The following is a 225,055-nucleotide window of genomic DNA, read 5'->3' as shown; positions in this document are numbered from 1 at the left end:
GACGAGCGAAGGCAGCACGAGACAGAAGGCCGAGACGAGATCCGCGGAGTTCCCCCCGGCCAGCATGGCGTCGATCCGCTCGTCGACGATTTCCTGGACACCGGGCCGCAGTTCACGCACCTTCCGCACGGTGAATTCCGGGATGAGCAGCTTCCGGTACCGCGTGTGCTCAGGCGCATCCATGGCCACGAACCACCCGGGCAGCGCTTCGGGCGCCCCACCGGTGGCAGGAAACCCGGGCCGCGCGGGATCGGAGCTGAGCCGCGGATCGGTGAGCGCGGCCCGCACATCCTCGTGCCGCGCAACGAGCCAGACGGGCGTCCCCCCGGGAAGCACGGTCCGGCACAGACCGGGCCGGGCCCGCAGCCCGGCATAGCCCTCGGGCGGAGTGACCTGGCCGGGCGCCCGCCGCGGGAAGTCGACAAGGCCGGGTTCCGTGCTCACCATGCCCCGGTTCTACCCCGCTCCGCCCTTGAGATCCCATCTCGGCGGCGGAAGTCTGGAAAAACCCCTAAGGGCTCACGGACCGCGCGCCCGCTGGCGGCTCCCCTACAAGCCGTTGCGGCAGACGAACGCCGCGACCCGGTCGGCTTCGTGCTGCCAGCGCCGCGTCCGGTGTCGCAGCGTCACGGCGACGAGCGCGACGCTGCTGAGGACGCTTGCCGCCGCCACGGCGCCGATGTCGCCGTCGAGGCCGCCGTTGACCGCCCAGGCGATGCCGAGTGCCGTGGCCGCGATGGCGAGCGCGAGTGCGGTCACCGGCGTGCGCCACGTCCACGCCTCGCCCGCTTCGATCTCCTTCTTGAGCGATCGGGCCGTCGCCTGGACGGCCTCCCCGCCCGCGCCGAGTTCGAGGATCCGGTCGGCCGCCGCCGCGCAGAACGCGCGCTGGCCCGGTGTGGCCATGACCGGACGGCGATCGCGCGTCAGGCTGCGCACCCGCACGGTCGATTCCGCGAGCGCGCACGCGAGCCGATCGCGGATTCGCGCGTCTCCGGGAGCTGCGGCGAGCGCGTCTTCCAGACGTTTCAGGTCGGCTAAAAGATCTTTCAGGGAACTGTTCACGGGGGATTCTCCAACGCGGGGACATCGGGCCGGGGCACCATGCTACGGTCTCCGCTCTCGGCTACGCAGCCGGCTCACGGTTTTGGGAGGATCTCGGGAATGTCCGCGAGCAACACCCGGTTCGCAGCCGTTGCCGGCGCGGCCAACTTCCTTCTTTGCGCGGCGGCCGGAACGGCGCTGCTGATCGTGAACGGGAGCAAAGTACAAACCGTCCAGTCGGTTTCGGCAATGGATCCGGATCCGCCCGGTTACCAATCTTCGGCCCCGGCGATCGGAATTCCCCCGAGCACGCCGACGCCGGCCGGCCAGGACTACGAAACCGTCACCGCGCCCGACGGGTTCAGCACCGTCGTCCCGCGGGGCTGGGCGAGCGAACCGAAAAACCCCGGTTCTTACCAAGCGACCGATCCGCGCGACGGCTCGAACTACGTCCGCTACGGCGCGACCGAAGCCCGCGGTGACCTCATCGGCACGCACGCCGCCGCCGAGAGGGACACGGCCACCCGGCTCACCGGCCTGCGCCGCGTCCGGATGGACCCGATCGACGTGCGCGGCCGCGAAGCCGTCGACTGGGAGTTCACCTGGGAGTCCTCGACGCAGGGGACGCGGCACGTGCGCGCGGTCTACTGGCGCACCGGAGGAGTGGAGTACTTCGTGTACGTTTCCGCCCTGGATTCGGGCTGGCAGCCGATGCCGGAGCTGCTGAACACCATGGTCGAGCGGAGCCGCCCGTGACCGTCCACGAGCCGACGACCGACTGGACGAGCTTCGCGGCCGAGCACGCCGAAGCCGAACTGCCGCCGCTGGACGACAACACCCGCTACCTCGCGGCGGCAGCCCACCTGGACCGCCGCTACTGCGACGAAGCCGTTCGCGAGCTGCTGGTCGAAGACACCCGCCAGGTGCCGTTGACGCCCGGCCTGGACACCCCCACGGTGCTCACCGAAGTCGTCGCGGCGCGGACCCGGCGCAAATTCCGCGACGGCGCCCTGGCCCTGCTGACCATCGTGTTCGTGACGACCAGCCTGGGGAGTCCCTTCCTCGGCGGATGGTTGACGTGGGCCGCTCTGCTCTCGGTCAGACCGATCTGGAGATCGGTCCGGTGGGGCCGGCCCGGCTCCGGGTTGTTCGTCGCCGGCAAGCTGATGGCCGTCTTCTCGCTGTTCATCGGGGCCATCCTGCTCCCGTCGATCGCGGAGGCGATCTCCGCGCTGCAGAGCAGCTCGAGCGGGTCCTCCCGCGCCGGTTCGGAGACCACCCCGTTCGTCAGCTCCGACCTGGTGCACAGCTGGTTCGGGCTGGACCCGGCCGTGGTTTCCGTTGCTTCGGCCCTGATGATGCTGGTCATCCTGATCGCGGACCGCGTCGTGGTCTGGCAGACGGTCCGGCGGTACTTCGGCCGCCGTGCCCGCGTGCCGGGCGCGGTGCGACGCCCGTCGCCCGATCGCCTCGCGCTCCTCTTCAGCCCGCCCCGGCTGCGCCGGACCCTCGACCGCCACCGCGCCGGCCGCGTCGCCGAGTCGCCCGACGCCCGGGTACCTCTGGTCGTCTACCGGGGGCGCAACCCGTTCGTCGGCGCCGGAACCAGCGTCACGCCGTGGTCGCTGGCGTTGCCGTTGGAGCGGCTCGACGGCACCGGCTCGCCGGCCGAGCCGCTCACCACCGCGCGGTTCTACGCGGAAGTCGGGAAGGCGGTCGAGGAGCTGCAGCGGCACGCCGCGCTGTCGCCGGACGAACGCCTCCGGGACCTGCGCGTCGAGGGCAGGGTGTTCAGCCCGGCCGAGGGCCTGATCGACCGCGTGCACGAACCGGTCACGACGCCCTACCTGGCCGGCGTTTCCCAGCCGCCCGCGCACCACCTGCCGACGGAGGAGGCGGGGCGGATCTACCACCGCCCGCGCGAGTGGGCGCGGTACTACCTCTGCTTCCAGGTCGAGACGTGGAACCGGGAACTCGTCCTCTCGGCCTTCCTGCACGCGGCCGTCGAGGAGAGCACGCTGTACATCGAGTGGACGCCGTGCGTGCTGCTGCCGATCCGGGAGGAGTTCCGCGCCGGGGACAAGATGACCGCGGACTGGTGGCGGCCGGTCGGGCAAGGCATCCTCCGGTGGCTGAAGCTCCCGGTGACCGGCCCGGGCCGGTTCTGGGCCGCGCTCAAGGTGATCCGGCCGCTGCCGCACGACGGGCACACGCTCAACGCCGATCGCTACGGCTGCGCGCGCACATTGCGCGAACTCGCCGCGGCCGAGGCCGCCCGCGACTACTTCCAGGTCGTCGACGCCGAGCGGTACACGAAGCTGCTGGAAAGCCGGCTGGTGCCGGCGATCAGCAAGGTGCTCAGCGATTCCGGGTATTCGCCGGCGTCATTCGAGCGCCGGATCGCCGCCGTCACGACGAACAACGTCACCATCCACGGCGGCAACACCGGTCCGATGGTCTTCGGCGGGGTGGTCGAAGGCGACGTCTCCGGCGGAACCCTCGCGCCCCGGATCTGAGGAACGCCCATGTCCCAGCACAATTCTTTCACCAACACCGGGACGAACACCGGGCCGGTGGTCTTCGGCGGCACCGTCAACGGTTCCGTGCGCGGCGGTGACATCCGCCGGGACGCCGAGCCGGCCGCCTTGCGCATCGCGTCGCGGACCGAACCGGCGACGGAACAACGCAGCACGCCGGCCCCGGGAAAGCCGCCGAGGGTGTTCATCACCTATTCCCACGACGACGAACAGCACCGCACGCTCGTCCGCGACTTCGCGACGTTCCTGCGCACCCGCGCGGCACTCGACGTCCGCCTCGACCAGTGGGCCGACGACGGCCGCCGGGACTGGTCGCTGTGGGCGATCGAGCAGCTCGCCGAAGCGGATTTCGTGCTCGTGATCGCTTCGCCCGACTACAAACGACGGGCGGAGGGAACGGAGGAGCCGCACTTGGGGCTTGGTGCGCAGTTCGAGGCCGCGATGATCCGCGACAACCTCACCCGCGACCTGCCCCGCGCCACCCGGCGAATCCTGCCCGTCGTCCTGCCGGGGCGGCGGGTGGAGGAGATCCCGTCGTTCCTCAACGCGCATTCCACCACACATTACGAAATAACGGAGTTCACGCTGGCCGGCGTCGAGGAACTGCTTGTTGCCATCACCGGCCTCGCACGCTTCTCGCTGCCCGAAATCGGCACCTGACCGGCAGCTCGCGGAGGTGCTGACGACGCGGCACACCCTCGGCGTGGGTTCGTCACCAGCGACCTGGCCGCGCTCGGTCTTCTGCGGGCCGCCACCGGCCACGGCCTGCGGGTCCCCGACGATCTCGCGGTGGCCTCGATCGACGGGATCGATTACGCGGCCTACACCAGCCCCGGTCTCACCACGACCGAGCAGCCGATCTTCGAGATGGGCAAGCTGGCGGCCGAACTGCACGCTGCCGGAGGCGCTACCCCGCTGAATCGCTACTGCGGTCGGGGCCCCGCGTTCTCGCAGTCGTCCACCGAGATGATGCCCGCCTCGATGGGCGCGGATTTTCCGTACTGCGCTCCCGTGATGACGAAGACCAGGCCACGGTGGCGAGGGCTCCGGAGACCGTCGAGGGGAAGGGTGAACCGGCTGTACCCGGCCGGCATGGGCGAGGACAGCCGCGTCCACTTCCCGGGGTTGCCGAGGTCGCGGTTGACGAAGAAGTCCTGGTTGTCGTTGTCCGAGACGATGATCGTTCCGTCCGGCCCACCCGAGTCCGTCCACGACACCACGGGCGCTCCGTTCGGCGCAACGCCATTCCGGTCGAGGAGCGGGATGTCCCTGGAGAACCGGAACGACTCCGGGTCCCTCGCGATCCGGTAGTGCACGTGGTAGGTGTAGTTGTCTTGATCGGGGTTGTCCGGGTCGTCGGGCGCCCCGAATTCGTAGGTCATGATCCACCGGCCCCTGGGCAACCTGGCCAGGGTGGTCATGCCCGGTCGTTCGGGGTACGTCGTTCCGGTCGCGTCGTCGACCACGGGACCCCAGGTGTGCAGGTCCGTGCTGGTCTGGTGGGCGAGCTTCTGACCGAAGTGCGGGTCCCGCTGGTCGGAGTAGTAGCAAATCAGCCTGTTGTCGTGCAGCAACAGGAAAGGCTCCCACACCGGCGTTGCGCCGTTCGTCGTGTCGGGCGGCCCGCCCCGGGCCACCGTGCTCAGGAACTGCCAGGTGTGGCCGCCATCCGTGCTGGCGTAGAGCTGGATGTTGGTGCTGGTGAAGCTGTCCAGCCAGTTGCAGGCGAAGAGCAATGCGCCCTTGGGCAAGCCCGCGAACGCCCGGGGAAGTTCGTACAGGAACGGCTGAAGGGACAATCCGGTGGCCTCATCGGCGTTGGGCACGCTGCTTTGCTTCGCCCAGGTACGGCCATCGTCGTCGCTCCGGTAGATCGGGAAACCCGGACCGCCTCCCCCTTGAAACGTCGCGAGCAGCGTCCGCGACGTCCCGGGAGGCCGCCCGGCGGTGAGCCGCACGGCCCGGGCGTAGGACGCCCGCCCTCCCGGATCCGCCACGACAACGGGCCCGAACGGCGTCTCTCCACGCACCTGGCCCGTGTCCGCGAACGCCGGCCCGGCCAGTCCCCACGTCGCCCCGGCAGCGACGCCTGCGCCTGCGCCGAGGAACATCCGGCGAGAGAACCGCGAACGGCCGGCGGCCGGATCATCTGCTTGTGATGCGTGGCGATCCTGCACGATTGCCTCCAGCGCCTCGCCGGACCATTTCGTCCAGATCATGAACCAAACTCGCCGGTCTGGCTACTGTCACCGTATCCACGGCGCTTGTGGCCTCATTCAGGACATGTAATTTTCCTGAGAAGAGATGCCGCGCCAGCTCGGTGACGGTCGGCCGGTCGAAGACGACGGTGGCGGTCGTCGTCGATCACGGCGGCGTCCGGGTGACCCAGGACGGCCGCGACCTCCGCGCACAGGAGCTCACGCAGCTCCGGCTCGGCCGGGTTCTCCGGCCGGCTCGCCCGCGGCGCGGGCAGCCCCGCCGCGCGGCGGCGGTACGCGACCGCGTCCAGCACCCGGTTCGCGGCCGCGTAGCCGGCCTGCCCGGCCTTGCCGAACACGCCGGTGACGGAGGAGACAGGACGAACGCCGTCAACGGCAGGTGCCGGGTCACCTCGTCGAGGACCAGCGCCGCGGCCGCTTCCCCGCGGGTCAGGCCGCTTGCGCGGTCACGGCGGTGACGCTGTTGCCGTACTGGCACTCCCCGACCGACGTCGCGGGTCCGGTGACGACCGGCCCGTACGCCACGTAGTCCTGGCCGGTCTGGACGTTGTGGCAGGCGAGGCGCGCCTGGAAGCGACCGCTGTCGCACTGCGCGCTGCCGCGGCCGTAGTAGAGACTGCTGCCCTGGACGATCCACGCGCTCCAGGTCATGCAACCGGCCAGGCCGGCGGCGGGCGGATCGGCGACGGCCTGCACGGTCTGCGCGGTGTTCCCGGTGTTGCAGGTGAGCGACACGGCGGCCGGCGCGGTCACGGTCTGGTAGCCGAAGAGGATGTAGTAGTCGCCGCTTTGCTCGTTCCGGCAGAGGACCTTGGCCCGGTACCGGCCGGTGTCGCACTGGGCCTGACCGCGGCCCCAGAAGAGGTTGCTGCCCTGACTGACCCATTCGCTCCAGCCGACACACCCGGTGACCCCGGCCTCGGGCGGATCGGTCACCGCGTACACGGCCCGCGCCGAGTTCCCCATGTAGCACAGCACGGTGGTGGTCGCCGGGGCGTTCACGACCTGGGTGCCGTAGAGGACGTACCCGCTCCCGGTCTGGTTGTTGATGCAGATTTCCTTGGCCAGATAGCGCCCGCTGGTGCACTGCACGCTGCCGAGGCCGTCCCAGTAGTTGTTCCCCTGTTGCACCCACTGGACGGAGGTGGTGCACCCGGTGGGCGCAGCGGCCGACGCGGGCGAGCTGAGCCCGGCCATCCCCAGCACAGCCGCCACGAAGACGAGGAAACACCGTTTCACCACGGACACCCTCCACGAACGAAATCCCCCACAGACGTCGGAGGCTACCACCCGGAATCGCCGGATTGACTGCCGGACAACGGATTCAGCACTCCAGCGCAACCACTGCGCCACCCGGGTGACGGTATTCGCGCCGACCGCGAGGCCGGGCCTGGATCTCCCCCGGGATCAGCGGGTCCACGGCCCTCGAAGCCGTTCGCGAGCAAGGGTCCCGAACGCTTCCGCCGCGCGTGCGCCCAGCATTACGTAACAAGGGATCTGCCTCGCACGACCATCAGCGGTGATCGAAGACATGGTCGTTGCCATCGCCCGCTGGCTGCGTAACGCCCTCGCGGAGTCGGAGGTCGAACTCGTGCGTGACGCCGCCGACGAGCGACTCCTGCACCGCAGCCTGGAACACACCGTCGTGAAGGCCGTCGGGATCGCGTTTCCCCACCGGCGGGGCAAGCTGGCGCAGGATCTCCGTCGGTGCTTCGCCGACCCGCCGCTGGTCGCGCTCGCGCCGGGAGCGACCGGGCCGGACCTGCGCCGGGCGGTGGCGGCCCAGGTGGAACGGGTGGTGCGCGAAGACGGGTTCCTCCGGAGTTACTTCGGGCACGAGGGGCTCACCGATCTGCTGCACGGCGCGTTCCTCGAGGCGATCAGCCACCTCGTCGCCGTCCGCGGCGACGAGCGGCTGACGACTCGGCTCACCGCGCTCGGATTCGAGGTGGACAACCCCCGGCAGACCACCAACGTCGCGGCGGAGGTCAGCGGCACCGTGGTGCAGGTGGGAACGGTCCACGGTGACATCCATCTGACCACCGGTCTCGGCGAGCCGCCCGCCGACGAGCCGCCGATCGTCGTCACGACGAGCGTGTTCACCAATCGGTGGCTGGTCGTGGCGGGGCCACCGCCGGTGGAGTTCACCTACTGCGGGAGCACGGCGGTCTCGGTTCTGGTCGAGGCGCGCGGAGCACGTGCGGTCGTGCTGCGCGCCCTGCGAGTGAAGGTGTTGTCCCGCGAACCGGCGCGGCCGGTCATCGCCTCCAGGATGATCCTCGCCATCATGGACCGCAGGTTCTTCGACGTCCTGCTGGACGAGGACCCACCTCGCCTGGTGCCCGCCGCCGCGGGCTCGGACGACGGCTGGATCCGCCGGCTGACCCGCCGCCGGCCCGAGGCTCCCGCCTTCCCCTTCACGGTGGCGCCGCTGGACCCCGAGATGTTCGTTCTCAAGCCGTTCAGCACCCACGAGGTGCAATGGGTGCTGGAGCTGGACTGGACCTACCAGGGGCGGGCGGGCACGATGACCCTGAACCGCGCCGGCGAGCCCTTCCGGGTGCATCCGGGCTAGCGGCGGCGGCATGGCCAGGATTGAGCGATGAATTCGAGATCGGGTGTGTCGATCTGCTGCTGGACTCGTCGTGCGTCGGCGATGCGGTGCTGAGCGCGGTACAGCGTCAGCGCTTCTGTCCATGCCGCGCGGGCTTCGGGGTTTCGGTCGAGGGTGACGAGGACGCGGCCGGCGCGGTCGAGGGTGTCGGGGACGTGGTAGATGTCGCCGAGATCGCGGTAGAGCGCGAGAGCGCGGCGGAAGTAGTCGAGTGCGTCGGTGTGCTGGCCGGTGTGATGGGCGATGTAGCCGAGGGTGTCCAATGCGTCCGCAGCACCGGGTGGGTGGTGCACGCGTAGTGCTGCGAACGCGGTACGGCAGTGCTGACGCGCTTCGTCGTATCGGCCGAGCAGTGCGGCGCACCAGCCCACCGTGTTGAGCGTGTCCGCTTCCCATACGGGGTCACCGACCGCACGGAAAAGCTCCAGGGCTCGCGTGGCGTGCGTCAGCGCCGACTGGTTGTTTCCCTGGTGTTCATACATGACTGAGGCGATTCGAAGGATGCGGGCCTGGCTGCCCAGGTCATCCGTGCGTTCGGCCGCGATCAGGGCGCGAAGGAGGCGATCCCGTCCTTCTTCGAAGCGGCCTGTCCGGACGCAGGCGTTTCCGAGGTAACGGTGGACCAGGGTGTCCACAACGGGGTCAGGCCATAGGTCCGCTGCGCACTCCGCCTCGAGCCAGACGTGGAGGTCTTCCCCGAGGAGCCCGCGCAGGCTGTGGTAGGCGGTCAGCGCCCACGCCAGCTGCCACACCGCAGGCCATGGACCGTGCTGCCTCGCGGTGAGCTGGGCGGAAAGCAGACACGGGTATTCGGCGGTGAACCATTCCAACGCCTCAGCGTGGCTGGTCAGCTGGTGAGGGCGGCACCCGGGAACCGGCGGCCGCAGGGCGATGCAGTGGTCGTGGGGTTCCAGCAGCCGGTGGGCACGGTGCGCGGTGTGCACATAGAAATCGATCACCCGGGACAGCGCCGCGTGCCGATCGACGGATGTGAGGTCGCAGTCGGCGTGGTCCCGTGCGCAGGCGCGGATGAGGTCGTGCATCCGGTAGCGGCCCGGGGTGTGCTGGATGAGCAGTGACGCGCGCTCCAGTTCCTGCAGGACGGTCCTTAGCTGACGCGCCGGTGTTCCAGCGAGGCTGCACGTCGCCGCCAGGCTGATGTCCGGGCCCGGTGCACTGCCCAGCAGTGTGAAAACCTGGGCCTGCTGCGGAGTGAGCGCGCGGTAGGACCAGGAAAGCACAAGGGGAACACTCGCAGCGGCATCGCCATCGTCCAGGCCATCAAGCCCCGCCTCGCGCAACTCGGCGACCAACGTGCTCAACGGCAGGCGGGGTTGAGCGGCTGCTCGTCCTGCCACAACGCTGAGGGCGAGCGGGAAGCCCCCACAGCCGGCCACGAGTTCGTCGGCAGCCTCGGGTTCACGTGCCAGCCGCGTGGCCCCGATCCTCCTGGCGAGCAAGGCATGCGCTTCCGAGGCGGGGAGGACATCGAGGTCCAGATAGTGGGCGCCGTGAGCACTGCTCAGACCGGCCAACCTGCGGCGGCTGGTGACCAGCACGGTACACGAGGACGAGCCCGGCAGCAGCGGCGTGATCTGTTCGGTGCCGGCGGCGTTGTCCAGCACGATCAACATCTTCTTGCCGGACGTCACACTTCGGAACAACGCCGCCTGGGCGTGTTCGTCGACCGGGATCGCTGCGGGCTGGACGCCGAGTGCGCACAGGAAACCGTGCAGGGCCACCGAAGTCGCCATCGGTTTGCTGTCGGGACTGAAGCCGCGCAGATCCACGTGCAACTGCCCGTCCGGGAACCGGTTCACGTGCCGGTGTGCCCAGTGAAGAGCCAACCAGCTCTTGCCGATGCCACCGGCACCACTGACCGCCGAGATCACCACCGTGCCGGCCCGCTCCTGACCGAGTATCCGGGCGAGACGGGCCAAGTCGGCATCGCGGCCGGTGAACAACGCGGGCGGCGCGGGAAGTTGGCGTGGCACGACCGAACCGAACGCGCGAGATGGCTCGTGTACGTGGACGTCTCCGGTCACGCTACCCACCTGCACCACCGCGCCAACCGTGGTCGCGCCGACGTCCTGCCTGACCGGACCCGGGTCCTGGTGGTTCACGGGCCTCACCTCCCTACATCCACCGGGAAATGCACTCTGGTCGATGGATTCACCCCGCACAACCCGCGGTCACGTGCCACACCGGCGTCCGCTCGTGCGCCTGCTCACGCAACCTCACGTGCATGCGCGGTGCCGGCGCCGCGAACTCTTTCGCCACGACGACCATCCCGGCTAGCCTGGCGGCCCCGACCGTCGAGGCAAAGGAATCCTGTGACTTCAGCAGGGCACGCACCGGACCTTCTCTCTCCGGAGTTCGCCGCCGATCCGTATACCGCATACGACGTCATGCTCGAGCACTCGCCGGTGTTCTGGCACGAAGGCATGCAGAGTTACATCATTTCGCGCTACGACGACGTCTCTCGCGCTTTCAAGGAAAGCACGTTCACCACCGACAACTACGGCTGGCAGCTGGAACCGGTGCACGGCCGGACGATCCTCCAGATGAGCGGCCGGGAGCACGCGGTCCGCCGCGCGCTCGTGGCGCCGGCGTTCCGGGGCCACGAGCTGGAGCAGAAGTTCCGGCCGGTGATCGAGCGGAATTCCGCCCAGCTCATCGACGGCTTCCGCGGCCGGGGGGCGGCCGACCTCGTCACCGACTACGCCCGGCACTTCCCGATCAACGTCATCGTCGACATGCTCGGCCTCGACCAGAGCGAGCACGCCCGGTTCCAGCGGTGGTACAGCGCGATCATCGCCTTCCTCGGCAATCTCAGCCAGGACCCGGACATCACCGCGGCCGGCCTGCGGACGCACGACGAGCTCGCCGCGTACATGATCCCGATCATCCGGGACCGCCGCGAAAACCCCGGCGACGACCTGCTTTCGGCCCTCTGCGCGGCCGAGGTCGACGGCACCAGCATGAGCGACGAGGACATCAAGGCCTTCTGCAGCCTGCTGCTCGCCGCCGGTGGCGAAACGACCGACAAGGCGATCGCCGGCTTGTTCCGGAACCTGCTGGACCACCCCGGGCAGCTCGACGCCGTGCGCGCGGACCGCAGCCTGATCCCGAAAGCGTTCGCCGAAACCCTGCGGCACACCCCGCCGGTGCACATGATCATGCGGCAGCCGGCGGAGGACGTCGAGATCGGCGGGGAGACGATCCCCGCCGGCAGCACGGTCACGTGCCTGATCGGGGCCGCGAACCGGGACCCGCGACGGTTCGCGAACGCGAGCGCGTTCGACATCTTCCGCACCGACCTGCCGACCGAGACCGCGTTCTCGGCGGCGGCGAGCCACCTGTCCTTCGCGCTGGGCCGGCACTTCTGCGTCGGCGCGCTGCTGGCCAAGACCGAGATCGAGGTCGGCGTCAACCAGCTGCTCGACGCCATGCCGGACCTGCGGCTCGCCGAGGCGGCGGTGCCGGGCGAACAGGGCGTGTTCACCCGGGGGCCCGCGTCGCTGCGGGTGACGTTCACCCCGGCGTAGCCGCCGGAGCGGTCACCACGCCCCCGGTCCGGACACGTGGACCGGGGTGAAGACCACGGGCAGGCTCTCCAGCCCCCGCATCCACACCGACGGCCGCCACACCAGGTCCTCGGCGGGGACGGCGAGCTCGAGGTCCGGCAAGCGGTCCAGCAGGACCTCGACGGTGGTGCGGGCGATGACTTCGGCCACCTCCGGTGCCGGGTACGGGCAGCCGTGCTCGCCGTGGCCGAAGGACATGTGCGCGTGGTTGCCCAGTGCGCCGGCCGCCGCGTCGGGACGGGCGTGCGGGTCGGCGTTCCCGGCGGCCAGCCCGAGCACCACCAGGTCGCCCTGGCGCACGCGGACGCCGCTGAGCACGGTGTCGCGCGTGGCGAAGCGGCCGATGAAGTTCTGCGTGGGCGTGTCGTGCCACAGCACCTCGTTGAGGGCCTGGCCGACACTGCCCCGCCCCCCGGCGAGCGTCATCGCGAACCGGCTGTCGGTGAGCATCAGCCGGATGGTGTTGCCGATCCAGTTCGCCGTCGGCTGCTGCGCCGCGGCGGTCACCACGAGCAGGTCCTGGACGACCTCGTCGTCGGTCAGGCGCGCCGGGTGCTGCATCATGGCCGTGGGCACGTCCGCGCCCGGCTGCTCGCGCTTCACCGCCACCAGCCGCGCCATCGCCTCCTGCACCCGCACGTACGCCGGCAGCGCCTCGGGGCCGACGTCCAGGGACAGGGCGACGTCCCGGACCAGCGCGGGTGCCTCCGAGTCGGGCATGCCGTACATCTTCGCGACCGCCAGCAGCGGCGCCTGCTGGGCGAACCGCGCGATCAGGTCGGCTTCGCCGGTGCCCGCGAACCCGTCGATCAGCCGGTCCGCGATCCGCTCGCAGTGCGCGCCGAGGTCGAACTGGTCGACCGCGGAGAGGGCGTCGCCGATCGCGCCGGCCCGCCGCCGGTGCTCCCCGGCCTCGGTGAACATCACCGACGGGTTGTGCATGACGTAGGGCAGCAGCGGCCAGTCTTCGGGGACGTTCTCCCACTGGTTCCACCGGCGGGTGTCCCGGGCGAACAGCTGCGAGTCCTGGCACACCTGGTGGATCTCGCGGTAGCCGGTCAGCAGCCACGCCGGGATGTCACCGTCGAGCAGCACCGGGACCACCCCGCCGTACTGCCGCCGGATCCGGGAGTACAGCGCGGCGGGATCCTTCTGGAACTCGGGTCCGTACAACCGGACCCGGTCCGCGGCGGAAATCGCCTCCGCCGCCGGAGTGCTGGTCTGATAACCGGTCACGATGCGCCTTCCCGGACTTTGGACAGCGTGTAGAGGTGGTCGACGAGCGAGATCAGCACCTGCTTGGACGAGTCCCGGTCGCGGGCGTCGCAGTCGACGAGCGGCACCTCGCCGTCCAGGTCGAGCGCCGCGCGGACGTCGTCGAGGCTGTGCTTCGGCGGGCCGAAGTTGTTGCGCGCCACGATGAACGGCGTCCCGTGGTGTTCGAGCCGGTCGATCGCGTACCACGAGTCGGCCAGCCGCCGGGCGTCCACCAGCACGACGGCGCCGAGGGTGCCGGCGAAGAGGCTGTCCCAGAGGAACCAGAACCGTTCCTGGCCGGGCGCGCCGAACAGGTAGAGCACCAGCTGTTCGTCGAGGCTGATCCGGCCGAAGTCGAACGCCACCGTGGTGGTCGTCTTGGCCTGCACCCCGCGGGTGTGGTCGACGCCGATCCCGGCCTGGGTCATCGTTTCTTCGGTGCTCAGCGGCCGGATCTCGCTGACCGACCGGACCATGGTCGTCTTGCCGACGCCGAAGCCGCCGACGATGACGATCTTCAGGCCGTCGGTCGCGGTGTCGGCCAGGGGCAGCCGTTCGTCTTGTTCAGAGATTGCGGAGTCCAACGAGCACCTTCTTGAGGAATTCCGAGTCGGAGGTCCGTCCCGCGGCCTGGGCCGACGACGGATGGCGGGCGGACACCTTGCCCGTGGCCAGCAGGTCCGCGAGCAGGATCTTGACCACGCTCACCGGCAGCGCCAGGTCGGACGACAGCTCCACGACCGACGTCGGTCTCGCGGCCAGCCTGAGGATGCGGACGTGCTCGGACTGCATGCCCGGCGACGGGTCCGACTCGCTGACGATCAGCGTCACGAGATCGAGGTCGATGTCGTCCGCGCTGCTGCGCCCGCCCGTGACCGTGTAGAGCCGGTCCGGGTCTTCTCCCTCGAGCGCCGAGCGCGTCACGAAGCCGGGTTGTCGGCCGCCGCGTAACGCGGCGGGGCGGTGAAGACCGAGCCGATCTGCTCCACCAGCTCGTCCATGTTGTGCCCGATCAGGCCGACGTCGGCGTCTTCGGTGGCGATCACCGCCAGGTGCGAGCCGACCCCGGCCTCCACGATGAACAGGATGCCGCCGTGGAATTCGGTCATCGAGTTCCGCACGCCACCGGTGCCGTCGCCGAACTCGACCGAGGCACCGTGCGCCAGCGCCTGGACGCCGGCGGCGATCGCGGCCAGCTGGTCGGCGCGGTCGACGGTCAGGCCCGGGGTGTGGCAGAGCTTCAGGCCGTCCCGGGACAGCACGAGGGCGTGACAGGCGCCGGCCGTGTTGGCGACGAGGTTTTCGAGAAGCCATTCGAGGCTCTTGTCCGAATCAGTCATCGGCTCCGGGGCCCGGGGTGGCGGGTCCCCTCGCTCCAATCTGGCGGGGTGCGGGTGGGCGGGGCAGAGCGAAGGTCAGGCGTCTTCGCCGGTGTCCCCCGGGGACGCGGCGTGGCGCGACGACGCGGCGCCACTGCTGCGCCGCTGCTGGAAGGCGCCGAACCGGGAACCGGTGTCCCGGTCGGCCCGGGCGGTGCTCGGCGTGGGCGACGGCGGCCGGCGCGACGCGGCGGTCAGCGTCTGCCCGCGCGAGCGCTTCGGCAGCTCGGACGGCTCGGTCAGGTCGCCGGCGATCTCGTGGCTCGTGTCGGCGGCCCCGGGCCACGCGACGTCCACGGCCGGCTCTTCCGCCTCGGGCAACGGCTCCGGCCGCGGCTGCGTGATCAGCTGCGTCGGAATGCGCATGACCACGCCGATCCCGCCCCGGGAGGACGGCCGGAAGAAGACGTGCAGCTGGTGCTTGCGCGCCAGGCAGCCCACGACGGCGAGCCCGAGCCGCGTCCCCGACATCGAGGTCAGGTCGAGCGGCTGGTCGAGGGACACCGCGCGTTCGGCGCGGGCGAGGGCCTGGACCTTCATCCCCAGGCCGCCGTCCTCGATGGTGATCACCGCGCCGTTGTGCAGGTCCTCGACGTAGACGTGGACTTCCTCCGACGGCGCCGAGAACTTCGTCGCGTTGTCCATGAGCTCGGCGAGCGCGTGCATGACGTCTTCGGCGGCGTACCCGACGACGGCGACCCCGCTCGCGGAGTGCACCCGGACCCGCTGGTACGCCCCGATCCGGCCGAGCGCACCACGCAGGATGCTTTCCATCCGGATCGGTTTCGTCCAGCGGCGGCCCGACCGCGCGCCGGTCAGCACGGCGATGCTGTCGGCGAGCCGGCCCGCCTGCGCGGTGCTGTGGTCCACCTTGAGGAGGTCCCCGAGCATGGCGTCGGAAGCCTTGTTCTCCATTTCGCGCAGGTCTCCCAGCGTGCTGGTGGCCAGCGCCTGCAGCCGGCCGGCGGCGTTCGCGCAGGCGGCCGTGGCGGCGGCCCGGCGGCGCTCGCCGACGGCGATCTCGTCGACCAGGACCCGCAGGATGCGCTGGTGCAGTTCGTCGGCGGGCCGCGGGACTTCGGCGAGCACGCCGTCCGCGGGCGCGCCGCCCCGGACCCGGCGGACCACGTCGGGCACCGTGTGGTCGAGCAGCCGGGCCAGTTCCCCACCGCCGGCCCGGGCCGATTCCCGCGCCCGCCCGGCCTCCTCGAGCGCGGCCCGTGCCTGCGCTTCGGCGTGCGCGACCTGGTCGTTCCGGCGCAGCGCGAAGAAGACGGCGACGCAGGCGACGATCCCGGTGAACGCGCCCGCCACGGCGACGACAATCCCCTGACCACCGGAAACCGACAGGGAAACGCCGGTCCAGATCCCGGCGACGACGACCGCCGTGACCAGCACCCCGATTACCGCCCGGCCGACTGACTCACGTTCTTCCCGATGCTGTGCGGGCGGTCGTTCCGACATCGCTCCACTTCCTCGAGTCCGTTTGGTGCCCGAACAGTACTCGGTTCGGCGGAAGAGATCACGACTCGGTCTGCGCCGCCGGTCGAGCGTCACGGTCGAGGTGCCTCGACGCACGCCACCACTTCGCGAAACCGATGATCGATCGCCTTTCGGCGCACAGATCCGTAGATCATCCGCAAGCGGAGGTTGAGTTTCGTTCCTGTCGAGCTGTTCAACCGGCCGACGGGAACCGCAGGTTATGGCTCTTGCACCCAGCCGCACCGGCCACTATCGCCGTGGCACCCGTTGCCCCGTCACGACAACAGCGGTGGTCAACGCCGTCGGCGCCTTCGCATCTCGAAGGCCACCATGCCCACCACGGCGAGGACAGCCACGGGCAGCCACACCGCGATCGGCACACCGGACAACAGGCCGGTCGCAGTCAGCAGGGATCCGATCAACATGGGTGGTGCTCCTTCGATAGTCACCATCGCGACGGCACAGCCGCTGATGACGACGCTAGGAACACCGCCCCGGGTGTGTCGTCGGTTCGCGGTAGGAGATCGCGGTGGAGATTTCCCCGGCCGGTATCCACCCCCGATCTCCACCTCCGGCACGAGGACACCTGCCCGGGAACCGGCTAGCGTCACCGCCGATCGCCTCAGTGGCTGCACGGGATCAGGGAGGGTGTGATGGCGGAGCATGCATACCGCACCGGCGCCGGCCGTACGTCAGGACGGGGACCGGTGACCGACGTCCTGATCGCGGGCGCCGGACCCACCGGGCTCACGCTGGCCATCGAGCTGGCCCGCCGAGGCGTCGACGTGCGCATCGTCGACCGAGCCGGCGAGCACTTCCCCGGTTCGCGCGGCAAGGGGCTCACCGCACGCACCCAGGAGGTGCTGGACGACCTCGGGGTCGCCGACGAGGTGCTGCACCACGGGTTCCGGCACCTGCCGCACCGGCGGTACCTCGACGGCGACCTGGTGGCCGAGGCCGGCCCGCACGCCCCGCGGGCACCCACACCGGATCGGCCCTACGACGGCGGGCTGCTGATCCCGCAATGGCGGATCGAGCGCATCCTGCGCGCGCGGCTCGCCGAGCACGGCGTGCGCGTGGAACTGGCCGCGGGCCTCGCCGGGTTCAGCCAGTCCGCGAACGGTGTGCATGCGGTGCTGGACACCGGCGAGCGGGTGGCTGCGCGCTACCTGGTCGGCTGCGACGGCGGCCGCAGCACCGTGCGCAAGGCCCTCGGCGTGCGCTTCGAGGGCGAGAACGGGGAGCAGGCCATGCTGCTCGGGGACGTCGAGCTCGACGGGCTCGAACCGGACGCCTGGTACCAGTGGACCGTCCGCCGGCGCGGGTTCCTGGCCCTGTGCCCGTTCCGCCACGAGCGGTCCTGGCAACTGCAGGCCGTGCCGTTCGGCGACTTCGGCGCGGAGGGCAGCCTCCCCGAACCGTCGCTGCCGTATTTCCGGCGGATCGTGGACGATCTCGCCGGCGAGCACGGCATCCGGCTCTCGAAGGCGAGCTGGCTGTCCACGTACCGGGTGAACGTGCGGATGGCCGACCGGTTCCGGGTGGGCCGGGTGGTGCTGGCCGGCGACGCGGCGCACGTCCATCCGCCGGCCGGCGGCCTCGGCCTGAACACCGGCATCCAGGACGCGTACAACCTCGGCTGGAAGCTCGCCATGGTGTGTTCCGGCGCGCGGCAGACGCTGCTGGACAGCTACCAGGAGGAGCGGCTCCCGGTCGCCTCGTGGACGCTCGGCGTGAGTACCGAGGGGCTGCGCAGGGTCGCGGAGCGGTTCGTCAACGGAGGCAGCACGGACATCGCGGACGGCGCGCCCCCGGACGGCCAGCAGCTCGAGCTCGGCTACCGGGCCGGCTCGCTGTCCGTAGACGGCGACGCCGGAAATGGACCGCGCGCCGGTGATCGTGCCCCCGACGCGCCCTGCGTGGACCGCTCCGGCACGCCACGGCGGCTGTTCGACGCCTTACGCGGCCCGCAGTTCACCCTGCTCGGCTTCGGCGAGTCCTGCGCCGGTCCACTGCAGGACATCGGCACCGCCCACCGTGGACTCATCAGGCCGGTGTCGGTCGGCGCCCCGGGCAGCGGCGCCGATCTGGTGGACGTCGAGGGGCACGCGCGGACCGCGTACGGCGTCACCGGGGAAACCCTCGTCCTGGTGCGGCCTGACGGCTACCTCGCGCTGCGCGCACCCGGCGCGAACGGGAATGCCGTGCGGGACTACCTCGACCGGATCGGCGTCCCCGGATTCGCGGCGACACCGAAAGAGCCCCCCGTCACCAGCGCGGGCAACGGGAAAGTATGACGCCCATCCCCGGGACCGGTCCCGGAAGCAGTCAAATAGATTGAAGAGTTGATTCGAAAAACGGGCTTATTCTCAGTAGCTCGGCGGTTTTCTCGTTCACCCTTTCAGTCGCTGCCCGTACCGCCATTGATCGGGTTACGCTCGGCCACGATCCCAGGGGGCGCGCGCTATCAGCGCGATTTCGGGTCGCACTGGCATTTTTGCCTTTCTCGGATCGGATGGCGGGGGCTCATGTTCGAAACACATCGGCGATGGCTGCGCGGCGTCGCGCTGGGGAGCTTGCTGGCCGTTGTGACGAGCGGCGCGCCCGGCTTGGCCCAGCCTGCCGCCGCTGCGCCCGTCGCCGCGGCGGCCGCACTTCCCGTGCCGCCGTCGCCCCGGTGCGCCACCACGGCCGCGCCGGCCGCGCCGAAGGCCACCCAAGCACCCGATCCGGCACCGCTGACCGCGTCGCGGGCCGCGGCCAGAGCCACGGCCGCCGCGGCCTACGCCGCACCGGAAACGGCGCGTCGCATGGTGCCCGATCGCGAATACCACTCCGCCGTCACCAACACGACCACCCGATCGTTCCTCGCGGCGAACAGGGTGCTCTCGTACCGGCACCGGCGCCGCGGAGTCGGTCGCGTGCTCGCCCGCGCCGCAGCCGCCCGCGGCGCCGGATACATCTGGAGCGCCAACTCGCAGCTGTGAACACGACAGGTGCCGAACCGCCGCGTCCGCATCCCGGGGCGCGGTGAGAGGACGCCGATGACTCGAACCGGTCAGATGTTGAGATACCAGCGCTGGTTGATGCGGTTCACGTCGCAGGTGTGCAGCGTCAGCTGGTCTTCGAGGCCCTCGTAGGTCGCGCAGTTACCCGTTTCTTCGTTCCGCAGCAGCTTCTGGTTGTGGTCGCCGCGGATGGTCCACCGCTGCCCCGGATCGTCGCCGTTGCAATCCGCACCGATGATCCGGCCGTGGTCAGCTGTGGCGCACAGGTCGGTTCCCGCGTTCTGGATGGTGCGGTTCCCCCAGAAGATCCAGTGCTGGTTGTCGGTGCCGTGGAAGTCCGCGGTGATGGTGGGCTCGCCATCCCACCACGTCTGCTGCCACACCCGCTCCGTGCCGTTCGCCGACTCGATCACGTAATCAGCCGGGTCCGCCTCGGCAGCGGCGGCGGCCGGCACCATCAACGCTCCGGCAGCAGCAGCGGCGAACAGGGCGGTCAACGCGGTACGCATCAGCATGGTGCTCTCCTCGCAATCTGGTTACGGCCCATCCAGTACAGCCCGGCCGGCCACGCGCACCTAGACGTTGGACACCATCGAGACGCCGGACCACCCACCTTCCGGGCGAACACCAGCAGCCACCACTCCCGGTAACCAAATCCGGCCGTCCGCTCCCCTTCCCTCGGCACAACGACCGCCCTGAAAGCAGCAAGCCCCGCCCCTATCGGGTCTCCCCTGCCAAGTCCCCGACGCTCGGATACAGCCGGCCGCAGGCGATGCTCACGGACCACGACGTCGTGTCCGCTCAACGGGATCCGCCTGGTTCAGGTGCACCCCGACACCGCGCGGCGGTCCGGGATCGGCGATCGCGACACGGTGGTGGTGGAGAGCCCGCAGGGGAAGGTGACCGGGACGGCGTTGTTCTGGCCGGCGATCCGGCCGGACACGATCTTCGTGCCCAACACCTTCGGCCCGGCCCAGCAGGTCGGTGACCGGTTCGGCGACCCGCGTTACGAGGCCGCCAACAGCCTGGTCGACGACGCGTTCTACGACAACCTGTCCGATCAGCAGGCGGCCCGCGCCCACCGCGCCTGAGGCCACCGTCGCGCCCGCCACCGCAACACTCCTCGCCGCGAAATCGTCACGCCGTCTTTCGTCCCTCGGTTCTGGGTGCAATCCCCACAAGGAATTCAGCCAAGGCCAATCCGCTGTTCGGTGGTGCTCGGCTGTCAGCACCTCGGTGAGCCGGGTGGAGGCGCAGAACCGCCGGTCGGATCGAAAACTGTCAGATCGGCACGTTTCCGGCCTACGCCGGTGCTCGTGGGCATGCGCTGATCGACCGTGAGCGGTATCTGCCGGAGCCGTAAATCGCGCCCACATCACCCTCACGATGCTCGCCCACGCCTGGCTCACTGCCTCCCGATCCCGGGCCATGAAAAGGGAACCGGCGCCGCCGAGCACGTCTGGGCTTGGTCTCGCTTCCGGCGCCGACGGCATCAAAACGACGGCTCCGCCCCGGACTGTGGTTCACCCGGACTGCCGTATACCTTCTTGCGGAGGCGCTCTTGTGAGCGTGAACATTGAGTGTCAGACTGTCTCCGCCGAAGCCTGCGCCGCCGACGGAAGCCGCCGCGTCACAGCCCGCCGGCGAATTTGTCGAATCCGGAATTCCGGAGCAACGGGCAGCGCTGTGCCCGGCCGTGCGGCAGCACGGATGGCAGCCGGAACGTCGTACGCACCGAGGAGTGAGATCAGGGTGACAGGAACACGACTTCCCCGTCCTCGCAGAGCAGCAACGCTGTTGGCGGCAGGCGTGCTGATGTCCGCGATGACGACGGTACTGCACACGTCCTCCGCGGAGGCGTTGGAGAACGGTGTCGCGCGCACGCCGCCGATGGGATGGAACTCGTGGAACACGTTCGGCTGCAACATCAACGAGGCGTTGATCAGGCAGATGGCCGATACGATGGTCAACTCCGGCATCCGGGACGCGGGCTACGAGTACGTCGTGGTGGACGACTGCTGGATGAATCCGAACCGGGACTCCGCGGGCAACCTCCAAGGCGACCCGAGCCGATTCCCCAGTGGTATGAAGGCGCTCGGCGACTACATCCACGGCAAGGGCCTCAAGTTCGGGATCTACCAGGCGCCGTTGGCGGAGACGTGCGCCCAGTACTTCAACTCCTACCCTGGTTCGACCGGGGCGCTGGGCCACGAGGAGCAGGACGCCCGCCAGTTCGCGGCGTGGGGCGTGGACTACCTCAAGTACGACTGGTGCTCGCCCAGCGGCACGATCGACGACCAGGTGCGCACCTTTGCCAAGATGCGTGACGCGCTGCGCGCCGCCGGCCGCCCGATCGTCTACAGCATCAACTCCAACAGCATCCACGACAAGACCGGACCCCGGCGCAACTGGGGCGACGTGGCGAACATGTGGCGCACCACCGAGGACATCACCAACAAGTGGGACACCGGGCAGACGAACGGCTACCCGATGGGCATCCAGAACATCGTCAACGTCACCGTGCCCCTGGCGTCCTACGCCAAGCCCGGCGGGTTCAACGACCCGGACATGATGGAAGTCGGGCGCGGCGGCATGAACGACACCGAGATGCGCAGCCACTTCGCCCTGTGGGCCATCATGGCCTCGCCCCTCATCGCGGGCAACGACCTGCGCAACATGGACGCCGCCACGTCGGCCATCCTGAAGAACGCGAACCTCATCGCCATCAACCAGGACAGCCTCGGCCTGCAGGCCATGCAGATCTCCCACGACGGCACCCGGCGCGTCCTGGCCAAGCGGCTGGCCAACGGCAACGTCGCGGTCGCCCTGTTCAACCAGGGCGGGGGCACGACCACCGTCTCGACCACGGCGAGCGCGATCGGCCTGTCAGGCAGCTCGTTCACGCTGCGCGACGCCTGGACCAACGGCACGACCACCACGTCCGGCGCCATCTCGGCCAGCGTCCCGGCGCACGGCACCGCGGTGTACGTCGTCAGCGGTGGCGGGGGCCCCGCGCCCACGTCGTTCTCCTTGGTGAGCCAGAGCTCCGGCCGCTGCCTGGACATCTCCGGCAGCACGCCGACCAACGGCGCCCCGGCCCAGATCTGGGACTGCACCAGCCAGACCAACCAGCGCTTCACCACGACCGCGGCCGGTGAGCTGCGCGCCTACGACGGCGCGAAGTGCCTGGACGTCTACAACCAGGGCACGGCCAACGGCACCGCTGTGACGTTGTGGGACTGCAACGGCCAGGGCAACCAGCAGTTCCGCGTCAATTCCGACGGCAGCGTGACGGCGGTGGCGTCGGGCAAGTGCCTGGACGTCAACGGCGGCGCCACCGCCAACGGGACGAAGGTCATCATCTGGGACTGCCACGGCGGCACCAACCAGAGGTGGACCCGCACCTGATCCCCCGGGCGGCGACCGCGAACTCCCCGGTCGCCGCCCGACCGGACCGGCTTCCGTGCCGCGGGTCAGCGGCTGGGACCCCACCCGGGCACGGCCGGCGAGGACGAGCGCATGACCCGTGCTGGTCTACCCCAAGGACTTCGGCCACACCACCGAGCGCGACCCCGGCACTCCGTCGTGCGAGTGCATCGGCGGCGGGGCGATCGAGGTGGATGCGCGCTGGCGCAACGTCTCCAAGATCGCCGGCGTGGAACCGGAGCCGACCTACGAGCTGATCCGGCTCGAACCCGGCCGCGCACCTTTCGCCGGGCGCAACGACACCACCACCACGCGGAACGACATCACCGAACTCGGCACCCCGATCACCGAGGTCGTGTTCGTGAAAGTGGGCGCCCGGATCGAGCACGCTCTCACCCGCATTCTCGGCACTGCAGCACCGGCTTCCCCTCTCGCAACCGTGATCCGCGCTTCGCCTTGGCCCCTCCAGCCAACACCGCGGACAGCGGATAACGGGCCGGCGCGGAAATTACTGGAGGAAGGCCGAAGCCAGGCTCCAGCGGTTCCAGAACGCCATCTGCGCATGCCTCGACCTATCGGCGGTCGTCGAGGGCATCAACCGGGCGCAAGCGGATCGAGCGGCCGCTCAGGCGGAACTGATGGCGATCGGCGAGCCGGCGGGACTCGGCGAGGCCGAGGTCTACGCGATGATCGACTCGCTCGGCAACATCGGGGCTGCGCTGGCCGACAGTCAGCCGGGCCGGCTGCCTCAGCTCTACCGGGACTTGCGGCTTGACCTGCGGTTCGACCACGAAAAAGGAAGGCGAGCGGGACGCCGACGGCCGCGGCGCCCGCGGTCGTCGCGGTGCGGGCCAGACCGGCGTAGGTTTCGCTGTGCGCGACCGATTCCGCCAGCAGCGCGCCGAGCGACGAGGCGACCCCGACCCCGACGCCGCCGACGATCTGCGCCGCCGCCAGGAACCGGACAGTGCGCTTCTGCGTGCGGGCGACCGACGGCTCGGCCAGCCACTGCGCGGCGGGAATTTCTTGTGGAGCGACCATGAAATCCGAGTTCTCCGGGTGGTTCAGCCGAGCGGCGCGAGAGGGCCAGGACGTCGGCTTCAGGTATGACTGACCGCCAAGTGGCGCGTGACGGCTTCGGCGGCGCGCTGACCGGCGGCCAGCGCACCCTCGACGTGTCCGGCGTAGTCGGTGGCCGTCTCGGTCGACGCCCAGTGCAACCGGCCCTCCAGCGCGGGGCGTCGAAATCCCGGGTGCCCGAACAGGCCGTAGTCGGTCAGGCGGTCCACTTCGGACGGTGACGTCCACTCCTCCCGGCTCCAGTCCCGGACGTGGAGTGCCACCGGCCGTCGCGCGGCCGGCCCGAACAACCGCGCCAGCTGGTCCACGACGGCCTCTTCGAAACCGGGCCCGGCGAGGGCGGCGGGCGCGAACCCGAGCAGCGCGGCCGGATCGCCGTCCGGGCCGGACATGTCGTGGATCTCCTCCAGCGGCCCCACCCGGCTGTAGGCCGCGCCGGCCAGCCTGTCCCGCCGCCAGAACGCGTCGGCGTAGCCGGCCACGACCTTGGCCACGGCGCCCATCCACACCGGCGTCGCCGAGGCCAGCCGGAGCAGGTCCGCCGGCAGCGCGCCGCCGAAGTCGATGCGCCGGGCCGCCAGCGCCGGCGGCACGGCGAGCACGACGTGGTGTGCGTGGTGGGTTTCGGTTTCCGTCGCCACCTCGAGCAGGTCGCCGGCGGGCCGGATGGCGGTCACCGGGGTGTTCAGCCGCACCACGCCGGGTGCGAGCCCGGCCGCGATGCCCGCGGCCAGGGTGGCGCCGCCGCCGGTGTACCGGTGCGCCGGCACGTCGATCGGGTTTCCCCGCAGGACCTGCACCCCGGCGGCGTCCTGGAAGACCGCGTTGCCGGCCAGGTGCTGGGGGAACGTGCCGAGGCCGAGCCGGGCCACCCAGGCGCCGACGCGGGATTCGCCGTCCCAGAACCAGGTCGTTCCCAGGTCGAAGGGACCGGTGCCGAGGATCCGGCCACCCACCCGGTCCCGGGCTTCCAGGCAGCGGACGTCGTATCCGGCGCCGGCCAGTGCGGTGGTCGCGGCCAGCCCGGCGGGCCCCGCACCGACGACGAGTACGCGAGTCATGAGCGTTTCCCTTTCACGGGACGAGGACCTTGCGGAAGCGCGCCCGCCCGGCTTTGAGGTCGTCGAGCGCGTCGGATGCGTCGTCCAGCGGAACGGGCTCGACCCACGGGCGCACCCCGGTGGCCACGGCGAACCGCATGGCCTGCTCGGTGTCCACCGGGCTGCCCGTGAGGTGGCCGGTCACGGCCCGGGCGTGCATGACGAGCTTGCCCAGCGGCAGCGACACGGGCGCACCGTCGAGACCGGCCACGACGAGGCGTCCGTGCGGGGCGAGGCCGTCGAGCAGGCCGGCCAGCGGGGCGGTGCTCGACGCCGTGGACAGGATCAGCCGGCAGCCGCCGAGCTCGCGCAGCACCTGGCCGGGTTCGTCGCGCGATCCGTCGACGTAGTGGTGCGCGCCGAGGTCCGCGGCCGTCTTGCGCTTGTCCTCGCCGCGCCCGACGGCGACGGTCTCGAACCCCATGGCGGCGGCGAACTGCACGGCCAGGTGCCCGAGGCCGCCGATGCCCACCACCGCGACGCGGTCGCCCGGTTGCGCGCCACCGTGCCGCAGGGCGGTGAAGGTGGTCACCCCGGCGCAGCCGAACGGCGCCGCGATGTCGAGCGGCAGGGCGTCGGGGACGCCGGCCAGGGTCGTCGCCGGGACCGTGATCGTCGTCGACCAGCCGCCCGGGTAGGACAACCCGGGGATCCGGCGCCGCGGGCAGTGGACGACGTCCCCCGAGCGGCAAGCGGCGCAGTGCCCGCAGCTCCCGCCGAACCACCCGGCCGTCACCCGGTCGCCGACCCGCCACCCGGCCACCTCGGTGCCGGTTTCCGCGATGACACCGGCGATCTCGTGCCCCGGCGTGATCGGAAACCCGGCGGGCGGCGAGGAATCGGCGGCCGTGCCCGCGTCGGCGCCGCAGACCCCGCAAGCGCGGACGTCGACGCGCACTTCCCCGGCCTCGGGCGGTCGTGCCGTCACCGGCCGGACCGTCACCGTTCCGCCGGCCGCGCGCACCTGGGCGGCACGGTGCTGATCCACGAAATCACTCCTGATCGTCGAAGCCCGGATTCGCGCGACGCGATTGGGAAGCCTCGCCGATCGTAAGGAGCGGCGGGACATCCCGGTAGAGCACCGAAGTGAATGTCCGTATAACCCGCGCTTATACCTCGGTTTCATGGCGCGGAAACCCGCTGCTCCGGTCAATCCCCGTCTGCGGCCGGGACCACCTCGGCGGAGACCGCTTCGGCGAGGACGCCGACGAACTCCTCCAGGTCCGCGGCCGACGGGTTTTCCCGGTCCCAGACGGCTTCGTAGGCGATCTCGACCGGGATCCCGCCCCGCACCAGCGGGCGGTACCCGGTGTGCCGCCCGGAGATCTTGGACCGGGGCAGGAGCGCGGCGCCCACGCCCAGGCCCGCCCACTCGTCCAGGACCCGGTAGCTGGACGCCTTCCCCGGGTAGGTCCGCAGCGCCAGGTCGTGGGAGTGGAACAGGTCCGTGGTGAAAGTGGTGAGACCGCAGGAGTCGGGGACGAGGATGTAGTCGGCGTCGGCGGCGGCCCGCAGCTCGAGCGGGCCGTCGGCGGGGGCCGCGGCCGGGTCGATGACCACCACGGGCTCGCTCGCGATGACCCGCTGGCGGAAGGCGGGCATGGCCTGCACGGCGGGCACCAGCGCGATGTCCAGGTCGCCGGCCTTGAGCGCCTCCCGCAGCAGGCCCAGGTCGGCTTCCCGCAGCACGAGGCCGCGCGGGCGGGAAAGGCCGCGGGCGGCGTCGAAGGCCCGCGCGACGAGGTCGGCGCCGATCAGGGGTGAGACACCCATGCGGATGGTGTCGGCGGCCGGCTGCGCCAGCCGCCGCGCCTCGGCCACCACCGAGTCGAGCGTGCCGAGCGCGTGGTCGATCACGGGCAGCAGCCGGGCTCCTTCCGGGGTGGGTTTGACCCCGCGCGGTGAGCGGTCGAACAGCTTGACGCCGAGTTCCTCCTCGAGCCGGGCGACGCCGTTGGAGGGAACCACGCATGCCGCAGCCTGACGGCCGCACTGTCGTCGTGATCGGCGCGGGGCGCCGCGTGGCTCACCGCTGCCACCGCCCTGACCGACGCCGCGTGCGACACCGTGTGCCTGGAGGCCCGGCACCGTTCCGGTGGCCGGCTGCTCGGCACGCGCCCCGGCGGCCTCGATCTGGGCGCCACCTGGTTCTGGGACGGGGAAGGGCGGGTGCGGGCCACCTCGGTTTGGACGTCTTCGACCAGTACCTCACCGGCAGCGCGCTCTACCAGGACACCACCGGCACCCGGCCGGCGGCCTCCGGGCGGCCCGCGATGTCCTGGCCCGCTCGTCGTCCCCGATCACGCAGAGGTGAGTCCATGTACGAAGTCGAAGCCCTCCTGCGCGAGTACGACCGTGCTCGCGCCTACACCGACGACCTGTGGAAGGACCTCACCGCGGACGAGGTGGTCTGGCGTCCCAGCGAGAACTCCAGCGCGATCGGCTGGCACCTCGGCCACCAAGCGCACGTCGCGCACTTCATGGTCCGCAACCTGACGGCCGCCGAGCCCAGCCCCGACCCCGAGCTGGACGGGCTCATGGACTCGGCGAACCCCGAGCAGTTCCGCGGCGCGCTGCCGACGATCGACCGGCTGACCGCCTTCCGCGACACCGTTGCCGAACGCGTCCACGCCCGCGTCGGCGCCATCGCCGCCGGACAGGTCGGCGCCCCCGCCCAGCTCACCGTCGTCGCCACCGCCCTGATCAACCACGAGTACCAGCACGACCAGTGGATCGGCGAAGTCCGGGCGGACGACCTCGGCCACGTCCTGCCACCAGACCCGGACACCGGCCAGGTCTCGCGCCTGGACGGCTACCTGGTCCTCAACCCCTTCGCCTGAGACCCACGGCGCGCGTAAATCAAAGGCGACAAGGGAAACCGGAACCACGCCCCTGCCGGCCGGACGCCGGCCGGTGGTCACGCCGGCGGGCCGCCCGGGCTCCTCACGGGTGCGCTTCCGCGTGCCGCAGCCGGGTGCCGAACACCGTCACCAGGGTGGCCGCGGTCGCGCAGCAGGCCATTCCCACGACCATGGCCGTGGTGATCGAGCCGGCCGCCGACAGCAGCGGGGCGAGCAGGCCGGAGCCGAACTGCAGCAGTCCCAGCACCCCGGAGGCGGCGCCCGCGTTCGAGCCCTGGTTCGTCAGGGCCATCGCCGTGGCGCCCGGCACGATCATCGACACCGAGGACACCGTCGGGAACAGCACGATCAGGAAAAGCCAGGCCGGCGCTTCCCGCACCGTGACGACGAGCAGCAGGACGGCGCCGGCGGTGGCGATGGCCGAGCCCAGCAGCAGTGCGCTGCGGGCGCCCTTGCGGCGGACCAGGATCGAGGCGATCGAGGCGGCCGCGACCATGCCGCCGGCCATCGTGGCGAACGCGAAGCTGTACTGCTGGGCGCTCAGCCCGAAGTGGTGCTGGAGCACGAACGGGCTCATCGAGATGTAGCAGTAGAGCATCGCGCTGCTCAGCGTGAGCACCGCGGCGTGCGTGAGGAACCGGCGATCGCCGAACAGGGCGGCCAGGCCACGCGCCGACAGCGGGTGCGGGGCCTGCCCGCGCGCGGCCGGTGGCAGGCTTTCCGGCAGGGTCGCCGCGGACCCGGCGAGCAGGGCGAAGCCGAGCAGGCAGAGGACGACGAACACGCCCTGCCAGCCGGTCACCAGCAGGAGGCCGCCGCCGGCCAGGGGGGCCACGACCGGGGCGACGCTGCTGATCACCGCGAGCAGGGAGAACACCCTGGCCGCGCCCGCTGTGTCGTAGAGGTCGCGAACGATCGAGCGGGCGATGACGATCCCGGCGCCACCGAAGGCTCCTTGGGCGAACCGCAGCACCACCAGGAGGGGCAGCGAACCGGCGAACGCACAAGCCAGCGAGATGATCGCGTAGAGCAGCATGCCCGTCAGCAGCGGCCTGCGCCGGCCGACGCGGTCGCTGAGCGGGCCGACCAGCAGCTGGCCGACGGCCAGGCCCACCATGCAGGCGGTGACGGTGAGCTCGGCCCGCGCCGCGTCGGTGCCGAGGTCGGCGGTCAGCGAGGGCAGCGCCGGCAGGTAGAGCGCGATCGAGAACGGGCCGATGGCCGAAAGGGCACCGAGCGCGATCATGGTCGTGGCGCGCAGCTTCCCGCCGCGCCGCCGCCCCACCCAGGCGTCTGTTGTGGACACTGGTGCCTTTCGATGGAGTGCGGCCGCGCCCCGGGAAGATCGGGGCACGGCCGCACGCGACGGACGGATCAGGCCGACAGCGCCTTGGTGAGCCAGGTGGACGAGCGCGAAATGATCTCCGGGAAGTGGTTGGAGAGGATCTCGTAGTGCTGCCCCGGGAACTCGATCAGCTCCTTGGGCTCGGGAACGCGCTCGAACATCTCGCGGGCCTCCTCGACCGGCGCCACGGTGTCCTCGGAGGCGAGGATCATCAGCAGCGGCTGCTCGATGCGTTCGGCGTAGGCCCGGACCTCCATCTCGAAGAGCCGGTCCAATGTGGAGATGGTGATCGCGTTCTTGAAGCTGGGCAGGTGGTGGATCTGCTTTTCGACGAACTCGATGCCCTCGTGGTCGCTGAACATGACCGGGTTGCCCGGGGTGGCTTCGCCGTGCAGGCGGATGGTCATGGCCGGCTCGCCCTGGGCCTGCTTCAGGCGGTCGACCGGGATCAGGGCCTCCAGCTCCGCGAGGGTGTCGGCAAGCTGCAGCTGCCGGGCGCTCCAGCCGCTGACCGGCGGGATGATGGCGACGACGGCCTTGACCCGGCGGTCGGTGGCCGCGACGAACATCGAGTTGGCGCCGCCGATGCTGACGCCCCACAGCCCGATCCGGTCGCCGTCGATGTCTTCGCGCAGGATCATTTGCGTGAGGACGTCGCGCAGGTCGCGGCACTGCTGCCACGGGTCGAACTGCTGCCGGGGCTCGCCGTCGCTGTAGCCGGTGCCGCGGTGGTCGTAGGCCAGGCAGGCCACGCCGTGCTCGGCGAAGCCCTTGGCGTTGCCGTAGGACGACTCGGCCGGTCCGCCGAGGCCGCCCTGGAGCACGACCAGCGGGTGCGGGCCGCCTTCGGCGGGGAGGAACAGCTTGCCGCGCAGGACGTTTCCGCCGACGGTGAGTTCGACGTCTTCTTCGGTGGCCATGGTGGTGCCTCTCGTGGGGGTTCAGCGGCGGACGACGGGGATGTCGTCCGGGAGGTAGTCGTGGTCGAACGCCCGCGGGTCGGCGGAGGCCCGCAGGATCGGGAACACCTCGGCGCGCATGTTCGCCTCGAAGTCGCCGATGGCGGTCAGCAGGTCCTTCTCCCCGCGGGCGGCGTGGCCGAGTTCGGTGGCGAGCACGGCCGCGTCGCGCAGGGCGCTGTTGGCGCCGGCACCGAAGGTCGGCGGCATGGCGTGGACGGCGTCGCCGAGCAGCGTGACCCGGCTGGGCGCCCACGGTTCGGCCGGTTCGAGGTGGCGCAGCGAATTCGGGACGATCGAGGCCGGGTCGACGCGGTCGACGAGCTCGCGGATGGCCGGCGCCCAGTCCCGGACCGCCGAACGCATCTCCTCGTGCAGGCGGCGCTGGTCACTGGCGAACAGCTCCGCGTCCGGCAGCCGGGCGCTGAAGTTGACCATGAAGTACGTGCCGACGGGATCGAGTTCGACCCCGGGGGCCAGGTCGGCGACGGCTTCGTCGAGGGGACGGCGCGGGTCGAAGAGACCGAAGCTGAAGGTCGTCCCGCCCGGGCCGGTGGCGAGGACGAATCCGTCGAGCAGCGGCGGCGGAAGCTCGGCCAGCAGGTCCTCGTCGACCGGCGCGATCGAGTACATGCCGCGCATCCCGGTGTCCCGGACGACGACCTCCGGCAGGCGCAGGCCGCGGATCACCGAGTTGATGCCGTCGGCCGCGACCAGCACGTCGCCCTCCGCGGACGATCCGCCGGCGAACCCGAGCCGGACCCGCTCGCCGTCGAGCTCGTAGCCCGTGACGGTGTGCCCGAAGTGCAGGACGTCGCCGAGACCGGCGCACATGATCTGCCGCAGGGTGCGGCGGTTCACGGCGGTGTGCGGTCGCTCGGCGTCGTTGGGCGGCCCGATGTGCGGCCGCGCGCCGAGCTCGTCGCCGAGGTGGTCGATCATCGTGAACGTCTCGCGGCGGGGGTTCTTGCGCGAGGTCTGCATGTAGAGCTCGAAAAGGTTGGCCGGCAGGCACTGCTGCAGGGCGCCGCCGCCGGCCGCGTTCATGTGCAGCCGGTACCCCGCGCGGCCGATGCCCGGCGTCGCCTCGTAGAGCGCGCAGCTGATGCCGTTGCGGCGCAGTCCCTGCGCCAGGCACAGGCCACCGATACCGCCGCCGGCGATGAGTACGTGAAACGACATGCTCTGACCTCTTGGGGATCTCGACGGGAGCCGCGGTTGGTGATCACGAGTATTTCGGCGCGATCGGCAGTGGAGGAAGACGAGAAACTTCGGCTAAGGTATCGACCGCATCAATAACCGGAGGTGGCAGCGGTGGCCCTCGATCTCAACCTGCTCTTGGCCCTGGACGCGCTGCTGCAGGAACGGAACGTCTCCCGGGCCGCGCGGCGGCTGGGACTGAGCCAGCCGACCGTCAGCGCCTCGCTCGGCCGGCTCCGGCGGCACTTCGACGACGAGCTGCTGGCCCGCGTCGGCAACCACTACGTGCTGACGCCGCTGGCCGAGCGCCTGATCGAACAGAGCGCCCAGGCGCTGGCCTGGACGCACCGGGTTTTCGAGAACCGGGCCGACTTCGACCCGGCCGCCTCCACCCGCGAATTCCTCGTCGTGGCCTCGGACGCGCAGCTGCCCGTGTTCGGGCGGGCGCTGGCCGAGCTGCTACGGCGCGAGGCACCGGGCGTACGCCTCCGTTTCCTGCACAGCACCTCGGTCGTCGTCCTGCACGCCCAGGACCAGCTCCGCAACGTCGACGCCTTGGTGCTGCCCCAGGGCATCCTCTCCGGACTGCCCAGCTTGGACCTCTACCGCGACCGGTGGGCGTGCCTTGTCTCGGTCGACGACGGCCGTCCGTCCGAACTGGACATCCACGAGCTGCGCCGCCGCCCGTGGGTCGTGCCCTACTCCACGACACCCGTGCAGTCCATGTTGCACCGGTTGCGCGCCGCGGGAGTGGAGCCGCAGGCCGCGGTCAGCACGGAAGATTTCCTGGCCGTGCCGTACCTCGTCCAGGGAACCGATCGGATCGGGCTGGTGCCCGAGCGCGTGGCCCGGCTGACCGCGGGAACCTGCGGCCTGGCGATGGCGCGCCTCCCGTTCGAGCTCGGCATGCTCGTGGAGGCGCTGTGGTGGCACCCGATGAACGAGCCGGACCCGGGCCACGTCTGGTTCCGCGACGCGGCGAGCCGGGCGGCGGCGTCGATCAGCGATCCGCTGTGACCCTCGTCAGCCGGCGAGCGAGGACCGCGACCACCAGGGACAGCACGCCCGCGGCGCAGATCGCCCCGCCGAGCCCACCGACGACCCCGGTCAGCGCGAGGATCACCAGCGGGCAGGCGAACTCGCCGAGGAACAGCGCGGCCAGCCAGAACCCGGTGCCCCGCCCGCGCTGCGCGTAACTCAGCCCGGTGAGCGCCCAGGACAGCAGCGACGGCAACGTCAGCCCGCTGCCCAGGCCGGTGACGAACGTGAACACCACGACGACGGGCACCGACGGCGCCAGCCCGATCCCGACGTAGCCCACCCCGAGCAGGACGAAGGCGGCGGGCACGAGCACCCGGGTCCCCAGGCGCGAAAGCCGGCCGAAGCACCAGGCCACGACCGTGCTCGACAGCGACGACAGGGCGCTGATCAAGCCGATCGACGACGACGAAGTGACCCCCAGGTCGTCGAGCCGGTAGGACAGTTCCACCACCGCCACGTAGAACAGCACCCCGCCGGCGAGGGTGACGCCGACCGGACGGGCGAACGAGCGCCACGGCAGGCGCGGCAGCTGCTCGACGCGCCGGCCGGCCACCGGTTTCCAGAGCACGACCGGTGCGAGCAGCGCCAGCGGGATGCTGACGAAGTAGAGCCAGAACGGCGTCCGCCAGCTCGCCGCAACCAGGACCCCGCCGACCGCGATGAAGACCGTGGCCGCCATCGTCGTGGTGACGACTTGGAGACCGAGCATCCGCTCCCGGGCCCGGCCGTGGAAGTAGTCGGCGAGCAGGGCGGTGCAGCAGGTCATGATCGCGGCTTCGGCCAGCCCGACCAGCACCCGCGAGGCGAGGATCAGGGTCAGCGAAGACAGGTACAGCGGCGCGGTCCCGACGATGGCGTACAGCACCAGCGCGACCGTGAGCAGGCCGGTGCGCCCGACGCGGTCGGCCACCCGCCCGGCGAACGGCGCGGTCAGCCCGATCACCAGCGCCGGAGCGGTCAGCACGAGCGGCACCAGGGCGTCCACGCCGGGGGTACCGGCGAACGCCCGGGTCATGGACGGCAGTCCGGGAGCGAGCAGCACGGCCCCGAGAACGGGAAGACAGGCGGCGGCGAGCAGGACGGCCGCCTGCACCGGCCCGGCGGGCCGGCCCGTGCGCGGGTTCGCCGGCGCGGTCGTCGTGGCGACGGAACGATCGGACGTGATCTCGGCCATGAGGCCTCCCAGCGACGTCGGGCGGTCATCGTCGACCGCCGCGTACCGCCGAGATTGACAGGTGCCCCAGCTCGCACACAGACGAGAAACTTTGCCCTATCGGCTCCGTCTATAGCCTCGGGGCAGCAAAGTTCAGCGTTCGGGACGAGGCCCGCGACGACGCTCGGATGGCCGGCGAAGGCGTTGGTCGTCACGACCGAGACGCGGCGGCCGTCGAACTGTCCGGTGCTGCCCTCGGCGAGGTCGCCGAGCAGGAACGGCACCAACGGTGCGATGACGGCGGCGACCGCCCCTCTGCCGGCCGCGTAGGCGGAGACGGCGGGGAACCGGACGGGCCGCCGGACGACGCGTTGACGATCGCGCCGCCGCTTTGGTGGCGCATCACCTCGCTCGCGGCGGCTTGGCAGAGCAGTCAACCGACACCGTGCGGCGAATCGCGTCCGCGCTTTCCCGCCACGGCAACGCTTCGTGGCAAAGACCTCGCGGACGGCCGGCAAGGCAGCTCGGTACGAGCGATCCTCGATAACCCGCGATACACCGGCTACGCCATAGTCGGACAGTGGACGAAACACGAGACACTGCTGGCCCCGGAAGACGTTGCCGCGGACCACATGGATGCGGTTCAACCACGCGGTGCCGGACAGGATGGTGCGGCGACCGTTTCCGTGAATACCTTCACGCAGCCGCAGTTTTTGCGCCGGTCGAAGTCAGCAGGCGGATCGAAGACGGCACGAAAGGCCGAGCGAGGCGCCCGAACCACCGCACGGTCATATCTGCTGTGCGCGGACTGATCCGATGCGGGAGTCTGCGGCCGGAAGATGCAAGGAGCCACGATCCCGAAGGGCGTGCAATACCGCTGCACCTCGCGAACCATGGCGCCGGGCTCACTGCCATCCGAAGACGGTCAACCTTGCGCGAAGGCGTGGTCGTCAAGGCGCTCAACGGATGGCCTCACGTCCGGCGGCCTCCGTGCCCACGCTCCGGACACCCGGCGGCCTGCCGCTCGGTGCCCACTTCATCGCCCCACCCGGCGACGAGCCGGTCCTGTTGCGGCTCGTCGCTGGGCTCGAGCAAACGCTGCCGTGGGCGGACCGCGAGCCTCCCTTGTTCCAGCAAGACACCCGCACATCCCTTGAGGTTGGAGGAACGAATGCCGCGCGCTGACCAGTCCCGCACCCCCGGACGTGAGGTCTTCCTGACCGGAGCCACCGGCTTCCTCGGTGCGTTTATCCTGGCCGAACTGATGGAACGCACGGAGGACACCGTGCGCTGCCTGGTGCGAGTGGCCGACGAAAGGCAAGCCACCGAACGGATCCACGCAGCACTGGCCGAGTTCCGCATCCGCCCGGAGACTGGAATGCCCGGGTCGTGGCGGTCCCGGGCGACCTCTCCCAGCCGTTGCTCGGCATCCCCGAAAGCACCTTCTCCCAGCTCGCCGAGCGGCTGGAGCTCGGCGAACTCGGTGTCCACGAGGAGGACCCCCTCCCGGCGGCACCCATCCCGCACGGCTACGTGCAAAGCAAGTCGGCCGCTGCTGCACGGCTCCCTCGAAGCCGGCGTCGTCCCCGACCACGACGAAACCCTCAACATCAGCCCGGTCGGCTTCTTCAGCCGGGCACTGGTGCACATCTCGCTGAACGACAAGAACCTCGGCAAGACCTACCACCTGGCCAACCCGGCCGGTGAGCCGCTCACCGACCTGTACGACCGGATCCGCTCCTTCGGCTACCGCATCGAGCAAGTCCCGTACGAGACGTGGCGCGAACGCATGAACCGTGCGGTGTCGCAGACGAGCCCGGCCTGCTCGGCGCTCCCCCTCATCCCCGACCACCCGGCAGTCGAGGCGGCACGCCACCCCGCGATCGACTGCACCCGGGCCTTCGCGGCACTCGAGGGAACCGGCATCACCTGCCCCCCCCTCGACGAACAACAGGTCCATCAACAGCTCGCCTACATGGTCGAGGTCGGCTTCCTCCCCTCGCCCGATCGGATCGAACCGAACACCCGCTTGGCCGGCGCCGATGTCCTGATCGGAGTTGACCGGGCCGGGCCCACCGGTCCGGTCGGCAGCACAGGTGCAGCGGTGTTGCTCATGGGACATCGTCGGCCCCGGTGAAGGCGGAGACCATAATCCCGACCTCACCCCTGTCGGTCTCACCGGCGTCCGTGGCCGCGGCCGGCCGCACAACGAGCTCAGCCTCCGCCTCAGAGATGACGGCAACGACATCTACGCCAAGCACGTGGAGGGCACCCGCCACGCCACCACCACCCGCTACGACGGAAACCGCTCGCGCCTGCCACACCTCGATCGACCTGGGCGCCCTCATCCTCTGTCTTGAGGCCAGGCCTACGCTGATCGTCGACGAAAGAGGACACAGCGCGGCAGAACGTGCACTTGGTCACGGGCTCCGTCGGAGATCTGAGTCAGGTCGACGAGCTGTGTTTCGAGGTCAGCGAGGCGTTTGTCGAGGAACCGGTTGTTCGAGCGGGCGGCGTGGAGCTTCTCGCTGAGGTTGCCCGCCGCGGTGATCGCCGTGGCCATGAGTGTCTTCGCGTCGGCGTTCTGGTACAGGAAAGTGCGCGACACAGCTGCCCGCCGGGCCACGGTCCGGTAGGTGATCGGGATCCGGACGCGCCGCATCGCCTGAAGGGTTTCCCGGACTCGGTCGAGCTTGACTTCGATGCTGCGGCGCCGGGCCTGGTTCGCGGCGCTGATGCGGGCGGATTCCGTGCTCACGCGTTCTCCTGCTGCGCGCCGAGAGCGGCGAGGTCTGAGATCCGGAAGCTGGTGCTCCAGAGTCGGTGGAAGTAGTCCCGCGGGCGGCGCAGGTCCACGCTGGAGGTGTCGGTGCTGATTCACCGCCGATGCCGGCTCTCGACGGACGGGCTCGAGGCACCGATCGAGCTCGAGGCCGGCGACATCGCCCTCCTGACCGGGCGCTCGTGGCTGTGCGCCAAGGGCGGCACCGGCGAGGGCCCGCTCGTGGCGTTCGCGACCAGGCGCTGCCGCCGGTGGCACTACCCCGATTCGGCCGCGGCCGCCCTGCGCGCGTGGGGTCGACGGCTGGTCGAGGAGGTGACGGGCAAGCGGACCGGCGCCACCTTCGCGGTTCGCCGGCGGGTCAGGAAAACCCAGGGGCGTGACAGCTGACTCACGGCGCATTCCGCCCGAGCGTCCGTAAAGCTGCGCGAGCCGCCACGGCCGGGTGTACCCCAAGTCACAGGTCGCGCGGTATTCTGCGGCACGAAAAGTGCTCGGGGCACTCACCCGGGGGAGGGGTCGCTTCGTGGACGCTGGTGTGCGCGCCGAAGGGCCCGAAGCCGCCGATGAGCTCCGTTCTCTGAATTCCTGGCTCGCCGACGTCGACGAGCTGCGGGGCGCCGTCCGACGCCGTGCGCATGAGCCTCGGCCGGGCACACTGGGGCCGGTGCTGGACGCACTCGCCGTGGCGCTCGGGCCCGCGGGGGCGGTCACCGCGTTCGCCACCACGCTGATCGCCTGGCTGCGTACCCGGCGGGCGACGTGCGGATCATGGTGACGCTGGACGGCGGCCGCGTGGTGGAGCTGACCTCGCGCAGGCGACGGGCGACGCCTCTGACCTGTGGTCGGCGTCCGCGGTCAGCGACTGACACAAGCGGCAGGTTAGCTACAGCGCGAAGTAGAGCTCAGACACGAGGGTGGCCGGTTCGCTGGTTTGGGCACTGGCCAGCGCCAACCAGACCCTGGGCAGCCCCTCCCGCTCACACCGAGCTCGACGTGCTCGCGCTGCGGCGCCTGGTCGCTCAGCGGCCGATGCTGCTTACCGAGCTCGTCGCCGAGGACCTGCGCGTCGGCCGTCCCGAGCTCGAGGACGGCGCCATCCGGGCATTGCTGGAGCAGGTCGGTCTGGCCGCCGACTTCGCGCAACGCCGTGTCGAGTCGAGGTCTTCACAACCGGGTCCGACGTCCGTACGTCGGTGACCAGCATCGCGGTCACGATCAGCGCGGCTCCGAGCAGGTTCAAGGTCGTGAAGCGGTCGTCGGCGAGCCAGTAGCCGAACAGGCCGCCGAAGACGGGCTCCAAGGAGAGGATGACGACGATGCGGTTCGGGGGTGCAGTGGCCTGGGCCTTTGTCTGGACGAGAAAAGCGAGAGCCGAGGCCACCAGCGCGGTGATGATCAAAGCGATCCACGTCTGCGTCGAAGCCGGGGACGCGATCTCTCCTGAAGTCTGAGCCCAACCCAGTCCGAGCAGCCCGACGGTGGCGAGCTGCACCAGGGTCAGGCGGCCGGCATGCGACGTTGGGCTCGTCCTGCTGAGCACGATGATGTGCACCGCGAACGCCATCGCGCAGCCCAGCACGAGGATGTCACCGCGATGGGGTTGGACGCCGCGCAGTGTGACGAGTGCCAGGCCGGCGGTCGCGAGCACGATGCTGCAAACCTGCTGCCCGGCGGGCCGCACCCGGAAGACTGCGAGCAGCAGCAGCGGGGTGAAGACCACCGACATACCCGTGATGAAGGCGGCGTTCGACGGGGTCGTTGATCCTAATCCCGCCGTCTGCAGGGCGTAGGCCGCGAACAGGACACAGCCGGCGATCATCCCGCCGAGGATTTCCTTCGCCGTGATCCGCCGCAGAGTGGGGACGAGTGCCACCGCCATGATCAGCGCCGCGGAGGTGAACCGATAGGCGACGAACGCAGATGGGTGGAGTGTGGTGACCGCGTCGTGGATCGCGACGAATGTCCAGCCCCACACGGCGGTGACCAGCACAAGGGCCAACTCCCAGATCTTGCCTCGGAACCGCCACGGCCCGGTGGCCCGATCCGCGGTGGCATTGGGGACGTCTGCGGTAGGGGTCATCGTGCCGTCGTGCCCAGTGACAGCACCGGTGCGCACAGATAGTTCGTGTTCGCCTGGAGCATGGGGAGGACCTCGCGGATCGACGTTACGGCGAACAGCCGCTGCAGCCAGCGGTCGGTGCCGTCGTACCGCGGGTCGAACGCCGTCCGGCCGTGCACGACGACCCGGTTGTCGAGGATCGCGACCGACCCCGCTGCGAGGTCGTGCTCGTGCCGCACCAGTTGCAGCGCCTCGTGCAGCGCGTCCATCGCGCGCCGGGCCCCGGCGTCGAGGGGCATCGTGTCGTCGTAGTCCACCCGCAGGGTCGGCTGCTTCTGCGGCCCGGTGAGCAGTGGGGCCGGGTCGAGGTAGACCCGCTCCACCGCGCCGCGGCAGAAGGACGGGGCCAGCCGGGTACGGAACCGCGGCTCCCGCAGGACGCCAAGGTCGACCGGGCTGATCTCCGGCAACGCCTCGAGGACCGAGCTGGTGATCAGCCGAGCTTGCCGGTCGGGGTCGGGGCGAAGGCAGCTCAGGCCGAGAAAGTCGGGCAGGCCCGGGTGGAAGGCATTCTCGGTGTGCAACTCGAAGTGCACCGATCCGGTGTTCTGCTGCTGGTTCTCCTCACCGGGCACCGGGCAGATGTCGTGTACCAGGGCGCCGTTCTTCTCCTCGGGGTACGAGATGGGGTCGCCGAGCCGGGACAGCAGGAGCAGCAGCGCGGCAACGCTCGGGGCGCATGCCGTGGCGACCGAGTTGGCGACCATCGGGGTGGGCGGCAGGTCGCCGACGGGCAGGCCGTGCACGACCAGCACGCCCCGGTCGTTGCCGTAGCGGCGGAAGTCCTCCAGCGCGGCGAGCAGCCGCTCCGGCAGTTCGCCGCTGAGGATCCGCGCCCGGTCGACGGCGTGCGAGCTGTTCACGTCCTCGACCTGCGCCCCGAGCTTTCGGAACGCCGCACCGGCCCACCCTGACTCGGCGAGCGTCAGCGAGAGCGAATCGATCGACCGCTTGCGGTCATCCGGTTCCTTCAGAATGGAAAGTACCATTACCTCGCCTTTCAATTTGTGGCCCCATCAAATTGTAGTCCAATTTCTCGAGGACCGGTCCCCGGGCAGATCCACTACAATCCTCGCCGAATTCGCGTGCACTTTTTTCACAGTGACGCGCACTCGGACCACCCTGTTCGCTAAAACATAGAACTCAAAGGGAACGCAGCTGTACTGCCAGTCGATCCGGACCCGGCGACGCGCCGTCCGCGTACGCGAAACGTCTCATGCCGCAGCTCGGACGGCAAGAATCGAACGCCGCCATCACGGTGATGGCCAGGGCCCCAGCAACGCCGTGCCCGCTCGGCTCCGGCCGAGGCCGTAGTAGCCCTGGGCGGGGAAGGGTTTTCTCTGGTGCATTGTTTTCATCCCCTCGCCAGCACCTGGTCACTGTCGAGTGTCCGCGGCCGGACGGATTCGGGGAACTTATTCGAATGTTGTCGAATCCACTGCCAGACCGGTAAGATCCGTGGGCGTGATTGTGGTCGCTCTGGACACCGCCAGCCTCGCCCGGACCCGGTTCGCCTTGTCCCCGGCTGCCGAGCTTGTCGCGTGGCTGCGCCTGACCGCGTCCGGACGACCGCACCCGGTCCACGGCGATCCCGGGCCGCAGGCCCGGTCCGCGCTCGACGACCCCGACGTCGCGCTGGCCGCTGCCGTACTGCCCGACGGGGACGTGGGCTACCTCCCGGACCTGCTCACACCGAAACCACCGCCCGGCCCGCCCACGCACGTACTCGCAGGGCAGCTCGAACTGGTCGAGGCGACCCCCCACGAAACGGTCCTGGCCCAGGTGGCCGGGCGGCGGTTCGGCGGCGGCCCGATCCCGCGCCCGATCGCTGCCGCCCTCGATTCCGGCCACTTCGCCCGGCGCATGGCCGCCGGACTGGCCACGTTCTGGTCGGCCGGCCTCGCCGACGGCTGGCCCACGCTGCGCGCCGCGCTCGACGCGGATCTGGCATGGCACGCCCGCGCGCTGGCCGTGCACGGCATCGGGTCCGTGCTCGGCTCACTGCACCCGTCCATCCGGTTCACCGGCAGCGAACTCCACGTGGCGAAACCGTACGACGAGCGGACCCGGTTCACGGGCGACGAACTCGTGGTCGCGCCGTCGCTGCTGAGGTGGCCCCCGGTCAGCTCCCAGTTGTGCGACCCGGCCAACGCGGTGCTCGGCTATCCCGCGGTCCCGTCCCGGGAAGAAGCCGCCGAACCGCTCGCTGCATTGCTCGGCGCGACCAGGGCGACCTTGCTGCTCGACCTGGACGTGGCCCGGTCCACCACCGAACTGAGCGCCCGGCACGGACTGTCACCGGCGACAGTCTCCTACCACCTAGGCGTGCTCCGGCGCTCTGAGCTGGTCACCGCGGCCCGCAACCGCCGATTCGTGCTTTACCAACGGAACCCGCGCGCCGAATCCCTGCTGTCCACCGGCGCCGACGCGAGCGAACTCGCCGAACGCTGATCCGCCGACACGGGTTCGTTCAGCCCGACGTAGGCGCCCATTCCGGTGAGGATGTCGGCGAGGTCCGCGTATCAGAGAGTGAGCGGCGAGCCGGCCAGGTAGCGGTACCGGCAGTGCGCACGACGACCTTCGGCGAGGTCGAGCGCCAGTCGGCGCCGGGGGGAAATCAGCTGGAGCTTCCGCCTTCGACCACCACCGCGAGCGTCGGCTTCGCCCGGATGCAAGTGGCGGGCTCGTCGCCGCCCCGCAGACCGGTGATGCGGTCGGAGCGCAGGAAGCCGATATCGCTGACGCCGGCAGCCTCGCACCGCGCCACAATCTCAGCGGCATACGTACGTTCAGCCGCCGAGCGGACCACCACGACATGCTTCGGGGCCCACCGCTTCATCCGCGAACGCGCACACACCTGGCCGCCAGGACCCCGTCCCCGTCGCGACCCGGTTCCGCCCGGGCGTAGCCGACGATCAAGGCAGCGGTGAGTGGCGGCACGGCCCACTGCACCCACCCCAGACTGCGCTCGGCGCGCACCAAGCGTCGATGACGTTCGGCGTCCAGGTCGGCCTCGGTCGTGACGTCGCCGTCCAAGGTCGCGTGCTGGATCTGTTTGCCCACAACGTAGCTGTAGGTGGACGCCGCCATGGCCGCCACGGTGGTCAGGGACTTGACCGCGGTCGCGGGCCGGACGGATCGACAGTGGCGGCGCCGCGTCTTGACCGTGCCGGCGACGCCGATCAGGTGAAGGGCGATGGCACCGGCTCCGACAGGTGTCCACCGGGACCACCCTGTACTGGTGATCCGCGCCACCGCCACCCGATCCGCGGCTCGCGCCGCCGTCCCGTTCAGCCCGACCGCGCCCATGAGCGCTCCGCCGAGCCACACGGCCAACCCGAGGTCGCGCTCACCTCGCCAGACGATCTCACGGTTCATCGGTGCCTGCACTCCGTCTACGGCCGTGGCCCCGAGTACCCACCTCCGCGCGCGTGAACGCCTCGACTGGAGCGCCCCGGCGATGGTGGAGGCCGGTCGGGTTGGTTCTAGACCGCTGCTCCGGCATCAGTGGCCGTGGCGTGGAATGTCCGCTCGTACTCAGCCGGAGGAACGTTCCCGCAGAAAGAATGTAGCCGTTCGGCGTTATACCAAGCAACTCATTCCATGGTGGCGAATGTCACGTCCGTTGCGTTCTCCCAATTTCCTCGGTAGTCGATGAGCTCCTTCTTGTACAGGCTGTTGAGCGATTCGGAAGCAGGATTGTCGTAGGAGCCCTCTGTGCTGCTGACCGAACGCGCCACGCCGATCTGGTCGAGCCGTTTAGCGTAGCGAATGGATGTATATTGAATGCCTTTATTGGAATGTTGGACAAGACCGTCAATGCCGCCTTCGGTGCTGCCCCCGCGTGCCCAGATCGCCATTTCCAGGGCGTCGAGTGCGAAGTCGGCGCCCAGGTGGTCAGCGACCTGCCAGCCGACGATCCGGCGGGAGTACAGGTCCTGGACGAACGCGGTGTACACCCAGCCGGCCGGGTGGCGACGTAGACAGCCCACGCCGGTCAGATGTCAAGTCCCGGCCGCTGCTGTTGCAGGTATTGGCCAGGCGGCGCTGTCGTCCCAAGGCTGTTTGTTGGTCATGCACCACCATAAGCGGCCGAGGAGTTTGTTGGCGAGGTTACGCAGCGCGGCGTTGTGGTGGTCTCCGGCGGCTCGGCGCCGGTCGTAATGGGCGCGTGCTCCAGCGGATTTGGTGAGGGCGGAGAAGGCCCACCAGTGGCACGCGTCGCCGAGGCGTTTGTTGCAGACCTTGCGGGCTTTGACGTAGTGCGATCGTCCGGACGCGCGGGTGACGGGCGCGTGCCGGCGAAGGCTCGCAGCCCTGCGGCGGTGGTGAAACGTCAGGGATCGTCACCGACTTCCGCCAGGACCCTGGCGGCGAGCACAGGTCCCGGGCCGGGCGCGTTCGGGTGGAACTCCAGCAGCACCGAACGCAGCCGGCTGACGGTCTGGTTCAACGCCCAGATCGCCTCTTGATGCTGGCGTGCCAACGCCTTGATCGCCAACGCGTGTTCGCTGATCCCCGGCAGCTGCCGGTGCATAGGCCGGTCGGTGCGCAGAATGTTCGCCAACACGGTCGCGTCGCCGGGGTCGGACTTTCCGCGAGCCTGACCGTGCCGCTCGCGGTAGCGGGCGACTGCGCGCGGGTTGATCGGATAGACCGGGAACCCGGCGCCCGACAAGGCGACCACGAGCAGGTTCTTCTCAGTCTCAAGTGCAACAGGGATCTGGGCCGGCTCACCGTGTTCGGCAAGCATGCGCACGAGCGTCGAGAGCCCTTCCGCGCCGACGCCGAATACGTTGCCGGGCAACAACTTTTTCGTCCTCGTCGACTAACGCCACGTCATGGTGCCCTTCGGCCCAATCGATTCCACAGGCAATGGCCACACGTGCCTCGCCTTCTGCCCGCTACCGGGTGCGGTGAGCTCGAGGCTGATGCGGCGACCTAATGGACAGCGCTCGACGGCGCGGCATCTCACAAGCCGATCATCCGGCCCCGGGGTGGCTGGCAGGGTCACCGTCTACCTTCAGATCTCTGACGTGTCGCGTGAATCAACAGCAGTGATCACCTGCAGCCAGCTCAGCAACACTCTGCACCGGATCAGTGATATCTCAGGGACCCCTGCCAGCCACCCGCACCGTGTCGAGCCGGAACCCGACTCTCCCACTAGGTGATGTCCGCGACCCACAATTCATTTACCCGCGTCGCTGTGAACTCACGTTTCAACAGGTCAGCCTGTCTGCCGGTCTCCGCTGCCGGGCGGGTCGTGCGCGGGGAATTGTCCCGCGGCAGCCCGCGCAGCCCGCTCTCGCGCATGAGCCGCTCGACGGTGCACCGGCCACATCCACGCCGTGGTGGTTCAGCTTGGCCCAGACTTTCCTGACCCCGTAGACGCTGTAGTTGTCCTCGTGCACCTGCTCGATCTTCTCGGCCAGCACCCAGTCGGATGCGGCGCGGGCGGACTCGGGTCGGGTCTTGGCGGCGCAGTAGGTCGACGGTGCGATCTGCGCGGGCGTGCCCTCCAGCGCCCGCAGGTCCGGCTGGACACCGTGCTCCTTCCGCTGGGAGTCGACGAACTCGACCTTCATCGCGAGGGACGGTCCAGCTCCGCTGCGAAAAAGGACGCCGCTGACTTCGGGAACTGGTTCGCCCGGCGCAGCTCACGCACCTCACGTTCCAGCTCGGCGACCCTGGCCGCTTCTGCCGAGGTCGTGCCCGGCCGTGCCCCGGCGTCGGTCTCGGCCTGCTTCACCCACGTCCGCAACGCCTCCGGGTGCACACCGAGCTGGTCGGCGATCCGTTTGATCGCCCCACCGGCCGACGCGGGGTCTCGCCTGGCCTCGACCGCCGGACGCGTGGCCCGCTCCCGCAACTCCTCCGGGTACTTCCGTGGTGCCGCCATGACCGTGAATCCTCCGGGTGTTCGATGTCTCCATCAACGCGGGGCGGGACAAGGTGCTGCAGGCCGCCTTCGGCGGGCTGGCGGTCGGGCGGGTGATGAACCCGCACGGCTGGACCCCGGCCGGAGGCCACGGCGCTGCGGTTCGCGGTGACCGACGAACGGCCTCAGCTGCTGCTGTGGCGGGCCGATGTGCTGCCGGGTGAGCTACGCGCGCCCGGTTCGAATGGGACCGAGGCGCCCAGCGATGACTGGATCAGTGACGTGATGTCGATGGGCGGTCCGCCACCTCGAGGCAAGCTCACCTTCCGCTTGCCACCGAGAATTCGCCTACTTGTACACCGATGCAGGCAACGCCGAGAACCACGACGGTTGCCCGCACGCGCAAACGTTTCGCGCCCACCCTGTGGATAATCCACAATCGCGGTATTTTCCGTGAAAAGTGATCGCAAAGTGCACACCCTCGGATCAGCGAAAGCCACCGAAGAGGTTTCACCCCTCTGCAGCAAATGGTGTCACGAGAAAGCCTCAACTCACACCGAAGGAAGCTACCCCCGGTGCGCCCGACCACGATCGACACGATACTTCGCTACTCCACCCGGGAGAGGAACAGCGAAATTCGCCCACAAATGACACCCGTTGACCTCAGGCAATCGTCACGGTTCGGCGACGTCGTTTATCGGCCTCTTGTGCGCGTGCCACATGAGGCGCAACCTGTGTGGACCGTGCCAAGTGGACAGTTCACGACCGGCACGTCCTCCGAGAAAGCACAGAATGCTCGCGGTGTCACGACGTTCCTGGCAGGGTAGGTGACACCGAGGGTGAAATGGAGTTGTCATGAACCGCACTCGTTTCTTCGCCACCGCCGCGACCCTGGCCCTGCTGCCGGGAATGGTGCTGGGAGCTGGTATCGCGTCGGCCACCAGCCAGCAGGTCGAACTGGACGCGGGCACCGCCAAGCTCGTCGTACTGGCCCGCCAGCTGCAAGACCTCAACGCCACCGCCCGTACCGCCACCGGCGTCCCGATCACCGGGTTGCACGTGGTGTTCACCGGGCCCGCCAGCAACACCGGCACCGGCATCTTCCTGTGCGCCGCCTACACCGACAGCTTCGGGCGGGCCAGCTGCAACGCCAACATCCCCGACCCGGTCACCACGGTCAACCTCCTGGCCAACGGCTACGAGGCCAACTCCGACGCCACCAGCCAGTACCTGCCGGCCACCTCCGACGGCACGATCGTCCCGGCGGTGGGCGACATCTGACCGCAGCGGAACGGCGGGTGCCCTGCCGGACCAGAAGCCCGGACCGCGCGGCACAGGCCGCGCGGTCCGGCGGCACGCCAGCGGATCTACAGCACGCCGCCGAGGTCGTGGTCGAGCTGACCACCCAGAGGTGGGACGAGCCTGATGCAGGGGTCTGGGAACTCGATCGTGCGTGGTGGACCCACTCCCGGCTGGCCTGCGTCGCGGGCCTGCGCAGCATCGCCCGCCACCTATCGGCCGGCCGGGCCGCCGAGCTGGTGACGCTCGCCGATCCCCTGGTGACCGAGACCGCCGGCCGCTGCTTCGATCCCCGGGGCGCGTGGCGGCGCAGCCCGGCCCACGACCACGTCGATGCCGCACTGCTGCTCCCGCCGGTGCGCGGGGCGTTACCCGCGGAAGACCCCGAGACACTGGCGACGCTCGCCGCAGTCCGCACCGAACGCACCCAGGACGGTTACGTCTACCGCTTCTCCCCCCCGCCACCGCCCGCTCGGCGACGCCGAAGGAGCCTTCCTGCTCTGCGGCCCCCATGCCTTCGTCCACGGCCTGCTCCTCGAGACCGCCCAGCGGCTCGCCGGCCCGGTACGTGCCTGACCACACCGGGAACGGTTCACACGCGGTGGCGCGCAGCCGCCCGGCGTCGAGCGGCCACGGTGACCGCCGTGACCGAGAAGATCGCGACCAGGATCCCGGCCACCAGGGCGTTGGTCTTCGCCGCGTCACGATGCCCTTCGGCCGGGTAGCCGAGTGCGACCCGGAGCACGACCTCCTGCCGCGGGGTGAGCGAACTCGGCCGGCAGGAAGAGGATGGTCCCGACTTCCGGCAGGTACGGCAGGTTCGGCGCGCCGGGGTGGACAGTCTGGTCCACTTTGGTCTCGCCGGTGCCGAACACCGTGTACGTGATCTCGTAGGTGGACGCGACGGAGGTGGGCAGGGTGCCGCGAACCGTCACGACCACGGCCCGGCCGGGGGGACCGAGACGTCGGTGACCGTCCGGTCGGCGCCCGCGTAGCGCCAGGTGGCGTTGCGGCTCGGCTGGCCGTTGCCGATGTCGTTGTCCGTCGGCGCGCGCCAGAAGTTCGGCACCGGCCCGGAGGTGATCGGCCGGACGCCGTGCGCCGCGTGCGAGGTGCTGAGACCCGTGCTCTTGGCGATCGACAACGTGAACCCAGGCCCGGAGATCTCGACGGCCTCGCCGGTCTCGCGCACGGTGGCCGCGGGGACCTGCGCGAGCGGCACCGGCTGGGCTGCGGGGGCGCCGAAGTCGACCGGCAACTGCTGCTTCGCCACTTCGAACCCGCGCTCGGCCCCGAGCGTGGGTGCCTTGGTGGTGAGGGAAAGCCGGAGGAAGTACTCCCCCACCGGCCGGGCGGGCCGACGCAGCGGCAGGGTGACCGTCCGGCTCGTCCGGGGCGGGACGTCGAGCTGCGCGCCGGGCCCTGAGGTCGCCATCGACCTCGACGACGTCCAGTACCGCACCGGCCAGGGCCCGTGCCTGGACGCGGCCACCCCGGACGGACCCGCCTACGCCCTCGAACAGGACCTGCTCACCACGGTGTCGTGGCCGCAGTTCGCGGCCGTGGCCACCGCGCACGGCCTGGGCGCGGTGCTCTCGACCGCGCTCCTGCCGCCGTCCGGCCCGGCCACGGTCAGCGGCGCGCTCAACATCTACGCGCACCGCGGCAGCATCACCGACACCGATCGCCACCGCGCCCTGCTGCTGGCCACGCACGCTTCCCTGGCCCTGCACCACGCCCGCAGCGTCGAAATCGCCGAACTCGAACGCGTCAACCCGCGCCGGGCCATCGCCTCCCGCGACGTCATCGGGCAGGCGAAAGGCATCCTGATGGCCCGCCAGGGCCTCGATGCCGACGCCGCCTTCGACCTCCTGCGCCGCACCTCGCAGCAGCTCAACGTCAAGCTGGCCGACATCGCCGCCACCCCGGTCGGCGACCACACCGCGCTGCTGTTCGCCGAAGATCGCTGAACTCCGGCACCCGTTCGCTAGCATGAGCAAGCGCTCATTCACCACAGCCGAAGCGGAGGACCGGATGGCAGTCGACCCGCGTGGCGCGGACCTCAAGCGATACCTGGCCGAGGACCCCGGCGGTCCCGTCGTGATGCTGAACCTGCTGCGGTTCCGGGAAGGCGGCCAAGACAGCTACGACCAGTACGCCGCAGCCCTCGAGAAGCGTTTCCTGTCCCGTTACGGCGCGAGAGTCCTGTACGCAGGCAGCGGATCGACGCCCCTCGTCGCGGAACCGGGACAGGACTGGGACGCAGTGCTGCTCGTGCAGTACCCGAGCCGGGAGGCGTTCAGCCGGATGGTCGCGGACCCGGAGTACCAGCAGGTCACCCACCTGCGGACCGAGGCCCTCAGCGAAGCCGTTCTCCAGGCGACGACTCCGTGGCCGGACGAGAGGCCCTGACTGGGGCGCGCAGCGGTCCCCGCTGAAGAACGGCCTGCCCCCTCCAAGGTCGACGTGGACGGAGGGAGGCCCATGACCGAGCAGGCCCGCACTGGCCGTGCGGCTCGCGACGCTGCCCGAGGCCGTCGTCCTGACCGCGACGGGCGACCTCGACCTCGGCAGCGCCTCGGAGCTGCGCACCCACGCACAGACCGTGCTGGCTGAACTCGTCGCGGCGACCGGCACCGCCGGCCTGCCGCTCGCGGTCGCCGCGGACGGCAATCCGGTTCTTCGCGCCTTGCAGCTCGTCCGGCTGGAGGAGAAAGCCGTCATCCACCCCACTGTCGACGCCGTCCGCGCGTGGGTCCGGCGCCAGCTCGGCCGATGAGGCTTCCTCGCCTGATTCACCCTCGCCCCATCCGGGGGATATGTTGGACGACGGGCCATCGACCGGGGCTCGCATCGGGAGTCGGGCAGTGCACCTGACGTGGGACGGCGCAGAGCAGGCCGGCCGGCACGTCCTGGACGTCGCCGGCGTCGGCCCGGCCGGCTTGGCCGCCGCCCGCGCTCCGGGAATCCGGACCGCCAGCAGCGCCACGTCATCGCCGGGTTCCGGGCCGGCCAGCCGGTCGGTCAGCTCGGCCAGCAGATCCGGCAGCGGCCGGTCCCCGTGGGTGGCCAGCAGGGCCCCGGCCCCGGCGACTTCGGCGTCGACGTCCGCGCCGGGGCGCTCGACCAGCCCGTCGGTGTAGAGCAACAGCACGGATCCGCGGGGCAGCACCATCCGGTGCGTCGCCCGCGCGACGGGCCCGTCAGGAAAGAGCAGCAAGTCCGCTTCGCTCAGCTCCCGGACGCTCCTGTCCGCGGCGCGCACCAGGGGCCGGGGGTGCCCGGCCGTGGTCCAAGCCGGCTCCCACGCGCCGTCCGGCAACGGCCGCAGGTCGCCGTGCACGAGCGTGCCACCGGCCCCGATCTCCAGCGTCCGGTTGGCGTGCTCGAGCGCGGTGACGATGTCCGCCGGTCCGGCACCGGGGTGGTCGAGGTCGGCTTGGCGCAGCAGGCTGCGCAGCTGTCCCATCAGCGTGGCCGCCTCGGTGTCGTGGCCGGTGATGTCGCCGATCGACACCGCCAGCGTCGCCGCGCCCGGACCGGCGGCGGGCAACGGGTAGGCGTCGTACCAGTCGCCGCCGACCAGGTCGCCGGTGGCGGCCGGCCGGTACAGCGCGGCCAGCTCGAGCCCCTCGACTTCGGGCAGCTCGGTGAGCATGGCTTCCTGCAGCAGCCGCGCCACCACGACCCGGTCGTCGACGAACAGCGCCCGTTCGACCGCGCGTGCGGTGTACCCGGCCGGCGCGGTCACGCCGGCCCGCTCCACGACGACCATCTCGTGCCGGATGTCCCAGCCCATGATCAGCGCACCCAGCGGCGCCCGGGCCCCGGCAGTGGCACGCAGACCGTCGTGTGGAGGCCCTGCCGGGTCAGCTCGGCGGCGGCGTCCGTGCTGAAGCCGGCTGCGATCAGCTCGTCGGGACCGTGGATGAGCAGCGTCGTGCGTACCCGGCGCTGCCGGCCGATCTCCCGGTCACGGCCGCAGCAGGACCTTGGTCCAGCCGTCTTCGCGGTGGTCGAACCGTTCGTACCCCTCCGCCGCCTGCTCGAGCGGCAGCTCGTGGGACACCAGGAACGCCGGGTTCGCCCGGCCCGTGATGATCAGGTCCCGCAGCCGCCGGTTGTACCGCTTCACCGGGCACTCGCCGGTACCCATGCGCTGCCCCTTCGTGAACAACGTGCCGTAGTCGAACCCGATCCGGCCCCCCTTCGCCCCTTCGGTCGCTGCACCCGGGTCCTGCGGGACGTAGACCCCGACCACACCGATTCCCCCGGTCGAGCGCACCGACTTGATCAGGTTGTCCAGCACCAGTTCCGGGTGCTCCTGGCCGGAGTGGTCGTGCGCCTGGTAGCCGACCGCTTCGACCCCGCAGTCCGCGCCCTGCCCGCCAGTGGCCGCCAAGATCTGCTCCACCGGGTCCGCCTCGCCGAAGTCCACCGGGAGCACACCGATCTTCTCGGCCATCGCCAGCCGGTCGCGTTCCTTGTCGACCACGTACACCTCGGCCGCGCCGCGGATCACCGCGCTGTGCGCGGCCAGCAGGCCCACCGGCCCGGCCCCGAACACGACCACCCGGTCCCCCGGGCGCATCACGGCCAGCTCGGTGCCGTGCCAGCCGGTCGGGAAGATGTCCGACCCGCAGGCAGAACGACGTCCAGCCTTCCAGGCAGTTCAGGCAGGTGCCGCAGGCGATGTTGAACGGCACCGACACCCGATCGCCGACCTTCACCCGCGTGACACCGGCCCCGATCTCGACGACGATGCCCATGTTCTCGTGGCCGAGGACCTTCCCTTGCTCGACCGCGGTCCGGCCCTCGTACATGTGCAGGTCCGAGCCGCAGATGTTCGTCGTCGTGATCTTCACGATCGCGTCCGTCGGCTGGTTGATCACCGGATCGGGCACTCCCGCACTTCCACCTGACGCGGGCCTTGGTACACCACTGCCTTCATGTCCACTCCCATCGATCACTTGAACTCCGGCGCGGCTACCCGGCGCACCCGGTGGTAACCCGTTCAGGTGAGGTCGAGGATCGTCTTTCCGCGGCCGTGCCCGGAATCGAGCCGTTCATGCGCTTTGCGCACCTGATCCAGCGGCAGGACTTCGTCGACGACCGGCCGGGCTTGGCGGCGTTCGAACACCGGGGTCATCTCCTCCAGCCGGCGGCGCTCCCGGGTCAGCATGATCCCGTGCAGCAGCTGGTTCCGCTGGTACAGCGGGCCCAGCTCACCCTTGGGCGGCAGGACCGTCGCGATCCGGCCGAACACCCGCGTCGCCGCGCAGCTCTTGACGAGGTTCTGCCCGCCGACGAGGTCCAGCACGGCGTCGACCCCGGTCCCGCCGGTGTGCTCCAGCGCCACTTCGACCGGGTCGGCTTCGTGGTAGTCGATCGGCGTCGCGCCGAGGTCGCGCAGCAAGTTCTGGTTGTCCGGTCCGGCCGTGGCCAGCACCCGGGCGCCCGCCACGGTGGCGAACTGCACGGCGAACGTACCCACCCCGCCCGCGCCGGCGTGCACCAGCACCGTCTCCCCGGGCCGCACCGCCAGCCGCCGTACGATCGCCTCCCACGCGGTGCCGCCCGCCAGCGGGATCGCCGCTGCCTCCACATGACTGAGCCCCCGGGGCTTCGGTGCGGCGATGGCCGCGGCCACCACGTTCAGCTCGGTGTAGCTCCCCGACCGCGACGCCATTTCCGGGGTGTAGAACACCTCGTCACCCTGGGCGAAGTTGGTGACGCCGGAGCCCACCTCCTCGACGACACCGGAGACGTCACCGCCGAGGACCGCGGGCAGCTCGAGGTCCGGGATCGCCACCCCCTGCCGGATCTTCGCCTCCACCGGGTTGGTCCCCGACGCGCACACCCGGACCAGGATCTCTCCCGGACCCGGCTCGGGCCGGTCGACCTCCTTCAGCGTCAGCACGTCAGGGCCACCGAACTCCGTCATCACCACGGCTTGCACAGACATTCCGATCGCGTACCCGGCAGCGGCCCGGAGAAACGGCTTCCGTTTGCCATCCCCCCGGTCGGGTAGCCGCCCGGGGTGGCGCAGTGCGCGCCGCGCCCGACCGGAAGGGAGCCGACGTTGCCCGCACGCACGGCCGATGGCCCGAAGCTGCTGCCCGAGACCGAAGAACTGGCCACCGGCAAGAACTTCGCCGCGGTCACCACCGTCCTGCCCAGCGGCCGGCTGCAGACCCAGATGATCTGGGTCGACATCGAGGACGGCGAAATCGTGCTCAACACCGAAACCCACCGCGCGAAGGCGCACAACGTCGCCCGCGACCCGCGGATCACCGTGCTCATCCGCGACGAAGCCAACCCCTACCGCTACGCCGAGGTCCGCGGGAAGGTGACCGGCGTCGAGAACGGCGAACGCGCCCGCCGTCAGGTCGACCGGCTCTCCCGCAAGTACACCGGCGAGGACTACCCGCCCGACAACATCAAGTCCGAGCGCGTGATCCTTCGCGTGACCCCGGAGCGGCAGACCTACATCGACCAGGCCAAGGGCGTCGCGGACTGACCGTCGTCCGTCGGAGGAAGGCGCCCATACCGGTCACCGTCCGGCTCACGATCAGCTGGTTGATCTCCGGGTGCCCGCGTGGCTGTAGAGCGCTTCGGCGTCATCCAAGAACCGGGCAGCATCGTTCTCCAGAAGAATGCCGTTGCCGCCGAACACCTGCCGGGCCAACGCCACCGTCGCCGCGTATCCGGGAGGTGACCCGTCGCGCCCGGCCCGACACATCGGGCCGTTTGCTCCTCAGCCACCCGGGTAGCCGACCTCCCAGACCCGGACGAGAGGACAAGACGTGGGATTGCTCGACGAACGCGACCGCTGGGCCGGCCGGGTGTTCACCGGCGAGTGGACGCGCACCGCCGCGACGACGGCCTCGACCGAACCCGCCACCGGCGACGAGCTCGGCCAGGTCGGTACGGCCACCGCGGACGACCTCGCCCGCTCGGCGGCCGCCGCGGCCGAACACGGGCGGGCGTGGGCGCACGCGGACTATCGGGAACGCGCCGCCGTCCTGCGCCGCGCCGCGGCCCTGTTCGAAGAGCACCGCGGCGAGATCGCCGGCTGGCTCACCCGCGAAGCCGGGAAGACCGCCACCGCCGTCGAACTCGAACTGAACCTCACCCTCGACGAGCTGCACGAAGCCGCGTCGCTGGCCAGCGCGCCATGGGGCACGCTGCTGCCCACCACCCAGGAGGGCCGCACCAGCATCGCCCGGCGCGTTCCCTTCGGCGTGGTCGCGGTGATCGCACCGTGGAACTTCCCGCTCATCCTCGCCATGCGCTCGGTCGCCCCGGCCCTGGCGACCGGCAACGCCGTCGTGCTCAAACCCGCCAGCGACACCGCGATCTGCTGCGGCGTCGTCATCGCCCGGCTCTTCGAAGAGGCCGGACTGCCCGCGGGCGTGCTGCACATGCTGCCCGGCAAGGGCAGCGAACTCGGCAACGCCGTCGCCGAAGACCCGCACATCGACATGATCTCCTTCACCGGCTCCACCCCGGTCGGGCGCGAACTGGCCAAGGCCGCGGCCGGCAGCTTCAAGAAGTTCGTCTCCGAACTCGGCGGCAACAACGCGTTCGTGGTCCTCGACGACGCCGACGTATCGGCCGCCGCGGCCGCCGGCGCGTTCGGCAGCTTCGTCCACCAAGGGCAGGTCTGCATGGCCGTGGGACGGCACCTGGTCGCCGAGAAGATTGCCGACGCCTACGTCGAGGAGCTCACGCGCATCGCCGACGGCCTGCGGGTCGGCGATCCCCGTGACGACGTCGACCTGGGCCCGGTCATCAACTCCGGCCAGGCCGACCACATCGAATCCGTCGTGGCACGGTCGGTCGACGCGGGCGCGAAGGTCACCGCGGGCGGGCGCCACGACGGGCTGTTCTTCCGCCCGACCGTCCTGGCGGGCGTCGCTCCCGACATGCCGGCGTTCACCGAGGAAATCTTCGGCCCGGTCGCGGTCGTCACCACGTTCAGCGATGACAACGAATCCGTCCGCTTGGCCAACGCGACCCCCTACGGGCTCGTCGCGGGAGTCCACAGTGGATCCGCCGCGCGCGCCCGCGCGGTGGGCGACCGGCTGCACGCCGGGATGGTGCACGTCAACGACCAGACGGTCAACGACGAGACCATCGCGCCGTTCGGCGGGATCGGCGAGTCCGGCGGGAGCAGCCGGTTCGGTTCGTTCGTCAACCTCGACGAGTTCACCCGCTGGCAATGGGTCACCCTCCGGGACGAGCAAAGCCGTCCGCAGCTGTGAGCGCAGGAACGAGGAACCGATGACCCACCAGTGCCCGGAAGCGGCCGAGGACACCACGAACGAACTTCCGCGGCGAGCCGTGACCCGCCCGCCTCGAACCGGTTTCTCCCCGGCTCACGCGGGTACCGCCGAACCATGACCAAAACGGCAGCCGTGCTCGGCACGGGACTCATGGGCAGCGGCATGGCGCGCAACCTGGCCAAAGCCGGACTGGACGTCACCGCCTGGAATCGCACCACCGAGAAGGCCCGCCCGCTCGCCGGCGACGGTATCACCGTCGCCGAGGACCCGGCCGAGGCCGTCACGGGCGCCGACGTCGTACTGACCATGCTCTTCGACATCGACGCGGTCGCCGACGTGATGGGCCGGGCCCTGCCCGCGTTCGGACCGGGCACCGTCTGGATCCAGTCGGGCACCGTCGGCCTGGCCGGCACCACCCGCCTGGCCGAGCTGGCCGGGCAGCACCAGGTGAAGCTCGTCGACGCGCCCGTACTGGGCACCAAGCAGCCCGCCGAGGAGGGCAAGCTCATCGTCCTCGCCGGCGGTCCTGCCGACCTGAAGGACACCGTCACCCCGGTCTTCGACGCCATCGGCGCCCGCACCGTCTGGGTCGGCGACCGGCCCGGCGACGGGCACCGCCTCAAACTCGCCGCCAACGCGTGGGTCCTCTCGGTCACCGCCGCCACCGCCCAGAGCATCGCCATCGCCGATCGTCTCGGGATAGACCCCGGCGGCTTCCTCGACGTGATCGCCGGCGGCCCCCTCGACTGCGACTACGCCCAGCTCAAGGGCAAGGCGATGATCCAGGACGAGCTCGAGCCGTCGTTCGGGCTCGGCGGCGCGGTCAAGGACAGCGCCCTGATCCTCGACGCGATGCGCGAAGCCGGCGTCGACGACCGGCTGATGGCCGCGATGCACGACCAGTTCGCCGCCGCCGAAACCGACCACGGCGAGGAGGACATGGCCGCGGTCGTCCACGTCGTGACCGGCGCTCACTGACGCGATGGGGGCGGCGATCGGCCGGCGGGGCCGCCGCGTCGTTGGCACTGGCGGTGTTGGGTCGGAGCTCGCTCGCGCACCGCCCCGATGTCGTGCGGGAGCAGCTCGCCGGAGTCGGCGACGACGACGAGCCGCAGGTCCGGCAGCCGTGGCACCGTTCGCTGGGCCGCGACGGCGCGCAGGATCGCCGGATCGAGGTAGGCGACTGTGACGGTGTTGTCCCGGAGCCACCGGGCGAGCACGCCTGGCTCACTGGTGTCCACGGGGTCCGGGATCACCACCGTGCCGCCGGCCGCGAAGGTGCCGCGAAGTGCGGAAACCAGCTGGCCGGGCCGGCTGGAGAGGACGACGACGCGGTCGGTGGCGGCCAGTCCGCATCGCTCGACGGCCCAGTCTTCCTCCGCGGCCCCGGCGCGGCCGGTCCGGCAGGGCGGTGACCGCCGGTGCGGACAGCAGGCCGCTGAGGTCCACCGTGCCGGCGGCGGGCTTGGCGGCGGGGGCGGCGTCGAGCACAACCGGGAGCCTCATCGACCCGATCACGTCGGGATCGTCCGTCTCGACGACGGCGGGCGTCACCCCTGCCTGCGCACCCGGCCAATGCGGCCACGAACCCGGCGCCGGGGCGCCGGACCACACCGGCCGAGTCCGCCCCCCGCCGGGTGAGGACCTCCGCGATACCGGCCGCGGCGTGCCGTAGCCACGAGTAGGTGCGGGCACCGTCACCATCGACCACGGCGACCCGGTCGTCCTGGCCCGCGAGCGAGGGTGAAGGGCCGCACGGGTCGTTCCACCGCGGTGTCGCCGGCTTCGGCGTGCCGCTCGTCCTCGACGGGTTCGTCGAGCAGCCGCAGGCCCGCGTCCCGCACGCCCGCGCGCAGCAGGGAACGCAGTTGCCGCAGCAGCGCGCCGCCCATCGCCGCGTCGCAGCGATCCGTGGCGAAGTCGAGCTTGAACCGCAGGACACCCCCGGTTTCCTGTGCGGTAGATCCACGGCATAGACACACTCGACCCCAACCATCCTCACACCGCTGTCACGATGAGTAGGTCCAGTCAGGCTCTGACGGAGAGCATGTATGCGTGCTGTGGCGCGCGTAGAGATTCAACCGGCCTGCGACCCTGATCCGCGCGGTTCTGTGTGCGCCGCCCTGGGCGGCGGCCGCTGGGCCGCTTCTCATGACGAGGCGGCAGTGGAGCAGCACGTCGGACGACTTGACCGGCCGTGAGATCCGAAGCCAGCCAGCTCCACACCCGGCCCCGGCTCAGTCGTCCGCCTCTGTGAGGTTCACCCCGAACGGTGGACAGGGGCTTACACAGTTCAAGCAGCCACTGACAATGAGGTCTCATAGGCGTCGGGGCTGAGCATCCCGATCGAGGAGTGCCGCCGCCCACTGTTGTAGAAACGGATCCACTTGTCCATCGCGGCAACGAGTTCCGCCTTCGTGGCGTAGACGTGCCGGTAGTACTCCTCATGGTTGAACGTCGACCAGAACGACTCCGCCGGACTGTTGTCCCAGCAGACCCCGGTCGCGCCCATCGACCGACGCAACCCGTGCCGCGAGCACGCCTGCGCCGTCAGATGCGCCGTGAATTCCCCGCCACGGTCCGGATGCAGAATCGTGTCACGACACCCACCACCCCGGGCAGCCACCGCGCCGTCGATGGCGAGGCTGACCATCTCGGCGCTGATGTGGTCGGAGATGCTGTAGCCCAGCACTTTCCGGGAATGCCCGTCCCGGATCGCACACAAGAAACATCTCCCCCTCACCACACCTCAGATACGTGACGTCGGTCAACCACACCGCATCGACCCGGCCCTGGTCGAAATGCCGGTCGACCAGGTCCGGTGGGAACGACGCGGCCTGATCGACCACCGTCGTCCTCTCCTTGAACGTGCGCGGGCTGATGCCCTCGATCCCGATCGCGGCCATGATCCTGGCGACGGTCTTCGCCGTGATCACCTCCCCGTGGTCACGCAGCTCGGCGGTAATACGCGGCGACCCATAGGTTCCGCGGGAGTCCTGGTGCACCTCGGTGATCTTCACCTCCAGGTCGGCCCGGCGTTGCTGCCGCGGCGTCAGCACCGTCGCCGCGGCGCGTGTGACGTGGGCGTAGTAGCCGGACGTGGACACGCCCAGCAGCCGCGCCATCCGCCGGACCGAGAACCGCGGCCGCAGCGGCGAGGAGGCGACGATCCCGGCGATGGTGTCGGGGCCGGCGTACTTGGCCATCAGAGCGAACCGTGCTGATTCTTCTGCATCGCGGCAAAGTACGCCGAGGCTTTTTTCAGGGACGCGTTGTCCTTCTCCAGCTCGGTCACCTGCCGGCGCAGCCGCTGCAGCTCGGCTCGTTCGGCAGCTCCCAGCGGTTCCTCACCGTGGACTTCGGCGGCGGTGATCCGGCGGCGTTCGTCTTTGCCCCGGACACTGAGCATGCCCGGATCGATCCCAAGCTCACGGGCGACCTCGCTGATCGTCCGGCCGGAATCGATCACCCGGTGGGCAGCCTCGACCTTGTACTCCCGCGTATACGACCGGCGCTTGCGAGCAGGCATATAGACATCCGTCAGCAGGACCCGCAGTCCTGCTAACTCGGTGTCCACTACCCGGGGTGAACCTCACAGACCAAAAGAGCGCGCCAAGGCGCACCGACAGAACGCACGAGATTCCCCTCGCCCGGAGCAACCAGCACACAGCCGGGCCCCCGACGACCCATGATCACCCTGTCAAACCGGCCGACGATCCGGAATAGACCATCAGGCGTACAAATCCGGCGAAACCCTCTTACAGTTACCCATCATTACGACAAACCGGACAATCGGAACTCGCACTCGCCGAGTTGGTCGAGCCCGTCAGTCGCGGTCGAAAGCTGAGACGTACAGCGGCGCAGTTTTGATTGCGAAAGCCTTCACCGCTTTCAGGCTGTCGTTCCAGGCACCCGCGAAGGTGATCGACGTGGCCCGGTTCGCGTGGCCCAGCACCAGAACGCAGTGCACCAGGCTGTTGGGGCGGGGACTCGCACAGAACCCCGCCTGCGGATCGACCAGTCCGGGCACCGAGAAGTCGCTGACGATCGGGTACTGCTCGTGCTCGATGGTCACCGTCCGGCAGCTGATCGCCTGTGGCACGCTGGCGACCACGTCGGCACCGGTCAGCCCCGCATACTCGCCCACCAACTCGCACCTGACCGGCGGGTTCGCGGGTGGCCAGGCGCAGTACGCGCGCGTGCCGTTCGCCGACGTCGGCCCGATCAAGATCGAGTCGGACCTGAGCGACGAACAGGTGCTGTTCCTCTCCGACATCCTGCCGACCGGCTACATGGGCGCCGAGATGTGCGACATCCGGTCCAGCGACGTGGTCGCGGTCTGGGGCGCCGGCCCGGTCGGCCAGTTCGCCATGGACAGCGCCCGGCTCCTGGGTGCGGCGAAGGTCATCGCCATCGACAAGGAGCCGTACCGGCTGGCGCTGGCGGAACGGGCGGGCCACGTCCCGGTGAACTTCGAGGAGGTCGACGTCCGGTCCCGGCTGCTGGAGCTGACCGGTGGCCGCGGCCCCGACAAATGCATCGACGCCGTCGGGCTGGAAGCCACCCACGGCAGCGCGCACATCGCCGCCTACGACCGGGTCAAGCAGGCCGTGCGATCGGAGACCGACCGCCCGCACGCGTTGCGCCAGGCGATCCTCTCGTGCCGCAGCGGCGGCGTGGTTTCGGTGATCGGGGTGTACGGCGGTCTGCTGGACAAGTTCCCCGCCGGTGCGTGGATGAATCGGTCGCTGACCCTGCGGACCGGGCAGTGCCACGTGCAGCGCTACCTGAAGCCGCTGCTGCAGCGCATCGAACGCGGGGAGCTCGACCCGACCCGGATCATCACCCACACCCTGCCGCTGGAGGAGGCCCACCGCGGCTTCGAGATGTTCAAGAACAAGCAGGACAACTGCGAAAAGGTCGTCCTCAAACCCTGACCGGTACCCGGGATCCGGCGTCGACGCCGCAGCCACCCTGGCGTCAGCCGTTCGTCCCCTTCCCCGAGTGACGGCCGTGCAAGGTCTCCGAGGGCAGAGCGCCGAACTTGCGGCGGTAGGCCGTCGAGAACCGGCCGGCGTGCAGGAAGCCCCAGCGAGCGGCGACGGCGGCGATAGTCGTTCCGCCGGGGTCGGCCACCGCGAGTTCGCCGTGCACCCGGGTCAGGCGGACATCTCGCAGGTAGGCCATCGGCGGCAGGCCGAACCAGCGCTGGAACCCTTCCTGCAGTGCTCGGACGCTGACCGAGACTTCGCCGGCCAAGGTGCTCGAGGTCCACGGCAGCCCCGGCTCGTCTTCGATCAGTTCGACGGCCCGGCGCAGCGCCCGGGGCGGTGACGGTGCCGCCGGCGCGTGCAGCAGGCGGCTGTAGTTGCTCGGCTGGGCCAGCAGCAGACCGGCGATCACCAGGCCCTGCAGGTGCGCGGCGGCCGCCGGGTGGTGCGTGATCCCGTCCGGCCGGTCCGCCTCACGTTCCAGCAGGGCCAGCACCTCGAGCCACGACCGCGCCGCCGGGGCGCCCAGGTCCATGGCGGTGGTGAAGCGCAGCCGCTCGCCCGGCGGCCGCCCGAGCTGGCGCTGCAACTCCAGCTCCAGCTCGTGCCGCTCGATCATCAGGCAGAGCTGGGCGCACCCGGCTCCCCATCGCAGGTCGGCCGGATGGCCCGGCATGAACACGGCGGCCCGGCCCGGGCCGGCGAACACCGGTTCCCCCGAGCCGCAGCGCTGCTCGCACCGCCCGGTGACCGGGATGTTGACGTGGTAGCCGCCGGCGTCGACCGTGCCGAGCCGGACCGCGCTCCCGTAGCGCAGGTAGCCCGCGGTCACCGCGCCCACCCGGACCGCGTTGAGCTGCATGTCCAGGCCGGTCTCGCGGTCCAGCACCTCGAGCCGATGAGGCAGGTACGTCCGGGTCACCGCCTCGTGCGCTTCGTCGACGTCCATCGCGCGAGCGACCGGATGCCCGGGCAGCAGCTCCGTCTGAGGCAAGCCCGTCACAAGCCGAACAGTAATCGCCTCGTCACCGGCGCGCCGACGCGGGTAACGGACAGGATGCCGCGTGAATCGGCTGTGCCGGAGCAGCGCCGGGCCCTTCAATGGAGTGGCCGGAGGAGCTACCGCGGGGAGAGACGTGCAGGTGACGGACCAGGGCTCGTCGGTGACGCAGTCCGTGCTGGTCGAGCCATTGGACCACCTGCGGCCGGGAGCCCGGCTGCTGCGTCCGTGCGGTCCTTTCCACGCCCGGACCGGGATCGAACTGATGGCCGCCATCGACGGGCAGCGAGCGCATGGCCTCGATCTGCTGATCCTCGACCTGACCGGACCGGCCGTCTTCGGTCCGGTGGCCCTCCAGATCGTCGTGCAGATCGCGACGGAGCTCCGCCGTGTCGAAGTCGGGTTGCGGCTGGCCGGCTCGGAACAGGCCGTCGGCTGGCCCTTGACCGTCGCCGGCGTGCGGTCCCTGTTCACCCTGCACGACACGGTCGGGGAAGCCCTCCGAGCCCGGTGACCGCTCAGTCGTCATCGCCGTTGTCGGCTTCGCCGGCGCGCTCGCGGTTGCGCTGCTGGCGCTCCCGCTCACGCCGGCTGTAGGTCGCCCGGCGGACGCGGTCCTCGTCCTCGAGGTTCGAACCCAATGCCCCGGCGACGATACCCACGGAAGTCGCGAGCCACACCAGCTTCAGGTACGAAGCCGGCCCGGCCGGATGGCCGAGGACCTGCCCGAAGTAGGTGCCTTCGATCAGGACGATCGACGCCACCAGGGCCAGCACGAAGAGGATGGCGTACATGCACGCCACGCCGATCGACAACGTCAGCGCGGTCGAGGCGTTGTACAAGACCGCTTTCCGCCGGTCGAGGTGCCCGGACGGCGAATCCCACAGGTGGTTGTGCACCATCAGCCAGCCCGCCATGACCACGATCGCCAGCACCGTGATCCCCGCCAGCCGCAGCGCGGGCAATGCCTCGGCGAGCTTCCAGAACGAGGTCGTGATGATGCCGTAGGCCGCGGTGGCCGCCGCGGCCGCGGTGGCTCCGGCGAGGTTGGGCACCAGCCGCCACGGGCGGTTGTCCCGGATCATCCCGGCCAGCAGCCGCAGCCGGCCGCGCACCCCCACCAGGGCCAAGTGCTCATCTGCGGCGCCGCGGCCGCGGATGTGCCGCGTCGGCGCCACCAGCTCCCGCAGCCGGTCGAGGAACCCCCGGGGCGGATCGGCCTCCTTCGCCGAGCGGTGCGCCACCAGGTGCCGGACCAGGTGGACGACCAGCCGGGAAGCCCGCCCGTGCAGCCGCAAGGCACCCAGCGCGGGCAGCGACACCATCGCCACGCCGTGGTCGCCGTTGTAGTCCGACGCGATCGGGACCGTACCGGCTCGCCGCGGGAGGTCGGTGATCAGCACCAGCAGGTCCCAGCCGTGTTCGGCCCGGCGCTCCTGCGCCAGGTCCAGCATGGGAATGTCCCCCTCCTCGTTCAGCGGAAGGGACTGCGTCTCGTGCTCGACTCGCCAGGTCGTCTCTTCGCCGAGGTCACGCGCCAGGCGGGCGGGCAGGTCGTCCGCGATTCTCCCGGCGAGCTGCCCGGGCAACCCGTCATCGGTCAGCAGGCCCACCACCAGGGCCTCCGGCGCACGCTGGGCGGTCATGCTCGAGCCTTTCCTCGAAGGGAGCGCTTCGGGTTCCCGGCGCGGCCACCGCCAAACCCGGCCGGAAGTTTGCCGGCCGGAGCACCGGGTACGGCCCTTCCATGACCGAAAAGGACGAAACGACGACCGACGACGATCTGCGCGCGGAAGAGTTCGACCGCACCACGGTGGGAACGGTGCTAGCGGCCGGCGACTGGGCCGGGTGGGACGACCTGCTCGACTGGCTGCGCTCCGAAGGCCCGGGCGTCCGGGAGCTGTCCCCCGGTGCGCTGCGCGGCATCCGGCAGGACGCCGAACGGGCCTGCGCCATGGGCTTTCCGTTCCCCCACGACCCGGACCACCTCTACGCCATCCTTCGCGGCCAGCACCTGGCACGGGCACATGACTGAGTTTGCCGGAGAGGCGCACGGGTAGCCGCCGCATCGTGGATCGGTGGTACCGCAACGGAGTCATCTACTCCCTCGACATCGAGACCTTTCAGGACTCCGATGACGACGGGGTCGGTGATCTGTGCGGCCTCACCGAGCGGCTGGACTACCTCGGGCGGCTGGGGGTGGACACCATCTGGCTCAACCCGTGTCACCCCTCGCCGCGTCGCGACGGCGGCTACGACATCACCGACTACTACGGCATCGACCCGCGCTTCGGCACGCTCGGCGACTTCGCCGAACTCGTGAGCCAGGCCGACGAGGCCGGCATCCGGATCGTGCTGGACCTGGTGGTCAACCACACCAGCGACGAGCACCCGTGGTTCCGGTCGGCGCTCTCGGGCCGGGAGGCGCCGTACCACGACTGGTACGTGTGGGCCGACCACGAACCCGCCGACCGGTGGGACGGCTGCGTGTTCCCCGGGTCCGAAGAGGAGACCTGGAGCTACGCCGAGTCCGTCGGCCGCTGGTACCGGCACCGGTTCTACCGCTTCCAGCCCGAGCTCGACGTCGAACACCCGGAGGTGGCGGCCGAGCTGGCCAAGATCGTCACCTTCTGGCTGCGGCTCGGCGTCGCCGGCTTCCGGATCGACGCGGCCCCGTTCCTCATCGAGTCACACGGGCGACGGGACTTCAGCCTCCTGCGGCGGCTGCGGGAAACCGCTTCCTGGCAACGCGGGGACGCCATTCTGCTCGCGGAGGCGAACGTGCCCGAGGACGAGCTGCTCGAGTACTTCGGCACCGCGGACGACGAGGCCAGCCGCGCGACGATGCTCTTCGACTTCCGGCTCAACCAGGCCCTGATGCTCGGGCTGGCCCGCGGCGACGCCGAGCCCGTCCGGGAGCGGCTGCGGCACTCACCGCGGCTGCCGGGCCAGGCCCAGTGGGCCACCTTCCTGCGCAACCACGACGAGGTCGACCTCGGGGGCCTGTCCCCCGCCGAACGCGGTGACGTGATCGGCCGGTTCGGGCCGGAGCCCCACATGCAGCTGTACGACCGCGGCATCCGGCGCCGGCTGGCCTGCATGCTGGACGGCGACCGGCGGCGGCTGGAACTGGCCTACAGCCTGCTGCTCACCATGCCGGGCAGCCCCGTGCTGCGGTACGGCGACGAGATCGGCATGGGCGAGGACCTCGCGCTGCCCGAGCGCACCGCGATCCGCACGCCGATGCAGTGGTCCGACGGAACCAACGGCGGGTTCTCCGGTGCGCCGGCCGGGCAGCTGGTCGCACCGCTCGTCCAGGGCGGGCCGTTCGGGTACGAGCGGGTCAACGTCCTCGGCCAGCGCCGGGACGCGAACAGCCTGCTCACCTGGTTCGAGCGAGTGCTGCACACCCGCAAGGAGTGCCCGGAGATCGCCGTCGGCAGGCACGAGCCCGTCGACGGCGGCCCGCCGGAGGTGCTGGTGCACCGGGCCGAAACGGCGAAGGGCCGCATGGTGTTCGTGCACAACCTGGGCCCCACCGCCTGCCGCGTCCGCATCCCGGCCGAGGCGGACGACATCGCGCTGGCGGTGTTCGAGGACAGCGGCTACGACGACCGGATCGACCCGGCGGACGTGGCCATCGCCGGCCACGGCTACCGCTGGTTCCGCCTCGTCACGGCCTGACCAGCCACGCGGCGGCCTCCGGCGGCACCCGGCCACCGTCCGGCGGCACGCTGGCCAGCAGCACCCGCACGCCTTCCGGCAGCGCGAAGGGCTCGGCGGACAGGTTCACCACGCACTCGAACCCCGGCTCACGCGCGAAGAACAGCACTCCCTCCGGCGCGGGCAGCCACGTCATCGTCCCGTCCCCCAGCGCCGGGTGCTCGCGCCGCGCCGCGAGGGCGGCGCGGTACAGGCAAAGCATCGACTCCGGGTCGTCGCCCTGGGCCTGCACGGTCAGCTCCCGCCACCGGGCCGGCTGCGGCAGCCACGTTCGCGCGCCGCCGCCGGTGAAGCCGAACGGGGGTGCCGTTCCCGACCACGGCAGCGGCACCCGGCAGCCGTCGCGGCCGCGGCGGGTGTGGCCGGAGCGCTCCCACGTCGGGTCGGTCAGCACGTCCTCGGGCAGGTCCTCGACCTCCTCCAGGCCCAGTTCCTCGCCCTGGTACAGGTACGCGCCGCCGGGAAGTGCCAGCATCAGCAGCAACGCCGCCCGCGCCCGCCGCCGGCCCAGCGCGAGGTCGGCCGGCCCGGGCGGGCACGGGTGGTCCTCGACCCGCGTGTGGGCGCGGCCGAACCGCGTCACGTGCCGGACGACGTCGTGGTTGGACAGCACCCACGTCGCGGGCGCGCCCGCCGCGTGCAGGGCCTTCACCGTGCAGTCGATCACCGAGCGCAGCGCCCCGGCGTCCCAGGAGCAGCGCAGGAAGTCGAAGTTGAACGCCGTGTGCAGCTCGTCCGGGCGGACGTAGCACGCCAGCCGCTCCGGCTTCGCGACCCACGCCTCGGCGACGAACACCCGGTCCGGGCCGAACTCGGCCGCGACCTTGCGCCACGACCGGTAGATGTCGTGCACGCCCTCGAGGTCCCAGTGCGGGTGCCGGCCGCGGTCCGGCGGCTGCACCAGGTCTCCGTGGTCGGCGCCCAGATCGGGGAACGACGTGTCCTTCACCAGGCCGTGCGCGACGTCGATGCGGACGCCGTCGACGCCACGGGAGAACCAGAACCGCAGCAGGTCCTCGTACTCGGCCCGCACCTCGGGGTGGTCCCAGTTGAGGTCGGGCTGTTCCGGGGCGAACAGGTGCAGGTACCACTCGCCGTCGGGCACCCGCTTCCACGCGGGGCCGCCGAAGACACTGCGCCAGTCGGTGGGCGGCCGCTCGCCGCCGGTGCCCCGCCCCGGGCGGAAGTGGTACCGCGCTCGTTCGGGCGAACCGGGCCCGGCGGCCAGCGCGGCCCGGAACCACCGGTGGCGGTCGGAAGTGTGGTTCGGCACGACGTCGATCAGCAGCCGCAGCCCGGCCCGGTGCACCTCGGAGATCAGCTCGAGCGCGTCCGCGTCGGTCCCGAACAGCGGGTCGACGGCCCGGTGGTCTTCGATGTCGTAGCCCCCGTCGACCATGGGCGAGCGGTACCACGGTGTCGTCCACACCGCGTCGACACCCAGGTCGGCCAGGTAGCCGAGCCGCGAGCGCAGGCCCGCGAGATCCCCGGTGCCATCGCCGTTCGCGTCGGCGAAGCTGCGGGGGTAGACCTCGTAAACGACGGCGTCGCGCCACCAGTTCTCGGAGTCGTCCATGGTCTCCGGGTAGCCGCTCCCGGCCGCGCTCAACCGGGGCGTCCCCCGGACCCCACCGCGGCGACGGCTTCGTCGATCCGCTCGGCCAGCCACAGATCGGGTTCGGTGACGACCCCGTCGCGACCGGTGCGCAGCCGGAACGTCACCCCGCCGTCGGCCCGCTCGACGTGCGCGTGTTCGTTCATCGTCCGCGCTTCCCGCTGGACGCGCTCGACCAGCGGCGTGATCCGGTCGGCGGGCAGCTGCACCGTGCGCTCGATCCCGTGGCGGTCCCCGGACCACCCGGTCAGGTGACGCAGGCCGCGGGCCACCTCTTCGTCCGAGAGCCGCGTCGGCACCCCCGGCCGATGACTCGCGGCGTCGCGGGGCGACTCGCCGGCGGGGGCGAGGGTCTCGACGACGGCACGCGGGAGACGGCCGCGAAGCTCCTCGGCCAGTGCGGGATCGGTCCGGGTGAGCGCGGCCAGGACCGCCTGCGTCAGGTAGCGGCCCCGCTCGGGGGTGGTCCGCAGCCGCCGGGCGACCGCGGCTTCGACATCGGTGCCCGACTTCAGGTTCGCCGGCCCGGGATCGCGCGCCGGTCCGGCCTCGGGACTGGGCAGCCGGTCGGCCAGCCACTCGCGGCCGGCGTCCGGCAGGCACCGGGCGAGGGCGGCCACGACCGCGCCGAGCGCGGCCCGCGCTTCGGCCGGGTCGGCCAGCTCGGCGAGGTCTTCGACGCCGGTGAGCCACTTCTCGTGCTGTACCACGGCATTCTCCTTCCCACGGGTGCTCTTCGGGTCGCGTACCCGCCGATCCGCCGTTCACACGAAGAAGAGCCGAAGGAGGGCTACACCAGGGTCGCCGGCGGCGAGTAGTACGGGTTCTCCAGCAGCACTCCGCACATCAGCACCTGCGGGTGGGTCTTGAGCAGGTCGACCACGATGTTCTCGCGGTACCGCGAAATGTCGTACATGCACAGGATCGCCTGCGGGTAGCGGCTGGTGAAGTCGTTCAACGCGGCCTCGTACCGGAACAGCTCGGGCAGCCCGGGCAGCTGCGGGTGCCACCAGCGCGCCTCCGCTCCGAGCCGGACGAACGGGTAGCCCGCTTCCATCGCGGCGGACACGGCCTCGTCCCAGAACTCGACGATCCGGTCCACGGTGAAGTCGTCCGGCGACAGCAGCGTGTCGCCCGCGGCCCGGATGTCCAGCTGCGCCGAGTCGATGCGCGCGTCGATGTCGTCGACGTCCTCGCCGAGCCGGTCGGGAAAACCGGTGACGTCGGCCTCGTGCACGCCGAACAGGCACTTTTCGCCGGCCCGCAAGCCCTCGCGCAGGAAGGGCAGGAGGACGCGGTCCCGATCTTCCTCGCCCACGAGCACGCGCAGATGTGCTGCCCCGGCTCGATGACGACGCCGGGGGTGCCGAACTTCCGGGAAGCGGTCACGACGGGATCCTCCGTTCGAAGCCGGGGTGGGGCCCATTCCCCGCGGCTGAGTGGTAATAAGGATTTTCGACGAGCGTCCCGGCCAGCCAGACCTTCGGGTGCCGCTGGATCATCGGGATGATCAAGTCACCGTCGAACAGGTCCAAGTCGTAGAAGCACAGAACCACCTGCGGGAAGTCCTGGCCCCACGCGGTCACCGCGACCTCTTCGGCGAGGAGCGCGTCGATCAGCGCGGCACTCAGCCGGGGCGCGGCCCAGCTCATGTCGCCGACGATGCGCCCGAACGGACGTGCCCCGGTGCCGAGCTTGCCCCGCGCCCAGCCGTCCAGCATCGCGAAGAGCGCGTCGGGCGCGAACTCGCCGTCTCGAAGGTGGCCGCAGCCCGGCTCGGTAAGCATGAGGTCGCCGGCCTGGGCCAGCCGTTCGCGGATGTCCTCCCGCTCACCCTCGGCGGCCAGGTAGAGCACGGCGTCCCCCGCCCACATGCCCTCGGCGAGGAAAGGGATCAGCAGGCGGTCCCGCTCGGCTCTCCCCCGGTGGAAGACGCAGAGGTGGTCACCCGGCGAGAGCGCGACTCCGCCGAGGGTCACCTCACGATCGGTCCGTTCGTGCTGGTCCATCGTCACCTCCGGTCACGGCGATCCGCGCAGCACCTGCCACACCCGGGTGGCGAGGTGCAGGTTCAACCTGCTGTCCACATCGTTGAGGTCGAGCTCCGTGATCTCCCGGATCCGGCCGAGCCGGTAGCGCAACGTGCTCCGGTGGATCATGAGCGCGGCGGCGGTGTCGCCGTAGCTGCCGCCGCACTCGAGGTACTGCGCGAGCGTCGCGACCAGCTCGGCGTTGCGCTGGGCGTCGTAGTCGAGCAGTTTCCCGAGCCACTCGCGGACGAACTCGACGACGTCGCCGTGGTTCTGCCCGGTGTCGAGGATGCGGTAAATCCCCAGTTGTTCGAACCGGGTGACACCGTTCGGGGCCTGCGAGCTGCGCCGGATGTCGAGCGCCCGCACCGCTTCCGCGTAGGACCTGGGCAACCGCCCCGGGGTGTCGCAGCGGCCGCCGATGCCGATCGTCACCTCGGCACCGAGGCTTTCCGAAAGCGAGGCGTGCAGCGCCGCACCGTCCAGCCGCCCGGCGACCAGCAGCACGACCGCGCCCGAGTGGCGCGACACGAGCGGGACGAGCCCCAGCGTCGTCGCGGCGCGTCCCGTGGCCTCGGCGACCACGCCCTCGGTGAGGTCACCGGACCACCGCAGCACGACCACGTGGTGCGGGCGGCGAAGATCGTGCCCGATCGCCTCGCCACGGGCGTACGCGCTCGCTTCGTCGATTCCGGCGATGAGGTCGTCCACGAGGTCGCGGCGCAGGCGCTGCTCGACCTCGGCCAGGCTGCGCTGGTGGGACAGTTCCAGCGCCAGCACGGTCGAGCCGTACTCGAGCGCGAACACCTCGTACGCGCCGGCGGTCCGCGCCGGATCGATCAGGGCGAGCACGCCGAGCACCTCGTGCCGTGGCTGCACCAGAGAGATGAGCCGGTCCTTCACACGGACCGGCTCGGGCACGGTCGCGGCGTGCCGGAGCAGCTCCTCCCGGCGGTGCGCACCGACCTTCGGGTACGGGTCCGGCCGGCCGGGGCCGCCCCACGTACGCAGGTTGCCGAATCGATCCTCGATCGCTACGGGCAGCGCGGTCAGCTGGTGCAGCGCGTGCGCGATGCCCGGCTCGCCGGCGCCGGAAGCCGAGATGGTGGACAGCACGTCGTGCACCTGCGTCTGCTGCTTGAGCCGCTCCACCGACGTGGACAGCCGGCCGTTGAGCTCCCGCAGCGCGACCGACTGCCGCCGCTCCCGCTTGAGCAATGCGGAGTTGGCCAGCGCCGCGGCGGTCTGCTGACCGAGCGCGTTGAGCAGGAAGAATTCGTCCCGTGAGGGGGGCTGCTCGGCCCGGACCACGAGGTGGCCCGTCAGGCCGCCCACCCCCCGCAGCGCATAGCACCAGCGCCAGAGGCCGTCGGTGAGCTCGATCCGCCCGCTCTGCCCGTCGAGCTTGCCGACTTCCGTGCCGAGGTCCGGATGGGCGTCCTCCGCTCCCTCCTGCGGGGCGACCGTGCCGTCCTCGTCGACGAGGTACGCTGCATCGGTCGTGCAACCACTCAGCGACGGCACCGAAGTCGCGGCGAGCCGGATGATGTCCGCCGCTTCGCGGCCGTCGAACATCATCATCGAAATCGCGAAGAGGCCGTAAAGATTCGACAACTGGGAGCGCCACCAGCTGTCCGTCTTGACTCTCCGGTCCCGCGCGACCGCGTCGTCCTCGGTCGTCATTCCGGCCTCCCCGACGCCGACCTGGTGTTTCGCACCTTACGCCGTCGCAATCTGTTCTGCCGGGCCGAGAAGGCTCCCGGAAATTCGGCCTGCCGGGCGCACGCGGCCGGCAGGCGCCTTTTGCCACCGTGGAACACCTCGGACAGGCACACCTCGTCACCGCAAGCCGGGCGCGACACGCAGGAACGGCCTGCCCGCCGGACAAACCAACGCGAAATCGGTTCGGATCGGACACTCCCGGTAGGACGATCCGTCCCGGATTGGGACAAGATCATGACACTGATGCGCTTCGATCCCTTCCGTGATTGGGAGCGGCTGAGCGAACAAGCACTGAGCGGGCGCACGGCCCCACGCGCCATGCCGATGGAGGCGTTCCGCCGCGGTGACGAATTCGTGGTCGCGCTCGACCTGCCGGGCATCGACCCGGACGACGTCGACGTGTCCGTCGAACGCAATGTCGTCACGGTGCGGGCGACCCGCCGGCCGGCCCGCGACGAGGGCGCCGAGCTGATCATCGACGAGCGGCCGCAGGGCGAGTTCAGCCGGCAGCTGTTCCTCGGGGACAACCTCGACACCACCAAGCTGTCGGCTGACTTCGAGCGCGGCGTCCTGACGCTCCGGATTCCCGTGGCGGAGTCGAGCAAGCCTCGCCGCGTCGAAATCGGGAGCCGCGACGAGCGGCGGCAGCTGACCGACGACCGCGCGGGCACCCCCGCCCAAGCTCGAGCCGAAGAACACGCGAACGCCTAGGAGGCGAACCATGACCGCACAGCCGGGCGCGACCGCGCCTGCCCCCCGCCACGCCGCCGAACGGGTCCCGATCGCTTCGTACGACGACTACCGCGACGCGGAGCGTGCCGTCGACTACCTTTCCGACCAGGGTTTTCCGGTCCAGCGGACCGCCATCATCGGCCGCGACGTGCAGCTGGTCGAGCAGGTCATCGGGCGCCTGAACCACGGCGGCGCGGCCCTGCGCGGTGCCGGCTCCGGCGCGCTGACCGGGCTCCTGATCGGCTGGCTGTTCGCGTTGTTCAACTGGTTCACCCCGGTCCTCGCCACGCTCACGCTCGCGCTCTACGGGCTCGTCTTCGGCGCGATCATCGGAGCGATCTTCGGGCTGGTCGCGCATGCGCTGCAACGCGGTCGCCGGGACTTCGCGTCGGTCCGCGCGATGACACCCACCCGCTACGAGGTCGTCGCCGACGCCGAAGTCGCCGACGACGCCCGGGCGCTGCTGGCGAAACTGCCCCCGGCGGCGGGGGGTGCGTGATGGCCAAGGCGGTCGGAATCGACCTCGGCACCACCAACTCGGTGATCGCCGTCTGGGAAGCCGGTGAGCCGCGGGTCATCCCCAACACGGAGGGTGCCCGGACGACACCATCGGTCGTCGGGTTCACCGAAAGCGGTGAACGGCTGGTCGGGCAGCTCGCCCGCCGCCAGGCGATCCTCAACCCGAAGGGCACCATCTACTCCGCGAAGCGGTTCATCGGCCGCAAGTTCGACGAAGTGTCCGACGAGGCCAAGGCGGTCGGGTTCGACGTCGTCGAGGGCGAGGGCGGCGTCGTCCGGTTCAACATCCACGGCAAGCTCTACTCGCCGGAGGAGATCAGCGCGCAGGTGCTGCGCAAGCTGGCCGACGACGCGGGCAAGCACCTCGGTGAGCGGGTGACCGAGGCCGTGATCACCGTGCCCGCGTACTTCAACGACGCGCAGCGGCAGGCCACCAAGGACGCCGGGAAGATCGCCGGGCTGACCGTCCTGCGGATCATCAACGAGCCGACCGCGGCCGCGCTGGCCTACGGGCTCGACTCGAAGGGCCACGAGACCGTGCTGGTCTTCGACCTCGGCGGTGGCACGTTCGACGTGAGCCTGCTCGACGTCGGCGACGGCGTGGTCGAGGTGCGGGCCACCGCGGGCGACAGCCACCTCGGCGGCGACGACTTCGACCGCCGGATCGTGGACTTCCTCGCGGACAAGTTCGCCGCGGACAACGGCATCGACCTGCGGCAGGACGCGCAGGCATTGCAGCGGCTGTTCGAAGCGGCGGAGAAGGCCAAGGTCGAACTGTCGTCGGTCGCCCAGACGAGCGTCAACCTGCCGTTCATCACGGCCGACGCGAGCGGGCCGAAGCACCTGACCGCCACCGTCCGGCGGTCGGAGTTCGAGCAGATCACCGCCGACCTCGTCGAGCGCTGCCTCGGCCCGGTGCAGCAGGCGATGTCCGACGCCAAGGTCAGCGCGAACGACATCGACGAGGTCATCCTCGTCGGCGGCTCGACCCGGATCCCCGCCGTGCAGAGCCTGGTCCGCCGGCTCACCGGCGGCAAGGACCCGAACATGAGCGTCAACCCGGACGAGGTCGTCGCACTCGGCGCCGCCGTGCAGGCCGGGGTGCTCAAGGGCGAGGTCAAGGACGTCCTGCTGCTCGACGTCACCCCGCTGTCCCTGGGCGTGGAAACCCGCGGCGGCGTGATGACGAAGATCATCGAGCGGAACACGACGATCCCGGCGCGGCGCACGGAGGTTTTCTCCACCGCGGAGGACAACCAGCCCGCGGTCGACATCGTGGTGCTGCAGGGCGAACGCGAGCGCGCGGCCGACAACCGGGTGCTCGGGCGGTTCCAGCTCAAGGACATCCGGCCGGCACCCCGCGGCGAGCCGCAGGTCGAAGTGACCTTCGACGTCGACGCGAACGGCATCGTCAACGTCACCGCGCGCGACAAGGACACCGGCGCCGAGCAGGGCATCACGATCACCGAGAGCTCGAACCTCGACCAGGGCGAGATCGAACGGATGGTCACCGAGGCCGAGCGCAACCGCGCCGACGACGAGCGCCTGCGCGAGGAGGTCGAGGCGCGCAACCTGCTGGACACCGTCGCCTACCAGGCCGAGAAAGCGATTACCGACCAGACGCCGGCGCACGAGAAAGCACGCGCGGAGATGCTGATCGCCGACGCACGCGAAGCCGTCCAGTCGAACGCGCCACTGGACCGGGTGCGCGAGCTGACCTCGGAACTGCAGCAGGTGCTGGCCGGGCTCACCGCGGCCCGGCCGGGCGGAGACGGCGGTCCGCCGCCGCAGCAAGAGCGGGCCGAGGACGACGACGTGATCGACGCCGACTTCGATCGGGCGTGAGGAAACCATGGCCACCACAGGGAAATCCACGGAGCCGGGCGAACCCTCCGTGGACGCCGCCGGGACGGGCGCCGAGTCCGGCCCCCAGGACGCGCCCGTCTCGGCGGTGGGGCCGGACCGGCTTCAGGAGCTCGAAGCGAAGGCAGCCGAATGCGAGGACCGCTGGCGCCGGGCGATGGCCGACGCCGACAACCTCCGCAAGCGGCACGTGGCGGAGCTGCGCGCCGAGCGCGCGGCCGAACGGGCCCGGGTGGCTGCGGCCTTCCTCCCCGTCATCGACAACCTGGAACTGGCGCTCGCGCACGCCGGAGCCGATCCCACCGCCGTCGTGCAGGGTGTCCTGGCCATCCGCGACCAGGCCGTGCAGCTGCTGGCCGGCCTCGGGTACCAGCGGGACGACGAGAGCGAGGTCCCGTTCGACCCGGCCCGGCACGAGGTGGTCGCCGTCGTCGACGAGCCGGGCAGCGAACCGAACACGGTGACCCGGGTGGTCCGGCCGGGGTACGGGACCGGTGGCGGGCAGCTGCGGCCGACCGCGGTCGCCGTCGCCAAACCGCGGGGGTGAGCACGGGTGGCACGGGACTTCTACGCCACGCTCGGGGTCGGCCGGGACGCCGGCACCGAGGAAATCCAGCGGGCGTACCGGAAACTCGCCCGCGAGAACCACCCGGACGTCAACAAGGACCCGAAGGCCGAAGAGCGGTTCAAGGAGGTCAGCGAGGCGTACCAGGTGCTGTCCGACCCGGAGCAGCGGCGCAAGTACGACCGGTTCGGCGACGACTTCCGGCAGGTGCCCGACGACTGGGAGCAGCGCGTCGGCGCCGGTACCGGTGCCGGACAGCGCGGCGGCCGGGTCCGGTACAGCACCTCCGGCAGCGGGTTCGACGGATTCGAAGGGTTCGAAGGCGTCGACATCGAGGATCTCCTCGGCGGTTTCTTCGCCGGCCGGGGGCGCGGTGGCCCAGTCCCGGGCGCGGACCAGGAAGCCGAACTCGAGCTGACCGTCGAGGAGGCCTACCGCGGCGGGCGGCGGCACCTGAACATCGGCGGCGCTCGCGAGTACGACGTCACGATCCCGCCGGGCGTGCTCGACGGCCAGCGCATCCGGCTGGCCGGCCAGGGCGGCCGGGGCGCGGGGAACGCCGCCGCGGGCGACCTGTACCTCGTCGTCCGCATCCGGCCGGACCGCCGGTACCGGCTCGAGGGGCGCGACATCCACGTGGAGCTCCCGGTGACGCCGTCGGAGGCCGCGCTCGGGGCCACCGTCCCGATCACCACCCCCGGAGGCGAGGTGAAGGCCCGGGTCGTCCCCGGATCGTCCAGCGGACGGCGGCTCCGGCTGCGCGGCGAAGGCATGCCGAACCCGAAGGGCAAGCCCGGTGACCTCTACGCCGAGGTCAAGATCATGGTGCCGAAGCGCCCGGGCAAACGGGAACGCGAGCTGTACGAAGAGCTCGCCGCGGTGTCCGACTTCGATCCCAGGAGGACCTGATGGCCCGGTACGTGCTCGTCCGCCCGGCGCGGCTCGACCTCGAGACCGTGGCCGCGCGCACCGGGCTGCACCCCGAGCTGCTCCGCCGGTTCGCGGCACTCGGCCTGGTGGAGACGACCCCGGACGCGAACGGGCGCCCGTGCTTCCCCCTGTCCACGGTGGCCAGGGTGGCCCGGATCCAGCGGTTGCACGACGCCCTGCCCCTCAACTACGCCGCGATCGGGCTGGTGCTCGACCTGCTCGACCGCATCGACGTCCTCGAAGGACAAGTCAGGAGCCGTCGGCGATGGACATGAGCAAGCTGACCCAGAAATCGCAGGAAGCACTCCAAGAAGCCCAGAGCATCGCCCAACGCCACGGCCACACCGAGACCGACGGCGAGCACCTGCTGCTCGCGCTGCTCGACCAGCCCGAGGGCCTCGTGCCGCGGCTGCTCGCGCAGACCGGCGCGGACGTCGACGCGCTCCGCGCCGCGGTCGAGGCGGAACTCGGCCGCCGGCCGAAGGTCACCGGCCCCGGCGCCTCGCCCGGGCAGGTGTACCTCACCCGGCGGCTGGCCGGGCTGCTCGACGCCGCCGAGCGGGAAGCCAAGCGGCTCAAGGACGAGTACGTCTCCGTCGAGCACCTGGTCCTGGCGCTGGCCGAGGAGGGGACGAAGTCGGCGGCCGGGCGGATCCTGCAGGACCACGGCGTGACCCGCGAGGCGTTCCTGACCGCGTTGACGAAGGTCCGCGGCAACCAGCGCGTCACGTCGGCGACGCCCGAGGGTGCCTACGAGGCGCTGGAGAAGTACGGCCGCGACCTGGTCGCCGACGGGCGCGCCGGCAAGCTCGACCCGGTGATCGGGCGCGACACCGAGATCCGCCGCGTCGTCCAGATCCTCTCGCGCAAGACGAAGAACAACCCCGTGCTCGTCGGCGATCCCGGCGTCGGCAAGACCGCGATCGTGGAAGGGCTGGCGCAGCGGATCGTGCGCGGCGACGTGCCGGAGGGCCTGCGGGACCGGACGATCTTCTCGCTCGACATGAGCGCGCTGGTGGCGGGGGCCAAGTACCGCGGCGAGTTCGAGGAACGGCTGAAGGCCGTGCTCGGCGAGGTGAAGGCCGCCGAGGGCCGGATCATCCTGTTCGTCGACGAGCTCCACACGATCGTCGGCGCGGGCGCCACCGAAGGCGCGATGGACGCCGGCAACATGCTCAAGCCGATGCTCGCCCGCGGCGAGCTGCACATGATCGGCGCGACCACCCTGGACGAGTACCGCAAGCACATCGAGAAGGACGCCGCGCTGGAACGGCGGTTCCAGCCGGTCGTCGTGCCCGAACCGGCCGTCGAGGACACCATCTCCATCCTGCGCGGGCTGCGCGAACGGCTCGAAGTGTTCCACGGCGTCAAGATCCAGGACAGCTCGCTCGTCGCCGCCGCCGTGCTGTCGCACCGCTACATCAGCGACCGGTTCCTGCCGGACAAGGCGATCGACCTCGTCGACGAGGCGTGCGCGCGGCTGCGCACGGAAATCGACTCGATGCCGGCCGAGCTCGACGAACTCACCCGGCGGCTCACCCGGCTGGAGATCGAGGAAGCCGCGCTGGCCAAGGAAACCGACAAGGCGAGCAAGGCGCGGCTGGCGGAACTCCGCAAGGAGCTGGCGGACCTGCGGGCGGAGACCGACGCCAAGAAGGCGCAGTGGGACGCCGAACGCCAGGCGATCCGGCGCGTGCAGGAGCTGCGGTCCGCATTGGAGCGGGTACGCCACGAAGCCGAGGAGGCGGAACGGAACTACGACCTCAACCGCGCCGCCGAGCTGCGCTACGGCGAGATCCGCGAGCTCGAGCGCCAGCTCGAGGCGGAAGAAGAACGGCTGAGCCGGAAGCAGGGCGAGAAGCGGCTCCTGCGCGAGGTCGTCACCGAGGACGAAATCGCCGAGATCGTTTCGCAGTGGACCGGCATCCCGGTGTCGCGGCTGCAGGAGGGCGAACGCGAAAAGCTGCTGCGGCTCGACGAAATCCTGCACGAGCGGGTCGTCGGGCAGGACGAGGCCGTCCGGCTGGTCGCCGACGCGATCATCCGCGCGCGCTCGGGCATCCGCGACCCGCGCAAGCCGATCGGGTCGTTCCTCTTCCTCGGCCCGACCGGGGTCGGGAAGACGGAGCTGGCGAAGACGCTCGCGGCGGCGCTGTTCGACAGCGAGGACAACATGGTCCGGCTCGACATGAGCGAGTACCAGGAGCGGCACACGGTCTCCCGCCTGCTCGGCGCTCCGCCGGGTTACGTCGGTTACGACGAGGGCGGGCAGCTCACCGAAGCCGTGCGGCGCAAGCCTTATTCGGTCGTTCTGTTCGACGAGATCGAGAAAGCCCACGCCGACGTGTTCAACACGCTGCTGCAGGTCCTCGACGACGGCCGGATCACCGACGCGCAGGGCCGCACCGTCGACTTCCGCAACACGGTGATCATCATGACGTCCAACATCGGCTCGCAGCACCTGCTCGACGGCGTCACGTCGTCCGGCGAGATCAAAGCGGAAGCGCGGGAAGCGGTGCTGGCGGAGCTGCGGCACCACTTCCGGCCCGAGTTCCTCAACCGCGTCGACGACATCGTGCTGTTCACCCCGCTGGGGCTGCCGGAGATCGAGCGGATCGTGGAGCTGCAGTTCGACCAGCTGCGCCGCCGCCTGGCCGAGCAGGGCAGCACGGTCGTGCTGACCGAGAACGCCCGGCGGTTCATCGCCGAGCGCGGGTTCGACCCCGTGTACGGCGCCCGGCCGTTGCGCCGCTACATCTCCCACGAGGTCGAGACGCGGATCGGGCGCGCGCTGCTGCGCGGCGAGCTGACCGAGGGTCTGGTGATCGTGGTCGACGCGGTCGACGGTGACCTGATCGTCGACTTCCGCGCCGCCGGACAGGATGCTGCCTGATGAGGACTGTCGTTGTCACCTGCGAGCACTGCGGGACGAGCAACCGGATCCCCGTCGCCGCCGAAGGAACGCCGAAATGCGGGAACTGCCACCAGCCGCTGCCGTGGGTGGTCGACGCGGGCGACGCCGACTTCGCGCCGATTGCCGAGCGGGCCGGCCTCCCGGTGCTCGTCGACCTCTGGGCCGAATGGTGCGGCCCCTGCCGATCGGTGAGCCCGGCGCTCGACCGGCTCGCCCGCGCGCGGGCCGGGAAGGTGAAGCTCGTCAAGGTCGACATCGACCTGGCGCCCGGAGTGGCGCGCCGGTTCGACGTCATGGCTGTGCCGACCCTCCTGGTGCTCCGCGGTGGTGAGGTCGTCCGACGGCAGGCCGGCGCGGCGCCGGAAAACGTTCTGCGCGACTGGCTCGACCAAGCATTGAACTCGCCGGAGGAGGCGAAGACATGACCACTGTCACCGATCCGCACCTGGCTCTCGTCCGAGACGTGGTGCCCCGGACACCCCAGGGCTGCCAGGAATGTCTCTCCACCGGAACCTCGTGGGTGCACCTGCGCTTGTGCCTGACGTGCGGCCACGTCGGCTGTTGCGACTCCTCGCCGATGAAGCATGCGCGCCAGCACGCGCACGCCATCGGCCACCCGATCGTGCGCTCGTTCGAGCCCGGGGAGAATTGGCGCTGGTGCTACGCGCACGAGGCGTTCGTATGACGGTCGCGGCGCAGGACCTCCTCGAGACGCCAGATCCGCACGGCGCGTTCCCCCGGCTGACCCGCGAGCAGCTCGACGCGCTCTGCCCCACGGGCGAGCGCCGGCCGGTGCGCCCGGGGGAAGTGCTCTACGCGCAGGGGGAATGCTCGCCGGACTGGTACGTCGTGCTGAGCGGCAAGGTCGCCATCCAGCACCGCGAAGGGGACGAGACCAGAACCGTGCGCGTCCACGGTCCCGGGCGGTTCCTCGGCGAACTGGGCCTGCTGGAAGGGCAGCCGTCGTTCTTCAGCGCCGTCGCCGCCGAATCCGGCGAGGTGCTCGTCGTCCCGGTCGGCGAGCTGAAGCGGCTGGTGGCCGGCGACCCGGTCCTCGGCGACCTGATCCTGCGGGCCTACCTCGTCCGCCGCGCCCTCATCATCGGCTCCGGCGACGGGCTGCGGATCGTCGGCTCGTGCTACTCGCCGGACACCCGGCGGCTACTGGAGTTCGTGGCCCGCAACCGCCTGCCGTACCGGCTGGACGACCTCGACCAGGACCGCGGGGCCGAGGCGCTGCTGCGCCGGCTCGGCGTCACGGTCGACCAGACCCCGGTGGTGGTGCTGCCCGGCGCCGGCGTGCTGCGCAACCCGAGCAACGCCGAACTGGCGCGCGCGGTCGGACTGCGGCACCAGGAACCCCGTGCCGGCGTGCGCGACATGCTCGTGGTCGGCGCCGGGCCCGGCGGGCTCGCGGCCGTCGTCTACGCCGCCTCGGAAGGGCTCGCGACGGCGGCGTTCGACGCCGTCGCGGCCGGCGGGCAGGCGGGCACCACGTCGCGGATCGAGAACTACCTCGGCTTCCCGTCCGGGATCTCGGGGGCGGAACTGGCCGAGCGGTCGGTGATCCAGGCGGCCAAGTTCGGCGTCCTGGTCGACGTCCCGGGCGAAGCGCGCACGCTCGCCCCGCGGGGCGGGCTGTACGCGATCGGTTTCGACGACGGTATCGAAGTCGTCACGCGGACGGTGATCATCGCGACCGGTGCCCGGTACCGGCGGCTGGCCGTCCCGAGACTCGAGTACCTCGAAGGCACGTGCGTCTACTACGCCGCGACCCCGGAGGAGGCCAGGCAGTGCCGGGCCGACCCGGTCGCGGTGGTCGGCGGCGGCAACTCCGCGGGTCAGGCCGCGGTGTTCCTGGCGGGCTCTTCGCCCGTGGTGCACCTGCTGGTGCGCGGCGGCGATCTGGGCGAGAACATGTCGCGCTACCTGGTTGACCAGGTCCGGCGGCACCCGCGCATCCGGGTCCACCTGCACACCGAGGTCCGCGAGATCGCCGAGGACGGCAAGGCGATGTCGGCGGTCGAGGTCGAGGACAACCGCACCCACGAGCGGAACCGGCTCGTCGCCCGCGCGTTGTTCGTCTTCATCGGAGCCGCTCCCCACACGCGCTGGCTGTCCGGCCACATCGCGCTCGACGCGGACGGGTTCGTGCTCACGGGCGCCGACGCCGGCGCGTTCCAGGTGGCCGGGATCTCGCGGGCGCCGTTGCCGCTGGAGACGAGCAGCCCCGGTGTGTTCGCAGTCGGCGACGTCCGGCACGGCTCGGTGAAGCGGGTGGCCTCGGCGGTGGGCGAAGGCGCCATGGCCGTCCGGCTGGTGCACGAGCACCTCGCGCAAGAACGCTGACAACCGGAGGATTCCCATGACCACCTGGCTTTCCCGGCCGCTCCTCGCGCTCCCGGATCGGCTGATGGGTCGCCCGCCCGGCTTCACCATCAGCTCCACCCTGCACCCCGGGCGCTACACCGTCGTCGCGGTCACCGGGCGGGTGGACGCACTGGCGTTACGGACCCTCGCGGGATACCTGGCCGGGCTCGTCCACGCGGGCGCCCGCCACTTCGTCATCGACCTCTCGGGCGTCGAGCAGCCCGGCGACGCCCTCCTCGACTTGCTGCACCGCTGCGGCGACCGGCTGGCGGCGGACGGCGGCGCACTGGAGCTGATCGGGTTGACCCCACCGGTGCTGTACGAACTGGACGACGAGGCGCTCGCCGAAGTCTTCGCGCAGTACCGCGCCGCCTCCGAGGGCGGGCTGCGGCGGTGGGCGGCGCTGCGCTGCCCGCAGGGCTTCGAGGGGGTCGCCGAACCCGGCTCCCCCGCCCGCTTCCGCGCTTTCGTCGACACCGGGGCCACCGGGCGCGGCGACCGGTTCGGGAGGCGCCGATGACCACCGTCGGCCGCCGCCAGCACCGGCGGACCTGGGCCCGGATCTTCGTGATCGGCCTGCTGCTGTGGGTGCTCTCGGTCGTCGTGACGTACGCGACCGGCAACCCCAACCTGCTGCCCACGCTCGTGCTGCTCGGCAGCTTCCTGGTGCCGGTGACGTTCGTGGCGTGGGCGTTCGAACGCCGCGACTCGGGCGAGATCACCGCCGAGCTGGTCTTCCGGACCTTTCTCGTCGGCGGGGTGCTCGGCGTCCTCGGCGCTTCGGTGCTGGAGACCTACCTGCTGTACCCGTCGACGTGGCTGTATCTGTGGGTCGGGCTCATCGAGGAGGCGGTCAAACTGGTCGCCCTCGCCCTGCTGACGCGCGGGCTGGCCGTGAAGTCCATGCGGGACGGGATCATTCTCGGTGCGACAGTGGGATTCGGTTTCTCCGCCTTCGAATCCGCGGGCTACGCGCTCACGTCGTTGTTCACCACCCGGGGCCTGTCACTGACCGACCTGGTCACGACCGAGCTGCTGCGCGGGCTGCTCGCGCCGGTCGGGCACGGGCTGTGGACCGCCATCCTGGGCGGGCTGCTGTTCGCGTGGAGCACGCGCGAGCACTTCGTGCTGAGCCTTCGCCTGGCGCTGGCGTTTCTCGGCGTCGCGTTGCTGCACGCGCTGTGGGATTCCATGTCGGCCATCGCGCTGGTGATCACCCTGGTGCTGACCGGGCAGGTGGCGCAGTTCGACCCGCGCGGCCTCGTCGTACCGCCCGCGGACGTGACGACGGTGTACACCGTGACGACCTGGACGGGCCAGGGCATGATCGCGCTGGTCGGAGTGCTGTGGCTGCTGGTCCTGCTCCGGCGGTCGCGGCGAGAGCCGCGCTGGAGGTATCGAGTCCCGGCCACGCGCACTCCGGCGACCGGACGGTACTGACCGGCGGTCCGGTAGCCGCCCGAAAGGACTCCGCAAACGACCTGCAGTGCTTATTGCTGCCCATCGAGGGAATTCGCCCGCCATGAGCAAATCATCCGTCACCACCGCGGCCGGCAGCCGGGGCAAGGGCTACTTTCGCCCGGCCACAATGCCCTCGGACGTAGGGGAGCATCTCGCACTGTTCGACCGATTCGCCAGCGTCACCAGCAAATTCACCTCACGAGCGTGGTTCTTCGTTCTTTGCGTCCTCTTGGTCGTCCTGTGGGCGCCGTCATTCCTGATCCTGCCCAGTGCCGACACCTGGCAGTTGATCATCAACACCGCGACCACCATCGTGACGTTCCTGCTCGTCGCGTTGCTGCAGAACACCCAGAAACGCTCCGACGACGCCACCCAGCACAAGCTCAACGCCATCGCCTCAGGTCTCTGTGACCTGATGGTCCACCTCGCCGACGACCGCCCGGAGCTACACCGCGACTGCGCCCAGCTGCGCAAAGCAGTGGGGCTCGAAGACCGCGAAAACGCATCCTGAACCCGAGCCGACGGCGAGTCGAATTTACGAACGACAGGTGAAAAACGGGAAGGGGCACGGTAATGCAGGATTGCTTCCACGATGGCACGCTGAGCCGTTTCAGCGGGAACGACGGACGAGACAGACTCGGTCTGTCCATCACCCGCGAGGCCGGCGTGGTACTGGCGACCGTGTCCGGTGAGATCGACCTCGCGACGGCACACGCTTTCGCCCAGCACCTCGAAGCGACCCTCGCCGGCGCGCCGAGCGCGGTGATCGCCGATCTCGACGAAGTCACCTTCCTCTCCTCCTCCGGGCTCGCGGCACTTCAGATCTTCGCCCACGCAGCGAACTCCGCGGGCGTCGCGTTCTGCCTCGTCAGTGGCCAGCGCACGATGCTTCGACACCTCCAGCTGACGGGACTGGACCGCGACATGACCATCAAGCCCACCGTCGCCGACGCCCGCACCTGGCTCTCGGGCGAGCCGGCGCCGGACAGGTGAGCAGAAACGCCCCTGTCACTAGCTCGGCAGACAGTCGCTGTCGCCCCGTTCACTCTCGCCGACATCACTTACGAGGTTGGTCTCTCCGAAGAGAACGCCGCTGCTTTGCGCGACGAACTGGCCCGACATATCGCCTCTGGCCGCCGCAGTGGCGGGCTGAAGGCCCGCGTCGCCACAGGAGTTTGCGTGCACTCGCTCCCTCGGAAGTGCACCGCATCGTAGCGGCCGTTCTTGAGCCGCAAGAACATCTCGGCTCCCTCATTCTCGAGCGAAGCCCGCTGGCAGAGCAAGTTCCGTTCGCCGCGACCACTTACAGTGCAACACGGGTGGTGCGAGCGGCAATGCGGCCATTCGAGTGCAGATCAGCCTCAAACTCGTCACCGGTGCCGGGCGACTGCGTTCCGCCCTCGACCCGAACTCGCCTCAAGCACCGAGGTGCACGATGATCAATACCGCCCGCCGAGCCACCATGACACGCGCTGTGCCCCCGCGCCGAGCCGGTGCCCGGCGCCGCCGACAGGCCATCGAGGGTCACGGGCCGAGATTCGCGTTCTACGGGCGGATGTCCACGGTCGAGTTCCAGGACGGGGCGACGTCGTTAGGGTGGCAGCGGGAGGTCGCCGAGGAGACAATCCGCGGCCGCGGCATGATTGTGGCGGAGTACTTCGACGAAGGATGTTCACGTCGGCTGTCCTGGCGCGAACGGCCAGCCGCGGCCCAGCTGATGGCAGCCGCGGCGGGACCGAACCGCTCGTTCGATGCCGTCGTGATCGGCGAGTACGAGCGAGCGTTCTACGGCGACCAGTTCAACGCCGTGCTGACCACGCTCCAGGAGCACGGTATCCAGCTGTGGCTCCCCGAAGCGGAAGGTCCGGTCAACCTTGATGACCCGGTGCACCGAGCGCTGATGCTCCTGCTCGGGTCCCAGTCACGTCGCGAGGTGCTGCGGGCTCGGCATTGGGTGCTGGCTGCGATGCGCGTCCAAGCCCGTGTTCAAGGCAGGTTCCTCGGCGGCCGGCCACCTTACGGATACCGTCTTGCCGATGCCGGTCCGCACCCGAACCGGACCCACACGAGCTGGGGTCGCCGCCTGCACCGCCTAAACCCGATCCAGCCACCGCACCGTGGGTGCGGTGGATCTTCCAGCAACGCGCGACCGGACGTAGCGTGGCCGGGATCGCGCGGGAGCTGAACGACCGCGGCATCCCATGCCCGTTGAGCGCCGACCGGCACCGGACGCGGCACGAGTGGATCGTCCGGACGGTGATCGGGATCCTCGAAAACCCCGGGTACACCGGGCGCTAGGTGTGGGAACCGACACGACACCAGAACAGTCGGCCCGGCCCACCGCGGTGATCCAGCCCGACCATCGGCGGTACCAGGTTGAGCAGAGTCGAAGAAAGTGACCCATCCTGCTCTCGTGGACGTCGCAACGTTCCTGGCGATCTAGGGCATGCGCGCAGCCCGATCCACCCAGCACGGTGACACGAGAACGTACATGCTGGCAGGAGTCGTGCAATGTCAGGTATGCGGCCGCCGACTGGACTCACACTGGGTCAACGGCCGCCCCGGCTACGCTGCCGCCACGGCCACACCAGCGCCCGCAACCGCCCACCAGAACTCGCCAAAACGCCTACGTCCGCGAAGACCACATACTCGACGATCTCCGCGTGCGATTCGCCGAGACCGTCGGTGCCGATGGGGCCGCGATCGCCGACTACCTGAGATCGAACGACCTAACGATCATGTGCGGCGGCCCGACCCGAGAAGTCAAAGCCTGCAGCCCACAATCCGCACTTGCCACGATAGACGAGACCGCCTGCGGCCAGCTGCTGTTACTCTGACCTGGCCGCGACGCGCGGCTCTATGGGGTAATTGAGTGTCCGAGGACGATCTTGCTCGCTATCTACACGCCTTGGATTGCCGCAATGAGTAACCCGGGCTCCGCGAGTCAAGCTTCCATGGCACGTTCGACTCGCGCGCAAACTGAGAATAACAGCGGCGCGCTCAATTGCTATCGGTCAAGCTAGGGAACTCATCAGCAATCGCGACAACTACCGCCGACTGAATATGCGCAAGGACGTCCAGCGGTGTCACCCAACTGCCAAGGTGAAGTGCACGCGCAATAAGTGCTGCGGCACGATTTGGCTCGACAAATTTGGCTACGGCCGCCAATGCCTCTGCCTGCCAGTCTGGCTCAGTTATTGAATTTGCGATCTTTTCAGCTCGACCGTGGTCGCCGATGGCAGCCACCGCCCTGGCCAGTGAAATCAAACCCTGATCGCGTACATAGGACGTAAGAGATTTAACCACCTTTTCGGTATTCACGGATAGTGCAACGGCCGCATCGAGGTCACCCGTGACCGCCAGCGCCTCAACATTGACTGCAAGCGCCTCTGCCTGCCAAGATGGCTGGAGGACAGAGAAGTCGAATAGCTTCGCAGCGCGATCGACCTCTCCAGCAACGACAGCTGCTTTTAGGACAAAAATTAAAGCGTCGAACTGCCTGTATGAATGAGTGATCGAGCGGGCGAGCGTCTCGGCGCGTTCTAGGTCTCCGACGGCTGCAACCGCCCTCACCAAGCCGATCAATGCCTTCTCTCGCGAATGCAGTTCGGTGATTGAGCGGATAATAATCTCAGCTTGGTTGACTAGCGTCGCGGCCCGATCGAGGTCACCATTGACCGCGACTGCCTCCGCCAGCGCGGCCACTGCATGTCCGCGATAGGACGGATCTATAACGGACTCCACGATCGCCTCAGCCCTGTCTAGGTGGCCGATCACGCCCACCGCCCTTATAAGGCTGATCAAAGCTTCCGCCCGCCACAATAGCCTGTCGGTCGAGCGGGCCATCGTCTCCGCCTGGGCAGCCAGCCTAGAAGCTCGCTTGAGATCATCGAGAGTAATTGCCGTTTCCGCGAGAGTTGCCAACGCCTCCACCTGCCAGTACTCCGTGATCGATTGCACAAGAGTTTCAGCACGAGCGAAATCGCCGGCAGCGGCCACCGCCACCGCTAAGGCGACCAGCGCATTTGCCTGCTGATCTGTCTGCTGGCCCGCCCGCTTACCGTCTCGGTAGCTGATGGAATAGGCTAGTGTTTCGGCCCGGTCGAGGTCTCCACGGCAGATCGTCGCCTCAACTAAATTCGCCAACGCGTCTAACTGCCGGTGCGGGTTGGTGATGGAGCGGGCAAGTGTCTCGGCCCGGTCAAGGTCGCCAGCGCCTGCTACCGCGCTCACCAATGCGGCCAACACCGCTCCACGATCCCGTGCGTTGGAGATAGAGCGCGCGAGCGTTTCGGCCCTGTCAACGTCGCGAGCAGCGACCAGCCCTTCTACCAGCCGACTAAACGCCTCTACCTGGTGATAAGATTCAGTGATCAAGCGTGCAAGACTCTCAGCCCGATCGAAATCGCCAACTGCGACCAACGCCTCCGCTACCGCCTCGAAGGCCTCGCACTGCCAAGCCGGATAGGTAGTGGAGTGCATTGAGCGCGCAAGACTCTCAGCCTGGTCGAAATCGCCGACGGCCACCAGCGCTTCGACCGCTAATCCCAATGCCCGAAGGTGCAAGGGCGGATCTGGGATAGACTGGGCCAGGACCTCAACTTGGACGGCAAGCCTGGCAACTCGTTCGAGATCACCGACCGCCGCCGCTGCCTCCACCAGCGCACGCAAGGCCTCCACCTGCGGACCATCATCAAAGATAGAGCTGACAAGGGCCTCGGCGTGCGAAAGAAGCTTGGGAACTCGCATGAGATCACCGTCCGCTGCCAACACCTCCACCAGGACCCCCAACGCCCTCACCTGCGAACCTTGATCGGGCATAGAGCAGACAAGGTTCATAGCCTGGTCGACGTCGCCGGCAGCAGCCGCCAATTTAACAAGGTCTATCAATACATTTACGCGCATGAATGGTTCAGCGATTGACAGGACAAGAACCATGGCTTGGTCGAAATTGCCAGCAGCGGCCGCCGCCTCGGCAACAAATCCCAACGCCTCCTCTCGCTGATACGCCTCACTACCAAGTGATCGCGCAAGGGCCTCAGCCCGAGCCAAATCACCGAGTTCTGCCCATACTTTGACGAGTCGTTCAGGCATGTTCGCGTTGCGTTCCACGAGATTTCCACGATGGATAGCCAGTCGCACCATAGCCAACAGGTCCGGTTCATGACAGTCAATAATCATCAATTCCGCAGTCGAAATCTCCGCAAAGGCAGCCGCATCTCCACCTGTGAGATTCAGCATCCGGTCATGGCGATCCCGGTCAACGGCATAGGCGACCATCCTGGGCAAATCATTGACTGTTTGCAGCATGCCGTAGTAGCCGTCCAGCAAGTATTGCGGCGTATCTGCAGGCCACCTCCGTTCGCGGTATTGCTTGGCCCAGGTATGCAGGCGCTGCCTATAGGCGTCCAGACTCGCGCCAGCGAGATACTGGGCAGCCAAGACTTGGAGTTCCACGTGACCAAGCGCGTAGACGTGGCAAAAAGAATCGCGCTGATGTCGACTCGGGTAACGAGTGAACGTCCGACCCGACACAGAGCGCAAGGTTTCCTCGATCTGCCACACCGCGCAGCCCGTCAACTCGACAAGGTCCAACAAGGTCAGTCCACCAATTGCCGCAGTGATAAGCCCGAGAAGATCTCGATCCAGCGGCTCCCCCTTCAGCAATCGCTTAAGGTCCCGTTGCCCATCTGCCATATTCGCCTGGGCCTGCGGGGACTTATCGAGAATCCGAACGATACTCGGATCTCGCAAGCAGTGACCATCAGGCACATCAGCCGGTATCGGAGGATCCGGACGTCCCGCGATGACTACCCGCAGCCCAGGAACCTGCCGGGACGGCAGTAAAGCGGCAATGCTATTACTGCTCGACTCACCATCCTCGTCGAGACCATCCACAAGCAGCACGAGGCGCTCATCGCGCTCCATACATGTTTGAGCGGCCCGCGCAAGCATGTCTAAGAAGTGCACCTCTCGAGTGGCCTCACTCAAATAAGCTGGCATCGACTCGCCCAACAGCTCGGCCAACTGTTCAAGAATCACGTCAACGAATCCATGTCGACGATCATGATTTGAGTATCGAGCCGTGACAAAAAAAGACACGATGCGCACCCTTGCAGGTGGATTAAGCGCAAACCACGACATCAACGCCGACTTACCTGCCCAAGCCGGAGCTTGCCACCATAAATAGCCACCTTGACTAGAGCCAATACAAAACTCCGCCAACTCTGCTAACTCTCGCCCACGCCCCTCCAAAACTGACGGCGCAATACTATATACAACTTGCCGATACCCAGAATGCACCGCAGGAGCGACTTGTTCGGATACGTTGATTTGAAGGTTGTCTCGACCGACTTGTAGAAATCCAGAATCTTGAGCGTTGACCGTCACCCATGTCCCCAAGTCTGACACTGCACCTTCGGCCGCCATACACCCCGTTGGGTCGATCAGCAGAAAATTGCTTCTGACGAGTGCCATAGAAGGCTGGTCAAGCAGGGCCGACACTCGTTCCAGGTGATATATTTGCGTAGGCCCATCGACGCTTTCTTTAAGCTGCGCACGCTCGGCGAGCGACACTTCTTGATTGGTGACGAAAGCCATCCCGTCTGCGCTATTCCTCTGCACACCGCGAAAGTCCGCGACGAACTTCTTCCTGATATCCGCGAATCGTTGCTGACCGCGAGGGAAGTAGACAGCCATGACCCAGGTGCGACCGTCACGGCGCGCGATGGCGTCCTTGCCGCCGTCCGGTCCTCCGAGCGGATGGCTCGGGTCTAGATCAGTGAAGCCCTCGGCGAGCAGAACCTGAGCGGCCAAGCGTTCTGAAGGAGCCTGCCCACTCGTCCAGGCCAGCAAACGATGCCATGTCTCGTCACTCCGGATCGCCACCGTCCCATCGTGTCATGAGTCCGCAGTAAACTCCGGCATGGCAACGACGTGGCCCGGCAGTGTCGATGCCCTCGGCGACGTCTGCGGAACCCTGGCCGACGCAACGACGGCCGGCATGAGCCGCCTGTACCGAGCCCTGAACCTGGAGCTACGCTACGAACCAAAAGAGCTGGCCGTCTATGCGACGGCCAGCCCGGGTGTAGATAGTGCGTGTGTCCGAGGGGGGACTTGAACCCCCACGCCCGTTAAGGGCACTAGCACCTCAAGCTAGCGCGTCTGCCATTCCGCCACTCGGACCTGCTGAGAAAAGAGTATACGGCCCCTCCGTCCCCTCCTTCAGGGGGGTCCGGATCAGCGTCCACCTCGCCTCTGGCAAGATCAGCAAGTTTCCCTCCCGGCCCGCCAGCAGGGCACCCTCCACCCCATCCGTGACCTGCCCACCACCGCCGAAACGCTGGTTTACAAGACCGCCGTCGCTTCCTAGGATTCGGCCGCAGAGCTGCGCGTTCGGGCGCCCTCGGGGGAGTGGAGGTTCGTCTATGGCGCGCGGTCGGCGGGGGGCTGGTGATCGGCTCTCCGTTGATGATCTTCTTCGGGAAACCGGGGCCACTCCGCGGTCGATCCTCGGGGCTTCGCCCGATGTCCGGGTGCGGGATGACGATACCGGCGAGGGCTACCGGGAGCGGCTCGAGCAGCGGGCCCGTGAAGCCGCCGCGGGGCAGCAGCGGGCTGGGCGGCGGATTCGGTGGGTCTCCGCTCTCTGCGGGGGCCTTGTCGTCGTCGGGAGCCTTGTCATCATCGCCGTCACCTCGGAAAGCTCTCCCGGGCGGCAGGCCGCCATGGCTCCTGCTCCGCTTGCGCCCGCCACGACCACTCCCACCGTGGCCCGGGTCTCGACCGTGACTCCGGCTCCGATGCCCACCGTGCTCCGGCAGACGTCGGCGTCCCCCACCTCCAAGACCACCTCACAAGCCGCTCCACCGCCGCCGCCGGTTGTCGAGAGGGCGGGGTGCACCGTCGGGTACGCCGTCACCGATCAGTGGAACAACGGGTTCACCGCCGGGGTCTCCGTCACCAACACCGGCAGCCGGACGCTCACGCCGTGGACCGTCACCTGGACCTTCACCGCCGGGCAGCGGGTCACGCACAGCTGGAACGGGGACTACTCCCAAAGCGGCTCGCGGGTCACCATGAAAGCCGTTTCCTACAACCTCACCCTCGCCCCCGGCGCGACCGTCGACATCGGCTTCAACGGCGCCTTCGACCACGGGAACCCGGCGCCCGCCGGCTTCGCGCTCGACGGCGCGAGCTGCACCACGCGCTAGCCGAGCACCGACTGCATGAAGCCCACCAGCCAGTGCTGGGCCGGGCTGCGGGCGTGCGTGTGCCGCGTGTACACCGACACCTGGGCCGGCTCGACCTCCAGGGGCAGCTCGAACAGGCGGACGCGGTGCTCGGCCGCGAACATCTCCGCCACCAGGCGCGGGACCATCGTCACCAGCTCGCCGTCCTGGACCAGGTACGGCAGGGCCGCGAAGCGCGTCACCTCCAGGACCACCCGGTCCAGCAGGCCGCACGCCTCCAGCGCGCGGCGGGGGCCGTCGTGGCCCGTCGGGCCGAACACCGTCACGTGGCGCTCCGCGGCCAGCTCCTCCCGCGACACCGCGGCGCCCAGGCGCGGGTGGTCGTGCGCCACCATGCCCAGGTAGCCCTCCGAAAACAGCGGGATCCGGGCGACGCGCTGAGAGCTGATCAGCGACGATGCGATGAACGCGTCGATCTCGCCGCGGCCGAGCTGGTCGGCCGCGCGGTCGACGTCCAGGGGCCGGACGGTCAGCGTCACCCCGGGCGCGACCGGGGGCAGCGCCGCCATCAGGCGCGGCAGCAGCGAGATCTCCCCCAGGTCGGACAGGCACAGCGTGAACGCCGCCCGGGCCGTCGCCGGCGAGAACGACCACGCGCCGCTTACCGCCGCCTCGATCTCCGACAGCGCGCCGTGCAGCGGTTCGTAGAGGGCGCGGGCCGTCGTCGTGGGCACCAGGCCGCCGCCCGTGCGGCGGAACAGCTCGTCGGAGAACCGGCGTCGCAGCTTCTGCAGGCTGTAGCTGATCGTCGGCTGCGTGACGTGCATGGACTCGGCCGTCGCGGTCACGCTGCGGGTCTCGTACAGCAGCACGAACGTGCGCACCAGGTTCAGGTCGAAGTCTTGCATTATCGATCCCATCGATGAAGCAACGAGCCAACATTTATTGGAACACAGGCGCGCAGCTCCATAGGGTCGGGCCAACTTCGAGGAGGACCCACCGATGCCCACCGCCCGCCGGCTCGCCCACGAGTTCCTGGACCGCCGTGGCCTGACCACCATCTTCGGCAACCCCGGCTCCAACGAGCTGCCGTTCCTCGCCGAACTGCCCGAAAACTTCCGTTACGTCCTGGGCCTGCACGAAGGCGCCGTCGTCGGGATGGCCGACGGGTACGCCCAGGCGACCGGCCGCCCGGTACTGGTCAACCTGCACGCCGCCGCCGGCTCCGGCAACGCCATGGGCGCGCTGACCAACGCCGTCCACTCCCGCACGCCGCTGGTGCTCACCGCCGGCCAGCAGGTCCGCTCGGCGATCGGGCTGGAGGCGATGCTCGCCAACACCGACGCCACCCAGCTGATGCGCCCCCTGGTCGGCTGGGCCGGCGAGCCGAGCTGCGCCGCGGACGTCCCGCGGTCGCTCGCGCAGGCGGTCTTCGAGGCCGAGCTGCACCGGCGCCCCAGCTACCTCTCGGTGCCCTACGACGACTGGGCCGCCGAGCTGGCCGAGAACCCGATCCTCGACCGGCAGGTCCGCAGGGGCCTCGCTCCCACCGAGGCCCAGCTCGCCGAGCTCGTCGCGACCATCGCCGCGGCGAAGAACCCGGCCCTCGTCCTGGGCGGCGACGTCGACACCGGCGACCTGTTCGACCGGGCCGTCGCCCTGGCCGAGCACCTGGACCTGCCGACGTGGGTGGCGCCGTCGCCGCACCGGCTGCCCTTCCCCAACCGGCACCCGCTCTTCCGCGGCGTGCTGCCCGCCGGCATCGCTCCGGTGTCGGCCGCGCTGACCGGGCACGACGTCGTGCTCGTGCTCGGCGCGCCGGTGTTCCGCTACCACCAGCACGTCCCCGGCCGGTTCCTGCCCGCCGGCACCCGGCTGATCCAGGTGACCGACGACTTCGGCGCCGCGGCCCGCGCGCCGATGGGCGAAGCGCTGGTCGCCGAGCCCGCACCGGTCATCGAGGCGCTCCTGCGGAAGGTCCCGGCCCGCACCGCACAGCGCGGCTACGTCGAAAACCCGGAGCCGAAGACCGGCGAGCGGGCGCTGCACCCGGAGCAGGTGTTCGCCGCCCTGCGCGACACCCAGGACGGCGCCACGCGCTACGTCGTCGAGTCGACGTCGACGAACTCCGCCTGGTGGCGCCAGATGGACCTGCGGCACCCGGGGTCCTACTTCTTCCCGGCCGCCGGCGGGCTCGGGTTCGGCCTGCCCGCCGCGGTCGGCGTCGCGATGGGCAGCCCGGACCGCCCGGTCGTCGGCGTCATCGGCGACGGCTCGGCGAACTACGGCATCACGGCGTTGTGGTCCGCGGCGCACTACCGCGTCCCGGTCACCTTCGTGATCCTGCGCAACGGCGTCTACGGCGCGCTGCGGTGGTTCGGCGAGCTGCTCGGCACGCCGGACGTGCCCGGCACGGAGATCCCCGGCCTCGACTTCACGGCCATCGCCGCCGGTTACGGCGTCGAAGCCACCACCGTCACCGACGAAGACCACCTGCGCACCCAGCTCAAGACGACCACGGACGGCCCGCGGCTGATCCAGGTCGACACCGAACCGACCTCCCCGGAGTGATGATGACCCTGTTCGAGAACGAATTCCACGGCGGCACCGGCGGGACGCACCCGGTCGTCGAACCGGCCACCGGCGAAACCCTGGGCCACGTCGGCGTCGCGACGCCGGCCGACGTCGCCGAAGCCGCCACGGCCGCGGCGAAGGCGCAACGCGACTGGGCCCGCCGCAAGCCCGCCGAACGCGCCGCCGTGCTGCGCCGCGCCGGCGAGCTGTGGGAGGCGCACGCCGCCGAGGTGCAGGACTGGATCGTGCGCGAAGCCGGTTCGACGCGGCCCAAGGCCGGCATCGAGACCGAGATGGCGGCGGGCATCTGCTTCGAGGCCGCCGCCCTGCCCACCCACCCGCTCGGCGAGGTGCTGAGCACCGGCGAACCGCGCTGGTCGCTGGCGCGGCGGGTGCCGGCCGGCGTGGTGTCGGTGATTTCGCCGTTCAACTTCCCGCTGATCCTGGCGATCCGCTCGGTCGCGCCGGCCCTCGCGCTCGGCAACGCCGTGCTGCTCAAGCCCGACCTGCGCACCGCGGTGTCCGGCGGTGTCAGCATCCTGCGTGTCTTCGAGGAGGCCGGCCTGCCCGAGGGGCTGCTGCACCTGCTGCCCGGGGACGCCGCCGTCGGCGCCGCCGTGGTCGACGCGCCGGAGGTGTCGGTGGTGTCGTTCACCGGCTCCACCGCCGCCGGGCGGAAGGTCGGCGAAGCGGCCGCGCGCTCGCTCAAGCGCGTCCACCTCGAGCTGGGCGGGAACAACGCGCTCGTTGTGCTGCCGGGCGCCGACGTCGCCAAGGCGGCCTCCGCCGGTGCGTTCGGCTCGTTCCTGCACCAGGGCCAGATCTGCATGACGACCGGCCGCCACCTGGTCCACGAGTCCCAGGTGGACGCCTACGTCGAAGCCCTGGCCGAGAAGGCGCGCCGGCTGCCGGTCGGCAACCCCGCCGCGGGCGACGTCGCGCTGGGCCCGATCATCGACGACCGCCAGCTCGCGCACGTCACCGACGTCGTCGACCGCAGCGTGGCGGCGGGCGCGCAGGTGCTGGCGGGCGGCAAGCCCGACGCGCCGTTCTACCCGCCGACCGTCCTCTTCGGACTGGACGACCGCACCCCGGCGTGGCGCGAGGAGATCTTCGGCCCGGTCGCGCCGGTGCGCGCCTACCGCGACCTCGACGAGGCCGCGCGGCTGGTCAACGACTCCGAGTACGGCCTGTCCGTCGGCATCCTCGGCGACGTCGGCACCGCGATGAAGCTGGCCGAAGAGGTCCGCTCGGGCAAGGTGCACATCAACGAGCAGACCGTCGGCGACGAGCCGACCGCGCCCTTCGGCGGGGTCGGCGACTCCGGCAACGGCTCCCGCTTCGGCGGGGCGAAGGCCAACATCGAGGCCTTCACCGAGACGCAGTGGCTGACCGTCCGCGCGGACATCGCGAACTACCCCTTCTGAACCCACCCTGGAGTACGGCAATGACGACGTCTCCCGCCCGTCCCGTGTGGACGGCGGTCCTCTGCTGGCTGACCGTCCTGCTCGAGGGCTACGACCTGGTCGCCCTCGGCGCCACCATCCCGACCCTGCTCAAGAGCGGCTACCTCGGCTTCACCGCGGCCGGCGCGACCGCGGTGGCCACCGTGTCGCTGATCGGCGTGGCCGTCGGCGCGGCCTGTCTCGGCCCGCTCACCGACCGGTTCGGCCGCCGCGTGATGCTCATCGGCTCGGTCCTGCTGTTCTCGCTGTTCACCCTCCTGACGCCGCTCGCGCCGAACGTGGCGACGTTCGGCGTCTTCCGGTTCGTCGCCGGGCTCGGCCTCGGCGCGTGCATGCCGGTGGCGCTCACGGTGATGTCGGAGAACCTGCCCGCGCGGCGGCGGGCCAGCGCGAGCACGTTCACCATGACCGGCTACCACGTCGGCGCGGTGCTCACGTCGATCCTCGCGCTGTACGCGAAGGAGGACTGGCACCTGCTGTTCTACGGCGGCGGGATCGTCGGCCTGCTGGCCGTGCCGCTGATGTGGTGGAAGCTGCCGGAATCCGCGGCCTACCTCGCGGCGAAGGAGGCGCCGGCCACCGAGCGCGTCGGGCTGAAGGACCTGCTCGGCACCCGTTTCCGGCGGATCAGCATCGCCGTGTGGACCGGCTCGTTCATGGGGCTGCTGCTGGTCTACGGGCTCAACACCTGGCTGCCGCAGCTGATGCGGACCGCGGGCTACCCGATTTCGACGTCGATCACGCTGCTGCTGGTGCTCAACATCGGCGCGGTGCTCGGGCTGGTGCTGGCCGGCACGATCGCCGACCGGTTCGGCATCCGGCCGATCGCGCGGATCTGGTTCGGCGCGGGCGCGGTCCTGCTGGCCGCGCTGAGCCTGCGCATCGGGAACGCCTTCCTGCTCAACACGGTCGTACTGCTGACCGGCGTCTTCGTCTTCTCCGCGCAGGTGCTGATCTACGGCTACGTCGCGCAGGCGTTCCCGGCGCAGGCCCGGGGCACCGCGCTCGGGCTGACGTCGGCGGTCGGGCGGCTGGGCTCGATCCTCGGGCCGTTCGTCACCGGCGCGCTCGTGACCGCGGGGGTCGCCTACCCGTGGGGCTTCTACTTCTTCGCCGTCGTCGCCGCGTTCGGCCTGGGCGCGGTGCTGCTGCTGCGGAGCGAGCCGCGGACGGAGGCGCGGTTGACGCCCGTCTCCGCCGGGTAGCCGACCCGGAACGGCTACCCGAGGAGAAACGATGTCGCAGCCGCACGACGAGACCGGCGAAGTGGACTCGAGCGGCAACCCGGTCGGCGAGCCGCCCCGCCGCGACGAGCCGGACGGGCCGCTGGAAGACGAAGACGCGAAGGCGCGGCCGGGTCACCCGGCCACGCAGGAGAACTTCCGCGGCACCGGTTAGACGGTGTCTTCCGGCTTGCGCCGGCCCAGCGTCGCTTCGGGGTGTTCGGTCCGGCGGTCGGAGTCGCGCAGGACCTCGCGGGCCTGGCCCGCGGGGTCCGCGCTGTCGACGGCCTGCTCTTCGGGCAGCAGTTCGGCCCGGGTTTCCGTCCGGTCAGGGGTGTCGTCCATGCCGGGCTGGTACCCGTTCCGCGGCCGCTTCAGACACGCCGCTTCAGACACGCAGCCAGCCGATGGCCAGCGAAAGCACCAGCGCCGCCACCATCAGCACGAGCACGCCGGTGAGGACCAGCCAGAGCACCGGCATCGCCTTGGACGGCATCGGCTGCGGGTGCGACAACCCCGACGTCTGGGCGGAATCCGGCGGCGTGCTGCCCGGCGGCACGCCCCCTCCGGCTTCCAGGTCCGGCGTCCGGCGGGGGTCCGGGTCCGGGGGTTCGGCGGTCATGGCGGCACGTCCTTCCGTCGCTCCCGCGGCGGGTGCCCGGCAGGCGGCCGGGCAAACCCGGCTCAGTCGCGGGTGCGGCGGTGGCCGGCGGCGTCGCGGCGGAGCTGGTCGGCGCGGGCCGAGATCTCGCCGAGCTCCTCGGCCAGCCCGGTGTGCACGTCGGCGAGGTGCGGCCGGGCGGCGGCCAGCGGCGGGAGCAGCGTCGCCGGGTCGTCGTCCCCGAGGGCCGCGCCGATGCGGTCGGCGCTCGCCTGGGCCGCGGGGCCGAGGCCGTCGAGCGCGCTGACCTGGCCGGCGATCCGGCGCAGGATGGCGGAGTTGCGCCGGGCCCAGTCGGCGACCGCCCGGTCGCCCGCCCGCCGGTCGCGTTCCGCGTCGACCCGGGCCTCGCCGGTCTTCTCGCCGGTGTTCGACGGCTGCAGCCGCAGGTAGCGCCGTTCCGCGGCCTGACGGCTCGCGACGCCCAGCGCGGGGGCGAGCGCGACCCAGCTGGCGCCGGCCGCCCGGGCCGCGGTGATCAGCTCCGGTTCCCAGCTCGCGAGTTCCTCCCGCAGCAGGCGCAGCCCGGACAACGCGGTCAGGACCTGGTCCCGGTCCACCGTGCCGGCCCGGGCGCCCGCGACGACCTCGTGGATCCGCCGGAGCGCGCCGGCGGGGTCGGTTCCGTCCATCGTCATCCTCTCGACGACCTGGTTCTTGTCATCGTTTTGACGACATGCTAGAACAGAAGTGCGTGTTGACACCAGCTGTCAGTTCCAGGAGGTGGATCCCGATGGTGATGCGCACCGACCTCGACCGGTTCGCCCAGCAGGTCTTCGGCGCCGGTACCTGGTCGAAACCGGCCACGATGCCGATGGACGCCTACCGCGCCGGCGACGAGTTCGTGGTGTGCTTCGACCTCCCCGGCGTCGATCCCGCCGCCGTCGAGCTGGACGTCGAGCGGAACGTCCTCACCGTCAAGGCCGAACGACGGCCCCGGCCGACGGGTGACGACGTCCGGATGCACGTCTCCGAACGGCGGCTCGGCGTGTTCTCCCGCCGGCTGTTCCTCGGCGACACCCTGGACACCGAGCACATCACCGCCCACTACGACGCCGGGGTGCTGACCGTCCGCATCCCGATCGTCGAAACGGCGAAGCCGCGCCGCATCCAGGTCGACGGCGGCGAGGGCACGCAGCGCCGAGCTTGACTCGACCGAGGCGGGCCGGGCACGCGGCCGCCTCCCGCCTCCCACCGCGCCGAGGAGGGTTTGCGGTGACCGGACTGACCACGAAGCCCCCCGCCGTCCCCCTGCTGGAGGAACTGCTCGCCCGGATCACGGCCGACGTGCCGGGCACCCTCGGCGCGGCGGTGTCGGTGCACCCGCGCGGCGGCCCGCTGTACGCGGCGGCCACGTACGGGCTCGCCGCCGCCTTCGTGCCCGTGCAGCTGAACGGGTTCGGCGGCCCGGTCCCGGTCGCCGGTCACCACCGGCGCGCCGGTGGTGACCGGCGACGTCTTCGCCGACGACCGCTGGCCGCACCTGACGCTCACCGGCCTGCTGGGCCACCACCCCGAGTTCGCGGCGGACTGGGCGCGTGTGCGCGGGGTCGCCGCGCTGCCCGCCACCTGGGACAACGAAGGGCTCCTGGTCCTGTCGGTGGTGCTCGACCGGCCCGCCACCGAGGAGACGGTGAGTGTGCTGCGGCGCCACGAACGGCTGGCCACCATGGCCCTGGTCGTGGCCGAAGCGGCTCAGCCGGACCGCACCGAGCAGACGCTGGACCTCCTGCAGTCGCGCGCGGCACTCGAGGAGGCGAAGGGCATCGTGATCGCCCTGCGCCGCTGCGGCCCCGACGAAGCGTGGTCCACGCTGCGGCGGGCGAGCCAGGAGTTCAACGTCAAGGTCCGCGAACTCGCCGTCGCGCTGGTGGAGCTGATCGCCGGAGCGCCGGCCCCCCAGCCGGACGGCGAGCGGACGATCACCCCCGGCCCCGCCGCCCGCCGGGCCGCCCGGCAGGTGCTGCACGCCTTGGAAAAGGGCTGCCGCTGAGCCAGGCCCGCTCGACGCCTCAGGCCCGCCTGACGCCTCAGGTCGGTTCGACGCGGAAGACCGCGATGCGCCCGGCGGCCGCCGCGACGCCGTCCGGCGTGGGCGCGTCGGCCAGCCCGGTGGTCACGAACCGCTTCCCCACGCTCGCCGGGCTCGTCTCGACCAGCTTGCGCAGCACGGGCCGCCGCTCCTCGACGGGCAGCTCGGCCAGCCGCGCGGCCGACGAGCGCCGGCCGCGGGTGAGCGTCACCTCCCCCGCGGCCCGCACGTTCGCCACCCAGGCCGCCTTCGGGTAGGCCTGCACGATGTAGCGCTCGCCGTCGATCGGGAGGACGGCGATGGGGAAGGTGCGCGGCACACCGGTCCGCCGCCCGGGCACGGTGAGCAGCTGCATCGGCCCGAAGGCGACCCCGAGCCGCTGCAACCCCACGACGATCCGGTTGCCGGCGTTGACCATCCGCCGGTAGTTCTGCGCTGTTGTCATGACGGCGACAGTACACGAGATCGTATGAGAACCATATGATCTCGCTCTCGTATCTCCTGCTCTCCGCTTGCAGCAGCCGGCGATCGAAGCCGACAGGTTTCCACCCGCGTGCCACGGCGCCGTCACACCGAGGAAACGGCGACCGCCGGAAGCAACCTTGTTGATTACTCACAGTAAGTTACCGCGACGCCGGACCCACGAAGACAGAAACGTCGGCAAGTTTCTCGGTTCCGATGTCGAAACCACGCGACCTGCCGATCAATGTCCAGTTTTTGTCGCATCAGCAGCGAACTGCCACAAATGTCGATCTTGATTTTCTTGCCACACGCTATTACTCCGCGTGCTACGCTTCACGATCGTTCGCGCTGCTCTGAGTTGGTATTGATCGGGTCGGGGAGGGTGTTCCTGCGTGTCTGATGCCGGAGGTGGCTGGTCCGGAGAAACGCCTGTTGACCCACTGGAGATCAAGTCTGCCCAGGATTTCGCGGTGGCATTGAACCAGCTCCGCGCCCGGGCCGGGCTCTCGATCAGGAATCTGGCCAGGGAACTTGAATCGGAATCGGGCGAAGCGGTCCCCTTCCACGCTTGGTGGCTGGTTCAGCGGCAGTCACCTGCCGACGTTGAAGCTGTCGATCGTCCTTCCGCACCTGCTGCGCTTATGCGGTGAAGCTGATCCCGTCGTCGTGAGTCAATGGTTGCAGGCACTCAGCGCCGTCCGCCGGCTGCCGGGGCCACGCCCGGGAGGCGAGGTATCCCCTTTCCGGGGCCTTGCCTCCTTCGAGACTGAGCACGCGCGATTCTTCTGCGGTCGAGGCGCGATGTGCGCCGAGCTGGCGGACCTGGTACACAAGGCCGCGCTCGCTGGCTCGCCGACGGTCATGGTCGGCCCATCCGGCTCCGGGAAGTCCTCGCTGCTTCGGGCCGGAAATGGTCCCGCGATTGTCCGACCGTTACAATCTCCTGTTATTGAAACCTGGTACCCAGCCACTCGATATGCTTCGCTCACGAAGCGGCGACGTTGCTGGACGGTTGCGCGGGCGATTTCCACGTTGCTTTGCGGACCGAGCCCGAGAAGTTCGGCCCTTTGGTGTTGCGCACCATGCAAAGTGGCGACGCAGAAGGCATGGAATTTCGCAGCCTGCTGATCGTCGTGGATCAGCTGGAGGAGATTTTCACACAGTGCCAAGACGACGTGCAGGGTAGGAATTTCATTGACGCTTTGTGTAGCGCGACAGCCGTGGGTGACGAGGGGAACGAAGGCCCGAGACGCTCGGTCGCCGTCATGTTCGGCCTGCGTTCGGACTTTACTCGCACGCGCTGCAGTTCCCCCAGCTGCGGTCGGCGCTCCAACGCACACAGCTGATCGTCGGCCCGATGAGCCGTCCCGAGCTCGAAGAGGCGATCACGGGCCCGGCCAGGGAAGCGAAGCTGAGCTTCGAGCCAGGATTGGTCGACCTCCTGCTGGAGGAGATCGCTACAGCAGGTATCCGCCGGCTCAGCGGCGCCGGTCACGAAGCAGGGGCCCTGCCCTGCTTTCGCACGCCCTCTTGGCCACTTACGAGCAGGCCACAAGCCGGAAGCTGACCACTGCCCAGTATCGCACCACGGGAGGTATCCACGAGGCCATCTCCAGGTCAGCTGAAGACGCCTACGAACGTCTCGGCACGCCTGCCCTGCAGGAGACGGCACGCCAGGTGTTCCTCCGGCTGGTTCAGACGAGCGATGACGCGGCGCCGGTCCGTCGTCGAGTCCAGCGAGAAGAACTTGTCGGAAGGAGCGAGAAAGTCCGGGATGTCGTCGATCGTTTCATCGACGCTCGTCTGCTGTCGGCAGACGGACAGGCGATCGAGATCACCCACGAAGCGGTGCTGGTGGCGTGGGGACGATTACGTGGCTGGTTGGCTGCGGACGAAGCCGGTCTGCGCGAGCACCGCAATCTCACTCAGGCTGCTACAGCTTGGCGGGACGCGGACCGCCACCCCGACCTGCTCTACCGAGGTGGCGTGCTGGAGGTTGCCCGGGAGTGGTCGGCTCGTCGTCCCGGCGGATTGCGGCTGAACGAGCTCGAACGGGAGTTCCTCGATGCGAGCCGCGAACGGCATGAGAACGAGAAGCTACGCACGCGGCGGCGGATCCGGCATCGGAACCAGGTGGTTGCGGTGCTCGTCGTGCTGGTTCTGGCCGCAGCCGGAATCGCCGCGTACGCGCGCCAAGTGCAGATCACCGCGGATCACGACCGCGCGAACGCCAATCGCGACAACACCGAATCCGTGTCGCGGTTCGTGGCCGACGAGGCCGATCGGCTGCGCGGCAAAGACGTGTCACTGCTATGCAGCTGGCGTTGACCGCCTACCGGATAGCACCGACGGCTGAGGCCCGGTCGAGCCTGCTCACGATGTCGGCACTCGCGCCGGTGACCCGGCTGCGACCCGCCTCCGGGACCGCTACGGCCTTGGCCGTCGGCCGCGGCGGCACATTCGTCGCCGCCGGAACCACCGACGGTGGCGTTGCCCTCTGGCGTTCGGCTGAGGTGAATCCGCTGGCACCGGCGGGCATCATCAAGACATCCGATGCGGCGGTAACCCTGCTGGGGCTGGCCGGCAACGGCTCGCTCCTGGTGGTTCAAAGCCGGCAGGCTCAGCTCCGGATGTGGGACGTCGCCGATCCGGTACATCCGCGTGATCTCGGAAATCTGTCCGGGATGCGGGGGACGCCTCAGTCCGTCGCGGTCTCGGCGGATGGCCACGCGATCGTTGCCGGCACCGAACAGGGGGAGATCTACGTTTGGAACGTTCGTGAACCCACGAAGCCAGCCGTGACGAGCCCCCTTTCAGGGCGCCCGGTGACGTCGGTGGCGTGGGCCGGGGACGGCCGGACGCTGGCAACCGGTGGCGATCAGGGAACAGTGACCCTTTGGCACGTCGCGGACGGCGGTCCCCTGGTCCAGGCGGGCGCTCCGCCCGGCGCCACGAGCCGGATCTTTTCCCTCGCGTTCAGTGCCGACGGCCGCAGATTGGCCGCCGGAACCGGTGCTCAGCACGACGTGTTCATCTGGGACGTCGCCGATCAGGCGCATCCGCGAGCGGTCGGAGCACCCCTCACCGGGCCGGCCAGCTGGGTCAACTCTGTGTCGTTCAGCCCGGATGGCACAACGGTGGCGGCCGCCAGCTCCGACAGCGAACTGTGGTTGTTCGACGTGGCGAGCGGGCGTGCGATCGAGCAGCTTCCGCACCCGAACCCGGTGATCGGGGCGGCCTTCGTGCCGCCGGGACGGTCGTGACGCTCGCGGACGACGAGGTGGTCCGCCGCTGGCGAGTACCCGGTCCCGTCATCTCCGGGGCCCGGGATTCGATCTTCGCGGTCAGCTTCGACTCAACCGGCACCAAACTGGGCGTCGGACCCGGATCGGACGACAATACGCTCTCCGTGTGGAACGTCGCCGACCGGTTGAGTCCCTCGCTCGGCACAATGATCCTCAACGATTCGCCGGCCGGGAAGTTCTCCGGCTCCGGGACACTGACTCCGGACGCGCGGACGTTCATCGTCGGCTGCACCGACGGCACAGTGCAGATCTGGGACATCGAGAACCCCAGCCATCCTCGGCTCCTCGGAGCTCCGGTCGCCGCGAGCACCGGCCAGGAGCTCGTCGAGGCGGTCAACCTCAGCCGCGACGGGCGACTCCTTGCCGTGAGCGCCGATGACGAATCGGTCAGCCTCTTCGCCCTGACGGACGCCCGCAGCCTGCGTCCGATTTCGAGGATCAGCCAGCCCGGCGCGATCAAATTCTACCAAACCGCGTTCAGCCCCGACGGACAGATGCTCTCCGGGGCGGCCGAAGATGGGCACGTTTACGTGTGGGACATCCACGACACGGCACATCCCCTGCTCTTGTCGACCCTTGGTGGTTTCACTGCGGCGGCGTACTCGGTCGGATTCAGCCCGCAGGGGAACGTGCTGGCCGCGGGCAGCGCCGACAACACCGTGCGGCTGTGGGGAATGGCTGATCCGCTGCGCCCGGTCGTTCTCGGCCGGCCGGTCACCGGCCCGGTCGGCTACATCTATTCACTGGCCTTCGACCCGGCGGGCGCGACTCTGGCGACCGGGAGTACCGACAACACGGTGTGGCTCTGGGACGTCAGGTATCCGGAGAAGCCACTACGCCTGGCCACGTTGACCGGTCCCACTCAGGGCGTTTTGTCCGTCGCGTTCGCCCCGGACGGCCGCACGCTTGCCGCCGGCGGGCACGACCGGATGGTCCGGCTGTGGGTCACCGACCCCGAATGGATGGCGCACTGGGTGTGCGAGACAGCGGGAGCACCGATCACGGACGGCGAATGGGACAAGTACGTGCCGGGACGGCCGTTCTCGCCACCATGCCGGTGACGGATCCCCCGGTCGGGCCGTACGGACTTGTACGACTTTCGTTCGTCGCGGCCGAACGGGTGTGTCGCGCTCTTCCGAGTCGTCAGTCTGTTGCTGCCCCGCTGACCGGGTGAGGCGTGCTCGAAGATCGAAGAAAGCGATGAAGAGGCGAATCCGTGTCGTGACCGGGGTGGTCACCGCGTTGTGCATGACCATGGCAACCGACGGACAGGCCGCCGCCGGCCAGCACCGCTCCACCCGGGATGTCGTCTTCTACTCGGGAGTGGGGCACGCGGGCGCCGAGACAGCGAGCAGCCTCGGTGCGTCGCGCGTGCTGACCGTCGACGGATCGTACGACGGCAAGTGGCCGGGGGATCAGCCCTGCCGGCCGTCAGCTGCGTCGATCGCATTCGGAGGGAAGCACATCACCCGGCTGGCCGGCTGGAGCCTGGGCCGGCTAGGACCGATCTACGCGCTCGGCTATCTCCGTACGCACGCCCCAGCTGTCGCCCGCGATATCGACTACGTCGTCATGTACGACCCCGGCTCGCCGGACGACTTCGACGGGTCCTGCGATTCCGCGCCGCAGGTCGACGCTTCGAACGTGCTCGCCTGGTGGCTTGGTATGCCCGGAACGGATCACCGGCTGGTCATCATCGCGGGCACGCTCACCGCGTCCGACAACTATCGCTCGATCCGGGAGACCTACTTCCCGGCGATCCGGGCTGCCGGTCCGGCGATCCGCCTGCGGGTGCTGGTCTGCGGGTACGACTTGGACCACGAACAGACATACGAGCAGCACGCGAGCTTGATGGTCGGACCGCGGCTGCAGACTGTGCCGGCGCCCCGGACCTGCCCGGATGAGGGCACTCACCTGATGCGCGGCTGGAACCCCTGAACCAACGGATTGGCTCTCCGTACCGGTGTACGGCGGTGTACGGACGTTGCCGCCGGATGCCATGGCCCCTGTCCGGTCTCGCACGGGCAACCCAGCGTCACTTTCGCTGACCGATAGTGAGCTGTTTTCTGGAAGGGCGCAGACACTGCGCCGCGGCACCCAAGCCGCGAACCCACACGAGAACGGCAGGCTCGACCATGAAAATTCGGATGATCGCCTCGTGGATCGCATCGGTGCTGATCACCGTTGCGGCCCTGATCGGCGAAGCAGTACCAGCAGGTGCTGCCAGTGGGAGCCATTGTGCCGCGTCGCAGCCGGGGCCCGGCAACGACGCTTCCACAGACGACGTTGGTGACGGCAACTACCGCGGCGTGGCGGTCTCCGGGGTGAACGCGGCGGGCACGGTGGCGTCGCGCAACTTTGCGAGCCGGCCTGACCGCTCGGGCGTCGAAATTGCTTACGGAGAAACGGTCAACCTGGGTTGCTGCGCTCAACGCGGTGTCGCCATGCCCTACCGCAACGCCCTCTGGTACCGCTCCTACAACCGCTTCAAGAGCTCGTATGAGGGGATTGACGGTCACAACATGAACACACCGGGGACCGCGGCAATGGCACGCCTCCAGGATTGGGCGCGTGCCGTCACCTTCTTCTTGCCGTAAGTGCCGGGCGGCGGTGCGAGCTCGCCCAGGCGTGCACCGCCGCCCAGCGGATCGTCGGCTCCAGCGCAGAATTTCGAGACCGAGCCGGCACCTGACCCGCAGTGGCTAGGATGGGCGCAGCCGGCCGAAACAAGATTCATGAACAACTGATCGCCATGGCGATGTGTGCACCACCTCGTGGCGTGTCGTGCGCCGGTGGGCCGACGGTCGTTACGGCGTTTCCACTAAGATACCGGGCGAACAGGGTGCATGGAGGTTCGATGCTGCAGTACTCACAGCTACCTGCCGAGGTGCGCGCCGGCCTGGCTTTCGGGCAACCTTTGCGTGACGGCATCGAACTAGCGCGCGCCCGGGGACGGGGCACGATCGTGGTACTGGGGTGCGGTGAGTGCCATGCGTCCCTGATGAGCGGGGGTGACAGCGGAATCTGGCTCACGACCGGGCAGGCGATCTTCACCAATGCCCAGGTCGACGGGGCGACGATCTTGGGCCCGGGCCTCGAGTCCATCGTCCGCAAGTATGTGAACTTGGAGGCGGGAGCCGGTCCGGACGCGACCGACCCCGGCGCCCGGCACGCCATGGCCGCCGGTTTCGCAGCTCAGTCAGGTCATCCGGTGATCGCCGTCAGCAACGAGCGTAAACAGGTCACGCTCTACATGCGCGAGGAGCGGCTCTTGCTCCGGGCCCAGGCGGAGCTGAAGGCAACGGTCGAGGGGCACTTGCAGCTGCTGCGGACGATGTTGACCGTGTACCCGCAGCGTGGCGGCTCGAGGCGTCGGCTGCCGGCCGATGAACGAGTTCGGGCCGAGGCCGCGATCCGGGCTATTCAGGAGGATCTGGCCGAACTGGGATCCCAGGGGGCGGTGCAAGCTGCGGAGTGCGCGACGATCGCTCGCGAACTGGGTCTGGCGGAGGCCGGTCCGGTTGCGGCGTCCGAGGGCGAGTTCGACGCGGTGCCGAGGCTCGAAGAACCCGAAGTGCGGCTCCTGGGCGAGGTCTACGTCGAAGACAAGCTGGTCAAGGGGTTTGCCGCAGACGTCCTCATCATGCTGGCGCTCTCGGATGAACGACGCATTCCGGTTCACGTGCTGCAAAATGCACTGGGTGAAGAGGACGAAAGCGCTTTGGAAGAGGGAATCGTCGCGCTCCGCGAGTCCGGCCTCGGGATCGCGAAGGAGCGCGGCGACTGTTTCCTGGAATCCGAGCCGGTGCTGGACTCCGACGAGTTCATGACGGGTGTACGGGACCTGCCGGAATCACCTCGGCCCGGCCAGGTGGATCGGCTGCTGTCGCTGTGGCGAGGCGATCCGGCGGCCTTGCACCCGAACACTTCGGGACACTGGCACGAGGTGTACAGAGTGCGAAATGAGCTGCTGAAGCGTATCCGCAAGATGACCGTGCACGAGCAGCGGGGGCTTCCCGGCCTGAAGACGTTCATTGCGCATTTCGCCGCCAACAAGCTTCCCTCGTGGGTGTCCGGCGTCGCTTCACTCAACGGCCGGGTGGGCGACCGGAAGCGGGTGCTGATCGTGGAGGACCGCATGGCCGACACCTTTGTCGACGTGCTGGGCCGGCACTATGACTGTGTGCCGCTGCGCTCTCTGCCGGATTGGCGCCAGTTCTCCGACGAGGACGACCTGGACTTCGACGCCGCCCTGGTCGATCTCCACCTCACGGCCGCCGGCAACGACGCGCAGGGCGTGGCGGTGCTCGAACATCTGCGAGACAACGATGGCCCACCGGCGATGCTGATCTCGAGCGCCCCCGAGGCCGGAGACATCGACGCACTCAAGGAGAAGTACGGCCTGAGCGGCGTCTACCTCAAGGGACCGAACGATTCGCTGCCGGATCTGGTGCTCTCGATGGACCGGGTGATCCGCAAAGGACGTCCCGCACTCAAGTAGGGTCTGTCCGCCAGTGCTTTGGTCCCGTCAGCCGCCGGAGATGCTGCGTTTCAGCATCGCCTCAGGCGCTGTCAGATCCGTTCTCCCTCGTTGACCTCTTCGCGGTCAGGCTCCTCGGACAAGGGCAACTGGACCCGGAAGTGCGCGCCGTTCATGGCGGATGACCGGCCCACCAGGTACAGCCGGCCGCCGAACCGTGCGATGTGTGCTCTGGTGAAGTCGATCCCGCGTCCCAAGCCATTCGGTCGCTCGGGAAGCACCTTGCCGGAGTTGATGCTGGCCGCGACGTGCTCGGCGACGCCGGGTCCGTCGTCTTCGACGTCGATGACCGCACAGTCGACCTGCGTGCCGGCGATGGCGATCGGCTGATTCGTCAGTGTCAGCCCGATCGACGCCACGGCGAACTCAGGACCGTCTTGCGCCTGCATCGCGTTGGTCATGAGGTTTTCGATCGCCAAGCGGACGAGGTACCGGCTCGCGAATATCACCAGGGGTTCCTCGGGAGCCCGCACCGTCACCGTGAGGCGGGCCGGGTTCTTCGATTCGAACCCCCGGCGCAGCTCTTCCAGCAGCTCACCGACATCGACTCGTTCGTTGACGAGCATCTCCTGCCCGCGCGCAATCACCAGTTCGGCGCACCGCTTCTCGATCTTCGCAGCCCGCTCGGCGCCAGTCACGAGGGCCGAGCTCGCGATGTCCAAGCTGTCCGTACCGATGGCCTGCTTCAGGGCTGTCCGCAGTTCGTGCAGATCCGTCTTCATCGTGTGCAACGAGGACGACAACGTCTCGTTGCGCATCTGCAGGTTGACTTGCTCGAGGACCAGCTGATGCTGTTGGCGCAGCTCGTTCAGAGTCTCCTCGACGTAGCCTTCCACGTCGTCGCCGAGCATGGCAGCCAGCCCTGGGCCGCGGAACCCGTACTGTTCGCCGCTATGGCGGAGAATTCCCGCCGAAACGGCTCGTCGCAGGGACGACTCGAAGTCCGGCAGCACCGCGGTGACGGGCTCCGACCCGTCACCGGCGAAGATCCCCAGCCACTCCCGCACCTCATTTTCCCCGAACCGGCGATCCGGCTCGTTGTCCTGCAAGGCAAGGGCCGCCAGACTCACCGCGGCCACATCAAGTTCGGACATCAAAGCCTGGAACACACGGCCGCGGAAGTCGACGAGCGCTTCCCTGGACCTTCGCCATTCGGCGATGTCGGTCATGGTCAATTCCCTCGGACGATTCCCGCCACCGGCAAGTAAACTCTCGAGCGCCGCAATGATTGCCGGTCGGTAGCCAGCGGTGTCATAGCACAGCGCATCGACGACGGCACCCCGGGCCCGTACCCCGAGCAAGTCGAGCAACCACGCCATATCGTCCCGGAGCTCATGGGCGCTTGTCGGCTGAATCCCACCCTGCTCCGGGAAAAGCTGCTGCAACGGCAGCTGCCGGCACAGGGCGCGGAGAAGGTTGATCCGGCGTTCCGACGTCGACATGGGACCAGCGCCCGCGCCTCGCGCGAGGAGCCGGTACAGGAGCTCCGGAAGCATTCTCACCACCCCTCTCGGCAACGGCGCAGCCGCCTCCGATGGGGTCAGCTCAAGCCAGACCGTTACCTGCGAGGGGTCGTCGTTTTCCGGTGGCGGGCCGCTCGACCCGACCAGGAGTGCCCACGAGGCCGGGATGGCGATGCGGGTGAAGCGGGGGTCTTGCAAACCATTGATCGTCGTCCGGATGCCGCTTTCCGTTTCTTCTGCGGTGTGGCGGGTGCTCTCAAAACCCAGGAGTTCGTCCAACGCGTCGGCGAAGGTCTGTACCGTGCTCAGGCTGAGTTCTCCGCACATTTCCTGCAGTGCCCGCACGAGCCTTGAGCCCACCGGGTCGGTTCGGGGATCCGGCCGCCACCGGTTCACGAAGTCGGGCGGCGGCTCCGCGTCCGGATTCTCATACCACGCGAGGATGTCGGTCAGTCCCAAGTGTGGCCACGGCCAGCGTTCCTGACCGTAGGGCACACCCAGCGGACCGCCAGGTGTCCCGGCGTCCGGCGGGCCGTCCAGCATCATGTTGGCGGCAGGAAACTCCCGCGCCTTGATGCAAGTAAGTACCGCCTCGACCCACACCGGAGTGCTTGTTCCAGCCACCGCCAGCAACCGCTCCTCCAGCTGCAGGGCGTAATTCTGTTCGGTTTCCTCGATGCGCTCCTGCCAGTCGGCGAGGGCGGTTTCGGATGCAGCACGGCGGGTGTGGCATAGGCTTGCCAGCCGCCTTCGCTCGACTGCTTCGCCTTCGCAGCGTTTACTTCGTTCCAGGAGCTCGTTGTGACGGCGATCCACATCGCGCAGTGCGGACTCTCGCGCTTTGCGCAATGCCTCGTCGAGCTGGTCGCCGAGGCTGGCTCCGGAAATCAGCTCATCGGCTGCCGCGAAGTCGCCGTCGCCGATCAGCTGTTCGGCCGCTGTCTCGGCCGTGTCCGGCGGCTTCGCAAGGTCCAGTGCCACCGCTTGTGCAAGCTGGAGATCCGGAGAAGGCCGCACAGGATCCGAGAGAAGGCCGATGGTGGCGGGGTAGCGCCACCGCTGGTCCGAACTGGCCATGATGTCATGGAGCAAGTCCGTCACTTCTCCCCCCAGCGCGCCAGCGGTTTCAGCGCGTTCAACGCCGCGACGATGAGCCGCCGTTCCGGTTCGCCGGCCGCGGCGGCCGCCTGGTCGAGAGCGGGCTGGAGCTGAGCGAGGGCCGCGGCGAGCGGCTTGACGTCTTCGACCCAGCCCGCCTCCTCGGCATGCCGACGAGTCTGGGCCAGCTCGTCGACGCGCTGTGCCGCAGCGATGATCGCGTCGAGCCGCTGCTCGTAGTTCCGTCGCCGCCGGCTGTGGACCGAACCACCACGCGGAAGCGCTTCGGCGCTGGCCTCGTCGATCAGGTCGCTCGCGTCCTGGCCTGCATGCTCGGCGAGCCAAGCCCGCAGGCCAGCGACGTCCCGCCGCTCGGCCAGGGTCTGGATCTCACCGAACACGCCGTCGGCGTGGAACAACCTGCCGTGCAGGCGCAGACCGTTGGCGAAATCGAATGAAGTCCGCGCGGCGTGAGTGTGCCGGGTGAGTAGCTGCGACCACATCCTCGCCACTTCCTCGTCGGCGCGGGCGTGGTCGGTGGCCCGCATGATCTCATCGATGGGAACCGGTGCCGAGAACCGCTGCCAATATTCAGTGGCTGCACGGGCAAGCTCGTCCCACGGCGCGCCGGGATCCGGCAGTAGTTCCAAGGCTTCCGGCAACATCGACGCCAACCCGCCGGTGGTCTCGCCGTCGATCGGTCCCAAAACCAAGTCGGTGGCCGCAACGGAAACCAGGGCGGCATTCTCGCCGGCGCTGAGACCATCGGTGACGTTGTCGTAAACCGTTTGCGGGCTCCACCGAGTCCGGTGTGCTGCGGCCACAGCGCACAGCCACGGCGCGGGTTGCCAATCAGGGTCGGGCACTGCCCGGCGTAGCACGGCAGCTCCGACGAACGCCCCGTGCCGCCACTGATCCAATGTCAGGTGCTTGAGCCACGGTACGCGCTCGGCATCGGTGACGCCGTCATGTCGTACCAGTGCCGCGGCGGCTGACCGGAGCACGGCTTCACCGGGGTGTACGGATGCCAGCTCGTTGAGCAGGTCGAGCGGGCGCGCCGAGGCGGCAACCGCCGCGAATACCTGATCGACACGCCGGGATTCGTCGGGCTCTCCGGCGAGCTGGTTCAGGAGGCCTTGTCCTCCCGATGCCCACGGTATATCCGGAGACGAGCGTTTTGCCGGTTGACGGACCGGCGTGACGAGCTCGGGCTGCCGCTGTCGCCCGTCGAACAGGTCGAGCACTTGCGCCGCCTGGTCTGCTCCGACGATGCGGACGCCGAGCTCCGACCGGAAAGGCTGCCGGACTCCTCGGTCCGGGCGTGAGTTGAGGGCCAGCAGATCAAAACTGGTGACGATGCATTCCTGATCGGTGGCGAGCACCCGCGGCGCCCTGCTCATACGTTCAACTCGTATCAGGGAGCCACCGTCCCGGCCCAGCTCGTGCAATGGGCCTGCCTGATCGCCTTCGCCGGACCGCTGGTACCACAGGTCAACCCGGGTTCCACGATCCAGCTGCGCTCTGACCGCGTCCACGAACCGCAGAGTCACGACCTGCGCGGCGAGCTGGCGCGATCCGATCATGACTCGCTTCTGGGAGCTGCGGAGCACCCGCCAGAGCGCAGCACTGTGTTCCCCGTCCTCGATGACCTCAGCCCATGGTGCGGCTCGTTGCGTCAACATGCCTCGTAGTGCATGGACGACATTCGACCATGTGTTCGCCCACGCCAGAACCGCGCTGTCGGCGACCTCGCCGCCCTCTCGGTCGTGCGGAGGCTGGGGCACGGCGAGTTCTTCCGGCTCAGGATCGTTCGGATCGGGCGGCCGGAACTCGCTGCTCCGCACAAGCAATGCCTGGCTGAGGCGGTATTCCGGCATCGCGCGAACCATCCCGCGCAGCAGCGCTTCGATGGGCTCGCACTCGGCGGTGCCGGCCACGGCGCCGAGATCGACACCGAGTTGCCCGTCACCGATCGGTCCGTCGAGCAGGGCGGCGCCGGTGACCAGTGCACGCCGGTCGTCGGCGATCACCAGCCTGGCGTTGGTCCGGCTCGGCAGGGAGGACCACACGAGCCGCGGGTGCGTGCCGGTGTCATCGGAACCTCTGCGCAGGTCGGCCAGGACGTTCTTGACCCAGTCATCGAGCTTGCTGTCGCGTTGGAAGCCCCACACGATCGCGACCTGGACACCTTGCTCCAGGGCTTCGCGCAGCGGCTCGATCAGTCGTTGCAGGCTGTATCGCCGGATGTCGGGGCTGGCGAGAACGATCTGCTTACGTGCGTCCTTGATGAGCTCGAGTGTGGTTGCGAGGTGGTCGGCCTCTCCGACGACCAGCCTGGCACGCACTTCGGACCGGATCCGGTGGCGTACCAGCTCGTGCACCACGCGAGCCTCGGCGGCGAGGTCGCTGTGGAATGCCGTCCGCGTCCCAGCCGGCTCGGTCCGTGCCTTGGCCACCCGTCGCTCCAACCGGTCCAGGAGCTCCTCGACCGGCCGGGGATCCTCGTACTGCGCGTCGCCTCGCCCTCGCAGGTGCCGTGCGAACTCCGAGTCCGGGAACTCTTCGATGTACCGCTTGATCCGCCGGGCCGCCCCGTCCCTGCGGTCAGCGGGAAGCGCCGGACCCGGCGCCACGGTGATTTGCAGGTCCTCGGTGTCGGGATCGATGCTGACGCGAACGTCGAGCGGCAGCCATCGCTGCTCCTGCCCGGCACCCAGGCGTGCCGGTACCCGATACGCGGAGACAACCCGCCGGCGCCTGGTCAGCCCGCTTTCGTCATCGGCGTTTCCCCTCTTGCCTTCCTCCTCGTCCAGTGCCCTGGCGACGTCGGCACCGGACAAGTCGTCGGCCCAGCCATCGTCGGAGCCGACCTGCACGATGAGCCGGCCGTCACGAACCTTTCTCGTCCCGTCTTTTGCGGGCAGTACAAAGCCCGTCAGCTTCTCGACCATGACTTGCCGCACTTCGTTGCCCCGCTCCGCTCCCTGCAGCTGGGAAAGGTCGTTGTCCTGCACGGCCTTTCGCACGTCGGCGGAAGGGCACATGGTGCCCTTGGTGAAGTCCAGCGTGAGGTAGGACCTGCGCCAGAGGTCCGAAACGATGTCAAGAGTGAGGCGTTCGCCAAGGCCGAGCAGCGCGTTCAACTCGCCGATCGTGTCGAACTTGTCGACGACGGCGCGTAGCACGCCTTCCTCCATCGGTGACAGACCTTCACCAAGCGCATACTCGACGCGGACTGGAACGACGTCGCACGGGACGAACACGGTGACCGTGCCGTTCATCGGTCATTCACCTTGCTGGCGGGTACCACGATGCCGAACTGCCGAAGTGCCTGGCCCAGCCGGGCCCAGACCTCCGAGCCGCTGTCTTCCAGATGGGGAAGGTTGCCGACAACGACGAGCAGGTCCCGCGCCCGGGACAACAACACGTTCAGCAGGTGCGATTGAGTGAGATGACCGATGTTCTGCCAGGGCTTGCTCTGGTCGGCACGCCGGGTGTCCCGCACCATGGAGGCGATCACGACGTCAGCCTGCTGTCCTTGAAAGGCGTGCAGTGTAGACACGTACGGCTTGAGATCGTCATCGTCTGCCAGGAGCTGAACCTGTGCCCGGTAGGGCGAGAGCACCGCAACGGGTCTCCGCTCGCTGCTGCTCGGCAAGGTTGCCGGACGGGGCCTGAGCTGTGCGAACAGGTCACGAACCAGGTTTGCCTCGACCGGATTGCGCCAGTATGGTTCGTCGTTCCCGCCCCCGGTTCCGCTGGTGTCCAGCCAGATGAGCGGGTGGTCACCCAGCCACTTCGGCGCGGTGGGCCAAGCCGGCGAGTCCGGACGGCCCGTGGTCAGCAGGCCGGGAAGCAGCTTGCCTGGCTCCACGGGTTCGGTCGCGGGGTAGAACACCCGGCTGACGACCTCCGAAATAGGCCGTCGCATCCGGTACTGTGTGGTGAGCTTGCGGGTCGCACTGCTGAGTTTCGAGCCGGTCTCGTTCGGATCCGAGTCGAAAAGGGTGGCGAACAGGTCGAAGAACTTGCGGAACTCTTCGACGCGTTCTTCCTCGATGGCGATATCCGGATCGTCGCTCCTGGCGCACTCACGCAGGAAGTCCTCCACCTCACGCCGGCGATGGGCCGGAAGCTGGCGGTGATCACCGATCAACGTCCACCTGAGCCCTCGGACCAGGGGGATGGCGAGTTCTGTCGGCCACGCCTTTGCCGCCTCTTCAACCACCACCCAGTCGTACAACGAGGACGCCCCGGAACGTGCTACCGCATCCGGTGTCGCGGTGGCGCACGTGGCGAACACCAGGTTGGCGCTGCGGCGAAGGCGGTCCGCCAGCTCCGGTTCACACCCGGCGAGCAGGGCTTTCCACCTCCCCAGCAACCGGAGAGCCGCTTCATCGCGCCGATCGGACAGCTCGACCTCCACCCGGCGTCGCAATTCCCCGGCCCGACGCCGGGTCAACTCGACGATGCGAAACGGCCGCAGCGCCTGGCTCACTCGGTCGGAGCTCGCCGCGGACGAGATCCTCAGCGGTATTATGTCCGATTCGCCCTTGATGCGACCGTTTTCATCGATCGCTTTCGTGACTTCGAGCACGCGCTGCGCGAGGTTGTCGAGCGCGAAGTTCGACTGTGCCGAGATGAGCACCCGTCCCGGCTCCTTGGCCAGGTACGCCGCGATCGCATGGGCGGCGACCGTCGTCTTGCCGGTCCCGGGCGGCCCTTGCAGTGCGAAGAAAGGTTGGTTTACCAGCATGTCGACGACCGCTGCACGGCCTTCGTCCTTCAGGTCCTTCGCCGCCTTGGACCAGGGCGCGCGTCGGCCGGCGATCGTGCGAGGCTCGCGCATCTGCGCCATCAGGGCACGGTTGTCGAGGAGTTCCTGGCGAGCCGCGTCCTGCCTCATCAACACCCGGTGGGTGCCGCGGTCGCCGGCCGGGCACAGCCATCCGAGTTCCGGCAGCCGATCCGCTCCCCCGCGTACTCGGAGCCGGAAGGCGTCCTGGTTCACACTGTCCACAAAGAATGCCCGCAACCCCGCTGAGCGGCCGGGATCGTTGCCGTTGTCCATGTCGACCTCGATCTCCCGGTTGTCCTCGTCACCGGCGAGCTGCTCGAAGAAGGTCACGAAGGGTGGCCGGCGAGCCTCGCTCGCCGCGTACAGGGAGCCGAGCGCCGATCGGTAGCCGCGTGCTGAGTCGCGTTCCCGGTCGAACCGGACAACGGCGACTTCGCCGTCGGACGATTCCCGCACGTATGCGTATTGACGTGCCCGGTACTCGACCCATTGGTACTCGACAAGCCAGTCGAGCGCCTGCTGGTACGCCTCGTCGTCAGTGACTTCGGCGCTCGCCGACCTGGTTGCCTTCATCAGGGGCACCCACGACGGGCGGCCCTGCCGGCGGGCGGTGAACTCGGCCTTGGCCATGTCGACCGGGATGGCCTCCACGGCCGGGATCGCGCGTTCGGAGGAACTGCGGCGCAGATTTTTCAAGGCCGCCCGTCCCCGTTCGCTTTCGAAACCCACTACATATTTGATCAGCAGGACCTCTTCGACACTGGCCCCCTGACCTCCATAAGCGGAGTCCAGGCGGTAGGGCCGGCAGTACCACAGCGCCCGTTCGCCAACGAGGACGTGCTGCGCTTCCCGTTTGGCGCTCAGGTCGCCGACCAGCGGAACCGCGCGATCGGCTCCGTGCGGCGAGTGCATCAGCTTGGCCCGGCGGAGGTCACGCTCGATCAGGTCGGCCAGCTGGGTTCGGCCTTCGTTCGTCGCCGGATCCGCCGTGATCCACTTCCAGCGCAGCACCGTGTCGCGGAACTCGGCGGCCTGGAACCCCACCAGGTAAGGCTGCTGCCCGGAGGTCGCCGACCACAGTTCGGTCATCGCTTGGTGGTGCTTGTTGATCCTCGCGACCACGCCGGCTGCGGACGGGCGAGTCTTCAACGCCGGATCGATCATGTCATGCAGCAGATCTGCCAGCTGTGCGGGCAATTTCGTACCCACTCGAAGCAGCCGGCGGCGCTCCTGCTGCACCTCGTCGACCCAAGCTCGCGCTGCCGCGCTTTCGGACGTGGCCGGCGGCGGCTCCGGAAGAGCGCCAAGAAACCACTCCGACGCCAACATCCCCAGACTGAAAACGTCAGAACGGGGATCTTCCCTGACAGCTCCCTCGGCGTCGGGGTAAAGCAACGACAGCCGTTCCGGCGAAACATAGACGATCGCCTTCATACCCTGCTTCAGGAACAGCGCTCTCGCCTGCGCGCCACGGCCCGCATCTATCGTCTGCGAGCGCAGCAGATCGGACACGAGCCTGCTCATCTCGAAGCGGGATAGCTTCAGCCTCGGCAACTCGCCCGAGATCGAGCTGTCCAGGTCAATGGTGCCGGGCCAGATGTTGCGGTGGACCACGCCCGTGCTGTGCAGGATGCTCAACGCGTCGGCGAGCATCGACAGCTGGTTCATCGCCTCTTCGGGATTTTCGCGCATGAAGGGGATTACTTGTTCGTCGTCGGCGAGCCGGTCGTTGAAGCCCTCGGTGATGACGTACGCGAACCCGGGATGGCCGCTGGACGGCTCCACGTAGCCGCCATCCACCACGGACGGGAGAGCGGGATGCCGGGTGGCGGCGGCCCGGAGCAGGATGCGCATCTCCTGATCCCAGAGGAGACCGCCCACCTTCGAGACATCCCAGTACGTCTGCAAGGTGACCGACTTACTGGTCGAATCCATCAGGTCATACCTGAAGATCGTGTCGTGAATCAGCTCGGCGCCGTCGATCGTCGCTCCGGCCGCGCGACCGGGCACGTCGAACGTGCCGTACACCCCCTCGGACCCGCAGAAAAGCTCCTCGACCAGGCGATCCATTTCCAGCTTCGACACAGGTGCTTACGCTCCAGGGCTGATCCGCGGCCAAGACGACAGATCGCGAATCCTTGCATCGTGTGCGCCCTTTGGCAAAGGTCGCCATTCATTCAGCCTAAAGACCCACAGTAACGGCGCGGCAGTACGACACAGGAGACGTCGGCTCGCGCAACTCTGTCGACTGGAAGAAGACTTGACAGTTTGCGGACAAACCGCTTCCGGGCGTGGAAGGGCAGACTCGCCGCGGTAGAGTCCCTGCGGTCGCAATGTGAGGAGCCGGATGACGAGTGGGGGATTGTCGCCTCGCTGCGGCGTGTCCGTGTTCGGACGTGCAGGGACGCAAGCTTCGACGGCCGTGCCCGCCGCAAACGGCGATTACGCGGACGAGCCTTGAGCCACAGGCGTGCTGAGCAAGTGATTCGCCGCGGACATGGCAGTGGGTCTCGCGCCGCGGCACGCGTCCAATCCGCATCCCCGGCGCGATGTTTCGATCGCGATCTGGTCAACTCCGGTGCCGCCGGAACGGTTCGCAGCGCGGCAGGTGGCTTCGATATGAGGTGCTTGCGACGTCGCACGAACCTCTCGATCGGACGTCGATGCGACCGCTAGGATGCGGCTTTCGACTTGTGCCACGGAGGTTCGATGACCGGGTACCGTGAACCTCCCCGCGAGGTCTGGGCTGTGCTGGCCTTCGGCTTGCCCCTACGGGACGGTCTGGAGCTCGTGCGCGCACGTGGTCGCGGCGGGACCTTCGTCGTCGGCTGGGGCGACGACTGCGAAGCCCGGTCCGTGCGTGGCGATGAAGTCGACCAGGAGCTCACCGCCGAATCGGTGTTCCGGGCCACCGAAGGAGACAACGCAACCGCCTTGGACGTGTCCTGCCGACGCATCATCCGCAGGCACGTGATGCTCATACCCCAAGGAAGAGGCGGTGCGACCGGGCTCGGCACGAGACACCACTCCGCCGAAATGTTCGCCAAGGAGACCGGCCGGACCGTAGTGGTGGTAAGTGAAGAACGCCAGACGATCACGCTGTTCTCAGGTGAAGGCCGCTTCGAGCTGCGCCGGAAAGCAGAACTCCAGACCGAGATCGACAACCTGCGGTCGGTGCTCCACCTGACGATCGAGCTCCTTAGGAGAGATATAGACGTCCCGCCCTCCAGGCGGTCCGAAGCCGAAGCCAAGCTGGCACGGCTGGACGGTCACCTTGCCGAGCTGGGGCCACTCGGCGGCGACATCCGGGACGAGTGTCAGATGATCGCCACTCTCCTGAACAGTTTGCCCCCGGCTCGGGCGGACGGCGGAGGCGGGACCTGGAACGAAGTGTCCGGGAGCGCCACGAACGTCATCCAAGCTCGCAGCATCCAGACGGTGAATGTACTGCCGCCGGCAAAAGACTTACCGGTTCCGCGGCAGCTGCCACCGCACATAGCACTCTTCGCGGACCGTGTGGACGAAGTCGCGGAAGTCGTCCGCATGCTGACCGCGGGGGATTCGCCGGCGAAGATCTGTCTCGTCACCGGCGGCGCGGGCATCGGGAAGTCGGCGTTCGCTGTCCGGTGTGGTCACCTGCTCGACGATCAGTTCCCCGACGGCATCCTCTACGCGGACCTGCGTGGTTTTCACCCCGCGGACCCCCCGGCGGATCCGGCGGAGGTGCTGAGCGGTTTCCTGCGTGACCTCGGCTTGGGGGCAAGTTCGATACCGGCCGACCTGGACGGCATGACCCGGCTTTACCGATCGCGGCTCCATGGCGGTCACCTGCTCGTCGTCCTGGACAACGCCCGCGACTCGGCACAGGTCCGTCCCCTTCTGGCGGGAGCACCGACCTGTGCAACCTTGGTGACGAGTCGTACGGCCATGAGCGATCTGGTTGTCCTGGAGGGAGCCGCTCGCATCAGGATGCCCGCTCTCCCGTCCGAGGACGCGCGTGACCTGCTGGCGCTGATCACGCAGACGACCGCCGGCCCCCCGCTGACGGAGCTCGCGGAGCTCTGCGGCCGCCACCCGCTCGCCCTGCGCATCGCGGGCGCACAGGTGGCAGCTGGCTCACTCGAAGCGATTCAGGACCTCGTCTGCGACTTCCGACGTTCCGGTCTCGACGCATTCGATCTCGCTGAGGACGACCCGGCATCGATGCGCGCCGTGCTTTCGTCCTCCTGCCAAGCGCTGCCCGCGGAGGTAAAGCTGGCCTTCGGATTGCTCGGTTCCTACCCCGGAGCAACGATTGCGGCGGGTGCGGCTGCCGCCTTGATCGGTGGCAGCAAGAGTCTTCGCGCGCTGGCCGACGCCAACTTGATCGAAGAGATCGGCCGTAATCGCTACCGGATGCACAGCCTCACGCGTGCCTACGCCACCGAGGTCGCGCGCCAGACGGGTGAACGTGGCGATCATCGTGCAGCCGTGCAACGTGCCTTCGACTGGTCTTGGCAGAAAGCCGAGACGTACGGGCGTGCGCTCGATCGCTGGCATCCGCGTTCGGAGCTCGCCGACGACGCACCGGAACCAATCGACAAAGCACGTGCGAACAGCTGGTTCGACGACGAGCTGGCCAACATCGCTACGGTGACGCAGTTCGCCCGCGACGAGGGAGCCGACGATGCAGCGTGGCGGCTCGCGCTCGCTTTCTCCCCCTACTTCTTCAGCCGCAAGCCCTGGTCGACCTGGATCGTCGTCCAGGAAACGGGGCTGGCCGCGGCCCGGGCGGCCGGCGACCGCGATGGTGAAGCATGGCTGTGCGACAGCCTGGCGGTGGCCTACCGCGAGCAGCAGCGGCATGACGAAGCGCTGCGCTACCTCGCTTTGGCCTCGGCGGGATTCTCCTCGACCGCAAACGTCCGCGGTTCGGCTCAAACCGGCATCCACCTCGCGCAGACCTATCGTGAGCTGGGGAATCTGCACCGAGCCGAACAGGCCGCCGAGGCGTCCTTGCGGCTCTTCCGCCAAGCCGGGTCGAGGCACGGCGAAGCCCGCGCGAGCAATCTGCTGGGCGGGATCGAGCTGGCACGCGGTGCGGTGGCCGAAGCCTTGGCGCACACTCGCCTTGCCAAGGAGGTTTTCGAGGAACTGAATGACGAACATGCTTACTCGTGGGCACTCAACAACCTGGGCGCGGTCCTGGCGGAAGCGGGTGACCATGCCGGAGCCATCACCGCCTACTACACCGCGATGGTCATCCGCGAACATGTCGACCAGTTTGGCTTCGCAGTCACCTGCCAGGGCCTCGGGGACACCCATCACGCAGCGGGCGACCCCGTCGCCGCGCGGCGTTACTGGCGAAAAGGTTGGGAAGTGTTCGATCGGCTGGGTGATCCCCGTGCGCGGGTCCTGCGAGCCAAGCTCGATTCTTGATCCGGCTGCCACCAACGGCAGGCTTGGGATCGGGTCAGTCGCGTTGCGGGCCGGGTTTCGGCTCCGGCGGCAGCGGGTCGGGTACCGGGACGCCAGGCTCCGGCAGCGGCTGAACCGGGCTGGGCGTCCCGGGATCGTCCGGAACGGCGGGTCCAGGCTGAACGGGCTCGGGTGAAACCGGAGGTGCAGTCACTCGAGGTGCGGTAAGCAACATCTGGCTTCCTCCGGCACGCCGGGCCATCCGCCGTCAGGATGGCGATCGCTTCCGGCTACCCATTGCGTCCGGTGCCCGAAACCTGCTCCGGGCTCGCGCAGAGAGCCGATCAGCTGGACCGCGGGTGGTGGGCGTGGTCGCCCGTGGGGAGGTCGCGGTCCACGTGGTCCGCGTGGTGCAAAGCCTGGGCCAGCAGGCCGCGGACGTGGTTGTCCGCCGCCGAGTAGTACACGAATGTTCCTTCGCGGCGGCCCTTAACCAGGCCCGCCAAGCGGAGCTTCGCCAGGTGCTGGCTCACCGCCGTCGGGGCGGCGCCGGCCAGTTCCGCCAGGCAGGCCACCGAGGACTCGCCCTGCAGCAGGGCCCACAGGACCTTGATCCGGGTCGGGTCGGCCAGCAGCCGGAACGACTCCGCCGCCAGGTGGACCTGCTCTTCGGTGGGCATGTCGAAGTCCGGCAGCGACGTGTGCATGGTCATGACCTTACTACTTGCGTATCTGCATGCCTGCGCAGATAGACTCGAAGGATGACCGGACACGGACACGGGCACCGCCACTCCCGGTGGCGCCCGCACAGCCACGACAGCGCCGATCGCGTCGACCACGCCCTCGAAACCAGCCGGCGCGGGATGCGGGCGCTGCTGTGGTCCTTCGCCGCGCTGTCCGTCACCGCCGTTGCGCAGCTGGCGCTCGTGCTCGTCACCGGCTCGGTGGCGCTGCTCGGCGACACCGTCCACAACTTCGCCGACGCGCTGACCGCCGTGCCGCTCGGCATCGCGTTCCTGCTCGGCCGGCGGGCGGCGACGCGGCGCTACACCTACGGCCTCGGCCGGGCCGAGGACCTCGCCGGGGTGGTCGTCGTGCTCGCCGTGGCGGGTTCGGCGGCGGTCGCCGGCTACGAATCCGTGCGGCGGCTGCTCGATCCGCAGCCCGTCGCGCACCCGTGGGTGGTGGCCGTGGCCGGGGTGATCGGGTTCGCCGGCAACGAACTCGTGGCGCGGTACCGGATTTCGGTCGGCCGCGAGATCGGCTCGGCCGCCCTGGTCGCCGACGGGGTGCACGCGCGCACCGACGGCTTCACGTCGCTGGCCGTCGTCGCCGGCGCCGCGGGCGTGGCGTTCGGCTTCCCCATCGCCGACCCGCTCGTCGGGCTCGGGATCACCGTCGCGATCCTGTTCGTCCTGCGCGGCGCGGCGAAGGAGGTGTTCCGGCGGCTGCTGGACGCCGTCGACCCGGCGTCGGTCGAGCTGGCCGAACGGACGGCCCGCGCGGTCGATGGCGTGCTCGGCGCGCGGGACCTGCGGATGCGCTGGATCGGGCACCACCTGCGGGCCGAGCTGGCGGTGACCGTGGCCGCGGACCTGACCGTCGAGGCCGCGCACGCGCTGGCCCACGAGGTGGAACACCGGCTGCTGCACACGATCCCGCGGCTGACCGCGGTGGTCATCCACACCGAACCGGCCACCGGCGCGGACCGGGCGCACGAGAGCGTCGCCCACCACCACTAGGAGTGCATCGCCGAGGCCCGCAGCTCGCCCGGCGCATGCGGGCGGGCGCCGCCGGCTGATCAGCCGACCGGCTGCTCCGCCGGTTCCGGCTTCGGGCTCAGCACCCCGGCGAACGCGGCCGCGAGCAGGCAGAGCACCACCGGCAGCGCGAAGGTCACGTTCAGCGGCATCCACCGCGTCAGCCCGCCGATGAGCGCCGGGCCGGCCAGCAGCCCGACGTACCCGAGGCCGACCACCCGGGCCATCAGCGCGCCCGACGCCCGGGTGTTCAGGTTGCCCGCGGCGGTGAACAGCTGCGGGACACCGCCCGAGAGGCCCAGGCCGAACACCGCCCAGCCGACCAGGGACACCGGCACCCACGGCGCCGCCGCGGCGGTCGTCAGGCCCCCCGCCGCCAGGATCGCGCCGTAGCGGACGATCGCCGCCGGGCCCGCCCAGGCCGCGACGCGGTCGGTCAGGAACCGGCCGGTCGTCATCGCCACCGCGAAGGCGCCGTACGCGAGCGCCGCCGTCGACGCCGACGTGCCCAGCACCTTCTCCATGTGCAGCGCCGCCCAGTCGTTCGCCACGCCCTCCGACAGCATCAGCGCCAGGGCCAGCAGGCCGAGCAGCCAGACCAGGCGGCCCGGCGTCCGGCGCGCGACGACCGGCTCGGCAACGGCCGACGGCACCTCAGCGGCCGGCACCGCGGCCGGCTCCATCAGGAACCGGGCCGACAGCACGGAAAGCACCACGCAGAACATTCCGGTGGCGGTGAGGGTGACGCCGGTGGGCACGCCCGCGCCGAGCGTGGCCGCGCCGATGACCGCGGCGATCGCGCCGCCGATCGACCAGAACGCGTGGAAGGCCGCCATGATCGGGCGCGGGTAGGCCCGTTCGACGACGACCGCGTGCGAGTTCATCCCGACGTCGATCGCGCCGTTGCCGAAGCCGAAGAAGGCCAGCGACAGGCCCAGGGCCCACCACGAGTTCGCGAACCCGGGCGCGCACACCGCGAGGCCCATCAGGATCCCGGCGGCCGGCACCATCCGCCGGTGCCCGAGCCGGTCGACGAGCGGGCCGGACACCTGCATGCCGGCGAACGCGGCGCCGCCGAGCACCAGCAGCAGCCCGCCCAGCGTGCTGTGCGAAATGCCGGTGGCGCGCTCGACGTTCGGGATGTGCACCACCCACATGCCCATCGCGAAGCCGTTCAGGCCGAAGAACATGAAGGTCGCGAACCGGGCGGCGCGCGGGCGGGGCGGGACGGTCATCGGTTCTCCCAAGGAACGGCAACGTGCACGAGGACGCCGCGGTCGGCCAGCGCCGCGCGCTGGTCCTCGGGCGCTCCCGGGTCGGTGATCACTACGTCGGCGCGGTCGGCCGGACAGACGTGGGCGAGCGCGGCGCGGCCCCACTTGGCGCCGTCGGCGAGCACGATCACCCGGGCCGCGACGTCGAGGGCCGCCTGCTTGACCTCGGCGTCGCCCAGGTCGAAGGCGGTGAGGCCGGAGTCGAGCCCGAACGCGCAGGGGCTCAGCACAGCGACGTCGAACCGCAGGGCGCGCAGCGACGCCAGCGTCAGCGGGCCGACCAGCGACTGCTCTCCCGGCCGCGGTTCGCCGCCGGGCAGCAGCAGCCGGACGCCGGGGTCTTCGGCCAGTTCCCGGACCGCGTGCAGGGACAGCGGCATCACGGTGACCGGGCGCCCGCGCAGCAGCCGGGCCAGCTCCAGCGCGGTGGTGCCGCTGTCGAGGACGACCGTTTCGCCGTCGCGGATCAGCTCCGCCGCCGCGGCGGCGATGGCCCGCTTCGCCGCGACCGCGGCCGTCGCACGCGCCGCGAACGGGGGCTCGATCCCCGACGGCGAGGCCGGCACGGCGCCGCCGTGCACCCGCCGCAGCACGCCCCGGGACGCCAGGTGGTCGAGGTCGCGGCGGACCGTCATCTCGGACGCGCCGGTCACCTCGGCCAGCTCGGCGACGCCCACCTGGTCGGCGTCGCGCAGCCGCTCCACGATGACCCGTTGCCGCTCCGCGCTCTTCACGCCGTGATGTTCGCAAGCCCGCCGAGTTCGCACAACCGGTTTGTTCGTCCGATCACGTGGGATGTGCGAACGGCCGCTGCGGCATGATGGGGCCGTGCACGCCGCCGAGACCACCGCGACCCCGTGACCGGGGGCTACCTGAAGGGCCGGATCCGCCGCGAGGACATCATCACGGCGGCCGCCGCGGCCTACGGCGAGCTCGGCTACCACGGCTCGTCGCTGCGGGAGATCGCCAAGCGCGTCGGGATCTCCCACGCCGGCCTCCTCTACTACTTCCCCACCAAGGAGGCCCTGCTCGCCGCGGTGCTCGAACGCCGGGACGCCGAGGACTCCGAGCGCGAGCGGCTGACCGTGCCGCCCGGGCTCGAAGTCCTGCGCCACTTCGTCGCGCTGGCCGAGCACAACGTCCGCCACCCCGGGATCGTCGACCTGTACTCCCGCCTCGCCGCCGAAGCGATCGGCTCGGACCACCCCGCGCACGAGTACTTCGTGCGCCACTACCGGGCCGCGCGCGACGGCGTCCACGAGTCGTTCGAAGCGCTCGCCGCCCGCGGCGAACTGCGCGCGGGCGTCGAGCCCGGGCCGGCGGCCCTGACGTTCATCGCCCTGATGGACGGCCTGCAGGTGCAGTGGCTGACCGTCCCCGGCGACGTCGACCTGGTCGGCTCGCTGCGCTTCTACCTGCAGAACCTGCTCACCGTCCCGCTCTAGAGGGTCTTCGCGTACGGGTCCCAGTCCACCGGCAGTGCCGGCGGAACTTCCACGGTGCTCGCGACCTCCACGCTCTGCCCGCGGGTCAGCGACTCGTCGATGGCCAGCATCGCGTCGAGCACGTGGTAGGCCAGCTCGCCGGACGCGCGCTCCGGCACGCCGGCCCGGATGGCCCGCGCCAGTTCCAGCGTGCCGGTGCCGCGGGAGGCCGCGTGCCCCTGCGGCGCCAGCTCTTCCGGCTCCTCGTGGCCGAGCAGGTGCAGCCGGGTCGGCTCGTCGAACCGGTTGGGGTCCGGCAGCACGGCGGTGCCGAGGGTGCCGGTCAGCTCGACCAGCCCGGCCCGCCGGAGCGCCGAGTCGAAGCTCAGGACCACCTGCGCGGACGCGGTTTCGAACTCGACGAGCGCGGTGACCGTGGTCGTCACCGACACCGGGAACTCCGTCCCCGCCCGCGGCCCGGCCCCGATCACCCGGGTGTCGCGCGCGCGGGCGCCGGCCGCGGTGACCCGGCGGACCGGGCCGAGCAGGTGCACCAGCGCCGTCAGGTGGTACGGGCCCATGTCGAGCAACGGCCCGCCGCCGGCCTGGAAGTAGAACTCCGGCGCCGGGTGCCATGCCTCCGGGCCCGGCACCTGGAACAGCGCGAGCGCGGTCAGCGGGCGGCCGATCCGGCCCGCGTCGACGGCCCGCCGTGCGGTCTGCAACGCCGCGCCGAGCACCGTGTCGGGGGCGCTGGCCACGCGCAGGTTCTTCTCCCGTGCGCGATCCAGCAGCTTGCGGCCGGTCTGCCGGTCCAGCGCGAGCGGCTTCTCCGCCCACACGTGCTTGCCCGCCTCCAGCGCGGCGAGCCCGATCTCGACGTGCGCGACCGGCACGGTCAGGTTGACCACGATCTCGACGTCCGGGTCGGCCAGCAGCCCGGCCACCGTGCCCGAACGGGGAACGCCGTACTCGGCCGCGCGGGCCGCCGCCCGTTCGGTGTCGAGGTCGGCGACCCACCGCACGCGGACGTCCGGGAACGCGGTCAGGTTTTCGAGGTAGGTCCCGCTGATCACGCCGGCGCCGACGATCCCGACGCCGACCGGCCCCCCGCTCACCGGCCGGCGCCGGTCAGGAAGGCGTGGCTGGCGGCGATGGCGGCGAAGAGGTCGCCGTCGAAGGCGTCGAACTCCACCACCCGCAGGGCGTCCGGCGCGGCGGCGAGCACGTCCGCGACCGGCACCCGGCCCTGGCCGGCCGGCACCTGGCCGGTGGCGTCGGTGGCGAGCCCGCCGTCCTTGACGTGGATGGCCCGCACCCGGTCGCCGAGCCGCCGCAGCAGGGCGGGCGCGTCCTCGCCGCCCGCGGTGGCCCAATAGGTGTCGACCTCCAGCGCGACGGCCGGGTCGAGCTGCTCGGCGAACACCTCGAACGCGCTGCGCCCGTCGATCCGGGACTGCAGCTCCCACCAGTGGTTGTGGTAGCCGACGCGCACGCCGTGCTCGGCCGCGAGCTTGGCGGCGGCGTTGAGCGCCTCCGCCGTGGCCGCGATGTCGGCCGGGTCCTGCCACTGCTCGGGCGGCACCAGCGGATCGATCACCAGGCCGATGCCGAGCTCGGCCGCCGCGGCGAACACGGCCTGCTGGTCGGCGCCGAGCAGGCGCGCGTGCGCGGTCGGGGCCGTGAGGCCGTTCGACGGCAGCCCGGCTCGCAAGGCATCGACGTTTTCGACGACGCCGTAGGGCTCCACCTGGGTGAAGCCGATCGCGGCGAGCCGCCGCAGGGTGTCGGCGGGGTCGGCCGCGAAGGCGTCGCGGACCGAATACAGCTGTACGGAAGGCAGGCTCATCCCCAGTTCCTCCAGTTTCCCGGTGGCGGCCGTCCGCCACGGCTCCCCAATTTCTACCACTTGGTCAAAATTGTGACCAGGGGTTTTGCCGCGGGTCCACCGGACGGCGGCGCGGACGCCGGGTGCCCCGGCTCACGCCGGGTGGCGTTTTGGCAAGCCCCCGATGGGGCAGTAACGCCAGGAGGCGGGGACCAGGCCGATCCGGGAGGTGCGGTAGTGGACAGGGCAGGGGACGAAGTGGACACGAGGGCCGCTGCCGGGCACCCGGCGTCCCGCCGCGACCTGACAGACCTGTCCGCGGCTGCGCGCGACCTCGACCGGCGGATCGACCAGCACCTCGAGCGGCTGCGCCGCGAACGGGCCCAGCGTGCGGCCGACATCCCGGACCAGCGGCTGCGCCCGAGCGGCTGACCGGGTCACCTCGCGTTCACCGCGAGGACGCGACCTACTACTCTGGGTGGCGCAACGCCGCCCGCCGAAGTCCTGCGAGGTCGCCATGTCCGACGTCCCGTCCACGCTGTCCCCGAGCCAGACGCCGGTGGGGGTGGACCCCGCGCGGCCGAGCATCGCGCGGATCTACGACGGGTTCCTCGGCGGCAACAACTTCTACGAGGTTGACCGCGTGGTGATGGACAAGATCCGCACCGCGGTCCCGGAAGCGGTGGACATCGCCCGCGGCAACCGCGGGTTCCACAACCGCGCGCTGCGGATGCTGGCGAACCAGACGAAGATCCACCAGTACCTCGACTGCGGGTCCGGGCTGCCGACGGCCGAGAACACCCACCAAATCGTGCAGCGCATCGACAAGGACAACTCGGTCGTCTACGTCGACAACGACCCGGTCGTCCTCGCCCACGGCCGGGCGCTGCTGGTCGAAAACGACTTCACGCACATGGTCGCGGCGGACATCTTCGACCCGCCGCAGGTCCTGCGCCACGAGGAAGTGCTGCGGCACATCGACTTCACCGAGCCGGTGGCGCTGCTGCAGGTGGGCACGATGCACCACTGCGAGGGCGACGGCGTCTTCGACGTCATGCGCGCGTACATCGACGCGCTGCCGTCGGGCTCGTACGTGGTGCTGTCGCACTTCTACGACCCGGAAGTGCCGGAGCTGACCGAGATCGCCAAGCGCATCGAGCAGATCCTGGTCCAGGGCCCGCTCGGGGCCGGCCGCTTCCGCACCCGCACCGAGATCGAGGCGCTGATGGACGGCCTCGAGCTCGTCCAGCCGAACGCGACGGCCGAGCCCGGCATGGCGGTGTGCGACGAGTGGTGGCCGGACGGCCCCCGGCTCACGCCGCTGAGCGACTCGGCCCGCTGCGTCGCCGGGATCGTCGGCTACAAGCCGTAACGCGTCAATCCTCCGGCTCCGCGACGGCGTCCTCTGTGGACGGTTCGCCGGCGCGCACCCACTTCAGCTTGACCTCGAACTGGCCCTGCAGGCCGGTGCGCGCGATGACCGCGCCGGCTTGGGCGTCGAGCTTGACGCCGAACTTGAGCTCGACCTCGTCCGGGCCCAGGCCGCGGAACTGCGCCAGCGCGGCGGCCGCCGCCTCGCGGACCTCGCCCAGCGCGTGCTCGAAGGTCGTGGTCGCCTTGCGCAGCACGCCGGAGGGCACCGAGGCCTGTTCCAGGCCGGGTTCGCCCTCCACCTCGACGACCACCGAACCGCCGTCGGTGAGCGGGAACCGCACGAACTCCTGCACCGGATCTCCTTCGGTCGGACGGGTTCAGCACGGCAGGTCGAGCCACTGCTCGTGGCCGATGCCCCGGCGCACCTGCTCCAGCTCCGCGAGCAGCGTGTCCAGCCGGTCGGGGTGGGCCAGGTACTCCAGCACCGCCTGGTAGAACGCGCTGGTCATCGCCGAGGGCATCACGTCGGAGGCGTCGAAGCACAGGTCGGTGCCCTTGGCGAGGGTCGTCGCGATCCGCCGGGCCACGTCGCTGCGGTAGACGTCCTGGCCGAGCAGGCGCTGGTGCACGGAGAACGTCGTCCCGCCGGACGGCCAGATCCGCTGCCCGTCCTCCCCGGCCAGGTAGACCATCAGCCGGCGCGCGGCGGGCGTGTCGTGGAACATCCCGGCGAGGTCGGCCGAGACCTCGGACGGGCCGGCGTCGCCGGAGCCCGGGAACGGGAAGAACCGGAAGTCGCGGTCGGGGGCGGGCGGGCCGGCCGGCCGCGCGACCGCGGTGTAGCCGCCGATCGCGAACGAGCCGAGGTGCTCCAGCGCGCAGCCCGGCGGGTCGGCGAACAGCGCGCGGCCGGCGTCGGCGAACGAGGTGAGCAGGGCCGCCGTGCTGCCGCCGCGGACCGCGCCCGGCGCCAGCACGAGGGCGCCCCAGCTCCGCCACGCGTCCACCACCGCCTGGTCGGTCCACGCCAGCCGGCCCGCCGCCCAGCTGCTGTAGGCCTGCGGACCGGCGCGGTGCAGCAGGATGTCCTCGAGCCAGTCGGTGCCGGGGAACCCGGAGTTCGGCGGGGCGCCCATGCCGAGGCACCACGGCCGCTGCCCGGCCGCGGACAGCTGCCGCGAGGCAGCCAGCAGCTCGTCCCATGTGGACGGTGCCGGCCCGGGGAAGCTCCTCGGGGTGTACCAGACGATGCTCTTCAGGTCGGCCTTCACCGCGACCGTGTACACCGCGTCGCCGCCGAGCTGCTGCAGCTTCAGCCACTGCGGGCTGTAGGCCGCGGTCGCTTCCGCGCCGAGGACGCCGTTCAGCGGTTCGAGCTGCCCGGAACGCGCGTACCCCGCCAGTTCGGCCGGGTTGGACAGCACCGCCACGTCGGGCGGGGTGCCCTGCTGCAGGTCCCCGCGCAGCACCTGGTTCTGCGCGCGGGTGCCCTGGTAGCGCGTGATGATCCCGGTCTCCCGGGTGAACCCGTCGAGGACCCGCTGGAACGCCACTTGCTCGTCGCCGGTCCACGGCCCCAGCACGGTCACCTCCGCCGCACCGGTCGCGCCGGAGCACCCGGACAGCAGCAGGACGGCGGCCAGCGCCAAGCCGGCGCACCGCTTCCTCACGGTTGCCTCCTCACGCGGAACTGGTATTCGTCGAGCCGGCGTTGCAGGCCGACGACCGAGAGGACGCCGATCGCGGCGGCCAGCACGGCGATCGCGTACCCGAGCACGCCGGTCCAGGCCGGTTCGGTGAGCCCGGCATCCAGCAGCGCCGCCTCGTCGACCGCGGAGGGCGGCTTCTCCGTTGCGGTGGGCGGAACGGGGGTCCCGGCGGCGAACGCGGTCACCGTGTCGCCGCACGCGGCCACCCCCTCGGGGCCGCACTGGGCGGTCAGCACCTGGGCGAGGGTCCACCGGGCCCGGTCCGCGGCGGCCGCGGTCGCCGCGGACCGCGTGTCCACGACGTGCTCCAGCGCGGCGCCGCCGTCCCTCGCGTCGGACTGGACGCCGAGCAGCAACGCCGTGGCCGCGCCCAGCAGCACGCACCCGGCCGTCGCCGCCACCAGCCAGGGGTTCACCGCACGCCGGAACCGCCGCGCGAGGAACCACTGCGCCCAGCCGAGCGCGGCCAGCAGCACGAGCAGCGGCACCGCCCACAAGAACATGATCGCGGGACTCAGCCAGCTCGTCCCGAGCTGTTCGTCCAGGGCGGCGCGCTGGGCGGCTTCGAGCGAGTCGAGCCGCGCCAGGATCCCGTTTTCCGGCGCGGTCAGCAGATCCGACGCCGACAGCAGGTTGCTCGCGGTGAGCGGGCCGCCCGCCTCCTGCCGGAAGTGCGCGTCGGCCTGCCCGACGAAGCCGTTGTACGACGGCAGCAGCCCTTCGATCAGCCGCAGCGTGCGGCTGCCGGACTCCCCGGCCGCGTTGTGCTCGGCGACTTGGGCGAGCTGCTGGCTGGCCCGGGCGGTCTCGTCCTCGTACTGCTCGCTGGGGCCGGTGAGGCGCGCCTGGCGGGATTCGAACGCGGTCACCGCCGCGCCGTGCGCGGCCACCACCGCCTCCTTGGCCAGCGACACCTCGAGCACCGCGGGCGCGGTGCGGTCCCGCACCTCGGCGATGCTGGCCCGCACGCCGAGGAAGGTCGCCAGCGCGGTCCCCAGCACGAGCACGCTGGCGGCGGCGAGGCCGAGCCGCAGCCACCACAGCGTCTGCCGGGTCGTGCTGGTCACCGTCACGACGACGCCCCCGCTTCGAACGGCTCACGGCAGTGCCCGCACCACTTCGCCGACGGCGGCGCCCGGTGTCCACAGTGGACGCACTGGCGCGGGGCGCCGTCCGCGTCGCGCGGGACGGCCACGGCGGGGGCGGGCGAACCGGTGTAAGTGGAGATGGTCGACCCGAGCACCAGGGAGAACCCGTCGCGCGGGCGCACGCCCTCCTTGAAGGCCACGCCGCCGTCGTCACGCAGGTCGACCAGCCGGCCCAGGCGCTTGAGGATCTCGGTGTTGCCCAGCTCGGTCGCCAGCCGGACCGCGGTGCCCCATTCGCGGGCCGCCTCCGGCCGGTCGTCGCGCTCGAAGGCGTCCCAGCCCGCCCGGACCGCGCGGCCCAGCTCGGCCTGCCCGGTGACGCGGGCGACCTGGTCGTCCGGCACGCTGGACAGCGCGAGGTCGTCGGTCAGGTAGCCCACGACGGCCTGCGGATCGCCGACCGGGTCGTCGGCGCCTTCGGCCAGGGCGACGGTGCCGAGCAGCAGGTCCTCGTACCGAGTCAGCTCCCCCGCCGAGACGTCGAGGCAGAGGTGGTACTCGCGCAGCTCGTCGCCCCACGCCCCGGTGGGCAGCTCGAGGACACGGCCGTCGGTCCGGCACTGGGCGGTGAGGTCGACCTCGGTGGGGAAGACCTGCTTGACGAACCGCAGCCGGCTGTAGGGCATGGTGGTCATCCGCAGCCGGAGGTCGGGCACGGTCCGGCCCATCGCCCGCTCGACCAGCCGCCGGAAGTCCCCGGCGAGCTCGGCGTCCTCCAGGACGGCGTCCGCGCTGCCCCGCAGCACGGACGCGATGCGCTGCAGGTCCCGCGGTTCCCAGTCGTCGCCGATGCCCCGGGCGTCGCAGGCGAACCGGCCCCGGCACCGGTCCAGCGTGGCCTCCAGCGCACCGGCGCGGTCGGACTGGTTCCGGCCGTCGGTGAGCAGCACGGCGTGCCGGATGGCCGCCGGCGTCCGGTCGAACAGCTCCCGGGCCAGGTCCAGCCACGTGCTCATCGCGGTGCCGCCGCCGGCGATCAGCCCGGAGACCGCGTCCTTCGCCTCCTGGCGGGTCCGGTCGCCGGCCACCGCCAGCGGCGGCGCGGCCGGGTAGACCAGCCGCGCCCGGCCGGTGCACTCGACCACGCCGAACAGCACGCCGTCGCGCAGCGAGCCGATGGCCGCGCGGCACGCGTGCCGCGCGGCCTCGATCTTCGTGGGCGGCCAGTCCATCGAGCTGGAGCAGTCGACCAGCAGCAGCTCGGCGGTCGGCGGCGGCGCGGCCACGGCCGCCCCCGCTTCGCCGGCCCGCACGGTGAGCACGACGTCCATCCGGTCGTCGGCGGGCGCGAGGTACTTGTTCTGGCTCAGCTGCAGGGTGAACGACGGGCGGTCCCGCTCGGGCATCCGATCACCTTCTCGTTCTCGGCCGGACGGAGTTCGCGAGGTCGACCAGCACGCCGTGTTCGTCGCGGTCCCGCGCCCGCTCGGCGAGCCGGCGCAGCGACCGCTCCAGCAGCGTCCGCAGGCCGCGTTCGGTGACGCGCTCGCCGAGGAGCTCGCCGCCGTCCCAGCCCTCCCGGCCGTCGAGCCCGGCCAGCGCGGCCTCGCGGACGAGCGCTTCCAGCCGGTCCTTGGCCTCCCGGTCGAGGTAGAGCTCGGGCAGCCGGCGGGCGGCGTCGGCCAGGTCGTCGCCGCTCGGCGGCCCGGACGGCAGGCGGGCGGCCCGGATCCGCACGGTGGCGATCCGCGCGGCGTCGTAGTGGCGGGAAATCGGCGGGACGGCGTCGAGCAGGGCGACCGCGGCGTCGCGGCCCCGGCTGCGGAGGTGGCAGCGGGCCAGCCCGAACGCGGCGCTGACCTGGGCGTGATCGCGGTGCCACACCGAGCGGTAGCAGCGCTCGGCGAGGCCGGTCTCGCCGCGCAGTTCGGCGCAGAACCCGAGCGCCAGCTTCGGCGCGATCTCGCCGGGCCAGCTCCGGTGCACCCGGTCGAACGCGGCCGCGGCTTCTTCGGCGTTGCCGCGGGCCAGCGCCAGCAGGCCGTGGTGCCAGGCGGCCCGCCAGTCGCGCGCGGCCTCGGGACCCAGCAGTTCTTCGGCGGCGGCCAGGGCGTGGGCGGCGGCTCCCGGTTCGCCCAGGGCGACCTGCGCGCGCGTCTCGGCGAACGCGATCTCGACCGAGCGTTCGCCGAACATCGCGAGCTTGCCCAGCCAGCGGTGCGGGCCGGGCGCGCCCGCGGCGGCGATGAACGCGGCCGCCGGGTCGTCCGGGGCGACCCGCGGGATCGGCAGCCGGCCGGCGCCGCCGGCGGCGCCGGGCAGGCCGAGCGCCAGCCGGCCGCCGGCGTGGTCGCCGGTGAGCCAGTGGTCGAGGCCGGGCACCGCGCCGAGGCCGTCGTCGAGCAGTTCCGCGGTGTCCTCGAACAGCGCCGACGGCACCGGCCGCGGCCGTTCGTCGCGCAGGGACAGGATTTCCCGGCGCACGCCGTCGAGCTGCTCCGCCATCTCGGCCGCGGTGGCGAACCGCCGTTCGAACGGCGCGACCGCCCGCTCGAGGACGCGGTTCAGGGAGTCCAGGCCCCCGGCGACGCCGTCCTGGCCGGGGTCCTCGCTCGCCGCTTCGAGCAGGACCTGCAGCGTCCGGCCGACGGCGTGCAGGTCCGAGCGGACGGTCAGGCCGTGCCGGGCGATCTCGTGCGCCGGTGCCTGGAACCCTTCGGTCCCGACGCTCGCCCCGGCCGGGTCGTCGATCGAACGGGCCGCGCCGAGGTCGATCACCTTGACGCGCTTGTCGCCGTGGATCACGTTCGCCGGGCTCATGTCGCAGTAGAGCAGGCCCTCGCCGTGCAGGTAGTCCAGCGCGGCGAGGATCGCCCGGCCGTAGACGACCACGTGCTCGACCCGCGGCGGCGGGCCGTCCCGCAGCAGGTCGCGCAGCGACCGCCCGCCGACGTACTCCATCACCAGGTAGGTGTCCGGCTCGGCGCCGTGCTCGACGAAGTCGGTTATTCGCACGATGTTGGGGTGGTCGAGCCGGACGAGCACGTCGCGTTCGACCCGGGCGAGCGCGCGCCGCACCGCGTTGCCGCTGTTGATCACGCCCTTGAGCACGACGTGCTGGCCGCCGAGCGCGGTGTCGGTGGCCAGGTAGATCCAGCCGAGGCCGCCGTGGGCGAAGCAGCCGAGCACGTCGTAGCGGTCACCGATCCGCTCGCCGCGGGTCAGCTTGGGCAGGAAGGAGAACGGCAAGCCGCAGTTTTCGCAGAACCCTTCGGCGAACGCGGGTTGACCGGCGTAGGCGCGGCCGACCGGCGCGCCGCAGCCGCCGCAGAACCGAAGCCGTTCGGGGTAGACGGGCTCGGCGAGGACGAGCTTCTCCGGGTCCGGCACCTCGATCGCCGGCAGGGACTGGAAATCCGCGTCGCCGCCCCAGAACTCGACGCTGCGCCGGGTGCTCTCCATCGCCGGGCCGGACCCGCCGGGGCCGGCCGCCGGCCGCTCGGCCGGGACCCGGCGGTGGCCGCAGACCTCGCAGAACCCGATCGGCCCGACCGGTTGCCCGTGGCACCACACCGTTTCCGCCGTCACGCGCCCTCCAGCCGGCGGCGGACCGCGCGCACGTACCGCTCGACGAGCCCGGCCGCCGCTTCGGGCTCGTCCGGCCGGGTGGTCAGCGTTTCCATGGCCGGGCGGTACAGCTCCGCCAGTTCCTCGTCCTCCATCAGGCCCGCGGCGGTGGCCTTCGCGTTGTAGCCGCGCAGCCGTCCGTGCAGTTCGTCGTGCCGGCGGGCCCGCGGCACGAGGTCGGTGTGCAGCACGCCGAGCTCCCGCCACGCGGTCTCGGCATCCCGCTCGGTCACCGCCAGGGCGCGCCGCACCCGGCCCGGATCGATCCGCTCCCCCGCCGACCGCAGCGCACCCAGCCGCAGGCGCAGGTCCGCCGAGCGGCCGGGTACCGCCGCGCGCGCACCGAGCCGGCCGGCCAGCTGCCGCGTGCGGTCCTCCTCGTACTCCACCATCTCGACCAGCAGCGCCAGCCGCGCCAGGCGGTGCGCGTTCCGCTCGCTCTCCCAGCGGCGGGCCAGCCGCAGCCCGGGCGAATCCGGCCCGCCGAACTGGGCGAGCACGGTGGCTCCCTTGTCCATCAACGGTTTCACCGCGCCGGTGAGCACTTCCTCCGGCGCGCGGGCGGCGTCGATGCCGGTGACGGCCACCGCGACGTCCTCCGGGTGGGCCGCCAGCGCCGTGGTGACCTCTTCGGTGCTGATGCCCGCGCTGACGTGCTCGGCCACCTCGTCCGCGGTCTTGCCGGTGGCGTCCACGATCGCGGTGAGCCGGTCGCCGGCCCCCGCGGGCCCGGCCACCCGGCGCTCGCGCCGCACCTGGGCCAGGAACCGGTCCAGGTGCGCTGGGTCGCCGTTCCCGAGCAGCACGACCAGCGGGCCGGCCGACGGCCGCGGCGGCTCGCCCACCCACCGCGCCACCTCCGGCACGTGCCGGGCGATCACCTCGACCGGGATCAGGTAGGCGAGCCCGGCGCGCTCGTCGGTGTACTCGGTGACCACCATCCCGAGCACCGCGCCGGTCGCCTTGTCGATCACGCCGGCCCCGCTGAAACCGCGGCGGACCCGTTCCCCCGGCAGTTTCGAGTTGAGCTGGATCCACTCCCCGGCGGCGCCGGCCGGGCCGGCCAGCTCGGCGTCGTTCACCCAGACGCCGTGGCGGTGCGGGTGCGGGAAGCCGTAGGTGTGGACCACCCGGTCGCGCACCGCGCCGAGGCGCACCAGCGGCGCGCCGGGGACGTGGGGGAACGCTTCGGCGAGGTCCAGCAGGGCGATGTCACCGCGGCCGTCCTCTTCCGGCGGCACCCAACAGCCGGGCCGGACCCCGGCCTGCGCCTCCGGCATTCCGGGCAGGCCGACGAACCGGACCAGCACCTGGCCGCCCGAAAGCGCTTCAGCTCCCGCGGCCTGCACGACGTGCGCGCAGGTGAGCACCGTGGATTCGCCCAGCAGCATGCCGGCACCCAGTGCCCGGCCCGACGAGTCCAGCAGGCACACCCGCCACGGTTCCGAATCCCCCGCGCGCCCAGCGGTAAAACCGTTGTGCTCCCTCACCGGGTGGGACTGTACGACGGTGCACCGGCACTCCGGGGACGGTTCGCCCACTTGTCCCGGCAGATCACCCGATCGGCCGCCGCGCGGTGGGAAACTCACGAAGCCGCACCGGCGTCCGGTGGAGAACCTGCGGCGTCAGGCGATCGTGCGCAGGCGGCGGAGCGCGAAGAACAAGAGCGCGGCCGCCAGCAGCACGAAGATCCCGGTTTCGATGCCCTGGAAGAGCCAGAACCGGTCCCCCGGCTGGTACTGCAGCCAGTTGTAGGCGCCGGGGCCCGCCTCGCGGGGACCCGGGCCGGCCCCGCAGCCGGACGGCGGGCACGGACCGATCTGCGCGTCCGGCAGGACCATGTCCCCCGCCGCGTTGCGGACCCCCTGCTGCATCACCCAGTCCCCGGACGCCGGGTTCGGCGTCTGCGTGCCCCCGGGGGAGAACGAGAGGCTCTGCGCGGGCAGGTACCGCGGCCGGGCCAGGACCTCGATCGCGACCCGGACCGCCGCGAACCCGACGAGCGCGATGCCCATGGCGGGCAGCACTTTCCGCCAGTACGTCCCGGCGAAGACGCCGAGGGCGAGCGCGAACAGCGTGTACGCGACCGGCACGATCCCCTGGACGTCGAACGAGATGTAGGTCAGCCGGCCGGTGGTCGCGCCGACCAGCGGCTGGAACCACCACGACACGCCCAGCGCGTACCCGATGGCCAGCACCGCGGTGATCGCGCCGACCAGGCCGAACTTCGCCACCGCCCACTGCCGCCGGCTGACCCCCTGCGTCCACACGAGACGGTGGGTGCCCTGCTCGACCTCGCGGGCGACCAGCGGCGCGCCGAAGAACACGCCGACCAGCACGGGCAGGACCACGAACAGGACGGCGACGAACACCAGGCCGCTGAACCGGTCCTGGAACTGGTGGCCGAGGCTTTCGCAGCGCGCCACCGCCTCGGTCTGCGTGACCAGCGGCGCGGTGCCGAGGGCGGCCCGGCAGGCGGCGAGGCCGAGGCTGTCGTACTTCGCGTGCATCGCCAGGCCCGTGGGCACCATGATGGCGGCGAGCAGCGCCAGCGCACCGAGGGTGAACAGCGCCTGCTTGCGGTGCTGGCGCCAGGTCAGCCAGATCATGCCGGCACCTCCCACGCGGACGCCGCGACGCGGCTTTCGGCTTCGGCGAGGTGCGCCAGCACCACGTCCTCCAGGGTCACTTCGTGCTCCGTCCACAATGGATCGATCGGGCCGCCGCCGCGGCGGACCAGCAGCGTCGACTGCCGTTCGGTGTGGCTCGCGCGGACGACTTCCGCCACGCCGGCGATGGATTCGCTGCCGGCGCGCGGGCCGACCAGGGTGCGGTGGCTGTCGAGGAGCTCGTCGACGTCGCCGGTGAGCTGGACGCGCGACCGCTGCAGCACGACGAGGTGGTCGCAGACGCGTTCGAGGTCGGTGAGCAGGTGCGAGGACAGCAGCACGGTCGTCTCGCTCTCGGCGACCGCCCCCATCAGCGTCTGCATGAACTCCCGGCGTGCCAGCGGATCCAGGCTCGCGATGGGCTCGTCGAGGAGCAGCAGCCGGGGGCGCTTGGCCAGCGCCAGGGCCAGCGCGACCTGGGCGCGCTGGCCGCCGGACAGCTTGCCCACCGGCTTGTCCGGCGGAATGCCCAGCGTGGCCAGCCGTTCGCGGGCCAGCGGGGCGTCCCAGCGGCGGCGGTTGAGCTTGCCGCCCATGGTGACCAGCTCCGCCGCGGTGAACTCCCGGTACAGCGGGGTGTCCTGCGCGACGAACCCGACGTCGGCGAGCACGGCCCGCGGGTCGCGGCCGAACACGCGCACCTCCCCCGCGTCCGGCCGCAGCAGCCCGACGAGCAGGTGCAGCAACGTCGTCTTGCCCGCGCCGTTCGGGCCCACCAGGGCCGCGATCCGCCCGGCGGGCAGTTCGAGCGCGCAGTCCTGCACCGCCCAGGCGCGCCCGTACCGCTTCCCCAGCCCCCGGGTCTCCACCGCCAGTTCCATCTTCCGGACTCCCCTACGACAGGTCCTGCGGCGCCCGCGCGCCGCGCATCGTGGTCTCGATCAGGGCGGCGATGTCGTCGTCCGACATCCCCGCGGCTTCGGCGCGCCCGAGCCAGGCCACCAGTTCGTCGCGCAGCTGCGCCTGGTGCCCCAGCGACGGCCCGGCCAGGCTGCCGGTGACGAAGGTGCCCACGCCCGGCCGGCCTTCGGCGAGCTCCTCCAGCACCAGCTCGCGGTAGGCCTTGAGCACGGTGTTCGGATTGATCGCCAGCGACTGGGCCACCTCGCGCACCTTCGGCAGCTGGTCGCCGGGGCGCAGCAGGCCGACCCGCAGCGCCTGCTTCACCTGCACGACGAGCTGCATGTACGTGGCGACCTTGGAGCGGCCGTCCAGGACGAACTCGATCACCCGGCACCTTCCTATTGTCCTACGACATTAAGACAACACCTCCGGGCGACTCGCTGTCAAGGCGGCTTCCCGCGGCATAGGCTTCCGGCACGCGCACACCGGCACCAGGAGGCAGGCATGTCGTTGTTGGACGGGCTGAGCAAGGCGATCGCGGGCGGCACGATCGAGATCGTCGACCTCACCGCGCCCCTGAGTTCGGGCACGCCGATCCTGCAGCTGCCGGCCCCGTTCGCCAACACCATCCCGTTCCGGCTGGAGGAAATCAGCCGCTACGACGAGCGCGGCCCGCGCTGGTACTGGAACGACATCCACACCGGCGAGCACACCGGCACCCACCTGGACGTCCCGGTGCACTGGGTGTCCGGAAAGGACGGTCACGACGTCTCGCAGGTGCCGCTGAAGACGCTGGTGGCGCCCGCGGTCGTGCTCGACTTCTCGGCCCGGGCGGCCGAAGACGCCGACTTCCTCCTGTCGATCGACGACGTCCGCGCGTGGACGGCCGAGCACGGCCCGCTGCCCGACGGCGGCTGGCTGCTCTACCGCACCGGCTGGGACGCGCGCAGCGCCGACCAGGCGGAGTTCCTCAACGCCGACGAGGCCGGCTCGCACACCCCGGGCGTCGCCCCGGAGTGCGCCCGCTGGCTCGCGGAGGAAACGCCGATCACCGGCCTCGGCGTCGAGACGGTCGGCACCGACGCGGGCCAGGCGCCGGGGCTGGAGCCGATGTTCCCGTGCCACGAGCTCCTGCTCGGCGCGGACAAGCACGGCCTGACGCAGCTGCAGAACCTGGCGTCGCTGCCGCCGACGGGCGTGCTGCTGGTGGTGTCGCCGCTGCCGATCGTCGGCGGGTCCGGCAGCCCCGCCCGCGTGCTGGCCCTGGTGGAGCGGTGAACGTCGCCGAACTGGTCGGCCGGACCCTGGCCGGCCTCGGCGCCGGCCCGGTGTTCGGCGTGGTGGGCAGCGGCAACTTCGAGGTGACGAACGCGCTGCGCGCGGGCGGCGTCCGGTTCGTCGCGGCCCGTCACGAGGGCGGCGCGGCGAGCATGGCCGACGCGTACGCCCGGATGAGCGGGAAGGTGGCGGTGCTGTCCCTGCACCAGGGCTGCGGGCTGACCAACGCGGTCACCGGCATCACCGAGGCGGCCAAGAGCCGGACGCCGATGCTGGTGCTGGCGGCCGATTCGGCGGGTTCGTCGGTGCTGTCGAACTTCCGCATCGACCAGGACGCCCTGGCCACGGCGGTCGGCGCGGTGCCGGAGCGGGTGCACTCGGCGGCGAGCGCGGTGGCGGACACGGTCCGGGCGTACCGCACGGCGGTCCAGCAGCGCCGGACGGTGGTGCTCAACCTGCCCCTCGACGTCCAAGCCGAGCCGGCGCCTGGGGAGGTGCCGCTGCCGGAGATCTCCGGACCGGCTCCCGTCCGCCCGGACAGCGCGTCCGTGGTCGCCCTCGCGGACCTCCTCGCGGCGGCCGAGCGCCCGGTGTTCATCGCCGGCCGCGGCGCCCGGTCGAGCCGGGAACCGTTGCGGCAGCTGGCCTCGCGGTGCGGAGCGTTGCTGGCGACGTCCGCGGTCGCGCACGGCCTGTTCCACGACGACCCGTTCGCGCTGGGCATCTCGGGCGGGTTCGCCTCCCCGGTGGCGGCGGAGCTGATCGTGGGCGCCGACCTGGTCGTGGGTTGGGGCTGCGCACTGAACACGTGGACCACCCGCCACGGCAAGCTCCTCAGCCCGCACGCGAAGCTGGTCCAGGTCGACATCGAGCAGCAGGCCCTGGCCGCCCACCGCCCGATCGACCTCGGCCTCGTCGGCGACGTCGGCTGCACCGCCGCGGACGTGCTCGCAGCGGTCGAGGAGAAGCCGGGCTACCGCACGGGCGAAGTGGCGGCCCGGATAGCGACCGGCCGCTGGAACGACGTGGCGTACGAGGACCTGTCCGGCGCCGGCCGGATGGATCCGCGGACGTTGTCCCGGCTCCTGGACGACCTGCTGCCGGCCGAGCGGATCGTCGCGATCGACTCGGGCAACTTCATGGGTTACCCGAGCGCGTACCTGTCGGTGCCGGACGAGCAGGGATTCTGTTTCACCCAGGCGTTCCAGAGCATCGGCCTGGGCCTGGCCACGGCCATCGGAGCGGCCCTGGCCCGCCCGGACCGCCTCCCGGTACTGGGAACGGGCGACGGCGGATTCCACATGGCACTGTCCGAACTGGACACGGCGGTCCGCCTGCGCCTCCCCCTGGTGGTGATCGTGTACAACGACGCGGCGTACGGAGCGGAGGTCCACCACTTCGGAAACGCCGACATGACAACGGTCCGCTTCCCGGACACGAACCTGGCCGCCCTCGCCCGCGGCTTCGGCTGCACGGGCGTGACGGTACGTACGCCGGAGGATGTGTCGGCGGTCCGGGACTGGCTGGCGGAGCCGCGAACGGCCCCGTTGGTGATCGACGCAAAGATCGCCGACGACGGCGGATCGTGGTGGCTGGCGGAGGCGTTCCGCCACTGACGTCGCCAGCTGTCATTGGTTGCACGCTGCGGTCTTGCGCCTCGACGGCCGGACGGGGGGCACTGCGGGGCAGCGGGAGGCGGGTCCTGCGTGAGCAGCCTGCATCTCGAAGGCGGGCGTGGGTGTGGGCCCGTGGCCGTGAGGCTGCGGGCCTATCCCGTGTTCGATTGTCCAAACAGCAAACGGCTACCGGGACCAGGATTCCAGCGCGATCAACGTCTTCGTCCCCGTCACCTGGTGGTGCCGCCGGATCTCGTCGATCGTCTTCTGGAGGTGGGCCATGTCGCGGACCCTCAACCACACCAGTGCGTCCGGGTCGCCGGCGATCGTGAACACCGCCTGGGCCTCCGGCATCCGGGTGGTCGTGCGGAGGATCTCCGCCACCTTCGTGTTGCCCATGAACCTCAGCTCCGTGAACGCCTCGATCCCCCAGCCCAGCTTCGCGTGGTCGACCTGGACCGTGAACCCCGTGATCACGCCGCTCTCCCGCAGGCGGTCGATGCGGCGCTTCACCGCCGCCGTCGACAGCGTTACGCGGCCCGCTATGTCGGACAGCGTCCGGCGGGCGTCCTCGCGCAGGAGGCCGAGGATCTCGTGGTCCGTCGCGTCCAGCAGGTCTTCCGGCATGAGACCGAGCTTACACGCAAGAATCCGTGCCAATCTCGACCGAAAGCTGCCGAACTTTGCGCGCGAGGGCGCAAACCCGCAGCGCCTGTTGCGTCACTGTGGCCCACGCCGCATCGTGCCGGAACACCGAGGCGAAAGGAGCCGCGCCGTGGACACGTTCACGCTGGAGGACCGCTACCTGCGGGAGGCGGGGACCGTGCACCTGACCGGGGTCCAGGCCCTGGTCCGGCTGCTGTTCGACCGCGTCCGGCACGACCGCGCCCGCGGCGGCGACCCCGCCGTCTTCGTCTCCGGCTACGAAGGCTCCCCGCTGGCCGGCTACGACCTCGAGCTCGGGCGCCGCGGGACGCTGCTCGAGAAGCACGACGTCGTGCACCGGCCCGGGCTGAACGAAGAGCTCGCCGCGACGTCGGTCATGGGCAGCCAGCTCGTCGCCGGGGCCGGTGGGCGCCGCGGCGTCACCGGGTTCTGGTACGGCAAGGCCCCCGGGCTCGACCGGGCCACCGACGCCCTCCGGCACGCCAACCTGGCCGGCACCGATCCGCGCGGCGGTGCCGTCGCCCTCGTCGGGGACGATCCGAACGCCAAGTCCTCCACCGTGCCCTGCGCGTCCGAGCTCGCCCTCGCCGACCTCGCCGTACCGGTGTTCTTCCCCGCCGATGCCCAGGATGTCCTCGACCTCGGGATGCACGCCGTCGAGCTGTCGCGGGCGAGCGGGCTGTGGACGTCGATGAAGGTCGTCGCCAACGTCGCCGACGCGTCCGGCACCGCCACGGTCGGTCCACAGTGGAGCCCGCCCGAGCTCCCCGGCGGCTACCGCCATACCCCGACGTCACGGCTGCTCGGGACGAGCCTCGCCGAGCTGGAACGCAGCCTCTTCACCGTCCGGCTGCCGCTCGCCCTCGAATACCTGCGGGTGAGCAACGTCAACCGGATCACCACCCGCGGCCCCGCCGACCGCATCGGCATCGTCGCCGCCGGCAAGTCCTACCTGGACCTCCGGCAGGCGCTGCGCACCCTCGGCCTGGACCCGGAAGCCCACGGCATCCGCATCCTCAAGCTCGGCGCGATCCACCCCCTCGAACCCGCGATCGTCCGCGAGTTCGCCGACGGCCTCGCCGAAATCGTCGTCGTCGAAGAGAAGCGCACCTTCGTCGAAACCGCGCTCAAGGAGGTCCTCTACGGCCTTCCCGACGCACCGAGGATCGCCGGCAAGAAGGACCACGACGGCCGGACGCTGTTCACCGAGCTCGGCGAACTCGACCCGGACGGCATCGCCGCCGGGCTCGCCAAGGTCCTGCCCGAGGGTATCCCGCCGGTCGACGCCTACCGCGGCCGCCGTCGCCGCGAGCGCATCGCCGTCCCGCTGCTCGCGCGGACGCCGTACTTCTGCTCCGGCTGCCCGCACAACTCGTCGACGAAGGTCCCGGAAGGCACCCTCGTCGGCGGCGGCATCGGCTGCCACACCATGGCCCTGTTCATGGAGCCGGACCAGGTCGGCACCGTCCTCGGCGTGACGCAGATGGGCGGCGAAGGCACCCAGTGGATCGGCATGGCGCCGTTCGTCGAAGCCGACCACTTCGTCCAGAACATCGGCGACGGCACCTTCACGCACTCCGGCAGCCTCGCCGTGCGCGCGGCGGTCGCCGCCGGGGTGAACATCACCTACAAGCTGCTCTACAACTCCGCCGTGGCGATGACCGGCGGCCAGGACGCCGTCGGCGGGCTGGCCGTCGAGAAGGTCGCGCAGCTGCTACTCGTCGAAGGCGCGAAGCGGGTCGTGATCACCAGCGACGCCCCGGCGAAGCACCGGAAGCTGCCCGCCGGGGTCGAGGTCCGCGACCGCACCGAGCTCCTGCGCACGCAGGAGGAGCTGGCCGCGATCAAGGGCGTCACCGTGCTGATCCACGAGCAGGAGTGCGCGGCCGAGAAGCGCCGGAAACGCCGTCGTGGCAAGCAGACCGCGCCCGCCACGCGGGTGGTCGTCAACGAACGCGTCTGCGAGGGCTGCGGCGACTGCGGGACCAAGTCGAACTGCCTGTCCGTGCAGCCGGTGGCGACCGAGTTCGGCCGCAAGACCGCGATCCACCAGTCGTCCTGCAACGTCGACTATTCCTGCCTGGCCGGCGACTGCCCGTCGTTCGTCACCGTGGTGCCGACCGGCCGGAAGCGCCGCCGGAAGACCGCCGAGCTGGCCGCCGACGCCATCAAGGCACCGGAGACGCCGAAGCGGGACTTCACCGTCCGGATCACCGGCATCGGCGGCACCGGCGTCGTCACCGTGACGCAGATCCTCGCCACCGCGGCGGTGCTCGACGGGCGGCACGTCCGCACGCTGGACCAGACCGGGCTCGCCCAGAAGGGCGGCGCGGTCGTCTCCGACCTCAAGGTGACGGCGGAACTCCTCGAGCAGGCCCCGAAACTGGCGGCCGGCGAATGCGACGTCTACCTGGCCTGCGACGCGCTCGTCGGCGCGGACGCGGCGAACCTCGGGGTCGCCGACCCGGCGCGCACGATCGCCGTCGTCTCCACGACCGAAGTCCCGACCGGCCGGATGGTCGTCGACACGACGGTGTCCTTCCCGGACCCCGGCAGCGTGCTCGCGCCCATCGAAACCGCGGCGGCGCGGACGGTGTCGCTGGACGCGCGCGGCCTGGCCGAAGAGCTGTTCGACGACGACCAGTTCGCCAATGTGCTGCAGCTCGGCGCGGCCTTCCAGACCGGCGCGATCCCGCTGCCCGCGCCGGTGATCGAGCGCGCCATCGAGCTGAACGGCACCCGGGTGGCGGCGAACCTGCAGGCGTTCCGCCACGGCCGCCGGCTCGTGGCCGAGCCCCCGGCGGCAGCCCCGGCGCCGGTGCCGGCCGCCAACCCCACGGCCGTGCGCAAGCTGGTGCACGCCGAGCCGGGCTCCGAGCTGGCGCGGCTGCTCGACATCCGGGTCCCCGACCTCGTCGCCTACCAGGACAAGGCCTACGCCCGCGCGTACGCGGAGTTCGTCGAGCGGGTGCGGGTGCTGGAGGACGGGCCGACGGCGATCACCGAGGCCGTCGCGAAGCACCTGTACAAGCTGATGGCGTACAAGGACGAGTACGAGGTCGCCCGGCTGTCGCTGGACCCGGCGTTCACCGACGGCATCGAGGACCAGTTCGGCGCGGGCACGAAGTACGCCTACCGGCTGCACCCGCCGGTGCTGCGGGCGCTCGGGATGCGGCGCAAGCTCAGCCTCGGCCCGTGGTTCCGCCCGGCGTTCCGGCTGCTGCACGCGCTGCGGCGGCTGCGCGGCACCCGGTTCGACCCGTTCGGCCGGGCCGAGGTGCGCCGGGTCGAGCGCGAGCTGATCGAGGACTACCGCAGCGTGGTCCTGCAGGCGTTGCGCGCCGGGGACCGGGCGCGGGCGCTGGCCCTGGCCGAGCTGCCCGACCTCGTTCGCGGCTACGAGGACGTCAAGCTGGGCAACGTGGCCCGGTACCGCGAACGGCAGGCCGAGGTCCTCACGCCCGCAGGTAGCTGAGCATCGCGCCGCCGGGGACGCGCAGCTTCGTGCTGACGTCCCCGGCGTGCTGCCGGGCCGCGGCGGTGCCGATGCCGAGCAGCCGGCCGATCGCCGGCACCGAGTGGCCCTCGGCCAGCAACGCCACCACTTCGCGCTCGCGCGCGGTGAGCGTCGCCACCGGGTCACCCGGCCGCGGCCGGGCCAGCTGGACGGCCACGACGTCCCGGTCCAGGACCGTGCCGCCGGCCGCTACGCGCCGCAGGGCGTCGAGGAACTCGCCGGGCTTGCCGACGCGCTCCTTGAGCAGGTACCCGGCCCCGCCGCCGGCGGCGGCCAGGAGGTCGCCCGCGTAGCCGTCTTCGACGAAGGCTGACAGCGCGAGGATCGCCAGTCCCGGGGCCCGGCGGCGCGCTTCGAGGGCGGCGCGCAGCCCTTCGTCGGTGAACGTCGGCGGCAGCCGGACGTCGACGACGGCCAGGTCCGGCGCCTCGGCCTCGACCGAGGCCACCAGCTCGCCGGGGTGGTCGACGGCGGCGGCGACCTCGAACCCCTCGCTGCGCAGGAGCAGCACCAGCCCTTCCCGCAGCAGGGCGTCGTCTTCCGCGATCACGATCCGCACGGCGGCCCGCCTCCTCGCCTCCGGTTCATCCCCCGCAGGGATGCACGGACGCGGGGGCGGAAGCGGTTCAGCTCTGGCCGGACCAGCCGCTCAGCCGGGTCAGGAGGCGCTCCAGAACCTCCGGGTCCGCGGCCACCGGGTCGCCGGAGACGGGCTCGTCGACGAGCGTCCGGCGGTCCTGGCGGCGCGGCAGGCGCACCTGGCGCGCGCTCATCCCGCCCGGCAGCGGCAGTTCGCACCAGGTGGTGCGGCCGCCGCCCTCGGCCGGGACGACGCCCAGCCGCTCGCCGAGCCGGGCCTGCGGCTCCGGGCGTCCGGGGATGTCGTCGTCGACCTCGATCGAGAGCACCTCGGCGCGCAGCCGCAGCCGCAGCGTGACGAAGGCCGGCGCCTTCGGGTCACTGGCGTCGATCACGGCCTCGACCAGCCGTTTCGCGGTGGCGGTCACCTGCTCCAGCATCGGCATCAGGGACCAGTCGGTGAGAATCAGGCGGACGAACAGCCCGGTGACCGGCAGCGCGCTGGGCTGCGCGACGAGCCGGATGTCGTCCATCTGGGAGGTGTGCGCGCTCAAACCCGACCTTCCTCGCCCAGGTGCGGCCCGTGCCGCTCCATGCCAGTCCGCCCGCCGCGGCACGGTACCGCCCGGGCCGGGCGTTGCTACCGTCGGGGCCATGGGTGAGCTGGTCGAGGACGAGACCGTACGCGCCGGACGGCTGCTGGACGCGCAGGCGAAGGCCGTCGAGCTGTTCGACGCGGTGGTCGAGCGGGGCATCCTGGCCCCCGGGGTCCGGGAGTCCGAGGCGAGCGACGCGATCCGCGACCTGGCCGGCGAGCTGCTGGGCATCCGCCGGTACTGGCACAAGCGGATCGTCCGGGCGGGGGTCAACACGCTGCAGCCGTACCGCGAGAACCCGCCGGACCGGGTCCTCGCCGGGGACGACATCGTGTTCGCCGACTTCGGCCCGATCTTCGAGGAGTTCGAAGCGGACTTCGGCCGGACCTACGTGCTGGGCGACGACCCGGTCAAGCACCGGCTGCGCGACACCCTGCCGGTGGTGTTCGACGCCGGCCGCGCGTACTTCGCCGCGCGGCCGGACATCACGGGTGCCGAGCTGTACGCGCACATGGTCGAGCTGGCGCGCGAAGCGGGCTGGGAGTTCGGCGGCGCCATCGCGGGCCACCTGGTCGGCCAGTTCCCGCACGAGACGATCGACGGGGACCGGCTCGAGTCCTACATCGCGCCCGGGAGCGACTACCCGATGCGGCGGCCGGACCGCAACGGGCAGGCGTCGCACTGGATCCTCGAGGTGCACCTCGTGGACCGCGAGCTGGGCATCGGCGGGTTCCTGGAGCAGCTCCTGGACATCGGGCCGGCCGCCGGCTCCTGACCTCAGACGCGCGCCGGGACCCACAGCTCGTCGATGGCGCGTTCGGCCGCCGCGAGGCTCTCCTCGGCGAGCGGGATGAGCTCGGCGAGGGCCGGGCGGACCGGCGCCAGCGTGAGTTCCGCCGTGATGAAGCGCGGCTCGAGCCCGGTCATCGCGACGCCGTGGGGCAGCCACTGCTGGGCGTGGTCCCAACCCTCGCGGGGCGTGCCCGCGCCGTAGCCGCCCCCGCGGCTGGCCAGTACGACGAACTCGCGGCCGCCGAGCAGCCCGGCGGAGGTCTCGGGGTCGACCGAAAGGCCCGGGGCGATGAGGTGGTCGACCCAAGTCTTGACGCTGCTCGGCGGGCCGAAGTTGTACAGCGGCAGGCCCAGCAGCACGATGTCGGCCGCCTTCACCTCGTCGACGACCGTCACGACCCGCGCCCACGCGGCCGCCTGCTCCGGCGTGTGGTCCTCGGGCGGCACCAGGCCGGCCTGGCCGCCGGCCGTGTCGACGTGCGGGAGCGGGTTCGCGCCCAGGTCGCGGTAGGTGACGGTGCCGTCCGGGTGGGCGGCCCGCCACGCGGCGGCGGCCCGCGCGCTCAGCCGGCGGCTCACCGAGCGCTCGCCCTGGATGCTCGAGTCGATGTGGAGGAGATGCGCCATGTTCTTCGCCGTCCATAGATCGTTGGTGTAGGACAAACCATTAATAGCACATCGACCATTGCCCGGCCCATATACTGGGCCCATGTCTTCGCTGCCGGTCGTCAACCAGCCGCCCCACCGGTGCGGCGCGCTGATCGACCACGTGGCGCGCCGGCTGCGGCTGCGCAGCGAGTCGGTGCTGGCGCCCCTCGGGATCCGGCCGCGGCACCTCATCGCCCTGACCGTGCTGCGCGACCGCGGCGAGAGCTCGCAGCAGGACCTGGCGAAGATCCTCGAGATGGACGGCACCAACGTCGTCGGCCTGCTCAACGACCTCGAGACGGAGAACCTCGTCGAGCGCCGCCGGTCGGCGACCGACCGCCGCCGGCACGTCGTCGAACTCACCGACGTCGGCGCGAAGCTGCTCGCGCGGGCCGAGTTCGCGCTCGCCGCGGTCGAGGACGAGGTGTTCAGCGCCCTCGGCGACGACCAGCGCGAGACGCTCTACGAACTCCTGCAGCAGGCCACCCGCAAGACCGGGACGGAAGCCTGCCGCGAAGCCGGTCCCTGCTAGCCGGCCGCGAGGATCGCTTCGAGCCCGGACGCCTGGGTGCGCCAGTCGGCCACGTTCGGCGCGGTGCCGGTCCAGCGCTGGCCGATCCGATCGAGCGCGTCCCGGTCTCCGGTCCACAGCGCGTCAGCCTGCTTCTGCGCGAACGCGCGGTAGGCCGGCGAGCCGGTCGCGGTGGCGAGGTCGCCGAAGTACCGCATGAAGATGCCCTTGAACTGCTTCTGGTTGTCGTCGCAGGAACCCGTGCCGGTGTCGCAGGATTCGACGAGCACGCCGTTCGAGGTCAGCCGCGCCATCGCCGCGTCCGCGAGCCGCTTCGCTGCGTCCACATAGGACTGGACACCGGTCGCGCGCCCCAGCTCCAGCAGGCCGCCGATACCGAGGCCCTGGTTGTAGGTCCAGACCGGCTGGCCGTTGTTGGCGCAGGACGCCGTCAAGCCGTCGTTCACCAGGCCGGCGGCGTTGACCAGGCCGCTGCCGAGGTACCAGTCGCCTGCCGTGCGGGCCCGCGCGCCCCAGACCGTGTCGCCGGCGATCCGCCGGTGCAGGGACGCGGCCAGCCGCAGGTACAACCCCGACGTGACGGCGTTCTTGTACGTCCGCTCGCGGTCCCACCAGACCCCGCCGCCGCAGGTGCTCGTGTCCCAGAAGCCGTGGACGTATCCGGCGATCGTCGTCGCCTCGGCGAGGTAGCGCGGGTCGCCGGTGCGGTCGTAGACGGCGATCCAGGCCAGTCCCCACCAGGCGCTGTCGTCGACGGCGCGGCTGACGAAGTGCCCGTCGATCGGATCGGAACCGCGCGCCCCGGCGGGAAAGGCGACGCGGTTGACGTCGAAGGTGCGGGCCAGCGCGGCGTCGAACCCGCCCGCGTCGGCGACCGCGGTGACGGCGACCGCGGAGTTCCACCAGCTCGACGGCCACCAGGCGGCGTAGGGGTCGTAGGACCACATCAGGGCGTCGAGCGCCCCGGCGGCGCGGGTCGTCGCCGGCCGCGCCCAGGCGGTGCAGCTGCCCTGCGCGTGGGCGGCTTCGCGGCCGCACGCCCTGAGGGCACCGCCGTAGAGCCGGCCACGCGGATCGCGCGCGGCGAAGGCCGCCGTGCGGGTACCGGTGGCGCCCGCGGGCACGCTCGTGCGGCCGAGGGACGAACCGTCGGGCCAGCTCGCGCCGGCGTCCCACGAGCGGTCGAGCCAGACCTCGTCCCCTGCCCCGCCGGTCTCGATGCCGGCCCAGGCCAGCCCGCGGCCGTCGAAGTGCAACCGGATGGTGCGGCCGAAAAGCGTGGCGGGCGCCACGGGCTGGCTGTCCCCCGCCGCCGGAGCGCTGCGGTCACAGGCGGCGTCGCAGACGTCGGGGTGGATCCAGGCGGTGCAGCCGACGGCCTGCGCGTCCCCGCAGGCCCGCACGAGACCGCGGCGGTGGTGGGCGGGATCGGTGCGGTTGTACATGAGCGTGCGGGTGCCGGTCCAGGTGGCGGGGATGCTCGCTTTGCCGAGCAGGCCCTCCCAGGTGGCACCGCCGTCCCAGGAGCGGTCCAGCCAGACGGCGTCCCCGGGAACGCCCTGGTCGATGCTGGCCCAGGCCATGCCGTCGGGGTCGTCGGCGTGGAGCTTGAGGATGCGTGAGTTGAGCACTTTGCCGGGCAGGGGGAAGGTTTCCTGCGCGGCTTGGGAGGGATCACGGGTGTCGCAGTAGATGCCACAGACGGCACTCGCGGCGGCGGGGATGGGGAAGCCGAGCACGAGCAGCAGAACGAGCAATGTCCGCATCGACATCCCTCTCCACGCGTGGGGTCTTTCCAGGATAGGAAGCCGCGGATGGGTTTCGAAGGATTCTGTCCGGTTGTCGGGCTATTCGGACAACGGCCGGCGTGGGGTCAGAGGGGTTCCCGGTACAGGGCGAGGATTTTCTGCAGCTGGGCGATCCGTCGCTGGGCCTCCGCCAGCTGCCCCTCGAGCTTCTCCCGGCCACGGCGCTCGTACTCGGCCCGGGTGAAGTGCAGCTCCATGAAGTCGACGACGCGGCCCAGCTGGTGCTCGCTGTCCTTGGACTCGGCGGCGACGAGCTCGGCGTGCTCTTCGGCCTCCCGCCTGGCCTGGTTGATCTCCGCCAGTTCGGTCTTCATGTTCTCGATGTGTTCGCGCTCGCGGTGGTGCAGCACGTGCAGTTCCTGCTCGCGCTGGACGTCACCGGGCGAAACCACCGCAGCACGGCCGGAGCGCAACCGCTCCAGGTCGGCTTCCAACTGCCGGCACTTGGTCTCCTCGCGAGCCAGCCGCGCCGCCAGGTCCTGCTCCCGCCACCGCAGGTCCGACACCTCCTGGCGCGCCTCGGCGAGGCGGTCGTTCAGGTCGCGCGAGAAGTCGCCGAGATCGTTCTTGGCGACGACCAGGTCCAGCCCCAGCTCCTGCGGGGTCGTGCTCGTTTCCAGCCGTGCCCGGGCTCGTTGCCACGGCTCGGCCGGTTCGACGACGACCTGGCCAGCTCGTCGTACGTCTTCCCCGAGCGGGACCTGACCTGCCGCAGCAGGCCGGCGAAACCGGCGACGCTGCTGAACCGCTCCGGGTCCGGATCGCCGAACAGGGTGGCTGACCGGGATACGACCACACCAACCGGTCGCACCAGCCGGCCGTCACGTTACGTGGTCCGTTCCGGCTCGTCCGCGTCGGTTCGGAGTGGTTCGGCTTCGTTCCACCAGCTGTGGAACACGGGCCGGACACGGTCTTCTGGAGACATGAAGCCGTCGAAACGCAGACCGAGCACCCCGACCGGTTCCGGCACCTGTTCGCCTTCCTGAAGTGGGTGATGAGCTCCCGGGCACGATCGAAAGACATGCGCAGGCTGCTCTCCGGGGCGCGGCCGGTTACGGGTGCCGGGCCAGGCGGAGCTGATGGCTGCGTCAGTCCGGCGGGAACAGCCGCGGCATGAAGGCCAGCATCAACGCCGACCACACCACGTGCGTCAGCAATGGCGCCTGCACTCCGCCCGATCGCCCCCGCTGCCACGCGAACAGCGTCCCCATCGCCGCCGACGCCAGTACCAGTGCCGGGTTCCGGGTCGCCGTTGTCGACAGCACGTACGCGGCCGTGGATCCGCCGGGGCCCAGTGCGTCGTACAGCGTGCCGCGGAAGAACACCTCCTCCGCCGCTCCCGTGAGCAGGGCCGTCGCCGCCACCGAGGAGGTCGGGCCGCGGTGGGCGTGGTCCAGGACGCCCGTGATCGCCCTGCGCAGGAGGGGGATGCGGCGGGCCACCAGTGCGCACCCGTAGAACGCCGCGAACGCGCCCGCGCCCGCCGCCGCCGGCTGGATGATTTCCCGGCGGCCTCGGGGGACCGGGCCGGCCGCCGTTGCACCGGCCAGCCACGTGGCCGCCACCGAGGCCGTCAGCACGTGGAACCGGCGGGATCCGGGGTGGCTGGCCAGCGAGGCGCCCAGCAGCCCGGAGCCGGCGGCCGTCACCGCGGCGAGGAGGCCCTTCACGCCGTCCGCCGGCTCTTCGCGCGCTCGCCCAGGGCCTGCAGCACCGCTTCGTCGTAGCCCATCGGCTCGAAGTCGACGACCCGGCGGATCGCGTCGTCGCGGACCACGACCTCGTTGGTCATCGAATCGATCAGCGCGCGGCCGGTCGTCACGTCGATGTCCGTCACCAGCGACAGCCAGTACGACGACAAGCGCGGGGACAGCATCGGCACCGGCAGGATCAGCAGCGGGCGCCCCTGGATCGCCGCGACGCGCTGCAGCATGTCGCGGTACGCCAGCACCTCGGGGCCGCCGATGTCGAACGTCCGCCCGGCGGCCTCCGGGTGGTCGAGCACGCCGGCCAGGTAGCGGACGACGTCGGCGACCGCGATCGGCTGGGTGCGGGTGTCGACCCAGCGGGGGGTGACCATCGCCGGCAGGTGCTCGACCAGCTGACGCGTCAGCTCCCACGACGTGCCGCCGTGCCCGATCACGATCCCCGCGCGCAGCACCGTCACCGGCACACCGGTCTCCCCCAGCAGCCGCTCGACCTCGCGGCGGCTGGCCAGGTGCTCCGACAGCGCGTCATCGTCGTCGCCGAGGCCGCCGAGGTAGACGATCCGGCGCAGGTCCGCGCCGGCCGCGGCCCGCGCGAACGCCCGCGCGGCGTCGGCGTCGCGGCGCTTGAAGTCCGCACTGTCGAGTGAATGCACGAGGTAGTACGCGGCTTCCGCACCCTTGAGCGCGTCACGCAGGGAGCCGACGTCGGCGACGTCGCCGCGGACGGCCTTTCCGGCGCCCCGGTACTTCGCGGGGTGGCGGGTCATCGCGAGGACCTCGTGGCCGGCGGCCTCCAGAGCCGGGCACAACCGGCTGCCGACGAACCCCGACGCTCCGGCCACCAGCACCCGCATGCCCGCGACGTTAGCCGGGACGGCCTTCGCGCGCAGATCTTGCGCCGCCGGCGAAGCAAACCGCGGCGACCACGCCGGCGCAGCCGGCCAGCTGCGCCCACCCGGGTGCCTCCCCGAGCAGGACGACGCCCAGCAGCACCGCGCCGACCGGCTGCAGCAGCATCAACGTCGCCCCGGTGGTGGCGGACATCCGCGGCAGCGCGGCGGAGATGAGCAGCCACCCCGCCAGCTGCCCGATCCCGGCCAGGGCGGCCAGCCAGCCGAACACCGGCCAGCCGGGGGCCAGGTCGAGCGTGCCGGTCGGGAGGCCGAGCACGACGGCGACCACGCCCGCGGACGCCGTCGCCAGCACCAGCGAGTGCGCCTGCGTCCCGGTGCCGCCGGTGAGCCGGATCAGGAACAGGTAACCGGCGTACCCCGCGCCGGCCAGCAGCGCCGCGACCGCCCCGGTCACCGGATCGGGGCCGAACGAGCCGGTGCCGGCGAACCCGCCGGCCAGCACGATCCCGCCGACCAGCACCGGTGCCGCGGCGAGGAACCGCTTCGAGGGCCGCTCGGCCAGGAACGCGAAGGCCAGCAGCGGCACGATCACCACCTGCACGGCGAGCAGCACCGTCGCGATGCCGGCGCCGACCCGCGGGATCGCTTCGCCCCACAGCACGAAGTCGAGGCCGAGGCCGGTCCCGGCCAGCAGCGGGAGGAGCACCCGCCGGCGCGGCGCCGGCCCGGGCTGCCGCCGTTCCCGCCGGGCCAGCAGGAGCAGCACCGGCAGCGCGAGCAGGCAGCGCCAGAACGCGCTGGTGCTGCCGCTGGTGTGCGAGACCTTGATGAAGACCGACGACAGCGCGATGCAGAAGCTGCCGAGCGCGGCGAGCAGCCGCGGGTCGAAGCGGCGGGTGAGGGGCCGGGCGGCGGTCGTGGTCACGCCGCCCAGCCTGCGGGCGGCGACTGTCAAGGACAAGCGAATGTTTCTGCGCGGATTTCGGTAGTATCACTACCGTGTTCGGACTCGAGCGGATGCGAGCGCTGCACGCACTCGCCACCCAGGGCTCGGTCGCCGCAGCGGCCGCGTCCCTGCACGTGACGCCGTCGGGTGTGTCACAGCAGCTGGCGAAGCTGGAACGCGAGGCGGGCCAGCCGTTGCTGGAGCCCCGCGGCCGCGGCGTCCGGCTGACGAAGGCGGGCCAGGTGCTGGCCGGGCACGCCGAGCGGATCCTCGCGCAGGTGGCCGAGGCGAAGGCGGACCTGGAGCTGCTGCGCGAGGACGTCATCGGCCCGCTGCGGGTCGGCGCGATCCCGACGACCGTGCACGCGCTGCTGCCGCCCGCGCTGGCCACCCTGGCCGCGCAGCACCCGCGGCTGGCGGTGACGCTGCACGAGGGCGAGGCGGAGCAGACGATCCCCCGGGTCGTGTCCGGCGACCTCGACGTGGCCGTCGTGGAGAGCTGGGCCGACCGCCCGACCGAGATCCCGCCGGCGGCGACGGGCACCGCGCTGTTCGCCGACGTCGCCGACCTCGCCCTGCCGGCCGGGCACCGGCTGGCCCACCGCAAGACCGTCGACCTGTCCGAAGTGGACGACCTGCCGTGGATCGGCTGGACCGCCGGGTCCGGCTGCCACGAGTGGCTGGTCCAGGTGCTGCGCCGGCAGGGGCTGGCGCCCCGGATCAGCTGCACGGTCGGCGGCTACCCGACCCAGCTGGCCCTGGTGGCGGGCAACGTCGGCGCGGCGCTGGTCCCCCGCCTGGCCCGCGACCGCCTTCCCGGCGGCGTCCGGATCCTGACCACGCGCCCGGCGCTGACACGGACGATCTTCGCGATCTGCCGGGCGGGCGAGGAGGACAGCGGCGCGGTCCGGGCCTGCCTGGACGCGCTGCGGGCGGCCTCCGCCCGGTTCGAGGGTCCCGGCCGCGCGGCCGGCTGATCCGAGGCCGTCCGCCGGGGGACGCCGGTGGTGCGCACGGCATGCTGGAGCCATGATCAGCACTGCGGATGTGGAACGGGCGGCCGCGCGCATCGAGGGCCGGGTCCGCCGGACGCCGGTGTTCGCGGACGACGGCGTGTGGTTCAAGCTGGAACAGCTGCAGCACACCGGGTCGTTCAAGGCCCGGGGCGCCTTCAACCGGATCCTCGCCGCGGGCGAGCAGACCGGGGTCGTGGCCGCGTCGGGCGGCAACGCCGGGCTCGCCGTCGCCCACGCCGCCCGCGAGTTCGGCCTCCCCGCCCGCGTCTACCTCCCGGCGACCGCGCCCGCGGTGAAGGTTGCGAAGCTGCGGCAGCTCGGCGCGGCGGTGGAGCTGGTCGGCGAGAAGTACGCCGACGCCTACGACGCGGCCGTGAAGGACGCCGCGGACTCCGGCACGCTCTTCTGCCACGCCTACGACCAGCCGGACATCTGCGCCGGGCAGGGCACCCTCGGCCTGGAACTGCTGGACCAGACCGGCGGCCTCGACACGATCCTCGTCGCGGTCGGCGGCGGCGGGCTGCTGGCCGGCGTCGCCGCCGCCGTCGAAGGCCGGGCGCGGGTGGTCGGCGTCGAACCGCGCACGATCCCGACGCTGCATTCGGCGCTGGCCGCGGGAGCGCCGGTCACGGTCGAGGTCTCCGGCGTCGCCGCCGACTCGCTGGGCGCGTCCCGGATCGGCGACCTCGGCTTCGCCGTCGCCACCCGCACGGGCGCGGGTTCGGTGCTGGTGGACGACACGGCGATCGTCGAAGCGAGGGCGGCGCTGTGGGACCGCTACCGCCTCGCCGTCGAACCCGGCGGAGCGGCCGCGTTCGCCGCCCTGCGCTCCGGCGCCTACCGGCCGGCGCCGGGCGAGCGGGTCGCCGTGCTGCTCTGCGGCGCCAACACCGACCCCGCGACGCTCACTTCCCCGCCAGCCGCGCCACCACCGGGGCGAACTCCTCCAGGAACGCGCCGTTGACGCTGATGTAGGACAGGCCCTGTTCCTCGCGACGGCGTTCGAGCTCCGCCACCATGTCGTCGACGCCGCCGCGGAGGATGGCCAGCGAGTCGTGCTCGATGAGCGTCTCGGCGTCGACGCCGATGAAGCCGCGGATCCACGGCGGCACCTGCTCGCCGACGACCCAGATGTTCATCGCGAACTCGAGGTCGCGGTCGCCGGCCGCGGACCGGACTTCCCGGACGTACCCGGTCATTTCCTCCCGGGTGGTCAGCACGCCGCCGGCCATCGTGACGATGTCGGCCTTCAGGCCGGCGAGGCGGCGCACCTTGGGGCCACCCGCGGCGATCATCACCGGCGTGTGCGCGTCGCCGTCGAGCCGGCGGACGTGGTCGATCGTCTCGGAAATCGAGTCGAGCCGCTCCTGCCCCGAGCCGTACGGCAGCCCGAGCTCCTCGGCCTGCTGCCGCATTTCCGGCCGCCCGGTGCCGAGGCCGAGCTCGAACCGGCCGTCCGTGACGACGGTGAGGCTGCGGGCCTCCCACGCCGCCGCCCGCGCGGTGCGCAACGGGCTGGCCAGGACGAAGGAGCCGACGCGCAGCTCGGTCGTCGCCGCCGCGGCGGCCGCGAGGGCCGCGGTCGGCGTCGGCATGTTCAGGTTGTCCGGGCACAGCAGGGTCGAATAGCCGAGCTCTTCGGCCCGGCGCGCGGTGGCGAGCCAGTTCGCGCCACCTTCCACCGCGCCCGCGACCACGCCGAACCGGAACGCCTTCTGCGGCATCGAAGTACCCCCAAGTCGTTGGTCCTTTCGATCAAACCACCGGTGCGCCCGGCCGTGCCACCACGGCCGGGCGCGCGCCCGGCGTCAGCCGCGCTGGTACTCCTCCCAGGTGACCTTCGCGACCTGGGGGCCGTCGTCGGCGCCGCGGCCGGCCAGGCCGTTCATGCCCAGGTAGTAGTCGCCGGTCTGGTGCTGGGCCCCCGAGGACAGGTCCGGGTCGGAGACGGCCATCGCGTGGATGTGGTAGTCGAAGCCCTGCGCCGGCGTGCGGTACCAGGCCGCGAACCCGACGCCCCGCAGCGCCTTCAGCAGGTTGTTCCGGTTGGTCGACGACATGCCGGACACCGAGATGTCCATCGCGCCGCCGCCGTCGTGCGTCCCGGCCGAAGCGTCGACGCCGCCGGGGTTGTACGAACCCTGCGTCAGGGTGACCTGGAAGCCCGCCTTTCCTTCCGCCGCAACGAGCATCGCCTTGGTGCGGGTGTTGAGGGTCTTGCCGTGGTAGGTCACCTGGCTGCCGGCGGACACCGCGTTCGTGACCGTGTACCGGCCTTCGCCCAGCTTCTCCAGCGAGGTCCTGCCCGGCAGGCCGGAAGCGTCGAGACCGGTGTAGCCCAACGACTTCTGGTACTGCGAGTACGCCGTGATGGTCGTGGTGCCGAAGTACCCGTCGACGTACTGGCTCGCCAGCAGCCCCTTCGCCTGCAGCGCCTGCTCGACGAGCAGGACGCTGTCGTGCGCACCCGGGGTCTGGGTGTCGTCGGCGCGGCGCGGGTCGATCTGGGCCGCCTTCAGCACGGCCTCCATGTTCGCACCGGGCAGCGCCGTCGTCGCCGCAGTCTCGGCCTGGGCCGGCGCGGCCACGGCGAACGTCGCGGCGGTGAGCGCCGTGAGCACGGCGGCCTTCGTGAACATCCTGGTCCTCCATGGTTCGGAATCGCTGTGACCGGAAGGATCACGCAACCGGATACAAGGGACGTACAAACCGGTTTCACCCCGCGCGGAAACCCCGCAGGCGCAGGCTGTTCGTGACGACGAAGACGGAGCTGACCGCCATCGCCGCGCCCGCGAGCATCGGGTTCAGCAGGCCCGCGGCGGCCAGCGGCAGCGCGGCGACGTTGTAGGCGAAGGCCCAGAACAGGTTGCCCTTGATCGTCCGCAGCGTCCGGCGCGACAACCGGATCGCGTCGGCCGCGGCGAGCAGGTCGCCGCGCACGAGCGTGAGGTCGGCCGCCTCGATCGCGGCGTCGGTGCCAGTGCCCATGGCCAGGCCCAGGTCGGCCCGGGCGAGCGCGGCCGCGTCGTTGACGCCGTCGCCGACCATGGCGACGACCTTGCCGTCCGCCTGCAGGTCCCGCACGACGTCGGCCTTGTCCGCCGGCAGCACCCCGGCGATCACGCGCTCGATGCCGACCTCGGCGGCGACCGCCCGCGCAACAGCCGCGTTGTCCCCGGTCAGCAGGACCGGCGTCAGGCCGAGCCCGCGCAGCCGCCGGACCGCCTCGGCCGACGTCGGCTTCACCGTGTCCGCGACGACCAGCTGCCCGCGCACTTCGCCGTCCCAGGCCACGGAAACCGTGGTGTCCGGGCTCTCCGCGGCCCGGTCGCCGGCGAACTCCGCCCGTCCGACGACGACCACGTGCCCTTCGACGACGCCTTCGACGCCCAGTCCCGGCGTGCTGCGGAAGTCCACAACGGACGGCAGGGTGCCGAAGCGCTCGCGGGCGGCGTCCGCGATCGCCCGCGCCACCGGGTGCTCGGACGCGGCTTCGACCGCGCCCGCCAGCCGCAGGACTTCGCCGTCGCCCCGCACCAGCGCCATTTTGCCGGTCGTCACGGTGCCGGTCTTGTCGAGCACCACGGTGTCGACGCGCCGGGTGGACTCGAGCACCTCGGGCCCCTTGATGAGGATGCCCAGCTGCGCGCCGCGCCCGGTGCCGACCAGCAGGGCCGTCGGCGTCGCGAGGCCCAGCGCGCACGGGCAGGCGATGATCAGCACGGCGACCGCGGCGGTGAACGCGGCCGACGGCGGCTGCCCGGCGCCGAGCCAGAACGCGAGGGTCGCCACGGCGAGGGCGATGACGATCGGGACGAAGACCGCCGAGACGCGGTCTGCGAGCCGCTGCACCCGGGCCTTGCCGGTCTGCGCCTGCTCGACCAGCCGCGCGGTCTGCGCCAGCTGCGTGTCGGCGCCGACGCGGGTGGCGCGGACGACGAGCCGGCCGCCGGCGTTGACCGTCGCGCCGGCCACGGCGTCACCCGGCCCGACCTCGACCGGCACGCTCTCGCCGGTGAGCAGGCTCGCGTCGATCGCGGACCCGCCGTCCTCGACGACACCGTCGGTCGCGACCTTCTCCCCCGGCCGCACCACGAACCGGTCGCCGACGGCGAGGTCGCCGACCGGGACGCGCTCTTCGCGGCCGTCGCGCAGGACGGCGACGTCCTTGGCGCCGAGGTCCAGCAACGCGCGGAGGGCGGCGCCGGCGCGGCGCTTGGAGCGGGCTTCGAAGTAGCGGCCGGCCAGGATGAACGTCGTCACGCCGGCGGCGACTTCGAGGTAGATCGCGCCGTCGCCGGCCAGCCGCTCGATGGTGAGCTCGAACGGGTGCGTCATGCCGGGCGTGCCCGCGGTGCCGAACAGCAGCGCGTACAGCGACCAGCCGAACGCGGCGAGCGTGCCCATCGAGATGAGCGTGTCCATGGTGGCGGCGCCGTGGCGGAGGTTGGCGGACGCGGCGCGGTGGAACGGCCACGCGCCCCAGGTGACGACCGGCGCGGACAGGGTGAGGGAGATCCACTGCCAGTAGGTGAACTGCCAGGCGGGCGCCATCGCCAGGACGATCACCGGGACGCTGAGCACCGCCGAGCCGAGCAGGCGCTGCCGGAGCGTGCGGGTGGGGTCCGCTTCGGCCGCCGCTTCGGGTTCCTCCGCCGGCAGCGTCGCGGTGTAGCCGGCCGCTTCGACCTGCGCGACGAGGTCCTGCGGAGCGACGTCGCCGGGGTACACGACCTTCGCCTTCTCCGTGGCGTAGTTGACGGTCGCGGTGACACCGGCCAGCTTGTTGAGCTTGCGCTCGATCCGCATCGCGCAGGACGCGCAGGTCATGCCGGTGATGGCCAGCTCGACCTCGGCTTTCTCCAGCTGCCCGGTCATGACCGGCCCCCTTCCGGCGTGGTGACGGTGAAGTCGGCGGTGCGGACGACGCCGCCGTGGCGGAAGTCCAGGAACAGGCGGTAGGTCCCGGCCGACGGCACCTCGGCGACGAACGGCACGGCCGGACCCGCCGCGGTCCGGCCGTCGCCGGGTTCGCCGTCCGGGTGGACGTGCAGGTACCCCAGGTCGCCGCCGCGGAGGGCGACGAGGTGGCCGTACGCGCCCAGGTAGGGCTGCAGGTCGGTGACCGGGCGGCCGTGTGCGGTCACCGTCGCTGTCACCCGCGAGGCGCGGCCGGGGACCAGGTCGCCGTCGAGCCGGACCCGGTAGCCGTCGACGTCCGCGACGCGCGACTCGCCGTGGCCGACCGGCTGGAACAGCCCCGGCGCCACGAGGTCGACGCCGAGCGTCTGCGCCTTCCCGCCGGTGGGCGTGAAGTCGGCGAAGGCGCGGTAGCTGCCCGCCTCGGCGACCGGGATCGGCACGGTCCAGGTGCCGTCCGCGGCGAGATCCGGGTGCAGGTGCCGGTAGCCGGTCGTGTCGCGGCGGACGACGATGAAGTGCATCCGCTTCTCGTGTTCGACGTCGTAGGCGGTCACGGCGGCGCCGCCGGGGCCGGTGATCCGGAAGGTGAACGGGGTGGTGGCGCCTGGGGTGAGCGTCGTGGCGGCGGGCGTGAGGGTGTAGCCGGCCGCCGACGACGCCAGTCCGCCGGGCTGGTGGTCCGCGGCCGCCGCGACGGCGCCGCCGTGGACGTCCCCGTGCCCGGCCGCTGCGGGCCGCGGGCCGACGGCGTTGCCGGTCACCCAGCCGCCGCCCGCGACCAGGGCGAGGGCCGCCCCGTAGGCGGAGAGCTTCGCTGCGGTGTTCACGGCAGCCGGTACCCGGCTTCTTCGACGGCACCGCGCACGTCGTCGACGGACAGGGGGCCGGTGCTGTGCACGGTCACCGCGCCGGTGGCCAGGTCGACGGCGACGCCGGTCACGCCGTCCAGTTCGCGGATCTCCGCTTCCACCGAGCCGGCGCAGTGGCCGCACGTCATGCCGGTGACGGAGTAGGTCGAGTTCGTCATGTCTTCATAGATACCCTAGGGGGGTAGGGTAAGCAACCGCCTTCACGGTGTGTAATTCATGCCACAGCCTTTTGGTGTTCACACTGGTCCAGCCGTGTTATCGAGCGTCACGCAGAGTTTCGAGGGACCCTCTCTGGACGGCGCCATGCTCGTTTCGTAACCTGTTCGAGATCTCGCGGCCCCCGGTCGTCAGGAGACGGCGACGCGAGATCGCCGCCGATACCCCCTGCCGGGTACCGGATCCCCCCGCGCGCTCGCCCTGTTGCGGTCGAGCGCGCGCCGGACCCGGGCGAGGCCCCCGACTCGCCTTCCGGACACCCGTCGGCGGCCGATCAGCAAAGGAGACCCGCGCGAGAATGCGTTCGCATCCCGTCAAGCGCGTGGTGTCAGGTGCCCTCGCCGCGGCCTCGGTGATCACCGTCGTCACCATGGCCCAGCCGGTGGCCACCGCCGCCCCCGTCCCCGCCCTCCAGGCGCCGCCCGCCGGGTCGGACGCCCTCGCCAAGTACCGCGACCTCGCGGCGCAGGCGGAAAAGCTCAACGAAGACCTGCTCAAGGCCCAGGACGACCTGACCGCCAAGCAGGGCCAGCTCGACCAGGCCAACGCCGACGTCACCACCGCGAAGAACGCCGGTGCCCAGGCCATCGAGGCCAAGCAGCGGTACCAGTCCGAAGTGGACAAGTTCGCCGGCGCGTCGTTCACCGGCGGCGTCCAGCTGAACAAGCTTTCGGCGCTGCTGGCCGGAACGTCCACCCAGGACTTCCTGGACCGGTCGGCGGCGCTCGAAGTCATCGCGACCGACAAGAACGCCGCGATGGACAACCTCTCCGGCGCCGCGGAAAAGGCCACGGCGGCGGAGAAGGCGGCGACCGACGCGGCGAAGCGCGCGCAGGACGCGCGGGACGCGGCGGCGAAGCTGGCGTCGGACATCGAAGGCAAGAAGAAGAACCTCCAGGCGCAGATCGACCAGATCGAGGCGCAGAGCCGGAACCTCAGCAGCGCGGACAAGGCCGCGCAGAAGGACACCGGCGGCGCGGCGCCGACCGTCAAGGCGCCCACCGCGGCCGCGCAGGCCGCGGTCAACGCGGCGCTGAGCAAGCTCGGCAGCGCGTACGTCTGGGGCGCCACCGGGCCGGGCACGTTCGACTGCTCCGGCCTGATGCAGTGGGCGTACAAGCAGGCCGGGATCAGCCTGCCCCGGACGTCCTCGGCGCAGGCGGGCTTCGGCACCCCGGTGTCGCGCGACCAGCTGCAGCCGGGCGACCTGGTCGCCTACTACTCCCCCGTGTCCCACATCGGCATGTACATCGGCGACGGCAAGATGGTGCACGCGCCGACGAGCGGCGACGTCGTCAAGATTTCGCCGCTGATGAGCCAGTACGCGGGAGCCACCCGGCCCACGGCCTGACGTTCCGGGCGGTGCCCCGTTCCGCGAGGTGTAGAAATCGCGGGACGGGGCACTTTTCGCGCATGGACGAGAACCCTGACGCCGCCACCGTCGAAGCCGTCGGAAAGGTCACCGAGGCCCTCGAGACGATCGAGCGCGCCCGCGGGCACCTCTACTCGTTCCACCAGCTGACCGGGAGCGCGGACCTGGCCCTCGGCGAAGCCGTGCAGCAGCTCGAGAAGGCCGGCCACGGCGGCTGGGCGCGGCGGATCTCCGAGGAGCTGATCGGGCTCAACGTCTTACCCGATCGGTGGACGTTCCAGGTGGTCGAGGAGTACGACGACGGCTACTACAAGGCGAGCCGCGACCTCGAGCGAGAGCTGCTCACCTCGCTCACCGGAGGCCGCCGCCACCTGCACGAACAGCAGATGAAGGACGACCGCCGGACGCACGGGCGGCCGGGGCACGAGGCGGGCGGCCCGAGCACGCCCCCGGCGGGCTCGTGAGCGGCGGTCGCCGGATCCCTGCGCTAAAGTCGACCACAGGCGAACACACGTTCGATGGGAGCTTTCATGACTGACCAGGTCGAACCGAATCCCGAGAAGGACCCGAGCGACTGGACCACCGGCGACGAGCCGATGACCGGGCCGCAGAAGTCGTACCTGCAGACGCTGGCGCAGGAAGCCGGCGAAGAGGTGCCGGAGAACCTGACGAAGGCGGAGGCGTCCGAGCGCATCGACGCCCTGCAGAAGTCGACCGGCCGCGGCGCGTGAGGGTTCCGGCCGGGCTGTGCCCGGCGCCACGGCTCGCCGTCCGCGGGGGCGGGTAGCCGGACACGAAGTGCCCGGCTCCCCGAAGGAGGACATCCCGGGTACCTGACCGTGCTGTTCGTCACCCTCGCCGGCCTGCTCGTGCTGGGCAGGGCGGCTCTGCGTGAGCTGCCGGAACCGTATCCGCGCACCACCGAACGCACTCTCGTCAGCGCGTGGGTCGTCGTGGCCGGTGGGGTCGGGTGGTGGGCCGTGGCCCCGGGCGCCGGTGCGCTCGTGCTGACCGTCGCCGGGTTCGGTTTTCTCGTTGCCGCCCTCAACCGCGGGCCCGAGCGGCCGTCCTACCCGCGGGCCACGCCTACCAGCCGCCGCGATGAGTTGACGGCTCGCCCAGCGGGTACCACCCGGGCATGTCACAGCCGAACGAACAGCAACCCGAGATCGCGCGTCCCGGTACCCCGGATCCCGGCCGGGCGCAGGATGACCTCTACCGCCCCGGCCAGGGCGAACCACCGGACGGCGTCGAGGATGCCGAAGGCGCCGGGCAGAAGGTGATCGGCGAGCTCCGGGAACGTCGTGACAGCTGAGCGGTCACGCCGCCGCGGGTAGGGCGGCGCCCGTCACCCGGAGGAGGAACTCCGCGTTGGAGCCGGTCTTGCGGAGCTGGTCCAGCAGCTGCTCGATCGCGTTCGGTCCCGGCAACGCCCGCCGGACCTCGCGCATGGCCGCGAGTTCGCCCGGGGTGACGAGCAGTTCTTCGCGCCGGGTACCGGATGCGGCCACGTCGACCGCCGGGAAGACGCGGCGTTCGGCGACTTTGCGGTCCAGTTTGAGCTCGGCGTTGCCGGTGCTCTTCAGCTCCTCGAAGAACACCGTGTCGGCCAGGGAACCCGTTTCCACCAAAGCCGTCGCGATGATCGTGAGGGAGCCGCCGCCCTCGACGTTGCGTGCGGCGCCGAGGATCCGCTTCATCGGCTGCAACGCGGCCGCGTCGACGCCGCCGGACAGCGTGCGGCCGGACGGGCGCGCCGAAAGGTTGTAGGCGCGGCCGAGCCGGGTCAGCGAATCCAGCAGCAGGACGACGTCTTCGCCTCGCTCCACCAAGCGTTTCGCGCGCTCGACGGCGAGTTCCGCCACCGCGACGTGCTCGGCGGGCGGACGGTCGAAAGTGGACGCGATCACCTCGCCGCGCACGGTCCGGCTCAGCTCGGTGACCTCCTCCGGCCGTTCGTCGGCGAGCAGGACCAGCAGCCGGCACTCCGGGTGGTTCACCGACAGGCCGTGGCCGATTTCGCTGAGCACCGTGGTTTTCCCGGCTTTGGGCGGCGAAACGACCAGGGCGCGCTGCCCGCGGCCGAGCGGGGTGACGAGGTCGATGACGCGGGGCAGCAGCCGCGCCGGGGTGGTTTCGAGCAGCAGCCGCCGGTCCGGGTGCACCGGGACCAGGTCGGCGAACCGCGGCCGCGGTTCGGCCGGGTCGGCGCCGTTGACGCTGGTGATCCGCTCGGTGGTGCCGGTGATTTCGTCGCCGGGCCGCAGGTCGTGCTTGCGGACCAGGGCGAGCGGCAGGGCGACGTCGTCGGGCGCCGCCCGGTAGCCCGGCCGGACGAAGGGGGTCTTGCCGGACAGGTCGAGGATTCCGTGAAAAGGCATGGGTGCCTCCTGATGAGGGTGGTCGGCCTGCGCGCAACGACGGCGTGGCCGGGAATGCGAAGGAAAGAGGCCGAGTGGCCTGGATCCGGGGAGCTGCCTCCGGGCGGCCGAGGGGCCGGCATCCGCGAGGAGCGCCTCCACTGTAGCGAGACATCTCACGAAGCACAACGGGTAAGACGCCGTGGCGGTGGGTAGTCCACTGGAGAAGCCCGCCGAAACGGGGGAAACCGCGGCTGACGATGGGAGTTTGATCGTGTATCGACATACCCCGGAAACTCGCGTCGATACGGGCGAGAGCACCGACACCGACCAAGCCGGGACCACGGCACCCGGGCGCATCGCCGCCGGTCCCGTGGTCGCCCCGGCCTTCGAAGAACTGGCGCCCGCCCTGCCCAACGAGATGGCCGGCCTGCGCCGCAAGCTGGTGCACTGGCTGAGCGAGCTCCCGCTCGACCCGGACAGCACGCACGACATCACGTTGGCCACGTACGAAGCACTGGCGAACGTGGCGGCCCACGCCTACCCGGACGGCCACGGCTGGGCGCGCCTGCAGGCCCGCCGAGAGGGCGACGCGGTGATGGTGACGGTCACGGACACCGGGTGCGGAATCTCGGCGACGCGCCCCCGGGTGGCGGGCCTGCGCACCTCGGGCGGCCGCGGCCTCCTGCTGATCGACCAGGTGACGGACCAGTCCGACATCGACAGCAGCACCAAGGGAACCACGGTCCGCATGACCTGGCGCCCGGCGGCCCTCCGCGACGCCGACCCGGCCTGATCGCCGGGACGGCCCGCCGGCTCACGCGGACGAATCCGGCGGGTTCACGCCCGGCTGGGGACTAGCACCGGTCGATTCCGCGAAGACGAACGCCGGCGCTCTCCGCCCGGCAACCCTTGACCGTGCCAAGGCGGCCGCGCCCCACCCGGGCGCGGCCGCCTTTCTCACCCCACCGGACCCTCCGCGTTTCTCGGTCACTCACGAGCGCGGCCGCCTTTCTCACCCGACCGGACCCTCCGCGTTCCCCCAGTCACTCACCGCCGCCGCCCGCGACGCGGCTCAAGCCGCGTCGGCCAGGCGCACCAAGCGGTTGCGCGGGTACGAAACCAGCTCCCGCTCCTCGTCCGTGGTGAAGATCTCGACGGAATCCTCCCGCACCTCCGCCGAATTCACCTGCAGCTGCCACGCGGGCAGCCCCGGCGCCGGCTCGTGCCAGAACCACTGGCCCTTGGTGAGCTGGTGCGCCGGGACCGTCGCGTCGTCCGTTTTCATGTGCTGAGGCTAGCCGCCACCACCGACAGTTTCCGCACGGCCTCGGCCCGGCCGGTGTCCACTGTGATCACGGCCACCGCCGGCTACCCCACCGCGCAGGTCACCGTCGGCGCCGTCAGGTTCCCGCCGTGCTGGACGGTGAACCCGATGACGTTGCCGCTCCCGTTGGACCTCGCCGTCAGGACGTAGCCCGTGCTGTCCCAGGTTCCCGTGTAGTTCCAGCTGCCGATCACCTTCTGCGGTGCGTGGAACGTGATCGTGAGGACCCAGTTGTTCGTCCCCGACACCGTCACCTGGCCGTTGAAGCCGACGTTCCACTCCGCCGTCTTCAGGTAGGCCGCCGAGCAGGGTGCCGGAGGCGCGGTGGTGGTCGTGGGCGTGGTCGTGCCGCCGTCGGGCGGCGTACCGCCGTTGAGGGCGTCGAGGACCGCCGTGTACGCGGCCTTCTTCTGGCCGTTCCCGTCGAACAGCAGCGGTGTCGCCGACGCGCGCCAGGAGTCGGTGTCCCGGATGCCCCACGTCGTCATGCCCGTGCACCGCGAAACCGCCATGCACGCCTGCGTCACCGTGCGGTAGTTGTCCGCCTGGGCCGTTCCCGAGCCTTCGACGTCCAGCTCGGTGATCTGCACGTCCACCCCGAGGTCGGCGAAATTCTGCAGCGTCGTGCGGTAGTTCGACGGCACCGGGCTGTTGCTGTTGAAGTGCGATTGGAAGCCGACGCAGTCGATCGGGACGCCGCGGGATCGGAAGTCCTGCACCATCCGGTACACGGCCTGGGTCTTCGCCTGGTTCCAGTCGTCGGTGTTGTAGTCGTTGTAGCAGAGCTTCGCGTCCGGGTCGGCCGAGCGCGCGGCGCGGAACGCCGCCTCGATCCAGTCGTCGCCCGTGCGCTGCAGGTTCGAGTCGCGCCGGGCCCCGGAACCGCCGTCGGCGAACGCCTCGTTGACGACGTCCCAGGCGTAGATCTTGCCCCGGTAGTGCGACGCCACCTGGGTGATGTGGTTGAGCATGGCCTGCCGCAGCGCCGAACCCTCCATGCCCTGCATCCAGCCCGGCTGCTGCGAGTACCAGGCCAGCGTGTGCCCGCGCATCCGGGCGCCCTGGCTCTGCGCCTGGCTCACGATCCGGTCCGCGTTGGTGTAGGAGAACTGGCCCTGCGACGGCTCGGTCGCGTCGATCTTCATCTCGTTCTCCGGCGTGATCATGGAGAACTCGCGGCTCAGGAGACCCGTGTAGACACTGTCCGACAGCTTGCTCGCCGAGACCGCCGTGCCGAAGTAGCGCCCGGTCCGGGCCGCCGCGCTGCCCAGTGTGGTGCCCGAGGGCGGTGGGGCGGAGGTCGTCGTGGTGGGCGTCGTCGGCGTCGTCGTGGCCGGGCCGCCGCTGTTCAGGCCGAGGAAGGCGATGGCGTACGCCACCATCCCGTTCTGCGGCAACGCATGCCCGGCACCCTGGACGCTGATGCCCTCGACCGGCGCCTGCACGCCGGTGCCGCCGTAGCGGGTGCGCGTCCAGCCCGACTGCGGGGCGTCACTCGACGACGGTGTCTGGCTCACCCCCTGCAGGTTGGTCCACTGCTTGATCTCCTCCCCGAAGTTCGGGTAGCGCAGGGTGTCGTCGGCGGTGCCGTGCCACAGCTGCATCCGCGGGTACGGGCCGCTGCGGCCGCCGCTCATCTGCCGGGCCTGGTCGCCCCACTGCTGCGCGGTCTTGCTGATCTGGCCGTTGGCGCACTGGCTGTTCCAGCTGGACCCGTCCGTGGTGCCGAAGCAGCCGGCGGGCACGCCCATGAACGCCGAACCGGCCGCGAACACGTCCGGGTACTCCGCGGCGAGCACGTTGGTCATCATCGCGCCCGAGGAGAACCCGGTGACGAACACGCGGGCGGAGTCGACGTTGTAGCGCTGCTTGGCCCAGTTGACCATCGACAGGATGCCGACCGGGTCGCTGCCGCCGCCGCGGGTCAGAGCCTGCGGCGAGGAGACGTCGAAGCACTGGCCGCTGCGCGTGGCTTCCGGGAACACGATGACGTACCCGTACTGGTCGGCCGCGGTGACGTAGTCGCGGGCGTAGCCGTTGAACACCGCCGACGCCGAACCGGTGCAGTAGTGGATCGCGACCAGCAGCGCCGGGCGCGCGGCGACCCGGTCCGGGACGTAGGTGTACATGTTCAGGTTGCTGGGATTGCTGCCGAAGTCGGTGACCCGGGTCAGCGTGGCCGCCGACGCCGGCTGCGCCGACACGACCAGCACGATCGCGGCGGCGATCGCCAGCACGGCGGCGGAGAGAGCCGTGAGGAGTCTTCGCACTCGAGGAAATCCTTTCCGGGGGAAGGAGAGGAGCTGCGATGATGGTTCGTCGCCGCCTCCGGCCGGTCAACGATTATCGGGATGTTTCGGCAGCTTTCGAACGGCTCGCCGATCAGCCGCGCCGCCCGGGTTCTGGCAGGATTCCGGGATGACCGAGCTCCTGCTGGGCCCGCTGCTGCGGCACGTGAACGCCGACTCGGCGACGATCTGGGTGGAGACCGGCGGCCCGTGCGAAGTCGCCGTCGCCGGCGCGACCGCCCGGACCTTCGAGGTCGCCGGCCACCACTACGCCCTCGTCGTGCTGACCGGGCTCGAGCCGGGACGCAGCACGCCGTACGAGGTCCGCCTCGACGGCGCCCTGGTCTGGCCGGAGCCGGGCGCTTCCCTGCCGCCGAGCCGGATCCGGACGCTCGAGCCCGGCGATCCGCGGTTCCGGCTGGTCTTCGGGTCCTGCCGCAAGCCGCGGGAGCAGGACGCGCTGGGCCCGGACGCGCTCGCCGCGTACGCCCACCGGATGGCCGCCCTCGACGAGGCCGAGTGGCCGGAATCGCTGCTTTTGCTCGGCGATCAGGTCTACGCCGACGAGACCACCGACGCGACGCAGGAGTGGCTCGCCACCCGGCGTGACACGAAGAAGCCGCCCGGCAAGGAGGTCGCCGACTTCGAGGAGTACTGCCACCTGTACTCCGAAGCCTGGTGCGATCCGGCGGTGCGCTGGCTGCTGTCCACCGTGCCGACGTCGATGATCTTCGACGACCACGACGTCCGCGACGACTGGAACACCTCGCACGCCTGGCGCGAGCAGATGGCCCGGACGTCCTGGTGGCGGGAGCGGATCCGCGGCGCGCTCGTCTCGTACTGGGTCTACCAGCACCTGGGCAACCTCGGGCCCGGCGAGCTCGCCGAGGACGACCTCTACCAGCGGGTGAGCGCGTCCGGCGAGGACAACGCCGAGCTGCTGCGCGAGTTCGCCGACCGCGCCGACCGGGAAGCGGACGGCGCCAAGGGCACCCGGTGGTCCTACCGGCGCGACTTCGGCCCGGTCCGGCTGCTGGTCATCGACTCGCGGGCCGGGCGGATCCTCGAGGGCGGGCAGCGGTCGATGATCGGCGACGAGGAGTTCCGCTGGATCGAGGAGCAGGCGTCCGGCCCGTGCGACCACCTGCTGATCGGCACGTCGCTGCCCTGGCTGCTGCCCACCGCGCTCTCGGCCGCCCAGTCGGTCAACGAGCGGCTCTGCACCCGCCCGGGGCTCGTCGGCCGGGGCAGCGAATGGCTGCGGCAGCTGCTCGACCTGGAGCACTGGCCGGCGTTCCGGGCGTCCTTCGAGCGGCTGGCGAAGCTCGTCGCCCGCGTCGCGGACGACGGCCCGGCCTCGGTCAACGTGCTTTCCGGCGACGTCCACCACGCCTACGTCGCGCAGGCCGAGTTCCCCGGCGGCACCGCCGCGCCGGTCCACCAGCTGACCTGCTCGCCGGTGCACAACACCGTGCCGTGGTACATGAACCGGCTGTTCCGCGCCGGCTGGGCGCGGCGGCTGACGCGGGTGAGCGAGTGGCTGGCGCGCCGCACCGGGGTACCGCCCGCGCCGCTGTCGTGGCGCTGCGTGTCCGGGCCGCACTTCGGCAACGCGGTGATGGAGCTGGACGTCGACGGGCGCACGGCCACGGCGACGCTGGTACGCGCGGACGACAAAGGGGAGCCGATCCGGCTGGTCTGAGGGTGGGTGTGGCACGGCCACCCTCGTGCCGCGGTTCCGGGTTAGCCTCGGAACGTGGCCACCGAAAACGCACTCGGGGAGTTCCTCCGGGCCCGCCGGCACCAGGTGGGGCCGGCGGAGCTGGGCCTGCCCGCGGGCGGGGCGCGCCGGGTCGCGGGCCTGCGCCGCGAGGAGGTGGCGCTGCTGGCCGGCGTCAGCACCGACTACTACGTCCGGCTCGAGCAGGGCCGGGAGCGTCACCCGTCGGCGCAGGTCGTCGAGGCGCTCGCCCGCGGGCTGGCGCTCGACGACGACGCCGTCGCGCACCTGCACCGGCTGGCCCGGCCGGCGCCGGAACGCCGGCGGCGCACCCGGCGGCGCCCGGAGCGGGTCAGCGCGAACCTGCTGCGGCTGATGGACGGCTGGCCGGGGACGCCCGCGGTGGTCCTGGGCCGCTGCCTCGACGTGCTCGCGCACAACGCGCTGGGCGAGGCGCTGTTCGCCGGGCACACCCACAGCGGAGACCTGGTCCGGCTGGTGTTCCTCGACCCGGACGCCCGCGAGTTCTACCCGGACTGGGAGCGCGTGGCCGTCAACACCGTCGGCGGCCTGCGGGCGGCCACCGGGCTCGATCCGGACGACCCGCAGCTCATCGACACCGTCGGCGAACTGTCGGTCAAGAGCGCGGACTTCCGCCGCCTGTGGGCCCGCCACGACATCCGGCAGAAGACCCACGAAACCAAACGGTTCCGCCACCGGCTGGTCGGCGAGCTGGAGCTGAGCTACGAGGCGCTGACCGTGAACAGCGCCCCCGGGCAGCAGCTGATCGTCTACCAGGCCGAGCCGGGCAGCCCGTCGGAAGCGGCGCTCGCCCTGCTGGGCAGCCTCGCCGCGTCCTGAATTCCTTTCCTTCCACAATGGACGGAGTACTTCGCCGTGCCCGAAAACCCTGTCTGGTTCATCACCGGCTGCTCCACCGGCCTCGGCCGGGCGCTGGCCGAAGCCGTGCTCGGCCGCGGTCTGCGGGCGGTCGTCACCGCCCGCGATCCGGCGCGGGTCGCCGGGCTGGCCGCCGCGCACGGCGACCGCGCGCTGGCGCTGCCGCTCGACGTCACCGACCACGCCCAGGTCGTCGCCGCCGTCGAGCGGGCCGAGGCCGTGTTCGGCCGGATCGACGTCCTGGTCAACAACGCCGGCTACGGCTACCTCGCCGCGGTCGAAGAAGGCGAGGACGAGGAGATCCGGAAACTGTTCGATACCAACGTGTTCGGGCTCGCCGACGTCACCCGGGCCGTGCTGCCGGGCATGCGGGCCCGCCGCAGCGGGCACGTCGTCACCGTGTCGTCCCTCGGTGGCCTGGCCGCCTTCGGCGCCACCGGCTACTACCACGCGACGAAGTTCGCCGTGGAAGGGTTGTCCGAGTCGCTGGCCGCGGAGGTCGCGCCGCTGGGCATCAAGGTGACCATCGTCGAGCCCGCCGCGTTCCGCACCGACTGGGCCGGTCCCTCGATGCGGCAGTCGGCGACCCGCATCGACGACTACGCCGGAACCGCCGGCGCCCGCCGCGAAGCGACCCTCGCGACCTACGGCCACCAGCCGGGTGACCCCGCGCGCGCCGCCGAAGCGATCCTCACCGTGGCCGGCCACGACGAACCGCCGCTGCGCCTGCTCCTCGGCCGGGCCGCCTACGACATCGCCACCGCCCGGCTCGGCGCTCTCCGCTCCACGTTCGACACCTGGCGCGAGACCACCCTCGCCGCCGACTTCCCGGAAGGAACCCTGTGAAGACCGTCCTGATCACCGGCGCCAGCAGCGGCATCGGCCGCGCCACCGCGCTGCGCCTGGCCCGCGAAGGCCACCACGTCGTGCTCGGCGCCCGGCGCGAAGACCGCTTGGCCGAGCTGGCCAAGGAGATCCACGACGCCGGCGGCACCGCCGACGTGCACCGCCTCGACGTCACCGACCGCGCGGACGTCGCCGCGTTCGCCGACGCGGCCGTCGAAGCGCACGGCCGGCTCGACGTCTTCGTCGCCAACGCCGGCGTGATGCCGTTGTCCCGGTTGGACTCTCTGCACGTCGGCGAGTGGGACCGGATGATCGACGTCAACGTCCGCGGCCTGCTCCACGGGATCGCCGCGGCCCTGCCGCACTTCCGGCGCGCCGGCGGCGGGCACTTCGTGACGATCGCCTCGACCGGCGCGCACGAGGTGGTGCCGACGGCGGCGGTCTACTGCGGCACCAAGTACGCGGCCCGGGCCATCACCGAGGGCCTGCGCCTGGAGGCCGAGCCCGGCATCCGCGTGACGACCGTCTCGCCCGGGGTCACCGAGTCCGAACTGGCCGCCACGATCACCGAGCCGGGCGCGCAGGAGGCGATGCGCGCCTACCGCGCGGTGACCCTGCCGGCGGACGCCATCGCCGGGGCCGTCGCGTACGCGATCGCGCAGCCGGACGACGTCGACGTCAACGAGATCGTCGTGCGGCCCACCGCGCAGCGGTAGCGGCCCACCGCCGTGTCGGCTCCCCCAGCACGCGTGTCGTCGCTCCGATCACGCGTGTCGCCCCTTCCCGCACGGCGCCCGAAAACGCACGGCGTGGTTACCGGGCCGACCCGCGTGCTGGGGAGGTCGACATGCGCGATGGCGGGGTCGACACGGCGCTCAGCGCTCCAGTTCGGCGATGACCCGCGGGATCTCGGCCACCAGCTCGCGGGCCAGCAGGCCCGTGCTGCCGGTGTCCGGGATCAGCCGCTGGCCGGCGACCGCGTGGACGTGCGTCGCCCAGCAGGCCGCCTGGTCGACGGCCGCGCCGCGGGCGAGGAAACCGCCCGTCAGGCCGGCCAGCACGTCGCCGCTGCCGGACGTCGCCAGCCCGACGTGGCCGCTGCCGTCGCGCCAGGTGCGGCCGTCCGGCGCGGCGACCACGCCCATGAGCAGGACCACACCCCGGTAGCGGCCGGCGATCCGGACCGCCGTCTCCAGGTCGTCGACGTCCTTCTCCTCGCAGCCGTCGAGGAACGCGGCTTCGACCCGGTTCGGCGTAAGGAGCAGCCGGTCCGCCAAGGGTTCGGCGAGCGAAGGGTCCCGGCTCAGCGCGCCGAGCGCGAACGCGTCGAGCACCACCCGCGCGTCGGGGGCGATGGCGGGTATCAGCCGCCGCAGCAAATCTTCGGTCTCCGAAGCGCCGGTGAGCCCGGGACCGACCACCACGGTGCCGGCGCCGGGCAGCACGTCGGCCAGCCGGTCCGCGGCGTCCACGGCGATCGCGCCGGAAGCGGTTTCCGGGAGCCCGACGACCGACGACTCGGGTACCGAGACGCCGATCGCCGTCGCGTGCCGCTCGGCGACCGCGAGCTGCAGCGTGCCCGCCCCGGCGCGCAGGGCGGCCGTCCCGGACAGCGCCGGCGCGCCCGGGACGGTCCGGGCGCCGCCGACGACGAGCACGGTGCCGCGGTCGCCGGCGTCGATCCGCCAGTCCCGCAACAGCGCCGGGCTGACCGGCGCCGGGTCAGGAGAGCTGTTCTGCGGCATCGTCGTCCGCCGTGGGAGGCGTGTCGGTGGCGTGCAGGTGGCCGACCTCCTGGGCCAGCACCATGGTGAACCCGCCGTCGTGGTCGCGTTCCCAGGCCGTCACCGAGCCGTTCGGGACCTCGGTGGCGTCGGCCGCGCGCAGCAGGTCGGGCTCCGGCAGTCCTTCGAGGAGATAGCGCAGCGCGAAGACCGTCATTTCGTGCGCGGCCAGCAGAACGCGCTTTCCGGCGTGTTCCGCGCTCAGCTCCGCGAGCAGGGACCGCAGCCGCAGCACGACGTCGGCCCAGGATTCCCCGCCCGGGGGCCGGTAGTAGAACTTGCCCAGCCGCCGCTTGCGCCGCAGTTCGTCGGGCCAGCGCTCGCGAACCCCGTGGGAGGTCAGCAGGTCCAGCACGCCGAGCTCGCGGTCGCGCAGGCGTTCGTCCGGGACGATCGCCACGCCGCCGGGCGCGGCCAGCCGGGCGGTGTCCCACGCCCGGCGGTAGGTCGAGGTGACGATGAGGTCCAGCGGGTGCTCGTCCAGGAACTTCCCCGCGGCCGACGCCTGTTCCCGCCCCAGCTCGGTCAGCGGCACGTCGGCGTCGCGCTCGGCGATGTCGATCACATCCGCCCCCGCCGACTCCGCCTCTTCCCTGGCCACGTTCCCGGTGCTCTGGCCGTGCCGCAGCACACCCACCCAGTCCAAGTCGACGTTCACGCCGGCCTGGTTACCCCGCGGGACCCGCCGTCGAAACCCGGGATGGTTAGGCGCGCAAACCAGTTGCGGCTAGGGTCGTTCCATGTCGCGAAGTCTCGACGCCCAGAACCGGCTGCAGCAGCTGGAGACGATCATCGGCGCCCCCGCCGCCCACCTCGGACTGGCCGAGGTACTCGTCGAAACCCTGCAGCGCCTGCGCGACGCGCTGGCCGTCGACACCGCGACCGTGCTGCGGTACCAGGCCAGCGGCCGCCAGCTCGTGGCGTTCGCGGCGGCCGGCATCGAGGAGGAGGTCCACCAGGGCGTGCGCGTGCCGGTGGGCAGCGGCTTCGCCGGCCGGGTGGCCCTCGAACGGGTACCGGTGATCCTGGACCACGTCGACGAGACGACCGTCGTCAACTCCCTGCTCTGGGAACGCGGCCTGCGCTCCATGCTCGGCGTGCCCATGGTCGCCGGCAGCGAGCTCGTCGGGGTGCTGCACGTCGGTTCGCTCACGCCCCGGCAGTTCGACGAGGCCGAAGTGGCCACCATGCTGGTGATCGCCGACCGGCTCGCGATGGCGATCCAGCTGGAAGCGCGGGAAGAGAACCGCACCGCCACCATGGCGCTGCAGCGCAGCCTGCTGCCCAGCACCCTGCCCGAGGTGCCCGGCCTGACCTTCGGCGCCCGGTACGTGCCCGGCGCGGAGACCGGGCTCGGCGGCGACTGGTACGACCTGTTCACCCTGCCGGGCGACCGGGTCGGCGTCGTGATGGGCGACGTCTCCGGCCACGGCCTCGAAGCCGCGGTCATCATGGGCCGGCTGCGCAGCGCCCTGCGCGCCTACGCCCTCGACAGCGAAAGCCCCGCCGACGTGCTCGCCAAGCTCGACCGCAAGGCGAACCACTTCGAACACGGGGCGATGGCCACGGTGGCCTACGGGATCATCGGGCCGGACCGCGAGACGCTGACGCTGTCTCTCGCCGGGCACCTGCCCCCGGTGCTGGCCGTCCCCGGCGAACCGGGCCGGCTGGTCGACGCGCCGCCGGACCCCCCGATCGGGCTGACCATCGGGGCGCCGGACCGGCGGACGACGGTGGTGGGGCTGTCCACGGAGGCCGTGGTGGCGTTCTACACCGACGGCCTGGTGGAACGCCGGGACCGGCCGGTGGACGTCGGGATGGCGCAGCTGGCGGAGATCATGCGCGCGGGCGAGCCGGACCGCGTCTGCGCGCGGATCATGGCCACGATGATCGGCAACCGGCCGGCCCAGGACGACGTCGCCCTGCTGGCCATCCAGCGCCCGAGCGTCCCGGCCGGCAGCTGACGCGGCCGGGACGACGTGGGTCGGTCAGGACCCGGCCAGCGCCGCCTCCCGCGTCGGGAAGAGCGAGAGGCTCTCCTCGAGCCCGGTCAGCTGGATCGGGCGCAGGGTGGCCCGGCCGGACGCGACGATCCGGACCGCGGTGCCGGTGCCGGCGTTGCGGTGGATCGTCAGCAGCGCGGTCAGGCCGGGTGAGGCGAGGAACTCCACCCGGCTCAGGTCGACCACCAGCACCGGCGGCCGGGCGGTCAAAGCTTCGTCCGCGGCCTGCACGAGGGCCGGGGCGGTGGTCGTGTCCACGTCCCCCGCGACCTCGACGACGACCGCCTCCCCTTGCTCCGTCCGGGCGATCCGGAACTCCCCGAACGGCACAGCGGTGGCCGAGCTATCAAGGTGGGTGGGCTCGGTCATGACGATTTCTCCTCGCCTTCGGCAGCACCACCGGTGGCCGGTGGGCGTGGGTGATCACGAAGGCTGTTTGCTCAACCGCTGTCCATCATGCCTTCCCGGGCGACACGCCGCCGTCTCAGCACCCCCACCGCTTTTCGCCACGTTCCCGAACAGGCAGGATGGCACCATGAGCGAAAGGGACGTGACCGGGAACCCACTCGGCGACGCCGCCGGCTCCGCGGGGTCGGTGGCGCTGGAGAACCGCGACGGGGCCGCGGTCGTGCGGGTCGACGGCGCACTCGACCTCGCCCTCGCCCCCCAACTGCGCCGGCTGACCGAACGGGCGGCCCGGCTGCAGCCGCAGCTGCTCGTCATCGACCTCACCGGCGTCACCTTCCTCGCTTCGGCGGGCATGGCCGAACTCGTCCGGGCGCACCGCGGGCCGGCCGCGTCGGTGCCGCTGCGGGTCGTGGCCCACGGCCGGATCACCCTGCGCCCGCTCGAACTGACCCGGCTCGCCGACGAACTGGCCATCTACCCGTCGCTGTCCGACGCGCTGGTGCCCTGATGGTGTCCCGGCCGGGGTTCGACGCCGTGCTCGACGCGGTGCGCCGCGCCTTCACCGACGGCGACGGCACCCCGGTGGCGACCACGGTCCACCCGCTCGGCCCGGCCGAGGTGGCCGCGGTGCTCGGCGACCACGTCGCCGTCGCGGTGACCGACGGCGCCGTCCTCGCGGACCTGGTGCCGGGCCGGGAGGTCACCGGCGCGATCGCCGTCGCCGCGGAAGGCGGCAAGCGCGGCGCGCTGGTCCACGCCACCGGGCCGGCCGGCGTGCTGCCCGCGGCCGTGGCCACCGCGATCGAGGCCGCCACCGCGGACCTGGCCCGTACGGTCCGGCGGCTGCGGAGCGAAGCCGTGGTGCTCGACGCCCTGCACTCCATCGGGCGCGAGCTGACCGCCCAGCTCGACATCGACCGGATCGTGCAGGACGCGACCGACGCGGCGACGAAGGCGACCGGCGCCGGCTTCGGCGCGTTCTTCTACAACCTGGTCGACGAGTTCGGCGAGTCCTACACGCTGTACACGATTTCGGGCGTGCCGAAGGAGGCGTTCGCCCGGTTCCCGATGCCGCGCAACACCGCCGTGTTCGCGCCGACCTTCGACGGTCTCGGCACCATGCGCAGCCCCGACATCACGAAGGACCCGCGCTTCGGGAAGAGCGCACCCCACCACGGGATGCCGGAGGGCCACCTGCCGGTGTGCAGCTACCTCGCCGTCTCGGCGATCAGCCCGACCTCCGGGGAGGTGCTGGGCGGGTTCTTCTTCGGCCACCCGGAGCCGGACCGGTTCACCGCGCGTCACGAATACCTCGCCGAGGGCATCGCCGGCTACACGGCCATCGCGCTGGACAACGCCCGGCTCTACGAACGCGAGCGGACGCTCGCCACCGAGCTGTCCCGCAGCATGCTGCCGGTGGCCCCGCCCACGCCGGGCCTCGACGTGGTCACCCGGTACCTGCCCGCGGCCACCGGCAGCAAGGTCGGTGGCGACTGGTTCGACGTCATCCGGCTGCCGTCGGGCGGCACCGCGTTCGTCATCGGCGACGTCGTCGGCCACGGCGTCACCGCCGCGACGGTGATGGGCCAGGTCCGGACGGCCGTCCGCAGCTACGCGCTGCTGGAGCTGCCGCCGTCGGAAGTGCTGCGCAACGTCTCCGAGCTGATCACCGGCCTGTTCGGCGAAAGCTTCGTGACCTGCTTCTACGCGATCCACCAGCCCTCCGACGGCACGCTGCGCTACGCGAACGCCGGCCACCTGCCGGCCGTCCTGATCCGCCCGGGCGAGGCGCCCGAGCAGATCGGCGAGGCGCTGGCGCAGCCCCTCGGGGTCGGCTCGGCGTTCCCCCAGCGGACGACCGGGTTCCTGCCCGGCACGGACCTGGTGCTCTACACCGACGGGCTGGTCGAGAGCCGCACCCGTGATCTCACCCTGGGCGTCGAATGGCTCCTGGCGGGTATCCCGGGCTTGCTGACCGCCGCCGACCTCGGCACGGCGTGGAACAAGCTCGTCGAGGAACTGACCGGTGGCCGGCACGACGACGACATCGCGCTGATCCACGTGCGCCACCGCGGAGAGGACGCCCCATGACGGACCCCCTCCCGCCGGGCGCACCCGCTCCCCCGGTCTCGTTCCACCGGCGCACGGCCGCGGTGGCCGGCCGCCTGCCGGATCTGCGCGAAGCGCTGAACCGCTGGCTGGCCGCGCTGCACCTGGACGTCGAACGGCGGGAGGACATCGTCCTCGCCGGCTACGAAGCGATGGCGAACGCCGCCGAACACGCCTACCCCGACGGCGCAGCGGGCCCGGTCGAGGTCCGGGCCGAAGCGCTGCCCGGGCGGCTGACCGTGACGGTCACCGACTACGGCACCTGGCGGCCGCCGGCGCCGACGAACGGCCTGCGCGGCCGGGGCCTGCTGCTCATCGACACCCTCGCCGACCAGAGCGCCCAGGTGCACCGGGACGACGGCACCACGGTCACCATGACCTGGCTGACCGGCGAAGCCGCCCTGGACTGACCGCTCACCCGCCGGGCGTGAGCGCACACGCCCGGCAGCCCCGTCCGGGGTCGAGTAGGCTCGGCCGGGGTCGCCTGAGCGGGAGTGAAATGAGCGTCGGGGAAGAGGCCGGCCATCGGGCCGTGTTTCCCGGGACCAGCCGGATGGCCGCCCGGATGCGGGACTTCGACTGGACGTCGTCCCCGCTCGGCGAGCCGCGGGACTGGCCACCGAGCCTGACCACGGCCGTCCGGATCTGCCTCACCTCGCGCTTCCCGATGATCGTCTGGTGGGGACCCGAGCTGCGGTTCCTCTACAACGACGCCTACCTGCCGCTGCTGGGCACCAAGCACCCGGCGCTGGACAAGCCGGGATCCGAGGTGTGGCCCGAGATCTGGCACATCATCGGCCCGATGCTGGACAGCGTGATGACCACCGGCGAGGCGACCTGGTCGGAGGACCTGCTGCTGCCGATGAACCGGCACGGCTACTGGGAAGAGACCTACTGGACGTACTCCTACAGCCCGGTGCACGACGACCGCGGCACCGTCCGCGCGGTGTTCACCGCGGTCTCGGACACGACCGAGCGCGTCATCGGCGCCCGCCGGCTGGCGACCCTGCGCGAGCTCGGCGCCCAGGCCGGGATCGCCGGCACCGTCGAGGAAGCCTGCGGGCTGGTCGCCGGCCTGCTGGGCCGCGCGGAGGCCGACGTCCCCTACGCCGCCATCCACATCCGCGGCGAAGACGGCGAACTGGCCCTCGCGGCCGTCACCCCCGGTGGCGACGGCGCGGGCGACGAGAGTGCCTGGCCGCTGAAGGACGTGCTCGCCGACGGGATCCCGCGGACGGTGTCGGACGGGGTGTTCGGCGAACTGCCCGCGGGCAGCTGGTCGACGCCGCCCGCCGAGGCGGTGGTGCTGCCCCTGCCCGGTGACGCCGGGGACGCCGCCACCGGGGTGATCGTGCTGGCCGCCAGCGCCGGGCGCGCGCTCGACGAGTCCTACCGGACGTTCCTCGGGCTGGTCGCCCAGCAGACGACGGCGCTGGTCAACGGCGCGATCGCCTACCAGGCCCAGCAGCAGCGGGCCGAGGAACTCGCCGCCCTCGACGCGGCGAAGACCACCTTCTTCGCCAACATCAGCCACGAGTTCCGCACCCCGCTGACCCTGATCCTGGGTCCCGCGGCCGAGCTGCGGGACGCCCTCGGCACCGCCGATCCCCGGCTGCGGGAAGAGGTCGACGTCATCAACCGCAACGCGCTGCGGCTCGGCCGGCTGGTGAACAACCTGCTCGACTTCTCGCGGATCGAGGCGGGCCGGATGCAGGCCCGCTTCGAACCGGTCGACCTCGGCACGTTCACCGCGGAGCTGGCGAGCGTCTTCCGCGCCGCGGTCGAGCGGGCCGGGCTCGAGTTCGAGGTCGACTGCGACCCGCTGCGCGAACTGGTGCACGTCGATCGCGGGATGTGGGAGAAGGTCGTCTTCAACCTGCTGTCCAACGCGGTCAAGTTCACCTTCGAGGGCGCGATCCGGGTCAGCGCCGGCCTGGCGGGCGGGCACGCCGAGGTCGCCGTGTCCGACACCGGCACCGGCATCGACGCCGCCGAGCTGCCCCGCCTGTTCGAGCGGTTCCACCGGATCCCCACGGCGCGGGCGCGGTCGAACGAGGGCAGCGGGATCGGCCTGGCCCTGGTGCGCGAGCTCGTGGGCATGCACGGCGGCAGCGTCGCCGTCGAGAGCACGCCGGGCACCGGGACGACGTTCCGGGTCCGGATCCCGCTGGGCGCCCGGCACCTGCCCGCCGAGCACGTCGTCGACGAGCCCTCCGCCGGCGGCCTCACCGCGGAGACCGCGGATCCGTACGTGCAGGAGGCGCTGCGCTGGCTGCCCGAGGCCGACGAGGCCGGACAGCCCGCGCCCGCCGTGGCCACGGGGGCCCGGGTACTGGTCGCCGACGACAACGCCGACATGCGCGACTACCTCGTCCGGCTGCTGCGCGACGACTACGCGGTGACGGCGGTGCGCGACGGCGTCGAGGCGTTCGCCGCCGCCCGCGCCGAGCCGCCCGAGCTGATCATCAGCGACGTCATGATGCCGCGGCTGGACGGCCTCGGCCTGCGCGGCGACCCGCGCACCGCCGCGGTGCCGGTGCTGCTGCTCTCCGCGCGAGCCGGTCAGGAAGCGGCCGTCGACGGCCTGGCCGCCGGCGCCGACGACTACCTCGTGAAGCCGTTCTCCGCGCAGGAGCTGCTCGCCCGCGTCCGCACGACCGTCCAGCTGGCCCGGCTGCGGTCGCAGCACACCCGGTGGCGGGCGGCGATGATCGAGTCGCTGCAGGAAGGCTTCTTCGTCTGCGACGCCGAGGGCCGGGTCGTGGAGATCAACACGGCGTTCACCGAGCTGCTCGGCTTCGGGGCCGACGAGCTGCCCTACGCCCCGCCGTTCCCGTGGTGGCCGGACGCCGGCACCGAACCCGCGGCCTTCGCGCAGGTCTCCGCTGCGTTCGGCGGCGCGTGGGACCGGCCCGGCGGCAGTTTCGTACTGCCGATGCGCCACCGGCACGGGCACCGGCTGTGGGTCGCGATCGCCTACACCCAGCTGCACGACGACGAGGGGCGCCGCCGGCTGATCGGCACGATCCGCGACGTCACGGCCGAGCGCTACGCCATCCAGCGCGAAAGCGCGCTCGCCTCGATGAACCAGCGCCTGGCCGGGATCAGCGGGACCCCGGAGGTCCTCCGCACCGCGCTGGAACTGCTGCGCGAGCTGTGGGACGCCCAGCGCGTCCTCGCGGTGACCTGGCCGCGGGAGGGCGAGCCGGAACTCGCCTCCACCGATCCCGCCGACCGGCGCTGGGCCGGCCTCGCCGCCCCGCTGCGGGCGACGCTCGGCGCGGTCCGCGCGCTCCCGGCGTTGCACGCGACCCCGGCGGACGGCGGCGCGGGCACCACCCTCGACCACCCCGGCGGCCGGCTGACGCTCTGGATCGACCCCGCGCCGGGCCGCCCGCTCGGCACCGAGGACCGGACGCTGCTCGCGCTGCTGGCCGGGACGCTCGCGCACGCCCTGCGCCGCACCCACCTCGACGACCGGCAGCGGGAGGTCGCGCTCGCCCTGCAGCGCTCGATCCTCGGCCCGGCGCAGCTGCCCGAAGGCTTCGCGGTGCGCTACGAACCGGCGAACCCGCCGCTGGAGGTCGGCGGCGACTGGTACGACGTGGTCCCGCTGCCCGGCGACCGGATCGGCATCGTCGTCGGCGACTGCGTCGGCCGGGGACTGGCCGCGGCCGCGGTGATGGGGCAGCTGCGCAGCGCCTGCCGCGCGCTGCTGCTGGAAGCCAGCAGCCCGGCGCACACCCTGGCCGCGCTCGACCGCTTCGCCTGGCGCCTGCCGGGTGCCCTGTGCACCACCGTCTTCTGCGGCATCCTCGACCCCGCGACCGGCACGTTCACCTACAGCAGCGCGGGGCACCTGCCCGCCACCCTCGTGCACCGCGACGGCACGGCCGAGTTCCTCGACGACGGCGGCAGCGTGCCGCTCGCCGTCCGCGTCGCCGCGCCGCGTCCGGAGGCCACCGCGGTCGTGCCGATCGGCTCCCTGCTCCTGCTCTACACGGACGGCCTGGTGGAACGCCGACGCGAAGCGCTCGACGACGGCATGGACCGGGCCACCACGGTCGCCCACGACACGCGGGACGCCGAACTCGGCGACCTGGCGGCGGCCCTGATGGACCGGCTGCGGCCGGCGGACGGCTACGAGGACGACGTCGCCGTGCTGCTCTACCGCCGGTCGGTGCCCGCGCTGGACTTCGACTTCGCGGCGGACCCGGACCACCTCGCCTCGACCCGCCACTGGCTGCGGGCGTGGCTGGAGAACGCGGCCCTCGAGCCGGACCTGGCACAGGACGTGCTCGTCGCGGCGGGCGAGGCCTGCGCCAACTCGGTCGAGCACGCCTACCTCGGCGGCGCCGGCGCGACCGCCCACCTGGCGGCCCGGCTCACCGGGGGGCACCTGGTCGTCACGGTGACCGACCGGGGCCGCTGGAAGCAGCCGCCGCCGGACAACCACGTGCTGCGCGGCCGCGGCATGCCGATGATGGAGGCACTGGCCGACGAGGTCACCTTCCGGCACGACGCCGCCGGAACCACCGTCACGCTGGAATGGAGGATCGGTTCGTGACGACGGGACTCACGCTGGTCAGCGGCCCGGGCGACGACGGCGACCGGGTGCTGGCCGTCACGGGCGAGATCGACATGAGCAACGCCGCGGAGTTCGGCGCGGCCCTGGACCGGGAGCTGGCGACCGGCACCGCGGTGACCGTGGACCTGACCGGGGTGGCCTACCTCGACAGCGCGGGTGTGGCGGTGCTGTTCGACCGCGCCGGCGACCACGACCTGCGGTTGTTCGCGCCGCGGCTGCTCGATCGCGTGCTGCGCGTGTCCGGTCTCACCCAAGTGGTGAAGGTGATGATCCGCTGAACGGTTGACCGCCGTGTCAGGGGGTAAGTGATGCGCAGCGACGGGGGTCGGGTGGGTTGTGCTGCCGTCCGTCGCCAGGTGACCCCGGCGCCCAACCCACGACGTTCAGCAGCGAGCGCCGGGCCGGAGTCACCGCCCCCGGCCTCGTTTTGTTGCGGGCGCCGCGGTGCACGCGGGTAAGGTGCTGCCGTTCCGTTGAAGCAGCAGCCTCCCCTGCCGCCGCCGTCGGGGACGGAGATGATCACGTGACCGGTGAACCGATCCGGCCCGAACACCTCGACGAGCTCACCGCCGCCATGGCCGACCTCACCGGCGCACTGGAGGCCGAGCCCGGCGAGGCGGAGATCCTCGGCGTGGTCTGCGCCGAAGCCGTCCGCGCCATCCCCGGCGCGGACATGGCGAGCATCACCGCGATCCGGGACGGCGAGCCGTCGACCGCGGCCTCCACCGACGAACGCGCCGTGGAGATCGACCGGTTCCAGTACGCGGCGGGCGAAGGGCCGTGCCTGCGCGCGGCGGAAACCGGCGAGGTGGTGCGGTTGCCGCTCGCCACGGCCGGGGCTGCGTGGCCGCGGTTCACCGCCCGGGCCCGGGAACTCGGCGTCGGCAGCTACCTCGCCGCGCCCCTGCGCGTCGACGACCACCTTTCCGGTGCCCTCAACCTCTTCGGCCACGGCGGCCACGGTTTCGCGGAGACCGACTCGAGGCTGCTGCAGCTCTACACGACGGTCGTTTCGTTCGGGCTGCGGACGACCCGGCGCTACCACCGGGCCCGGCAGCGGGCCACCGAGCTCGAAGCGGCGATGCGGTCGCGGGCGGTGATCGAGCAGGCGAAGGGCATCCTGATGGCGGTGCACCGGATCGGCGCCGACGACGCCATGAAGCTGCTGGTCACCGAATCGCAGCGCACCAACGTGAAGCTCCGGGACATCGCGACCCGGTTCGTCGAGGACCTGTCCTCGACCGGGTTCCCCGGCTGAGCCCCTCAGGCGCTGCGACGCGCCGGGAACGGCCAGGTGAGGGTGATGACGGTGCCGTTCTCCGTCGAGCGGACGTCGAGCCCGTCGACCAGGGCCTGGATCAGGCGCAGGCCGCGCCCGTCGTCCGCGCGCTCGGCCAGCGTCACCCACCGGCCCTGGTCGGCGACGGTGACGATCAGCACGTCCTGGTCGATCCGGGCGCGGACGTCGATCAGCCCCGGTTGCCCGTGGTAGGCGTGGTCGAGCACGTTGGCCATCGCCTCCCAGCAGGCGAGGACGACGTCGTCGGCCTGCCGCCCGACCTCGTCGCCGGCCCGCCGCCGCAGCCACGACACCAGGTGCCGGCGCAGGCTGGGCAACGTCCGTGGCGAAATCGTGCCGCGGTACCGCCATCCGTCCGATCCCGGCTCTTCCACGTTCACCTCCTCGGGGGACTGCAGGTTTGCTACCCACGGGTTCGGATTCTCAATCACCGGTAATGGGCTCCCCTGGCGCCGTTCGGCCCTGGTGCGCTCCGGCCCGCCGTGATCGGATGGGCGGATGATCCGGTCGATGTCGTCCGTGGTGCTGTGCGCGGTGCTGGCCGCGACCCTCCCGCCCGCCCCCGTGGCCGGCGCGGCCCCCGCGGCGCCCGGACCGGGCGCCGTCTCGCACTTCGGCCTGGCCCGCAAGGACTGCCTGGGCACCGCGCGGAACACCACGAGCAAGGCGTGGTTCACGGTGGCGGGCGGCGTGCTGTCCGACGTCTACGCGCCGGTGATCGACAACACGAACGTCGAAACGCTGCAGTTCGCCGTCACCGACGGCCGCAGCTTCACCGACCTGCAGGCGCGCGACATGACCTACACGGTCCGCACGAGCGCGGGCGGGATGGCGTGCGAGGTGACGTCGACCCCGCGCAGCGGGCGGTACCGGCTGGTCACCGAATACCTGGCCGACCCGGCCCGGACCGGCGTGCTGATCCGCACCCGGCTGGAGCCGCTGCGGGACTCCGGCCGCGACCTGCAGGTCTACGTGCGGTTCGACGCGAGCATCAACGGCAACGGCGGCGGTGGCCCGGCCAACGGCGGCGGCGACACCGCCACCGTCGACGCGGCGACGTCCGCGCTGGTCAGTGCCGACCCGAACACGGTGTCCAGCGCGCCGGCCCGCGACTACGGCACCCCCCTGGCCGCGGCGCTGCGCGCCGACCACCGCTTCCTGGCCACCAGCAGTGGTTTCGCGGGGACCGCGGGCGACGGCCTCGCCCAGCTGGACCGCGATCACCGGCTCACCGACGCCACGCCGTCGGCGGTGAACGGCAACGTCGTCCAGACCGCGCGGCTGGACCTCCGGCCGCGCCGCCCGGCGGTGCTGGCGCTCGGCTTCGGCGCGGACGCCCGGGCCGCCGTCGCGACGGCCGGAGCGAGCCTGCGCACGCCGTTCGACCAGAGCTACCGCCAGTACGCGCGCGAGTGGCGTGACTACGACAACGGGCTGATCCCGTTGCGCGGCAGGGACTCCGACGCCTACTACCAGTCGGTCAACGTGCTGAAGGCCAGCGAGGACAAGACGTTCCCGGGCGCGGTGGTCGCGTCCCTGGGCAGCCCGTGGGGCCAGGCGGTGCCGGCGGGCGACGCGCCCGGCGGCAAGCCGGTCTACTTCGGCTCCTACCGCGAGATCTTCGCCCGCGACCTCTACGAAAGCTTCTCCGGCCTGCTGGCGGCCGGCGACCGCGAGACCGCGCGGGCGAGCGTCCGCTGGCTGTTCGCGCGCCAGCAGCAGCCGGACGGCCGCTTCCCGCGCAACTCGATGCTCAACGGCAGAAAGGCGCCCGACTCCGGCGGCGACCAGCTCGACGAAAGCGCGTACCCGATCCTGATGGCCCTGCAGGCCGGCCTGGACCGCGACCGCACGCTCTACACCGGCCACATCCGCGCGGCCGCGGACTTCGTGGTCGCGCACGGGCCGTCGTTCGGCTCCGAGCGGTGGGAGGAACAGGGCGGCTACTCCCCCTCGACGATCGCGGCGGAGATCGCCGGCCTGGTCGCGGCCGGCGTGATCGCCGACCGCAACGGCGACAGTGCGCGCGCGAACGTCTACCGCGCCACGGCCGACCACTTCCAGCGCAGCATCAAGGGCTGGACGGTGACGCAGAACGGCCCGTACGGCGGCCGGTACTTCCTGCGCCTGACCAAGAACGGCGACCCGGACTCGGAGTGGAACTACAACCTGGGCAACGGTTCGGTCGACGCCGACCAGCGCGCGGTCGTCGACGCGGGGTTCCTGGAGCTGACGCGCCTGGGCGTGCTCCCCGCGGACGACCCGGACATCGCGGCCTCCCTCGCCGTCGTGGACCGCGTGATCAAGCGGGACACCCCGGCCGGCCCGGGCTGGTACCGCTACGGAACATCGGCGCCGGGCAGCGAAGACGGCTACGGCGACTGCTACGAGCCGGACCCGACGACCTGCGCCCCGACAGGCGCCCCCTGGCCCTCGACGAACACCGGCTCCGGGCACCTGTGGCCGGTTCTGGCCGGTGAACGAGGCGAGCAGGCCGTCCAGACGGGCGACCGCCCCGGCGCGGCGGCGTTGCTGCGCGCGATGCGCGCGCAGACGAACGGCACGGGCCTGATCCCCGAGCAGATCTGGGAAAACCCGCCGCTGCCCGCGGCACCGTACGGAGCAGACCCCCGGACGGCCTCGATCGGCTTCACCCCCGGCCAGCCGGCCGGCTCGGTGGCCCCCCTGAGCTGGGCGCAGTCCCAGTCCGTCCGCTTGGCCAGGGCCCTGGCCGACGGCCGGCTCCCCGAGCAGCCCGCCGACGTCCGAGCCCGGTACGTCTCCCACGCACCGCCGGCGGCCCTGGCGGTGACGCTCGACGCGCCGGCCTCGGTGTCCACCGCAACCGCCGGGATCACCGGCACCGCCCCCGCGGGCAGCCGGGTCGACATCGCGGTTTCCGCCACCGACGCCGGCACGACCACGGTGCTGTCGACCCGCGCTTCGGCGGCGGGCACCTTCACCGCAACGGTGCCGACCCCGCTGGGCGCGAACGTCGTCACCGCAACCGCAACGGGCGCCGGAACCGGGTACGCGCAGAAGACGATCAGCTCGGACTTCGTCACGGGAACGGTCCTCCTGGACACCACGGACCCGGACGCCGACGACAACGGCCCGGGCACGTACACGTACCCGACGGCGGGCGACTTCCACGCGGGCGCGTTCGACCTGCAACGCTTCCAGGTCATCGATTCGGGCACCACCCTGGTCTTCCGGACCCAGATCCGTGATCTGTCGCCGACGTTCGGCTCACCCCTGGGCGCCCAGCTCCTGACGATCTACGCCCACGACCCGGCGGCCACGGCGACGTCGACGGCACCGCCGTTCCCGACGAGGGCGTACACGATCGCCCCGCAGGACGCGTGGAGCCGCCGCATCGAGGTCCAGGGCTTCGCGGACCCGGCGCTGGTGGACGCATCGGGCACGCCGCTGGCGACGCCATCGGTGCAGGCTTCGCAGGCCACGAGGTACATCACGATCAGCGCACCGAAGGCGGCCTTCGGGACACCGGGCCCGGGCTGGACGTTCGCGGTGGTCCTGACCGGCCAGGACGGCAACGCCCCGGACCAGGCCCGCCCGTTCACGCCCACGGCGGGCCAGTACACGTTCGGCCTGTGCGCCCCGGCCACCACGGCCCCGATCTGCGCGGCGGATCCGGCCATGGCCCCCAAGGCGTTGGACGTGCTGACCCCGCAGGGGGTGGATCAGAAGCGGGAACTGGACCCGGCCCGCGGCCCGGTGACGGTGCGCGGGGTACCGGTGGCCTGACAGGCTGGACGGATGATCGACGAATTCGCGAAGGAGTACCTCCACGGCGACCTGCGCGAGGTCCGCGAAGACCTCCTGGGCAAACTGGACGGCCTCGGCGAGTACGACATCCGACGCCCCCTGACCCGGACCGGGACCAACCTCCTGGGCCTGGTCAAGCACCTGACCCTGACCGAAGCCCGGTACTTCGGAGAGGTCTTCGCCCGCCCGTTCCCCGAGCCCCTGCCCCGCTGGGACGACCTCGAAGCCCGCGGAACGGACATGTGGGCCACGGAGCACGAGCACCGCACGCAGATCACCGACCGCTACCGACGAGCATGGGCCCACTCCGACGCGACGATCACCGAGCTCACGATCGACGCACCGGGTCACGTCCCGTGGTGGCCCCGCCCGGACGTGAAGCTGTTCACCATCCTGGTCCACGTACTGACGGAGACGAGCCGCCACGCGGGCCACGCGGACATCCTCCGAGAGCACCTGGACGGCGCCACGGCCACGGCGGGCCACCACGACGCAGAGTTCTGGGTGGACCGCCACGCGGAGATCGAGCGCGCAGCCAAGGCAGCGAAACCGCCACAGTAGGCACGGTGGCGACGGGCATCGGGCAAGATCGGCGCGAAGCCGGCTCAGCCGGGCGGGTCCGGCCCCCGTGCCAAGCTGTCCCCCGTGGACAACGCAACCGACGAACCGGCCCGGGCGGGTTACCGGCGGTCGGCCGGGTCGCCCCGCGGCGAGGCCCGGCGCCGGCAACTGCTCGCGCGGATCACCGACGACGTCGCCGAGAACGGCCTCGTCGACTTCTCGCTGCGCCGTGCCGCCCGCGCGGCCGGGACGACGCACAAGGTGCTGCTCTACCACTTCGAAAGCACCGAGGACCTGCTGCGGCAGGCGGTCTTCGCGCTGCGTGAACGGCGGATCGGCAACGCGCTGGCGGCCGTCGCCGCGGAGTCGCCGACGCTCGCCGGCCGCGTGCGGGCCGCCTGGGCCGGCGTCCGCGACGAGGAGACGCAGCTGCGGCGCGTCCTCGACCAGGCGATGGGCCTGGCGATGTACGACCCGGGCCGGTACGCCGCGCTCGGCCGGGGTGCGTCGCAGCAGTACCTGCCGACCCTGGTGTCGTTCTGCCCGCCGCACTGGCCGGAGCGGCGCAAGCTCGAGGTCGCCGAACTGATCCTCGCGGCGCTGCGCGGGTTCCTCGTGGACCTGCTGACCAGCCCGGACGGCGACGGCGCGGCGGCCGGGTTCGCGGCCCTGCTGCGGGCGGTCGAACGGGAGGAAGCGGCTCCCTGATCCTCGACAGTTTGCGAACCACGTGGTTCACTTCAGGCCGGGGGGCGTCACTGGGAGGCTGAGATGCAGGTCGAGCTGTCCGCGGGCACCGTCGAGTACACCGACACGGGCGGGGACGGCCCGGTCGTCGTCTTCGTCCACGGCCTCCTGATGGACGGCTCCCTGTGGGACGGCCCGGTGGCGGAGCTCCCCGGCCTGCGCTGCCTCGCCCCGACGCTGCCGCTGGGCGCGCACCGGCACCCGATGCGGGCCGGGGCCGACCTGTCCCTGCCCGCCATCGCGCGGCTGCTCGCCGAGTTCCTGGAGCGGCTCGACCTGCGGGACGTCACCCTGGCCGGCGTCGACACCGGCGGCGCGCTGGTCCAGCTGCTCATGGTCGGCGGCGCCCCGCGGGTCAGCCGCGTCGTACTGGCGTCTTGCGACGCCTTCGACAACTTCCCGCCCGGCCTCACGGGCAAGACCCTGTTCTTGACCGGGAAGCTTTCGCCGCGCCTGTTCGGGCTGTTCATGCAGCAGATGCGGCTGCGCGCGGTACGCCGGCTCCCGATCGCGTTCGGCCGGCTGACCAAGCGCGGGGACGCGGCCACGGCCCGCTGGATCCGTCCGCTGCTGACCCAGGCCGGCGTCCGCCGCGACACGGTCCGCGTGCTCCGGGCGGCCGCCGCCGAACCGGGCATCCTGCTGGACGCGGCCGAGCGGCTACCGGGCTTCGACCGCCCCGCGCTCGTGGTCTGGGCCACCGAGGACCGCGTGATGCCACCCGAGCACGGCCGGCGGCTGGTTTCCCTGCTGCCCAAGGGGGAGCTCGCCGAGGTGGCCGACAGCTACACGCTGCTGCCGCTGGACCAGCCCGCGGAATTCGCCCGGCTGATCCGGGAGTTCACAGCCGGCTGAGGCCGTGGAGGATGCGCTTCATCAGGTCCATGTTCGGCCGGTTGCCGTTGCCGCGCTTGGCGGTGTGCACGGCGACGAGGCCGCGATCGGCGAGGTCGGAGAGCAGGACCCGCGCCACGCCGAGCGGCAGCCGCCGCCGCGCGGCCACCTCGGCAACCGACTGCGAGGTGCGGCACAGCACGCAGATCTCCGACTCTTCCGGGCTGCTTCCCCGCGTCATGGCGCGGCCGCGCGCGGTGGTCGAGACGAGCGTCTCGACGGGAAGGTCACGCGTCGGCCGGGTCCGGCCGTGGGTGCGGAAGTACGGACGGACGAGTCCCGCCGCCCCTCCGTCTTCGAGCGCGGTCCCCCAGTGCACAGCCAGCTCCTCACGGCGATTAATCCTTGTCGGCGATTATTCGACACCGTGATCGACTCCACCGCAATCGACCGAACAGGCTAACGGACGGTTAACTGCAGGTCAGGGAAACGCCGTTCAACGACACCACTCAGGGGTAGGAAGGTCATCCGGCGGGATTATCAGCGTTCTGACAACTCAGCCGGCTCCCGAGCCGCCCGGGCGCGGCCCAGCAGGCGCGTCACCCGCCGCCGCCACCGCCTGACCGCGGCGAACTCGTGCCGGACCTCGGCCATGCGGGCGCGGACGTAGCTTTCGTGGATCATTTTCGGCTCCCCCTGCTCGTCGGTGCCGTCACGGTGCGCCAGGGCCCGTTGGGAAAACCTTGGCCAGACCTTGTCCGGGCGGCGCCGATCCGCTACGCCTGAGGGCAGGGAGGGTTGCCGTGGTGGAGCTGCGGGTGCTGGGCGCCGTCGAGGTCGTGGCCGGCGGCACCCGGCTGGACGTCGGGCACGCGCGCCAGCGTGACGTGCTGGCGGTGCTGCTCCTGGACGTCGGGCGGGCGGTCCCGGCCGACCGGCTCATCGACCGCGTGTGGGGCGAACGGCCGCCCCGGCAGCCGCGGAACTCGCTTTACGCCTACGTCTCGCGGCTGCGGGCGCTGCTGGGTGCGCTCGACGGCGTGACGATCGAGCGCGAGCGTGACGGCTACGTCCTGGTCGCCGATCCGCTGGCGGTCGACGTCCACCGGTTCGACCGGCTCGTCCAGCAGGCGAAGACGACGGCGGACGACCACGCGGCGCTCGCGCTGTACGACGAAGCACTGGCGCTCTGGCGCGGGACTCCGCTGAGCGAGCTCGATTCGCCGTGGGTGGCCGGGGTCCGCAGCGAGCTGGAGCGCAAGCACGAGACGGCTCTGCTGGACCGCGACGACCTCCGGCTGCGCACCGGCGCCCACGCGGCCGTGCTCGCCCAGCCGCAGCCGGACGCCGGCGAACGGGCGGCGGCGCAGCGGATCGAGGCGCTGTTCCTCGACGGACGTCCGGCCGACGCGCTGCGGGAGTACGAGGCGGTCCGCGCACGCCTGGCCGACGAGCTCGGCGCCGACCCGGGCCCGCGGCTGCGCGGCCTCCACGCCCGGATCCTGACCGGCGCCGGCCCGGAACCGCGGCAGCTCCCGGCCGCGGCGCCGTCGTTCTCCGGACGCACCGGCGAGCGGGCGGCGCTCGACCGGATGCTGGCCGCCGAAGGCGCGGTCGCGGTGATCTCCGGCGCGGGCGGGCTCGGGAAGACGTGGCTGGCCGTGCGCTGGGCGACCGACCACGCGAGCCGCTTCCCCGACGGCCAGCTCTACGTCGACCTCCGCGGCTTCGACCCGGCCCACGAGCCGGTGCCCGCCGAGCGGGCCGTGCGCGGGTTCCTCGGCGCGCTGGGCGTCGCCGCGGCGTCGATCCCGCCGGAACCGGACGGGCAGGTGGCGCTGTACCGCAGCCTCACGGCCCGCCGCCGCCTGCTCGTGGTGCTCGACAACGCGCGCGACACCCGGCACGTGACGCCGCTGCTGCCCGGCGGGTCGTCGTGTTCGGTCCTGATCACCAGCCGCCACGAGCTGGGCGGGCTGCTCACCACACACGGCGCGAGCGCGTTGCCGCTGCGCACCTTGGACGAACCGCAGGCGCGGGAGCTGCTGGCGGACAAGCTGGGCGCGGCCCGGCTGGCCGAAGAACCCGAGGCGGCGCAGGAAATCCTGGACCGCTGCGGCGGGATGGCGCTGGCGCTGGCGATCGCCGCCGCCCGCGTCGCGGTTCAGCCGGGCGGGCGGCTGGCCGCACTCGCCGCCGAACTGCGCGAGAGCCGCTTGGACGCCCTGGACACCGGCGAGCTGACGGCGAGCCTGCGCGCGGTGTTCGACGCGTCCTGCCGTTCCCTCCCGCCCGAGACCGCCTCGGCGTTCCCCCTGCTGAGCCTCATGCCGGCCGCCGACATCAGCCGCACGGCGGCGACCGCGCTGCTCGGCGACGCGCGAGCCGTGCGCGTGCTGTGCGCGGCGAGCCTCCTGGAGGAGCACCAGCCGGGCCGGTTCCGGATGCACGACCTGGTCAAGCTGTACGCCGCCGAGCTCCTGGATCCCGCCACCCGCCTCCCGGCGTCGACCCGCCTGTTCGACCACTACCTGTCCTGGGCGGCGGCGGCCATGGACCTGTTCTCACCCCACGAGCCCTACCTGCGGCCACCGGCACCGGGCCCACGTCCGGCTTTCGCCTCGGCGGCGGAGGCGCGGGCGTGGCTGGACGCCGAGCGAGCCTCGATGCTGGCGTTGGCCACGAGCGCCCCCTTGGCGGACCACGTGATACGCCTGTCGGCAACGCTCTGGCGCTACCTATACGTGGCGGCCCACCACCACGAGGCCCTGGCGCTCCACACAACGGCGTTGACCTTGACCCGCCCGGGCACGCAAGAGCAGGGATTCGCCCGCCACGCCGTCGGCATGTCATCGACGTTCCTAGGCCGCTTCGACGCGGCAGCCGAACATCTCGAAGAGGCACTCTCCCTTGCGCTCGCGCAGGGAAACGACCTCCTGGAGAGCATGACCCGCAACAGCATCGCCACGATCGAAGACATCCGCGGCCACCGCCAGGCGGCCCGCACCCAGCTGCATTCGGCCCTCGATGCGGCCCGCCGGACGCGCTACCCGCTGCTGGAGGGAATAGCGCTGTGCAACATAGGAGAGCACCACCGCTGGTGCGGAGACCACGAGAAGGCGGTGGAGTACCTCCACCAAAGCGGCCGGATAGCCCAGAACCTGGGATCTGCGGGCCTCGGCGGCCCGGTACTGGCGGCCCTGGGCAGCGCGTATGCGGGACTGGGTCGACTGGAGGAAGCGAACGACCATTTCCGCCGGGCGTTGGAGTTCGCCCGATCGGGCGGTAATACGAATCTGGAAGTAACGGCACTCAACGACTTCGCGGCTACCCAGAGCGGGAGGCAAGCGATTGCGTTGTACGAGAAGGCGTTGAGTTTGGCTCGCCGGACGGGTCACCTGCGCGAGCGCGCCGCTGCGCATCATGGTCTGGGGATGGCATTTTTGGCAGCCGGCGACCGGGTGTCGGCGAATTCTCATCTGGAGGAGGCGTTGGCCGCGTATGCCGAGTTGGGGGCGCCGGAGGCTGCGGCGATACGGGAGTTGCTTGGTGAAGGTTCGTCGTGACAGGGACTTGACGGGGCAGCAGGTCAGAGGCGGATCGGCTTCTTGTTCATGAACTCCTCAATCCCCAGCGCCCCCAGCTCCCGCCCCATCCCCGACCGCTTGATCCCGCCGAACGGCAGATCCGCCTCCGACCCACCCGACTTGTTCACGTAAACCATCCCCGCCTCGATCCCTCGCGCCACCCTGGCCGCGCGCGCACGGTCCGCGCTGAACACACTCGCCCCCAGCCCGAATGGCGTGTCGTTCGCCAACGCCACCGCCTCCGATTCGCTCGAGGCCCGGAACAGCAACGCCACCGGCCCGAAGATCTCCTCGTGGTACGCCGCCATCTCACGCGTCACGTCCGTCAGCACCGTCGCCTCCACATACGCTCCCGGCCCCGGGACACGATGGCCGCCCGCGCGTAACGTTGCGCCCGAGGCGATTGCCGTCTCGATCTGGGCCGCCACCTCCTCCGCCGCCGCCACTGAAGCCAATGGGGGCAATGTCGTCGACGGGTTTGCCGGGTCCCCTGGGACGTAGTACTCCGTCACGCGCTTGGCGAAGCGGTCGGTGAACTCCTCGTACAACTCGTCCAGCACGATGATGCGCTTCGGGGCGTTGCACGACTGGCCGCAGTTGCGCATGCGGGCCGTGGCCGTTGTTCGGACCGTTTCGTCCAGGTCGTCCGTGTCCAGCACGATCAGCGGGTCCGATCCGCCCAGTTCCAGGACGCACCTCTTGAGGTTGCGGCCCGCCTCCGCCGCCACCGCGATGCCCGCCTGCTCGCTGCCCGTCAGCGACACCCCCGCCAAGCGCGGGTCCGCCAGCATCCACGGGACCTGCCGGCTCGACGCCCACACGTTCACGTACGCGTCCTCCGGGACGCCGGCGTCCCGCAACACCGCCTCGATCGCCGACGCCGAGCGGGGGCAGATCGAGGCGTGCTTGAGCAGGATCGTGTTGCCCAGCACCAGGTTCGGTGCCACGAAACGGGCCACCTGGTAGCACGGGAAGTTCCACGGCATCACGCCCAGCAGCGCGCCGATCGGCTCCTTCGTCAGCACCGCTTCGCCGCCGCGGATCGGGAGGGGCTCGTCCGCCAGCAGGTCCGGGCCGCGCTCGCCGTAGTAGCGGAAGATGTCCACGACCACGCCGACTTCGCCGCGGCCTTCGTTGATGCGCTTGCCCATCTCCAGGGTCATGGTCCCGGCCAGCTCGTCCGCTCGCTCGGCGAACAGCTCCGCCGCGCGCAGGACGACCGCGGCGCGCTCGGCGACCGGGCGGGCGCGCCACGCCCGGTACCCGCGGTGCACCCGGTCGATCGCGGCGCGGACCTCCTCGTCGGCCGCGTTGGGGATCTCGTTCAGCAGCTCCCCCGTTGCCGGGTTGGTGACTGTGTACAAAACGGCCTCCTTTGCCAGCCTACTGGATACTGTATACACCATGTCGGTGATGATCGGCACCCGCGCGGCGGTACCCTTGCCCGCTTGATCGACTATCGTTCCCCCATGACGCTGGAACTCGCCGGCGGACCCGATTTCGCCGCAGCAGCCCCGGAAAACCCGCGCTGGACCCGGCGGTACGCCGGCGGCGCGGTTACCTTCCGCAGCCCCGCGCGCACCCCGGAACGCATGCCCCGCGTGTGGAGCGGACGCGGTCTCGGCCTGCCGGACGCCGAGCTGGCGGAGTTCGCCGGGCAGCTGCGCCGCGTCATGAAGCACGACGCCTACTGGGCGGCCCGGAACCCGAGTGCGGGTGAGGCGAAGGTCTGGACACCAGGCCGCTACGACGACGAAGACGGTTTCGTGTACTTCGCCGGCCCGTGCACCCACGGCGACCCTTGGCCCGGCTACCGGCCCGCGCGGACCTTCACCATCGCGCTACCCTGCGTCCGCGGCCTGCGGATCCGGGTGGCCGCCTACCTGGCCGGATGAACCCGGCAAAGGCGGGCGCCGTCGCCGCCGTGGTCAGCGGCATACCGTCGACCGTCCACGCGCTCGTCACCGGCGGTGACGTCCTGGCGGCCACCCGCGCGGCGGGCACCCTGCTGCCGGGCCGGCGCGACCGGCCCGGCGTCGCCGCCGGGCTGGTCGCGCACGTCTTCGTTTCCGCGGTCTGGACCAGCGTGCTGGCCGCGACCGGCCGCCGGCACCGGCTGGGTGCCGGCGGCGGCGCGGTCGCCGGGCTGCTCATCGCCGCGCTGGACCTCGGGATCGCGGCCCGCGGCTACCCCGCCGTGCGGGCGTTGCCGCGCGGGCCGCAGATCCTGGACCACCTGGTGTTCGGCGCCGTCACCGGCGCGCTGCTCGACCGTCCACAACGGACGGATTAGGGTACGACCTCGACGACGTCACCCGGGCTGAGCGAGGTGTAGAACTTCACCGCGGCGGCGTGCGAAAGGTGCACGCACCCGTGGGACTTGACCTTCAGGCTGCCCTGGTGGAACGCGACCCCGGTGGTGGTGAAGAACACCGAGTACGGCATCGGCCCGTTGAACTGCTTGCTGTAGTGGTCGACGTCCTTGTACTGCACGTGGAACTTCCCCACCGGGGTCGGGTACTTCGGCAACCCCACGGTGATCGGGACGCCGCCGTAGGTGACGTTCCCGGCGCCGTCGGTCAGCCACGCGGTATTCGAGCTGCGCTGGACGCAGGCCTTCGCTTCGGCACTGCACGGCGTCGACGCCGCTTCGGCCGTTCCCGCGAACGCCACGGTCCCCGCCATCGCGGCGACCCCGCCCAGTAGCGCGATCATCCTCCGGTTCATCGTGTGCCTCCCGTTGTCGTTCGGCTACGCAAGGAGAGTGCCCATCGGGGCGATCTTCGAACCGGTGGCGGCCGGAATTTCAGTCCTGTGGTTGCGCTAGCCCGAGGAACTCGGCTTGTTCGCGGTCGTAGCGCCGGGTCAGGCCGGTTCCGTAGCGGTCCCACCAGTTCTGCGTGTGGCCGCCCTGGGTGGTCGTCGTCCCGCCGTAGACCTGGCGGTCGTATTCGACGCGCGCGTCGCGGAACTCCTGCTGGAACTGCTCCGGCGTCAGGCCCTGGACGTGCTGGATCGTCGCGTCGCCGAGGGTGCGCGAGCTCCGCACGATGTCCTCGCCCGCCATGTGGTTGAGGATGGCCCGGACGCCGCCGGCGCCGCGCATGTGCGCGCCGGACATGATCGCGGCCTGGGTGCCGGGATCGGTGAAGTTGAGCGCGCCGGCCGTGCGCGCGTTGGCGGTCATCAGGTCGGCGACGACCGCGCGTTCTTCGGCGCTGCCGATGCCGTACTGCTCGCGCGCGGCGATGATCCGGTCGTAGCCGTTGTGCATGTTCTGCCGGAAGCCGTAGGCCTCGGGCACGCCGCCCTGCTCCCCCGTCGCGCCTTCGGACCGCATGATCGAGTCGACGACCCGCGGGTCGAGCTGCGGCGGCGCGGCGGCCGCGGCGGCGCCACCCCCTCCGTCCTGCCCGCCACCGTAGGCCTGGGCGACGTCGGAGTCAGCGGCGCGGTAGCCGTCCGCGGCGGTCTGGACGTGCTGGTTCACGTTCGTCAGGAGGCTCAGCAGTTTCTGCAGCGCGCTGCCGAGCGTCGAGTGCAACGCCGTGTTCGCGGCGGCGACCCCGCTGCCGATCCCGGCGAAGGACAACGCGTCCAGCACCATGCCTTCCAGATCGCGCGTCGCCGAGAAGAAGGACGACCCGACGTCTTCGACCGCCCTGACGACGGCACCCATTTCCGCGGTTTCGGCGCGGTAGGCCCCGGCACTCATGGTCTGCTCCCTCCGGACACCGGCTGTGCGCGTCGAGAATTCCCCACCGCGCCCGCCGGGCCCACGGCCGAATTACCCACTGGTCCCGGCAGGACTGCCCACATCGGCGCTAAGGTCGGGAGATGGACCAACCCCACGACGACCAGAACGTGGTCGAGGGCGAGATCGTCGACGACACCCCGACCGCGGCGATCGCGATCCCGGCGCCGCCGCTGCCGGACCCGGACTACAGCGAGGGCGGCGTGCCCAGCTTCGACTTCGTCCGGGACAAGATCGAAAACCGGTACACCACGTCGCTCGGGGCCGCCGACGTCGCCGGGCTCGGGACCGAGCACACCGCCGAAACGCTCGACAAGCAGATCGCCGACCGCGACCAGGCCGCCAAGGACCGGCTGGCCGAGATCCGCCGGTCCCTGCGCGGCGAGTGACCGCGCCTCACGTCCGGCGCGCGGGGCTCGTCCCGCACTCCGGTGCGCCGCTGCCCCGCAGGAAGTGCGCGGCCGCGTAGCCGGTGCTGCCGCCGGCCGTGCCGCGCAGCCAGCGGTCGTCGCCCGAGGCGGGCGTGCCGTGCGTCCAGCACTCCGCCGCGAACGTGCCGCCCTCCGCGATCCAGCCGACCCGCCGGCACGTCGACGCCGCGCAGGAGCGGACGTTCAGGCCGCTGCCCGTGCCGCTCACGACGTACGGCGTGGGTGCGGTGCGCGCCAGCAGGTCGCTGCCGCCGGCGGCGGGGTTCGGCGCCGTCGTCGTCCCGGGCGGGTCCGCCGCGCCGGCCCTCAGGCCGCCGAGCACGAGGAACACCAGGAAGCCCCCGACGGCGACGCCGGCCAGCACCCGGACGAGCACACCCAATTTCAGTACGACGAACATGGTCTGGCCCCTTCCCCTCGGTGCCGTGCGCGGGGCCCGGATGCGGCCCTGCCCTGCAAGTGTCATCCTGGGCACACCCGCTTTGCAATTCCCACGACGAAATCCCATGACGGGACTACCCCTTCGGCCTAGCCCGTCCGTCAGGAGAAATGCCCGACACGGGCCCCACGTCCACGCCGCGTCAGCGCCAGGGGGTATGGTCGCGGCGCGGTGGGAAACCCACAACGGGCTCCCACCGTGAACGGCCCACCGCCAGAACGAAGGTCCCCATGGCCACCACGCAAGGCCCGATCGTGCCGCGGCGAAGGATCGCGGACACGCTCAAGAACCTGCGTGACGAATCCGGCCGCACCCTCGACGAGGTGGCCGAAGCGCTGCTGATCTCGACGTCGAAGCTCTCCCGGCTCGAGAACGCGCAGGGCAGCCCGCAGGCCAGGGACGTCCGGGACCTGATCCGCTTCTACGGGATCGAGAACACGCAGCTGGCCGACCGGCTGATGCGCTGGGTGAAGGCGTCCGGGCGGCAGGGCTGGTGGACCGACTACTCGCAGACCACGGCGACCCCGGGTCTCGACGCCCACCTCGCGTACGAGACCGAAGCGACGGTGGCCCGGATCTACACGATCCCGCTGCTGCCGGTGCTGCTGCAGACCCCCGACTACGCGCGCGCCCAGTACTCGACCCACGAGCACTGGTGGCCGGCCGAGGAGGTCGACCGGCTCGTCGAGCTGCGCGAGCGGCGCAAGGACGCCCTCGCCGGGCGTGACGGCATGGACCCGCTGAAGCTGGTCGCGGTCACCCACGAATCCGCGCTGCGGCAGTTCGTCGGCTCCCGCGAGATCATGCACGCCCAGCTGGACCACCTGGTGGAACGCTCGACCGCCCCCAACATCGAGCTGCGCGTCTTCCCGTTCACCCACCCGCCGCTGTTCTCGATGAGCTGCATGTACGCCTACTTCGAGTTCGAAGACGAGCTCGACCGCGACATCGTGCACATCGAGACCCACGCGGGGTTCCGGCACATCGAAACGGCCGAGACGGTGGCGTTCTACCGCGGTTACCACGACGCCCTGGTCGCCGCCTCCCTCGAGCCCGACGAAAGCCGTGCCTTGATCCGTGAGATCCAGGCCGGGCTGTTCGGCTGACCCTTTTCCCTTCACGTTGGGACGAACGCATGGCTTTCGCCTTTCCCGGTACCCCCGGTGAGGACCTCCGCCTGGCCCGCAAACAGCTCGACACCGACGGCTACCTCGTCGTGTCGGACGACGAGCTGGGCCTGCCCGGGGCGCGGCTGCGCGAGCACCTGCTGCGCACGTACTTCACCCGGGACGTCCTGCGCTGCTACCCCGGCGACATCCCCGCCGACCGGGAGCGCGCCCGGGACGTCGTGGAGTACGCGTGGCACGGCGAGGTCCCGGAGCTGGGCGAACACCCCGAGATCGCCATCGAGGACCGCGGCGGCCGCCCCGAACGGCGTGAGTACGACCGCACGCCGGTGGTGGGCGACCCGCTGTTCGCGTCGTGGATCCGCGCCGTGCTGGGCCTGCTGCCGGAACACCGCCGCCGGCCGCGGGGCACCTTCGGGGTCAACCTCTTCCGGACGTTCACCAACGTCGTGACCCGGCCGCACGCCGACGGCGAGGAGTTCGTCTTCGTCTACGTCGTGGACCGCGACGGCACCGGCGCGGAGACGACCCTGTACCGGCCCGAAGACCCGGAAACCCCGGTCCACACCCAGCGGCTCGAGCCCGGGCAGCTCATCGTGTTCGAGGACCGGCGGTTCCTGCACACCGCGAGCCCGCTGATCGCCCCGCCCGGCCGCCGGGCCCGGCGCGACGCGCTCGTGTGCACTGTGGACTATCCGCAGACCTACGGCCTGGGCTGACGGCCCGGCCGGCGAGGGCGGCGCCCGCGTCCCGGCCTCACCTCGGCAGCCACCGCACCGCGTCCGGCTGGTAGGCGGCGATCGCCGACAACCGGTGCTCGAAGACCGGCACCTCCCCCGCCAGCCCGGTCAACCGGACCACCCGCTCCACATCAGTGCCCGGCGGGGTGATCAGGCAGCCCGCGATCCCGCGCTGCCGGCACCGGGCGAACGCGCCCAGCATGCCGCGGGCGCCGCGGACCGAGAGGAACTCCAGCAGGCCGAGGTCGAGCACCAGCAGGTGCGGCCCGGGCAGTTCGCAGATGGCGGCTTCGAAGACCGTCGTCCAGCGCAGCACCGAGTCGATGTCGAGCTCGCCCCGCACTTCGACGACCAGCACGCCACCGGGCCGTTCCGTGGCGATGTCGTCGCGCATCGCACCTCCCGGGGTGTCCGGTCCATCGTCCCACGTCACGTCAGGCTTCCGTAACACCCGCGTGGAATCATCGGGGGTGCGGGGCAGTTGTACCGGCTGTAACCCCCGCACGAGGAGAAGGAGTGACGCCGTGACCACGTCAACCGAGAGGGCCGTCCTGGCCGGCGGCTGCTTCTGGGGCATGCAGGACCTGTTCCGCCGTCAGCCCGGGGTGATTTCGACCCGGGTCGGTTACAGCGGCGGCGACGTCCCGAACGCCACCTACCGCAACCACGGCACGCACGCCGAGGCCATCGAGGTGGTCTACGACCCCGCGCAGACCACGTTCCGCGACCTGCTCGAGTTCTTCTTCCAGGTGCACGACCCGACGACGAAGAACCGCCAGGGCAACGACATCGGCCTGAGCTACCGCTCGGCGATCTTCTTCGAGAACGACGAGCAGAAGCGGGTCGCCGAAGACACCATCGCCGACGTCGACGCGTCCGGCCTGTGGCCGGGCAAGGTCGTCACCGAAGTCGGCCCGGTGGGCGACTTCTGGGAGGCCGAGCCGGAGCACCAGGACTACCTGCAGCGGATTCCGAACGGGTACACCTGCCACTTCGTGCGCCCGGGCTGGAAGCTCCCGAAGCGTGAGAAGACCGCCTGACCCTCAGCAACGACGAAGACCCCCTCGCCGCGACCGGCGAGGGGGTCTTCGTCGTTTCGGACCCCTCGAGCGCGCGTGAAGATCACCCGAACGGCGGTGGCCCCGATCAACTCCACAGTGGACGGTCGGCAGCCGGAATCCCAATAGCGTCAATTGTCCTTTTTGGGATGTATTGCTACTTTCAAATAAGACTCCTACGTTCGTCGCTTGTTCACGAGGCTTCGGCACCGGATCCTGATTTCCGCTAAGCCGCACCATTTTCCCCACCGTCCCCGTTCTCGGCCCGGCTCGACCCCGGGTCGGTTCGCCCTGCCCGGAGGAGATCCTTCGATGCAACTGAGACGTCCGATCGTCTTGGCCGCGAGCGGCGCGCTGATCGCCGCGGTGTGCACGACCACCACCGCCCAGGCCCAGCCCGTCACCCCGAACGCCGTCCCCGACGCCCAGACCCTGGCCGTTTCGGCGGCCGCCGGTCTCGTCGCGAGCAAGCCCGCCGCGCTGCACGCCAGCTCGGACGACGTTTTCTCGGCCCAGAAAGCGATTTCCTCGACCAACGGGCTGAAGTACATCCCCTACGAGCGCAGCTACAAGGGCCTGCCCGTGGTGGGCGGCGACTTCGTGGTGGCGACGAACTCGACCGGCCAGGTGCTCGGCACCTCCGTCGCGCAGGACCAGACGATCGACCTCGCCACGACCAGCGCGAAGGTCACAAAGGCCGCGGCCGAGGCGACCGCGCGGCAGCAGCTGTCCGCCGTGGACAGCGTGAGCCCGGCGCAGCAGGTCGTCTACGCGCTCGGCACCCCGGCGCTGGCGTGGAAGAGCACCGTCGTCGGCCGCGACGCCGAAGGCCCGAGCCGGCTCGACGTCATCGTCGACGCCACCTCCGGCAAGGTGCTCAAGACGCAGGAGCACGTCCTCAACGGTGACGGCACCAGCGCGTGGAACGGCCCGAACCCGGTGCACCTCGACACCACGCACTCGGGCAGCACGTACTCGCTCAAGGACCCCACGATCACCAACACGTCCTGCCAGGACGCGGCCAACAACACGACTTTCAGCGGGCCGGACGACCTCTGGGGCAACGGCACCGCCAGCAACCGCGAAACCGGGTGCGTCGACGCGCTGTTCGCCGCCCAGACCGAGAACAAGATGCTCTCGCAGTGGCTGGGCCGCAACAGCTTCGACGGCAACGGCGGCGGCTGGCCGATCCGCGTCGGCCTGAACGACCAGAACGCCTACTACGACGGCTCCCAGGTCCAGATCGGCAAGAACACGGCCGGCGGCTGGATCGGCTCGATCGACGTCGTGGCGCACGAGCACGGCCACGGCATCGACGACCACACCCCGGGCGGCATTTCGGGTGCGGGCACCCAGGAGTTCGTCGCGGACGTCTTCGGCGCCTCGACCGAGTGGTTCGCGAACGAGCCGGCTCCCTACGACCAGCCGGACTTCCTCGTCGGCGAGCAGGTCAACCTGGTCGGCTCCGGCCCGATCCGCAACATGTACAACCCGTCGGCGCTGGGCGACAAGAACTGCTACGACAGCTCGGTTCCCAACGGTGAGGTGCACGCGGCCGCCGGCCCCGGCAACCACTGGTTCTACCTGCTGGCCGAAGGCACCAACCCGACCAACGGCCAGCCGACCAGCAGCACGTGCAACAGCTCCACCGTCACCGGCCTCGGTGTCCAGACCGCGGTGAAGATCTTCTACAACGCGATGCTGCTCAAGACCACCAGCAGCTCGTACCTGAAGTACCGCACCTGGACGCTGACCGCGGCGAAGAACCTGTTCCCGGGCAGCTGCACCGAGTTCAACACCGTGAAGGCGGCGTGGGACGCGATCAGCGTGCCGGCCCAGTCGGCCGACCCGACCTGCTCGGCGACCGGCACGGTCACCGTTTCGAACCCGGGCAACCAGTCCACCGTGACCGGCGCTTCGGTGAACCTGCCCCTGTCGGCTTCCGGCGGCACCGCGCCGTACACCTGGTCGGCCACCGGCCTGCCGGCCGGCCTGTCGATCAACGCCTCCACCGGCACGATCTCGGGCACCGCGACCACCGCGGGCACCTCGAACGTCACGGTGACGGCGAAGGACGCGGCCAACAAGACCGGCACGGCGTCGTTCACCTGGACCGTCGGCACCACCGGCGGCTGCTCCGGCCAGAAGATCGCCAACGGCGGCTTCGAGTCGGGTGCTTCCAGCTGGACCGGCGACACCGGCGCCATCGGCCAGTGGGCGTCCTCGGGTGAGGCGGCACACGGCGGCACGTACAGCGCCTACCTCGACGGCTACGGCTCGACGCACACCGAGGCCGTCGCGCAGTCGGTGAGCATCCCGGCGGGCTGCCACGCCAGCCTGACGTTCTACCTGCACATCGACACCGCGGAGACCACCACCACGGTCGCCTACGACAAGCTGACCGTCACCAACGGCAGCGCGACGCTGGGCAGCTACTCCAACCTGAACAAGGGCACCGGGTACACCCTCAAGACGATCGACGTCTCGTCGGCCGCCGGTGGCACCCTGGCGCTGAAGTTCAGCGGCACCGAAGACAGCTCGCTGCAGACCTCGTTCGTCATCGACGACGTGGCCGTCACCCTGAGCTGAAGCTAGCGCACTGAGGCGGGGAGGCCGGGAAACCGGCCTCCCCGCTGCTGCGTTTTCCGGAGCAGAATCGGCGCATGGACACCGAAGAGCTGCGCGCGACCCAGGCGCCGCTGAAGGACAAGTACCGCGAACACCCGGCGAGCGCGCTCGTCACCCTGCACGCCGACGCCGCACTCGACGGGCTCGGCATCTCCTGCAAGGTCGATACGGGCCGCGCGGTCGTCGAAGCCGGGCTGCACCCGGCGACCGGCGGCGATCCGACCCTCGCCTGTTCGGGGGACATGCTGCTCGAGGCGCTCGTCGCGTGTGCGGGCGTGACGCTGCGGGCCGTCGCGACGTCGCTGGGCCTCGACGTCCGCGGCGGGCGGGTCCGGGCCGAAAATGACCTCGACTTCCGCGGCACCCTCGCCGTGGCGAAGGACGCGCCGGTGGGCTTCCGCGCCATCCGGCTGGCCTTCGACCTGGACACCGATGCGTCCGAGGAGCAGCTCGCCACGCTGAAGAAGCTGACCGAGCGCTACTGCGTCGTGTTCCAGTCCCTGCGGACGCCGCCGGAGTTCGCCGTCACCCTGTCGGCGGCTCAGGGATAAACCCGGAGGACAAACCGGACTCCCTTGGCCTAGCTTGTCGGGGTCACCTGAAGGGGGAGCCGACATGCCACAGCCGGAACCGGACGTCGCCGTCCGGGTGCGGGGGCTCGTGAAGACCTACGGGACGACCCGTGCGCTCGACGGCGTCGACCTCGACATCCCGGCCGGGCAGGTGCTCGGCCTGCTCGGCCCGAACGGCGCCGGGAAGACCACCACCGTCCGCATCCTGACCACGCTGCTGCGGCCCGACTCGGGCGAAGCGCACGTGGCCGGCTACGACGTGCTGGCCGAGCCGGACCAGGTCCGGCGCCGGATCGGGCTGTCCGGCCAGTACGCGGCGGTCGACGAGAACCTCACCGGGTTCGAGAACCTGTACATGGTCGGGCGGCTCTACGGCCGGAAGAAGGCCGCGGCCCGCTCGCGCGCCCGGGAGCTGCTCGCGCGGTTCCGCCTGGACGAGGCCGCCGACCGGCCGGCGAAGGGCTATTCGGGCGGCATGCGCCGCCGCCTCGACCTGGCCGGCGCGCTGGTCGCCGAGCCGACCGTCGTGGTGCTCGACGAGCCGACCACAGGCCTCGACCCGGGTGGGCGCCTCGACACGTGGGCGGTCATCAAGGAGCTCGTGGCCGATGGCACCACGGTGCTGCTGACCACCCAGTACCTCGAGGAGGCCGACCAGCTCGCCGACTCGATCGTGGTGATCGACCACGGCCGGGTGATCGCCCGCGGCACGGCGGACGAGCTGAAGGCCCAGATCGGCGGCGAACGCCTGGAGCTGGTCGTCGCCACGGCCGCGGACCTCCCGAAGACCCTGAACGTGCTGCGCGAGGTCGGCACCGGCGAGCCGGCCGGCGACGACCACACGCGGCGCGCCGAAATCCTCGTCGACACCGGGCCCAAGGCGCTGATCGAGGCCCTGCGCCGGCTCGACGCCCAGGGCATCGCGGTCCAGGACGTCGCCCTGCACCGCCCGACGCTGGACGACGTCTTCCTGTCCCTGACCGGCCACGGCGCTTCCGCTACCGAGGGGGCTGCGAAGTGAACGCGCTCGCCAAAGGCATTTCCGACGGCGGCATCGTGACGTGGCGCAACCTGATGAACGTCCGCCGCAACCCCGACTGGCTGATGGCGGCGACCCTGCAGCCGATCATGTTCGTGCTGTTGTTCGCGTACGTGTTCGGCAACGCGATCGGCGGCGAAGCGGGCGGTGCGGCGTACCGCGAGTTCCTGATCGCCGGGATCTTCGCCCAGACGGTGGCGTTCAATTCGGCGTTCACGGTCATCGGCTTCGCGAACGACCTGCAGAAGGGCATCATCGACCGGTTCCGGTCGCTGCCGATGTCCCGCATCGCGGTGGTCCTCGGCCGCACGACGTCGGACCTGGTCGTGAGCGTGGTGGCGCTGGTCGTGATGTCGCTGTGCGGGCTCCTGGTGGGCTGGCGCATCCGCGGCAGCTTCTGGGACGCCCTGCTCGGCTATCTGGTGATGCTGATGTTCGCGTGGGCCCTGTCCTGGGTGGGCGCGCTGATCGGCCTGGCGGCGCGCAGTGTGGAGGTGGCGCAGAGCGCGGGCCTGATCTGGATGTTCCCGCTGAGCTTCATCTCATCGGCGTTCGTCCCGACGGGCACCTTGCCGCCGTTCCTGAAGGCGATCGCGGACTGGAACCCGTTCACGGCGGTGATCAACGCAACGCGGGACTTGTTCGGCAACCACTTCGGCCCGCCGCAGACGGGCTGGCCGGCGGAGAACGCGGCGCTGTACTCGATCCTGTGCTGCGTGGCGATCATCGCGATCTTCGCCCCGCTGGCGACGGCGAAGTATAGGCGGGTGGCGAGCAAGTGATACCGTCCGAAGAGGACCAGCTCAGTCCTCTTCGGACAGTTCCACGATCGGGATCACCCGTTTCGCCTGGCGGGCCTTGGCCTGGTGGTCGGCCAGGAACGGGTACTCCTTCTCCAGCTCGCCCCAGGTCCGCACGTAGTCCGCCCCCAGGAGGGGCAGGGCCTCCGCGTCGAACTCGCGGCCGTCCACCTCCACGTGTACCCGGGAGTCCGCGTCCAGGTTCAGGTACCAGTCCGGGTGCCGCGGCGCGCCCACGTTCGACGCCACCACCAGCAACCGGGCGCCGTCGCGGTGGACCATCATCGGGACCGTGCGGGGTTCGCCCGAGGTGCGGCCCGTCGTCGTCAGCAGGGCCAGCCGCTCCCGGTGCATGCCGTCGACTTCGCCGCCCGCCCGGAACTGCTCGATCACGCGGCGGTTGGTCTCGCGGACGTCCATGGTCAGCGGTCGTAGTAGCGGGTCGGCGGGTCCTGCTGGGTCCACTGCTGGCGGGTCGGCGGCGACGACGGCGGCGGCGCGCTCTGCTGGCTTCGGCGCCGGTGCAGCGTGCGGGCGCTGGCCGCCATGCTGTTCACCACCGCCGCGATGACCAGGCCGATCACCAGGTTGATCACCGCCGTGGCGATCTTCGCGCTCGGCGTCACCGTCAGGGTCAGCGGCAGCACCACGGCGATCAGCGTGACCAGCACCATGATCCAGCCGAAGAACTGGGACGGCGCCGGCGTCGCCACGCTCAGCAGGTGCATCAGCCCGGTGGCGAGCAGGGCCACCGCGGCGGCGACCAGCGCGTACGTCGTGGTGCTCGCGTTGCCCCAGACGCCTTCGCCTTTTGGGGCGAGCACTTCGACCTCGAAGATCCCCCGCGCGATCAGCAGCCCGACGACGGCGAGCAGGGCTGCGACCACCGCTGTCGCGACGCCGCCCGCCCACAGGCGGCGTGCGTCGATCCCCGGGCGGACGTCCTGGGGCTGGTTCCCGTAGTAGTCGGACATCAGAGCCTTCCTGGGTCGGCTGCGCCTCTCCCCACGATTGTCCCCCGATTCGGCCCCGGACGCGATTTGCGCTGGAGCGCGCTCCAGCTCGTAGCGTCGCGGACATGACCACCGCACAGCACAAGATCGGTTCGGGCTTCGGCGCCACCACCACGGCCGCCGAAGCCGTCGCAGGCGCCGACCTCACCGGGAAGCTCGCCGTCGTCACCGGCGGGTACTCCGGGATCGGCCTCGAAACCACCCGCGCGCTGACCGGTGCCGGCGCCCACGTGGTCGTCCCGGCCCGCCGCCGCACCACCGCCGAGGAGGCGCTCGCCGGCCTCGAAAACGTCGAGGTCGACGAGCTGGACCTGGGCGACCTCGAAAGCGTCCGCGCCTTCGCCGGCCGGTTCCTGGCGACCGGGCGGCGGATCGACCTGCTCATCGCCAACGCGGGCATCATGGCGTGCCCCGAGACGCGCGTCGGCCCGGGCTGGGAGGCCCAGTTCGCCACCAACCACCTCGGCCACTTCGCGCTGGTCAACCGGCTGTGGCCGGCGGTCGCCGACGGTGCCCGCGTGATCTCGGTGTCCTCGCGCGGCCACCACTACTCGCCCGTCCGCCGGGACGACGTCCAGTTCGAGCACGGCTACGAGAAGTGGCAGGCGTACGGCCAAGCCAAGACCGCGAACGTGCTCTTCGCCGTGCGCCTCGACGAGCTGGGCGCCGGGAAGGGTGTCCACGCGTTCGCGCTGCACCCCGGCGGCATCATGACGCCGCTGCAGCGCCACCTGTCCCGCGAGGAGCGGATCGAGCGCGGCTGGATCGACGAAGCCAGCAACTACCTGGTGAAGTTCAAGACGCCGGAGCAGGGCGCGGCGACCACGGTCTGGGCCGCGACGTCGCCGCAGCTGACCGGGCTCGGCGGGCTGTACCTGGAGGACTGCGACGTGGCCGAGCTCGCGCCGGACGGCGCCGAGGGCCTGGCGGAATCGGGCGTCCGCCAGTACGCGGTGGACCGGGAAGAGGCCGCGCGGTTGTGGACGTTGTCGGCGCAGCTCACCGGCGTGGACGCGTTCGCGCGGCCTTGATTGTCACATCGGCGGCCCTCCGGACGATACTTCCCGATGTGATCTTCCGACGTTTGCCGGCCACGGGCCCGGGGTATACCGGGCCCGTGGCCGACGAAGCCGGGAGAACGGGGCGCCCGCCGACGAGCGACGGGGACGACCTCACCTGCGGTCGTTACGCACTCGGTGAATTCACCATCACCCCGCGCAGCGCCCTCGAGGACGAACGGCCGCCCGGGCTGCTGGGCGAGCGGTACGAGGTCGGCAGGCTGATCGGCAGCGGCGGCACGGCCCGCGTGTACCGGTCCTACGACGTGCGGCTCGGCCGCGAGGTGGCGGTCAAGATCTACGACCGCGACGCGGTGGCTCTTGACCAGCGCCGCCGGCTGCGCGAGATGACGATCCAGGGCAGCATCAGCCACCCGGGCGTGGTGGCGCTGCTGGACAGCGGCACCGAGCACGGCCGGACGTACCTGGTGATGCAGCTCGTCGAGGGCGAGAACCTGGCGGAGCGGCTGCTGAGCGGCCCGATGCCGGCGGCGGACGTGACGGCCATGGCGGACGGGCTGGCCGAGGCACTGGCCCACGTCCACGCGCGCCGCATCGTGCACCGCGACCTGAAGCCGGCCAACGTGTTCCTGTCCGCGGACGGTCCCCTGATCGGCGACTTCGGCATCGCCCACGCCCTCGACGCGACGCACATCACGGGCACGGGCCTGATCCCGGGCACGGCGGCGTACCTGGCCCCGGAGCAGGTGTCGGGCGAGCCGGCGGGCCCACCGGCGGACGTGTACGCGCTGGGCCTGATCCTGCTGGAGTGCCTGACGGGCCAACGCGAGTACCTCGGCACGATGGTCGAGGCGGCGATGGCCCGCCTGACGCGGCCGCCGAGGATTCCGGAGGACGCACCGCCGGCTTTGGCGTACACGTTGCGCCGGATGACGCAGCGCGAACCGGCCGACCGGCCGTCGGCGGCGAAGGTGCTGAACATGCTGCACAGCCCGCCGCCGACGCTGCCGTGGAGCCGAACGCAGCGCAGCCCCCGCTGGCGCCGGCGTTCGGCCGCGGCGGCCGGAGCGGCGCCGGCCGCCGGAGCGGCGCACCCCGACACGGCCGCGGCCTTCAGCCCGGCTCGAGGCGAGCTGAATTCTGCCGAAGCGAACGCAGCCCGGAGCGCTGCGACCGCCGCCGCCGCCGGCCCGATCCGAAGCGACCGGGCCGCTGCCGAAGCCATCGCAGCCCACGGCGCTACGGCTGCCGGCCCCCATCCGGCTCCAGGCGTCCAGGCCGCTGCCGAAGCGACCCACGCCCCTGCGACCGCCGGCCCTCACCCGGCCCGAGGCGCAGCCCCCACCGCCACTCACCCTGGCTCGCACCCCACCCGTGCCAACGCCCCCAGCCCCACCCGGCGCGACCCGCTTGCCGATGCCCCCACCCACCACCACGACCTCGCGGCCGTAGCGTCCGCGCCGGCCGAGAACCCGCGGCGCCGGCGGGTGGCGGCCGCCGCCGGGCTGACCGCTGCCGCCGTGGCCGCGGTGGCCGCCGTGCTGCTCACCCAGCAGGAGGCCGGGACCGGGTCACCCGCCCAGCCGCCGCCCGCCGCGCAGTCGCCGACCGCCGCCTCCACGCCTGCGTCCGCCACGCCCCTGGCCGAGTCCGGGACCTCCGTCGCGCCGCGCCCCGGCCCCGGCCCCGGTGGGTCCGGCACGCAGCCGGGCACCAGCGAGGCGGCGTCGCTCGAACCCGCCGCCGTGACGCACGAGACCCCGCCGTCGGCCGGGCCGCCGTCGAAACAGGGCAAGCCCCCGAAGACCGATCCGCCCGGCAAAACCCGGGGCAAGGGTCCCGGCCACGACTCGTGAGCCCGCGGCGCGGGACCTCCGGCGCACCGATCCGGGTCCAATGGCCCTGGTGCGGAAAATGCGCGGAAACCGTGCGTAATTCGATTCAGTGAATTGGGACTCGAACCAATAACGACAGGTAACCGGAACCGGGTCCGGCCCGACACACTCCACGGTGCCGCCACCGGGAATCCCCTCCCGGCCGGTTCGACCCACCTTCACGGAGGTCTGGATGAGTGTCCACGCTGTCCTCGCGCGGCCGGTTTTCCGCACATCGAGCGGCCGGCACGCCAAGCCCCGTCCCGCGTGGCCGCGGGTCGCCGGCCGGGCAGTCTTCCTGGTCGCCGCCCTGATCTGCACCGTCGCCGTCCTCGGCTTCGGGTGGCCGCCCGCGCTGCTGGCGATCCCCGCCGCCGCGTTCCTGCTGCTCGTCGCGGGCGTGGCAAAACTGCGGACCGCGAGCCGGCAGATCGACACGATCTTCGCCGAAGAACTGAGCGACATTCCCGTTCGATCCACGCGCTGATCGAATATCACTCGAGCGTGTAGAACTCTTCGAGCGCGGCCTTGGCCGCTTCCGCACGAACCGGAACCGGATCCCGGCCGCGGTCCGTTCGCGGCCGGTGCGCGCGTGGGCGAACAGCCGGCGGTTACTCCGCCAGCCGTTCCGCCGGGAGGGGCACGGGCGGACCGGCGTCCGAGCGGCTACCGGGCGTTCCCACCGTCGGCCGCCGACCGGATCCGCTCGGCGAAAGCGTGGCAGGACCTGAGCGGATCGCCCAGCTGCCGCGGGTCCGGCGCAACGCGGCGGGCTGCCGGCGGGCTGCCGGCGGACTGCCGGGCCGGCTGCCACCTCGTCGGCGACGAAACGTCCGCACCTGGCGGTTCGGCGGGCGGGTCAGCGCAGATCCAGCCACATGATCCGCAGCCCGACGTCCCCGGCCACCGGGTGGCGGAACGCGCCCGGCGCCGTCCCGAGCGTCACGAACCCCAGGCTCTCGTAGAGCCGGATCGCGGCCACGTTCACCTCGACCACGGCGTTGAACTGGATCGCCGCGAACCCGCTCCGCCGGGCCCAGCCGACCAGATCGGTCGCCAGCTGCCGGCCGACGCCCGTGCCGCGTGCCTCCTTCGCCACCATCAGGCTGCCGGAGGCGACGTGACTGCCGGGCCCCGGGCGGTTGGCGTACATGGTGGCCGTTCCCGTCACGCGGTCGCCGTCCATCGCGACGACCACCCGGGCGGGCGGGGCGAGCAGCCACATCCGCCGCGCGTCCCGCTCGCCCATCGCCGGGTCGTACGGGAACGTCCGCTGCTCGGTGACGACGTCGTGGATGATCGGCCAGATCCCCGGCCAGTCTTCGTCGCGGGCTTCGCGGATTACCGGTTCCCCACCTGCGTCACGGCGGCGCACAGCTCGGGCACGACCGTCTCGATGTCTTCTCGCAGCACGAAATCGGCGTCGTCGTCGTACGGCGTCGGGTCGCGGTTGACGATGACGAGCGTCGCGCGGGCCTGGACCGCCACCGAGCACAGCGACGCCGCCGGCTCCACCTGCAGCGTGCTGCCGATGGCCAGGAAGAGCTCGCTCGCCGCGGCGATGTTCCGTGCGTGGCCGAGGACTTCGCCGTCGAGCCTCTGTCCGAACAGGACGAGATCGAGCTGGAGGATGCCGCCGCAGCGCGGGCACGACGGGTCGTCGTCCCCCGCGGCGAGGATGCCGGCGGTCGGGAACCGGGCCGGGCACCGGGTGCACCGCGTGGTGTGCATGGTGCCGTGCAGTTCCAGGACCTTCCGCGCGGCGAGCCCGGCCCGCTGGTGCAGGCCGTCGACGTTCTGGGTGAGCACCCGGACGGCAACGCCCGCGCTGTCGAGCCCGGCCAGCGCGCGGTGGGCGGCGTTCGGCTCGGCCCGCCAGGCGGCGTGCCCCGCGTAGCTGCGCCAGAACTCCCGGCGCACCGCGGCGTCGGCCATGAAGTTCTTGCGGGTGAAGGCGTTCGCCGCGCTCGGAGAGCGCGTCCAGACGCCGTCGGGGCCGCGGTAGTCGGGAATCCCGGACGCGGTGGAGATGCCCGCACCGGTCAGCGCGGCGATCCGCCGGGCCCCGCGGATCCGGTCGATGAGCTTGCCGTCCATGCTGCCGGAGGGTAACCACCCACGGGCGGCGGCACGACCGGATTTACCGCGCGGAATCGGTGATCAGCAGCGGATTGCCGGCACGGAGGCCCGCCAGTACCTCGGCCGTGGTCGTCTCCTGGGCCGCGCGGAGTTCGTCCTCGGTGATGCCGAAGACGGTCAGGAACCGGACGGCGCCGTGCGGGGTGCCGATCGGGCCGAGCACCGGGTCGTCGGCGAACGCGATCGCGGTGAGCCGCGTGTCCGGCGAGCCGGTGATCGGGCCGCCCGGGCTCAGCCGGTGCCCCGCCTCGAACACCCGGCCGGTGGAGAACACGTACTGGCCGAGCCGCTCGAGCAGCGTCAGCGACCAGGGCGCGGGCTGGTCACCGGTGGCCGGGACGCGCAGGGTGAGCTCGAACCCGAACCCGCTGGTGGCGGGGTCGTCGCTGTCTTTGCCGAACAGCTCGGTCAGGCCGAAGGTGACCAGCAGCCAGTACCCGTCACCGCGGTAGGCGCTGAGCCCGTACAAGCCGTCCTGGCCGGGCAGCCTGCCCGTGCCCCAGTGCAGCGGTTCTGCGCCGGGAGGTGCGCCTCCACCGCGGCTTCGATCGCGTCCCAGCCCGCCGCGCTCTCGTCCGGTTCCACCGCCGGAGACTACCCTTCACCCCTTCCGCAGCCGCAACGCCAGCGCCGGGCACGCCGCGGCCGCGCGGCGGGCCTCCCCGGCCAGCTCCGGGGGCACCGGACCGGGCGCCACCACCGGGTAGCCCCACTCGTCGAGCCGGACCAGCTCGGGGAGCAGGTCCGCGCACAGCCCGTGCGCGCGGCAGCCGATCGGGTCCACCGTCACCTTCACGCCACACCCGCCGGCACCCGGCACCGGCCGCCGGCCTGGTGCGCGTGGACGTCCGCGGCGAACACCCGCAACGCGCTCGCCGCGAGGCGGGCCGCGCCGTCCGGGTGGGCGCACGCGCCGCGGCCGGGCAGCAGCGGGAGGCGGCGGGCCAGCCGGGACGTCGACGGGCCGCCGCGCAGCAGCTCCGCGAAGTCCGCCGCGATCGACGGCAGGCCGAACCGGCACGGCCCGCACTGCCGGGCCGACTCCGCGGCCAGGAACGCCAGCACTCTCACCGTGTACTCCAGCCCGCACGCGCGCGCCGGGAGCACGTACACGGCCGCGATGCCCGGCAGGCCGCCGTCGAGGTCCGCCGTCCAGCTGCCGCCGCAACCACCGGCGAGCACGGCCTGCACCGGCTCCGCTTCGCCGCCCGCCGCGGCCAGCACCCCGGCCAGGGACGTCCCGGCGGGCACTTCGGCGACGCCGGGCCGCCGGACCGCGCCGGTCACCGTGACCAGGTCGGTCCGGGCCGCGCGGTAGTGGTGCGGGCCGAGGAGGACCGCCGACGCCAGCTGCGCCAGCGTGTCCACATTGGACACCAGCGTCGGACGGCCGTGCACCCCGCGTTCGGCGGGCCGCGGAAGCTTGCCGAGCGGCCGCGCGTCCCCCGACGTCAGGTAGCGGACGAGCGCGGTCTCCTCGCTGGCGACGTACCGGCGCGGGACTTCCGCTAATCGCACCGGCACCCGGTCGTCGCGCTCGGCCAGGGCCGCGGTGACACCTGGCAGCACCGGGCTGCCGGCGTGCACGCACAGAACGGCCTCGCTCGCCCCGACGGCGTGCGCGGCGAGCTGCAGGCCGTCGAGCACGAGGTGCGGCGAAAGGCTCAGCAGGGCAACGTCCTTCTGGCTCAGCGGGTCGCCTTCGCACCCGTTCGCGACGACGATCGAGCGCTTCGACCGGGCCGCGCGCAGCTTCACGGCGGTCGGGAAGCCCGCGCCGCCGCGGCCGCGCAGGTCCGCCGCTTCGACGGCCTCGATCAGCCGGTCGCGGCCGTCGTCACCGTGGTAGGCGACCCACGGGACGACGCCGTTGCGGCGCCGGTGGCCGGCCAGGTCGAGCCGGTGCGGGGGCAGGATGCTCATCGGGTGCCTCCCAGGGCAGCGAACTTGCGGGCGTGCGCGGCCCGGTAGGCGGCGACGGCGGCCACCGCCAGTACGCACAGCGCGTCGAGCGCGACGATCCAGCCGTACGCGGAATCGTTTTCGGCCATGCCGAAGCCGTGCACCAGCGCGATGGGCCAGCACAGGTAGGCGAGCCAGTGCACAGCCCGCCAGGCCCGCGCCGGGATCCGGGTCCGCACCAGGCTGGTGACGACGATGGCGAGCAGCAGGTCGACCGCGACGGCGCCGAGGCCGACCCACAGCGGCCGGTAGCCGGCGCCGAAGGGGACGACGACGTCGAACCAGCCGAGCGGGACGTAGCCGTCGAGGACCGCCGACGCGATGTGCACGGCGAGGAACGCGAGGCTGGTCAGGGCGAGGTTCCGGTGCACGGCGGCGACGGTGAACCGCGGCCACCCGCGCGTGGCGAACCGCCCGGCGCCGAGCGCGCCGAGGACGACGACCGAGGTGAAGAGCACCAGCGAAACGAGCCCGGTGGCACGGCTGAAGTACCAGACGGCGGAGCTCACGACGGCCACCCGGGCGTGGTGACGACGTCGCCGCCGACGCCGACGAGCCGCGCGGGCAGCCGCCGCCGCGCGAGCCAGTCCGGCGCGCCGGAGCCGAGCACGATCGCGGCGGTGCTCGCGGTATTGGCGTCCACAGCGGACTTGGCCACGACGGTGACGGTGCGCCAGCGCGGCCCGGGCAGGTCCCCGGTCCGCGGATCGACGATGTGGTGCACGGTCCGGCCGCCGCGGCGCCACCGCCGCCGGGTGGTCCCGGAGGTGGCGAGGGCCCCGTCACGGGTGAGGGCGACGGAGGTATCGGGCCGGGCAACGGCCCCGGCGTGATCATCCCCGAGCGCGACCTGCCAGCCGCCGTCGGGCGAGGCGCCGACCGCCCGGAGATCACCGCCGAGGTTGACGAGGACACCGCAACCGAGGGCGGCGTGGATGCGGCGCGCGGCCCGGTCGGCGGCGAGGGCTTTCGCGGTCGCGCCGAGGTCGAGCTGCACACCACGCGGGAGGACGACGAGCCGCCGGCGGGGGTCGAAGAGCACGCGGTGCCAGCCGGGCGCGGGCTCGCCGGCGGCGGCGGCGGTGGCGGCGGTGGCGGTGGTGGTGGTGGTGGTGGCGATGTCCCGATCATCGGCAACCGACGCGAAATCCCGGTCGTACCCCAGATCCCGCACCGCCGCCCCGACCGTCGGGTCCACCAGCCCGCCCGTCAAGCGGGCCGCGCGGAACGCCACCGCGAGCGCCTCCGCCAGGAGCGGCCCCACCCGGACCTGCTTTCCCGCCGCCTCGTGCAGGCGGGAAATCTCCGAGTCCGGGCGGAAGCGGCTGCAGGCCGCGTCGATCGCCGCCAGTTCCTCCCGCAGGAGGGCCGCCGCCGGAGCCAGCCGGGCCGGGTCGGTCACCACGATCTCCGCCGTTGTCCCCAGCGCCGGGAATGCCGTGGTCACGAGGCCCCCGAGCCCGTGTGCGCCGGGCCGGAACCGGAGCTCAGGCCGCTGTCCGGGGCCTGCAGCTGGTCGTCCGAGCCGGTCGAGGTGGTGGTGGACGTGGACGAGGTGTCCGCCGAAGCCGTCGAGAGGCCGAAGCCGATCGCGCCGGCCGCGGCCGCGCCCAGCAGGGCCGCGGCCGCCGTGGCCAGGGCGGCCTTGCGGCGGCCGTGCTCGCGGCGGGCCGCGCCGCCGGTGCTGGTGGGTTCCATGGAACCGAGTGTCGGCGTCGTTGCTTTGAACGAGCTGGGAGCGACCTGTCAGTTCCCCGACCCACCATTGTGGACACCTACCAATGGGGGTTGACACCGGAAAGGCATCAACCCACTCTTTCCGTTGTCCGCCGGAGGTTTCCTGGTGTTCACGAGCCGGACCACGACACGGCACGTCCCGGCCCCCTGCCGTGGACATCATGAGGCGCCCTCACCCGCCACCGTTGGAGGACCCATGATCCGGAAGCGGATCTTCGCCGCGTTCGCCGCCGCCACCCTGGTCACAGCCGGTGTCGTCACCGCGGCCGTCGTCACCGGAACGGACGAGCCCACCGCGATCCGGCCGACCGCGTCGACCGTGCCCGCGTTCGACCACATCGTCCTGGTGATGTTCGAGAACAAGAAGTACTCCTCGATCAACGGCAGTTCCAGCGCGTCCTACTTCAACACCCTCGCCTCGCAGAGCGCCAAGTTCACGAACTCCTTCGCGATCACCCACCCGAGCCAGCCCAACTACGTCGCCCTCTTCTCCGGCGCGACGCAGGGCGTCACCGACGACAGCTGCCCGGCGAGCCTCGGCACCAAGGCCAACCTCGGCCGCCAGCTGATCGACGCCGGCAAGAGCTTCAAGGGCTACTCCGAAGCCATGCCGTCCGACGGCTACACCGGCTGCTCCAGCGGCACCTACCGGCGCAAGCACAACAGCTGGGTCGACTTCTCGAACGTCCCCGCCGCCAGTAACGTCCGGTTGTCGGGCTTCCCTTCGGACTTGACCCAGCTGCCGACCGTCTCGTTCGTCACGCCCGACATGTGCAACGACATGCACGACTGCAGCATCGGCACCGGCGACACCTGGCTGAAGAAGAACCTCGACGCCTACGCCCAGTGGGCCAAGACGCACAACAGCCTGCTGATCGTCACCTTCGACGAGGACAGCGGCACGTCGGTCAACCAGATCTTCACCACGTTCACCGGCGCAGGAGTCAAGGTCGGCAGCTACAGCGAGTCGATCAACCACTACACCGTGCTGCGCACGATCGAGGCTTCGTACGGCCTGCCCGGCATCGGCAACGCCGCGAGCAAGTCGCCGATCACCGACGTCTGGCAGTAACCGCGTGTACCTGTCCACCATCGGCCGCCGGGAGCATGCTGGGACGGTGTCCCGGCGCAAGCTCTCGGCGGTCGGCGCGAACGTGTTCGCGCTCGGTGCCGTCAGCCTGGTCACCGACGTCTCCTCGGAGATGGTCACCGCGATCCTGCCGGTGTACCTGGTGCTCGGGCTGCACCTCGGCCCGGCCGCGTACGGGTTGGTCGACGGCCTCTACACCGGCGCGACGGCCTTGCTCCGGATCGTCGGCGGGTACGTCGCCGACCGGGTCCGGCGGCGCAAGGCCGTGGCCGGCGTGGGCTACGCGCTGTCCGCGGTGGCGAAGCTCGGCCTGCTCGCGGCCGGGGCGTCGGCGGCCGCCATCGGCGCGGTGATCACCCTCGACCGCACCGGCAAGGGTCTGCGGACGGCGCCGCGCGACGCGCTCATCACCCTGTCGGCGCCCGAACCGCTGCTCGGGCGGGCGTTCGGTGTGCACCGGGCAATGGACAGCATGGGCGCCTTCGCCGGTCCCCTGGTCGCACTCGCCGTGCTGGCCGCCGTCGGAACCGCCGATCCCGAGGCGTTCGACGCCGTGTTCGTCGTCAGCTTCTGCATCGCCGCGATCGGCGTCCTGCTGCTGGTGCTGTTCGTCCGCGACCGCCGGACGCCGAAAGCCACCGCGAACCCGGTTTCGCCCCGCGCGGCCGCGGCTTTGCTGCGCGGCAGCGGCGTCCGGCGGCTGCTGGTGGCCGCGTGCGTGCTCGGGCTGGCCACGGTCGGCGACGGGTTCGTCTACCTGCTGCTGCAGCACAAGGAAGACATCGCCACCGGCTGGTTCCCGCTGCTCGCGGTGGGCACGAACCTCAGCTACCTGCTGCTCGCCGCGCCGCTGGGCGCCCTCGCCGACCGGGTCGGCCGGCTGCCGGTGGTGCTCGGCGGCTACGGCGCCCTGGCGCTGGTCTACCTGCTGCTGGCCGGGCCGGTGTCGGGCTGGCCGCTGTTCGCGCTCGCCCTGGCGTTGTACGGCGCCTTCTACGCCGCGACCGACGGCGTCCTGATGGCCCTGGCCGGTCCCCTGCTGCCGGAGTCGTTGCGCACCACGGGAATCTCGCTCGTCCAGACCGCGCAGGCGCTCGCCTACTTCGCCTCGTCCGTCCTCTTCGGACTGGCGTGGCAGTTCTGGGGCGCGGACCGCGCGATCGTCGTCGCGGCGGGCGGGGCCATGGTCGCGATCGCCGTGACGTTCGCGGTGCTCGCTCCGCGGAAGGTGGCGGCGTGAAGACCCGGGTGCTGATCGCCGTCGTCGGTGTGCTCGTGCTGGCCGGGGCGGCGGTCGCCTACGTCGGGTTCGCCAGTGCGCGCGGCCACGACGTCGCCGCGACCGGCGCGGTCAGCCTCGCCCCGGGCCCGCGGCTGCTGTTCCGCAGCACCGCCGACACCGACCGCGGGCACATCGCCACGGTACCGGCCGGCGACCCCGGCGGCCCGCGGACGGTGTCGCCGCTGTCGTGCGTCCGGGTGTACGCCGCCGGCGGCACCGGGCTCTGCCTGCGCCAGGACGGCGACCTGACCACTTACCAGCTGGCGGTGCTCGACCGCGGGCTGGCCGTGCAGCGGGAGAACCCGCTGGTCGGGCTGCCGAACCGGGCGCGGGTGTCGGCGAGCGGCCGGATGCTCGCGTGGACGGTGTTCGTCACCGGTGATTCCTACAACGGCGGCCTGTTCTCCACCCGCGCCGGCATCCTCGACACGGCCACCGGTGACCTCGCGGGCACGCTGGAGGACTACGCGGTGACCGTGGACGGCCGGCCGTACCAGGCCGCCGACCTCAACTTCTGGGGCGTGACGTTCACCCGCGACGACCGCCGCTTCTACGCGACGATGTCGACGGCCGGTCACCGCTACCTGGTCGCGGGCGACTTCGCCGCCCACACCGTGCGCACGCTGCACGAGAACGTCGAGTGCCCGTCGCTGTCTCCGGCCGGGACGCGGGTGGCGTTCAAGTCCGCCCTGGACGGTGACCCGGCCAAGGGCTGGCGGCTGTCCGTGCTGGACCTGGCGACGTCGAGGGTGACGCCGCTGGCGGAGACCCGCAGCGTCGACGACCAGCCGGCCTGGCTGGACGACCACACGATCGGCTACGGCGTGCCCCGCGGCCCGGGTCACGCGGACGTCTGGTCGGTCCCGGCCGACGGCTCGGGCGCGCCCAGCCTGCTGATCCCGGAGGCCGAGTCCCCCGCCGCGCTGGGCTCGTGACGTCAGTCCAGCTTGCGCAGCCCGTCCAGGATGCGCCGCATGAGGTCGGTGTCCGGGGGCGCGAAGGCGAACGGGGAGGCCAGGGCCGGCCGGGGGCGGGACAGGGCCGGGAGGGTGCCGGCCACCCGCAACGGCAGCCGCCCGGACACCGGTTCGCGCCGCGTCTGCGCCGGGATCGGCAGGGTCGGCAACGCGACCGTGCCTGCTTCGGCCAGCCTCCGCGCGGCCACCTCGCGACGCAGGCGTGACTGGATGCCGGCCACGGTGAAGTCCGGTTCGGGCTCGGGCCCGGCCGGCGGCAGGCGCGGACGCCGTTCCAGGACGATCGCCCAGGCCGCCGCGGCGAAGGCCGGCAGCAGCAGCCCGGCGACGATCGCGAGCCCCGGCAGGTCAACGGCCATCAAGCGGCCCCGGGCACAGGTAGGAGCATGACGTTCACTTCCGGACGGACGGTTCTTCCGCAGCATGGCCGACACCTGGATATTCGACATCAACGAATTTCGCGGACCCCGAGCCCATCATGAATGACGATCGACGCTCCCGCAAGCGGCCGAAAGAGGTCACCCGTCCGGACGGTGAAACGGCAGGTCAGCACGGGTTCGGCCGCGAGTTGGACCTGGCCCGTCACTGAGTAGTACGGCCCTCGGTTCGATCCGGTTCACCGATATTTCCGCACGATTCGCGCACCCCGCCGCGCGCCCGCCTGCGCCCCAATGTGGCGTTGGTTGCGTCCGACGCACCCAATGTGGCGTTGGTTGCGTCCGACGCACCCAATGTGGCGTTCGGTGCATCCGACGCACCGAACGCCACATTGGGGCGCTTGAGGTCAGCCCAGTGAGCAGGTGCGGGCCAGCTCCGCCGGGGTCGCCCCGGCGGGGCGGGCGATCGTCGCCGAGGCCGGTGGACGCCCGCCGCGCAGCCACCCCGCCAGGGCGTCGAACGCCGTCCGGAAGCACGGGCCGAGCGGGCGCAGCCGGTCCGGGAACGCGTCGACCAGCCCGTCCACGTGGTTGCCGCCCGCCACCCGGTAGTACCGGTGCAGCGCGCCGCGGCCCGCGGCCGTGATCATCCGGTCGTAGACGTCGGAGTCGCGGGTGATCGGCAGCAGCGTGTCGAGCGTGCCGTGCAGCGTCAGCAGGGGCTTGCCGATCCGCCCGGTCAGCGAGATCCGCTCCACCGCCCGCGTCACCGACGCCGGCCGCGAGGCATACGCGTAGTCCGCGTCGCAGGACGGCGTCCCCGAAGCGCAGAACGGGGTTCCGCCCTCGAGCGAGCCGTCGAACGACGGGTCGACCTCCTCGCGGTAGATCCGCTGGGTCAGGTCCCAGTAGACGCGGTAGTGGTAGTCCCACAGGAACTCCGACCCCGGCGCGAACCCGGCGTCCACAATGGACTGGTGCGCCGACTCCGACCCGGCCGCGTACGCCGGGTAGGCGCGTAGGGCCGGCGGCAGGAACGTGAGCAGGTTCGGGCCGTCCGCCCGCCAGAGCGTGCCCTCCCAGTCGACGCCGCCGTCGTAGAGCCACGGCCGGTTCTCCAGCTGCCACCGCACGAGGTACCCGCCGTTGGACAGCCCGGCCGCGAGGGTCTTCGCGACCGGACGGCCGTAGTGCCGGGCCGCCGCCGCGCGCGCGGCCAGCGTCAGCTGCGTGACGCGCGAGTTCCACTCCGCGAGCGCGTCCCCCGGCCGGACGCCGTCGGTGTAGAAGGCCGCGCCGGTGTTGCCCTTGTCGGTCGCGGCGAACGCGTAACCCTCGGCCAGCGCCTGGTCCCCGATCGCGCGGTCGTTCGCGTACTGGCGCCGGACGCCGGGCGAGCCGGCGACGACGAGGCCGCCGTTCCACCGGTCCGGCAGGCGCAGCACGAACTGCGCGTCGTGGTTCCAGCCGTGGTTGGTGTTCGCCGTCGACGTGTCCGGGAAGTAGCCGTCCACCTGCACGCCGGGCACCGCGCCGAACGTCGGCAGGCCCGCCGACGTCAGCCCCGCCCAGTCCGCCTCGACGGTGTGCCCGGACGCGAGCGCCCCGGTCGTCGTCAGGTCGTCGAGGCACGCGGCCACCGACCGTTCGGCACCGGGCACGCCCACGCTGCAGCGCCCGGCCGAAGCCGACGCCGACGCGGGCAGCGCCGCCACGAGCGCTCCCGCCAGAACCCAAGCCAGCCAACCCCGCACGGTTCACCTCCGCTGTCCGATGGACCGAACCCAAGCGCGTGCGCCGGCCGGAAGCCATCCCGCCGGCCACCACTAATCGCCGGGCCGTTGTGGTGGGCAGCCACATGGTCGCCGACGGCGGCGCCGTCTTAGCGTCACCGGGGCCCCTCTCAACGACGAGAAGGAACTCACCATGCGCAAACTCGCCTTCGCCGGCCTCGCCGCGATCACCGCCGCCGTGCTCACCACCGTCGGGGTGGCGGCCGCCGATCCGCCCCCGTCCTCCCTCGTGCCGGTCTCGTCCTTCGGCGCCAACCCCGGTGCGCTGGCGATGTACACCTACACGCCCGCCGGCCTGGAAGCCGGCCGTCCGGTGGTCGTCGCGCTGCACGGCTGCACGCAGAGCGCCGCGGACTACTACGCCCACTCCGGCTGGCCCGGGCTGGCCGACCGCTGGCGGTTCGAGGTCGTGTTCCCCCAGCAGTCGACCGCGAACAACTCGTCGAAGTGCTTCAACTGGTTCTCCACCGCCGACGACACCCGCGGCAACGGCGAAGCCGCGTCGGTCAGGTCCATGGTGGACAAGGCGATCGCGGACCACGGCTCGGACCGCTCCCGGGTGTTCGTCACCGGGTTGTCGGCCGGTGGCGCCATGACCGCCGACCTGCTCGCGGCCTACCCGGACGTCTTCGCCGCGGGCGGGATCGACTCCGGGCTGCCCGCCCAGTGCGCCACGAGCATCATCGAGGCGACGAACTGCCAGCAGAACGACCAGCGCCTGACGCCGGCGCAGTGGGCGGCGAAGGTCAAGGCGCAGTACCCCGGCTACGGCGGCCCGTGGCCGCGCGTCGCGATCTGGCAGGGCACCGCCGACTACACCGTCTACCCGGTCAACGGCACCGAGCTGCGCGACCAGTGGACCGCCGTGCACGGCGTTTCCCAGACCCCGGCGAGCACGCAGTCCCTGCCCGGCGGCACCACGCTGACGAACTACGGCGGCCGGGTGCAGCTGTACTCGATCGCGGGCATGGGCCACGGCACCGCGGTCGACCCGGGCACGGGCCCGACCCAGTGCGGCAGCACCGGCGCGTACTTCCTGGCCGGCATCTGCTCCAGCTACTACACCGGCGTGTTCTTCGGGCTGGACAACGGATCGACCACCCCACCGCCGACGACGACGCCGACCACCACGACGTCGTCCACCACGCCGGCGGGCCCCTGCGTGAGCGCCAGCAACTACGCCCACACGCAGGCGGGCCGCGCGCACCAGAGCGCCGGCCAGACGTACGCGAACGGCTCGAACCAGGCCATGGGGCTGTGGAACACGTTCACCGTGCACGCCCTGCGGGAGACGTCACCCGGCTACTGGGTCCTCGCCGACGGCCAGTGCTAGAGGAAGATCCGCCTCGGGTTGAGGTCTTCGTAGGCGGTCGGCTCGGCCAGCCGGCCGAGCCGCACCGGCACGTCGTAGAGCCGGCCGGGGGCGAACCGCGCCCAGAACCCGCGCAGGCCCGGCACGAGCACCTTGACCACGGGCAGGCCGATGTCGGGCCGCGTCTGGTCGAGCACGAACACCTCCAGCCCGGCCGCTTCGAGCCTGGCCTGCACCAGTTCCACGTCCGCGAGGAGGTCCGGCGAAGAGGCATCGCGCAACGGCGCCGGTCCGGCGGCCGGATCGGGCAGCAGGTACGGCTCGGCGGCGACCGTCGCGTCGCGCAGCCACCGCACCGCGTCCGGGTCGTCGCCGCCGTCCCAGCCGTCGAGGACCGGGGGCATCATCTGGTTCAGCTCGGTCAACGCGCGCCGCAGCGCGACGGCCGGGTCGAGGTGCGCGCCGAACCCCAGCATGATCGCCTCACGAGGGCCCTCGGTCCGCCGCGACAGCGCCACCATCACCGGCACGCCGAGGTCGGACGTGAGGTCGAGGACCCAGACCTCGCGGCCCAGACCGGCGTACACCTGCCGCAGCTCGGCGATCCAGGGGTCGCCGGAGGCGTCCAGGTCGACGGCCGGCTGCCGGGTCCGGTTGTACCACCACAGCGCGACGGCGTCGCGTTCGACGACCTCGAGCATCCCTTGCAGGGCGGCGTCTTCCAGGGTGCTGCCCGCGGCGTTGCCGTTCGAATCGGGGAACAGCGACGCCGCCCCGGGCGCGCCGAAGTACAGCATGGCGGTCGGGAACAGCCGGTGCTCGCCGCGGGTGAGCGACCACACCGGCGTCCAGTCGAGCACGGCGTCGTCGTCGAACGGTTCGCAGACGAACTGGAACGGCCCGTGGCTCGCGTTGGTGCGCGCCCGATCGGCGAACTGGCGTTCGTGGAACAGCTGGCACGTGTCCGGGTGCACGGCTTTGTCGCCCAGTGAACGGAAACTGGCGCGTACTCGTTCTTCGTCGCCGTCGTGGTGACCGCTGTGCCGTTCGAGGGCCTCGCACAGTGCGCCGACTTCGGCCTGGAGCGGGGTGACGCCCTTGCCGCCGTTCTCGCTCCGCAACGCCGTGCGCAGCCGTTCGGCGCCCCGGCGGCCCAGTGCGATGTTCGGCCCGGAGCGGAACGAGCTGAACAGCGCCGGGCCGCGCGTGTCGCGGCGCAGTTCCTTGACCACGCCGGTCAGCGGGCTGACCAGGTGCCGGTAGGTGTCGAGGACCTGTTCGGGCGGCAGGGCGCGGTGGCCGCCGCCGCCGGTGTGGGCCTTGGGCCGCGGCTCGAACACCACGGGCCGGCGGGTCCGCTCCCGCACCAGCTCCGGGTTCCCGCAGGACGGGCACTGCGGCCGCGCGCGCACCTCGTGGCGTTCACCGGTGAGGTCCCGGCTGTCGAACGTCCACAGTGCACGCTGCCCCGGCTGCCGCTGCCCGGCCAGCCACTTGGCGGCTTCGAGGGCGACCAGGTTGAGCGCGACGGCGGTCAGGGGCGCGAACGCGACCTCCGGGCGCGGCAACGGGCCTGGCCGGCCCAGTGCGTCGCGGACGTGGGCTTCGGCGGGCCGGTTGCCCCACAGCCGCGCGGCCAGGCAAAGCCAGCAGGGGCCGTCGCCGGGGGTGAAGAACGGGCCGAGCCACACCCGCGCCCCGAGCGGTTTCGCGAGCAGCCACGGCCGCCCGGACGCGCGGTGTCGGGCGTCCACTTCGGGCAGTGTTTCATCGAGGTAGTCGTGGCACAGCACGAGGGAGAGGTCGGCGTCGTCGGCCACGGTGAGCCCGGCTCCGCGCAGGGCGTCGGCCGCCGCGGCGTCGCCACCGATCAGCGCGACCCGCCCGTGAGCCGGTTCGCCGCCGATGGTGTCCCAGTAGGCCAGTTCGGGTGTGGACGCGGCCGGGCGCAGGCCGATCAGCCCGGCGTCGGCGAGCCGGGACAGCACGCCGGACGCCTCGTCGGCGGGGACGCCGGCGGGCAGGTCACGGCGCAGGGCCGCGAAGTCCCTGGTGCCGTCCAGCAACGGAACCAGGGACTCCAGGTGCGGCCCGCTCAGCGCCGTCGCACCGTCTTCGGAGAGGACGTAAACCGCGTCGCCGGGCACCACAGCCGTGCTGAGGTGCCGCTTGAACCCGACGACGGGCGGGGACGGTTCGGTCACCCGGCGGCAGCGGCCACCGGCTCGGCCCGGCAGACAGTCGCCATGGCAGGCTCGGCGCGGCAGTAGCAGGTGCCGCCGTACCCGCGAGCCGAGCCCGTCTCGGCGCGGCAGTAGCAGGTGCCGCCGTACCCGCGAGCCGGGCCCGTCTCGACGCGGCAGTAGCAGGTGCCGCCGTACCCGCTAGCCGGGCCCGTCTCGACGCGGGTGACGCAGGTCGACGCCCGGACCGGCTCGGCTGCCCAGGTGTAGCACAACGGCGCCGCGCCGGGCCCGGCCGCGCGGCCGTCGAGGTGGTCGATCGCCAGCTCCGGCACTTCGGCCGGGCGCGCGCCGAACGCGGCCGTGAGTGCGTTTTCGAATTCCTTCACGAGACCCCCTCGATAGCGGTATCCGTCAACTCCCACCGTGCCGGGCCCGGCGGGATTCCGCTAGGGCCGGGCGGGGGTACTTGACCGAGCCCGCGGGGGCGCCCCCCGTTTTCCACGCTACCGGAGACCACCGACAAAAACCGGCGTCACCGCGGCGTGCCCAGCCGGTGCAACCGCAGCGCCAGCTGGATTTCCAGCGCCCGGTCCGGCGCCTGCCAGTCCTCCCCCAGCAGGGACGCCACCCGTTCCAGCCGCTGCACCACCGTGTTCACGTGGACGTGCAGCACATCCTTCGTGCGCGCCAGCTGTGAACCGTTCGCGAAGTAGGCCCGTAGCGTCGCGACCAGCTCGGTGCCGCGGCGCTCGTCGTAGTCCAGGACCGGTCCCAGCGTCTGCCGGACGAACGCGTCGAGGTCCGCGCGGTCGCCGAGGAGCTGCCCCAGGAACCCGAGCCCGGCCATCGCTGCGCCTTCGCCGGTCCGGCCGAGGGCCAGCAGCGCGCGGACGCACCGGGCCGCTTCCGCGTGGGCCTCCGCGATCGCCGACGGGCCGCCCGCCGGGCCCGCCGCGCCCACCGTGACCGGGCGGCCGGTCGCCGAGCCGAGGTCGGCCGCGACGCGGCGGGCCAGCTCGTCCGGGTCGCCCGCCGCGAGCAGCACGACTTCCTCCGCGTGCACCCCGACCAGCGTCGCGTGCCGGGCGGCCGCGCTCGCCACGCGCCGCCGCGAACCGCCGTCCGCGTGGGCGACCAGGACCGCGTGCGGGGCCGACAGGTCGATGCCCAGGCGACGGCCGCGGGCCAGCAGCGCGCGGGGATTGCGCCCGGGGGCGGTGAGCAGGTCGGTCAGCAGCTCGCCGCGGACCTCGTCCTCGGCGCGCACCACCGACCGCCGCAGCATCAGCAGCAACGCCGTCACGACGCCGGCGCGTTCGAACAACCGCCGGTCCGGGTCGCCGAGGCCGGCGCGCCCGGTCAGCACCAGGCTGCCGAGCAGTTCCGGGCCCGCCTGCACCGCACACACCCAGTTGTCCTTTGTGGACACCGCCCGGCCGGCGGCGCGGGCCGCGGCGAGCGCGTCGGCGTCGAGCGCCACCGGGGCCGACGAGCTCGCCAGGAGCGTGCCGTCGGCGTCGTAGACGGTGAGGTCCCCGTGCAGCACACCGGCGACGGCGTCGGCGACGTCCGGCAGATCGCCCCCGCGCAGCACGAGATCGGTCAGCCGGTCGTGCGCGTCCTCGGCGCGTTCCATCGTCGCGTTGGCCTCGTTGAGCTCGGCGACCGCGCGCCGCGTCTGGTCGAGCAGGTTCGCGCTGTCCAGCGCGATCGCCGCGTGGTCGGCCAGCGACGACAGCAGCGCCACCTCGTCGGCGGAGAACTCCCGCGCGGCCCGGTCGGACGCGAAGAGCACGCCGAGCACCTTCGGGCCGATGGCCAGCGGGACGCCGAGGATCGCGGTCAGGCCCTCGTCCTGGACCCCGGAGTCGATGTGCCGGGTGTGCTTGAACCGGTCGTCGTGGAAGTAGTCCGAAGTCGCGTACGGCCGCGCGGTCTGCGCGACCAGCCCGCCGAGCCCCTCCCCCATGCCGAGCACGATCTGCTGGAACTCCGCCGACACCGAGCCGTCGCTGACCCGGATGTAGGTCTTGCCCTCGGCCTCGTTGTTCAGGCTCAGGTAGGAGACGTCGACGCCGAGCAGCGCCCGCGCCCGCCGGACGATCGAGCGCAGCACGGTGTCCGGGTCCGACAGCGCGGCGAGCTCGCTCGCGGTTTCGAACAACGCCGTGAGCTGGGCTTCGCGCCGCCGGTGCTCGGCCAGGGTCTCGCGGATCCGCAGGGCCAGCTCGCCCGCGCTGGCCAGCGCGGCCAGGTCGGCCGCGTCGAGAGCACCTTCGGCGCGGGCGGCCACGACGACGTGCGCCAGCTGCTCGGTGCTCGCCCCGGAGGCGAGCAGGTCGAGCAGCCGGCGCAGCGCGTCCGAAGGTGCGGTCACGGCGGTCATGCTAGGGCGAGACGGCCGCCGTTTCCGCCTCGACGCCGTCGTGCAGCGATTCGCCGCGGGTTTCGCGGGCGGACAGCAGCGCGATCACCGTGATCAGGCACATCGCCGCGACGTACAGCGACACCGGCACGGTGCTGCCCCACGCCGAGAACAGGGCGACGGCAATCAGCGGCGCGACGGCCCCGGCGGCGATCGACGACAGCTGCCCGCCGACGGACAGGCCGGTGTAGCGCACCCGGGTCGGGAACTGCTCGGCGAAGAACGCGGCCTGCGGCCCGTACATCGCGCCGTGCAGCACCAGCCCGACGGTCGCGGCCAGCACGATCACCGGCGACGACTTCGTGTCCAGCAGGGCGAAGAACGCGAAGCCCCACAAGGCCATCCCGATCGCGCCGAACAGGTAGACCGGCCGCCGCCCGACGCGGTCGGACAGCGCGCCCCACACCGGGATCGTCACGAAGTGCACGGCCGAGCCGATCAGCACCGCGGTCAGGCCGACGCCCTTCGGCAGGTGCAGCCCGGTCGTGACGTACACCAGGATGAACGCGGTGATCACGTAGTACGAGACGTTTTCGGCCATCCGCGCGCCGATCGTGATCAGCACCTGCCGCCAGCTGTTGCGGAAGACGTCGACGACCGGAACGTGCTTTTCCACGCGCGCCTCGGCCTGGCGCTGGGCGGCGAGGAACACCGGCGACTCGGCGACGGCCAGCCGGATCCACAGCCCGATCAGCAGCAGGACGCCCGAGAGCAGGAACGGGACCCGCCAGCCCCACGCCATGAAGGTCGCGTCGGACTGCGTCCCGGACAGGATCGCCAGGACGGCGGTGGCCAGCAGGTTGCCGCCGGGCGCGCCGCACTGCGGCCAGCTCGCCCAGAAGCCGCGGCGGCGGTCGTCACCGTGTTCGGAGACGATCAGGACGGCCCCGCCCCATTCGCCGCCGAGGGCGAAGCCCTGGACGAGCCGGAGCAGCGTGAGCAGGACGGGTGCCGCGACACCCGCGCTCGCGTACGTCGGCAGGACGCCCATCAGGCACGTCGAGCCGCCCATCAGCACGAGGCTGACAACCAGCAGTTTCTTGCGCCCGAGCCGGTCGCCGAAGTGGCCGAAGACGAGGCCGCCGATCGGGCGGGCGAGGAACCCGACGGCGTAGGTCAGGAACGCCAGCAGCGTGCCGGTCAGCGGGTTCGCCGTCGGGAAGAACAGCTTGTTGAAGACGAGGGCGGCGGCCGAGGTGTAGAGGAAGAAGTCGTACCACTCGATGGTGGTGCCGATCAGGCTCGCGCCGACGATCTTGGCGATCGCCGACCGGTGGGGTTGGCTCACTG

The 225,055-nt window shown here is 71.3% G+C and carries 223 protein-coding genes, 1 tRNA gene and 6 pseudogenes (1 of these 230 cut by a window edge); 113 read left to right on the top strand and 117 right to left on the bottom strand.

The window, feature by feature from the left end; all coding sequences use genetic code 11:
- Nucleotides 1-447, bottom strand: partial view of a cytochrome P450 gene (locus C2L59_RS01495; protein WP_103347680.1) — the beginning only. 714 nt of this gene lie to the left of the window's left edge; 447 of the gene's 1,161 nt are visible here — the first part of the coding sequence; its start codon is at nt 445-447; its stop codon lies beyond the left edge, outside the window.
- Between the two features lie 102 nt (nt 448-549).
- Nucleotides 550-906: a hypothetical protein gene (locus C2L59_RS01490; protein ID WP_146060260.1), complete on the bottom strand. Its 357-nt coding sequence runs from the start codon at nt 904-906 to the stop codon at nt 550-552.
- Nucleotides 907-1,164: 258 nt separating this feature from the next.
- On the opposite strand from C2L59_RS01490, the gene C2L59_RS01485 reads away from it, so the two are divergent.
- From C2L59_RS01485 to C2L59_RS50210, 4 genes and pseudogenes are all read left to right on the top strand, one after another.
- Complete coding sequence (locus C2L59_RS01485; RefSeq protein ID WP_103347678.1) at nt 1,165-1,800, top strand: hypothetical protein; 636 nt, start codon at nt 1,165-1,167, stop codon at nt 1,798-1,800.
- The gene (locus C2L59_RS01480) at nt 1,797-3,560 is read left to right on the top strand and encodes a hypothetical protein (RefSeq protein ID WP_103347677.1); all 1,764 of its coding nucleotides are present in this window, start codon (nt 1,797-1,799) and stop codon (nt 3,558-3,560) included. Before C2L59_RS01485 ends, C2L59_RS01480 begins: the two co-directional genes overlap by 4 nt.
- A 9-nt stretch (nt 3,561-3,569) precedes the next feature.
- Nucleotides 3,570-4,241 carry an SEFIR domain-containing protein gene (locus C2L59_RS01475; protein WP_103347676.1) on the top strand — a complete coding sequence of 224 codons (672 nt, stop codon included), beginning with the start codon at nt 3,570-3,572 and terminating at the stop codon, nt 4,239-4,241.
- 45 nt (nt 4,242-4,286) lie between these two features.
- Nucleotides 4,287-4,460: pseudogene (locus tag C2L59_RS50210) on the top strand (substrate-binding domain-containing protein); the annotation flags it as partial.
- Between the two features lie 44 nt (nt 4,461-4,504).
- On the opposite strand, the gene C2L59_RS01465 reads toward C2L59_RS50210, so the two are convergent.
- The 3 genes from C2L59_RS01465 to C2L59_RS01455 all read right to left on the bottom strand — a co-directional run bounded on the left by C2L59_RS01465 (nt 4,505) and on the right by C2L59_RS01455 (nt 7,039).
- Nucleotides 4,505-5,407, bottom strand: coding sequence for an exo-alpha-sialidase (locus tag C2L59_RS01465; RefSeq protein WP_233223210.1), 903 nt, complete (start codon nt 5,405-5,407; stop codon nt 4,505-4,507).
- A 446-nt stretch (nt 5,408-5,853) separates the two neighbouring features.
- Nucleotides 5,854-6,138 (bottom strand): acyl carrier protein, encoded by a 285-nt coding sequence (locus tag C2L59_RS48520; protein WP_233223209.1) that lies wholly within the window; start codon nt 6,136-6,138, stop codon nt 5,854-5,856.
- Between the two features lie 91 nt (nt 6,139-6,229).
- Entirely contained in the window at nt 6,230-7,039 is an 810-nt protein-coding gene (locus C2L59_RS01455) for a hypothetical protein (protein ID WP_146060258.1), read from the bottom strand.
- A 292-nt stretch (nt 7,040-7,331) separates the two neighbouring features.
- On the opposite strand from C2L59_RS01455, the gene C2L59_RS01450 reads away from it, so the two are divergent.
- On the top strand, nt 7,332-8,375 hold the full coding sequence (locus C2L59_RS01450) for a hypothetical protein (protein WP_146060257.1): 1,044 nt from the start codon (nt 7,332-7,334) through the stop codon (nt 8,373-8,375).
- On the opposite strand, the gene C2L59_RS01445 is transcribed toward C2L59_RS01450, so the two are convergent.
- On the bottom strand, nt 8,372-10,537 hold the full coding sequence (locus C2L59_RS01445; protein WP_158263015.1) for a tetratricopeptide repeat protein: 2,166 nt from the start codon (nt 10,535-10,537) through the stop codon (nt 8,372-8,374). The genes C2L59_RS01450 and C2L59_RS01445 overlap by 4 nt on opposite strands.
- Nucleotides 10,538-10,747: 210 nt before the next feature.
- On the opposite strand from C2L59_RS01445, the gene C2L59_RS01440 reads away from it, so the two are divergent.
- Nucleotides 10,748-11,962, top strand: a complete 1,215-nt coding sequence (locus tag C2L59_RS01440; RefSeq protein ID WP_103347672.1) for a cytochrome P450 — start codon at nt 10,748-10,750, stop codon at nt 11,960-11,962.
- 12 nt (nt 11,963-11,974) lie between these two features.
- On the opposite strand, the gene C2L59_RS01435 is transcribed toward C2L59_RS01440, so the two are convergent.
- From C2L59_RS01435 to C2L59_RS49760, 6 genes are all read right to left on the bottom strand, one after another.
- On the bottom strand, nt 11,975-13,237 hold the full coding sequence (locus C2L59_RS01435) for a cytochrome P450 (RefSeq protein ID WP_103347671.1): 1,263 nt from the start codon (nt 13,235-13,237) through the stop codon (nt 11,975-11,977).
- Nucleotides 13,234-13,842, bottom strand: a complete 609-nt coding sequence (locus C2L59_RS01430; RefSeq protein ID WP_103347670.1) for an ATP/GTP-binding protein — start codon at nt 13,840-13,842, stop codon at nt 13,234-13,236. Before C2L59_RS01430 ends, C2L59_RS01435 begins: the two co-directional genes overlap by 4 nt.
- A complete protein-coding gene (locus tag C2L59_RS01425; RefSeq protein WP_103347669.1) occupies nt 13,823-14,182 on the bottom strand; it encodes a DUF742 domain-containing protein in 360 nt (119 codons plus the stop codon). The genes C2L59_RS01430 and C2L59_RS01425 overlap by 20 nt, the downstream gene beginning before the upstream one ends.
- Nucleotides 14,179-14,598, bottom strand: a complete 420-nt coding sequence (locus tag C2L59_RS01420; protein WP_103347668.1) for a roadblock/LC7 domain-containing protein — start codon at nt 14,596-14,598, stop codon at nt 14,179-14,181. Before C2L59_RS01420 ends, C2L59_RS01425 begins: the two co-directional genes overlap by 4 nt.
- Before the next feature lie 75 nt (nt 14,599-14,673).
- Complete coding sequence (locus C2L59_RS01415; RefSeq protein ID WP_370444704.1) at nt 14,674-16,035, bottom strand: sensor histidine kinase; 1,362 nt, start codon at nt 16,033-16,035, stop codon at nt 14,674-14,676.
- A gap of 377 nt (nt 16,036-16,412) precedes the next feature.
- Complete coding sequence (locus C2L59_RS49760; protein ID WP_255410221.1) at nt 16,413-16,544, bottom strand: hypothetical protein; 132 nt, start codon at nt 16,542-16,544, stop codon at nt 16,413-16,415.
- A 282-nt stretch (nt 16,545-16,826) separates the two neighbouring features.
- Between C2L59_RS49760 and C2L59_RS01410 the strand changes: the two genes are divergently transcribed.
- Together C2L59_RS01410 and C2L59_RS01405 are read left to right on the top strand one after the other, a co-directional pair.
- Entirely contained in the window at nt 16,827-18,416 is a 1,590-nt protein-coding gene (locus C2L59_RS01410; protein WP_103347666.1) for an FAD-dependent oxidoreductase, read from the top strand.
- A gap of 231 nt (nt 18,417-18,647) precedes the next feature.
- Nucleotides 18,648-19,106 (top strand): hypothetical protein, encoded by a 459-nt coding sequence (locus tag C2L59_RS01405; protein ID WP_146060256.1) that lies wholly within the window; start codon nt 18,648-18,650, stop codon nt 19,104-19,106.
- A 71-nt stretch (nt 19,107-19,177) separates the two neighbouring features.
- Here the strand turns inward: C2L59_RS01405 and C2L59_RS01400 are convergent, their stop codons facing one another.
- Nucleotides 19,178-19,642: an RICIN domain-containing protein gene (locus C2L59_RS01400; RefSeq protein WP_103347664.1), complete on the bottom strand. Its 465-nt coding sequence runs from the start codon at nt 19,640-19,642 to the stop codon at nt 19,178-19,180.
- A gap of 309 nt (nt 19,643-19,951) precedes the next feature.
- Between C2L59_RS01400 and C2L59_RS01395 the strand changes: the two genes are divergently transcribed.
- Entirely contained in the window at nt 19,952-20,218 is a 267-nt protein-coding gene (locus tag C2L59_RS01395) for a molybdopterin dinucleotide binding domain-containing protein (RefSeq protein WP_233223207.1), read from the top strand.
- Between the two features lie 492 nt (nt 20,219-20,710).
- Here C2L59_RS01395 and C2L59_RS50205 read toward each other — a convergent pair whose 3' ends face one another.
- Nucleotides 20,711-21,097 (bottom strand): hypothetical protein, encoded by a 387-nt coding sequence (locus tag C2L59_RS50205; RefSeq protein ID WP_370444708.1) that lies wholly within the window; start codon nt 21,095-21,097, stop codon nt 20,711-20,713.
- On the opposite strand from C2L59_RS50205, the gene C2L59_RS01385 reads away from it, so the two are divergent.
- Nucleotides 21,018-22,535, top strand: coding sequence for a lectin (locus C2L59_RS01385; RefSeq protein WP_370444707.1), 1,518 nt, complete (start codon nt 21,018-21,020; stop codon nt 22,533-22,535). The two genes, C2L59_RS50205 and C2L59_RS01385, sit on opposite strands and share 80 nt — an antisense overlap.
- A gap of 590 nt (nt 22,536-23,125) precedes the next feature.
- On the opposite strand, the gene C2L59_RS46920 is transcribed toward C2L59_RS01385, so the two are convergent.
- The 4 genes from C2L59_RS46920 to C2L59_RS01370 all read right to left on the bottom strand — a co-directional run bounded on the left by C2L59_RS46920 (nt 23,126) and on the right by C2L59_RS01370 (nt 26,701).
- Entirely contained in the window at nt 23,126-23,344 is a 219-nt protein-coding gene (locus C2L59_RS46920; RefSeq protein ID WP_146060255.1) for a hypothetical protein, read from the bottom strand.
- A gap of 309 nt (nt 23,345-23,653) precedes the next feature.
- A complete protein-coding gene (locus tag C2L59_RS01380; protein ID WP_103347662.1) occupies nt 23,654-24,694 on the bottom strand; it encodes an FAD-dependent oxidoreductase in 1,041 nt (346 codons plus the stop codon).
- Nucleotides 24,695-24,707: 13 nt separating this feature from the next.
- A complete protein-coding gene (locus tag C2L59_RS01375) occupies nt 24,708-25,721 on the bottom strand; it encodes an alcohol dehydrogenase catalytic domain-containing protein (protein WP_199198854.1) in 1,014 nt (337 codons plus the stop codon).
- A 161-nt stretch (nt 25,722-25,882) separates the two neighbouring features.
- A complete protein-coding gene (locus tag C2L59_RS01370) occupies nt 25,883-26,701 on the bottom strand; it encodes a LysR family transcriptional regulator (RefSeq protein WP_103347660.1) in 819 nt (272 codons plus the stop codon).
- Between the two features lie 57 nt (nt 26,702-26,758).
- On the opposite strand from C2L59_RS01370, the pseudogene C2L59_RS50200 reads away from it, so the two are divergent.
- Both C2L59_RS50200 and C2L59_RS01360 read left to right on the top strand, forming a co-directional pair.
- Nucleotides 26,759-26,890, top strand: a pseudogene (locus C2L59_RS50200) (FAD-dependent oxidoreductase); the annotation flags it as partial.
- A gap of 161 nt (nt 26,891-27,051) precedes the next feature.
- Nucleotides 27,052-27,573: a DinB family protein gene (locus C2L59_RS01360; protein WP_103347659.1), complete on the top strand. Its 522-nt coding sequence runs from the start codon at nt 27,052-27,054 to the stop codon at nt 27,571-27,573.
- Nucleotides 27,574-27,676: 103 nt separating this feature from the next.
- Here the strand turns inward: C2L59_RS01360 and C2L59_RS01355 are convergent, their stop codons facing one another.
- The 3 genes from C2L59_RS01355 to C2L59_RS01345 form a co-directional block, all read right to left on the bottom strand.
- Complete coding sequence (locus tag C2L59_RS01355) at nt 27,677-28,900, bottom strand: multidrug effflux MFS transporter (RefSeq protein WP_146060253.1); 1,224 nt, start codon at nt 28,898-28,900, stop codon at nt 27,677-27,679.
- A gap of 68 nt (nt 28,901-28,968) precedes the next feature.
- Nucleotides 28,969-29,859: an alpha/beta hydrolase gene (locus C2L59_RS01350; protein WP_103347657.1), complete on the bottom strand. Its 891-nt coding sequence runs from the start codon at nt 29,857-29,859 to the stop codon at nt 28,969-28,971.
- 21 nt (nt 29,860-29,880) lie between these two features.
- Nucleotides 29,881-31,080: an NAD(P)/FAD-dependent oxidoreductase gene (locus tag C2L59_RS01345; RefSeq protein WP_103347656.1), complete on the bottom strand. Its 1,200-nt coding sequence runs from the start codon at nt 31,078-31,080 to the stop codon at nt 29,881-29,883.
- 132 nt (nt 31,081-31,212) lie between these two features.
- Here C2L59_RS01345 and C2L59_RS01340 point away from each other — a divergent pair, with 132 nt between their 5' ends.
- The gene (locus C2L59_RS01340) at nt 31,213-32,115 is read left to right on the top strand and encodes a LysR family transcriptional regulator (RefSeq protein WP_199198853.1); all 903 of its coding nucleotides are present in this window, start codon (nt 31,213-31,215) and stop codon (nt 32,113-32,115) included.
- Here C2L59_RS01340 and C2L59_RS01335 read toward each other — a convergent pair.
- Nucleotides 32,099-33,313 carry an MFS transporter gene (locus tag C2L59_RS01335; protein WP_103347654.1) on the bottom strand — a complete coding sequence of 405 codons (1,215 nt, stop codon included), beginning with the start codon at nt 33,311-33,313 and terminating at the stop codon, nt 32,099-32,101. The genes C2L59_RS01340 and C2L59_RS01335 overlap by 17 nt on opposite strands.
- A gap of 167 nt (nt 33,314-33,480) precedes the next feature.
- Here C2L59_RS01335 and C2L59_RS48515 point away from each other — a divergent pair, with 167 nt between their 5' ends.
- Nucleotides 33,481-34,104 (top strand): hypothetical protein, encoded by a 624-nt coding sequence (locus C2L59_RS48515; protein ID WP_233223205.1) that lies wholly within the window; start codon nt 33,481-33,483, stop codon nt 34,102-34,104.
- 359 nt (nt 34,105-34,463) lie between these two features.
- Complete coding sequence (locus C2L59_RS01325) at nt 34,464-35,429, top strand: SDR family oxidoreductase (protein WP_103347705.1); 966 nt, start codon at nt 34,464-34,466, stop codon at nt 35,427-35,429.
- Between the two features lie 231 nt (nt 35,430-35,660).
- Here C2L59_RS01325 and C2L59_RS01315 read toward each other — a convergent pair whose 3' ends face one another.
- Entirely contained in the window at nt 35,661-36,050 is a 390-nt protein-coding gene (locus C2L59_RS01315; RefSeq protein ID WP_199198852.1) for a DUF6262 family protein, read from the bottom strand.
- A gap of 111 nt (nt 36,051-36,161) precedes the next feature.
- Between C2L59_RS01315 and C2L59_RS01310 the strand changes: the two genes are divergently transcribed.
- The gene (locus C2L59_RS01310) at nt 36,162-36,464 is read left to right on the top strand and encodes a hypothetical protein (RefSeq protein ID WP_146060252.1); all 303 of its coding nucleotides are present in this window, start codon (nt 36,162-36,164) and stop codon (nt 36,462-36,464) included.
- 55 nt (nt 36,465-36,519) lie between these two features.
- Entirely contained in the window at nt 36,520-36,852 is a 333-nt protein-coding gene (locus C2L59_RS48510) for a hypothetical protein (protein WP_370444703.1), read from the top strand.
- A gap of 261 nt (nt 36,853-37,113) precedes the next feature.
- On the opposite strand, the gene C2L59_RS01300 is transcribed toward C2L59_RS48510, so the two are convergent.
- Both C2L59_RS01300 and C2L59_RS01295 read right to left on the bottom strand, forming a co-directional pair.
- On the bottom strand, nt 37,114-38,157 hold the full coding sequence (locus C2L59_RS01300) for a DMT family transporter (protein ID WP_146060251.1): 1,044 nt from the start codon (nt 38,155-38,157) through the stop codon (nt 37,114-37,116).
- Nucleotides 38,154-39,185, bottom strand: coding sequence for a TauD/TfdA family dioxygenase (locus C2L59_RS01295; RefSeq protein WP_103347650.1), 1,032 nt, complete (start codon nt 39,183-39,185; stop codon nt 38,154-38,156). The genes C2L59_RS01300 and C2L59_RS01295 overlap by 4 nt, the downstream gene beginning before the upstream one ends.
- A gap of 475 nt (nt 39,186-39,660) precedes the next feature.
- Here C2L59_RS01295 and C2L59_RS01290 point away from each other — a divergent pair, with 475 nt between their 5' ends.
- On the top strand, nt 39,661-40,647 hold the full coding sequence (locus C2L59_RS01290) for a helix-turn-helix transcriptional regulator (RefSeq protein WP_146060250.1): 987 nt from the start codon (nt 39,661-39,663) through the stop codon (nt 40,645-40,647).
- 166 nt (nt 40,648-40,813) lie between these two features.
- Here C2L59_RS01290 and C2L59_RS01285 read toward each other — a convergent pair whose 3' ends face one another.
- The 6 genes and pseudogenes from C2L59_RS01285 to C2L59_RS01260 all read right to left on the bottom strand — a co-directional run bounded on the left by C2L59_RS01285 (nt 40,814) and on the right by C2L59_RS01260 (nt 44,095).
- Nucleotides 40,814-41,035, bottom strand: a complete 222-nt coding sequence (locus C2L59_RS01285; protein WP_103347648.1) for a hypothetical protein — start codon at nt 41,033-41,035, stop codon at nt 40,814-40,816.
- The gene (locus tag C2L59_RS01280) at nt 41,032-41,574 is read right to left on the bottom strand and encodes a hypothetical protein (protein ID WP_103347647.1); all 543 of its coding nucleotides are present in this window, start codon (nt 41,572-41,574) and stop codon (nt 41,032-41,034) included. Before C2L59_RS01280 ends, C2L59_RS01285 begins: the two co-directional genes overlap by 4 nt.
- A gap of 218 nt (nt 41,575-41,792) precedes the next feature.
- On the bottom strand, nt 41,793-42,155 hold the full coding sequence (locus C2L59_RS01275) for a DDE-type integrase/transposase/recombinase (protein ID WP_158263014.1): 363 nt from the start codon (nt 42,153-42,155) through the stop codon (nt 41,793-41,795).
- Nucleotides 42,156-42,200: 45 nt separating this feature from the next.
- Nucleotides 42,201-43,079 (bottom strand): annotated as a pseudogene (locus tag C2L59_RS01270) (transposase).
- A 336-nt stretch (nt 43,080-43,415) separates the two neighbouring features.
- Nucleotides 43,416-43,781, bottom strand: coding sequence for an IS3 family transposase (locus C2L59_RS01265; RefSeq protein WP_103347645.1), 366 nt, complete (start codon nt 43,779-43,781; stop codon nt 43,416-43,418).
- Entirely contained in the window at nt 43,778-44,095 is a 318-nt protein-coding gene (locus C2L59_RS01260) for a transposase (RefSeq protein ID WP_103347644.1), read from the bottom strand. The genes C2L59_RS01265 and C2L59_RS01260 overlap by 4 nt, the downstream gene beginning before the upstream one ends.
- 834 nt (nt 44,096-44,929) lie before the next feature.
- Here C2L59_RS01260 and C2L59_RS01255 point away from each other — a divergent pair.
- Together C2L59_RS01255 and C2L59_RS50195 are read left to right on the top strand one after the other, a co-directional pair.
- Nucleotides 44,930-45,355, top strand: a complete 426-nt coding sequence (locus C2L59_RS01255) for a hypothetical protein (RefSeq protein WP_103347643.1) — start codon at nt 44,930-44,932, stop codon at nt 45,353-45,355.
- A 17-nt stretch (nt 45,356-45,372) separates the two neighbouring features.
- Nucleotides 45,373-45,762: pseudogene (locus C2L59_RS50195) on the top strand (glycoside hydrolase family 15 protein); the annotation flags it as partial.
- 203 nt (nt 45,763-45,965) lie between these two features.
- Here C2L59_RS50195 and C2L59_RS47350 read toward each other — a convergent pair.
- Both C2L59_RS47350 and C2L59_RS01245 read right to left on the bottom strand, forming a co-directional pair.
- The gene (locus tag C2L59_RS47350; protein WP_158263013.1) at nt 45,966-46,118 is read right to left on the bottom strand and encodes a hypothetical protein; all 153 of its coding nucleotides are present in this window, start codon (nt 46,116-46,118) and stop codon (nt 45,966-45,968) included.
- Between the two features lie 186 nt (nt 46,119-46,304).
- Entirely contained in the window at nt 46,305-46,808 is a 504-nt protein-coding gene (locus C2L59_RS01245; RefSeq protein ID WP_233223204.1) for a beta-galactosidase domain 4-containing protein, read from the bottom strand.
- Here C2L59_RS01245 and C2L59_RS01240 point away from each other — a divergent pair.
- Both C2L59_RS01240 and C2L59_RS01235 read left to right on the top strand, forming a co-directional pair.
- Nucleotides 46,747-47,343, top strand: coding sequence for an ANTAR domain-containing protein (locus C2L59_RS01240; protein WP_199198861.1), 597 nt, complete (start codon nt 46,747-46,749; stop codon nt 47,341-47,343). The two genes, C2L59_RS01245 and C2L59_RS01240, sit on opposite strands and share 62 nt — an antisense overlap.
- A gap of 64 nt (nt 47,344-47,407) precedes the next feature.
- Nucleotides 47,408-47,785 (top strand): DUF1330 domain-containing protein, encoded by a 378-nt coding sequence (locus tag C2L59_RS01235; RefSeq protein ID WP_103347704.1) that lies wholly within the window; start codon nt 47,408-47,410, stop codon nt 47,783-47,785.
- Here C2L59_RS01235 and C2L59_RS01230 read toward each other — a convergent pair.
- From C2L59_RS01230 to C2L59_RS01220, 3 genes and pseudogenes are all read right to left on the bottom strand, one after another.
- Nucleotides 47,733-49,172 (bottom strand): PP2C family protein-serine/threonine phosphatase, encoded by a 1,440-nt coding sequence (locus C2L59_RS01230; protein ID WP_103347641.1) that lies wholly within the window; start codon nt 49,170-49,172, stop codon nt 47,733-47,735. The genes C2L59_RS01235 and C2L59_RS01230 overlap by 53 nt on opposite strands.
- Nucleotides 49,173-49,346: 174 nt before the next feature.
- Nucleotides 49,347-50,324 (bottom strand): annotated as a pseudogene (locus tag C2L59_RS01225) (glutathione-independent formaldehyde dehydrogenase).
- A 63-nt stretch (nt 50,325-50,387) separates the two neighbouring features.
- Nucleotides 50,388-51,338 (bottom strand): zinc-binding dehydrogenase, encoded by a 951-nt coding sequence (locus C2L59_RS01220; RefSeq protein WP_233223203.1) that lies wholly within the window; start codon nt 51,336-51,338, stop codon nt 50,388-50,390.
- Nucleotides 51,339-51,455: 117 nt separating this feature from the next.
- Here C2L59_RS01220 and C2L59_RS01215 point away from each other — a divergent pair, with 117 nt between their 5' ends.
- Complete coding sequence (locus C2L59_RS01215) at nt 51,456-51,893, top strand: PPOX class F420-dependent oxidoreductase (protein ID WP_103347639.1); 438 nt, start codon at nt 51,456-51,458, stop codon at nt 51,891-51,893.
- Between the two features lie 51 nt (nt 51,894-51,944).
- On the opposite strand, the gene C2L59_RS49755 is transcribed toward C2L59_RS01215, so the two are convergent.
- Complete coding sequence (locus C2L59_RS49755) at nt 51,945-52,067, bottom strand: hypothetical protein (RefSeq protein WP_255410220.1); 123 nt, start codon at nt 52,065-52,067, stop codon at nt 51,945-51,947.
- A gap of 112 nt (nt 52,068-52,179) precedes the next feature.
- Here C2L59_RS49755 and C2L59_RS01210 point away from each other — a divergent pair, with 112 nt between their 5' ends.
- A complete protein-coding gene (locus tag C2L59_RS01210; protein ID WP_103347638.1) occupies nt 52,180-53,640 on the top strand; it encodes an aldehyde dehydrogenase family protein in 1,461 nt (486 codons plus the stop codon).
- Nucleotides 53,641-53,775: 135 nt separating this feature from the next.
- The gene (locus C2L59_RS01205; RefSeq protein ID WP_103347637.1) at nt 53,776-54,639 is read left to right on the top strand and encodes an NAD(P)-dependent oxidoreductase; all 864 of its coding nucleotides are present in this window, start codon (nt 53,776-53,778) and stop codon (nt 54,637-54,639) included.
- Here the strand turns inward: C2L59_RS01205 and C2L59_RS46915 are convergent.
- A complete protein-coding gene (locus C2L59_RS46915) occupies nt 54,633-54,902 on the bottom strand; it encodes an amino acid adenylation domain-containing protein (protein WP_146060248.1) in 270 nt (89 codons plus the stop codon). The genes C2L59_RS01205 and C2L59_RS46915 overlap by 7 nt on opposite strands.
- 549 nt (nt 54,903-55,451) lie before the next feature.
- Here C2L59_RS46915 and C2L59_RS48505 point away from each other — a divergent pair.
- Complete coding sequence (locus tag C2L59_RS48505) at nt 55,452-55,637, top strand: hypothetical protein (protein WP_233223202.1); 186 nt, start codon at nt 55,452-55,454, stop codon at nt 55,635-55,637.
- A 317-nt stretch (nt 55,638-55,954) separates the two neighbouring features.
- Here the strand turns inward: C2L59_RS48505 and C2L59_RS01190 are convergent, their stop codons facing one another.
- The 4 genes from C2L59_RS01190 to C2L59_RS01175 all read right to left on the bottom strand — a co-directional run bounded on the left by C2L59_RS01190 (nt 55,955) and on the right by C2L59_RS01175 (nt 57,736).
- On the bottom strand, nt 55,955-56,353 hold the full coding sequence (locus tag C2L59_RS01190) for an integrase core domain-containing protein (RefSeq protein WP_233223201.1): 399 nt from the start codon (nt 56,351-56,353) through the stop codon (nt 55,955-55,957).
- Nucleotides 56,259-56,867, bottom strand: a complete 609-nt coding sequence (locus C2L59_RS01185; protein WP_103347633.1) for an IS3 family transposase — start codon at nt 56,865-56,867, stop codon at nt 56,259-56,261. The genes C2L59_RS01190 and C2L59_RS01185 overlap by 95 nt, the downstream gene beginning before the upstream one ends.
- The gene (locus C2L59_RS01180; protein ID WP_146060247.1) at nt 56,867-57,238 is read right to left on the bottom strand and encodes a transposase; all 372 of its coding nucleotides are present in this window, start codon (nt 57,236-57,238) and stop codon (nt 56,867-56,869) included. Before C2L59_RS01180 ends, C2L59_RS01185 begins: the two co-directional genes overlap by 1 nt.
- Nucleotides 57,239-57,487: 249 nt before the next feature.
- Nucleotides 57,488-57,736 carry a hypothetical protein gene (locus tag C2L59_RS01175; RefSeq protein ID WP_103347631.1) on the bottom strand — a complete coding sequence of 83 codons (249 nt, stop codon included), beginning with the start codon at nt 57,734-57,736 and terminating at the stop codon, nt 57,488-57,490.
- On the opposite strand from C2L59_RS01175, the gene C2L59_RS01170 reads away from it, so the two are divergent.
- Nucleotides 57,729-58,598, top strand: coding sequence for a zinc-binding dehydrogenase (locus C2L59_RS01170; protein WP_233223200.1), 870 nt, complete (start codon nt 57,729-57,731; stop codon nt 58,596-58,598). The two genes, C2L59_RS01175 and C2L59_RS01170, sit on opposite strands and share 8 nt — an antisense overlap.
- Nucleotides 58,599-58,641: 43 nt before the next feature.
- On the opposite strand, the gene C2L59_RS01165 is transcribed toward C2L59_RS01170, so the two are convergent.
- The gene (locus C2L59_RS01165) at nt 58,642-59,655 is read right to left on the bottom strand and encodes an AraC family transcriptional regulator (RefSeq protein ID WP_158263011.1); all 1,014 of its coding nucleotides are present in this window, start codon (nt 59,653-59,655) and stop codon (nt 58,642-58,644) included.
- A gap of 133 nt (nt 59,656-59,788) precedes the next feature.
- On the opposite strand from C2L59_RS01165, the gene C2L59_RS01160 reads away from it, so the two are divergent.
- The gene (locus C2L59_RS01160; RefSeq protein ID WP_158263010.1) at nt 59,789-60,166 is read left to right on the top strand and encodes an STAS domain-containing protein; all 378 of its coding nucleotides are present in this window, start codon (nt 59,789-59,791) and stop codon (nt 60,164-60,166) included.
- Between the two features lie 4 nt (nt 60,167-60,170).
- Here C2L59_RS01160 and C2L59_RS01155 read toward each other — a convergent pair whose 3' ends face one another.
- On the bottom strand, nt 60,171-61,298 hold the full coding sequence (locus C2L59_RS01155; RefSeq protein WP_103347628.1) for a hypothetical protein: 1,128 nt from the start codon (nt 61,296-61,298) through the stop codon (nt 60,171-60,173).
- A 101-nt stretch (nt 61,299-61,399) separates the two neighbouring features.
- On the opposite strand from C2L59_RS01155, the gene C2L59_RS01150 reads away from it, so the two are divergent.
- Together C2L59_RS01150 and C2L59_RS01145 are read left to right on the top strand one after the other, a co-directional pair.
- Complete coding sequence (locus C2L59_RS01150) at nt 61,400-61,687, top strand: hypothetical protein (RefSeq protein WP_103347627.1); 288 nt, start codon at nt 61,400-61,402, stop codon at nt 61,685-61,687.
- 35 nt (nt 61,688-61,722) lie between these two features.
- A complete protein-coding gene (locus tag C2L59_RS01145; protein WP_103347626.1) occupies nt 61,723-63,336 on the top strand; it encodes an alpha-amylase family protein in 1,614 nt (537 codons plus the stop codon).
- Here the strand turns inward: C2L59_RS01145 and C2L59_RS01140 are convergent.
- The 5 genes from C2L59_RS01140 to C2L59_RS01120 all read right to left on the bottom strand — a co-directional run bounded on the left by C2L59_RS01140 (nt 63,326) and on the right by C2L59_RS01120 (nt 68,703).
- On the bottom strand, nt 63,326-64,951 hold the full coding sequence (locus tag C2L59_RS01140; RefSeq protein ID WP_103347625.1) for a glycoside hydrolase family 13 protein: 1,626 nt from the start codon (nt 64,949-64,951) through the stop codon (nt 63,326-63,328). The genes C2L59_RS01145 and C2L59_RS01140 overlap by 11 nt on opposite strands.
- Before the next feature lie 29 nt (nt 64,952-64,980).
- Entirely contained in the window at nt 64,981-65,700 is a 720-nt protein-coding gene (locus C2L59_RS01135) for a DUF2267 domain-containing protein (RefSeq protein WP_103347624.1), read from the bottom strand.
- Between the two features lie 80 nt (nt 65,701-65,780).
- The gene (locus C2L59_RS01130) at nt 65,781-66,314 is read right to left on the bottom strand and encodes an MEDS domain-containing protein (protein WP_158263009.1); all 534 of its coding nucleotides are present in this window, start codon (nt 66,312-66,314) and stop codon (nt 65,781-65,783) included.
- A gap of 61 nt (nt 66,315-66,375) precedes the next feature.
- Nucleotides 66,376-66,999: an MEDS domain-containing protein gene (locus C2L59_RS01125; RefSeq protein WP_146060246.1), complete on the bottom strand. Its 624-nt coding sequence runs from the start codon at nt 66,997-66,999 to the stop codon at nt 66,376-66,378.
- Nucleotides 67,000-67,011: 12 nt separating this feature from the next.
- A complete protein-coding gene (locus tag C2L59_RS01120; protein ID WP_103347621.1) occupies nt 67,012-68,703 on the bottom strand; it encodes a CdaR family transcriptional regulator in 1,692 nt (563 codons plus the stop codon).
- 273 nt (nt 68,704-68,976) lie between these two features.
- Here C2L59_RS01120 and C2L59_RS01115 point away from each other — a divergent pair, with 273 nt between their 5' ends.
- The 18 genes from C2L59_RS01115 to C2L59_RS48490 all read left to right on the top strand — a co-directional run bounded on the left by C2L59_RS01115 (nt 68,977) and on the right by C2L59_RS48490 (nt 82,933).
- Entirely contained in the window at nt 68,977-69,453 is a 477-nt protein-coding gene (locus C2L59_RS01115) for an Hsp20/alpha crystallin family protein (protein ID WP_103347620.1), read from the top strand.
- 10 nt (nt 69,454-69,463) lie between these two features.
- Nucleotides 69,464-69,973: a general stress protein gene (locus C2L59_RS01110; RefSeq protein WP_103347619.1), complete on the top strand. Its 510-nt coding sequence runs from the start codon at nt 69,464-69,466 to the stop codon at nt 69,971-69,973.
- Nucleotides 69,973-71,838 (top strand): molecular chaperone DnaK, encoded by a 1,866-nt coding sequence (dnaK, locus tag C2L59_RS01105; protein WP_103347618.1) that lies wholly within the window; start codon nt 69,973-69,975, stop codon nt 71,836-71,838. The genes C2L59_RS01110 and dnaK overlap by 1 nt, the downstream gene beginning before the upstream one ends.
- Nucleotides 71,839-71,845: 7 nt before the next feature.
- On the top strand, nt 71,846-72,403 hold the full coding sequence (locus C2L59_RS01100) for a nucleotide exchange factor GrpE (protein WP_103347617.1): 558 nt from the start codon (nt 71,846-71,848) through the stop codon (nt 72,401-72,403).
- 6 nt (nt 72,404-72,409) lie between these two features.
- Nucleotides 72,410-73,330, top strand: coding sequence for a DnaJ C-terminal domain-containing protein (locus C2L59_RS01095; protein ID WP_103347616.1), 921 nt, complete (start codon nt 72,410-72,412; stop codon nt 73,328-73,330).
- Entirely contained in the window at nt 73,330-73,626 is a 297-nt protein-coding gene (locus C2L59_RS01090) for a chaperone modulator CbpM (RefSeq protein ID WP_103347615.1), read from the top strand. Before C2L59_RS01095 ends, C2L59_RS01090 begins: the two co-directional genes overlap by 1 nt.
- Entirely contained in the window at nt 73,617-76,244 is a 2,628-nt protein-coding gene (clpB, locus tag C2L59_RS01085) for an ATP-dependent chaperone ClpB (RefSeq protein ID WP_103347614.1), read from the top strand. The genes C2L59_RS01090 and clpB overlap by 10 nt, the downstream gene beginning before the upstream one ends.
- Nucleotides 76,244-76,690, top strand: a complete 447-nt coding sequence (trxA, locus tag C2L59_RS01080) for a thioredoxin (protein ID WP_103347613.1) — start codon at nt 76,244-76,246, stop codon at nt 76,688-76,690. Before clpB ends, trxA begins: the two co-directional genes overlap by 1 nt.
- Nucleotides 76,687-76,950, top strand: a complete 264-nt coding sequence (locus C2L59_RS01075) for a UBP-type zinc finger domain-containing protein (RefSeq protein ID WP_103347612.1) — start codon at nt 76,687-76,689, stop codon at nt 76,948-76,950. The genes trxA and C2L59_RS01075 overlap by 4 nt, the downstream gene beginning before the upstream one ends.
- Nucleotides 76,947-78,614 carry a cyclic nucleotide-binding domain-containing thioredoxin-disulfide reductase gene (locus tag C2L59_RS01070; RefSeq protein WP_103347611.1) on the top strand — a complete coding sequence of 556 codons (1,668 nt, stop codon included), beginning with the start codon at nt 76,947-76,949 and terminating at the stop codon, nt 78,612-78,614. The genes C2L59_RS01075 and C2L59_RS01070 overlap by 4 nt, the downstream gene beginning before the upstream one ends.
- A gap of 16 nt (nt 78,615-78,630) precedes the next feature.
- A complete protein-coding gene (locus tag C2L59_RS01065; RefSeq protein ID WP_103347610.1) occupies nt 78,631-79,155 on the top strand; it encodes an STAS domain-containing protein in 525 nt (174 codons plus the stop codon).
- A complete protein-coding gene (locus C2L59_RS01060) occupies nt 79,152-80,075 on the top strand; it encodes a PrsW family intramembrane metalloprotease (protein ID WP_103347609.1) in 924 nt (307 codons plus the stop codon). Before C2L59_RS01065 ends, C2L59_RS01060 begins: the two co-directional genes overlap by 4 nt.
- A gap of 82 nt (nt 80,076-80,157) precedes the next feature.
- Nucleotides 80,158-80,607 (top strand): low affinity iron permease family protein, encoded by a 450-nt coding sequence (locus tag C2L59_RS01055; protein ID WP_199198851.1) that lies wholly within the window; start codon nt 80,158-80,160, stop codon nt 80,605-80,607.
- A 62-nt stretch (nt 80,608-80,669) separates the two neighbouring features.
- Nucleotides 80,670-81,089: an STAS domain-containing protein gene (locus C2L59_RS01050; protein ID WP_103347608.1), complete on the top strand. Its 420-nt coding sequence runs from the start codon at nt 80,670-80,672 to the stop codon at nt 81,087-81,089.
- Nucleotides 81,090-81,101: 12 nt separating this feature from the next.
- Nucleotides 81,102-81,311 (top strand): histone-like nucleoid-structuring protein Lsr2, encoded by a 210-nt coding sequence (locus tag C2L59_RS01045; RefSeq protein WP_103347607.1) that lies wholly within the window; start codon nt 81,102-81,104, stop codon nt 81,309-81,311.
- 340 nt (nt 81,312-81,651) lie between these two features.
- Nucleotides 81,652-82,281 (top strand): hypothetical protein, encoded by a 630-nt coding sequence (locus tag C2L59_RS48500; protein ID WP_233223199.1) that lies wholly within the window; start codon nt 81,652-81,654, stop codon nt 82,279-82,281.
- A complete protein-coding gene (locus C2L59_RS48495) occupies nt 82,218-82,394 on the top strand; it encodes a recombinase family protein (protein WP_370444702.1) in 177 nt (58 codons plus the stop codon). Before C2L59_RS48500 ends, C2L59_RS48495 begins: the two co-directional genes overlap by 64 nt.
- A 365-nt stretch (nt 82,395-82,759) precedes the next feature.
- Entirely contained in the window at nt 82,760-82,933 is a 174-nt protein-coding gene (locus C2L59_RS48490) for a hypothetical protein (protein WP_233223196.1), read from the top strand.
- A 163-nt stretch (nt 82,934-83,096) separates the two neighbouring features.
- Here C2L59_RS48490 and C2L59_RS46910 read toward each other — a convergent pair whose 3' ends face one another.
- The gene (locus C2L59_RS46910; protein ID WP_146060245.1) at nt 83,097-86,984 is read right to left on the bottom strand and encodes a hypothetical protein; all 3,888 of its coding nucleotides are present in this window, start codon (nt 86,982-86,984) and stop codon (nt 83,097-83,099) included.
- A 213-nt stretch (nt 86,985-87,197) separates the two neighbouring features.
- Nucleotides 87,198-87,281 (bottom strand) — tRNA-Leu (locus tag C2L59_RS01025).
- A 617-nt stretch (nt 87,282-87,898) separates the two neighbouring features.
- Between C2L59_RS01025 and C2L59_RS01020 the strand changes: the two genes are divergently transcribed.
- Entirely contained in the window at nt 87,899-88,309 is a 411-nt protein-coding gene (locus C2L59_RS01020; RefSeq protein ID WP_103347702.1) for a cellulose-binding domain-containing protein, read from the top strand.
- Here C2L59_RS01020 and C2L59_RS01015 read toward each other — a convergent pair.
- On the bottom strand, nt 88,306-89,196 hold the full coding sequence (locus C2L59_RS01015) for a LysR family transcriptional regulator (RefSeq protein WP_103347605.1): 891 nt from the start codon (nt 89,194-89,196) through the stop codon (nt 88,306-88,308). The two genes, C2L59_RS01020 and C2L59_RS01015, sit on opposite strands and share 4 nt — an antisense overlap.
- Nucleotides 89,197-89,290: 94 nt before the next feature.
- On the opposite strand from C2L59_RS01015, the gene mdlC reads away from it, so the two are divergent.
- Genes mdlC through C2L59_RS47345 form a run of 4 tightly spaced genes read left to right on the top strand, consistent with a single transcriptional unit; the run spans nt 89,291 to nt 93,726 of the window.
- The gene (gene mdlC / locus C2L59_RS01010; protein ID WP_103347604.1) at nt 89,291-90,859 is read left to right on the top strand and encodes a benzoylformate decarboxylase; all 1,569 of its coding nucleotides are present in this window, start codon (nt 89,291-89,293) and stop codon (nt 90,857-90,859) included.
- A 2-nt stretch (nt 90,860-90,861) separates the two neighbouring features.
- Nucleotides 90,862-92,289, top strand: coding sequence for a benzaldehyde dehydrogenase (locus tag C2L59_RS01005; RefSeq protein WP_199198850.1), 1,428 nt, complete (start codon nt 90,862-90,864; stop codon nt 92,287-92,289).
- A gap of 20 nt (nt 92,290-92,309) precedes the next feature.
- A complete protein-coding gene (locus tag C2L59_RS01000) occupies nt 92,310-93,533 on the top strand; it encodes an aromatic acid/H+ symport family MFS transporter (RefSeq protein WP_103347602.1) in 1,224 nt (407 codons plus the stop codon).
- A 31-nt stretch (nt 93,534-93,564) separates the two neighbouring features.
- Nucleotides 93,565-93,726 carry a hypothetical protein gene (locus tag C2L59_RS47345; protein WP_158263008.1) on the top strand — a complete coding sequence of 54 codons (162 nt, stop codon included), beginning with the start codon at nt 93,565-93,567 and terminating at the stop codon, nt 93,724-93,726.
- On the opposite strand, the gene C2L59_RS47725 is transcribed toward C2L59_RS47345, so the two are convergent.
- The 3 genes from C2L59_RS47725 to C2L59_RS00990 form a co-directional block, all read right to left on the bottom strand.
- Nucleotides 93,723-93,896, bottom strand: coding sequence for a hypothetical protein (locus C2L59_RS47725; protein WP_199198849.1), 174 nt, complete (start codon nt 93,894-93,896; stop codon nt 93,723-93,725). The genes C2L59_RS47345 and C2L59_RS47725 overlap by 4 nt on opposite strands.
- A 43-nt stretch (nt 93,897-93,939) precedes the next feature.
- Nucleotides 93,940-94,173, bottom strand: coding sequence for a DUF6480 family protein (locus tag C2L59_RS00995; RefSeq protein ID WP_103347601.1), 234 nt, complete (start codon nt 94,171-94,173; stop codon nt 93,940-93,942).
- Nucleotides 94,174-94,235: 62 nt separating this feature from the next.
- Nucleotides 94,236-94,844: an HSP18 transcriptional regulator gene (locus C2L59_RS00990; RefSeq protein WP_103347600.1), complete on the bottom strand. Its 609-nt coding sequence runs from the start codon at nt 94,842-94,844 to the stop codon at nt 94,236-94,238.
- 101 nt (nt 94,845-94,945) lie between these two features.
- On the opposite strand from C2L59_RS00990, the gene C2L59_RS00985 reads away from it, so the two are divergent.
- Nucleotides 94,946-95,362: an Hsp20/alpha crystallin family protein gene (locus C2L59_RS00985; RefSeq protein ID WP_103347599.1), complete on the top strand. Its 417-nt coding sequence runs from the start codon at nt 94,946-94,948 to the stop codon at nt 95,360-95,362.
- A gap of 291 nt (nt 95,363-95,653) precedes the next feature.
- Nucleotides 95,654-96,205 (top strand): ANTAR domain-containing protein, encoded by a 552-nt coding sequence (locus C2L59_RS00980; RefSeq protein WP_233223195.1) that lies wholly within the window; start codon nt 95,654-95,656, stop codon nt 96,203-96,205.
- A 37-nt stretch (nt 96,206-96,242) separates the two neighbouring features.
- Here C2L59_RS00980 and C2L59_RS00975 read toward each other — a convergent pair whose 3' ends face one another.
- Nucleotides 96,243-96,689: a nitroreductase family deazaflavin-dependent oxidoreductase gene (locus tag C2L59_RS00975; RefSeq protein ID WP_233223194.1), complete on the bottom strand. Its 447-nt coding sequence runs from the start codon at nt 96,687-96,689 to the stop codon at nt 96,243-96,245.
- Nucleotides 96,690-97,098: 409 nt separating this feature from the next.
- Between C2L59_RS00975 and C2L59_RS46905 the strand changes: the two genes are divergently transcribed.
- The 8 genes and pseudogenes from C2L59_RS46905 to C2L59_RS00940 all read left to right on the top strand — a co-directional run bounded on the left by C2L59_RS46905 (nt 97,099) and on the right by C2L59_RS00940 (nt 104,512).
- Nucleotides 97,099-97,356, top strand: coding sequence for a hypothetical protein (locus tag C2L59_RS46905; protein ID WP_146060244.1), 258 nt, complete (start codon nt 97,099-97,101; stop codon nt 97,354-97,356).
- A gap of 16 nt (nt 97,357-97,372) precedes the next feature.
- On the top strand, nt 97,373-97,834 hold the full coding sequence (locus C2L59_RS50190; RefSeq protein ID WP_370444706.1) for a hypothetical protein: 462 nt from the start codon (nt 97,373-97,375) through the stop codon (nt 97,832-97,834).
- Nucleotides 97,789-99,034, top strand: a pseudogene (locus C2L59_RS50185) (hypothetical protein). The gene C2L59_RS50190 and the pseudogene C2L59_RS50185 overlap by 46 nt, the downstream one beginning before the upstream one ends.
- Nucleotides 99,019-99,969: a WD40 repeat domain-containing protein gene (locus tag C2L59_RS00955; RefSeq protein WP_103347594.1), complete on the top strand. Its 951-nt coding sequence runs from the start codon at nt 99,019-99,021 to the stop codon at nt 99,967-99,969. Before C2L59_RS50185 ends, C2L59_RS00955 begins: the two are co-directional and overlap by 16 nt.
- Complete coding sequence (locus C2L59_RS00950; protein ID WP_103347593.1) at nt 99,966-101,072, top strand: WD40 repeat domain-containing protein; 1,107 nt, start codon at nt 99,966-99,968, stop codon at nt 101,070-101,072. The genes C2L59_RS00955 and C2L59_RS00950 overlap by 4 nt, the downstream gene beginning before the upstream one ends.
- A gap of 160 nt (nt 101,073-101,232) precedes the next feature.
- Nucleotides 101,233-101,949, top strand: coding sequence for a hypothetical protein (locus tag C2L59_RS00945; protein ID WP_146060242.1), 717 nt, complete (start codon nt 101,233-101,235; stop codon nt 101,947-101,949).
- A gap of 209 nt (nt 101,950-102,158) precedes the next feature.
- Nucleotides 102,159-102,608 (top strand): hypothetical protein, encoded by a 450-nt coding sequence (locus tag C2L59_RS46895; protein WP_146060241.1) that lies wholly within the window; start codon nt 102,159-102,161, stop codon nt 102,606-102,608.
- 260 nt (nt 102,609-102,868) lie between these two features.
- Entirely contained in the window at nt 102,869-104,512 is a 1,644-nt protein-coding gene (locus tag C2L59_RS00940; protein WP_158263007.1) for a diadenylate cyclase, read from the top strand.
- A 71-nt stretch (nt 104,513-104,583) separates the two neighbouring features.
- Here the strand turns inward: C2L59_RS00940 and C2L59_RS00935 are convergent, their stop codons facing one another.
- From C2L59_RS00935 to C2L59_RS00925, 3 genes are read right to left on the bottom strand one after another with little or no spacing between them, the layout of a single operon-like run.
- Entirely contained in the window at nt 104,584-107,115 is a 2,532-nt protein-coding gene (locus C2L59_RS00935) for an ATP-binding protein (RefSeq protein ID WP_103347590.1), read from the bottom strand.
- The gene (locus C2L59_RS00930) at nt 107,112-110,393 is read right to left on the bottom strand and encodes a hypothetical protein (protein ID WP_103347589.1); all 3,282 of its coding nucleotides are present in this window, start codon (nt 110,391-110,393) and stop codon (nt 107,112-107,114) included. Before C2L59_RS00930 ends, C2L59_RS00935 begins: the two co-directional genes overlap by 4 nt.
- On the bottom strand, nt 110,390-113,995 hold the full coding sequence (locus C2L59_RS00925; RefSeq protein WP_103347588.1) for an AAA domain-containing protein: 3,606 nt from the start codon (nt 113,993-113,995) through the stop codon (nt 110,390-110,392). The genes C2L59_RS00930 and C2L59_RS00925 overlap by 4 nt, the downstream gene beginning before the upstream one ends.
- Nucleotides 113,996-114,619: 624 nt before the next feature.
- Between C2L59_RS00925 and C2L59_RS00920 the strand changes: the two genes are divergently transcribed.
- Entirely contained in the window at nt 114,620-117,328 is a 2,709-nt protein-coding gene (locus C2L59_RS00920) for a tetratricopeptide repeat protein (RefSeq protein ID WP_103347587.1), read from the top strand.
- Between the two features lie 323 nt (nt 117,329-117,651).
- Here C2L59_RS00920 and C2L59_RS00910 read toward each other — a convergent pair whose 3' ends face one another.
- Nucleotides 117,652-118,014 (bottom strand): metalloregulator ArsR/SmtB family transcription factor, encoded by a 363-nt coding sequence (locus tag C2L59_RS00910; protein ID WP_103347701.1) that lies wholly within the window; start codon nt 118,012-118,014, stop codon nt 117,652-117,654.
- Nucleotides 118,015-118,068: 54 nt separating this feature from the next.
- On the opposite strand from C2L59_RS00910, the gene C2L59_RS00905 reads away from it, so the two are divergent.
- Entirely contained in the window at nt 118,069-119,049 is a 981-nt protein-coding gene (locus C2L59_RS00905) for a cation diffusion facilitator family transporter (protein ID WP_103347585.1), read from the top strand.
- 59 nt (nt 119,050-119,108) lie between these two features.
- On the opposite strand, the gene C2L59_RS00900 is transcribed toward C2L59_RS00905, so the two are convergent.
- Both C2L59_RS00900 and C2L59_RS00895 read right to left on the bottom strand, forming a co-directional pair.
- Nucleotides 119,109-120,302 (bottom strand): MFS transporter, encoded by a 1,194-nt coding sequence (locus C2L59_RS00900; protein WP_103347584.1) that lies wholly within the window; start codon nt 120,300-120,302, stop codon nt 119,109-119,111.
- On the bottom strand, nt 120,299-121,075 hold the full coding sequence (locus C2L59_RS00895; RefSeq protein WP_103347583.1) for a DeoR/GlpR family DNA-binding transcription regulator: 777 nt from the start codon (nt 121,073-121,075) through the stop codon (nt 120,299-120,301). Before C2L59_RS00895 ends, C2L59_RS00900 begins: the two co-directional genes overlap by 4 nt.
- Nucleotides 121,076-121,198: 123 nt before the next feature.
- Here C2L59_RS00895 and C2L59_RS00890 point away from each other — a divergent pair, with 123 nt between their 5' ends.
- On the top strand, nt 121,199-121,786 hold the full coding sequence (locus C2L59_RS00890) for a TetR/AcrR family transcriptional regulator (RefSeq protein ID WP_103347582.1): 588 nt from the start codon (nt 121,199-121,201) through the stop codon (nt 121,784-121,786).
- Here C2L59_RS00890 and C2L59_RS00885 read toward each other — a convergent pair.
- Both C2L59_RS00885 and C2L59_RS00880 read right to left on the bottom strand, forming a co-directional pair.
- Nucleotides 121,783-122,883 carry a Gfo/Idh/MocA family protein gene (locus C2L59_RS00885; RefSeq protein WP_103347581.1) on the bottom strand — a complete coding sequence of 367 codons (1,101 nt, stop codon included), beginning with the start codon at nt 122,881-122,883 and terminating at the stop codon, nt 121,783-121,785. The two genes, C2L59_RS00890 and C2L59_RS00885, sit on opposite strands and share 4 nt — an antisense overlap.
- Nucleotides 122,880-123,614, bottom strand: coding sequence for a sugar phosphate isomerase/epimerase (locus tag C2L59_RS00880; RefSeq protein ID WP_103347580.1), 735 nt, complete (start codon nt 123,612-123,614; stop codon nt 122,880-122,882). The genes C2L59_RS00885 and C2L59_RS00880 overlap by 4 nt, the downstream gene beginning before the upstream one ends.
- Before the next feature lie 216 nt (nt 123,615-123,830).
- On the opposite strand from C2L59_RS00880, the gene C2L59_RS00875 reads away from it, so the two are divergent.
- Together C2L59_RS00875 and C2L59_RS00870 are read left to right on the top strand one after the other, a co-directional pair.
- The gene (locus C2L59_RS00875; RefSeq protein ID WP_103347579.1) at nt 123,831-124,025 is read left to right on the top strand and encodes a hypothetical protein; all 195 of its coding nucleotides are present in this window, start codon (nt 123,831-123,833) and stop codon (nt 124,023-124,025) included.
- An 85-nt stretch (nt 124,026-124,110) separates the two neighbouring features.
- Nucleotides 124,111-124,965 carry an SAM-dependent methyltransferase gene (locus C2L59_RS00870; protein WP_103347578.1) on the top strand — a complete coding sequence of 285 codons (855 nt, stop codon included), beginning with the start codon at nt 124,111-124,113 and terminating at the stop codon, nt 124,963-124,965.
- A 4-nt stretch (nt 124,966-124,969) separates the two neighbouring features.
- Here the strand turns inward: C2L59_RS00870 and C2L59_RS00865 are convergent, their stop codons facing one another.
- The 9 genes from C2L59_RS00865 to C2L59_RS00825 form a co-directional block, all read right to left on the bottom strand.
- A complete protein-coding gene (locus C2L59_RS00865) occupies nt 124,970-125,320 on the bottom strand; it encodes a CU044_2847 family protein (protein ID WP_103347577.1) in 351 nt (116 codons plus the stop codon).
- A gap of 24 nt (nt 125,321-125,344) precedes the next feature.
- On the bottom strand, nt 125,345-126,637 hold the full coding sequence (locus C2L59_RS00860; RefSeq protein ID WP_103347576.1) for an ABC transporter substrate-binding protein: 1,293 nt from the start codon (nt 126,635-126,637) through the stop codon (nt 125,345-125,347).
- A complete protein-coding gene (locus C2L59_RS00855; protein ID WP_233223193.1) occupies nt 126,634-127,743 on the bottom strand; it encodes a hypothetical protein in 1,110 nt (369 codons plus the stop codon). Before C2L59_RS00855 ends, C2L59_RS00860 begins: the two co-directional genes overlap by 4 nt.
- A gap of 2 nt (nt 127,744-127,745) precedes the next feature.
- On the bottom strand, nt 127,746-129,170 hold the full coding sequence (locus C2L59_RS00850; RefSeq protein WP_103347574.1) for a VWA domain-containing protein: 1,425 nt from the start codon (nt 129,168-129,170) through the stop codon (nt 127,746-127,748).
- Between the two features lie 4 nt (nt 129,171-129,174).
- Nucleotides 129,175-131,352 carry a serine/threonine-protein kinase gene (locus C2L59_RS00845; protein WP_103347573.1) on the bottom strand — a complete coding sequence of 726 codons (2,178 nt, stop codon included), beginning with the start codon at nt 131,350-131,352 and terminating at the stop codon, nt 129,175-129,177.
- Entirely contained in the window at nt 131,349-132,881 is a 1,533-nt protein-coding gene (locus C2L59_RS00840; RefSeq protein ID WP_233223192.1) for a trypsin-like peptidase domain-containing protein, read from the bottom strand. Before C2L59_RS00840 ends, C2L59_RS00845 begins: the two co-directional genes overlap by 4 nt.
- A gap of 135 nt (nt 132,882-133,016) precedes the next feature.
- Complete coding sequence (locus tag C2L59_RS00835) at nt 133,017-134,000, bottom strand: ABC transporter permease (protein WP_103347571.1); 984 nt, start codon at nt 133,998-134,000, stop codon at nt 133,017-133,019.
- Nucleotides 133,997-134,881 carry an ABC transporter ATP-binding protein gene (locus C2L59_RS00830; RefSeq protein ID WP_103347570.1) on the bottom strand — a complete coding sequence of 295 codons (885 nt, stop codon included), beginning with the start codon at nt 134,879-134,881 and terminating at the stop codon, nt 133,997-133,999. The genes C2L59_RS00835 and C2L59_RS00830 overlap by 4 nt, the downstream gene beginning before the upstream one ends.
- Before the next feature lie 13 nt (nt 134,882-134,894).
- The gene (locus tag C2L59_RS00825) at nt 134,895-135,290 is read right to left on the bottom strand and encodes a GntR family transcriptional regulator (RefSeq protein WP_103347569.1); all 396 of its coding nucleotides are present in this window, start codon (nt 135,288-135,290) and stop codon (nt 134,895-134,897) included.
- 117 nt (nt 135,291-135,407) lie between these two features.
- Between C2L59_RS00825 and C2L59_RS00820 the strand changes: the two genes are divergently transcribed.
- Both C2L59_RS00820 and C2L59_RS00815 read left to right on the top strand, forming a co-directional pair.
- Nucleotides 135,408-136,181: a cyclase family protein gene (locus tag C2L59_RS00820; RefSeq protein ID WP_103347568.1), complete on the top strand. Its 774-nt coding sequence runs from the start codon at nt 135,408-135,410 to the stop codon at nt 136,179-136,181.
- A complete protein-coding gene (locus C2L59_RS00815; RefSeq protein WP_103347567.1) occupies nt 136,178-137,797 on the top strand; it encodes a thiamine pyrophosphate-binding protein in 1,620 nt (539 codons plus the stop codon). The genes C2L59_RS00820 and C2L59_RS00815 overlap by 4 nt, the downstream gene beginning before the upstream one ends.
- 186 nt (nt 137,798-137,983) lie before the next feature.
- Here the strand turns inward: C2L59_RS00815 and C2L59_RS00810 are convergent, their stop codons facing one another.
- The gene (locus C2L59_RS00810) at nt 137,984-138,424 is read right to left on the bottom strand and encodes an Lrp/AsnC family transcriptional regulator (RefSeq protein WP_103347566.1); all 441 of its coding nucleotides are present in this window, start codon (nt 138,422-138,424) and stop codon (nt 137,984-137,986) included.
- A gap of 148 nt (nt 138,425-138,572) precedes the next feature.
- Between C2L59_RS00810 and C2L59_RS00805 the strand changes: the two genes are divergently transcribed.
- The gene (locus C2L59_RS00805) at nt 138,573-141,938 is read left to right on the top strand and encodes an indolepyruvate ferredoxin oxidoreductase family protein (protein ID WP_103347565.1); all 3,366 of its coding nucleotides are present in this window, start codon (nt 138,573-138,575) and stop codon (nt 141,936-141,938) included.
- Here the strand turns inward: C2L59_RS00805 and C2L59_RS00800 are convergent.
- Together C2L59_RS00800 and C2L59_RS00795 are read right to left on the bottom strand one after the other, a co-directional pair.
- Nucleotides 141,919-142,539, bottom strand: coding sequence for a response regulator (locus C2L59_RS00800; RefSeq protein WP_103347564.1), 621 nt, complete (start codon nt 142,537-142,539; stop codon nt 141,919-141,921). The genes C2L59_RS00805 and C2L59_RS00800 overlap by 20 nt on opposite strands.
- A gap of 67 nt (nt 142,540-142,606) precedes the next feature.
- Nucleotides 142,607-143,113, bottom strand: coding sequence for a histidine kinase (locus C2L59_RS00795; RefSeq protein ID WP_103347563.1), 507 nt, complete (start codon nt 143,111-143,113; stop codon nt 142,607-142,609).
- A 100-nt stretch (nt 143,114-143,213) separates the two neighbouring features.
- On the opposite strand from C2L59_RS00795, the gene C2L59_RS00790 reads away from it, so the two are divergent.
- A complete protein-coding gene (locus C2L59_RS00790; protein WP_199198848.1) occupies nt 143,214-143,930 on the top strand; it encodes a M24 family metallopeptidase in 717 nt (238 codons plus the stop codon).
- 2 nt (nt 143,931-143,932) lie between these two features.
- Here the strand turns inward: C2L59_RS00790 and C2L59_RS00785 are convergent, their stop codons facing one another.
- Complete coding sequence (locus tag C2L59_RS00785; RefSeq protein ID WP_103347562.1) at nt 143,933-144,574, bottom strand: FMN-dependent NADH-azoreductase; 642 nt, start codon at nt 144,572-144,574, stop codon at nt 143,933-143,935.
- Nucleotides 144,575-144,656: 82 nt separating this feature from the next.
- Between C2L59_RS00785 and C2L59_RS00780 the strand changes: the two genes are divergently transcribed.
- Entirely contained in the window at nt 144,657-145,127 is a 471-nt protein-coding gene (locus tag C2L59_RS00780; RefSeq protein WP_103347561.1) for a MarR family winged helix-turn-helix transcriptional regulator, read from the top strand.
- On the opposite strand, the gene C2L59_RS00775 is transcribed toward C2L59_RS00780, so the two are convergent.
- The 5 genes from C2L59_RS00775 to C2L59_RS00755 all read right to left on the bottom strand — a co-directional run bounded on the left by C2L59_RS00775 (nt 145,124) and on the right by C2L59_RS00755 (nt 150,423).
- The gene (locus C2L59_RS00775) at nt 145,124-146,893 is read right to left on the bottom strand and encodes a glycoside hydrolase family 76 protein (RefSeq protein ID WP_233223191.1); all 1,770 of its coding nucleotides are present in this window, start codon (nt 146,891-146,893) and stop codon (nt 145,124-145,126) included. The genes C2L59_RS00780 and C2L59_RS00775 overlap by 4 nt on opposite strands.
- 107 nt (nt 146,894-147,000) lie before the next feature.
- On the bottom strand, nt 147,001-147,441 hold the full coding sequence (locus C2L59_RS00770) for a hypothetical protein (RefSeq protein WP_103347559.1): 441 nt from the start codon (nt 147,439-147,441) through the stop codon (nt 147,001-147,003).
- A gap of 582 nt (nt 147,442-148,023) precedes the next feature.
- Nucleotides 148,024-148,605: a CPBP family intramembrane glutamic endopeptidase gene (locus C2L59_RS00765; protein WP_103347558.1), complete on the bottom strand. Its 582-nt coding sequence runs from the start codon at nt 148,603-148,605 to the stop codon at nt 148,024-148,026.
- Nucleotides 148,602-149,498: an NAD(P)H-binding protein gene (locus tag C2L59_RS00760; protein ID WP_103347557.1), complete on the bottom strand. Its 897-nt coding sequence runs from the start codon at nt 149,496-149,498 to the stop codon at nt 148,602-148,604. The genes C2L59_RS00765 and C2L59_RS00760 overlap by 4 nt, the downstream gene beginning before the upstream one ends.
- 10 nt (nt 149,499-149,508) lie before the next feature.
- The gene (locus tag C2L59_RS00755; protein ID WP_103347556.1) at nt 149,509-150,423 is read right to left on the bottom strand and encodes a DMT family transporter; all 915 of its coding nucleotides are present in this window, start codon (nt 150,421-150,423) and stop codon (nt 149,509-149,511) included.
- A 74-nt stretch (nt 150,424-150,497) separates the two neighbouring features.
- Between C2L59_RS00755 and C2L59_RS00750 the strand changes: the two genes are divergently transcribed.
- Together C2L59_RS00750 and C2L59_RS00745 are read left to right on the top strand one after the other, a co-directional pair.
- The gene (locus C2L59_RS00750; protein WP_103347555.1) at nt 150,498-151,421 is read left to right on the top strand and encodes a LysR family transcriptional regulator; all 924 of its coding nucleotides are present in this window, start codon (nt 150,498-150,500) and stop codon (nt 151,419-151,421) included.
- Between the two features lie 52 nt (nt 151,422-151,473).
- On the top strand, nt 151,474-152,424 hold the full coding sequence (locus tag C2L59_RS00745; protein WP_103347554.1) for a threonine/serine dehydratase: 951 nt from the start codon (nt 151,474-151,476) through the stop codon (nt 152,422-152,424).
- Here the strand turns inward: C2L59_RS00745 and C2L59_RS00740 are convergent.
- The 5 genes from C2L59_RS00740 to C2L59_RS00720 all read right to left on the bottom strand — a co-directional run bounded on the left by C2L59_RS00740 (nt 152,366) and on the right by C2L59_RS00720 (nt 157,410).
- A complete protein-coding gene (locus tag C2L59_RS00740; protein WP_103347553.1) occupies nt 152,366-153,184 on the bottom strand; it encodes an LLM class flavin-dependent oxidoreductase in 819 nt (272 codons plus the stop codon). The two genes, C2L59_RS00745 and C2L59_RS00740, sit on opposite strands and share 59 nt — an antisense overlap.
- 84 nt (nt 153,185-153,268) lie before the next feature.
- Entirely contained in the window at nt 153,269-154,099 is an 831-nt protein-coding gene (locus tag C2L59_RS00735; RefSeq protein ID WP_103347552.1) for a peptidoglycan-binding protein, read from the bottom strand.
- Between the two features lie 76 nt (nt 154,100-154,175).
- A complete protein-coding gene (locus tag C2L59_RS00730; RefSeq protein WP_103347551.1) occupies nt 154,176-156,338 on the bottom strand; it encodes a cation-translocating P-type ATPase in 2,163 nt (720 codons plus the stop codon).
- Nucleotides 156,335-157,210, bottom strand: a complete 876-nt coding sequence (locus C2L59_RS00725) for a hypothetical protein (protein ID WP_103347550.1) — start codon at nt 157,208-157,210, stop codon at nt 156,335-156,337. Before C2L59_RS00725 ends, C2L59_RS00730 begins: the two co-directional genes overlap by 4 nt.
- The gene (locus tag C2L59_RS00720) at nt 157,207-157,410 is read right to left on the bottom strand and encodes a heavy-metal-associated domain-containing protein (protein WP_103347549.1); all 204 of its coding nucleotides are present in this window, start codon (nt 157,408-157,410) and stop codon (nt 157,207-157,209) included. The genes C2L59_RS00725 and C2L59_RS00720 overlap by 4 nt, the downstream gene beginning before the upstream one ends.
- A 356-nt stretch (nt 157,411-157,766) precedes the next feature.
- On the opposite strand from C2L59_RS00720, the gene C2L59_RS00715 reads away from it, so the two are divergent.
- The 4 genes from C2L59_RS00715 to C2L59_RS47720 all read left to right on the top strand — a co-directional run bounded on the left by C2L59_RS00715 (nt 157,767) and on the right by C2L59_RS47720 (nt 160,155).
- Nucleotides 157,767-158,819 carry an NlpC/P60 family protein gene (locus C2L59_RS00715; protein WP_103347548.1) on the top strand — a complete coding sequence of 351 codons (1,053 nt, stop codon included), beginning with the start codon at nt 157,767-157,769 and terminating at the stop codon, nt 158,817-158,819.
- Nucleotides 158,820-158,881: 62 nt separating this feature from the next.
- Nucleotides 158,882-159,304 carry a hypothetical protein gene (locus C2L59_RS00710; protein ID WP_103347547.1) on the top strand — a complete coding sequence of 141 codons (423 nt, stop codon included), beginning with the start codon at nt 158,882-158,884 and terminating at the stop codon, nt 159,302-159,304.
- Nucleotides 159,305-159,370: 66 nt separating this feature from the next.
- A complete protein-coding gene (locus C2L59_RS00705) occupies nt 159,371-159,571 on the top strand; it encodes a DUF3072 domain-containing protein (RefSeq protein WP_103347546.1) in 201 nt (66 codons plus the stop codon).
- Nucleotides 159,572-159,978: 407 nt separating this feature from the next.
- Nucleotides 159,979-160,155: a hypothetical protein gene (locus C2L59_RS47720; protein WP_199198847.1), complete on the top strand. Its 177-nt coding sequence runs from the start codon at nt 159,979-159,981 to the stop codon at nt 160,153-160,155.
- A gap of 4 nt (nt 160,156-160,159) precedes the next feature.
- Here the strand turns inward: C2L59_RS47720 and rho are convergent, their stop codons facing one another.
- Nucleotides 160,160-161,221, bottom strand: coding sequence for a transcription termination factor Rho (gene rho / locus C2L59_RS00695; protein WP_103347545.1), 1,062 nt, complete (start codon nt 161,219-161,221; stop codon nt 160,160-160,162).
- A 253-nt stretch (nt 161,222-161,474) separates the two neighbouring features.
- On the opposite strand from rho, the gene C2L59_RS00690 reads away from it, so the two are divergent.
- Nucleotides 161,475-161,996, top strand: coding sequence for an ATP-binding protein (locus C2L59_RS00690; protein WP_233223189.1), 522 nt, complete (start codon nt 161,475-161,477; stop codon nt 161,994-161,996).
- A gap of 279 nt (nt 161,997-162,275) precedes the next feature.
- Here C2L59_RS00690 and C2L59_RS00685 read toward each other — a convergent pair whose 3' ends face one another.
- Together C2L59_RS00685 and C2L59_RS50020 are read right to left on the bottom strand one after the other, a co-directional pair.
- Nucleotides 162,276-162,488: a hypothetical protein gene (locus C2L59_RS00685; protein WP_103347543.1), complete on the bottom strand. Its 213-nt coding sequence runs from the start codon at nt 162,486-162,488 to the stop codon at nt 162,276-162,278.
- A gap of 83 nt (nt 162,489-162,571) precedes the next feature.
- Nucleotides 162,572-164,797 (bottom strand): PHB depolymerase family esterase, encoded by a 2,226-nt coding sequence (locus C2L59_RS50020; RefSeq protein WP_103347542.1) that lies wholly within the window; start codon nt 164,795-164,797, stop codon nt 162,572-162,574.
- A gap of 148 nt (nt 164,798-164,945) precedes the next feature.
- Here C2L59_RS50020 and C2L59_RS00675 point away from each other — a divergent pair, with 148 nt between their 5' ends.
- Genes C2L59_RS00675 through C2L59_RS00660 form a run of 4 tightly spaced genes read left to right on the top strand, consistent with a single transcriptional unit; the run spans nt 164,946 to nt 168,997 of the window.
- Nucleotides 164,946-166,517: an alkaline phosphatase D family protein gene (locus C2L59_RS00675; RefSeq protein WP_103347541.1), complete on the top strand. Its 1,572-nt coding sequence runs from the start codon at nt 164,946-164,948 to the stop codon at nt 166,515-166,517.
- Nucleotides 166,518-166,571: 54 nt separating this feature from the next.
- A complete protein-coding gene (locus C2L59_RS00670) occupies nt 166,572-167,396 on the top strand; it encodes a helix-turn-helix transcriptional regulator (protein ID WP_103347540.1) in 825 nt (274 codons plus the stop codon).
- A gap of 36 nt (nt 167,397-167,432) precedes the next feature.
- The gene (locus C2L59_RS00665; RefSeq protein WP_103347539.1) at nt 167,433-168,281 is read left to right on the top strand and encodes an oxidoreductase; all 849 of its coding nucleotides are present in this window, start codon (nt 167,433-167,435) and stop codon (nt 168,279-168,281) included.
- Nucleotides 168,278-168,997 carry an SDR family oxidoreductase gene (locus C2L59_RS00660; RefSeq protein WP_103347538.1) on the top strand — a complete coding sequence of 240 codons (720 nt, stop codon included), beginning with the start codon at nt 168,278-168,280 and terminating at the stop codon, nt 168,995-168,997. Before C2L59_RS00665 ends, C2L59_RS00660 begins: the two co-directional genes overlap by 4 nt.
- Nucleotides 168,998-169,156: 159 nt before the next feature.
- Here C2L59_RS00660 and C2L59_RS00655 read toward each other — a convergent pair whose 3' ends face one another.
- Both C2L59_RS00655 and C2L59_RS00650 read right to left on the bottom strand, forming a co-directional pair.
- Nucleotides 169,157-170,026, bottom strand: a complete 870-nt coding sequence (locus C2L59_RS00655) for an NAD(P)H-hydrate dehydratase (protein ID WP_103347537.1) — start codon at nt 170,024-170,026, stop codon at nt 169,157-169,159.
- Complete coding sequence (locus tag C2L59_RS00650) at nt 170,004-170,723, bottom strand: histidine phosphatase family protein (protein ID WP_103347536.1); 720 nt, start codon at nt 170,721-170,723, stop codon at nt 170,004-170,006. Before C2L59_RS00650 ends, C2L59_RS00655 begins: the two co-directional genes overlap by 23 nt.
- 82 nt (nt 170,724-170,805) lie before the next feature.
- Here C2L59_RS00650 and C2L59_RS00645 point away from each other — a divergent pair, with 82 nt between their 5' ends.
- Nucleotides 170,806-172,029: a PP2C family protein-serine/threonine phosphatase gene (locus C2L59_RS00645; RefSeq protein WP_103347535.1), complete on the top strand. Its 1,224-nt coding sequence runs from the start codon at nt 170,806-170,808 to the stop codon at nt 172,027-172,029.
- Between the two features lie 24 nt (nt 172,030-172,053).
- On the opposite strand, the gene C2L59_RS00640 is transcribed toward C2L59_RS00645, so the two are convergent.
- Complete coding sequence (locus tag C2L59_RS00640) at nt 172,054-172,437, bottom strand: STAS domain-containing protein (protein WP_103347534.1); 384 nt, start codon at nt 172,435-172,437, stop codon at nt 172,054-172,056.
- Nucleotides 172,438-172,603: 166 nt separating this feature from the next.
- Between C2L59_RS00640 and C2L59_RS00635 the strand changes: the two genes are divergently transcribed.
- The 6 genes from C2L59_RS00635 to C2L59_RS00610 all read left to right on the top strand — a co-directional run bounded on the left by C2L59_RS00635 (nt 172,604) and on the right by C2L59_RS00610 (nt 180,431).
- Nucleotides 172,604-172,984, top strand: coding sequence for an STAS domain-containing protein (locus C2L59_RS00635; protein ID WP_103347533.1), 381 nt, complete (start codon nt 172,604-172,606; stop codon nt 172,982-172,984).
- Complete coding sequence (locus C2L59_RS00630; RefSeq protein WP_103347532.1) at nt 172,984-174,567, top strand: PP2C family protein-serine/threonine phosphatase; 1,584 nt, start codon at nt 172,984-172,986, stop codon at nt 174,565-174,567. Before C2L59_RS00635 ends, C2L59_RS00630 begins: the two co-directional genes overlap by 1 nt.
- Nucleotides 174,564-174,995, top strand: a complete 432-nt coding sequence (locus tag C2L59_RS00625; RefSeq protein WP_103347531.1) for an ATP-binding protein — start codon at nt 174,564-174,566, stop codon at nt 174,993-174,995. Before C2L59_RS00630 ends, C2L59_RS00625 begins: the two co-directional genes overlap by 4 nt.
- 89 nt (nt 174,996-175,084) lie before the next feature.
- Nucleotides 175,085-179,152 carry a SpoIIE family protein phosphatase gene (locus C2L59_RS00620; protein WP_103347530.1) on the top strand — a complete coding sequence of 1,356 codons (4,068 nt, stop codon included), beginning with the start codon at nt 175,085-175,087 and terminating at the stop codon, nt 179,150-179,152.
- Nucleotides 179,149-179,451: an STAS domain-containing protein gene (locus C2L59_RS00615; RefSeq protein ID WP_103347529.1), complete on the top strand. Its 303-nt coding sequence runs from the start codon at nt 179,149-179,151 to the stop codon at nt 179,449-179,451. The genes C2L59_RS00620 and C2L59_RS00615 overlap by 4 nt, the downstream gene beginning before the upstream one ends.
- Nucleotides 179,452-179,696: 245 nt before the next feature.
- Nucleotides 179,697-180,431 carry a GAF and ANTAR domain-containing protein gene (locus tag C2L59_RS00610; RefSeq protein WP_103347528.1) on the top strand — a complete coding sequence of 245 codons (735 nt, stop codon included), beginning with the start codon at nt 179,697-179,699 and terminating at the stop codon, nt 180,429-180,431.
- A gap of 5 nt (nt 180,432-180,436) precedes the next feature.
- Here C2L59_RS00610 and C2L59_RS00605 read toward each other — a convergent pair whose 3' ends face one another.
- Entirely contained in the window at nt 180,437-180,847 is a 411-nt protein-coding gene (locus C2L59_RS00605) for an ATP-binding protein (RefSeq protein WP_103347699.1), read from the bottom strand.
- A 136-nt stretch (nt 180,848-180,983) separates the two neighbouring features.
- Between C2L59_RS00605 and C2L59_RS00600 the strand changes: the two genes are divergently transcribed.
- The 4 genes from C2L59_RS00600 (at nt 180,984) to C2L59_RS00585 (ending at nt 186,425) form a co-directional block, all read left to right on the top strand.
- The gene (locus C2L59_RS00600; protein WP_233223188.1) at nt 180,984-184,241 is read left to right on the top strand and encodes a glucodextranase DOMON-like domain-containing protein; all 3,258 of its coding nucleotides are present in this window, start codon (nt 180,984-180,986) and stop codon (nt 184,239-184,241) included.
- A gap of 12 nt (nt 184,242-184,253) precedes the next feature.
- A complete protein-coding gene (locus tag C2L59_RS00595; RefSeq protein WP_103347526.1) occupies nt 184,254-184,823 on the top strand; it encodes a DinB family protein in 570 nt (189 codons plus the stop codon).
- Nucleotides 184,824-184,907: 84 nt separating this feature from the next.
- Nucleotides 184,908-185,531 (top strand): TetR/AcrR family transcriptional regulator, encoded by a 624-nt coding sequence (locus C2L59_RS00590; RefSeq protein ID WP_103347525.1) that lies wholly within the window; start codon nt 184,908-184,910, stop codon nt 185,529-185,531.
- A gap of 63 nt (nt 185,532-185,594) precedes the next feature.
- Nucleotides 185,595-186,425 carry an alpha/beta fold hydrolase gene (locus tag C2L59_RS00585; RefSeq protein WP_103347524.1) on the top strand — a complete coding sequence of 277 codons (831 nt, stop codon included), beginning with the start codon at nt 185,595-185,597 and terminating at the stop codon, nt 186,423-186,425.
- Here C2L59_RS00585 and C2L59_RS00580 read toward each other — a convergent pair.
- Both C2L59_RS00580 and C2L59_RS47715 read right to left on the bottom strand, forming a co-directional pair.
- A complete protein-coding gene (locus tag C2L59_RS00580; RefSeq protein WP_103347523.1) occupies nt 186,412-186,783 on the bottom strand; it encodes a DUF742 domain-containing protein in 372 nt (123 codons plus the stop codon). The genes C2L59_RS00585 and C2L59_RS00580 overlap by 14 nt on opposite strands.
- A 161-nt stretch (nt 186,784-186,944) precedes the next feature.
- Complete coding sequence (locus tag C2L59_RS47715) at nt 186,945-187,088, bottom strand: hypothetical protein (protein WP_199198846.1); 144 nt, start codon at nt 187,086-187,088, stop codon at nt 186,945-186,947.
- Nucleotides 187,089-187,207: 119 nt separating this feature from the next.
- Here C2L59_RS47715 and C2L59_RS00575 point away from each other — a divergent pair, with 119 nt between their 5' ends.
- Nucleotides 187,208-189,970 (top strand): BTAD domain-containing putative transcriptional regulator, encoded by a 2,763-nt coding sequence (locus C2L59_RS00575; RefSeq protein ID WP_103347522.1) that lies wholly within the window; start codon nt 187,208-187,210, stop codon nt 189,968-189,970.
- Nucleotides 189,971-189,993: 23 nt separating this feature from the next.
- On the opposite strand, the gene C2L59_RS00570 is transcribed toward C2L59_RS00575, so the two are convergent.
- Nucleotides 189,994-191,355, bottom strand: a complete 1,362-nt coding sequence (locus C2L59_RS00570; protein ID WP_103347521.1) for an NAD-dependent succinate-semialdehyde dehydrogenase — start codon at nt 191,353-191,355, stop codon at nt 189,994-189,996.
- Between the two features lie 105 nt (nt 191,356-191,460).
- Between C2L59_RS00570 and C2L59_RS00565 the strand changes: the two genes are divergently transcribed.
- Together C2L59_RS00565 and C2L59_RS00560 are read left to right on the top strand one after the other, a co-directional pair.
- On the top strand, nt 191,461-191,886 hold the full coding sequence (locus tag C2L59_RS00565) for a hypothetical protein (protein ID WP_103347520.1): 426 nt from the start codon (nt 191,461-191,463) through the stop codon (nt 191,884-191,886).
- Entirely contained in the window at nt 191,883-192,284 is a 402-nt protein-coding gene (locus C2L59_RS00560) for a hypothetical protein (protein WP_233223187.1), read from the top strand. The genes C2L59_RS00565 and C2L59_RS00560 overlap by 4 nt, the downstream gene beginning before the upstream one ends.
- Here the strand turns inward: C2L59_RS00560 and C2L59_RS00555 are convergent.
- Nucleotides 192,281-192,718 carry a L,D-transpeptidase gene (locus C2L59_RS00555; RefSeq protein ID WP_103347519.1) on the bottom strand — a complete coding sequence of 146 codons (438 nt, stop codon included), beginning with the start codon at nt 192,716-192,718 and terminating at the stop codon, nt 192,281-192,283. The genes C2L59_RS00560 and C2L59_RS00555 overlap by 4 nt on opposite strands.
- A gap of 79 nt (nt 192,719-192,797) precedes the next feature.
- On the bottom strand, nt 192,798-193,706 hold the full coding sequence (locus C2L59_RS00550) for a hypothetical protein (RefSeq protein WP_103347518.1): 909 nt from the start codon (nt 193,704-193,706) through the stop codon (nt 192,798-192,800).
- A 122-nt stretch (nt 193,707-193,828) separates the two neighbouring features.
- Between C2L59_RS00550 and C2L59_RS00545 the strand changes: the two genes are divergently transcribed.
- The gene (locus C2L59_RS00545; protein ID WP_103347517.1) at nt 193,829-194,134 is read left to right on the top strand and encodes a hypothetical protein; all 306 of its coding nucleotides are present in this window, start codon (nt 193,829-193,831) and stop codon (nt 194,132-194,134) included.
- A gap of 7 nt (nt 194,135-194,141) precedes the next feature.
- Here the strand turns inward: C2L59_RS00545 and C2L59_RS00540 are convergent, their stop codons facing one another.
- Nucleotides 194,142-194,576 carry a hypothetical protein gene (locus C2L59_RS00540; RefSeq protein ID WP_103347516.1) on the bottom strand — a complete coding sequence of 145 codons (435 nt, stop codon included), beginning with the start codon at nt 194,574-194,576 and terminating at the stop codon, nt 194,142-194,144.
- A 269-nt stretch (nt 194,577-194,845) separates the two neighbouring features.
- Here C2L59_RS00540 and C2L59_RS00535 point away from each other — a divergent pair, with 269 nt between their 5' ends.
- Together C2L59_RS00535 and C2L59_RS00530 are read left to right on the top strand one after the other, a co-directional pair.
- Nucleotides 194,846-195,721 carry a helix-turn-helix transcriptional regulator gene (locus C2L59_RS00535; RefSeq protein ID WP_103347515.1) on the top strand — a complete coding sequence of 292 codons (876 nt, stop codon included), beginning with the start codon at nt 194,846-194,848 and terminating at the stop codon, nt 195,719-195,721.
- 29 nt (nt 195,722-195,750) lie between these two features.
- A complete protein-coding gene (locus C2L59_RS00530) occupies nt 195,751-196,461 on the top strand; it encodes a 2OG-Fe dioxygenase family protein (protein ID WP_103347514.1) in 711 nt (236 codons plus the stop codon).
- Nucleotides 196,462-196,498: 37 nt separating this feature from the next.
- Here the strand turns inward: C2L59_RS00530 and C2L59_RS00525 are convergent, their stop codons facing one another.
- Nucleotides 196,499-196,876: an STAS domain-containing protein gene (locus C2L59_RS00525; protein WP_103347513.1), complete on the bottom strand. Its 378-nt coding sequence runs from the start codon at nt 196,874-196,876 to the stop codon at nt 196,499-196,501.
- 130 nt (nt 196,877-197,006) lie between these two features.
- Here C2L59_RS00525 and msrA point away from each other — a divergent pair, with 130 nt between their 5' ends.
- The 5 genes from msrA (at nt 197,007) to C2L59_RS00500 (ending at nt 202,561) form a co-directional block, all read left to right on the top strand.
- On the top strand, nt 197,007-197,522 hold the full coding sequence (gene msrA, locus C2L59_RS00520; RefSeq protein ID WP_103347512.1) for a peptide-methionine (S)-S-oxide reductase MsrA: 516 nt from the start codon (nt 197,007-197,009) through the stop codon (nt 197,520-197,522).
- 330 nt (nt 197,523-197,852) lie between these two features.
- The gene (locus C2L59_RS00515; RefSeq protein ID WP_233223186.1) at nt 197,853-200,129 is read left to right on the top strand and encodes a M4 family metallopeptidase; all 2,277 of its coding nucleotides are present in this window, start codon (nt 197,853-197,855) and stop codon (nt 200,127-200,129) included.
- Nucleotides 200,130-200,203: 74 nt separating this feature from the next.
- Nucleotides 200,204-200,719, top strand: a complete 516-nt coding sequence (locus tag C2L59_RS00510) for an OsmC family protein (protein ID WP_103347511.1) — start codon at nt 200,204-200,206, stop codon at nt 200,717-200,719.
- A gap of 64 nt (nt 200,720-200,783) precedes the next feature.
- Nucleotides 200,784-201,761: an ATP-binding cassette domain-containing protein gene (locus C2L59_RS00505; RefSeq protein WP_199198845.1), complete on the top strand. Its 978-nt coding sequence runs from the start codon at nt 200,784-200,786 to the stop codon at nt 201,759-201,761.
- Nucleotides 201,758-202,561, top strand: a complete 804-nt coding sequence (locus C2L59_RS00500) for an ABC transporter permease (RefSeq protein ID WP_103347510.1) — start codon at nt 201,758-201,760, stop codon at nt 202,559-202,561. The genes C2L59_RS00505 and C2L59_RS00500 overlap by 4 nt, the downstream gene beginning before the upstream one ends.
- A gap of 21 nt (nt 202,562-202,582) precedes the next feature.
- On the opposite strand, the gene C2L59_RS00495 is transcribed toward C2L59_RS00500, so the two are convergent.
- Together C2L59_RS00495 and C2L59_RS00490 are read right to left on the bottom strand one after the other, a co-directional pair.
- Entirely contained in the window at nt 202,583-202,999 is a 417-nt protein-coding gene (locus C2L59_RS00495; protein ID WP_103347509.1) for a nitroreductase/quinone reductase family protein, read from the bottom strand.
- A gap of 2 nt (nt 203,000-203,001) precedes the next feature.
- Nucleotides 203,002-203,553 carry a DUF6069 family protein gene (locus C2L59_RS00490; RefSeq protein WP_103347508.1) on the bottom strand — a complete coding sequence of 184 codons (552 nt, stop codon included), beginning with the start codon at nt 203,551-203,553 and terminating at the stop codon, nt 203,002-203,004.
- A 104-nt stretch (nt 203,554-203,657) separates the two neighbouring features.
- On the opposite strand from C2L59_RS00490, the gene C2L59_RS00485 reads away from it, so the two are divergent.
- The 3 genes from C2L59_RS00485 to C2L59_RS00475 all read left to right on the top strand — a co-directional run bounded on the left by C2L59_RS00485 (nt 203,658) and on the right by C2L59_RS00475 (nt 206,972).
- Nucleotides 203,658-204,623, top strand: coding sequence for an SDR family NAD(P)-dependent oxidoreductase (locus C2L59_RS00485; protein WP_103347507.1), 966 nt, complete (start codon nt 203,658-203,660; stop codon nt 204,621-204,623).
- Nucleotides 204,624-204,709: 86 nt separating this feature from the next.
- A complete protein-coding gene (locus C2L59_RS00480) occupies nt 204,710-206,467 on the top strand; it encodes a serine/threonine-protein kinase (RefSeq protein ID WP_233223185.1) in 1,758 nt (585 codons plus the stop codon).
- 211 nt (nt 206,468-206,678) lie between these two features.
- A complete protein-coding gene (locus C2L59_RS00475; RefSeq protein WP_103347506.1) occupies nt 206,679-206,972 on the top strand; it encodes a hypothetical protein in 294 nt (97 codons plus the stop codon).
- A 372-nt stretch (nt 206,973-207,344) separates the two neighbouring features.
- Here C2L59_RS00475 and C2L59_RS00465 read toward each other — a convergent pair whose 3' ends face one another.
- The 8 genes from C2L59_RS00465 to C2L59_RS00430 all read right to left on the bottom strand — a co-directional run bounded on the left by C2L59_RS00465 (nt 207,345) and on the right by C2L59_RS00430 (nt 212,284).
- Nucleotides 207,345-207,860 carry a GNAT family N-acetyltransferase gene (locus C2L59_RS00465; protein ID WP_103347694.1) on the bottom strand — a complete coding sequence of 172 codons (516 nt, stop codon included), beginning with the start codon at nt 207,858-207,860 and terminating at the stop codon, nt 207,345-207,347.
- Nucleotides 207,827-208,582, bottom strand: coding sequence for a Sir2 family NAD-dependent protein deacetylase (locus C2L59_RS00460; protein ID WP_103347504.1), 756 nt, complete (start codon nt 208,580-208,582; stop codon nt 207,827-207,829). Before C2L59_RS00460 ends, C2L59_RS00465 begins: the two co-directional genes overlap by 34 nt.
- 43 nt (nt 208,583-208,625) lie before the next feature.
- Nucleotides 208,626-209,093 carry a suppressor of fused domain protein gene (locus C2L59_RS00455; protein WP_158263006.1) on the bottom strand — a complete coding sequence of 156 codons (468 nt, stop codon included), beginning with the start codon at nt 209,091-209,093 and terminating at the stop codon, nt 208,626-208,628.
- A 132-nt stretch (nt 209,094-209,225) separates the two neighbouring features.
- The gene (locus tag C2L59_RS00450; protein ID WP_233223184.1) at nt 209,226-209,420 is read right to left on the bottom strand and encodes a ferredoxin; all 195 of its coding nucleotides are present in this window, start codon (nt 209,418-209,420) and stop codon (nt 209,226-209,228) included.
- Nucleotides 209,417-210,547 carry an NADH-ubiquinone oxidoreductase-F iron-sulfur binding region domain-containing protein gene (locus C2L59_RS00445; RefSeq protein ID WP_103347502.1) on the bottom strand — a complete coding sequence of 377 codons (1,131 nt, stop codon included), beginning with the start codon at nt 210,545-210,547 and terminating at the stop codon, nt 209,417-209,419. The genes C2L59_RS00450 and C2L59_RS00445 overlap by 4 nt, the downstream gene beginning before the upstream one ends.
- Nucleotides 210,544-211,095: a ferric reductase-like transmembrane domain-containing protein gene (locus C2L59_RS00440; RefSeq protein ID WP_103347692.1), complete on the bottom strand. Its 552-nt coding sequence runs from the start codon at nt 211,093-211,095 to the stop codon at nt 210,544-210,546. The genes C2L59_RS00445 and C2L59_RS00440 overlap by 4 nt, the downstream gene beginning before the upstream one ends.
- The gene (locus C2L59_RS00435) at nt 211,092-212,033 is read right to left on the bottom strand and encodes an FAD:protein FMN transferase (protein WP_103347501.1); all 942 of its coding nucleotides are present in this window, start codon (nt 212,031-212,033) and stop codon (nt 211,092-211,094) included. Before C2L59_RS00435 ends, C2L59_RS00440 begins: the two co-directional genes overlap by 4 nt.
- Nucleotides 212,030-212,284: a hypothetical protein gene (locus tag C2L59_RS00430; protein ID WP_103347500.1), complete on the bottom strand. Its 255-nt coding sequence runs from the start codon at nt 212,282-212,284 to the stop codon at nt 212,030-212,032. Before C2L59_RS00430 ends, C2L59_RS00435 begins: the two co-directional genes overlap by 4 nt.
- Nucleotides 212,285-212,519: 235 nt before the next feature.
- Between C2L59_RS00430 and C2L59_RS00425 the strand changes: the two genes are divergently transcribed.
- The 3 genes from C2L59_RS00425 to C2L59_RS00415 are packed head-to-tail and all read left to right on the top strand — an operon-like array spanning nt 212,520 to nt 215,630.
- Nucleotides 212,520-213,395: an alkaline phosphatase family protein gene (locus C2L59_RS00425; protein WP_103347499.1), complete on the top strand. Its 876-nt coding sequence runs from the start codon at nt 212,520-212,522 to the stop codon at nt 213,393-213,395.
- Between the two features lie 4 nt (nt 213,396-213,399).
- Nucleotides 213,400-214,653, top strand: coding sequence for an MFS transporter (locus tag C2L59_RS00420; RefSeq protein WP_370444701.1), 1,254 nt, complete (start codon nt 213,400-213,402; stop codon nt 214,651-214,653).
- Complete coding sequence (locus C2L59_RS00415) at nt 214,650-215,630, top strand: hypothetical protein (RefSeq protein WP_103347497.1); 981 nt, start codon at nt 214,650-214,652, stop codon at nt 215,628-215,630. The genes C2L59_RS00420 and C2L59_RS00415 overlap by 4 nt, the downstream gene beginning before the upstream one ends.
- A 2-nt stretch (nt 215,631-215,632) precedes the next feature.
- On the opposite strand, the gene C2L59_RS00410 is transcribed toward C2L59_RS00415, so the two are convergent.
- Both C2L59_RS00410 and C2L59_RS00400 read right to left on the bottom strand, forming a co-directional pair.
- Nucleotides 215,633-216,031: a hypothetical protein gene (locus C2L59_RS00410; protein WP_103347496.1), complete on the bottom strand. Its 399-nt coding sequence runs from the start codon at nt 216,029-216,031 to the stop codon at nt 215,633-215,635.
- Between the two features lie 425 nt (nt 216,032-216,456).
- Nucleotides 216,457-217,764 (bottom strand): tannase/feruloyl esterase family alpha/beta hydrolase, encoded by a 1,308-nt coding sequence (locus tag C2L59_RS00400; RefSeq protein ID WP_233223183.1) that lies wholly within the window; start codon nt 217,762-217,764, stop codon nt 216,457-216,459.
- A gap of 211 nt (nt 217,765-217,975) precedes the next feature.
- On the opposite strand from C2L59_RS00400, the gene C2L59_RS00395 reads away from it, so the two are divergent.
- Nucleotides 217,976-219,175, top strand: a complete 1,200-nt coding sequence (locus C2L59_RS00395) for a PHB depolymerase family esterase (RefSeq protein WP_103347494.1) — start codon at nt 217,976-217,978, stop codon at nt 219,173-219,175.
- Here C2L59_RS00395 and C2L59_RS00390 read toward each other — a convergent pair.
- From C2L59_RS00390 to C2L59_RS00375, 4 genes are all read right to left on the bottom strand, one after another.
- Nucleotides 219,172-221,358 carry a TOMM precursor leader peptide-binding protein gene (locus C2L59_RS00390; RefSeq protein WP_103347493.1) on the bottom strand — a complete coding sequence of 729 codons (2,187 nt, stop codon included), beginning with the start codon at nt 221,356-221,358 and terminating at the stop codon, nt 219,172-219,174. The two genes, C2L59_RS00395 and C2L59_RS00390, sit on opposite strands and share 4 nt — an antisense overlap.
- Nucleotides 221,355-221,726 carry a hypothetical protein gene (locus tag C2L59_RS00385; protein WP_103347492.1) on the bottom strand — a complete coding sequence of 124 codons (372 nt, stop codon included), beginning with the start codon at nt 221,724-221,726 and terminating at the stop codon, nt 221,355-221,357. Before C2L59_RS00385 ends, C2L59_RS00390 begins: the two co-directional genes overlap by 4 nt.
- A gap of 146 nt (nt 221,727-221,872) precedes the next feature.
- Entirely contained in the window at nt 221,873-223,726 is a 1,854-nt protein-coding gene (locus C2L59_RS00380; RefSeq protein ID WP_103347491.1) for a GAF domain-containing protein, read from the bottom strand.
- Between the two features lies 1 nt (nt 223,727).
- Nucleotides 223,728-225,053, bottom strand: coding sequence for an MFS transporter (locus C2L59_RS00375; RefSeq protein WP_103347490.1), 1,326 nt, complete (start codon nt 225,051-225,053; stop codon nt 223,728-223,730).
- Between the last annotated feature and the right edge of the window lie 2 nt (nt 225,054-225,055).

Source organism: Amycolatopsis sp. CA-128772 (assembly GCF_002904295.1).
GTDB lineage: Bacteria > Actinomycetota > Actinomycetes > Mycobacteriales > Pseudonocardiaceae > Amycolatopsis.
The sequence above is the reverse complement of the archived record's forward strand: the minus strand, read 5'-3'. Positions and strand labels throughout refer to the sequence as shown.

Bases quoted from the DNA above. Each gene is read 5' to 3' on its own strand.
- C2L59_RS00810 (WP_103347566.1), bottom strand. From the start codon at position 138,424: ATGCCGGAAGACCTGCTGGACGCGACGGACCACGAGATCCTCGGCCTC.
- C2L59_RS00550 (WP_103347518.1), bottom strand. From the start codon at position 193,706: ATGAGTGCCGGGGCCTACCGCGCCGAAACCGCGGAAATGGGTGCCGTC.
- C2L59_RS49760 (WP_255410221.1), bottom strand. From the start codon at position 16,544: ATGTTGATCGGATCCCTGCTGACTGCGACCGGCCTGTTGTCCGGTGTG.
- C2L59_RS00850 (WP_103347574.1), bottom strand. From the start codon at position 129,170: ATGCCCGAGCGGGACCGCCCGTCGTTCACCCTGCAGCTGAGCCAGAAC.
- C2L59_RS00410 (WP_103347496.1), bottom strand. From the start codon at position 216,031: ATGGCCGTTGACCTGCCGGGGCTCGCGATCGTCGCCGGGCTGCTGCTG.
- C2L59_RS47720 (WP_199198847.1), top strand. From the start codon at position 159,979: ATGTCACAGCCGAACGAACAGCAACCCGAGATCGCGCGTCCCGGTACC.
- C2L59_RS01050 (WP_103347608.1), top strand. From the start codon at position 80,670: ATGCAGGATTGCTTCCACGATGGCACGCTGAGCCGTTTCAGCGGGAAC.
- C2L59_RS00900 (WP_103347584.1), bottom strand. From the start codon at position 120,302: ATGACCGTCCCGCCCCGCCCGCGCGCCGCCCGGTTCGCGACCTTCATG.
- C2L59_RS01155 (WP_103347628.1), bottom strand. From the start codon at position 61,298: ATGACCGCCCAGCGTGCGCCGGAGGCCCTGGTGGTGGGCCTGCTGACC.
- C2L59_RS01065 (WP_103347610.1), top strand. From the start codon at position 78,631: ATGACCACCTGGCTTTCCCGGCCGCTCCTCGCGCTCCCGGATCGGCTG.
- C2L59_RS00730 (WP_103347551.1), bottom strand. From the start codon at position 156,338: ATGACCGGGCAGCTGGAGAAAGCCGAGGTCGAGCTGGCCATCACCGGC.
- C2L59_RS00675 (WP_103347541.1), top strand. From the start codon at position 164,946: ATGACCGAGCTCCTGCTGGGCCCGCTGCTGCGGCACGTGAACGCCGAC.
- C2L59_RS01100 (WP_103347617.1), top strand. From the start codon at position 71,846: ATGGCCACCACAGGGAAATCCACGGAGCCGGGCGAACCCTCCGTGGAC.
- C2L59_RS01245 (WP_233223204.1), bottom strand. From the start codon at position 46,808: ATGGCGACCTCAGGGCCCGGCGCGCAGCTCGACGTCCCGCCCCGGACG.
- C2L59_RS01280 (WP_103347647.1), bottom strand. From the start codon at position 41,574: ATGAACCGTGAGATCGTCTGGCGAGGTGAGCGCGACCTCGGGTTGGCC.
- C2L59_RS00710 (WP_103347547.1), top strand. From the start codon at position 158,882: ATGGACGAGAACCCTGACGCCGCCACCGTCGAAGCCGTCGGAAAGGTC.
- C2L59_RS01405 (WP_146060256.1), top strand. From the start codon at position 18,648: ATGTTCGAAACACATCGGCGATGGCTGCGCGGCGTCGCGCTGGGGAGC.
- C2L59_RS00540 (WP_103347516.1), bottom strand. From the start codon at position 194,576: ATGTTCGTCGTACTGAAATTGGGTGTGCTCGTCCGGGTGCTGGCCGGC.
- C2L59_RS01110 (WP_103347619.1), top strand. From the start codon at position 69,464: ATGACCGCACAGCCGGGCGCGACCGCGCCTGCCCCCCGCCACGCCGCC.
- C2L59_RS01220 (WP_233223203.1), bottom strand. From the start codon at position 51,338: ATGTCTGTGCAAGCCGTGGTGATGACGGAGTTCGGTGGCCCTGACGTG.
- C2L59_RS00835 (WP_103347571.1), bottom strand. From the start codon at position 134,000: ATGATCTGGCTGACCTGGCGCCAGCACCGCAAGCAGGCGCTGTTCACC.
- C2L59_RS00930 (WP_103347589.1), bottom strand. From the start codon at position 110,393: ATGAACGGCACGGTCACCGTGTTCGTCCCGTGCGACGTCGTTCCAGTC.
- C2L59_RS01325 (WP_103347705.1), top strand. From the start codon at position 34,464: ATGCCGCGCGCTGACCAGTCCCGCACCCCCGGACGTGAGGTCTTCCTG.
- C2L59_RS01345 (WP_103347656.1), bottom strand. From the start codon at position 31,080: ATGTCGTTTCACGTACTCATCGCCGGCGGCGGTATCGGTGGCCTGTGC.
- C2L59_RS00910 (WP_103347701.1), bottom strand. From the start codon at position 118,014: ATGCACACGTCGCTGCCGGACTTCGACATGCCCACCGAAGAGCAGGTC.
- C2L59_RS01420 (WP_103347668.1), bottom strand. From the start codon at position 14,598: ATGACTGATTCGGACAAGAGCCTCGAATGGCTTCTCGAAAACCTCGTC.
- dnaK (WP_103347618.1), top strand. From the start codon at position 69,973: ATGGCCAAGGCGGTCGGAATCGACCTCGGCACCACCAACTCGGTGATC.
- C2L59_RS00990 (WP_103347600.1), bottom strand. From the start codon at position 94,844: ATGGACGGAACCGACCCCGCCGGCGCGCTCCGGCGGATCCACGAGGTC.
- C2L59_RS00920 (WP_103347587.1), top strand. From the start codon at position 114,620: ATGACCGGGTACCGTGAACCTCCCCGCGAGGTCTGGGCTGTGCTGGCC.
- C2L59_RS00685 (WP_103347543.1), bottom strand. From the start codon at position 162,488: ATGAAAACGGACGACGCGACGGTCCCGGCGCACCAGCTCACCAAGGGC.
- C2L59_RS48515 (WP_233223205.1), top strand. From the start codon at position 33,481: ATGGCCGGCGAAGGCGTTGGTCGTCACGACCGAGACGCGGCGGCCGTC.
- C2L59_RS01230 (WP_103347641.1), bottom strand. From the start codon at position 49,172: ATGGGCTGGGACATCCGGCACGAGATGGTCGTCGTGGAGCGGGCCGGC.
- C2L59_RS01255 (WP_103347643.1), top strand. From the start codon at position 44,930: ATGAACCGCACTCGTTTCTTCGCCACCGCCGCGACCCTGGCCCTGCTG.
- C2L59_RS00490 (WP_103347508.1), bottom strand. From the start codon at position 203,553: ATGTCCGACTACTACGGGAACCAGCCCCAGGACGTCCGCCCGGGGATC.
- C2L59_RS01360 (WP_103347659.1), top strand. From the start codon at position 27,052: ATGTACGAAGTCGAAGCCCTCCTGCGCGAGTACGACCGTGCTCGCGCC.
- C2L59_RS01285 (WP_103347648.1), bottom strand. From the start codon at position 41,035: ATGAAGCGGTGGGCCCCGAAGCATGTCGTGGTGGTCCGCTCGGCGGCT.
- clpB (WP_103347614.1), top strand. From the start codon at position 73,617: ATGGACATGAGCAAGCTGACCCAGAAATCGCAGGAAGCACTCCAAGAA.
- C2L59_RS01260 (WP_103347644.1), bottom strand. From the start codon at position 44,095: ATGGCGGCACCACGGAAGTACCCGGAGGAGTTGCGGGAGCGGGCCACG.
- C2L59_RS00995 (WP_103347601.1), bottom strand. From the start codon at position 94,173: ATGACCGCCGAACCCCCGGACCCGGACCCCCGCCGGACGCCGGACCTG.
- C2L59_RS00870 (WP_103347578.1), top strand. From the start codon at position 124,111: ATGTCCGACGTCCCGTCCACGCTGTCCCCGAGCCAGACGCCGGTGGGG.
- C2L59_RS00505 (WP_199198845.1), top strand. From the start codon at position 200,784: ATGCCACAGCCGGAACCGGACGTCGCCGTCCGGGTGCGGGGGCTCGTG.
- C2L59_RS00655 (WP_103347537.1), bottom strand. From the start codon at position 170,026: ATGCCGCAGAACAGCTCTCCTGACCCGGCGCCGGTCAGCCCGGCGCTG.
- C2L59_RS01055 (WP_199198851.1), top strand. From the start codon at position 80,158: ATGAGCAAATCATCCGTCACCACCGCGGCCGGCAGCCGGGGCAAGGGC.
- C2L59_RS00625 (WP_103347531.1), top strand. From the start codon at position 174,564: ATGACGGACCCCCTCCCGCCGGGCGCACCCGCTCCCCCGGTCTCGTTC.
- C2L59_RS00640 (WP_103347534.1), bottom strand. From the start codon at position 172,437: ATGACCGAGCCCACCCACCTTGATAGCTCGGCCACCGCTGTGCCGTTC.
- C2L59_RS01005 (WP_199198850.1), top strand. From the start codon at position 90,862: ATGACCCTGTTCGAGAACGAATTCCACGGCGGCACCGGCGGGACGCAC.
- C2L59_RS00645 (WP_103347535.1), top strand. From the start codon at position 170,806: ATGTCGCGAAGTCTCGACGCCCAGAACCGGCTGCAGCAGCTGGAGACG.
- C2L59_RS00780 (WP_103347561.1), top strand. From the start codon at position 144,657: ATGTCTTCGCTGCCGGTCGTCAACCAGCCGCCCCACCGGTGCGGCGCG.
- C2L59_RS00425 (WP_103347499.1), top strand. From the start codon at position 212,520: ATGATCCGGAAGCGGATCTTCGCCGCGTTCGCCGCCGCCACCCTGGTC.
- C2L59_RS01385 (WP_370444707.1), top strand. From the start codon at position 21,018: ATGGGATGGAACTCGTGGAACACGTTCGGCTGCAACATCAACGAGGCG.
- C2L59_RS01070 (WP_103347611.1), top strand. From the start codon at position 76,947: ATGACGGTCGCGGCGCAGGACCTCCTCGAGACGCCAGATCCGCACGGC.
- C2L59_RS00545 (WP_103347517.1), top strand. From the start codon at position 193,829: ATGGACCAACCCCACGACGACCAGAACGTGGTCGAGGGCGAGATCGTC.
- C2L59_RS00600 (WP_233223188.1), top strand. From the start codon at position 180,984: ATGTCGTCCGTGGTGCTGTGCGCGGTGCTGGCCGCGACCCTCCCGCCC.
- C2L59_RS01475 (WP_103347676.1), top strand. From the start codon at position 3,570: ATGTCCCAGCACAATTCTTTCACCAACACCGGGACGAACACCGGGCCG.
- C2L59_RS01490 (WP_146060260.1), bottom strand. From the start codon at position 906: ATGGCCACACCGGGCCAGCGCGCGTTCTGCGCGGCGGCGGCCGACCGG.
- C2L59_RS47725 (WP_199198849.1), bottom strand. From the start codon at position 93,896: ATGGACGACACCCCTGACCGGACGGAAACCCGGGCCGAACTGCTGCCC.
- C2L59_RS01450 (WP_146060257.1), top strand. From the start codon at position 7,332: ATGGTCGTTGCCATCGCCCGCTGGCTGCGTAACGCCCTCGCGGAGTCG.
- C2L59_RS00715 (WP_103347548.1), top strand. From the start codon at position 157,767: ATGCGTTCGCATCCCGTCAAGCGCGTGGTGTCAGGTGCCCTCGCCGCG.
- C2L59_RS00975 (WP_233223194.1), bottom strand. From the start codon at position 96,689: ATGACAACAGCGCAGAACTACCGGCGGATGGTCAACGCCGGCAACCGG.
- C2L59_RS00740 (WP_103347553.1), bottom strand. From the start codon at position 153,184: ATGCCGCAGAAGGCGTTCCGGTTCGGCGTGGTCGCGGGCGCGGTGGAA.
- C2L59_RS00985 (WP_103347599.1), top strand. From the start codon at position 94,946: ATGGTGATGCGCACCGACCTCGACCGGTTCGCCCAGCAGGTCTTCGGC.
- C2L59_RS00775 (WP_233223191.1), bottom strand. From the start codon at position 146,893: ATGCGGACATTGCTCGTTCTGCTGCTCGTGCTCGGCTTCCCCATCCCC.
- C2L59_RS00495 (WP_103347509.1), bottom strand. From the start codon at position 202,999: ATGGACGTCCGCGAGACCAACCGCCGCGTGATCGAGCAGTTCCGGGCG.
- C2L59_RS00485 (WP_103347507.1), top strand. From the start codon at position 203,658: ATGACCACCGCACAGCACAAGATCGGTTCGGGCTTCGGCGCCACCACC.
- C2L59_RS00475 (WP_103347506.1), top strand. From the start codon at position 206,679: ATGAGTGTCCACGCTGTCCTCGCGCGGCCGGTTTTCCGCACATCGAGC.
- C2L59_RS00790 (WP_199198848.1), top strand. From the start codon at position 143,214: ATGGGTGAGCTGGTCGAGGACGAGACCGTACGCGCCGGACGGCTGCTG.
- C2L59_RS01000 (WP_103347602.1), top strand. From the start codon at position 92,310: ATGACGACGTCTCCCGCCCGTCCCGTGTGGACGGCGGTCCTCTGCTGG.
- C2L59_RS00620 (WP_103347530.1), top strand. From the start codon at position 175,085: ATGAGCGTCGGGGAAGAGGCCGGCCATCGGGCCGTGTTTCCCGGGACC.
- C2L59_RS00745 (WP_103347554.1), top strand. From the start codon at position 151,474: ATGATCAGCACTGCGGATGTGGAACGGGCGGCCGCGCGCATCGAGGGC.
- C2L59_RS01350 (WP_103347657.1), bottom strand. From the start codon at position 29,859: ATGGCCACCGAAGAAGACGTCGAACTCACCGTCGGCGGAAACGTCCTG.
- C2L59_RS47715 (WP_199198846.1), bottom strand. From the start codon at position 187,088: ATGATCCACGAAAGCTACGTCCGCGCCCGCATGGCCGAGGTCCGGCAC.
- C2L59_RS01335 (WP_103347654.1), bottom strand. From the start codon at position 33,313: ATGGCCGAGATCACGTCCGATCGTTCCGTCGCCACGACGACCGCGCCG.
- C2L59_RS01205 (WP_103347637.1), top strand. From the start codon at position 53,776: ATGACCAAAACGGCAGCCGTGCTCGGCACGGGACTCATGGGCAGCGGC.
- C2L59_RS00460 (WP_103347504.1), bottom strand. From the start codon at position 208,582: ATGGACGGCAAGCTCATCGACCGGATCCGCGGGGCCCGGCGGATCGCC.
- C2L59_RS48500 (WP_233223199.1), top strand. From the start codon at position 81,652: ATGTCCACGGTCGAGTTCCAGGACGGGGCGACGTCGTTAGGGTGGCAG.
- C2L59_RS00515 (WP_233223186.1), top strand. From the start codon at position 197,853: ATGCAACTGAGACGTCCGATCGTCTTGGCCGCGAGCGGCGCGCTGATC.
- C2L59_RS00565 (WP_103347520.1), top strand. From the start codon at position 191,461: ATGACGCTGGAACTCGCCGGCGGACCCGATTTCGCCGCAGCAGCCCCG.
- C2L59_RS00830 (WP_103347570.1), bottom strand. From the start codon at position 134,881: ATGGAACTGGCGGTGGAGACCCGGGGGCTGGGGAAGCGGTACGGGCGC.
- C2L59_RS00525 (WP_103347513.1), bottom strand. From the start codon at position 196,876: ATGCGCGACGACATCGCCACGGAACGGCCCGGTGGCGTGCTGGTCGTC.
- C2L59_RS01120 (WP_103347621.1), bottom strand. From the start codon at position 68,703: ATGACGACCGAGGACGACGCGGTCGCGCGGGACCGGAGAGTCAAGACG.
- C2L59_RS01185 (WP_103347633.1), bottom strand. From the start codon at position 56,867: ATGGCCAAGTACGCCGGCCCCGACACCATCGCCGGGATCGTCGCCTCC.
- C2L59_RS01060 (WP_103347609.1), top strand. From the start codon at position 79,152: ATGACCACCGTCGGCCGCCGCCAGCACCGGCGGACCTGGGCCCGGATC.
- C2L59_RS01125 (WP_146060246.1), bottom strand. From the start codon at position 66,999: ATGGACCAGCACGAACGGACCGATCGTGAGGTGACCCTCGGCGGAGTC.
- C2L59_RS00940 (WP_158263007.1), top strand. From the start codon at position 102,869: ATGCTGCAGTACTCACAGCTACCTGCCGAGGTGCGCGCCGGCCTGGCT.
- C2L59_RS00705 (WP_103347546.1), top strand. From the start codon at position 159,371: ATGACTGACCAGGTCGAACCGAATCCCGAGAAGGACCCGAGCGACTGG.
- C2L59_RS00430 (WP_103347500.1), bottom strand. From the start codon at position 212,284: ATGGAACCCACCAGCACCGGCGGCGCGGCCCGCCGCGAGCACGGCCGC.
- C2L59_RS00535 (WP_103347515.1), top strand. From the start codon at position 194,846: ATGGCCACCACGCAAGGCCCGATCGTGCCGCGGCGAAGGATCGCGGAC.
- C2L59_RS00635 (WP_103347533.1), top strand. From the start codon at position 172,604: ATGAGCGAAAGGGACGTGACCGGGAACCCACTCGGCGACGCCGCCGGC.
- C2L59_RS00630 (WP_103347532.1), top strand. From the start codon at position 172,984: ATGGTGTCCCGGCCGGGGTTCGACGCCGTGCTCGACGCGGTGCGCCGC.
- C2L59_RS01020 (WP_103347702.1), top strand. From the start codon at position 87,899: ATGCCCACCGTGCTCCGGCAGACGTCGGCGTCCCCCACCTCCAAGACC.
- C2L59_RS01075 (WP_103347612.1), top strand. From the start codon at position 76,687: ATGACCACTGTCACCGATCCGCACCTGGCTCTCGTCCGAGACGTGGTG.
- C2L59_RS01295 (WP_103347650.1), bottom strand. From the start codon at position 39,185: ATGGTACTTTCCATTCTGAAGGAACCGGATGACCGCAAGCGGTCGATC.
- C2L59_RS00880 (WP_103347580.1), bottom strand. From the start codon at position 123,614: ATGAGCCTGCCTTCCGTACAGCTGTATTCGGTCCGCGACGCCTTCGCG.
- C2L59_RS01090 (WP_103347615.1), top strand. From the start codon at position 73,330: ATGGCCCGGTACGTGCTCGTCCGCCCGGCGCGGCTCGACCTCGAGACC.
- C2L59_RS01140 (WP_103347625.1), bottom strand. From the start codon at position 64,951: ATGGACGACTCCGAGAACTGGTGGCGCGACGCCGTCGTTTACGAGGTC.
- C2L59_RS01300 (WP_146060251.1), bottom strand. From the start codon at position 38,157: ATGACCCCTACCGCAGACGTCCCCAATGCCACCGCGGATCGGGCCACC.
- C2L59_RS00905 (WP_103347585.1), top strand. From the start codon at position 118,069: ATGACCGGACACGGACACGGGCACCGCCACTCCCGGTGGCGCCCGCAC.
- C2L59_RS00595 (WP_103347526.1), top strand. From the start codon at position 184,254: ATGATCGACGAATTCGCGAAGGAGTACCTCCACGGCGACCTGCGCGAG.
- C2L59_RS00560 (WP_233223187.1), top strand. From the start codon at position 191,883: ATGAACCCGGCAAAGGCGGGCGCCGTCGCCGCCGTGGTCAGCGGCATA.
- C2L59_RS00530 (WP_103347514.1), top strand. From the start codon at position 195,751: ATGGCTTTCGCCTTTCCCGGTACCCCCGGTGAGGACCTCCGCCTGGCC.
- C2L59_RS01015 (WP_103347605.1), bottom strand. From the start codon at position 89,196: ATGCAAGACTTCGACCTGAACCTGGTGCGCACGTTCGTGCTGCTGTAC.
- C2L59_RS00445 (WP_103347502.1), bottom strand. From the start codon at position 210,547: ATGAGCATCCTGCCCCCGCACCGGCTCGACCTGGCCGGCCACCGGCGC.
- C2L59_RS00760 (WP_103347557.1), bottom strand. From the start codon at position 149,498: ATGCGGGTGCTGGTGGCCGGAGCGTCGGGGTTCGTCGGCAGCCGGTTG.
- C2L59_RS01115 (WP_103347620.1), top strand. From the start codon at position 68,977: ATGACACTGATGCGCTTCGATCCCTTCCGTGATTGGGAGCGGCTGAGC.
- C2L59_RS00585 (WP_103347524.1), top strand. From the start codon at position 185,595: ATGCAGGTCGAGCTGTCCGCGGGCACCGTCGAGTACACCGACACGGGC.
- C2L59_RS00395 (WP_103347494.1), top strand. From the start codon at position 217,976: ATGCGCAAACTCGCCTTCGCCGGCCTCGCCGCGATCACCGCCGCCGTG.
- C2L59_RS46895 (WP_146060241.1), top strand. From the start codon at position 102,159: ATGATCGCCTCGTGGATCGCATCGGTGCTGATCACCGTTGCGGCCCTG.
- trxA (WP_103347613.1), top strand. From the start codon at position 76,244: ATGAGGACTGTCGTTGTCACCTGCGAGCACTGCGGGACGAGCAACCGG.
- rho (WP_103347545.1), bottom strand. From the start codon at position 161,221: ATGCCTTTTCACGGAATCCTCGACCTGTCCGGCAAGACCCCCTTCGTC.
- C2L59_RS01265 (WP_103347645.1), bottom strand. From the start codon at position 43,781: ATGAAGGTCGAGTTCGTCGACTCCCAGCGGAAGGAGCACGGTGTCCAG.
- mdlC (WP_103347604.1), top strand. From the start codon at position 89,291: ATGCCCACCGCCCGCCGGCTCGCCCACGAGTTCCTGGACCGCCGTGGC.
- C2L59_RS01235 (WP_103347704.1), top strand. From the start codon at position 47,408: ATGGCAGTCGACCCGCGTGGCGCGGACCTCAAGCGATACCTGGCCGAG.
- C2L59_RS01400 (WP_103347664.1), bottom strand. From the start codon at position 19,642: ATGCTGATGCGTACCGCGTTGACCGCCCTGTTCGCCGCTGCTGCTGCC.
- C2L59_RS01170 (WP_233223200.1), top strand. From the start codon at position 57,729: ATGGTCACCGTCCGGCAGCTGATCGCCTGTGGCACGCTGGCGACCACG.
- C2L59_RS47345 (WP_158263008.1), top strand. From the start codon at position 93,565: ATGTCGCAGCCGCACGACGAGACCGGCGAAGTGGACTCGAGCGGCAAC.
- C2L59_RS00820 (WP_103347568.1), top strand. From the start codon at position 135,408: ATGTCGTTGTTGGACGGGCTGAGCAAGGCGATCGCGGGCGGCACGATC.
- C2L59_RS01380 (WP_103347662.1), bottom strand. From the start codon at position 24,694: ATGACTCGCGTACTCGTCGTCGGTGCGGGGCCCGCCGGGCTGGCCGCG.
- C2L59_RS00555 (WP_103347519.1), bottom strand. From the start codon at position 192,718: ATGAACCGGAGGATGATCGCGCTACTGGGCGGGGTCGCCGCGATGGCG.
- C2L59_RS00720 (WP_103347549.1), bottom strand. From the start codon at position 157,410: ATGACGAACTCGACCTACTCCGTCACCGGCATGACGTGCGGCCACTGC.
- C2L59_RS00785 (WP_103347562.1), bottom strand. From the start codon at position 144,574: ATGGCGCATCTCCTCCACATCGACTCGAGCATCCAGGGCGAGCGCTCG.
- C2L59_RS00955 (WP_103347594.1), top strand. From the start codon at position 99,019: ATGCAGCTGGCGTTGACCGCCTACCGGATAGCACCGACGGCTGAGGCC.
- C2L59_RS00380 (WP_103347491.1), bottom strand. From the start codon at position 223,726: ATGACCGCCGTGACCGCACCTTCGGACGCGCTGCGCCGGCTGCTCGAC.
- C2L59_RS01485 (WP_103347678.1), top strand. From the start codon at position 1,165: ATGTCCGCGAGCAACACCCGGTTCGCAGCCGTTGCCGGCGCGGCCAAC.
- C2L59_RS00510 (WP_103347511.1), top strand. From the start codon at position 200,204: ATGGACACCGAAGAGCTGCGCGCGACCCAGGCGCCGCTGAAGGACAAG.
- C2L59_RS00735 (WP_103347552.1), bottom strand. From the start codon at position 154,099: ATGTTCACGAAGGCCGCCGTGCTCACGGCGCTCACCGCCGCGACGTTC.
- C2L59_RS01150 (WP_103347627.1), top strand. From the start codon at position 61,400: ATGACCGAAAAGGACGAAACGACGACCGACGACGATCTGCGCGCGGAA.